Origin of the sequence: Ramlibacter paludis (genome assembly GCF_022012305.1) — a bacterium.
GTDB classification, from domain to species: Bacteria; Pseudomonadota; Gammaproteobacteria; order Burkholderiales; family Burkholderiaceae_C; genus Ramlibacter; species Ramlibacter paludis.
In genome coordinates this window covers 387924-613308 of sequence record NZ_JAKLTM010000002.1, presented here as the reverse complement: position 1 = coordinate 613308, position 225385 = coordinate 387924, and the positions used below count along the sequence as shown (strand labels likewise).

The 225385-nt window shown below is 65.7% G+C and carries 212 protein-coding genes, 2 tRNA genes, 4 pseudogenes and 2 riboswitches (2 of these 220 only partly in view); of the genes and pseudogenes, 95 read left to right on the top strand and 123 right to left on the bottom strand.

Translation table 11 applies throughout. The features are described from left to right. The 6 genes from LZ009_RS09620 to ntrC all read left to right on the top strand — a co-directional run. Positions 1 to 496, top strand: the 3' portion of a protein-coding gene (locus LZ009_RS09620) for an EI24 domain-containing protein (protein WP_275697688.1). The gene continues 326 nt to the left of window position 1, outside the view; 496 of the gene's 822 nt are visible here — the last part of the coding sequence; its start codon lies beyond the left edge, outside the window; the stop codon is at positions 494 to 496. After that, positions 493 to 1308: a competence/damage-inducible protein A gene (locus LZ009_RS09615; RefSeq protein WP_275697687.1), complete on the top strand. Its 816-nt coding sequence runs from the start codon at positions 493 to 495 to the stop codon at positions 1306 to 1308. Before LZ009_RS09620 ends, LZ009_RS09615 begins: the two co-directional genes overlap by 4 nt. Positions 1309 to 1518: 210 nt before the next feature. Beyond that, positions 1519 to 2937 carry a type I glutamate--ammonia ligase gene (gene glnA, locus LZ009_RS09610; RefSeq protein ID WP_275697686.1) on the top strand — a complete coding sequence of 473 codons (1419 nt, stop codon included), beginning with the start codon at positions 1519 to 1521 and terminating at the stop codon, positions 2935 to 2937. Positions 2938 to 3073: 136 nt separating this feature from the next. Beyond that, positions 3074 to 3586, top strand: coding sequence for a hypothetical protein (locus LZ009_RS09605; RefSeq protein WP_275697685.1), 513 nt, complete (start codon positions 3074 to 3076; stop codon positions 3584 to 3586). Between the two features lie 4 nt (positions 3587 to 3590). Beyond that, entirely contained in the window at positions 3591 to 4649 is a 1059-nt protein-coding gene (glnL, locus tag LZ009_RS09600; protein WP_346730732.1) for a nitrogen regulation protein NR(II), read from the top strand. A gap of 29 nt (positions 4650 to 4678) precedes the next feature. Further along, positions 4679 to 6160 (top strand): nitrogen regulation protein NR(I), encoded by a 1482-nt coding sequence (gene ntrC, locus LZ009_RS09595; RefSeq protein WP_275697684.1) that lies wholly within the window; start codon positions 4679 to 4681, stop codon positions 6158 to 6160. A 70-nt stretch (positions 6161 to 6230) separates the two neighbouring features. On the opposite strand, the gene xth is transcribed toward ntrC, so the two are convergent. The 5 genes and pseudogenes from xth to LZ009_RS09570 form a co-directional block, all read right to left on the bottom strand. Continuing rightward, positions 6231 to 7007 carry an exodeoxyribonuclease III gene (xth, locus tag LZ009_RS09590; protein WP_275697683.1) on the bottom strand — a complete coding sequence of 259 codons (777 nt, stop codon included), beginning with the start codon at positions 7005 to 7007 and terminating at the stop codon, positions 6231 to 6233. Continuing rightward, entirely contained in the window at positions 7004 to 7621 is a 618-nt protein-coding gene (locus LZ009_RS09585) for a DUF4337 domain-containing protein (RefSeq protein ID WP_275697682.1), read from the bottom strand. The genes xth and LZ009_RS09585 overlap by 4 nt, the downstream gene beginning before the upstream one ends. A gap of 10 nt (positions 7622 to 7631) precedes the next feature. Beyond that, positions 7632 to 8120 (bottom strand): dihydrofolate reductase, encoded by a 489-nt coding sequence (locus LZ009_RS09580; protein WP_275697681.1) that lies wholly within the window; start codon positions 8118 to 8120, stop codon positions 7632 to 7634. Continuing rightward, a pseudogene (gene thyA, locus LZ009_RS09575) lies at positions 8117 to 8389 on the bottom strand (thymidylate synthase); the annotation flags it as partial. The pseudogene thyA (LZ009_RS09575) and the gene LZ009_RS09580, both read right to left, overlap by 4 nt. A 357-nt stretch (positions 8390 to 8746) precedes the next feature. After that, positions 8747 to 9163, bottom strand: coding sequence for a helix-turn-helix domain-containing protein (locus LZ009_RS09570; RefSeq protein ID WP_430300223.1), 417 nt, complete (start codon positions 9161 to 9163; stop codon positions 8747 to 8749). A gap of 156 nt (positions 9164 to 9319) precedes the next feature. Here LZ009_RS09570 and LZ009_RS09565 point away from each other — a divergent pair, with 156 nt between their 5' ends. The 5 genes from LZ009_RS09565 (at position 9320) to LZ009_RS09545 (ending at position 13260) form a co-directional block, all read left to right on the top strand. Then, complete coding sequence (locus LZ009_RS09565; RefSeq protein WP_275697679.1) at positions 9320 to 10114, top strand: hypothetical protein; 795 nt, start codon at positions 9320 to 9322, stop codon at positions 10112 to 10114. 462 nt (positions 10115 to 10576) lie between these two features. Next, on the top strand, positions 10577 to 11131 hold the full coding sequence (locus LZ009_RS09560; protein ID WP_275697678.1) for a helix-turn-helix domain-containing protein: 555 nt from the start codon (positions 10577 to 10579) through the stop codon (positions 11129 to 11131). Positions 11132 to 11216: 85 nt separating this feature from the next. After that, entirely contained in the window at positions 11217 to 11510 is a 294-nt protein-coding gene (locus LZ009_RS09555) for a hypothetical protein (protein WP_275697677.1), read from the top strand. A gap of 239 nt (positions 11511 to 11749) precedes the next feature. Next, positions 11750 to 12022: a hypothetical protein gene (locus LZ009_RS09550; protein ID WP_275697676.1), complete on the top strand. Its 273-nt coding sequence runs from the start codon at positions 11750 to 11752 to the stop codon at positions 12020 to 12022. A gap of 368 nt (positions 12023 to 12390) precedes the next feature. Beyond that, the gene (locus LZ009_RS09545) at positions 12391 to 13260 is read left to right on the top strand and encodes an OST-HTH/LOTUS domain-containing protein (RefSeq protein ID WP_275697675.1); all 870 of its coding nucleotides are present in this window, start codon (positions 12391 to 12393) and stop codon (positions 13258 to 13260) included. A gap of 597 nt (positions 13261 to 13857) precedes the next feature. Here LZ009_RS09545 and LZ009_RS09540 read toward each other — a convergent pair. The 5 genes from LZ009_RS09540 to LZ009_RS09525 all read right to left on the bottom strand — a co-directional run bounded on the left by LZ009_RS09540 (position 13858) and on the right by LZ009_RS09525 (position 15994). After that, positions 13858 to 14016, bottom strand: coding sequence for a hypothetical protein (locus LZ009_RS09540; RefSeq protein WP_275697674.1), 159 nt, complete (start codon positions 14014 to 14016; stop codon positions 13858 to 13860). Then, the gene (locus LZ009_RS24355; protein ID WP_430300255.1) at positions 14013 to 14123 is read right to left on the bottom strand and encodes a DUF433 domain-containing protein; all 111 of its coding nucleotides are present in this window, start codon (positions 14121 to 14123) and stop codon (positions 14013 to 14015) included. Before LZ009_RS24355 ends, LZ009_RS09540 begins: the two co-directional genes overlap by 4 nt. Further along, positions 14123 to 14377 carry a BPSL0761 family protein gene (locus tag LZ009_RS09535; protein ID WP_275697673.1) on the bottom strand — a complete coding sequence of 85 codons (255 nt, stop codon included), beginning with the start codon at positions 14375 to 14377 and terminating at the stop codon, positions 14123 to 14125. Before LZ009_RS09535 ends, LZ009_RS24355 begins: the two co-directional genes overlap by 1 nt. A 738-nt stretch (positions 14378 to 15115) precedes the next feature. Then, positions 15116 to 15556, bottom strand: coding sequence for a helix-turn-helix domain-containing protein (locus LZ009_RS09530; protein WP_275697672.1), 441 nt, complete (start codon positions 15554 to 15556; stop codon positions 15116 to 15118). A 69-nt stretch (positions 15557 to 15625) separates the two neighbouring features. After that, entirely contained in the window at positions 15626 to 15994 is a 369-nt protein-coding gene (locus tag LZ009_RS09525; RefSeq protein ID WP_275697671.1) for a hypothetical protein, read from the bottom strand. Between the two features lie 723 nt (positions 15995 to 16717). Between LZ009_RS09525 and LZ009_RS09520 the strand changes: the two genes are divergently transcribed. From LZ009_RS09520 to LZ009_RS09505, 4 genes are all read left to right on the top strand, one after another. Beyond that, positions 16718 to 17359 (top strand): EcsC family protein, encoded by a 642-nt coding sequence (locus LZ009_RS09520; protein ID WP_275697670.1) that lies wholly within the window; start codon positions 16718 to 16720, stop codon positions 17357 to 17359. A gap of 21 nt (positions 17360 to 17380) precedes the next feature. After that, positions 17381 to 17845: a hypothetical protein gene (locus LZ009_RS09515; RefSeq protein WP_275697669.1), complete on the top strand. Its 465-nt coding sequence runs from the start codon at positions 17381 to 17383 to the stop codon at positions 17843 to 17845. A 204-nt stretch (positions 17846 to 18049) separates the two neighbouring features. After that, positions 18050 to 19105: a hypothetical protein gene (locus LZ009_RS09510; RefSeq protein WP_275697668.1), complete on the top strand. Its 1056-nt coding sequence runs from the start codon at positions 18050 to 18052 to the stop codon at positions 19103 to 19105. 74 nt (positions 19106 to 19179) lie between these two features. Beyond that, positions 19180 to 20187 carry a hypothetical protein gene (locus tag LZ009_RS09505; protein WP_275697667.1) on the top strand — a complete coding sequence of 336 codons (1008 nt, stop codon included), beginning with the start codon at positions 19180 to 19182 and terminating at the stop codon, positions 20185 to 20187. On the opposite strand, the gene LZ009_RS09500 is transcribed toward LZ009_RS09505, so the two are convergent. Next, positions 20184 to 20345, bottom strand: a complete 162-nt coding sequence (locus LZ009_RS09500) for a hypothetical protein (RefSeq protein ID WP_275697666.1) — start codon at positions 20343 to 20345, stop codon at positions 20184 to 20186. The genes LZ009_RS09505 and LZ009_RS09500 overlap by 4 nt on opposite strands. A 1127-nt stretch (positions 20346 to 21472) precedes the next feature. Here LZ009_RS09500 and LZ009_RS09495 point away from each other — a divergent pair. The 7 genes from LZ009_RS09495 (at position 21473) to LZ009_RS09465 (ending at position 36435) form a co-directional block, all read left to right on the top strand. Beyond that, positions 21473 to 21667, top strand: coding sequence for a hypothetical protein (locus LZ009_RS09495; protein WP_275697665.1), 195 nt, complete (start codon positions 21473 to 21475; stop codon positions 21665 to 21667). Between the two features lie 65 nt (positions 21668 to 21732). Further along, positions 21733 to 23979, top strand: a complete 2247-nt coding sequence (zorA, locus tag LZ009_RS09490) for an anti-phage ZorAB system protein ZorA (RefSeq protein ID WP_275697664.1) — start codon at positions 21733 to 21735, stop codon at positions 23977 to 23979. 2 nt (positions 23980 to 23981) lie between these two features. Beyond that, a complete protein-coding gene (locus LZ009_RS09485; RefSeq protein WP_275697663.1) occupies positions 23982 to 24689 on the top strand; it encodes an OmpA/MotB family protein in 708 nt (235 codons plus the stop codon). 38 nt (positions 24690 to 24727) lie between these two features. Continuing rightward, positions 24728 to 26446, top strand: coding sequence for an EH signature domain-containing protein (locus LZ009_RS09480; RefSeq protein WP_275697662.1), 1719 nt, complete (start codon positions 24728 to 24730; stop codon positions 26444 to 26446). Positions 26447 to 26676: 230 nt separating this feature from the next. Beyond that, entirely contained in the window at positions 26677 to 30303 is a 3627-nt protein-coding gene (locus tag LZ009_RS24285) for an SNF2-related protein (RefSeq protein ID WP_275697661.1), read from the top strand. A gap of 50 nt (positions 30304 to 30353) precedes the next feature. Continuing rightward, positions 30354 to 35543 carry a RecQ family ATP-dependent DNA helicase gene (locus LZ009_RS09470; RefSeq protein ID WP_275697660.1) on the top strand — a complete coding sequence of 1730 codons (5190 nt, stop codon included), beginning with the start codon at positions 30354 to 30356 and terminating at the stop codon, positions 35541 to 35543. A 67-nt stretch (positions 35544 to 35610) separates the two neighbouring features. Continuing rightward, positions 35611 to 36435, top strand: a complete 825-nt coding sequence (locus LZ009_RS09465; RefSeq protein WP_275697659.1) for a GIY-YIG nuclease family protein — start codon at positions 35611 to 35613, stop codon at positions 36433 to 36435. 56 nt (positions 36436 to 36491) lie between these two features. Here the strand turns inward: LZ009_RS09465 and LZ009_RS09460 are convergent, their stop codons facing one another. The 5 genes from LZ009_RS09460 to LZ009_RS09440 form a co-directional block, all read right to left on the bottom strand. Continuing rightward, positions 36492 to 36674, bottom strand: a complete 183-nt coding sequence (locus LZ009_RS09460; protein WP_275697658.1) for a hypothetical protein — start codon at positions 36672 to 36674, stop codon at positions 36492 to 36494. Between the two features lie 197 nt (positions 36675 to 36871). Continuing rightward, positions 36872 to 37441, bottom strand: a complete 570-nt coding sequence (locus LZ009_RS09455) for a DUF4357 domain-containing protein (protein ID WP_275697914.1) — start codon at positions 37439 to 37441, stop codon at positions 36872 to 36874. Positions 37442 to 37737: 296 nt separating this feature from the next. Next, positions 37738 to 40842, bottom strand: coding sequence for a type I restriction endonuclease subunit R (locus tag LZ009_RS09450; protein WP_275697657.1), 3105 nt, complete (start codon positions 40840 to 40842; stop codon positions 37738 to 37740). A gap of 64 nt (positions 40843 to 40906) precedes the next feature. Continuing rightward, positions 40907 to 42271: a restriction endonuclease subunit S gene (locus tag LZ009_RS09445; protein ID WP_275697656.1), complete on the bottom strand. Its 1365-nt coding sequence runs from the start codon at positions 42269 to 42271 to the stop codon at positions 40907 to 40909. Beyond that, complete coding sequence (locus LZ009_RS09440) at positions 42268 to 44091, bottom strand: type I restriction-modification system subunit M (RefSeq protein WP_275697655.1); 1824 nt, start codon at positions 44089 to 44091, stop codon at positions 42268 to 42270. The genes LZ009_RS09445 and LZ009_RS09440 overlap by 4 nt, the downstream gene beginning before the upstream one ends. Positions 44092 to 44642: 551 nt before the next feature. Between LZ009_RS09440 and LZ009_RS09435 the strand changes: the two genes are divergently transcribed. After that, a complete protein-coding gene (locus LZ009_RS09435; RefSeq protein WP_275697654.1) occupies positions 44643 to 45179 on the top strand; it encodes a hypothetical protein in 537 nt (178 codons plus the stop codon). 544 nt (positions 45180 to 45723) lie between these two features. Here the strand turns inward: LZ009_RS09435 and LZ009_RS09430 are convergent. Further along, positions 45724 to 46311 (bottom strand): hypothetical protein, encoded by a 588-nt coding sequence (locus tag LZ009_RS09430; RefSeq protein WP_275697653.1) that lies wholly within the window; start codon positions 46309 to 46311, stop codon positions 45724 to 45726. Positions 46312 to 47180: 869 nt separating this feature from the next. Here LZ009_RS09430 and LZ009_RS09425 point away from each other — a divergent pair. Continuing rightward, positions 47181 to 47381: a hypothetical protein gene (locus LZ009_RS09425; protein ID WP_275697652.1), complete on the top strand. Its 201-nt coding sequence runs from the start codon at positions 47181 to 47183 to the stop codon at positions 47379 to 47381. 423 nt (positions 47382 to 47804) lie between these two features. On the opposite strand, the gene LZ009_RS09420 is transcribed toward LZ009_RS09425, so the two are convergent. From LZ009_RS09420 to LZ009_RS09380, 9 genes are all read right to left on the bottom strand, one after another. Next, complete coding sequence (locus LZ009_RS09420) at positions 47805 to 49349, bottom strand: E2 ligase fold family C protein (protein ID WP_275697651.1); 1545 nt, start codon at positions 49347 to 49349, stop codon at positions 47805 to 47807. Between the two features lie 2 nt (positions 49350 to 49351). Continuing rightward, positions 49352 to 49837: an MPN domain-containing protein gene (locus tag LZ009_RS09415; protein ID WP_275697650.1), complete on the bottom strand. Its 486-nt coding sequence runs from the start codon at positions 49835 to 49837 to the stop codon at positions 49352 to 49354. Further along, positions 49834 to 50466, bottom strand: a complete 633-nt coding sequence (locus tag LZ009_RS09410) for a putative metal-binding protein (RefSeq protein ID WP_275697649.1) — start codon at positions 50464 to 50466, stop codon at positions 49834 to 49836. Before LZ009_RS09410 ends, LZ009_RS09415 begins: the two co-directional genes overlap by 4 nt. A 4-nt stretch (positions 50467 to 50470) precedes the next feature. Then, positions 50471 to 50740: a DUF2604 domain-containing protein gene (locus LZ009_RS09405; RefSeq protein WP_275697648.1), complete on the bottom strand. Its 270-nt coding sequence runs from the start codon at positions 50738 to 50740 to the stop codon at positions 50471 to 50473. A 37-nt stretch (positions 50741 to 50777) separates the two neighbouring features. Further along, positions 50778 to 51095, bottom strand: coding sequence for a hypothetical protein (locus LZ009_RS09400; protein ID WP_275697647.1), 318 nt, complete (start codon positions 51093 to 51095; stop codon positions 50778 to 50780). A gap of 4 nt (positions 51096 to 51099) precedes the next feature. After that, positions 51100 to 51279, bottom strand: coding sequence for a hypothetical protein (locus LZ009_RS09395; protein WP_275697646.1), 180 nt, complete (start codon positions 51277 to 51279; stop codon positions 51100 to 51102). Positions 51280 to 51290: 11 nt separating this feature from the next. After that, complete coding sequence (locus LZ009_RS09390; RefSeq protein WP_275697645.1) at positions 51291 to 51566, bottom strand: hypothetical protein; 276 nt, start codon at positions 51564 to 51566, stop codon at positions 51291 to 51293. A 70-nt stretch (positions 51567 to 51636) separates the two neighbouring features. Then, entirely contained in the window at positions 51637 to 52638 is a 1002-nt protein-coding gene (locus tag LZ009_RS09385; RefSeq protein ID WP_275697644.1) for a helix-turn-helix transcriptional regulator, read from the bottom strand. A gap of 121 nt (positions 52639 to 52759) precedes the next feature. Continuing rightward, positions 52760 to 54850 carry a DUF2779 domain-containing protein gene (locus tag LZ009_RS09380; protein ID WP_275697643.1) on the bottom strand — a complete coding sequence of 697 codons (2091 nt, stop codon included), beginning with the start codon at positions 54848 to 54850 and terminating at the stop codon, positions 52760 to 52762. 494 nt (positions 54851 to 55344) lie between these two features. Here LZ009_RS09380 and LZ009_RS09375 point away from each other — a divergent pair, with 494 nt between their 5' ends. The 3 genes and pseudogenes from LZ009_RS09375 to LZ009_RS24350 form a co-directional block, all read left to right on the top strand. Further along, positions 55345 to 55974 carry a hypothetical protein gene (locus tag LZ009_RS09375; RefSeq protein WP_275697642.1) on the top strand — a complete coding sequence of 210 codons (630 nt, stop codon included), beginning with the start codon at positions 55345 to 55347 and terminating at the stop codon, positions 55972 to 55974. After that, positions 55967 to 56527: a hypothetical protein gene (locus LZ009_RS09370; RefSeq protein ID WP_275697641.1), complete on the top strand. Its 561-nt coding sequence runs from the start codon at positions 55967 to 55969 to the stop codon at positions 56525 to 56527. Before LZ009_RS09375 ends, LZ009_RS09370 begins: the two co-directional genes overlap by 8 nt. A 529-nt stretch (positions 56528 to 57056) precedes the next feature. Then, positions 57057 to 57170 (top strand): annotated as a pseudogene (locus LZ009_RS24350) (HAD domain-containing protein); the annotation flags it as partial. A gap of 794 nt (positions 57171 to 57964) precedes the next feature. On the opposite strand, the gene LZ009_RS09365 reads toward LZ009_RS24350, so the two are convergent. Further along, positions 57965 to 58795: a hypothetical protein gene (locus LZ009_RS09365; protein WP_275697640.1), complete on the bottom strand. Its 831-nt coding sequence runs from the start codon at positions 58793 to 58795 to the stop codon at positions 57965 to 57967. A 146-nt stretch (positions 58796 to 58941) separates the two neighbouring features. On the opposite strand from LZ009_RS09365, the gene LZ009_RS09360 reads away from it, so the two are divergent. Then, a complete protein-coding gene (locus LZ009_RS09360; protein WP_275697639.1) occupies positions 58942 to 60999 on the top strand; it encodes a DNA/RNA non-specific endonuclease in 2058 nt (685 codons plus the stop codon). Positions 61000 to 61040: 41 nt separating this feature from the next. On the opposite strand, the gene LZ009_RS09355 is transcribed toward LZ009_RS09360, so the two are convergent. The 3 genes from LZ009_RS09355 to LZ009_RS09345 form a co-directional block, all read right to left on the bottom strand. Further along, the gene (locus LZ009_RS09355) at positions 61041 to 61469 is read right to left on the bottom strand and encodes a helix-turn-helix domain-containing protein (protein ID WP_275697638.1); all 429 of its coding nucleotides are present in this window, start codon (positions 61467 to 61469) and stop codon (positions 61041 to 61043) included. 240 nt (positions 61470 to 61709) lie between these two features. Then, positions 61710 to 62705, bottom strand: coding sequence for a phosphodiester glycosidase family protein (locus LZ009_RS09350; RefSeq protein ID WP_275697637.1), 996 nt, complete (start codon positions 62703 to 62705; stop codon positions 61710 to 61712). A gap of 9 nt (positions 62706 to 62714) precedes the next feature. Continuing rightward, positions 62715 to 63581: a hypothetical protein gene (locus LZ009_RS09345; protein WP_275697636.1), complete on the bottom strand. Its 867-nt coding sequence runs from the start codon at positions 63579 to 63581 to the stop codon at positions 62715 to 62717. Between the two features lie 887 nt (positions 63582 to 64468). Between LZ009_RS09345 and LZ009_RS09340 the strand changes: the two genes are divergently transcribed. The 3 genes from LZ009_RS09340 (at position 64469) to LZ009_RS09330 (ending at position 71465) form a co-directional block, all read left to right on the top strand. Next, entirely contained in the window at positions 64469 to 66394 is a 1926-nt protein-coding gene (locus LZ009_RS09340) for a hypothetical protein (protein ID WP_275697635.1), read from the top strand. Positions 66395 to 67184: 790 nt separating this feature from the next. Continuing rightward, entirely contained in the window at positions 67185 to 68117 is a 933-nt protein-coding gene (locus LZ009_RS09335) for a hypothetical protein (protein ID WP_275697634.1), read from the top strand. Positions 68118 to 69032: 915 nt separating this feature from the next. Continuing rightward, positions 69033 to 71465, top strand: coding sequence for a tetratricopeptide repeat protein (locus tag LZ009_RS09330; protein ID WP_275697633.1), 2433 nt, complete (start codon positions 69033 to 69035; stop codon positions 71463 to 71465). A 676-nt stretch (positions 71466 to 72141) separates the two neighbouring features. On the opposite strand, the gene LZ009_RS09325 is transcribed toward LZ009_RS09330, so the two are convergent. Beyond that, positions 72142 to 72756 carry a hypothetical protein gene (locus tag LZ009_RS09325; protein WP_275697632.1) on the bottom strand — a complete coding sequence of 205 codons (615 nt, stop codon included), beginning with the start codon at positions 72754 to 72756 and terminating at the stop codon, positions 72142 to 72144. Between the two features lie 638 nt (positions 72757 to 73394). Between LZ009_RS09325 and LZ009_RS09320 the strand changes: the two genes are divergently transcribed. The 9 genes from LZ009_RS09320 to LZ009_RS09280 are packed head-to-tail and all read left to right on the top strand — an operon-like array spanning position 73395 to position 82890. After that, positions 73395 to 74291 carry a DNA-binding protein gene (locus LZ009_RS09320; protein ID WP_275697631.1) on the top strand — a complete coding sequence of 299 codons (897 nt, stop codon included), beginning with the start codon at positions 73395 to 73397 and terminating at the stop codon, positions 74289 to 74291. Positions 74292 to 74295: 4 nt separating this feature from the next. Beyond that, the gene (locus tag LZ009_RS09315) at positions 74296 to 74475 is read left to right on the top strand and encodes a hypothetical protein (protein ID WP_275697630.1); all 180 of its coding nucleotides are present in this window, start codon (positions 74296 to 74298) and stop codon (positions 74473 to 74475) included. Positions 74476 to 74515: 40 nt separating this feature from the next. Next, a complete protein-coding gene (locus tag LZ009_RS09310) occupies positions 74516 to 75355 on the top strand; it encodes a hypothetical protein (RefSeq protein ID WP_275697629.1) in 840 nt (279 codons plus the stop codon). Further along, positions 75352 to 77004: a hypothetical protein gene (locus LZ009_RS09305; RefSeq protein WP_275697628.1), complete on the top strand. Its 1653-nt coding sequence runs from the start codon at positions 75352 to 75354 to the stop codon at positions 77002 to 77004. Before LZ009_RS09310 ends, LZ009_RS09305 begins: the two co-directional genes overlap by 4 nt. A gap of 9 nt (positions 77005 to 77013) precedes the next feature. After that, positions 77014 to 79398, top strand: coding sequence for a site-specific integrase (locus LZ009_RS09300; RefSeq protein ID WP_275697627.1), 2385 nt, complete (start codon positions 77014 to 77016; stop codon positions 79396 to 79398). Next, a complete protein-coding gene (locus LZ009_RS09295) occupies positions 79395 to 79922 on the top strand; it encodes a hypothetical protein (protein WP_275697626.1) in 528 nt (175 codons plus the stop codon). The genes LZ009_RS09300 and LZ009_RS09295 overlap by 4 nt, the downstream gene beginning before the upstream one ends. Further along, positions 79919 to 81355, top strand: a complete 1437-nt coding sequence (locus LZ009_RS09290) for a site-specific integrase (protein WP_275697625.1) — start codon at positions 79919 to 79921, stop codon at positions 81353 to 81355. The genes LZ009_RS09295 and LZ009_RS09290 overlap by 4 nt, the downstream gene beginning before the upstream one ends. Positions 81356 to 81377: 22 nt before the next feature. After that, positions 81378 to 82349: a thymidylate synthase gene (locus LZ009_RS09285; RefSeq protein ID WP_275697624.1), complete on the top strand. Its 972-nt coding sequence runs from the start codon at positions 81378 to 81380 to the stop codon at positions 82347 to 82349. A 28-nt stretch (positions 82350 to 82377) separates the two neighbouring features. Next, complete coding sequence (locus tag LZ009_RS09280) at positions 82378 to 82890, top strand: hypothetical protein (protein WP_275697623.1); 513 nt, start codon at positions 82378 to 82380, stop codon at positions 82888 to 82890. A gap of 67 nt (positions 82891 to 82957) precedes the next feature. Here the strand turns inward: LZ009_RS09280 and LZ009_RS09275 are convergent, their stop codons facing one another. From LZ009_RS09275 to LZ009_RS09255, 5 genes and pseudogenes are all read right to left on the bottom strand, one after another. Beyond that, entirely contained in the window at positions 82958 to 84757 is a 1800-nt protein-coding gene (locus LZ009_RS09275) for a coiled-coil domain-containing protein (RefSeq protein ID WP_275697622.1), read from the bottom strand. A 995-nt stretch (positions 84758 to 85752) separates the two neighbouring features. Continuing rightward, positions 85753 to 86001 (bottom strand): annotated as a pseudogene (locus tag LZ009_RS24345) (dsDNA nuclease domain-containing protein); the annotation flags it as partial. 344 nt (positions 86002 to 86345) lie between these two features. Then, positions 86346 to 86912, bottom strand: a pseudogene (gene thyA, locus LZ009_RS09265) (thymidylate synthase); the annotation flags it as partial. A gap of 20 nt (positions 86913 to 86932) precedes the next feature. Continuing rightward, positions 86933 to 88345 (bottom strand): FAD-binding oxidoreductase, encoded by a 1413-nt coding sequence (locus LZ009_RS09260; protein WP_275697620.1) that lies wholly within the window; start codon positions 88343 to 88345, stop codon positions 86933 to 86935. Then, positions 88342 to 88722 carry a DUF2069 domain-containing protein gene (locus LZ009_RS09255; RefSeq protein WP_275697619.1) on the bottom strand — a complete coding sequence of 127 codons (381 nt, stop codon included), beginning with the start codon at positions 88720 to 88722 and terminating at the stop codon, positions 88342 to 88344. Before LZ009_RS09255 ends, LZ009_RS09260 begins: the two co-directional genes overlap by 4 nt. 23 nt (positions 88723 to 88745) lie before the next feature. On the opposite strand from LZ009_RS09255, the gene LZ009_RS09250 reads away from it, so the two are divergent. Next, a complete protein-coding gene (locus tag LZ009_RS09250; RefSeq protein ID WP_275697618.1) occupies positions 88746 to 89954 on the top strand; it encodes a YihY family inner membrane protein in 1209 nt (402 codons plus the stop codon). Between the two features lie 4 nt (positions 89955 to 89958). Next, a complete protein-coding gene (locus LZ009_RS09245; RefSeq protein WP_275697617.1) occupies positions 89959 to 91413 on the top strand; it encodes a class I adenylate-forming enzyme family protein in 1455 nt (484 codons plus the stop codon). Here LZ009_RS09245 and LZ009_RS09240 read toward each other — a convergent pair. From LZ009_RS09240 to LZ009_RS09230, 3 genes are read right to left on the bottom strand one after another with little or no spacing between them, the layout of a single operon-like run. Further along, a complete protein-coding gene (locus LZ009_RS09240; RefSeq protein ID WP_275697616.1) occupies positions 91390 to 92652 on the bottom strand; it encodes a cytochrome P450 in 1263 nt (420 codons plus the stop codon). The genes LZ009_RS09245 and LZ009_RS09240 overlap by 24 nt on opposite strands. After that, positions 92649 to 93458, bottom strand: a complete 810-nt coding sequence (locus LZ009_RS09235; protein ID WP_275697615.1) for an alpha/beta fold hydrolase — start codon at positions 93456 to 93458, stop codon at positions 92649 to 92651. The genes LZ009_RS09240 and LZ009_RS09235 overlap by 4 nt, the downstream gene beginning before the upstream one ends. Before the next feature lie 12 nt (positions 93459 to 93470). After that, positions 93471 to 94766: an O-acetylhomoserine aminocarboxypropyltransferase gene (locus LZ009_RS09230; protein ID WP_275697614.1), complete on the bottom strand. Its 1296-nt coding sequence runs from the start codon at positions 94764 to 94766 to the stop codon at positions 93471 to 93473. Positions 94767 to 94882: 116 nt separating this feature from the next. On the opposite strand from LZ009_RS09230, the gene LZ009_RS09225 reads away from it, so the two are divergent. From LZ009_RS09225 to LZ009_RS09195, 7 genes are all read left to right on the top strand, one after another. Continuing rightward, positions 94883 to 95347: a CBS domain-containing protein gene (locus LZ009_RS09225; protein ID WP_275697613.1), complete on the top strand. Its 465-nt coding sequence runs from the start codon at positions 94883 to 94885 to the stop codon at positions 95345 to 95347. 58 nt (positions 95348 to 95405) lie between these two features. Beyond that, positions 95406 to 96503 (top strand): chorismate synthase, encoded by a 1098-nt coding sequence (gene aroC, locus LZ009_RS09220; RefSeq protein WP_275697612.1) that lies wholly within the window; start codon positions 95406 to 95408, stop codon positions 96501 to 96503. A 1-nt stretch (position 96504) separates the two neighbouring features. Then, positions 96505 to 97674, top strand: coding sequence for an MFS transporter (locus LZ009_RS09215; RefSeq protein WP_275697611.1), 1170 nt, complete (start codon positions 96505 to 96507; stop codon positions 97672 to 97674). Positions 97675 to 97725: 51 nt separating this feature from the next. Then, positions 97726 to 98133, top strand: a complete 408-nt coding sequence (locus tag LZ009_RS09210) for a signal peptide prediction (RefSeq protein ID WP_275697610.1) — start codon at positions 97726 to 97728, stop codon at positions 98131 to 98133. 58 nt (positions 98134 to 98191) lie between these two features. Further along, positions 98192 to 98374 (top strand): DUF3606 domain-containing protein, encoded by a 183-nt coding sequence (locus LZ009_RS09205; RefSeq protein WP_275697609.1) that lies wholly within the window; start codon positions 98192 to 98194, stop codon positions 98372 to 98374. A gap of 101 nt (positions 98375 to 98475) precedes the next feature. Continuing rightward, a complete protein-coding gene (locus LZ009_RS09200) occupies positions 98476 to 99483 on the top strand; it encodes an SDR family oxidoreductase (protein ID WP_275697608.1) in 1008 nt (335 codons plus the stop codon). A gap of 13 nt (positions 99484 to 99496) precedes the next feature. Beyond that, positions 99497 to 100150: a DsbA family oxidoreductase gene (locus LZ009_RS09195; RefSeq protein ID WP_275697607.1), complete on the top strand. Its 654-nt coding sequence runs from the start codon at positions 99497 to 99499 to the stop codon at positions 100148 to 100150. Between the two features lie 41 nt (positions 100151 to 100191). On the opposite strand, the gene LZ009_RS09190 is transcribed toward LZ009_RS09195, so the two are convergent. From LZ009_RS09190 to LZ009_RS09140, 11 genes are all read right to left on the bottom strand, one after another. Further along, on the bottom strand, positions 100192 to 100584 hold the full coding sequence (locus LZ009_RS09190) for a response regulator (protein WP_275697606.1): 393 nt from the start codon (positions 100582 to 100584) through the stop codon (positions 100192 to 100194). Positions 100585 to 100657: 73 nt separating this feature from the next. Beyond that, positions 100658 to 101053, bottom strand: a complete 396-nt coding sequence (locus tag LZ009_RS09185) for an Hsp20/alpha crystallin family protein (protein WP_275697605.1) — start codon at positions 101051 to 101053, stop codon at positions 100658 to 100660. A gap of 11 nt (positions 101054 to 101064) precedes the next feature. Continuing rightward, positions 101065 to 101508 carry an Hsp20/alpha crystallin family protein gene (locus LZ009_RS09180; protein WP_275697604.1) on the bottom strand — a complete coding sequence of 148 codons (444 nt, stop codon included), beginning with the start codon at positions 101506 to 101508 and terminating at the stop codon, positions 101065 to 101067. Between the two features lie 61 nt (positions 101509 to 101569). Further along, positions 101570 to 102328, bottom strand: a complete 759-nt coding sequence (locus tag LZ009_RS09175) for a sulfite exporter TauE/SafE family protein (RefSeq protein ID WP_275697603.1) — start codon at positions 102326 to 102328, stop codon at positions 101570 to 101572. Positions 102329 to 102443: 115 nt separating this feature from the next. Then, positions 102444 to 105338 (bottom strand): aminomethyl-transferring glycine dehydrogenase, encoded by a 2895-nt coding sequence (gene gcvP, locus LZ009_RS09170; protein WP_275697602.1) that lies wholly within the window; start codon positions 105336 to 105338, stop codon positions 102444 to 102446. A gap of 111 nt (positions 105339 to 105449) precedes the next feature. Then, entirely contained in the window at positions 105450 to 105827 is a 378-nt protein-coding gene (gcvH, locus tag LZ009_RS09165; protein ID WP_275697601.1) for a glycine cleavage system protein GcvH, read from the bottom strand. Positions 105828 to 105851: 24 nt separating this feature from the next. Next, positions 105852 to 106982 carry a glycine cleavage system aminomethyltransferase GcvT gene (gene gcvT / locus LZ009_RS09160; RefSeq protein WP_430300220.1) on the bottom strand — a complete coding sequence of 377 codons (1131 nt, stop codon included), beginning with the start codon at positions 106980 to 106982 and terminating at the stop codon, positions 105852 to 105854. 42 nt (positions 106983 to 107024) lie between these two features. Then, positions 107025 to 107132: riboswitch (glycine riboswitch) on the bottom strand. Between the two features lie 11 nt (positions 107133 to 107143). Further along, a riboswitch (glycine riboswitch) is annotated at positions 107144 to 107223 on the bottom strand. Positions 107224 to 107324: 101 nt separating this feature from the next. After that, the gene (locus LZ009_RS09155; protein ID WP_275697599.1) at positions 107325 to 108602 is read right to left on the bottom strand and encodes a TRAP transporter large permease; all 1278 of its coding nucleotides are present in this window, start codon (positions 108600 to 108602) and stop codon (positions 107325 to 107327) included. Then, positions 108599 to 109093, bottom strand: coding sequence for a TRAP transporter small permease (locus LZ009_RS09150; RefSeq protein WP_275697598.1), 495 nt, complete (start codon positions 109091 to 109093; stop codon positions 108599 to 108601). Before LZ009_RS09150 ends, LZ009_RS09155 begins: the two co-directional genes overlap by 4 nt. A 148-nt stretch (positions 109094 to 109241) precedes the next feature. Then, a complete protein-coding gene (locus LZ009_RS09145) occupies positions 109242 to 110216 on the bottom strand; it encodes a TRAP transporter substrate-binding protein (protein ID WP_275697597.1) in 975 nt (324 codons plus the stop codon). A gap of 153 nt (positions 110217 to 110369) precedes the next feature. Beyond that, entirely contained in the window at positions 110370 to 112052 is a 1683-nt protein-coding gene (locus LZ009_RS09140; protein WP_275697596.1) for an electron transfer flavoprotein-ubiquinone oxidoreductase, read from the bottom strand. Between the two features lie 104 nt (positions 112053 to 112156). Here LZ009_RS09140 and LZ009_RS09135 point away from each other — a divergent pair, with 104 nt between their 5' ends. From LZ009_RS09135 to LZ009_RS09125, 3 genes are read left to right on the top strand one after another with little or no spacing between them, the layout of a single operon-like run. After that, the gene (locus tag LZ009_RS09135; protein WP_275697595.1) at positions 112157 to 112939 is read left to right on the top strand and encodes an SDR family oxidoreductase; all 783 of its coding nucleotides are present in this window, start codon (positions 112157 to 112159) and stop codon (positions 112937 to 112939) included. A gap of 14 nt (positions 112940 to 112953) precedes the next feature. Continuing rightward, positions 112954 to 113826 (top strand): DMT family transporter, encoded by an 873-nt coding sequence (locus LZ009_RS09130; protein WP_275697594.1) that lies wholly within the window; start codon positions 112954 to 112956, stop codon positions 113824 to 113826. Then, the gene (locus tag LZ009_RS09125; protein ID WP_275697593.1) at positions 113823 to 114242 is read left to right on the top strand and encodes an acyl-CoA thioesterase; all 420 of its coding nucleotides are present in this window, start codon (positions 113823 to 113825) and stop codon (positions 114240 to 114242) included. Before LZ009_RS09130 ends, LZ009_RS09125 begins: the two co-directional genes overlap by 4 nt. Positions 114243 to 114349: 107 nt before the next feature. Here LZ009_RS09125 and LZ009_RS09120 read toward each other — a convergent pair whose 3' ends face one another. Next, positions 114350 to 114934: a peroxidase-related enzyme gene (locus tag LZ009_RS09120; protein ID WP_275697592.1), complete on the bottom strand. Its 585-nt coding sequence runs from the start codon at positions 114932 to 114934 to the stop codon at positions 114350 to 114352. Positions 114935 to 114970: 36 nt separating this feature from the next. Beyond that, entirely contained in the window at positions 114971 to 116464 is a 1494-nt protein-coding gene (locus LZ009_RS09115; protein ID WP_275697591.1) for a methyl-accepting chemotaxis protein, read from the bottom strand. 145 nt (positions 116465 to 116609) lie between these two features. Between LZ009_RS09115 and LZ009_RS09110 the strand changes: the two genes are divergently transcribed. Continuing rightward, positions 116610 to 116990, top strand: coding sequence for a carboxymuconolactone decarboxylase family protein (locus LZ009_RS09110; protein WP_275697590.1), 381 nt, complete (start codon positions 116610 to 116612; stop codon positions 116988 to 116990). A 98-nt stretch (positions 116991 to 117088) separates the two neighbouring features. Then, positions 117089 to 118009 carry a lysozyme inhibitor LprI family protein gene (locus tag LZ009_RS09105; protein WP_275697589.1) on the top strand — a complete coding sequence of 307 codons (921 nt, stop codon included), beginning with the start codon at positions 117089 to 117091 and terminating at the stop codon, positions 118007 to 118009. A 34-nt stretch (positions 118010 to 118043) separates the two neighbouring features. Here LZ009_RS09105 and LZ009_RS09100 read toward each other — a convergent pair whose 3' ends face one another. Then, complete coding sequence (locus tag LZ009_RS09100; protein WP_275697588.1) at positions 118044 to 118589, bottom strand: PAS and helix-turn-helix domain-containing protein; 546 nt, start codon at positions 118587 to 118589, stop codon at positions 118044 to 118046. An 83-nt stretch (positions 118590 to 118672) separates the two neighbouring features. Between LZ009_RS09100 and LZ009_RS09095 the strand changes: the two genes are divergently transcribed. The 4 genes from LZ009_RS09095 to LZ009_RS09080 all read left to right on the top strand — a co-directional run bounded on the left by LZ009_RS09095 (position 118673) and on the right by LZ009_RS09080 (position 122154). Beyond that, positions 118673 to 119371, top strand: coding sequence for a CoA transferase subunit A (locus LZ009_RS09095; RefSeq protein ID WP_275697587.1), 699 nt, complete (start codon positions 118673 to 118675; stop codon positions 119369 to 119371). A gap of 10 nt (positions 119372 to 119381) precedes the next feature. Continuing rightward, positions 119382 to 120020 carry a 3-oxoacid CoA-transferase subunit B gene (locus LZ009_RS09090; RefSeq protein WP_275697586.1) on the top strand — a complete coding sequence of 213 codons (639 nt, stop codon included), beginning with the start codon at positions 119382 to 119384 and terminating at the stop codon, positions 120018 to 120020. Further along, positions 120017 to 121396: a CoA transferase gene (locus LZ009_RS09085; protein WP_275697585.1), complete on the top strand. Its 1380-nt coding sequence runs from the start codon at positions 120017 to 120019 to the stop codon at positions 121394 to 121396. Before LZ009_RS09090 ends, LZ009_RS09085 begins: the two co-directional genes overlap by 4 nt. Positions 121397 to 121554: 158 nt before the next feature. Then, on the top strand, positions 121555 to 122154 hold the full coding sequence (locus tag LZ009_RS09080; RefSeq protein ID WP_275697584.1) for a hypothetical protein: 600 nt from the start codon (positions 121555 to 121557) through the stop codon (positions 122152 to 122154). Between the two features lie 112 nt (positions 122155 to 122266). On the opposite strand, the gene LZ009_RS09075 is transcribed toward LZ009_RS09080, so the two are convergent. Beyond that, positions 122267 to 122836, bottom strand: coding sequence for a DNA-3-methyladenine glycosylase (locus LZ009_RS09075; protein ID WP_275697583.1), 570 nt, complete (start codon positions 122834 to 122836; stop codon positions 122267 to 122269). Further along, on the bottom strand, positions 122826 to 124676 hold the full coding sequence (locus tag LZ009_RS09070) for an ABC transporter ATP-binding protein (protein WP_275697582.1): 1851 nt from the start codon (positions 124674 to 124676) through the stop codon (positions 122826 to 122828). Before LZ009_RS09070 ends, LZ009_RS09075 begins: the two co-directional genes overlap by 11 nt. A gap of 135 nt (positions 124677 to 124811) precedes the next feature. Between LZ009_RS09070 and imuA the strand changes: the two genes are divergently transcribed. From imuA to LZ009_RS09055, 3 genes are read left to right on the top strand one after another with little or no spacing between them, the layout of a single operon-like run. Next, on the top strand, positions 124812 to 125561 hold the full coding sequence (imuA, locus tag LZ009_RS09065; RefSeq protein ID WP_275697581.1) for a translesion DNA synthesis-associated protein ImuA: 750 nt from the start codon (positions 124812 to 124814) through the stop codon (positions 125559 to 125561). Then, the gene (locus tag LZ009_RS09060; protein ID WP_275697580.1) at positions 125527 to 126798 is read left to right on the top strand and encodes a DNA polymerase Y subunit UmuC family protein; all 1272 of its coding nucleotides are present in this window, start codon (positions 125527 to 125529) and stop codon (positions 126796 to 126798) included. The genes imuA and LZ009_RS09060 overlap by 35 nt, the downstream gene beginning before the upstream one ends. Next, positions 126791 to 130096, top strand: coding sequence for an error-prone DNA polymerase (locus LZ009_RS09055; RefSeq protein ID WP_275697579.1), 3306 nt, complete (start codon positions 126791 to 126793; stop codon positions 130094 to 130096). Before LZ009_RS09060 ends, LZ009_RS09055 begins: the two co-directional genes overlap by 8 nt. 33 nt (positions 130097 to 130129) lie before the next feature. On the opposite strand, the gene LZ009_RS09050 is transcribed toward LZ009_RS09055, so the two are convergent. The 7 genes from LZ009_RS09050 to LZ009_RS09020 all read right to left on the bottom strand — a co-directional run bounded on the left by LZ009_RS09050 (position 130130) and on the right by LZ009_RS09020 (position 136347). Beyond that, positions 130130 to 131338: an ABC transporter substrate-binding protein gene (locus LZ009_RS09050; protein WP_275697578.1), complete on the bottom strand. Its 1209-nt coding sequence runs from the start codon at positions 131336 to 131338 to the stop codon at positions 130130 to 130132. Between the two features lie 35 nt (positions 131339 to 131373). Beyond that, positions 131374 to 132429 (bottom strand): branched-chain amino acid ABC transporter permease, encoded by a 1056-nt coding sequence (locus LZ009_RS09045; RefSeq protein ID WP_275697577.1) that lies wholly within the window; start codon positions 132427 to 132429, stop codon positions 131374 to 131376. 5 nt (positions 132430 to 132434) lie between these two features. Next, a complete protein-coding gene (locus LZ009_RS09040; protein ID WP_275697576.1) occupies positions 132435 to 133307 on the bottom strand; it encodes a branched-chain amino acid ABC transporter permease in 873 nt (290 codons plus the stop codon). After that, positions 133307 to 134029: an ABC transporter ATP-binding protein gene (locus LZ009_RS09035; protein WP_275697575.1), complete on the bottom strand. Its 723-nt coding sequence runs from the start codon at positions 134027 to 134029 to the stop codon at positions 133307 to 133309. Before LZ009_RS09035 ends, LZ009_RS09040 begins: the two co-directional genes overlap by 1 nt. After that, complete coding sequence (locus LZ009_RS09030) at positions 134029 to 134880, bottom strand: ABC transporter ATP-binding protein (protein ID WP_275697574.1); 852 nt, start codon at positions 134878 to 134880, stop codon at positions 134029 to 134031. The genes LZ009_RS09035 and LZ009_RS09030 overlap by 1 nt, the downstream gene beginning before the upstream one ends. A 64-nt stretch (positions 134881 to 134944) precedes the next feature. Beyond that, on the bottom strand, positions 134945 to 135634 hold the full coding sequence (locus LZ009_RS09025; protein WP_275697573.1) for a Crp/Fnr family transcriptional regulator: 690 nt from the start codon (positions 135632 to 135634) through the stop codon (positions 134945 to 134947). Next, positions 135631 to 136347 carry a Crp/Fnr family transcriptional regulator gene (locus LZ009_RS09020; RefSeq protein WP_275697572.1) on the bottom strand — a complete coding sequence of 239 codons (717 nt, stop codon included), beginning with the start codon at positions 136345 to 136347 and terminating at the stop codon, positions 135631 to 135633. Before LZ009_RS09020 ends, LZ009_RS09025 begins: the two co-directional genes overlap by 4 nt. A gap of 175 nt (positions 136348 to 136522) precedes the next feature. Here LZ009_RS09020 and LZ009_RS09015 point away from each other — a divergent pair, with 175 nt between their 5' ends. Further along, positions 136523 to 137050, top strand: coding sequence for a response regulator (locus tag LZ009_RS09015; RefSeq protein ID WP_275697571.1), 528 nt, complete (start codon positions 136523 to 136525; stop codon positions 137048 to 137050). A gap of 43 nt (positions 137051 to 137093) precedes the next feature. Here the strand turns inward: LZ009_RS09015 and LZ009_RS09010 are convergent, their stop codons facing one another. From LZ009_RS09010 to LZ009_RS08990, 5 genes are all read right to left on the bottom strand, one after another. Further along, positions 137094 to 137543 (bottom strand): NHL repeat-containing protein, encoded by a 450-nt coding sequence (locus LZ009_RS09010; protein ID WP_275697570.1) that lies wholly within the window; start codon positions 137541 to 137543, stop codon positions 137094 to 137096. 132 nt (positions 137544 to 137675) lie between these two features. Beyond that, positions 137676 to 137749, bottom strand: a tRNA-Gly gene (locus LZ009_RS09005). A 43-nt stretch (positions 137750 to 137792) separates the two neighbouring features. After that, a complete protein-coding gene (locus LZ009_RS09000) occupies positions 137793 to 139142 on the bottom strand; it encodes a M48 family metallopeptidase (protein WP_275697569.1) in 1350 nt (449 codons plus the stop codon). A gap of 133 nt (positions 139143 to 139275) precedes the next feature. Beyond that, positions 139276 to 140706, bottom strand: coding sequence for a hypothetical protein (locus LZ009_RS08995; RefSeq protein ID WP_275697568.1), 1431 nt, complete (start codon positions 140704 to 140706; stop codon positions 139276 to 139278). Positions 140707 to 141043: 337 nt separating this feature from the next. After that, positions 141044 to 142030 carry a Bug family tripartite tricarboxylate transporter substrate binding protein gene (locus LZ009_RS08990; protein WP_275697567.1) on the bottom strand — a complete coding sequence of 329 codons (987 nt, stop codon included), beginning with the start codon at positions 142028 to 142030 and terminating at the stop codon, positions 141044 to 141046. 110 nt (positions 142031 to 142140) lie between these two features. Between LZ009_RS08990 and LZ009_RS08985 the strand changes: the two genes are divergently transcribed. Then, on the top strand, positions 142141 to 142635 hold the full coding sequence (locus LZ009_RS08985) for an outer membrane protein assembly factor BamE (RefSeq protein WP_275697566.1): 495 nt from the start codon (positions 142141 to 142143) through the stop codon (positions 142633 to 142635). Between the two features lie 13 nt (positions 142636 to 142648). Here LZ009_RS08985 and LZ009_RS08980 read toward each other — a convergent pair whose 3' ends face one another. The 3 genes from LZ009_RS08980 to LZ009_RS08970 are packed head-to-tail and all read right to left on the bottom strand — an operon-like array spanning position 142649 to position 145861. Further along, entirely contained in the window at positions 142649 to 143641 is a 993-nt protein-coding gene (locus LZ009_RS08980) for a Bug family tripartite tricarboxylate transporter substrate binding protein (RefSeq protein WP_275697565.1), read from the bottom strand. A 25-nt stretch (positions 143642 to 143666) separates the two neighbouring features. After that, positions 143667 to 144578: a TauD/TfdA dioxygenase family protein gene (locus LZ009_RS08975; RefSeq protein ID WP_275697564.1), complete on the bottom strand. Its 912-nt coding sequence runs from the start codon at positions 144576 to 144578 to the stop codon at positions 143667 to 143669. 14 nt (positions 144579 to 144592) lie between these two features. Then, positions 144593 to 145861 (bottom strand): Rieske 2Fe-2S domain-containing protein, encoded by a 1269-nt coding sequence (locus LZ009_RS08970; RefSeq protein ID WP_275697563.1) that lies wholly within the window; start codon positions 145859 to 145861, stop codon positions 144593 to 144595. Positions 145862 to 145938: 77 nt separating this feature from the next. On the opposite strand from LZ009_RS08970, the gene LZ009_RS08965 reads away from it, so the two are divergent. Next, the gene (locus LZ009_RS08965) at positions 145939 to 146838 is read left to right on the top strand and encodes a LysR family transcriptional regulator (protein ID WP_275697562.1); all 900 of its coding nucleotides are present in this window, start codon (positions 145939 to 145941) and stop codon (positions 146836 to 146838) included. 141 nt (positions 146839 to 146979) lie between these two features. Here LZ009_RS08965 and LZ009_RS08960 read toward each other — a convergent pair whose 3' ends face one another. The 9 genes from LZ009_RS08960 to LZ009_RS08920 all read right to left on the bottom strand — a co-directional run bounded on the left by LZ009_RS08960 (position 146980) and on the right by LZ009_RS08920 (position 155126). Continuing rightward, entirely contained in the window at positions 146980 to 148203 is a 1224-nt protein-coding gene (locus tag LZ009_RS08960; protein WP_275697561.1) for an ABC transporter permease, read from the bottom strand. Beyond that, positions 148200 to 148877, bottom strand: coding sequence for an ABC transporter ATP-binding protein (locus tag LZ009_RS08955; RefSeq protein ID WP_275697560.1), 678 nt, complete (start codon positions 148875 to 148877; stop codon positions 148200 to 148202). The genes LZ009_RS08960 and LZ009_RS08955 overlap by 4 nt, the downstream gene beginning before the upstream one ends. Continuing rightward, positions 148874 to 149296 carry a hypothetical protein gene (locus LZ009_RS08950; protein ID WP_275697559.1) on the bottom strand — a complete coding sequence of 141 codons (423 nt, stop codon included), beginning with the start codon at positions 149294 to 149296 and terminating at the stop codon, positions 148874 to 148876. The genes LZ009_RS08955 and LZ009_RS08950 overlap by 4 nt, the downstream gene beginning before the upstream one ends. Before the next feature lie 4 nt (positions 149297 to 149300). Then, positions 149301 to 150599 (bottom strand): M20/M25/M40 family metallo-hydrolase, encoded by a 1299-nt coding sequence (locus LZ009_RS08945; protein WP_275697558.1) that lies wholly within the window; start codon positions 150597 to 150599, stop codon positions 149301 to 149303. Between the two features lie 61 nt (positions 150600 to 150660). Next, complete coding sequence (locus LZ009_RS08940; RefSeq protein ID WP_275697557.1) at positions 150661 to 151452, bottom strand: hypothetical protein; 792 nt, start codon at positions 151450 to 151452, stop codon at positions 150661 to 150663. Beyond that, on the bottom strand, positions 151449 to 153317 hold the full coding sequence (locus tag LZ009_RS08935) for a hypothetical protein (RefSeq protein ID WP_275697556.1): 1869 nt from the start codon (positions 153315 to 153317) through the stop codon (positions 151449 to 151451). Before LZ009_RS08935 ends, LZ009_RS08940 begins: the two co-directional genes overlap by 4 nt. Next, positions 153314 to 153691: a hypothetical protein gene (locus LZ009_RS08930; RefSeq protein WP_275697555.1), complete on the bottom strand. Its 378-nt coding sequence runs from the start codon at positions 153689 to 153691 to the stop codon at positions 153314 to 153316. Before LZ009_RS08930 ends, LZ009_RS08935 begins: the two co-directional genes overlap by 4 nt. 83 nt (positions 153692 to 153774) lie before the next feature. Beyond that, positions 153775 to 154212, bottom strand: a complete 438-nt coding sequence (locus LZ009_RS08925; RefSeq protein ID WP_275697554.1) for an LEA/WHy family protein — start codon at positions 154210 to 154212, stop codon at positions 153775 to 153777. Next, the gene (locus LZ009_RS08920; RefSeq protein WP_275697553.1) at positions 154209 to 155126 is read right to left on the bottom strand and encodes a LysR family transcriptional regulator; all 918 of its coding nucleotides are present in this window, start codon (positions 155124 to 155126) and stop codon (positions 154209 to 154211) included. Before LZ009_RS08920 ends, LZ009_RS08925 begins: the two co-directional genes overlap by 4 nt. Before the next feature lie 143 nt (positions 155127 to 155269). On the opposite strand from LZ009_RS08920, the gene LZ009_RS08915 reads away from it, so the two are divergent. Further along, positions 155270 to 156244 carry a hypothetical protein gene (locus LZ009_RS08915; RefSeq protein WP_275697552.1) on the top strand — a complete coding sequence of 325 codons (975 nt, stop codon included), beginning with the start codon at positions 155270 to 155272 and terminating at the stop codon, positions 156242 to 156244. Here LZ009_RS08915 and LZ009_RS08910 read toward each other — a convergent pair. From LZ009_RS08910 to LZ009_RS08870, 9 genes are all read right to left on the bottom strand, one after another. Then, entirely contained in the window at positions 156238 to 157791 is a 1554-nt protein-coding gene (locus LZ009_RS08910; protein ID WP_275697551.1) for an amidase, read from the bottom strand. The genes LZ009_RS08915 and LZ009_RS08910 overlap by 7 nt on opposite strands. A gap of 20 nt (positions 157792 to 157811) precedes the next feature. Further along, positions 157812 to 158579: a carbon-nitrogen hydrolase family protein gene (locus tag LZ009_RS08905; RefSeq protein WP_275697550.1), complete on the bottom strand. Its 768-nt coding sequence runs from the start codon at positions 158577 to 158579 to the stop codon at positions 157812 to 157814. A gap of 5 nt (positions 158580 to 158584) precedes the next feature. Continuing rightward, positions 158585 to 159085 carry a hypothetical protein gene (locus LZ009_RS08900; RefSeq protein WP_275697549.1) on the bottom strand — a complete coding sequence of 167 codons (501 nt, stop codon included), beginning with the start codon at positions 159083 to 159085 and terminating at the stop codon, positions 158585 to 158587. Then, complete coding sequence (locus tag LZ009_RS08895; protein ID WP_275697548.1) at positions 159082 to 159636, bottom strand: GNAT family N-acetyltransferase; 555 nt, start codon at positions 159634 to 159636, stop codon at positions 159082 to 159084. The genes LZ009_RS08900 and LZ009_RS08895 overlap by 4 nt, the downstream gene beginning before the upstream one ends. 15 nt (positions 159637 to 159651) lie before the next feature. Further along, positions 159652 to 160239, bottom strand: a complete 588-nt coding sequence (locus LZ009_RS08890) for a chloramphenicol phosphotransferase CPT family protein (protein ID WP_275697547.1) — start codon at positions 160237 to 160239, stop codon at positions 159652 to 159654. Beyond that, entirely contained in the window at positions 160232 to 160720 is a 489-nt protein-coding gene (locus LZ009_RS08885; protein WP_275697546.1) for a GNAT family N-acetyltransferase, read from the bottom strand. The genes LZ009_RS08890 and LZ009_RS08885 overlap by 8 nt, the downstream gene beginning before the upstream one ends. Beyond that, positions 160717 to 161133, bottom strand: a complete 417-nt coding sequence (locus tag LZ009_RS08880; RefSeq protein WP_275697545.1) for a GNAT family N-acetyltransferase — start codon at positions 161131 to 161133, stop codon at positions 160717 to 160719. Before LZ009_RS08880 ends, LZ009_RS08885 begins: the two co-directional genes overlap by 4 nt. After that, positions 161133 to 161462 carry a hypothetical protein gene (locus LZ009_RS08875; protein WP_275697544.1) on the bottom strand — a complete coding sequence of 110 codons (330 nt, stop codon included), beginning with the start codon at positions 161460 to 161462 and terminating at the stop codon, positions 161133 to 161135. Before LZ009_RS08875 ends, LZ009_RS08880 begins: the two co-directional genes overlap by 1 nt. An 88-nt stretch (positions 161463 to 161550) precedes the next feature. Beyond that, positions 161551 to 163206 (bottom strand): DUF2334 domain-containing protein, encoded by a 1656-nt coding sequence (locus LZ009_RS08870; RefSeq protein ID WP_275697543.1) that lies wholly within the window; start codon positions 163204 to 163206, stop codon positions 161551 to 161553. A 125-nt stretch (positions 163207 to 163331) separates the two neighbouring features. Here LZ009_RS08870 and LZ009_RS08865 point away from each other — a divergent pair, with 125 nt between their 5' ends. Further along, complete coding sequence (locus LZ009_RS08865; protein WP_275697542.1) at positions 163332 to 164789, top strand: amidase; 1458 nt, start codon at positions 163332 to 163334, stop codon at positions 164787 to 164789. On the opposite strand, the gene LZ009_RS08860 is transcribed toward LZ009_RS08865, so the two are convergent. Both LZ009_RS08860 and ltnD read right to left on the bottom strand, forming a co-directional pair. Then, complete coding sequence (locus tag LZ009_RS08860) at positions 164775 to 165731, bottom strand: DUF2268 domain-containing putative Zn-dependent protease (RefSeq protein WP_275697541.1); 957 nt, start codon at positions 165729 to 165731, stop codon at positions 164775 to 164777. The genes LZ009_RS08865 and LZ009_RS08860 overlap by 15 nt on opposite strands. A gap of 1 nt (position 165732) precedes the next feature. Then, positions 165733 to 166650 (bottom strand): L-threonate dehydrogenase, encoded by a 918-nt coding sequence (gene ltnD, locus LZ009_RS08855; protein ID WP_346730731.1) that lies wholly within the window; start codon positions 166648 to 166650, stop codon positions 165733 to 165735. 82 nt (positions 166651 to 166732) lie between these two features. On the opposite strand from ltnD, the gene LZ009_RS08850 reads away from it, so the two are divergent. Then, entirely contained in the window at positions 166733 to 167104 is a 372-nt protein-coding gene (locus LZ009_RS08850; RefSeq protein WP_275697539.1) for a hypothetical protein, read from the top strand. 79 nt (positions 167105 to 167183) lie between these two features. Continuing rightward, positions 167184 to 167375, top strand: coding sequence for a DUF3606 domain-containing protein (locus tag LZ009_RS08845; RefSeq protein ID WP_275697538.1), 192 nt, complete (start codon positions 167184 to 167186; stop codon positions 167373 to 167375). On the opposite strand, the gene pncB is transcribed toward LZ009_RS08845, so the two are convergent. Next, positions 167344 to 168558 carry a nicotinate phosphoribosyltransferase gene (pncB, locus tag LZ009_RS08840; RefSeq protein WP_275697537.1) on the bottom strand — a complete coding sequence of 405 codons (1215 nt, stop codon included), beginning with the start codon at positions 168556 to 168558 and terminating at the stop codon, positions 167344 to 167346. The genes LZ009_RS08845 and pncB overlap by 32 nt on opposite strands. Positions 168559 to 168628: 70 nt before the next feature. Here pncB and alaS point away from each other — a divergent pair, with 70 nt between their 5' ends. The 3 genes from alaS to LZ009_RS08825 are packed head-to-tail and all read left to right on the top strand — an operon-like array spanning position 168629 to position 172858. Beyond that, positions 168629 to 171253, top strand: a complete 2625-nt coding sequence (gene alaS / locus LZ009_RS08835) for an alanine--tRNA ligase (RefSeq protein ID WP_275697536.1) — start codon at positions 168629 to 168631, stop codon at positions 171251 to 171253. Continuing rightward, positions 171253 to 171741: a TlpA family protein disulfide reductase gene (locus LZ009_RS08830; RefSeq protein ID WP_275697535.1), complete on the top strand. Its 489-nt coding sequence runs from the start codon at positions 171253 to 171255 to the stop codon at positions 171739 to 171741. Before alaS ends, LZ009_RS08830 begins: the two co-directional genes overlap by 1 nt. Before the next feature lie 16 nt (positions 171742 to 171757). Further along, entirely contained in the window at positions 171758 to 172858 is a 1101-nt protein-coding gene (locus LZ009_RS08825) for a transglutaminase-like domain-containing protein (protein ID WP_275697534.1), read from the top strand. Positions 172859 to 172874: 16 nt separating this feature from the next. Here LZ009_RS08825 and trmB read toward each other — a convergent pair whose 3' ends face one another. Genes trmB through LZ009_RS08810 form a run of 3 tightly spaced genes read right to left on the bottom strand, consistent with a single transcriptional unit; the run spans position 172875 to position 175410 of the window. Continuing rightward, positions 172875 to 173591 (bottom strand): tRNA (guanosine(46)-N7)-methyltransferase TrmB, encoded by a 717-nt coding sequence (gene trmB / locus LZ009_RS08820; RefSeq protein WP_275697533.1) that lies wholly within the window; start codon positions 173589 to 173591, stop codon positions 172875 to 172877. Further along, positions 173588 to 174469: a tRNA glutamyl-Q(34) synthetase GluQRS gene (gene gluQRS / locus LZ009_RS08815; RefSeq protein ID WP_275697532.1), complete on the bottom strand. Its 882-nt coding sequence runs from the start codon at positions 174467 to 174469 to the stop codon at positions 173588 to 173590. The genes trmB and gluQRS overlap by 4 nt, the downstream gene beginning before the upstream one ends. Next, positions 174466 to 175410: a LysR family transcriptional regulator gene (locus tag LZ009_RS08810; RefSeq protein WP_275697531.1), complete on the bottom strand. Its 945-nt coding sequence runs from the start codon at positions 175408 to 175410 to the stop codon at positions 174466 to 174468. The genes gluQRS and LZ009_RS08810 overlap by 4 nt, the downstream gene beginning before the upstream one ends. 96 nt (positions 175411 to 175506) lie before the next feature. Here LZ009_RS08810 and LZ009_RS08805 point away from each other — a divergent pair, with 96 nt between their 5' ends. From LZ009_RS08805 to LZ009_RS08790, 4 genes are read left to right on the top strand one after another with little or no spacing between them, the layout of a single operon-like run. Next, positions 175507 to 176211: a pirin family protein gene (locus tag LZ009_RS08805; protein WP_275697530.1), complete on the top strand. Its 705-nt coding sequence runs from the start codon at positions 175507 to 175509 to the stop codon at positions 176209 to 176211. 39 nt (positions 176212 to 176250) lie between these two features. After that, positions 176251 to 176688, top strand: coding sequence for a DoxX family protein (locus LZ009_RS08800; protein WP_275697529.1), 438 nt, complete (start codon positions 176251 to 176253; stop codon positions 176686 to 176688). Continuing rightward, on the top strand, positions 176681 to 177268 hold the full coding sequence (locus LZ009_RS08795) for a flavodoxin family protein (protein WP_275697528.1): 588 nt from the start codon (positions 176681 to 176683) through the stop codon (positions 177266 to 177268). Before LZ009_RS08800 ends, LZ009_RS08795 begins: the two co-directional genes overlap by 8 nt. 10 nt (positions 177269 to 177278) lie before the next feature. Next, on the top strand, positions 177279 to 178178 hold the full coding sequence (locus LZ009_RS08790) for a pirin family protein (protein ID WP_275697527.1): 900 nt from the start codon (positions 177279 to 177281) through the stop codon (positions 178176 to 178178). A 99-nt stretch (positions 178179 to 178277) separates the two neighbouring features. Here LZ009_RS08790 and LZ009_RS08785 read toward each other — a convergent pair whose 3' ends face one another. Next, a complete protein-coding gene (locus LZ009_RS08785; protein ID WP_275697526.1) occupies positions 178278 to 179009 on the bottom strand; it encodes a sulfurtransferase in 732 nt (243 codons plus the stop codon). Positions 179010 to 179062: 53 nt separating this feature from the next. Between LZ009_RS08785 and dnaE the strand changes: the two genes are divergently transcribed. Further along, positions 179063 to 182530 carry a DNA polymerase III subunit alpha gene (dnaE, locus tag LZ009_RS08780; protein WP_275697525.1) on the top strand — a complete coding sequence of 1156 codons (3468 nt, stop codon included), beginning with the start codon at positions 179063 to 179065 and terminating at the stop codon, positions 182528 to 182530. A gap of 37 nt (positions 182531 to 182567) precedes the next feature. Here the strand turns inward: dnaE and LZ009_RS08775 are convergent, their stop codons facing one another. From LZ009_RS08775 to ribD, 13 genes are all read right to left on the bottom strand, one after another. Continuing rightward, complete coding sequence (locus tag LZ009_RS08775; RefSeq protein WP_275697524.1) at positions 182568 to 183569, bottom strand: Bug family tripartite tricarboxylate transporter substrate binding protein; 1002 nt, start codon at positions 183567 to 183569, stop codon at positions 182568 to 182570. Beyond that, complete coding sequence (locus tag LZ009_RS08770; protein ID WP_275697523.1) at positions 183569 to 184468, bottom strand: TauD/TfdA dioxygenase family protein; 900 nt, start codon at positions 184466 to 184468, stop codon at positions 183569 to 183571. The genes LZ009_RS08775 and LZ009_RS08770 overlap by 1 nt, the downstream gene beginning before the upstream one ends. 21 nt (positions 184469 to 184489) lie before the next feature. Further along, positions 184490 to 185614, bottom strand: coding sequence for an ABC transporter substrate-binding protein (locus LZ009_RS08765; protein WP_275697522.1), 1125 nt, complete (start codon positions 185612 to 185614; stop codon positions 184490 to 184492). A 249-nt stretch (positions 185615 to 185863) separates the two neighbouring features. Further along, positions 185864 to 186760, bottom strand: coding sequence for a cell envelope integrity protein TolA (gene tolA / locus LZ009_RS08760; RefSeq protein WP_275697521.1), 897 nt, complete (start codon positions 186758 to 186760; stop codon positions 185864 to 185866). Between the two features lie 6 nt (positions 186761 to 186766). Continuing rightward, positions 186767 to 187192, bottom strand: a complete 426-nt coding sequence (locus LZ009_RS08755; protein WP_275697520.1) for a biopolymer transporter ExbD — start codon at positions 187190 to 187192, stop codon at positions 186767 to 186769. Between the two features lies 1 nt (position 187193). Continuing rightward, positions 187194 to 187916 carry a protein TolQ gene (gene tolQ / locus LZ009_RS08750; RefSeq protein ID WP_430300219.1) on the bottom strand — a complete coding sequence of 241 codons (723 nt, stop codon included), beginning with the start codon at positions 187914 to 187916 and terminating at the stop codon, positions 187194 to 187196. Beyond that, positions 187916 to 188329 (bottom strand): tol-pal system-associated acyl-CoA thioesterase, encoded by a 414-nt coding sequence (gene ybgC / locus LZ009_RS08745; protein ID WP_275697519.1) that lies wholly within the window; start codon positions 188327 to 188329, stop codon positions 187916 to 187918. The genes tolQ and ybgC overlap by 1 nt, the downstream gene beginning before the upstream one ends. Further along, positions 188326 to 189510 (bottom strand): pyridoxal phosphate-dependent aminotransferase, encoded by a 1185-nt coding sequence (locus LZ009_RS08740; protein WP_275697518.1) that lies wholly within the window; start codon positions 189508 to 189510, stop codon positions 188326 to 188328. The genes ybgC and LZ009_RS08740 overlap by 4 nt, the downstream gene beginning before the upstream one ends. Then, a complete protein-coding gene (gene nusB / locus LZ009_RS08735; RefSeq protein ID WP_275697517.1) occupies positions 189507 to 189983 on the bottom strand; it encodes a transcription antitermination factor NusB in 477 nt (158 codons plus the stop codon). The genes LZ009_RS08740 and nusB overlap by 4 nt, the downstream gene beginning before the upstream one ends. After that, on the bottom strand, positions 189980 to 190444 hold the full coding sequence (gene ribH / locus LZ009_RS08730) for a 6,7-dimethyl-8-ribityllumazine synthase (RefSeq protein WP_275697516.1): 465 nt from the start codon (positions 190442 to 190444) through the stop codon (positions 189980 to 189982). Before ribH ends, nusB begins: the two co-directional genes overlap by 4 nt. A gap of 8 nt (positions 190445 to 190452) precedes the next feature. After that, positions 190453 to 191586, bottom strand: coding sequence for a bifunctional 3,4-dihydroxy-2-butanone-4-phosphate synthase/GTP cyclohydrolase II (ribBA, locus tag LZ009_RS08725; RefSeq protein ID WP_275697515.1), 1134 nt, complete (start codon positions 191584 to 191586; stop codon positions 190453 to 190455). Continuing rightward, positions 191583 to 192212 carry a riboflavin synthase gene (locus LZ009_RS08720; RefSeq protein WP_275697514.1) on the bottom strand — a complete coding sequence of 210 codons (630 nt, stop codon included), beginning with the start codon at positions 192210 to 192212 and terminating at the stop codon, positions 191583 to 191585. Before LZ009_RS08720 ends, ribBA begins: the two co-directional genes overlap by 4 nt. Positions 192213 to 192216: 4 nt before the next feature. After that, positions 192217 to 193350 (bottom strand): bifunctional diaminohydroxyphosphoribosylaminopyrimidine deaminase/5-amino-6-(5-phosphoribosylamino)uracil reductase RibD, encoded by a 1134-nt coding sequence (ribD, locus tag LZ009_RS08715; protein WP_275697513.1) that lies wholly within the window; start codon positions 193348 to 193350, stop codon positions 192217 to 192219. Positions 193351 to 193488: 138 nt separating this feature from the next. On the opposite strand from ribD, the gene LZ009_RS08710 reads away from it, so the two are divergent. The 7 genes from LZ009_RS08710 to LZ009_RS08680 all read left to right on the top strand — a co-directional run bounded on the left by LZ009_RS08710 (position 193489) and on the right by LZ009_RS08680 (position 200635). Then, a complete protein-coding gene (locus LZ009_RS08710) occupies positions 193489 to 193878 on the top strand; it encodes a type IV pilin protein (RefSeq protein ID WP_275697512.1) in 390 nt (129 codons plus the stop codon). A 5-nt stretch (positions 193879 to 193883) separates the two neighbouring features. Next, entirely contained in the window at positions 193884 to 194429 is a 546-nt protein-coding gene (gene pilV / locus LZ009_RS08705) for a type IV pilus modification protein PilV (RefSeq protein WP_275697511.1), read from the top strand. Further along, entirely contained in the window at positions 194426 to 195640 is a 1215-nt protein-coding gene (locus tag LZ009_RS08700) for a PilW family protein (RefSeq protein WP_275697510.1), read from the top strand. Before pilV ends, LZ009_RS08700 begins: the two co-directional genes overlap by 4 nt. After that, entirely contained in the window at positions 195637 to 196140 is a 504-nt protein-coding gene (locus tag LZ009_RS08695; protein WP_275697509.1) for a pilus assembly PilX family protein, read from the top strand. Before LZ009_RS08700 ends, LZ009_RS08695 begins: the two co-directional genes overlap by 4 nt. 23 nt (positions 196141 to 196163) lie before the next feature. Continuing rightward, positions 196164 to 199448 carry a pilus assembly protein gene (locus tag LZ009_RS08690; protein ID WP_275697508.1) on the top strand — a complete coding sequence of 1095 codons (3285 nt, stop codon included), beginning with the start codon at positions 196164 to 196166 and terminating at the stop codon, positions 199446 to 199448. Further along, positions 199448 to 200002 carry a GspH/FimT family protein gene (locus LZ009_RS08685; protein WP_275697507.1) on the top strand — a complete coding sequence of 185 codons (555 nt, stop codon included), beginning with the start codon at positions 199448 to 199450 and terminating at the stop codon, positions 200000 to 200002. Before LZ009_RS08690 ends, LZ009_RS08685 begins: the two co-directional genes overlap by 1 nt. Positions 200003 to 200092: 90 nt before the next feature. After that, positions 200093 to 200635, top strand: coding sequence for a GspH/FimT family pseudopilin (locus tag LZ009_RS08680; protein ID WP_275697506.1), 543 nt, complete (start codon positions 200093 to 200095; stop codon positions 200633 to 200635). A gap of 18 nt (positions 200636 to 200653) precedes the next feature. Here the strand turns inward: LZ009_RS08680 and nrdR are convergent, their stop codons facing one another. The 3 genes from nrdR to LZ009_RS08665 form a co-directional block, all read right to left on the bottom strand. Further along, positions 200654 to 201103: a transcriptional regulator NrdR gene (gene nrdR / locus LZ009_RS08675; protein WP_275697505.1), complete on the bottom strand. Its 450-nt coding sequence runs from the start codon at positions 201101 to 201103 to the stop codon at positions 200654 to 200656. Then, positions 201103 to 202347 carry a serine hydroxymethyltransferase gene (glyA, locus tag LZ009_RS08670; protein ID WP_275697504.1) on the bottom strand — a complete coding sequence of 415 codons (1245 nt, stop codon included), beginning with the start codon at positions 202345 to 202347 and terminating at the stop codon, positions 201103 to 201105. The genes nrdR and glyA overlap by 1 nt, the downstream gene beginning before the upstream one ends. Before the next feature lie 197 nt (positions 202348 to 202544). After that, on the bottom strand, positions 202545 to 203378 hold the full coding sequence (locus LZ009_RS08665; RefSeq protein WP_275697503.1) for a lytic transglycosylase domain-containing protein: 834 nt from the start codon (positions 203376 to 203378) through the stop codon (positions 202545 to 202547). 1052 nt (positions 203379 to 204430) lie between these two features. Here LZ009_RS08665 and LZ009_RS08660 point away from each other — a divergent pair. Beyond that, positions 204431 to 207403, top strand: coding sequence for a DUF349 domain-containing protein (locus tag LZ009_RS08660; RefSeq protein ID WP_275697502.1), 2973 nt, complete (start codon positions 204431 to 204433; stop codon positions 207401 to 207403). Between the two features lie 49 nt (positions 207404 to 207452). Here the strand turns inward: LZ009_RS08660 and LZ009_RS08655 are convergent, their stop codons facing one another. Genes LZ009_RS08655 through LZ009_RS08630 form a run of 6 tightly spaced genes read right to left on the bottom strand, consistent with a single transcriptional unit; the run spans position 207453 to position 212464 of the window. After that, positions 207453 to 208208, bottom strand: coding sequence for a M90 family metallopeptidase (locus LZ009_RS08655; protein ID WP_275697501.1), 756 nt, complete (start codon positions 208206 to 208208; stop codon positions 207453 to 207455). A gap of 2 nt (positions 208209 to 208210) precedes the next feature. Continuing rightward, the gene (locus tag LZ009_RS08650) at positions 208211 to 208975 is read right to left on the bottom strand and encodes a UDP-2,3-diacylglucosamine diphosphatase (RefSeq protein WP_275697500.1); all 765 of its coding nucleotides are present in this window, start codon (positions 208973 to 208975) and stop codon (positions 208211 to 208213) included. Further along, entirely contained in the window at positions 208972 to 209481 is a 510-nt protein-coding gene (locus LZ009_RS08645) for a peptidylprolyl isomerase (RefSeq protein WP_275697499.1), read from the bottom strand. Before LZ009_RS08645 ends, LZ009_RS08650 begins: the two co-directional genes overlap by 4 nt. 13 nt (positions 209482 to 209494) lie before the next feature. Beyond that, positions 209495 to 210082, bottom strand: coding sequence for a peptidylprolyl isomerase (locus LZ009_RS08640; RefSeq protein ID WP_430300218.1), 588 nt, complete (start codon positions 210080 to 210082; stop codon positions 209495 to 209497). Further along, on the bottom strand, positions 210079 to 211338 hold the full coding sequence (locus LZ009_RS08635; RefSeq protein WP_430300217.1) for a L,D-transpeptidase family protein: 1260 nt from the start codon (positions 211336 to 211338) through the stop codon (positions 210079 to 210081). Before LZ009_RS08635 ends, LZ009_RS08640 begins: the two co-directional genes overlap by 4 nt. A gap of 28 nt (positions 211339 to 211366) precedes the next feature. Then, complete coding sequence (locus LZ009_RS08630) at positions 211367 to 212464, bottom strand: nuclear transport factor 2 family protein (RefSeq protein ID WP_275697497.1); 1098 nt, start codon at positions 212462 to 212464, stop codon at positions 211367 to 211369. A gap of 176 nt (positions 212465 to 212640) precedes the next feature. Here LZ009_RS08630 and cysS point away from each other — a divergent pair, with 176 nt between their 5' ends. The 8 genes from cysS (at position 212641) to LZ009_RS08590 (ending at position 219049) form a co-directional block, all read left to right on the top strand. Further along, positions 212641 to 214017: a cysteine--tRNA ligase gene (gene cysS, locus LZ009_RS08625; RefSeq protein ID WP_275697496.1), complete on the top strand. Its 1377-nt coding sequence runs from the start codon at positions 212641 to 212643 to the stop codon at positions 214015 to 214017. Continuing rightward, positions 214014 to 214655, top strand: coding sequence for a DNA-3-methyladenine glycosylase family protein (locus tag LZ009_RS08620; RefSeq protein ID WP_275697495.1), 642 nt, complete (start codon positions 214014 to 214016; stop codon positions 214653 to 214655). Before cysS ends, LZ009_RS08620 begins: the two co-directional genes overlap by 4 nt. A gap of 39 nt (positions 214656 to 214694) precedes the next feature. After that, a complete protein-coding gene (locus tag LZ009_RS08615; protein WP_275697494.1) occupies positions 214695 to 215672 on the top strand; it encodes an acetyl-CoA carboxylase carboxyltransferase subunit alpha in 978 nt (325 codons plus the stop codon). Then, on the top strand, positions 215635 to 216615 hold the full coding sequence (tilS, locus tag LZ009_RS08610) for a tRNA lysidine(34) synthetase TilS (protein ID WP_430300216.1): 981 nt from the start codon (positions 215635 to 215637) through the stop codon (positions 216613 to 216615). The genes LZ009_RS08615 and tilS overlap by 38 nt, the downstream gene beginning before the upstream one ends. Positions 216616 to 216692: 77 nt before the next feature. After that, complete coding sequence (locus LZ009_RS08605) at positions 216693 to 217328, top strand: energy transducer TonB (RefSeq protein ID WP_275697492.1); 636 nt, start codon at positions 216693 to 216695, stop codon at positions 217326 to 217328. A 90-nt stretch (positions 217329 to 217418) separates the two neighbouring features. Beyond that, on the top strand, positions 217419 to 218708 hold the full coding sequence (locus LZ009_RS08600; protein ID WP_275697491.1) for an aspartate kinase: 1290 nt from the start codon (positions 217419 to 217421) through the stop codon (positions 218706 to 218708). 18 nt (positions 218709 to 218726) lie between these two features. Next, positions 218727 to 218820, top strand: a tRNA-Ser gene (locus tag LZ009_RS08595). A gap of 40 nt (positions 218821 to 218860) precedes the next feature. Continuing rightward, on the top strand, positions 218861 to 219049 hold the full coding sequence (locus tag LZ009_RS08590) for a hypothetical protein (protein ID WP_275697490.1): 189 nt from the start codon (positions 218861 to 218863) through the stop codon (positions 219047 to 219049). Positions 219050 to 219069: 20 nt separating this feature from the next. On the opposite strand, the gene LZ009_RS08585 is transcribed toward LZ009_RS08590, so the two are convergent. The 6 genes from LZ009_RS08585 to LZ009_RS08560 all read right to left on the bottom strand — a co-directional run bounded on the left by LZ009_RS08585 (position 219070) and on the right by LZ009_RS08560 (position 223661). Continuing rightward, on the bottom strand, positions 219070 to 219762 hold the full coding sequence (locus LZ009_RS08585) for a hypothetical protein (protein ID WP_275697489.1): 693 nt from the start codon (positions 219760 to 219762) through the stop codon (positions 219070 to 219072). A gap of 122 nt (positions 219763 to 219884) precedes the next feature. Continuing rightward, complete coding sequence (locus tag LZ009_RS08580) at positions 219885 to 220661, bottom strand: hypothetical protein (RefSeq protein WP_275697488.1); 777 nt, start codon at positions 220659 to 220661, stop codon at positions 219885 to 219887. Between the two features lie 124 nt (positions 220662 to 220785). After that, positions 220786 to 220965: a hypothetical protein gene (locus LZ009_RS08575; protein WP_275697487.1), complete on the bottom strand. Its 180-nt coding sequence runs from the start codon at positions 220963 to 220965 to the stop codon at positions 220786 to 220788. A gap of 199 nt (positions 220966 to 221164) precedes the next feature. Beyond that, positions 221165 to 221578, bottom strand: coding sequence for an RNA-binding S4 domain-containing protein (locus LZ009_RS08570; RefSeq protein WP_275697486.1), 414 nt, complete (start codon positions 221576 to 221578; stop codon positions 221165 to 221167). Next, the gene (locus tag LZ009_RS08565; RefSeq protein WP_275697485.1) at positions 221578 to 222990 is read right to left on the bottom strand and encodes a sensor histidine kinase; all 1413 of its coding nucleotides are present in this window, start codon (positions 222988 to 222990) and stop codon (positions 221578 to 221580) included. Before LZ009_RS08565 ends, LZ009_RS08570 begins: the two co-directional genes overlap by 1 nt. Beyond that, positions 222987 to 223661 carry a response regulator transcription factor gene (locus tag LZ009_RS08560; protein WP_275697484.1) on the bottom strand — a complete coding sequence of 225 codons (675 nt, stop codon included), beginning with the start codon at positions 223659 to 223661 and terminating at the stop codon, positions 222987 to 222989. Before LZ009_RS08560 ends, LZ009_RS08565 begins: the two co-directional genes overlap by 4 nt. 113 nt (positions 223662 to 223774) lie before the next feature. Between LZ009_RS08560 and LZ009_RS08555 the strand changes: the two genes are divergently transcribed. The 3 genes from LZ009_RS08555 to LZ009_RS08545 form a co-directional block, all read left to right on the top strand. Beyond that, positions 223775 to 224734: a Bug family tripartite tricarboxylate transporter substrate binding protein gene (locus LZ009_RS08555; RefSeq protein WP_275697483.1), complete on the top strand. Its 960-nt coding sequence runs from the start codon at positions 223775 to 223777 to the stop codon at positions 224732 to 224734. Positions 224735 to 224805: 71 nt separating this feature from the next. Next, entirely contained in the window at positions 224806 to 225318 is a 513-nt protein-coding gene (locus LZ009_RS08550) for a tripartite tricarboxylate transporter TctB family protein (RefSeq protein ID WP_275697482.1), read from the top strand. Positions 225319 to 225320: 2 nt separating this feature from the next. Then, positions 225321 to 225385, top strand: partial view of a tripartite tricarboxylate transporter permease gene (locus tag LZ009_RS08545; RefSeq protein ID WP_275697481.1) — the 5' portion only. 1444 nt of this gene lie beyond the right edge of the window; only the first 65 of its 1509 coding nucleotides appear in the window; the start codon lies at positions 225321 to 225323; its stop codon lies beyond the right edge, outside the window.

The window sequence follows — 225385 nt, the reverse complement described above, 5'->3', positions numbered from 1 at the left end:
GCGGCTGGTGGGGCGCCGGCGCTTCCCGGGCCTGGAGCAGAAGCACGGTGCCTCGTTCGTGCGCGGCGCCTTCTGGTCGCTGGGTTCGATGCTGCTGGCGCTCATCGCGCTGGTGGTGTCGGTGCCGCTGTGGGCGATCCCGCCGCTGATCCTGGTCCTGCCGCCCTTGATCTGGGGCTGGCTCACCTACCGCGTCATGACCTTCGACGCGCTGGCCGACCATGCCAGCGGCGACGAGCGCCGCCTCATCTTCAAGCAGCACCGCGGCTGGCTGTTGCTGATGGGAATCGCCACCGGCTACCTGGGCGCCGCGCCGAGCATCGTGTGGGCGTCGGGGTGGCTGTTCGCGGCGATGTTCCCGCTGCTGATTCCGCTGGCGATCTGGATCTACACGCTGGTGTTCGCGTTTTCCTCGCTGTGGTTCGCGCACTATGGGCTGGCGGCGCTGGCGCAGATGCGAAGTGCGGCCGCCACGCCCGTTAGCATTGCGCCATGACCGCGTCCCCGCCCCCCGAAATCGGCCTCATCATCGTCGGTGACGAGATCCTCTCCGGCAAGCGCGCCGACAAGCACCTGCCCAAGCTGATCGAGCTGCTGTCCGCCCGCGGCCTGCAGCTGGCCTGGGCCGACTACGTGGGCGACTCGCCCGAGCGCATCACGCAGACGCTGAAGCGCGCCTTCGCCTCGCAGGCCATCGTCTTCTCCTGCGGCGGCATCGGCGCCACGCCCGACGACCACACCCGCCAGTGCGCGGCCAAGGCGCTGGGACGCGAGCTGCAGCTGCATCCGCGCGCCGAGGCGCTGATCCGCGAGCGCATGCAGGACACGGCCAAGGAGCAGGGCATCCCTTACGAGCCGGACCGCCCCGACAACGTCCACCGCCTCAACATGGGCGTGTTCCCCGCGGGCGCCGAGATCATCCCCAACCCGTACAACAAGATCCCGGGCTTCACGGTGGGCGACGTGCACTTCGTTCCCGGCTTCCCGGTGATGGCCTGGCCGATGATGGAATGGGTGCTGGACACGAAGTACCCGCACCTGTTCCGCCGCGATGCCTACGTCGAGCAGTCGGTGATCGTGTTCGGCTCCATGGAGGCCACGCTCACGCCGCTGATGGAGCAGGTGGAGCGCGAACATCCGCAGGTGAAGGTGTTCAGCCTGCCGAGCGTCGACCACCCCCAGTACGGCCGCCACATCGACCTGGGAGTGAAGGGCGCGCCGGCCGACGTCGAGCCCGCCTACCGGGCGCTGCTGGACGGCCTCGCCCAGCTCAAGGTCAAGCTGGGCCCCGAACTGGTGCGTACCTGAGCCGCACCGAAGCGGTGCAGTGCACCAAAAGCACCTGAACGGTGCAGGCGCCCGTGAAAATTGCAAGGCTTGCGTAGGGAATACGGCTCCATTTCGCGGAGAATCGCCGGGCTGCGCCTGCCGCCCCATGCACCAAGCTCTGGCACAGAACCTGCATCCCCAGGTCGCGTAACCGATTCAACAACCAACCATCACCCCAGGAGAAACCTGATGGCAGCCAAATCCGTCGCCGATGTCATGAAGATGGTGAAGGAAAACGAAGTCAAGTTCGTCGACTTCCGCTTCACCGACACCCGCGGCAAGGAACAGCACGTGACCGTGCCTGTCTCCCACTTCGACGAAGACAAGTTCAGCGCCGGCCACGCCTTCGACGGCTCCTCGATCGCCGGCTGGAAGGGCATCGAAGCCTCCGACATGCTGCTGATGCCGGACCCGAACACGGCCAACGTCGACCCGTTCTTCGAAGAGACCACGCTGATCCTGACCTGCGACGTGCTGGAGCCGGGTGACGGCAAGGCCTACGACCGCGACCCGCGTTCGATCGCCAAGCGCGCCGAGGCTTACCTGAAGGCTTCCGGCCTGGGCGACACCGCCTTCTTCGGCCCGGAACCCGAATTCTTCATCTTCGACGACGTGCGCTGGTCCTCGGGCCCGAACGGCTCGTTCGTGGAGATCGACGAATACGAAGCGCCGTGGAACACCGGCAAGAAGCTCGAAGGCGGCAACAAGGGCCACCGTCCCACCACCAAGGGCGGCTACTTCCCCGTGCCCCCGGTCGACAGCACGCAGGACATGCGCGCCGAGATGTCGCTGATCCTCGAATCCGTCGGCATCCCGGTCGAAGTGTTCCACCACGAAGTGGCGGGCGCCGGCCAGAACGAAATCGGCACGCGTTTCTCGACCCTGGTCGAGCGCGCCGACTGGTCACAGCTGCAGAAGTACGTGATCCACAACGTCGCCAACGCCTACGGCAAGACCGCGACCTTCATGCCCAAGCCCATCGTCGGCGACAACGGCTCCGGCATGCACGTGCACCAGTCCGTGTGGAAGGGCGGCAAGAACCTGTTCGCCGGCGAAGGCTATGCCGGCCTGAGCGACCTGGCGCTGTATTACATCGGCGGCATCATCAAGCACGCCCGCGCGCTGAACGCCATCACCAACCCCGGCACCAACAGCTACAAGCGCCTGGTGCCCGGCTTCGAAGCGCCGGTGAAGCTGGCCTACTCGTCGCGCAACCGCTCGGCCTCGATCCGCATTCCCTACGTGGCGAACCCCAAGGGCCGCCGCATCGAAGTGCGCTTCCCGGATCCCACGATGAACCCGTACCTGGGCTTCGCCGCCATGCTGATGGCCGGCCTGGACGGCATCGAGAACAAGATCCACCCGGGCGAAGCCGCCAGCAAGGACCTGTACCACCTGCCGCCGGAAGAAGACGCGAAGATCCCGACCGTGTGCCACAGCCTCGACCAAGCGCTGGACTACCTGGACCAGGACCGCGCGTTCCTGACCAAGGGCGGCGTGTTCACCGACACCATGATCGACGCCTACATCGAGCTGAAGATGCAGGAAGTCACGCGCTTCCGCATGACCACGCACCCGATCGAATTCGACATGTACTACTCGCTGTAATTAATTACAGCTTGGTCGGAAAAGGGCGACATATGTCGCCCTTTCCTTTTTAAATCAACACCTTGTTTGGCTTTTTGAAGGCTTTGCGCGATACTGAAAGGCCGTCCCTGCGCTTTCCGGGATGCAGGAGGACAGCATGAAGTTCGCTTACGCATTGATTCCTTTGGCCGCATTTGCCTTCCTGGCGGATGCGCAGGCGCAAGGCCGCATCTTCCGTTGCGGCAACAGCAACTACACCAACGACGAAGCCCACGCCAAGGCCAACAACTGCAAGCCGGTCGAGGGCGGCAACGTCACGGTGGTCCAGGGAACCAAGGTCAATGGCGCCGGCAAGGCCGTGAGTGTGGCGAATGCGCCGCAGGCCGCGGGCAGCGCCGGGCAGAAGGTGGATTCGGCCGACCAGCGCCTGCGCGACGCCGAAGCGCGCAACATCCTGGAAGCCGAACTGAAGAAGGCCGAGGCGCGCCAGGGCGAGCTGCTCAAGGAATACAACAACGGCGAGCCCGAGAAGCTGGGCCCCGAGCACCGCAACTACCAGAAATACCTCGATCGCGTGGCCGACCTGAAGGCCGCCATCGACCGCAACGAGAAAGACATTGCCGGACTCAAGCGCGAGCTCGGCCGCAGCAGCGGCACGGCCTCAAAATGAGGGCTTGACCTCCAAGCCCAGCTTCCAGTCCTTCGACCTCCTGGCCACGCTCGTGGCCGTGGTCCGCGGCGACGGCACCGTGCTGTTCGCCAATGCGGCGCTCGAGGATGCCGTCGGCGCGTCGCGCCGCAACATCGAAGGCGCGAGCTTCCTCAACTTCTTCTCCGAACCGCACGTCCTGAAGACGGCGCTCGATGGCGCGCGCGTCAACGAGTACGCGGCCCTGCGCTACGACGCGCGGCTGCTGCGCCACGGCGCCGAGGCGATGCCCGTGCACGTGGTGCTGGCGCAGACCGAGTACGCGGACCACTTCGTGATCGAGCTGCTGCCGCAGGAAGCGCAGGCCCGGCAGGACCGCGAGGAGCGCCTGATCGACCAGGCCCAGGCCAACAAGGAGTTGATCCGCAACCTGGCGCACGAGATCAAGAACCCCCTGGGCGGCATCCGCGGAGCGGCGCAGCTGCTGGAGATGGAGATCGACTCGCGCGACCTGAAGGAATACACCAAGGTCATCATCCACGAGGCCGACCGGCTGCAGACGCTGGTGGACCGGCTGCTGGCGCCGCACCGGCGGCCGCACGTGGTGGGCGACGTCAACATCCACGAGGTCTGCGAGCGGGTGCGTTCGCTGATCCTGGCGGAGTTTCCGCGGGGGCTGAAGCTCGTGCGCGACTACGACGCCTCCATTCCCGAGTTCCGCGGCGACCGCGAGCAGCTGATCCAGGCCGTGCTGAACATCGCGCACAACGCCTGCCAGGCGCTGCAGGAGCGCATCGCCGCGGGCGACGCGCAGCTCACGTTCAAGACCCGCATCGGCCGCCAGGTAACGTTCGGCAAGCAGCGCTATCGACTGGCACTGGAATTGCATGTCATCGACAACGGGCCCGGTGTACCGGACTCGATCAAGGACCGCATCTTCTTTCCGCTCGTGAGCGGACGCGAAGGCGGGTCCGGCCTGGGGCTGACGCTGGCGCAAACCTTCGTGCAGCAGCACCATGGCCTGATCGAGTGCGACAGCGTGCCGGGGCGGACGGATTTCAAGATCCTCATCCCCTTGCCCTAGAGAGAACGTAACGCGACTACAAGGGACCCATGAAGCCGATCTGGATCGTTGACGATGACCAATCCATCCGCTTCGTGCTCGAAAAAGCGCTGATGCGCGAAGACCTGCCCACGCGCAGCTTCACCAACGCGCGCGAAGTGCTGGCCGCCCTCGAGGGCGGCGAAGACGAAGACGGCCCGCAGATCCTGGTGAGCGACATCCGCATGCCGGGCGGCTCGGGCCTGGACCTGCTGACCAAGGTGAAGGAGAAGCATCCGGGGCTGCCCGTCATCATCATGACGGCCTTCTCGGACCTGGACAGCGCGGTGAGCGCCTTCCAGGGCGGCGCCTTCGAATACCTGCCCAAGCCCTTCGACCTGCCGAAGGCGATCGAGCTGATTCGCCGCGCGGTGGAAGAAAGCCAGCGCGAGGAAGTGGCCGAAGAGCGCATGGCCGCCGCGCCTGAGATGCTCGGGCAAGCGCCGGCGATGCAGGACGTGTTCCGTGCCATCGGCCGGCTGTCGCAATCGAACGTGACGGTGATGATCACCGGCGAGTCGGGCTCGGGCAAGGAACTGGTGGCGCGCGCGCTGCACAAGCACTCGCCGCGCGCGGGCGGCCCCTTCGTCGCGATCAACACCGCGGCGATCCCCAAGGACCTGCTGGAGTCCGAGCTGTTCGGCCATGAGCGCGGCGCCTTCACCGGCGCGCAGACGATGCGCCGCGGCCGCTTCGAGCAGGCCGAGGGCGGCACGCTGTTCCTCGACGAAATCGGCGACATGCCCTTCGACCTGCAGACGCGCTTGCTACGCGTGCTGTCCGACGGGCACTTCTATCGCGTGGGCGGGCACAACGCCGTGAAGGCGAACGTGCGCGTCATCGCGGCGACGCACCAGGACCTGGAGCAGCGCGTGAAGGACGGCGTCTTCCGCGAGGACCTGTTCCACCGCCTCAACGTGATCCGCCTGCGCCTGCCGGCCTTGCGCGAGCGGCGCGAGGACATCCCGATGCTGGCGCGGCACTTCCTGCAGCAAAGCGCGAAGCAGCTGGGCGTGGAGCCCAAGCGCATCTCCGATGCGGCGCTGGCGCGGCTCACGAACTTTGCCTTCCCGGGCAACGTGCGGCAGCTGGAAAACATCTGCCACTGGCTGACCGTGATGGCGCCGGCGCAGCTGATCGAGCCGAAGGACTTGCCGCCGGAGGTGGGGTCGGGGGCGGGCGAGACCGTGGCGGCACCTGCGCGGGCCGCCGTGCCGGAGATGCCGGCGGCGGCGGTAGGCGGCGAAGCGCCGGTGGCGATGCCGGTCGTTGCCGCGACGGGCGGCTGGGAAGCCGGGCTGGAAGCCGAGGCGCTGGCGCTGCTTGCCAGTGGCCGGCACGACGTGTGGGAAGAGCTCACGAAGCGCTTCGAGTCGAAGCTGATCCTGACCGCGCTGTCGAACACGCGCGGGCGTCGCATCGAGGCGGCGCAGAAGTTGGGGATCGGGCGGAACACGATCACGCGGAAGATCCAGGAACTCGGGCTCGAGTGAGCGCCGCGCCGGGGTTGCCACCCCGGCCTACAGGATTCCGTAGGCCGGGGTGGCAACCCCGGCTTCCCGCTCAGATCTCCACCGTCACCGGCGCGTGGTCGCTCGGCTTGGGCCACTTGCGCGGCACGCGGTCGATGGCGCAAGCCTTCACGGCGGGCTTGAGCGGCTCGCTCACCAGGATGTGGTCGATGCGCAGCCCGCGGTTCTTCTGGTAGCCCAGCATGCGGTAGTCCCACCAGCTGTAGCTCTTCTCGGGCTGCTCGAAGAGGCGGAAGCTGTCGACCAGGCCCAGCGCCAGCAACTGCCGGAAATGCTCCCGCTCTTCGCTGGTGTGGTGGATCGTTTCCTTCAGGCCGACCGGGTCGAAGGAATCCCTGTCCTCCGGCGCGATGTTGAAGTCGCCCACCAGCATCAGGCGCGGATGCCGCGCCATCTCCGCGCGCAGGTAGGCGTTCAGCCCGCCCAGCCAAGCCATCTTGTACGCGAACTTCTCCGAGCCCGGCGCCTGGCCGTTGACGAAATAGCCGTTCACCAGCCGCAGCTCGCCTTGCGGCGTGTCCAGCGTCACCGCCAGCACGCGCGAGCTGTCGTCCTCGAAGCCGACGATGTTCTTCACCGCGTCGCGCACCGGCACGCGGCTCATCACCGCGACGCCGTTGTACGTCTTCTGCCCGAACACGGCGCAGTGCTCGTAGCCCGCCGCGCGCAATTCGTCGAGGGGAAACTTGTCGTCGGTGAGCTTCAGTTCCTGGAGGCACAGCACGTCCACCGGGTTGGCCGCCGTCCAGTCCAGGACGTGCTGCAGCCGCGCCGCCAGCGAGTTGACGTTCCAGGTCGTGATCTTCATACGTGCAGGACCGCCGCCACGCCGATCGCCAGGCCCACGGCGCCCATCGCGAACATGCCCATCTCCAGCCACTTCTTCCTGGTCAGCAGCGCGATGGCGGCCAGCGCGATCGACACCTGCAGCGCGGTGGTCGCCTGGGCCCAGCGGTGGTGCAGGTGCATCTGCGCGTCGCTCTGCTTGTCCCAGTCCTTCGACTCGGCTTCGATCTTCTCCGCCTGCGTCTGGATCTCCTTCTTTTCCTTCTCGTAGCGCTCGATCTTGGCCTGGTAGTTCGGCTGCTTGTCCGGCGGCGCGAGGTCGCGCGAGATCTCGGCCAGCGACTGCTTGGTCGACTTGGCCTGGAAGTAGTTCCACTGGTTCGACGCTTCGGTCTTCTTGATCGCCGCGTTGTTCTTGTACAGGCCCGCGTTGGCCTGCGTGGCGCCGCCCATGTACGCGAAGATCGCGCCGACCGTGGCGATCACGGCCGTGAACAGCGCGATCTGGTTGGTCATGCTGCCGCCGGCAATGCCGTGGTGCGCCGACGCGTCGCCGTGGCCCGCGGCGGCGTGCTGCTGCGCGTGCTCCAGCTCGTGGTCGTGGGGTCCGTGGACGTGGAAGGTTCCGCCTGACATCGATGCTCCTCTATGTGCTTTTTTGAAATGTCACGAAGCTGTACCCCAGCCCCGTCTTCGAAACATGCCGCTCGCGGGCGGCTTCCTGCCATTGCGGCCCGAGCTGCGGTGCGTAGACGTCGCCCTCGAAGTCCGCATCGATCTCGGTGACCACGGCGATGTCCGCATGGGGCAGCGCCAGCTTGTAGATTTCGGCGCCGCCGATCACCCACGCCAGCGGCACGTCGCCGCACAGCGCGATCGCTTCCTCGACGGTGCTGGCGCGCTCGGCGCCTGCGGCCTGCCAGTCGGGCTGGCGCGTGATGACGATGTTGCGGCGTCCGGGCAGCGGCCGGAACTTCGCCGGCAGCGAGTCCCAGGTCTTGCGGCCCATGATGACCGGCTTGCCGATGGTGGTCTGCTTCAGGTGCGCCAGGTCCTCCGGCAGGTGCCAGGGCATCTGGTTGTCCTTGCCGATCACGCCGTTGCGGGCGCGGGCGTAGATGAGGCCGAGCTTCAAACGGCCACCGGCGCCTTGATCGCGCCGCCGGACTCGTAGCCCTGCACCTCGAAGTCCTCGAACCGGTAGTCGAAGATCGAGTCCGGCTTGCGCCTGATGACGAGCGTCGGGTAGGGGAAGGGCTGGCGCGAGAGCTGCAGCTCCACCTGCTCGTGGTGGTTGCTGTAGATGTGGCAGTCGCCGCCGGTCCAGATGAAGTCGCCGACTTCCAGGTCGCATTGCTGCGCCATCATGTGCGTCAGCAGCGCGTAGCTCGCGATGTTGAAGGGATCTGTCACATTCTTCATTCGAACCAATTTCTGTCTGAGTAGAACGTCTCTCCGCTATTCTGACACTTGCGTGCCCTTCCTCACGCCAAGGAGGCAGGGGGGCCCCGGCGAGTCGGGGCCAATCGAATGCACCTAACTCCGTCCCGCAGTTCCGGAAGTGTTTATTGACTCAGGAACCTGCTCCCACTGGTACCTCCTCGGGAGTGGAATTTCGGATTTCTTCTATCGGCTGTTCCTTGGTCAGGCGGGGTGGAACAGCCGCTTGCGGCTGTGGAACCTCGCAACACAGCTCCCCTTGAATGCCTCACTGGTCTGCGGTCAGTCACCGGGTCGACCCTAACGGCGAAATTTCCCCTTCTACGGCGAAGCAAATAGGTCAGCAGTGCGGACCTCGAGAGCAGCCGCAAGTCGGTCCAGAACTTCAAGTGTTGGATTTCGGCTTCCGCGCTCAATCTTAGCAACGATGTCGCGGGCAACTCCTGCGTGAGTCGCAAGCTCCTCCTGCGTCCAGCCCTTAGCTTGCCGCAGCAGGATGAGGGCTGAGGCTGCAAGCTCCAGCGGCTCCTCATCGGTCCACGGCCGCCTCGGCTTGGTAATCGGTGTCAACAGTGCGCTGACGTGAACGCCGAAGGCTTTGGCCACAGTGAGTACGGTCGAAAGCCTAACCGTAGTTTGCGTCCCGTGCTCAATACCGTAGAGCGTGGACAGGCTCAGTCCGGCGTGCTCAGCGAACGCGCGTGTGCTCCAGCTCGACTCTGCTCGGAGCGTGCGCACATTGGCTGCAAGTATCGAGAGTAGTTCGGTCTGTGGCGATTTAGGTCTGGGCGCGTGATGGCCTGGCACCTAAAAAGTTTGTGTCTCGTCCGTTGTAGGGTGACTCGTTTTGCGCCACAATTTAGGCATCTTTTTTTACCTCAGCCTGGAGCGTCAGTGTTCGTCACCATGCCCCACTTCGAGCAGTTCATGCCTGGGAACTTAGTCGGCCCGGGGCATCAGTCCTGGCGGGCGGTGACTCTTTCGGTGGAGTCCCCTTGGTACCTGTTCGTGTATGAAGCTAAGTACGGTCAGCAAAAGGTGCCGCAGACCACGCTCGTGGCCTGGGAGGACACCCTCCTAGCTATCCTGGAGGGCATCCCGGCGGACGACCGGAAGGGGGTCGCGCGTGTTGAGAAGGAGCGCCGTCCTGGTACTCGATGGCACGTGACCTGGATTGAGACCATTTGGGCACCTGCTCCGGAGGAAGTACAGGAGACCGGCTTATTTTTGCTGCAGCTTGAAGGAGACCCCCTGGTCCGTGACGCGCATCTCAGACCCGTCGACGTCAGGGAAGGCCGTGCGCTTGTGTACAGCGCCCTACCGAACGCTGTTGCGCAACCAACCTCGCGAGGCCCCGTCGACGTGCCGGATGACTTTCCAGTGCCAGTGCCTCCGGGGGTGGTGCCAGGAAGCCAGCCCAAGCTGGGCATACGTGAGGAGAAGGGTAGGTTTACCAGCGACGGGGTGGTCGCGCGCGCCGAGCGCCACGACATCTGTCAAGACTTGGTCAACCAACTGGTGGCATACGCAGAAAACAAGCGCCTGGAGAAGCCAGACACGGAGGTTTCGAGATTGGTTTCGCAAGTGCTCGCGCAGGTACACAAGAAGCAGTTCGGGTGGGGCTTATCACCTGCCGAATCTGCCTGGATTGCTGGACGGGTCAAGGCGCATTTCGACGTCCAGCGATAGGGCTCGCGAACTGAAGCACCGCCTAACAAGGTCGGTGCGCCTGCGTCGCAAACAGCCAACGTGCCGTCTTGCCCAGAGACTAAGGCTGAGCTAAGATGCGCGCACATCGCAGCTTCGACTCTCCGAAGCTCACTTAGGACGGCGCAAGTCGCTCCACCAACGACGCCCCCTCTGCTAGAGGGTTGCGTGCATTCATCCCCTCAAAGTCGCTCCGCATCGTCGGGCTGTTCTCGTTCTTTAACAACTGTTTGGTCAGACCAGGTCGGGTGGCGGGGGCGAAACACCCCGTCCGGCCCAGGGACTGACTCCCCGGTGCCCCTTGGGCACCCTGCCGGAGGAGACCCCTCCGAGGGCGCACTGAGCCAACAAGATTCAGAAACTCAAGTAGCTGCTGCCAGGGGCGCAGCTTTTACAGGACACACCGGCTCTGCAAAAAAGTAGCCGGGCTCATCGGAGAACAAAATGACCAAGAAGAACGAATCCAACAAGACCAACGTCGTTGCTCTCAAGGCGGGCACGACCTCCACCAACCCGCCGGGACCCCCGGTGGACACGACCCGCCCCGGCGCTAGGTTGTTGCAAGCTCTCAAGCAACGTGCGCGTGAGTTGGGGCAAGAAGAAGCTGAAATGGCTCGCGAGCTGCAGGTGACACCGGGCTATATCCTGCAGATGGAAAGAGGCATCCGCGCGGTGAACACCATCAGCGACGACTTCTCCGGCGCATGTGCGGTGTATCTCGACATTCCGCGTCTACAAGTACTCATGTTGGCGGAACGGGTGACGCCTGAGGACCTTTTTCGAAGCGTCGACATCTACAAAAAGGACTTGAGTCGCGCTGTCGATTTCATCGCAGCAGACCCAAAGTGGAACGCAGTGCTGACTTCGGAACTGCGCAGTTGCAGCACTGACAGTCTCTTTGGGGTCGTCAGGCTGTATGAAGCGGCTACAGGGACGGTCCTGATGCCAAACCAAGTTGATGTCACCGCGATGGTTCCTGCTGACGACAAGGGACAGTAGACGGACAGCTTCACTGGGCGACGTGAATAGAACACTCTGGCGACGCCCTCCAAGAGTCTCACCATCACATTAAAGAAAGGCTGCAATGAGCGTCTACGCCATTGGGATGACCTTCACGAAGGGAGTGCCCCAACCGGGACAGCGTCCCTTCTGGCGCGTCTGCTTCCATGCAGTGGATGCAGGCGGCAAGAGCGTGCAGTTGTTTGATGACTTCGACGAGGTGGCCCACTGGGTCCACATTGAGGGCGCCGGTGTATGCCGCCTGGAGCACCTGGCCACCAAGGAACTGATGGAGCTTCCGGACGCGTGGTGGACGCTGCTGGAGCATTACCTCGTGGCGGGGTCGGAACTGCGAACTGCGCTGCGCAAATCGAACTAAGAAGCCATGGCCGATACGGCTGAGGGCTTCTTCCGGCCGATTCCAAGGGGTCGCAAACAGGGCGCGCGCCCAATCCGCAGCTTCGCGCCCAGGCATTCTTTCGCAAGGCCTGCGGCGGTTATTTCGCCAAGCGCTCTAAGCGCCTGTGATGGCTTCCGCGGCGGTGCGGCGAACCAGTTCGCAATGCCTCTGGTATTCGTACGCTCGTTGCAGGCGCGACGTCCCAGAAAATCAGCGCCATGAAAGAGGCCTTTTCGCTGCACGTGGACCGGGTGGAAGACAAAGCCGGCTTGGTGTTGGTCCACGGTCGATGGCTCACGGGGAGCGCCCTGGACGCGGAAAGTGTCGCTCTTGAGAGAACTGGCAAAGCTCTCCCCGTGCAAGCGGTGCACTTCGGTGAGGAGCCGCTTAGCCTGCTGCTGGTGTGCGGCCGCTACATGCCTGCGGCGCTCGAGGTGGCGGCTGGAGACCGCCTAGTGGCCCGTCAAACCAATTCGCAAATCCACTCCTGAACCACCCATGCGTTGCCGACGCGTTCGATGCCGACAAATCGCAGGCGGTCCGCACTCAGGTCAACCAGCTTGGGGTCATATAGGTTCGGCCATAGCTTGTCCGCGGACAGGAGTTGGAGCACTCCCACACGACGGTTGCGACTCGTCCGGTAGGTGAGGTGCAGGTCTCCCGTGCCCACGTCCTTTGGTCCCATTGAAGGTCGGTATTCGCCCCGTTCCCGCTCCAAGACAACCCGTACCTGCATACTGTGATTCTATCCAGTTAAAAGTGGTGCGGACGCTACAATGGGGTCACGTCACCAAGTCCCCAAACGCTTCTCCAGTCCGGCGCTGCGAAGGCGACTGTGAAATGTTTTTGAGCGACACGCATGGCGGCCACACTGGGCAATGAAGACCCGCGACCCGAGCTTCAGCTGGGCGTTCAACGTTTGCTTGGCCGTTGCCTGCTGCGCATCCAGCAGTACGAGCGGCTGCTGAAAGCACTATTGGCGCACCACGAGCTTGCCGGCCCTGTCGACACTCTGCAGGCGCAGCGGGAAGAGCGCACAGACAAGCTTTCAGATAAGTCTTTGGGAGCGCTTGTGAAGGCGTTATTTGAGACATACGTTGTTCCCAGCGGCTTCGAGCGGGACCTTCTTCCGGACGGCAAGGCAGCGACTGACCGCATCGCGATGGCATTCAGCTTTCGTATCGAAATGGCGCCGGAGGACCGAAGCAAGACCAAGGCCGCGTTGGAAGAACTGGTGGATTTGCGGAACCAGCTTGTGCATCACCTGATAGAACGATTCGATGTGTGGTCGGAGGAAGGTTGCGTTGACGCCGCCCGCCACTTGGAAGAGCGCTACGCCCGAATCGACCGCCACTACCTAGAGCTCACCGCGTGGGCAAAGGCCATGGACGAAACGCGGAGCATGGCGGCGCAAGTCACACAGGCACCGGCGTTCCTCGAAATGCTTGTGAATGGCGTAGCGCCGGACGGTAGCTTTGAGTGGCCACACACAGGCATCGTCCGCGTATTGCGGGAAGCGACAGAGCAGCTAACCGAGGGCGGGTGGACGAGATTGGACTTGGCGCGCGCCTGGATTGCTAAGACCCACCCTGACCAGGTGCCGGAGAAGTACGGCTGCCGGACATGGCCGCAAGTGTTGAGCGAGTCTCGTCAGTTTGACCTTCAGTACCGACCGGAAGGCGACGGTACCAAGACTGCATGGTTTCGCGAGAGAGCTTTTTCGCCCTGAAGTGCCAAAAAGTGGCTCTGTTCAAGTAACGCCCGACCTTAGCCTCGCCGGTATCTCTCAAGGATGGCGCTCCGGGATGCTGCGTCCAAGACGAAGCCTAAGGGACTTGCCTGACGCAGCTGCTGCCCGCGGTCGGAATCTTCCAGTGCGAGAGCCCAAAGCTTGTTTTCGATGATGCGGCGCCACTCGTCGCGCAGTGGCTTGGATGCAGGGTCTGCCGCCGTCTCCCAGTGGTCGAGTACGTGGAGCGCCCGCGCGGCCCTTTCAGGGTGGGATTTGAGCACGCGGACGGCTTCCTCGTGCAGCGCGAGACTGCGAATGTCTTGGCGACGGTGCAAGTCCATGGGGTGACATGGTGTCAGAATTTTCACCGCAGACGCCGCTTTGGATTTGCGCGGACGTCTCACCTATGCGCCTAGGCGACATGAGCAGCGAGCACATGCACGCCGTCCGCCGTTGCGTGCACGCGGGCGACGGTGAAAAGGGACCCTTGCTCCGGCCTGGCTCCGCCGGTTTCAGCAATGGGGTGTGGCTGTTGTTTCTGGAGGCGGAACTGCGCCGACGCTCCAAGTAAGAAGCACCCCAAGGGGCTTGGTGTCAGTCGTTGGAGCGCGCGAAGTCCTCGTCACGCCTTGGGTTGGGCATGTGGGCAAGCACGTCGGCCAGCGTCTGCTTCTTGGCCGCGTAGCGCCGCGCCTCCTGGATGTGCTCCGCAGTGAGGAACGGCCACGAGGCCCGCAACCGCTCCAAGCTCACGCCCTTGTCGACAGATGCAATACGTGCTCGATGGGCACCCGCGTGCCGGCGAAGCACGGCACTCCGCCAAGAATGTCAGGGTCTTCCGCTATGAGCCGGTTGGGCATCATCGGGTCGCGTCGATGACTCCCAGAACGTCACCGCTCCCAGACAGCCTGGAGAAGGGTGGCGCCGGGCCCAGCAGCTCCGGAGAGGCGCGGTGCAGCGCCTCTATCTCCGCCAAGGTGGGGAAGGCTAGAAGCAGCGCCTGGGCCCGCGAGCGAAGCTCCTCGGCAATGCCGTCCGTCTTCGGGTCCGCGAGGTGCACCAACAGCTCCTTTGTCTGCACCAGTGCTTTCGTTCGTGAGTACGGCGTGGCCATTGCATTCTCCAGTTGGCGTTCATAGTAGCCCGCAAAGGGATTCGGCGTCAGAATTGGCGGTGATGCTAACGCCCCACTGGATTGATGCGTATGGTAGTCCGATTCGCCTGAGTGACATGCGCACCGGGCACGTGCGCGCCGTGCTGCGCTACCTGCACGACGGCGACGGGGACAGGGGCCCCATGCTGCGGCCAGGCTGCGGCGGGTTCACCAATCGCGAGTGGATGCTGCTGCTCGGGGCAGAGTTGCGCCGGCGGGACGCCGCTACCATTTCGTCATGAACACGAAACGCTCTTGGCGCCGGGTTTTCTGAGACCAATGGAAATGCAGCACCCGTCTGCGGCCGATTTGGCGCGCTCTCGGGCTGCAGAGGAGCGTGCGGACCGACTCGCCTTCAAAGGTGAGGTCACTCACCGTCATTAGACCGACGAACTCCCGGGCAAGCCCGGTGATGCGGCGCTTGTTCGCCGCGGCGTCCTTCGCTTCTGGTCATGGCTTGCCCAGATGGCTGCGGCGAGATGGCTGACCATCAACTTGGACGGTCGCGCGGGGAAAGGCTTGGCGCTTCTACGCCAATGGCGCCGACCTGTCACCGTTCCCTTCCGTCTGGATGGACAGCGGATGCGAGAGCCACTTCATCCTGTGGCGCTCGCCCATCTATTTACGCGACCGGAGTGACGAGCTCGAGGTATAGCGCCGTCTGAGTGGCCTTGGGCCTACGCCGCTTGCCAACCTACCTTAGCCAGCCAGCTGCTCAAGCCGCTCCTGCGCTTCGCGCTTGCCAATGCCGCGCACTGCGGCAATTGCCTCCAACTGCGCGCGCCGGGGCCGCGTCTGCCCGTTCTCCCATTTGTAGACACTCAGGCCTGAGACGCCAATGAGCTTGGCGAAGTTGGCGGCAGATAAGCCAAGCTTCTTTCGCTGCGAAGCGAGTCGCGCAGGGCTGAATCGCAGCTGGCGGTCTTCACTGCCCGTGTCCCCGGGCTTGACCGGGCCGCGGGGCACAGCCTTGGCAGCTCTTTTAAGCAAGCGCTCCAAGTCCGCGTTGCGCTTCTTCAGAGTGGCAATCTCTCGACGATAGCCGGTCGAAGCCTTCTTCAAGGCGTCTAGGTCGCCGCGCAGTTCCTTCCTGGCGATACGAGCGATTTCAGTCTTGAGGGCTGCTGCGAGGTTGGGCATTGGATATTCAAAGCCTGCGGAAAATGCGGGAGCCAAATCATATGCGCACGAGCCAGTGCTTGACGCAATCTACTTGTACTTGCCGAGAGTGCGCCGCAGCGCATCACGCACGCCCACGAAATGTGCGTCTCTGTTACCCAACAGGACCAGCACATGATGGCTTCGGCTTGACGCTGCCTCTGGATGGCGTTTGGCGAACTCCTGGGGCAAGCCAGAGGTCACCTCTCCAAGGCGCAGCAGCCAGAGATGGTCATCGCGAAGGAAGGCTTCGTGACTGGCCAGTACTTCTCGCAATGTCTTGCGGGATTCGTCACTAACGGCGAGCATGCAGCTAGTCGCGCGCAACACACTGTCAATCAAGACGAGTTCGAGACCAGATAATCCATAAGCCTTGGAGAAGGCCTGACGTGATGCGGTGTCTGCGAGATTGACTAACACGTAAACACAGGAGTCGTGACGCTTAGCCGCCAGTACCAGTAGCGGAGCATCGCAGTCCAAAACGAAGTGTTGACATTGAAGGTCCCGGCCAGGTCGCGGAAGGCCCTCATTTGCGAACGCCACGGCCGCGCCATTGTCGTTATCAGGGTGTGAGCTGCACCCCAAGAAGAGGCGGAGCTGGCCTTGCAGCGGTCCGATAGAGCCAAAGCTGGTGCTGATGCCGGGAGGCGGTGAGACTTTAGAAGTGGCGGGGCTTGCGTGGCTCACGGGCATGTCCTTTGTTCGATGGAACCCGTGTAGATGCCCGTTTTAGCCTTCGGCCGCCCCGGACACTCGGCACCAAGGCCCCTGCCGACTAGCGGGGTCTCTGCCTGGCGTTGTCAGCGACTCCGGATGCGAGCCGCCCTGCTCGTCCCTAACGCAGCTAGCCGGTACTTAGCACCCGGGAACCGGGAAGGGCTTACGGCAGCACTGGCTGGGCGCTCGTCTCGACGGCAAGCCACAGCTAGTGCCCCGGCTGGTGGTAGAGACGGACAGTTTCTGGTTTCAACTTCTGCGCAAGCAGCCGGAGATGAGTCAAGCACGCCAGCGGTGTTGCTCCTATCGGCTCGTTAGGTGTTGGAGCCTGCGCACGCTAGGCGTGAGAAAGTGCAGCGACGCGCAGAAATCGTTCTGACCCTTGATACATTAGGGGTCGTACTATAAGTTACAGGAGGAACCGGAGTGACGGACAAGCTGATTGAAACTGGGTTTACTGAGAAACTGACTCAGGGCCTAATGAGTCTTCTCGCTTCGATTCCAAGTACAAAGGAGCTGGCGAGCTCCACTCCGGCTCAACGCGCTCAAGAGCTTACCAAGGCTGCCGCTGCGAAGACTGCGGCCATCTCAGGGGGCGCCGCTTTGGTTCCTGGACCCCTTGGCCTTGCAACGTTGCTTCCGGACTTGATTACTGTGTACAGGATTCAGGCGCAGCTTGTCGCAGATGTGGCCGCTGTTTATGGAAAGTCCGCTACTCTGGACGAAACACAGATGCTGTACTGCCTTTTCAAACACGGAGGCGCCCACCTGTTCCGCGATGTCGTGACTCGTGCGGGCGAACGATTTCTGGTCCGCCGCGCAAGTCTACGCACCATCCAACAAATCGTGAACAAGATTGGCTACCGCGTTACGCAGAAGCTGATTGGCAGGACGGTGGCTCGCTGGATTCCGTTCATTGGCGCTGCTGGTGTAGGAATTTACGCCTACAAGGATACGAAGAAGGTTGGTACGGCTGCAATGGAGCTGTTCGGGAATGATGCAGCTTTCACGGAGGAAGACCCCCAAAGTCCCGCCCCGCGTGGCGACACGGCAAGGCCACAGCCTTAAGGCGTAGCTGCTCCTGACCACGTGTACCAGCTGGAGGTTAAGCGTTGGCTTGTCTATCACCGGTTCTCGCCGCAGCAAGGATGGCGAGTTTACGTTGACGTCGACCCCATGGAGCGTGGAGCATCTGGCCACGCTGCTGATAAGGTCGCCCGGGCTCGGGAGGCGGAGACGGCCCTGGTGACGATGGGTGCTCAGATTCGAGCGCACAAGGACTTTGGACGAGTGGACCTCGTGGCCGAGCACGATGTGCACGGGAGAGTGTTCGTTGAGGTTGAAGGGTCTTCTGGGAAGCAGCGAGAGCAGGCTCTGTACTCCGCGCTGGGTCAAATCCTGCTCTCCATGAGCGCCTCGGAAGGCAGATACGTTCTCGCCGTCCCTGATGATGCTCGGTGGGAGAGGCAATTGGCGAAGATTCCAAGTAGGGTTCGCGAACTACTCAAACTCGAGTGCGTCCTGGTCAGCGATGTGGCGGTGCGCGACGTGTAGAAGACCACCGCCCTAACGCACTTCCCAGAGAACTCGGAGGAGGTTAGGATGGAAAGCAGGCTAGTCACGAATCGCGACGCTCAGCACACTCTGTTGCGGCTTGCCCAAGAAGCCCGCGAGATGCATTGGGCTGTGGCTTGGGCCACAGAGAACGCGGTTTCGAACGCTGCTGTCCGATACAGTAGAAAGCTCCGACACTTAGTCGTGGGCACGCACTTCTACCAGACAGCTCCGAAAGTACTGGAGAAGTTCCAGAATTTGGCCGCCGCAAAGGTTCGCCCGCCCAACGGCGCGCTGTTTCACCCCAAGGTATACCTCTTCGAGACGGACGAGTGTGCGTACGCTTTGGTTGGAAGCCACAACCTCACCCATGCGGCGCTGTTCGGCAGCAACGTAGAGGTGAGTATCCTGCTGTCCGGTGTACCGAGCGACTCTCTCTTCCGTTCGCTCAAGGAATTCGTGCGAGAAGAGTGGAAGCTGGCAGAAAGGATAGATGACGAGTTCCTGTTCGCTTACCGCCAGCAGTACGAGGCTAAGAAGCCTGCGGAGGAGTCTCTTAAGCAGTTCGCAAGGCTCCGCCCAGCGAAAAGCACGAGGAGACCGTCACCGCTCGAGCTCGATTGGACCGATTTCGTCCGGAGAGTGAAAGGCGACGCACATCACAGTCTGGATGGGCGCCTGGCCGTTTTGCGGATGGCTTCCGAATTGTTCGAGCACCACAAGAGCTTCGCCGCCATGCCTGTCCTCTCTCGCAAAGCAGTTGCGGGAACTCTAGGCGACAACGAACGAGGTCCAGACAACCTGAGTTGGGGCTGGTTCGGCACGATGACCGGCCTGGGGGACTTCGCAAGTATGGTCAAGAACCGCCCCGCCGCACTGTCGCACGCGCTGGACGAAATCCCGGACGAACAGCCGGTCACTGAAGACCACTTCAACAGGTACTGCAGGAAGTTCAACGCCGCCTTCCGAGACGCGCAGCATAAGGGCGGCCCCGCAACCGCTAGTCGACTGCTCGCCCTTAAGCGCCCTGACGTTTTCGTGGGGGTTAATGGAGCGAACCGCGTCGGTCTCTGCGATGCCTTCGGAACCGCTCCCACCACGCTTCGACTGGACAACTACTGGGAGCGAATCGTCATTCCCATGCAGGCGAGCCCATTCTGGTGTTCGCAACGTCCGTCGAGGGGCGTCACGGCGGAAATTTGGGACTGCAGGGCCGCGCTCCTCGACTCCATCTACTACGACCCCGACACGAAGCGATAGGCGGGCAGCTCGTCATGGCTGGAAAAATTCTTGAATCAACAGTTCGGCTTCCGCAGTCAGCCGGAATGCAACTGATGCGCCCGCTCGAGGCGTTTGGCAGCACCTTCAAGGTTCACCTCTCGACCGCACTGACCTTCAGCCCCGAGACACTGTGTCACGTGGTCTGCGACAGCAGCATTCCCAACCTAGTGCGACGCAGTGACAAGCCTCAAGTCGCTGGCTTTTATGGGGTGTTACGCAAGCTGGCGTACGTTGCCGATGGCAAGCACAACCTGTCACCAGGTCTCCGCTCGCTGACCAAAGCGTACTTGGCTCCGATAATGCCCGCGGCGCGAGTGGAGACGCTGCTTGACGGCAAGTCCAGCGAGAGAACCACTGGGTGGCGAACGGTTGCACACGCAACTGGGCCCGCCGAGGGGGACGTTTTGCACGACGTGGCCGTCCGCCTCGCCATGTGCGACGAATACTGCTTCGTCTTGGAAGACTTGGTGCGCAATGGTCAGAAGTCTACGGCGGAAGAGCTGCTGAAGGAGGTGTTCTCATCAGCGGAGCTCGCTCTAGCTTCCGTCGAGGAGGGCATCTTGGTGAATGTCATGCCGCCCATTGAGACGGCGCTCAGCACCCTGGCTTGGCTTGACTGTGCCCACGATGACTTCGACCCAGCGGCAGTTTCAATCATCAACGACGTTCTAGACATTCGACGACGGCCAATGGGTAATTGGCTGGCGATGGTCTGCAAGCTTTCTGACTGTTCCGACTTGCCGGAGCTTTCGCTGCGCACGGGCATCAGTCTGAGCACGCTGAAGAAGTGGTCCTCCTCTGCAAAGAGCGTACTACCCAACCGGCGTCTTCCCGAGGTGCTCAAGGCGGTGCGGTCCAGAGGTCGGGCAGAGCGGCTCGAGAACCTCTTCGGAGTCACCCGGCTGCTCACATTCATCTGTGACCTCTGGCGGGCGGCGGCGGTGGGCGAGCCGCCTTCGTGGCCGCGAACACAGGGCTACATAATGAGTCGGTATGCGGAGGCATACCGACTTGCAAGACAGCAACGCAGCGGTCAGCTGAAGCAGGGCGTCGGCACCTAACTGCGACGTTTCTTGGCCTCAGCTACCTGCTTCTGGTACGCCGCATCGAGGCGCGAAACCTCGCTGCCGGCGGGAATCTTTCCGTGCTTTTCCATCGCCGTCCTGGTGACCCGCTTCAGTGCGTCCAGAGTCACGGGCGTCTTTCGCTCTTTACTCATGAATGTTCCTTCAAATTCCCGGCACACGCCGGCAGGGAAAGTGTCGCAAGCAAGAAGCAAGGAGCGGTTCCATTTCTAGAAAACTCTGCGTGTCAGCAACTCGCCGCACGCGCGGACATCCCTTTGGCCGAAGTGGCCGCGTTGCCCTTGGTTGTCAGCCGCGACCATCTTCCCGCTGGCGAATTCGCTGCATCGTCGCCCGCGCGCGTGATGACTGTGGTGGCACGCAAGACATCATTGCGGTTGGACTGGCGGACCGTCTCTGCACCCGGTGTGAGTCTCAGACGGTAAGAGGTCTGCCGCTCCAAGGCTCTTTGCGTACTCCAACGGAGACAGCCCATTTGAGTTCGGTTTCCGAACGTCTGCGCCCTTTGCCAGCAGTGCTGAAATCGCGAGTCGGTCACGTCGTCTAAGCGCGGCGAACAGTGCTTCCGTCGCGGCGTTTGCCTTTCGTGATTGCGCGTCCAAACGGCGTATCGCTTCTGCGGAGCGGCGGGTCTCCTTTCGGGCTCTAGCTGCCGCAGCGCGTTCGTTTAGTTCCGCCAACGACCTCGCGCCCATATTCGAAGTGCCAAATGGAAGATACGGGTTATCAGTGTTCTTGAGCACCCATTCAGCAAGAGACACGCGTTCACTCTCGGAGCACCGCGCTTCGTACTCGCGGAACAGGCATATAGCAGGAGAGACGCTGCCCGCCAGGTATCCGGGCGAGCGTTCCAGCACCGTCAGTCCCTTGACACAGCACGCAAGCTGCTCGTCCGTCAGGGCAGCGCTGCCCTGCCGCCAAGTCACCGACGCGGCACGCATGGCCTGGCTAGGCAGTTCCGACAGGAGAGCGGGAGAAGCTGTTGATTGCAAGGAGAGGTCTGGGGTGGACCCGAAATCCACTAAGGCGCGCAACGCACGGGCCGTCAGTTTTGACATGACTGCTCCTAACTTTGATTGCAGAAGCATGCCGGACATCGGCTCCCGGGCCAACTGGAGGTGCCGATTCCACGCTCCTCCACCAAAGGGACTACTACGCCCGTATTCAGTTTTGGTGGCCAATGCCAGGGCATCCCGAAAAGTCCTCTTTCGGAAACACTCTGTTGCATGTATCGTGCACTGCTATACAAGCGCCCTCACACATGACAGCCGAAAAGACAGTCTCAATCAGCTTTCGAGTCACGCCACGCTTCAAAGAACTGCTGGAGCAGGCCGCCGCCAAAGAGCACCGTTCGCAGATAAACATGCTTGAGGTGTTGTTGTACGAGCACTGCCGGAATCAGGGCATTGAACAGGCGGTACGCAGGCAGCGGAAAGCAGTAGGGGAAAGCAAGTGACACAAGCGCTACTTGGATACCTCGCACAGGTCCATCCTGTCTTGGGGCACCTGTCCGGAATTCCGTTGGCCGTTTTCCTGGTCGTCGCCCTGCTCACTGGCTTGTTTATTGCCGGCTATCTGTTGCAGGGACTTCGCGTCGGCTGGCAGCTTACTTCCGCCCTTCGAGGCATCCGCTCTCTCAAGAGGCGTGGGGACCAAGTGGCCCCCGAGGACGTAGGAACAGTTCTGAGGAGCGAGCCCCTTAAGCACCTCTGGGAGGAGTACGACGACACTCTTCACGAGGTGAAGAGGGCCGGCCGTGGCGACAACATTCTGGTTGAGGTGCGGGCGACGGTGCCCGCCGAAATGTTCTTCACTCGCGAGGTGCTCGTCGACAGTCGTCTGTTCGATGACTTCACCCGTCACCTACCTGGCGTTCTCACCGGCCTCGGAATCATCGGGACCTTTGCCGGCCTCCTGGAGGGGTTGGCGAAGTTCGATGCGACAAGCACCGCCAGCGCAGTCGCCGGCTTGAAGCCGCTTTTGGACGGCGTCGCACACGCTTTCAGCGCGTCAGCGATTGCAATCGCCTGCGCGATGTTCATCACCTTTGCAAGCCGCCTGGTCCTCGCACTTTTTTACCGGCGAGTGGAGGAGTTGAATCACGTTATTGACTCGCTCTACGAGACTGGCGCAGGTGAGGAATATCTCTCGCGCCTCGTTCACTCGAGCGAAAAGTCGGAGGCGCACGCTGCGCAGCTAAAGCAAGCTCTTGTTGAAGACCTCACTCAGTTGATGACCAACTTGGTGGAGCGTCAGATTTCCGCTCAGTCAGACGCTAGCCGGGCTCTTGGTGCGCATCTCGGCGACACCATTACAGCCAACTTGGCGGCGCCGCTGCGCGCCATGACTGAGGTAATGCAACGAACAGGCGACTCTAACAGCCAAGCGGTGAGCGGGATGCTGGAGAACCTATTGACCGGGTTCATGGCAAAGCTAGAAGACACCTTCGGCGGTCAGATGCGCGGCATCCACGAGCAAATCGACCGCTCCGCGTCAGCGATGACCACCGTTCAGCACGCTCTTCAAAAGCTTGTTGAGGACATCAACAAATCCAACGAGCAGGCCACGAACCGTCTCAGCGGAACGCTTGAAGACGCGATGAAGCAGTCTGCCGAGAACCAGAGGGTTCTAACGGAGCAAATGCGAGAGTTCGTCGCGGAATTTCGAAAGCTCGCTGCCGACGAGCAGCAAAAGAGTCAGAAGGCCATGGACGAAGCAGTCGGCGCAGTCCTGAATCAACTCGCTCAGGCTGTCCAACAGATGGAGGAAGTCCGGAAGAACGCCGCCTCGCAAGAGCAGAGTCGAAGTGAGGTGCTGGCAGACCACACTCAGGAATTGGTGCAGGGGCTAGCCGGCAAAGTTGAAACGCTCATGACTAGCGTGGGCGAAGTTGTCGAGCACACCAGGAAGCAAGCCGCGGAGACACAGCAGTCTCTTTCCAAAGAGATGCAGCAGACTGTCTCCGATATGCGCAGAGCGGCGAGCGAGGAGCAGTCCAAGCACCAAGCTGCCATGGATGCTGCGGTCTCGGAGGTCCTGGGCCAGTTGGGCGCGTCGCTCGAACACCTTGAGGAACTGCGGAAAGCGACCGCCGCTGACGAGAAGGGGCGGAACGAACGGCTATCCGCTCGAACCGAGGAAGTGGTCACCGGCCTGTCGCAACAGGTTGAGCGGCTGTTGAAATCGGTGAGCGAGCAAGTGGTGAACACACAGCGTCACATCGACGCGATTGGAGCAGTTTCTACCCGAGCCATTGAAGGCATGAACGTGGGAGCGCTCAACATGACATCGGCGGCGCAGCGCTTTGACACTGCCGGCGGCAAAGTAGTAGAAGTCTTTGACAGGTCCGAGAAGTTGTCGGAGCAGCTGACAGGCGCTTCGACCGCCCTTCATAGTGCGTCGACGGCTGTCCGGCAAGGCTTCGAGCAGTACGAGAGTGCGCGCCGGACTGTCGATGCAAACGTTGCCGTCTTGTCCTCTCTCGTCGAATCGGTCCGAAAGGAAGCGGGCCTGTCGAAGGAGCTCGTGGCAGACCTGGAGCGCATCGTGCAGCAACTGAAGGTCGCGGAAACACACAACCTCCAGTACCTGGAGGGCGTTAGTAGCACCTTGCGGCAAGCGTTCGAGGAGTTTGGGACGCAGCTTGTTGGCCAAATTCAGAAGGCAATCGGGGAGACGGACAAACACCTCGGAGGTGGAGTCGCGCAGCTCAATGGCGTGGTGCAGCAGATTGGCGTTGCAATGTCGCGTCTAAAGAAGGCGGCATAGTCATGTTCACGCCGCTGGTTCTGAAGAGGCCGCCTAAGCCCGAGGGCGAAAGTCCTTTCTGGATTTCGTTCTCCGACCTGATGTCCGCCTTGATGGTCCTGTTCCTTGTCGTCATGGCAGTCACGCTGATTTCCGTCACGAAGGACGTGACTACGACGGAACAGCGCAAGATTCAGCGTGAAAAGGACATCAAGGAGCTCATGTCCACCATACGCGAGGTCTCGCGCGAGTTTCCTGAAATCAAGGTCAACGAATCTACCTACCGGATTGACCTCGGGGAAATTGTTCGGTTCGACCGGGGCCGGTCCGACATCCAGCCCGCCGGAGCGGCCTTCCTGCGCAGGTACGTACCAGTCTTGCTGAAGGCGCAGAACTCCGACTTGGGCAGGCAGTGGATACGTCGGGTTGTCGTCGAGGGGTTCACGGACCAAGACGGAACCTACCTGTACAACCTGGGACTGAGTCTTGACCGCAGTAGGAAGGTGGTGTGCGTCCTGTTTTCGCCGGCGGTGGCCGGGGAGGCACCGCTGACGGACGCAGAGAAGAAGAAGGTGCGCGACCTGTTCTTAGTTGGTGGATACAGCTTCAACTCAATGAAGGCATCTAAGGAGGAAAGTCGGCGGGTGGAGCTGCGCGTCGACTTTTGGCAGCTCGACGAGACCAAGGACAGTGCCCCCGACCTGTCGGGAACGGAGTTCGGTCAATGCTAAGGCCACCTGCGCTGGAATCACTCCGGCAGGGTCTCGCCGTGATACTCGGTTCGTTCGACATCGGAGCGGTTCGATTTGGCAGGCCCGAGTATGTCGAGGAGGCTGTCAATGAATCGGCGGAGCTGTTCAAGGAGTTCTCTGCAGCACGCCCTGCGAGAGAGGCTTCTTACGCCGCCGCATTGGCACTGATGCGGGGGGCGAAGCTGGACGACGAGGATAGGCATCTTGTCGCCGGGGCGCTGAACGTTCGCGTTCGGGAGCAAGGTGGGCGAAAGCCCATTGGTCACGCTCGCTTCATCGAACTGCTTGAGGAGTACAGCGTCGACGCTGCTAAAGGAGAGCTGTGGTCCCTCACTTGGTTTGGTCTTCTCTGCTCGCACTTTGAGTTCGACCCGGCCGCTGCAACCGCCGAGGAACTGCGGGGTTGGTCTGCGCTGCGCGGGCTTTTGCAGGACACATGGCCTCAGATAAGTGACGAGGCCGGCCGCGAAGTGTTTCCGGATTGGGTAAAGGTGCTTCGTGAATTTCCGGAGCTGTTGACCGAGCGCGCGGGAGACAAGCTGGGCGCTGACTACCTGCAGGGCGACGAGACCGTCGTTAGGAGAATCGCGTCAGACTTGGCCGTCCCGGAAACGAGCTGGTTCTGGCACGCTGTCGTACTGGGGGCGGTGGGTAGCAGCACGAAGCTGTCCGATACCCGGTTCAAAGAATCTCTGTCGCGCCTCTTGGCTCTCGTAAAGAGTAGGCCCGTCTACAGGGATGAAGCACTCATCGAGATTCTCTCTCGCTACCAACGCTGCGCACAACCGACGCTTCACTCCGAGCTGCGAGACTATGTTGTCAGCAAGGACGTCTGGCGGAACCCGAAGCTTCGAGCCGCAGGTCTGGCGACGACTTGGAACAGGGTGTCAGACTCTGTCTGGAGGATGGTGCTGAAGTGGGTGAACGACGCTAACCTTCGAGATTTCTTCGAAGTCTTGGCCGCTCGCGGCAACGCCGATGAAGGGCGGCTCGCGTTCTGGAGCCAGTATCTGGACCAGATTGAGTGGACACGTCTTGTGTTCAGCGCTCATACACGCCAGCTCGCCGCATCCAACGCCGGCATTAAGAACCTCATTGCCCGTGAGGAAGGGTCGTTTGCCACTCTAAGCACGAATGCCGATGTAGACGCATTCATGATGCAGCTTGGCAACTACGTGGTGGTGGAATTCAGCCGTGTACCGAACGCCGCTTACGTGTACAAAGCTGATGAGCTTCCCTTCGAGCCGAACGCGCGCACGTACAGCGGAACCACTTCCGACCTAAAGCGGGGGTACCACGAGGAATGCGCGGCGCGCATCCTCCACAGAGCACCGTGGGAGGACGACGCGGCGTATCAGCTCCGCCGGCTTGGCATTCACCCAGATGAAAAGAAGAGAGAGGCTCGGCGTGTGCCAAAGACGCCCGTACATGAAGTCACTAAGACTGCTGAGGCGGGGCGCTCTGCGCCCCCTGCCATTCAAACGACTGAGGCGGGTTCTAAGGCTGGGAACTCCCTGGGAACCATCGGGGCTCCGAGGGGGGCCAAGTTCACGATGGACGCGTTGCGGACCATCGTGGGGCAATACCCCGGCGCCCAAATCACAGACCGGCGGAGCGAGGGCGGTCGTCTTTGGATTCAAGACCCGCAACTCCGCTTCAAGCTGGACGCTCACTTGAAGGGACTTGGATTTAAGTGGGCTAACACCAGGGACGCTTGGTACTACCCGGAAAATTGATGGGCCTCTTTTCAGCATTCAAAGGCAAGAAGCCGAACGACCGACCGGCAACGTGGCAGCCATCGCCAGCCGGTTGGGTTCTCAGGTTCCCCGCACCGCTCGCCGAAGCCTCCGCTGACGCTCTTTTGCAGTCCACGGAGGGGCGTGCTCCGGCGGAGGTTGTCTCCGCGGCATACCTGCGCCAACTGGTCGATGAAGGCATTTGCGACCTGAGTCTCCAGGAAGCCGTAGTGCCTTGGCGCAACGTGTATCGCCTCCTGGAAAGCCAGGAGCATGCGTCGGCTGCTTCGATGCTCGAGTTACCGGAGGTGAGCGAATTTTCCCCCATTCTGGACAGCGACGGTTCTCTGGCCGACCGGACGTTTCAGCTCCGTGTGGATGGTTGGTACGACGGGCGGCGAGAAGTGCCTTGCCAAAGGAGAGTCGGGGCCGTCGTAAGCACCGCCGGCGCTGACGTTCTTCTTCCGCGTGCGTCCTGGCAAACAGCTGACGCGATAGACGCCTTCTCGGCGCGAAGCGAGCAGGAGCGAAGTCAGCATGCAAATGAACTCGCCTGGGGCGCAATCCGTCGACTAGCCGAGGAGGCGCAGGCTCTGTACCGGTCGCCGTACTTAGAGACGACCATTGTCCTCACCCCTGATACGTTGCGGCTGCCGCTCCGCCGTGAGGAGTCCCCGTTCGGCCGCGTCACGACCGTCGAACCCACGTTTTCTAACGCTCCCTCGGGATGGCTGAAAGCGTTCGACGGCTTCAACTCCGTACAGGCGCACTACGACTTGGCTCCCAAGAGTGGTGGGCATGTCCGCGTGGTCATATCAGAGCCGGTACGGAGGGTTCTGGAAGTCATCAAGCGTGAAATGCCAGCCCGCCGTGTCGCTGGAAGCAAGGCTGAGAGGTTCCTTCATAACCCTTGGGCGTTCTTGGGAGAAGATGCGCGAGATGTCATTCGAGAGGAGGAATTTGCCGCCGATAAAGCGGCAGCTGGCGCTCTTGCGACCATGTTTTATTTGATGCCGAGCATCGACGCTGGGCGCGTAATTGGGGTGCACCTCTCAGTGAACGAGCAGTTTCACGGAGGCACCGGCAAGACCCACAAGGTCGCTTTCGATGGGCCGCCGGCGCTTGAGGTTTTTCTCTCGGCGCTCAACCTGGCGCTTCGAGAGGAGAGAGCGGTTTTTCCTTGGGGCGAGTTCGACTTGAGCATCGACGGTGAGTCCGTCGTCCAGTTGGAGAAGGGCCGGCAAATCGCGCAAATTTGGCGCACGCAACCTGCCGCCGGTATCCGGTACGAAGACATCTACGAGCTCGACGGCTACTCAGGGCGTATCGAGGGAATTGGGGTGGCGAAGGCCATCTACGTGCCAGTTTTCCAGAAGCCGGCCCCAGAAGAAGGCAAGCCTGGCTGGCTCCCAACTGACCTGACCCCTATGGTGAGGGTCACCCTGGCAGGTCACGAGGGTAATCTGCTGATTCCTCTCACGAAGGATTGGGTAGAGAAGTTCGACCAGCAGGTTCGGGAGGCTGAGTCGAAGGGCGAGCGAGAAGTGCGAAACGAATCTTTGCCAACGGCGATTGCCACAGGAGAGGCGAGAAAACTAGCGGACGCTTTCCGGGTCATGCTGGGAGTTCCTGACCGGGTAAAGCCTGACGGCACTGGGGATACACCGACCCCGAAACCGAAGCGCGAGACGCTGCTCGTCAAAATGAATTTCTTCGGAGTCGACTACGCCGAGGAGCGGCGCCTGAATCTTGCGTTGCCGCCTGACGCGAAGGCAGCACTTCCGCGTAGCCTCCGACCTTCAGTACACCTGAAAAAGCACCAGCTGCAGGGTGTAGCCTGGTTTCAGCACCTAGTGTCGCGCGCGCCTATGGACTGCCGGGGAGCCCTGCTGGCCGATGACATGGGGCTGGGGAAAACGCTCCAGCTGCTCTGCGTCCTGGGCTCGTATTACGAGCAGAACCCGCATGCAGCACCGTCGCTGATTCTTTGCCCGAAGAGTCTTGTAGAAAACTGGGCGGCGGAAACGCAGAAGTTCTTCAGCGACTCCTTCCCCAAGCAGCTGGTACTCTTCGGAGCGAATCTTCAGACCCGCAAGCAACCGCTTTCGCTCATCGACTCGCAATTGCGCGCCCGAGGGGTGGTAGACCTGCTCCGCCCGGGTTGGCTAGGGGACGCAAAGCTTGTCTTCACTACGTACGAAGTCCTGACGAACTTTGAGTTCTCGCTCGCCAGGCAGGGCTTCGCCTTCGTGATTTGTGACGAGGCCCAGCGCATAAAGACCCCGGGCACTCAAGTGACCATCGCCGCCAAGGCGCTGAAGGCGGATTTCAGAGTTGCGTGTACCGGGACGCCCGTTGAGAACACGTTAACCGACCTTTGGTGCCTGTTCGACTTTGTCCAGCCAGGGCTACTGGGAGGGCTTGAGGAGTTCGGACGGTCCTTTCGCCGACCTATTGAGTGCGAATCTGATGAGCAGAAGGCAGCACTTAGCCGTCTGCAGGACGCGATTCGGCCTCAAACACTCCGGCGCACCAAGGAAGACATCGCGGACGAATTGCCTAAGAAAAGGTTTGCGTACTCGGAGGCGCCGCAGAAACCAATTCAGTTCAAAGAGGCTCTTGAGGAAGCCGAGCGTCTGCATGTCCCCATGTCTGGTCACCAGAACTTGCTGTACTTGGGCGGACTGAAGAAGCTTCAGGATGCGGCAAAGGAGAGTGACGGCCGCAAACGAGCACGGCTGTCGTTCGGCGCCCTACATTTGATGAAGGCTGTGTGCGCGGAGCCGTACTGCCTCCCGGGATTGCGCTTCCTGCCGGATAAGGACGGCCACGGAGTGCACTTTGCGAATTCGCCGAAGCTTGCTTGGCTGATAGAGAGTCTGAAGACGGTTCGTGAGGCTGGACAGAAGGCCATCGTCTTCACAGAGCTGCGGGAGGTGCAATCTGCGCTGTACTACTTCCTTCGAGAAAGCTTCGGCATCAAGCCGTTCATCATCAATGGAGACTCACAGAACCGACATTCGTACATCAAGCGGTTCTCAGAAGCGGACGGGTTCGATGTCATCATTCTTTCGACCCTCGCGGCCGGCGCCGGCCTGAACGTGACGGCCGCGAATCATGTGTTCCACTTCACGCGCGCTTGGAATCCAGCAAAGGAGAACCAGGCAACTGACCGCGCTTATCGCATCGGTCAAGAGCGAGATGTTTTTGTCTACTGCCCTGTGACGACCACGGAGCAGTACGCTACCTTCGACGTGCGCTTGGACGAGCTGCTGAAAAAAAAGGCGACCCTTGCGAACGCCACAATCGGGACTTCCGACTTAGCGTCAATGCTGAATGGCAACGGAGTCGAGGTCAAGTTCTCGGACTTGGTCGGGCAGGCTGCCCCGGGTGCCGCCGGTGCGAAACGCTTTCTGAGCATCGACGATGCAGACCGCATGGACGGGTTTGCCTTTGAGGTGCTCTGCCGCGTCTTGTGGGAACGGCAAGGCTTTACTTCACACCTCACGGAAAAGAAGGGGGGCGACGGCGGCATTGACGTCCTGGCATTCGGCGGCGCTTGCGGCGAGCTCCTCCAGTGCAAGCGAACAGCATCGGACGCGCTCGGTTGGGACGCGATTAAGGAAGTCGTGGCCGGTGCAGCTCGGTACCGCGCCCAGTTCCCCGGAACCACATTCCAATGCGTGGCGGTAACGAACAGGGCCTTCAACAGCGGTGCGCGCGCTCATGCTGACGCGAACAACGTAAGACTTGTTGAACGCGCGCAGTTGGAGGACCTCCTCGGGCGTCATGCTGTGAGCAACGAGGACATGGACACCGAGTTGAACGACTATGTCCCGCTCCTTGCCGCCGCATAACGTGGCGCTCGACTGCGCCCCTTGTCCTGCAATACCCGTCCGGGGGGCTATTGGCGTCGTCTGAGCTCTTAGTTGACCACGCACAGGTCCGACCTGACCGTCGCCAGCACTGGTATGCCCGGCTGCGCGAATGGCGCGCGCTTTCTATCGACGTCGAGACAGCTCCCCACGAAGGCAATCGAATCTTCAAGCTTGGCGCAGTGCGTAGTGACGACGGACGCTCCCTGACCCTCGCAACGAGCGCGCTGCAAGCATCGGACGTGGCTCGCAGAGTTGATGACCTCGCGGCGGGCGCCCAGGTTCTCGTGGGTCACAACCTGAGGCGCCACGACCTCGTCGAGCTCAACCGACAGTATCCAACCCTGCGTTGCACGCAGCTCCCGGTGCTCGACACCTTAGAGCTGTCCACACTCGCGTTCCCGAACAACCCGTATCACCGGCTCGTTAAAGGCTACAAGCTCGTATCGGACACGCGTAACGAGCCGGAGCGGGACGCACGCATTACGCTGGACTTGCTGGTTGACGAGCTCGCGGCTCTGGACGAGATGTGGCGAAGCGACGCCGACTGGCTCGTTCTCCTTCACTTCCTTTTACGCCGCGACGGTCCACTCGACGAGCTTTTCGGGAACGTTCGCGAGGCCGGTGCTCCGGGAGTTCGAGAGGCGATAGGTATCGCTCTTGCCAAGTTCGAGGGCAAGTGCTGCCAAACAGGCTTGCGCGCGGCAACCCGGTGGTTCACGGAGCAATCCGAAGAAGCCGCCGAGCACCTGAAGGCATTGGCGTATGCCTTGGGTTGGATTCGGGTCTCGGGCGGAAACTCCGTTCTGCCCCTATGGGTGACCGAGACGATGCCGGCCGTGCGCCTGCAGGTCGAGCGTCTGCGAGAGCAAGACTGCTCCGACCCAGCCTGCGCCTACTGCCGCGCGCAGCACAACCCAGAAGCCCTGCTGAAGTCGTATTTCGACAAGCCCAGCTTCAGAGACAAGCCATCGGCCGCGGACGGCACGTCGCTGCAACGAGCCATCGTGCAAGCCGGACTCAAGCGCCAGAGTTTGTTGGCTGTGCTCCCGACGGGTGGCGGCAAGTCCATCTGCTACCAGCTTCCAGCTTTGGTTCACTACTGGCGCTCCGGAAAGCTGACGGTCATCGTGTCCCCTCTTCAGTCGCTCATGAAGGACCAGGTGGACAACTTGGTGGCAGCCGGGGTGCAGTGCGCGGTCACCATCAACGGCCTTCTCACACCCCTGGAGCGCAGAGCAGCCCTGGACAAGATTCGCTTGGGCGACGCGGGAATCGTGCTTGTCTCGCCCGAGCAATTTCGAAGCCGAACGTTCTGCGACGCCATTCGCTACCGACAGATAGCCACCTGGGTTTTCGACGAGGCGCACTGCCTGTCCAAGTGGGGCCATGATTTCCGAACGGACTACCTCTATGTGGCGCGGTACATCGGAGAGCATTTCGCGGCTCAACGCGCTCCGATTGCGTGCTTCACGGCCACCGCCAAGCTGGATGTTGTCGACGACCTGTGCTCGCACTTTCAAGACAGCCTGGGAATTTCTCTTGAGAAGTTTCTAGGTGGCCATGAGCGCACCAACCTGACCTTTTCTGTGGTGCTCGCGCCCAAGGCGGAGAAGGCTCAGCGCATCGTCGAACTCATTCAAGAAGACCTCAAGGCCGACGGAGCGGCCATCGTGTTTTGCGCCACGAGGAAGAACGCAGCCTTCTTCGCCGAAATCCTGACCAAACAAGGCTTGCCCTGCGGCTGCTTTCACGGAGGTCTCGCGCCTGACAAAAAGAAGGAGGTCCAGCAAGATTTCCTTAGTGGCGAACTGCAGGTCATCGCCGCCACCAACGCCTTCGGGATGGGCGTGGACAAGGCGAACATCCGGCTTGTCATACATGCGGACATCCCAGGCTCCTTGGAGAACTACCTCCAAGAGGCGGGACGAGCAGGCCGCGACGGGGCCCCAGCGCATTGCGTCCTCCTCTTCGATGAGGATGACGTAGAGACGCAGTTCAGGCTCTCAGCCAGCTCGCAACTGCGGCAAAAGGACTTCAATGGTCTGCTGCGGGCCGTGAGAAAGCGCTCCGAGCGGATGAAGAGCACAGAAGTCGTTGTGTCCGCCAAGGAACTGCTCGCCGAAAGCCAAGGTACCACCATCGAAGTGGATGCGCCTGACGCGACGACCAAGGTGACCACCGCCATTGCGTGGCTCGAACGCAGCGGGTTTCTTAAGCGAAATGAGAACCGCACACGCGTCTTTCCGACTAGCCTGAAGGTGGCGACTCTCGATGAAGCCCTCGCGAAAATTCTCAAAGCGAACCTCAAGGGGGATGCACCGACCAAGTATTCGGCCGTTGCCCAGGCGCTTTTTCGCAGTGACACGCCCGACGGGCTGAGCACAGACGAGCTCATGCTTGAGTCGGGCATCGCACCCGAAGATTGCTTTCGAATCCTCTACGAGCTCGAAAAGCTCGGCATATTAGTCAATGACCTGGGCCTAACGGTGCGCGTGGTTCGCAACGGCAAAGGCGCTTCGCAGCAGACGCTGCAGGACGTCGACGGATTAGAAGTGCAGCTGCTTGACCTCATGTGCGAGAGTGCGCCCGATGCCGACGCTGGCCAAGACCCTCAAATTCTTGGCGTTCGCCCTATCTGCACCGAGCTGCGCAATCGCCTTCCGCACCGCAGCAAACAAATTACATCGGAGAGCCTGCGCGCATGCATCCGCTCGCTCTCCGAGAGCTTCGGCTCTGGAACGGAAAAGAGAAGCATGCTCGACTCCAGGCCATTGGGCCTGGACAGCATGTCAGTCACGGTGCATCGACCGTGGCGGCAGATACGCGAAATCTGCGCTCGCCGCCGCGCCGTCTCCCAGGTTGTGCTTAGCCATCTGATGCAGCAGATTCCTGAAGAGAGTCGAGAGTCGTCGCATCGCATCGAGTGCAAGGCAAGGGACCTGCTCGAAGCCATCGAGCAAGACCTGGAGCTGAAGGGCCAGTTGCGCGAGCCGGCGACGGCGCTGGAGCACGCGCTTCTCTATATGCATGAGAACAAGGTGCTCGAACTGGACAAAGGCCGGTCGGTCTTCCGTTCTGCGATGACCATCAGCGTCGAGAAAACCTCCGCGAAGTCGCGCTTTCTCAAAGACGACTACGCGCCGCTGCAGGACTTCTATCAGGAGCGCACGAACCAGACTCACTTCATGCACGAGTACGCCAAGCTCGGTATGAAGCAGCATAGCGACGCGAGCGAATTCGTCGCCGCGTATTTCTCGATGCCTCGGTCTCAATTCGCGCGCAAGTACTTCAGGGGTAGGTCCGAGCTGCTGCGACTGTCTACCACGGATGAGTCCTACAAGCGCATCGTTACGGACTTGCACCATCCAGTGCAGCAGGGACTCGTTGAGGCTCCCGAGCAAGGCAATCACCTCGTCCTGGCAGGGCCCGGCTCAGGAAAAACAAAGGTCATTGTCCACCGCATTGCGTACCTCATTCGCGTCAGGCGGGTGGCACCCGAGCGCATCATCGCTTTGGCCTTTAACCGGGGCGCTGCCCTGTCGCTCAGACGAAGACTCGTGGCTCTCATCGGTCAGGATGCACGAGGAGTCATGGTGCTCACGTACCACGCCATGGCCCTACGCCTGACCGGCACCAGCTTGGCCGCGGCAGAACAAGTCGACCGGGCCATCGACTTCAAGCAGATTCTCAAGGATGCCGTTGACCTGCTTGAGGGGAACTCAGACGCCTTTTTAGATGCCGACGATGCGCGGGACAGATTGCTGCAGCAATACGAGTACATCTTCGTCGACGAATATCAAGACATTGACCAGATGGAGTACGCGCTGGTCAGTGCGCTTGCAGGTCGAGGCCGCCAACGCGACGACGACTCGAAGCTCAGCATCATGGCTGTTGGGGATGATGACCAAAACATCTATGCCTTCAAAGGCGCAAGCATTGAGTTCATTCGCCGCTTCCAAAACGACTATCCAGGCGAAATTACGTACCTCGTTGAGAACTTCCGCTCCACGCAGAACATCATTTCTGCCGCCAATCATTTGATTCAGCGGGCAGTCGACCGGATGAAGGTGAACCACCCGATTCGTATCAATGCAGCTCGCCAGTCGGACGCCCTGGGGGGTCATTGGCAACAGCTTGACCCCGAATCGCACGGAAAGGTTCGGCTACTGACGGCACCGGGCAACCCGAATTTACAGGCGCAGCTGGTCTTCGCAGAACTCTCCAGAGCCAAGGCCCTGGAGCCGGATGTCTCCTGGGGACAGTTTGCAGTTCTATCTCGCACCCACGACTCTTTGCAGCCGCTTCGCGCTCTCCTTGAGGCTGCCGGAATTCAGTACGAACTCGCGCGGCGGGACAGCGTACGAGGGCAGCTGTCTCTAATGCGTTCGCGCGAGGGCTGGGCAGCCAAGTGCTGGCTCGATGCAAGACCAGGCGGACTGGTCCGACTGGCGGACCTGCACCAATGGGTTAGGGACGCCCGGAGCGGCGAGCCACTGAATCCATATTGGGCTGATTTGGTGTCTGTTGCCGAGGAGCTGGGAGGCGAACTCGACGAATTGGAACTCCCGGCAGCCGCAATTTTGGATGCCCTCTACGAGGCCTCGCAAGAGTCATCGCAGCATGGCGATGGAGATGCGGTCAAGCTTCTGACCTCGCACAGCGCCAAGGGTCTAGAGTTCTCCCACGTGGTTGTAATGGACTGCGGCGACTGGCGGCCTTCTGACGAGGACCGTCGGCTACTGTATGTGGCGATGACCCGCGCTAAGCACTCGTTGACGGTCTTCCGAGTTGACGACGGACGGAACACCCTGCTTTCCGACCTCAGCACAGTGGATGGAGTCAACAGCCTGCTCCCCGCGGCCCAACCAACATACCGGCCAGACATCGAACTCAAATACCTCGTCTACGGACCCAGGGACATCGACATCGGGTATGCGGGCCGGCTTCACTCGCAGCATCCGGTGCATCAGGCGCTCAGTTCGCTGGTCGTCGGCGCCGAGTTGATTATGCGGGACCGGGTGCTTCTAACGAGAAGCGGGGTCGCAGTTGGAAAGCTTGCCAAGGCAACACAGAGCGTGCCCCGGCCTGGAGCTACCGGAGTGGTAAGGGGAATTATGGTTCGGACCCGAGCCCAGACAGCCCATGACTTCCAACCTAGTGTTGTGACTGACAGCTGGGAGGTTCCGCTGATTGAGTTCGTAGAGCCCGGTGGGACGTGAGAGCCAGATTACGCTGCTGCAGACTGATGCGACACTTCGTCCTGCACGACAACCCCCAAATACCTGCATGCTGCTGTTCCAGCTTCTGAACGCAATCGACCCAAACCTGACTCCGGCGAAGACCAAAATTCACCTGGCTGGCTACAACCAGGTCGAAGAGCCGCTGGATGTCTATCGTCGAGGAATTGAGAAGTGGGAGGCTTGGCAGAGCTGGCAGAATCGTCGCAACTTCGAACGCGAATTCGTCGTGGCGCTCATCGACATCCCGCAGCGACCCGGACTTTGGATGTTCGCAGGGGCATATCGAAAGGCTGGTCGTGAGCGCCGCACCGGTGGGACCGACCATTGGTACTACGACTTGCCACGGATGACCGCGTTCGACGACATCGCCGCTCGCGTCGTTGTCTTGTTTCGTCGCAAGGACCGCGCTGCATACCGGGACGCCGAGACGATTGCCGACAAGTTGGTGGTGCACGAGCTGAGCGCCCGCACTCTCACTCTCCCCGCCTTTCCCGGGTACAAGCAGCTTCACGTTTCGTTTTCGCAGCTCGAAGCTTTGGTGCGGGCTGCGGAATCTAGTTGGCGCACGGCCCTCTCAGCCGTCGGAGGTGTGTATGTGTTGGCTGACAGCGTCGACGGCAAGCTTTACGTCGGTAGTGCGTACGGCGAAGGAGGCATCTGGGGTCGCTGGAGCCAGTACCTGAACGGCCACGGCGGCAACGTTGCACTTCGCGAGCTGGTTGGAGCAGAGAAGGCCAAACGCGCTCAGACCTTCTCGTTCGCAATCCTGGAAACTGCTGATACTTCTGCAGGCAGGGACGACTTGCTGGCGCGAGAGGCCCATTGGAAGCGGGTGCTCTTGAGCCGCGAGTTTGGGCACAACGCGAACTGATTCGTGCGGTCGAACCAGCATTGCTAGGGGTGCGGCGTCGCGCCACTGCCCCGCGGTCAACCTCTCATCGTGCGGTAGCCGTGCTCCACCGCGGCCAACGCTTGCGGAATCCAAGCTGCGAAGGCCTCGGCGTCTGGCCGCGACTGGTACAGGACGAACATGGAGCCTTCAGCGAGCCGGACGTCGACTGGCGGCGCTTTAACGCCGCAGTTCACCCGCTGAAAGTAGTCGTCGCCCATCACGCAGGGCATCCAAAAGTACGGCCAAGTCGGCGATTGGTTCAACAGAGCAGCCTCTCCCTTAAGCTCAAACGACTCGTCTTCCAGGCACGCCACCGAGACTCGCATGCTGTTTCCCTATAGGCCATTGTCGTGAATTGCGGGCTTGTAGCCGTGGGAGCCTCGTGTCGACGGCCCCGCGTCAACTCGCTCTGCGCTCAGGCCTGAGTGCCCTGGCGAACCGCCGCGTCCAAGGTCTTCCCGTCCTTGTTCTTCCACGACAGCCAACCGTTCATGTTATTGCCGACCACGATAGCGGCGGCGGCGCTTGGTGACTTGAACACGTAGTCCTGTGCAAAGACAAGCTGGTCACCTGCTGGCTTCAAGATTCCCTCGGCTTCCAGTTGCTTGCGCAGGACGTGGAAGTCCTTGTCCTTGAAGCTGTCCGTGACTTGGCCGCGAGCCTTGGACCCCTTCAACACGGCCATTCCTTCCGGCGTGTACTGCGCGCGAGCGTCGGTGCCGGAGGCCGTGCAGAAGTAAAGTGCCGCACCTTCCGCCGGCTTCACGGGTTTCTCAAACAGCTGAAACCCCAGTGTAGACATCAAGGTTTCACCCGTTTCGAAGAGCTCCTCACACTCGGCCTCCATAGGCTTTGTGGTGTTCAACTTGTTCCCGTTGGTGTCGTTCTCGACCACGAAGCGGTCGGCTTCCTTTGCCCGTTTGATACAGAGACGCTCAAGGTACAGGGAGTGGGTTGTCGTCAGACTGTCCGCGCGGGAGAGCATCACCACCGCATGCTGCCAAAAGTCCTTTTCCTTCTGGTGCTTGACGACGGCGTTTCTTCAGGTCCGTGGTCTGCCCGATATAGACGTGAGGTTTCGCGGATTCATCGGCGTCGCCAAACAGGAAGTACACGGCTCCGCCGGCGGATTCAGGCATGGCCAAGAAGTCCTTGAGCAGCGCACGAGGAACCTCCAAAAGCCGAACAATGCGAGTGGTGATTTCTGCCTGGCGGATGCCCTGGGGGTCACCTGAGGGCAGGAATATCTGGATAGTCTTGGCTCGGGCTTGAGACATGACGCTAGGCCGCCCGCTGAGAGCCTGACCCCGCGCGGCCCTGCGCGAACGCCTTAAACACCATAGAGGCCAGCATTCCTTGCATGGAGGCCAGCACGCGCTCGTCCTTTAGCAGCTGGTCGGCGATGGTGTTGTGGGCTTCCTGGCCCTCAATGATGATGTCCGTGAGGATGTCCTTGAAGTCGCCCATGGCGAACTGCTGCTCGGAGTTGTTGGCAGCCTGTTCGGCCAAGCTCTCGTTCTCCATCAACTTGCCCTTGATGGTGGTCACGTAGCCCACTAGGTCGGCCTCCGTAAGGTCACCTGAGAACAAGTCGTTCATCTTCGAAACGATTTCCGCGAGCTTGATTTGCTCGTCGGTCGGCGCGCTGCCTGTGCCGGCACCTGAAGCCGGTTTCAGAGGAACGACTTCGCCGACGCTCAGGTCGATGTGCTTCTCCCCCAGCTTCTGCAGCCGGTAGTGCGTCAAGCGAACGTCTGCGTCCAGTTCAACCAGGCTGGAGCCGCCTTCCGAAACTGCAATACGCGGCATCAGGTTTTTGCCGAACGTGTACAGCTTCTCCAGGTCCGAGTCTCCATACGGGATGATTTGACTCAGGAAGTCGTACATGCGCAGGAAGGTGCCGAGGTCCTTGCGGAACTGCTCCTGCTCCTCCTCATCGAGGTCGACGAACCGGTCTTTGGCAGGCTTCAGGAACGGGTGCAGATGCTCCTGCTTGCCCTTGGGGTTGAAAAACGCCTCCGCCAACTGCTCGACCTCCTGCGGGAAATAGACGCCAGCCTTGTCCAGCTTGGTCTGGAGCTCGTGGACGATGTTGGGGTCCGTGACGTCCTTCAGCTGCGCAGCCCGGTAGTAGGGCTGAAACGAGGCAAGGATTTCTTCCGGCTTGTTGACGAAGTCCAGGACGAAGGTGTCTTCCTTGCCCACGCAGGTGCGGTTCAGGCGCGAGAGGGTCTGCACGGCCATGACGCCGGCCAGGCGCTTGTCCACGTACATGGCGCTCAGGAGCGGCTGGTCGAAGCCGGTTTGGTACTTGTTGGCCACCAGCAGCAGGCGATACACGTCCTCTTTGAACGCATCGGACGGCTCCTGGCCCTTTATGTCGGGGTTCATATTCACTTCGGTGAACTCGTCCGAACCCGAATCTTCGTCGCTGACTTTGCCGGAGAACGCCACCAGGGCGCGCATTTCCTTGTCGTAGCCCCGGTCCTTGATGTACCGGTCCATGGCGAGCTTGTAGCGCACCGCAGCCACACGGCTATCCGTGACCACCATGGCCTTGGCTTTGCCGCCAATCTTAGTTGCCACGTGCTCGCGGAAGTGCTCCACGATGATGACGACCTTCTGGGAGATGTTGTGCGGGTGGAGCACGGCGTACCGTGCCAAGGCGCGGCTTGCCTTGCGCTTGGAGACCACCTTGTCATCGGCGGCCGACGCGAGCCTGTAGAAGGTCTTGTAGCCGGTGTAGTTCTTCAGCACGTCGAGGATGAAGCCTTCCTCGATGGCCTGGCGCATGGAGTAGATGTGGAATGCCTGCGGCAGAACGTCTGGCGCTGGCGCTCGACCGAACAGCTCCATCGTCTTGGCCTTGGGCGTCGCCGTGAAGGCGAAGTACGAGACGTTCTTGGGTCGCTCGCGGCCGGCCATGACCTGGTTGATGATGTCCTCGGTGGTCAGGTCTTCCGGGTCGACCTCGACGTCCGCGGACACCTGCACGGTCTCGCCCTCCAGTTCGACAGTGACCGTCTTGTTCTTCGCTTCCGTAGAGAGCGTGCGGCGCAGCTTCTGAGCGGCGGCGCCAGACTGGCTCGAGTGCGCCTCGTCAATGATGAGGGCGAACTTGCGGTCCTTCAGGCCTTGAACCTTGTTCAGGACGTGCGGGAATTTCTGCAGCGTGGTGATGATGACAGGCACGCCATCGGTGAGCGCCTTGGCCAGTTGCTCGGAGTTCTGGTCAATCTTCTGAACCACACCCGCCTTGTGCTCGAATTGGCTGATGGTCTCCTGCAGTTGCCGGTCCAGAACCTTGCGGTCTGTGATGACAATGACCGAGTCGAAGACCTTCTCGCCGGCGGCATTGTGTAGGGTTGAGAACCGGTGTGCGCTCCATGCGATGGTATTGGACTTGCCCGAGCCCGCGGAGTGCTGGGTTAGGTAGACCTGGCCGGCCCCCTCATCGCCAGCCGCCCGAACCAGGCGCAGCACAGCGTCCAGCTGGTGGAAGCGCGGGAAGATGAGCGTTTCCTTGGTGGTCTTCTTGCCGGTGGTCGGGTCGTCGGCCTCCTTGACTTCCAAGTGCAAGAAGTTCCCGAGGATGTCCAGCCACACGTCCTTCGACCACACCAGCTTCCACAGGTAGAAGGTCGGGTAGCCCTCTCCCGGAGGAGCGGGCGGGTTGCCGGCGCCGGCGCCACCCAGGCCGTCCGGGCGGCCCAAGTTGAACGGCAGGAAATAGGTCTTGTCGCCATCCAGCTTGGTGGCCATGAAGACTTCGTCCGTCGAGGCGGCGAAGTGCACGAGCGCACGTGTCTTGAACTGAAGCAGGGGCTCCAGCTCTTTGCTCTTGGGGTCCTTCGGCAGCCGGTCCTTCTTGTATTGAGAGATGGCGTGGAGGATATTCTGCGTTAGGTCGGTCTTCAGCTCCGACGTGGCCACCGGAAGGCCATTGACGAACAGGACGACGTCAATGCTCTTCTCGTTGTGCAGGCTGAAATGGAGCTGGCGGATGGCGGTGAGCCGGTTCTGCTCGTACCACTGCCACAGCTGCTTGTTCTTGGCGTGCGCTGGCCGGAACTGGCACAGGAAGAACTTGGCGTTGCGGTCTTTGAAGCCATGGCGCAGGAGGTGAAGCGTGCCGTGCTTGTCCAACTGCTCCGCAACGCGCTTGACGAAGATTGCATCTGACTGGCCGTTGTGCCACTTCTTGAACTTCTCCCACTCCGCGGGCTGCGTCTGCTGCACGAAGGCGAGCAGGTCCTCCGGGAACAGCGCGAGTTCGCGGTTGTAGGAGGTGGCGTCCTTCAGGTGGGTCCGGACCGACCAGCCGTTGGCGACCAGGTGCTCACAGAGCTCGTCCTCGAAGACGCGCTCGGTATGGATGTTGGACATGGTCGGCAATGACTTCTCCTGGGTTTCTTCTTCTAGGTCCGCGCTCTATCCGCGGCGAGGCATCTCACGCCAGAGCCTCCGCGGGGCGGGCGGCAGGCTTGCTTCCGGAGGTGCTGATGTCAAGCTGGCCGGTCACAGCCGCTGAAATCAAAGAGGAGCGGTATTCGCGCAGGCGCTCAATGTGCTCTTCCACGTGGGAGCGCAGCTTGCGGTGTGCGGCTCCGATGGAAGTGCTATTCGCCACAATCTTCCGTTGGACTGCGAGAGGCGGCAGGGGCACTCGAATGTCTCGGATATTTGAGCAGTTCAGGTGCGGGTGCAATGCACCTGTGGCATACAGGTTGAAGGCGGCCCGGCCGTATGCACTTCTGAGCACGAGTTCGAGGTACTCTGGGATGACCAGTTCGCGGCGCGGTGTCGCGATGATGAGTGCGTGGCAGTTACATCCAGCGAATTCCTCGGTGACGACGGCCGTCTGACCGATGTCGCCAGTCTGCACAATGAGAACGTCGCCGACTTGGAGCACCGATTTCAAGTGCACCTGAGACCAGTCCTCCGTCACGTAATATTCGCCGCGCTCGAAGTCGACCTGTCCCGACTTGATGTGCAGCGATTGCAGATACCGCACACCCGCCGGTACGAGGATGTCCCTTGTCGGTCCGACGAAGCCGTTGGTGAGCTTCGAGACAAGTCGCGCCAGTTGTGGGAGTTTCCATCCGGCTGGTAATGCGGCAGCCTCCGGCTTCTCCGGGGATAGTTCACCAGGGGCCTCGCGCGTCTGGCCCGTCACTTCAGCCAACACTTGGCTGGCTTCGCTCTCTGCAAGCGCCTGAAGAAGCTGTGCCTTTTCTGCAATCAACGCATCAATTCGCGCAGTCTGCTCATCGAGGAAGTCGGCGGTGCGCTCCTGCTCCTGCATGGGCGGGAGCGCAAACGCCAAGCGCGGGATGTCACCCATCCCGATGTTCTTCTGCGTATTTGAGTTGCAGAGGTCCTCGATTTGCTGCTGCAGCGCTGGGCTCTTCAGGACGTACTCCAGAAATCGGCTGTCCAGCCTATTCTTGGCGGGTCTTATAAGCGCGAGAGGTGACCAGATGGCGAATGGGGTGGATGTCTTTACGCGCGCGATTTTCCCGGTGGATGCCGCCTTCCCCATGAGAATGTCATCGAGCTCTGGCGCCGCTTTTTTCCTGTATTCATCGAACGCCTGTGGGGCAACATAGCGACATCCGTCGAGAACAAGCTCCCCATCCTGAATCGCGTCCACAGAGAGGAACGGACGCCCCTCCGATTCGTCTACGAAGGCCGGTGTTTCGTGCGGTCCATCTGTCACGGGTGCCCGAAGCAAGTGCTTCAGGCTGATGTCTGTCCAATGCTCTGGAACCGCACCGAGGTAAGGCGCGGCGGAAGTCCTCTTGGACGCTCTCACGTCAGCACCCCCTTCATCAACTCCAGAAAGCGCTTTTCCATGTCGCCAATCTCCTTGGCGATGACGACCGGCTTCCGAGGCGGCTTGTAGACGTAGAAGTAGCGGTTGAAGCTGATTTCATAGCCGACCTTGCCAACTTGTCCGTCCTTCTCGTCGCGGACCTCTTCGTTAACGTAGGCATCTGGAACATGCGGCAGCACCTCTCGCTTCATGTACGCCTTGAGCTCCTCCGTAAGGGGAACGTTCTCGGTGTCGCGCAGTTCCGGGTCGTAGGGCTTTTGCCCCTTCTTCAATTTCACGGTCACCGCCTTGCCTTCCTGCGGTGGCCGGTCGACGGTGACCTTCCGGTAGCCGAAGAACTTGGTGTCAAACACCTTCGACACGATGCGCGGTACCTCAGGCTCCGCCTGGTCGTCTCCATTGGAACCCTTCGCGGGTTCCTTGAACTCCAGCACGAACGTGGCGTCCTTCGTACAGGTGGCGTAGACCTTCACGATTTCGGCGACCTGGGCCTCAGTGATGAGCACTCGCTTGCTTCCAAGCGACTTCCTCATCTTGGCGAACATCCGGGTGGCGTCAATCAGCTGCACCTTGCCTTTGCGGTCAGCCTTCTTGTCGTTGTCCAGAATCCAGATGTAGGTGGCAATTCCCGTGTTGTAGAACAGGTCGTTCGGCAGCGCGATGATGGCATCGAGCATGTCGTTCTCGAGCACCCAGCGACGGATTTCAGACTCGCCTGAGCCTGCGTCGCCAGTGAACAGCGGCGAGCCATTCAGAACGATGCCCACTCGGCCACCGCCTTCGGCAGCCGGACGCATCTTAGAAATCAAGTGCATCAGGAACAGCAGTGAGCCGTCCGAGATGCGCGGCAGCCCAGGGCCGAACCGGCCCGCGAAGCCCTTCTTCTCGTGCTCCGTCTTGATGGCCTCGAGGACCTTCTTCCAGTCCACGCCGAAAGGCGGGTTCGCCGCGCCGTAGTCGAACTTCTCGTTCGGGAAACCGTCGGCCGACAGGGTATTGCCTCTGACGATGTTCTTCGGGTCCTGCCCTTTGATAAGCATGTCCGCCTTGCAAATGGCGTAGCTCTCGTCGTTCAGCTCTTGGCCGAAAAGGACCATCTTGGCCGTTTTGTTGATGCTCCGGGCCACGGCCTCGCCCACGGACAGGATGCCGCCGGTGCCGGCGGTGGGGTCGTACATCGAGCGAATCACCCCGGGCTTCGACAGCGCCTCGTCGTCACCGGTGAATAGACAGTGCACGATGAGCTGGATGACTTCGCGAGGCGTGAAGTGCTCCCCCGCGGTCTCGTTCGAGGCTTCCGCGAACTTCCGAATCAGCTCCTCGAAGACCAGCCCCATGGTCTCGTTGGGGACCACGTCCGGATGAAGGTCCACGTTGGCGAACATCTGCACCAGCTTGAACAGCAGGTCCTTGTCGTCCAGCTCTGCGACCCGGTCCACGAACTTGAAGCGCTCGAACACGTCCCGTGCGTCGGCGGAGAAGTCCGTCACGTAGGAGATGAGGTTCTGTCGGATGTGCGCGGGGTCCGCGAGCAGGCCGGGCAGCGTGAAGACGCTGGAGTTGTAGAAGGCTTCCTTGCTCTTCTTCTTTAGGACCAGGTCTAGGTTGACACCAGTGTCCTTGCGCTTCGTGTATTCTGCCAGGACATCCGACTTGGTCTTCTCGAGGACGCAATCCAGTCGGCGCAGCAACGTGAACGGCAGGATGACCTTACCGTAGTCGGCCTGCTTGTAGTCGCCGCGGAGCAGGTCGGCGACTGACCAGAGGAAGTTGGCGAGTTCGGAGAAGTTCTGTGCCATGAATGCTTTCAGTTTTTGGTGTTCTTGGTTGCAGTCTTGCGAAGAGCCGGTGTGGGAGCCGGTCGGGGCTGGAGATTCAGCGCCTTCGCCCGGTCGCGCACCATGACCTCAAAAAGATTGGTTAGGCTGCGGCTTTCTGCGGCCGCGCACTGCTCCCAGAGGTCTCGAACCTCAGGGGTCATCTTCAGCGAGGTGGCTGCAGTCTTTCGGAGCGGGCGAGGCATTGGGACGTGGAGCGTACTTGAGATGTAGCGAACAGATATACGTTAACAGTATGCGATTAGCCTGACCAGCGCCGCAGCTCCCTGGGACCTCATCGCAGATGTAAGCCCCCAATCTTTGAGGAGAGGATGCAACAATGCGGCCGGCGAGCAGGGCGCCTTCATCCCGTCCCAGCCGCTTTGAAGTGAAGAGGCAGCCTCTACCTCACCTGGCTTAAGAGCCTCATCGACCGCCCGCATGATTTAGCGGTGCGTACGGTTGGCCAGTGGGTACGCTCGTGGAAAACTAGCCATACTCAGGACAGGCTTTAATTTCCTCCCGATTTCATCATGTGCCGAGCCGACCTCTTCTTGCGACAAGCGCAGGGCGTTCTGCAGACGTACGCGAACTTTCCATCCCGTCGCGATGAGCGCGACGCTTGGAGTTGCACCTATCTGCCGCTTACCAAGCTGCTTGGTCACGACCTGAGCGCCGCGTTGCGCGCGGGCGGCGAACTGCAGCGCGATTACGTGTACTGCGGCGATGCATTCGATACGACGGGGCCGGCGCGCGAGGAGCATGTTGTGCCGTTGAAGTGCATCATTGAGCATCTGCTAGCTACACCTGAGGAATGGCGCGGCCGCGCGGGGCGCGAGCGTCTCCGCACATTCATGGCCGAGCACCTCGTGCTCGCGAAGGTGCCACTGACACTGGAGCGCGAGCTCGCGCCACAAACCATGGAAGATGCGCGTTGGTGCCATCCGGCGTCGACCATATCTGAACTGGTGAAGCACCGTGCAATGTGGTGCCGCTATAGGGTGGTTCCTGGGCTGCGTCTACCGTGGCAGCGCGGTTCGCACTTCCGAGTGCGAACCCCCGAAGATTGAAGTTTTGGCAATTGATAGGCGGTCCCGCTGTTCTTGAGGTGTCTTGGGTAGGCACCGAGGCGGCGAGCGACCGGGAGGCGTTCATGAGCCGTATTGCAGCTCTGCTTGCCCGTATCATGCCGCTAGACCGCAGCAAGACAGAAATTGGGTCGACCTGCTAGATGAGGTGTAGCCCGCGCTACGCTTCTGCGACTACGCTTGCGTTCACTGGGTCTCCTTCTTCGCGGGGAACTTTGAATGTGACCTCTTCGTTTGTGGAAGCGTCAAAATAGCGACCGCTCCGAATTGTTGCCAGCTCCTTCGGTCCAAGTGGACCGGTCTGAGGAATGCCGGTCACCATCTCATAACACCAACTTTCTAGCGCATCTGGACCAATACGAAATGCCGGCGGGTCTCGACACTCATGACGGCAGTTCACCCCGTCATTACGACAAATCGCGAGTTGATATGGTTCGCAGGCACCTCCCCCACCGGGAGGCATGTCGCAGTTGCAGTTGTTTGTCACGGCCATGGATGCACGCCTCGCTCTTCCATCGATTCTGTTTCACTGAAGGACGTGAAGCGTAAAGTGCTTTGCCGCTTCGTCTAGGTCCACCCTATACGCTCGCACTGCGCCCTTCGGAACAAGTTGTCCCAATCTAGCGAGCGATTGTTTTGCTTGCTGGAAGGTGCCGCAAAGGAGGTTTTCACTTGCCGGAACCACCGCCCGCTCGGTCGCAGACAGGGAGGACAGGTCGATTGTGGCGCCTGCTTCGCTGGCAATCGCCTGTGCAACCTGCTCGAACGGCGTTTGGGTGCCAATGGAAACCACCGACCCTCCGTTACCCGATGGAGACGGCGCGCGACTTCGGAAAAGCAGGAACACCAATCCGAACAGAGCTACGCCAGCAGTGCCTTGAAACGCAAGCTTGCTCCCAGGCCCAAACGTGACGTCTGCGCTTAGAAGAGCCGCGCCAGTAAAAAATGCACCAGAAGCCCCGGCGCCCAGCGAACACACATAGTGGACGATGTCGTACCGCAGCTGGGTGGGAGCCCTGGTCGAATCAAATGCTTGCCACAGAAACCACAGGGTAATTGCAGCGAACACGATGCCAGCGACTAACTGAATAAGAGCGTGCGTTTGCGCAGTCATGTCAGCCCTCCGCGCCATGTGCGGTAGCGCCAACTCGTGACGCCGTATACAGGAACGATGCATCGGACTGCGCCAGAGTCTGGCGCTCCAACGGGCGCAACTGCGCTGGCCGAGGAATCCATCCCAGAACAAATGGACAGATTCACGAGGTCGGCTTGCGCACTGCTTTTTTACAGGAGGAGCGAGACTTCCGCAAGGGGCGGTTAAGGATACGCCCTGGTTCGGTTGCCGTATTGAGCTTGTCCGAGTTCTCTAATCAAACCGTCATTAGGAAGTTCTGCAGGAATCCAGCGCATCAAGTGCACGCTCGGGAGGACTGCAGCAAGACTGAGGTTGGCTAACCGCAGCCCGTTCTACCCCGAAGAGGTGACGCCTAGGGAAAGTCCCTTTCGCAGCCGCGCAAAAGGTCAACAGGATGACGGCTTCAAGCAGACACCCGATGCGTACAACCTCTCTTTTTACCTTCGTCGTCGCATGTGCCCTGGCCGTGGCACCGATGGCTGCCGATGCGAAAGGCAAGGGCGGTGGCGGGGGCCGACCGTCGTACGGCGGGGGAAAGGACACGAGTAGCCATGGCGGCCCCTACAAAGGAGGAAGCGGCTCATCGCACAAGGGCGGCGACTATAAGAACAGCAAGACAGGCGACCGTTACGGGAAGCACAAACAGCCGTCCGCAGTGGAGCTCAGTCAGCGGGGGCCGCTCCCGCTCCGCAAATCGTCAGGTTCGCCCCGAGCGGGCGAATAGGCTTTTGCTTAGTGTCAGGCTGCGACCCGAGCGGGCGCATAGGCTCTGGCTCAATATCCGCGACGCTTAAAAAATCCTGTTGTCGCTCTGGACTTGGATGCTGTATGGACGTACAGTATTGCATATGGACGTTCCATCTCAGGTCGAGCTGAACCGGATACGGGCGGCAAGCGCCCGCGCGGGCGCGAATTCAGGTGACGTGACGGTGCACTGGCAGTCCACATTCGGTCTCATCGTCATCGAAGTGCGCGGCGGCGAGGTGTTTGTCAACGGCGAGCGAGTCGAGCCTGTAAGGCGCGATGAGGGGACAGTGCTGGCAAAGTAGGCCGCATGCTCAACCTCGCCACCATACTCGCGCCCTACGGCTTCGACGAGAGCGTCAAGACCAAGCTGGTTCGCCACCAAGACCCACGCTGGGACGTCGACTTGCTCTACCGGGAGGGCCATTTCGAAACCTATCAGTCGCTGCAGGGCCGCGCAGTATTCAAGGACTGCACTGGGTTGGTGTCGTTCCTAGGCAGACCTGGGACGAGCGCGCTGTTTATCGGCGTGTACGACGTTACTGGTCTTGCCCTTCGCCAGCAAGTCCACGACATCAGGGGCGGGTCATCGCCCGCGTTCGCACGAGCTTGTTATCCTCGTGCTCACGCACTTCCAACCCTTTGCACGTGGAGGTCTCCGGCGCTGTACTTCACGCCCGTTACGACATAGTCGGCCCACTTGGTCATTAGTTTCCTCGCTTCAAGCTTCAACTCGAAATTCCATACTTCTCTGCGTACACGTCGCGGAAATCTTGGTCTGCGCACAGGCAGTGCGGCTTTAGCGTTTTCGCCCTCAGTCGACTGGGTCGCCTCGGAAACGGTGCCATCAGGTCAATCTGCGTCACGGTCTCGTCGAGGGCGGCCGGTCGCGCCAGTTCGGCTGCTATCAGCAACCCGGCAAAGGCTGACTGGAATCCCATGGGGACTTCGGCCCTCGCCTGGATGGCCGCTTTGTGGAACTCCATGACTTGGCCGCCGCAGACTGCGTCAACGTAGAGGTCGCGCAACGGGCGATTCTCGAATCCGGCCAGCTTCTCATAGGCGACGCCTGCGGCAGTTGCGATTCGCTGGAGAAACTCGACATCCGTAGGAAGGTTCTGCTGCAGTCGACGGCGGACCTGGTCAAGCGTGGGCTTGTCGTTGGGCAACTTGAGTGCCTCAAGGACCAATGCGTCCTCGTTTTTCAACTCGCCGGTAGGGAGGTAAAGGCAGGCCAGGCAGGCCATAGACGAGAGGAAGTCGGCGTGTCTCGAGAGTCCCGCCTCCCCTTTCTGCGTCCATGCGTTGAAGATGACGCGGGGCAGGCTGGCCTGAATCTGGATGCGCGCGGCGGCGGTATCTACGGCGCTCAACACGGTGTCCACCCGGTAGCCCGGCACTTCGGCAACGTGTGTGGCCCAGTCCGAGACTTTTTCCTTCACCGAGAAGCCTTTGGATTCCCCGAACCAGGTGACGGCGAGAGGGGCCTTCTCCTTGCCCAAGTCCCCAGCCTTGAGCATCACGTAGCGCTGCAGGTTGCTGTCCGAGACCTTTTCCGGGTCGATGATGTGCAGGTCACCGCTGCAGCGCATGCGAGTGAGCGCCCAAAGAACGCCGTTACCAATCGCGCCGACGCCAGCCAGGTGAACGTCCTTGAGAGTCACTCGGGCCAACTCGGGGTTCGACGATTTCGCAGTTGCGGGACGCAGGTCCAGGAGCGAGACGCGAACGCTGTCGTCAAGTGCTGCCTTGCCGACTTCGTCCTGGAAAATCGCCCTGAACACGTTGGCCACGCCAATGCACGCCGCAGCACCAGCCCCTAAGGGATTGCTGCTCGGGCCGCTCCCAACCAGGGCGGCGCGATTCACAGCAGCAATCCAGTTATCTGAGCCCAGATACCAGGTGTGGTCTGGCGATGCTCTCGAATCAGGCGCGCGGCTGCGACCCACGACAAGAAGGACTGTGGCGCGCTCGAGGCTGTCGTCGATGTCAATCTTTGGATTGATTTCTCTTGCAAGCTGCTTCAGACCGGTCAGGCTCGCCGGCTTGGCCTTCCCAAGTGGAACGATAGCAAGGGTAGGGTAGAGCCGCGCAAGCAAACGCACTGCCAAATCAGCTGTCGCTTGCGCCTCGGCGCTCGACTGAGCTGTCTCGTCAAGGGCGAGCCCAACGACATGCGCTTCGAGCTTCTTTGCGAGCAACTCGGCGTCAAATCCGCTCACCAGTGCTGCGGCCGCCTGAGTATTTCTGTAGAAGTAATCTGCAAGGGCCATGGTCAGACCACCACGATTCGGTTTGGACTTTCGGATTCGTCAACTTCGTTCCACGCTCCAGCGTCGTCCAACCGGTAGACGGCGCACTCGGCTAGAGGGAAGTCACGCACCGCGAAGCTGGGTACCACAATGGAAAAGCAGCCGATAGTGGTGGCTATAGCGAACTTGTCGTCGGTCTCTGAGTGGTAGGCCGCGCCAGGATGGGTATGTATTTGGGCGACGAGGTCGAGTGAGTTCCGATAGAGGTGCACGTTCAAGCGCGCCAACTCGTCCCCGTCAACCACCGCGCAGAGACCATCAGCCGTGCGCAGACCCCGTTGTTTCGGAACAATGAGCTGAGTGACTTGAAAAAGCGTGCCCTCTTGTTGGCCCGCCCAAAGCACCATGCCTTCGAGCCCCAGCTTTCCAGCTAACCGCATGGATTCGTACCCATCGGTAAGCACTTGGCGCGGCACGCGCACTTCTGTGACGTCGGAAAGCAGGCTCATGCGGGTTCCACAATTTGCTGCACGACGATGCCTGCGGCTTGCACCTGGACCGAGAAGTTCTGCTGCACCATGGGCTCTGTACCGTACTTCGCGATGATTTCCAGAAGCCGAATGATGCTTCCAGCGTTCTGCGCCCGGTGCAGCCACCAAGAATCGCCGGTATGCCCCGGGTTGTTGTGATACTCGCGAACTCCACGCATGCACATGAACGGGATGTCGTCGTCGGACCAGAACTGAAGGAACCGCTCTGGCACGCCTTGTCGAAGGGGCTGTCCGTCGGGACCGGTCGGTCCATTCGGTGCCCGACCAGGCTGAAGGTCTGATGGCGGCAGGAGCCTGACCCGCTGCAGTTCAGTTGCGAGTTGATTGCGCTTCAGTGGCACCTTGGTGAACGGATTGACGAACGAAACCGAAGGCGGTTCTACGTCGTAGTTGCTCAATTCGAGCAACACGCCGAACGGGACGATGGGGTGTGGCGTGAATCGTGCAGCTGCGAACGCGACCAGCAGCGTCGGAAACCGGTACTCCAAGACCCAGATGCCCCGCTCTCGAAAGTAGTCGATGCGGTCGACTAGGTGGCGTAGCTCACGCTCCACCTTGCGCCGCACCACATGAGGGTCGGTGTACACCGGGTCAGCCGACCACACCCGCGGTCAGGTTCAGAAAAATCTCGGCGTTATGTGCGAACCCGAAGCTCGCGAGGGCCCGTGCCTTGTCCAAGGTCTGTCCGGCGCTGTCCGTGAAGACCCAACGGTCGGTCTCGGACTTGTCGGCGACGTTTGCCTTCTCCAAAGCGGGCACAACAAGAGACCCCAGCAGGTCCGTGGGGGCACCCTTCAGCGGGACGCCGTTGCCGTTCACGACCACCTTTAGGTGAATGTCTTTGTCTTCTTTCGTTGCCATCATTTCTCCAGGTAATTGGACAAGCTGCTTTGCGCGCCTAGAGCGCGCGAAGCAGCTTCTGTACTTTTTTTGCCGCCCGGGCGAGCAGGAGCCCAGCGGCACCGACTGCGGCATAAAGCAGAAAACCAGCGAGGGATTCCGGAATCCACCAGGTCCACATGCCGGGAAGGAGCTGAGCGGCGCCGTATTCAGCAGGCTGGCCCGCTATGCTGGTGGCGATGGACACGGCCGCAGTGCCGACTTTCACGTAGAGGCCGGCAATCGTCGCCAGGCCTGCGGCGGAAAACAGCGCGGCTCCGCACGCCCGGCAGTCTTCCGGGTGTTGATAGAGCACTTCGGTCAGTTCGTCGACCATCGCCTCAGTCCTTCTTTTCCTTGCGCACACCCTTGAACGGGTCGCCGTCCTTCTTCTGGTCCATGAAGCGGCCGTTTCCGGTATCACGCTTCGTCCAGGTGTCGTTCTGGGGATTGAAGACTTGGGAGCGGTCGCGCACAGCGCCGCGGCGTGCGTTGTCGCCGATGGGGGTGTTCTTGGCCATGGGAGTGCCTTTCAGATTTCGATGTGGTGGGTCCAGCCTGGCAAGTCACTGCGGGACAGGTACTCGACGAGGGGAGGGCTGCCGAAGAACTGCAGGCGCCCGGCGTTTGTGAACACCAAGGCGGCCTGGTCGACCCGCAACGTGGCGCGGGCGCGGACAGTCAGCTGCGCCAGGAGCTTGGAGTTGTCAGCGCTGGTGCCGGACGACGACTGGGCGTCAAAGACGGCGAAGTTAATCCAGCCGCCGGCCTGGGCGCGCTCGCGCAGATGTGCAAAGTTCACCTTCATCCTGGACTCCAATCGGGACCTTCCCGAGCTGGGACAGGATTGTTTCGGGGGCACTAGGACAACGAATGTCCTACCCGGCACCCCGGAGAACATATTTTTCTGCTGCACTGCACAAAGTCTTGTAGACCTTCTGACGAAGTTCGGGCGGGCCAAGGACTTCCACTTCGGGTCCATGCCTCAGAAGGTCTGCAACCAGCTCCTCGTCGTTCGAGTACGGGACCTCCAGCAGGTAGCTTCCATCAGCCAGCGTCTCGCTCGTCTCGTCGGGGTGCCAAGTCTCCAGAGACACTGTTTCCGCCCGACGGGGACTGAACTTAAGACGCGCCCGGTGCATCGCGTGGCCGGCGAAGAGGCCGTACCCGCTTTGGAAATGCTCGTCCATCTGCTCACGCGTCAGCGTGTCGGCCGGCTCGTCCAAAACCTGGACCTGGCGGATGGAGTCCAGGGAGAATGACCGCAAGTCCCCTCGCAAGTGGCACCAGGCATCGAGCAGCCAGTTCTCGCGGTAGTGCGTCAGCTGCTGCGGCGAGACTGTTCGTTCGGTCAGCTCCTGGCGCTCGCGAACCCAGTACTTCAGGTGCACCTTCTTGCCGTCAAGCAGCGCGCTTGCGAGCACCTGGAAGTGCCTCGGGTCCACCTTGCGAGGAGCGAAGTGAATCAGCTTGACCTTGCCTTCCAGGTTCGCCTTGGGAGCGCCCACCGACAGCATCCGACGCAGACGACTTTCCAGCGGCCCCAGGTGTTCCTCCAGGAGGCCAGGCTGCACCCCTTTGACCAACCGCAGCATCATGAGCAGCGCGAAAACCTCTGACGCCTCGAACCACACCCCGGGCAGCTCGAACTGCCCGTTGTCGTCGATGACCCACCCGCCTTTGTTGCGGCTCCACTCGATGGGGCACTCGAAACGGTCGCGGAGGAACTCTATGTCGCGGGTAATAGTCTTCTCGGAGACACTCTCGAACTCTTCGCGGAACTGGCGCATCGGAACGACGCCCTTGCGGCGAATGAGCCGCACAATCTTCGCGATGCGCTGGAGACTGATTTTCGTCACGCGCGACTTCTTCGGCTTCACCGAACGAGTGCTCTTCGCTCCACTCCCACGCGCCGATAGGTCGCTGCGCTTTCCCCGGCTCACCGGACTACTTCCTGATGTCTGGCGCATTGCACCTCCTCCCGTTCAAAATTCCAAAAGCTCAGTTGGTCACCAGTAACTGAAGTGGGTGACCGCGCAGCTCAAAAAGGCCCATCACCAACATGACCATGGCCAGCGTGTCCAGTTCGCAGTACCGAAGCAGGGCATCCCGAATAGCGACGCGCTCGTCAGCCGAGAGGTCCGCAAACTGCGTGAAGTTCCAGGCGGTCATCGCCATGCCGCCCTGGTTGATTGCCGTCTCCTCGCCATCGTCGCCAGCCAGTCTCAAGAGCATCTCGTTGAGAGAGGCGCGCTCCCCCGAGAAGATGGGCGGCAGGGTCTTGTACGGGTTGTTGTCGTATTCGGCCTGGAGCCAGACGTGACCGTCTTGGTGGCTGAAGTTCTTGCTGGTGACTGCGGGCCCTGCGAAGAGCCCGGGCTGAGAGAAGTACCTGGCGACTCCAGGTGCCTCGTTGAGAATGGCCGGCAGGATGTACTTCAGTGAGATGCTGCCGCCTGCGACCTTGGAGTAGTAGCCCTCTTGGACTAGCCGGTGCAGGTCCACCATTGTCTTGGCCCCCGCCTGGACGCCCTGCTTGGCTTCTGCATCCGACGGCTTGGTGACGAGGTCGATGAAGTCGAGCAGCTGCTGCTTGTCGGCGTCATTGCGGTTGGCGATGACCTGCCGCAGGCCTCGCAAGACCGTGTTTTCATGGTTGTGATACCTGAAGACCGTGCCCTGCAGCACGCCTTGCGGCATCAAGGCTGCCCGTAGTGCCCGCGCAAAGTCGACGTTGGGGTTCGTCGTCGCATCAACGCTAATCCATTGGGTCTCGTGCCTCACTCGGACGCCGATGTCCCCGGCGCGCTCCAGGATGTGGTGGCTGAACTGGAAGGCGACTGTTTCGTACGGTCGCTGGCCAGCAAAGAAGGGCAGGGCGGCGGTGCTGGTTTCGAAGTCAATCATGTGCAGAGGCCGCGCCCAGTCATCCATCTCCAAGAGCCGAGGCTCTTTGATGACGTGGGCAGGACCGCTCCTGAAGGCTTCGACTTGAACCATTCGTCTCTCGAACGGCGTGAAACCTATGGCGGCTTTGTCTTGCGTGGGGCGCACGTCGTCGGCCTGCACATCGAAGATGAATGCGCGCTTGGCGTCCAGCACGGCGCCGGCCATGCTCTTGGAGCCCGCTGCACCGCCCCAGATTTCCACTGACAGTGGCAAGCGGCGGTCCGTCGGGTCGCCCGTGTTCTCCAGCATCCCCGCGGCGATGGCACGCTGCCAGCACTCATGCCTCCCGCTTCGCGCCTGGTCGCCGTCGTCGGCTCGGAACTCGCAGAGCTTGCAGCCCTTGGTCAGGCCGCCAAAAAAGGCGTCCGGTTGCTGCTGGATGCTTGCTGCCCAGCGCATGAACGGCTCCAGCGCGGAGTTGTGAGGGGCACCGACGCCGGCGACGATGAGCGGCGTTGTCCTGAGCTTGTTCACCACGTCGGTGACGTCTACTTCACGCAGGATGCTCAAGTTCCGCGCAATCGCAGGGTCGAAGCCAGACGCTACCTCGACTCGGACAGAGCGAGTGGATGCGTCAGGAACGATGCGGAAGTTCTGGTGCAGGCCTTCCACGTCGCAGGGCAGCTCCTTGTTGACCAGGACGAGCTTGGGGACGATTGTGTAGCCAGGGAAGACCTTCTCGGCCACGAGTGTCTGGAACGCGATGTCGTAAAGGTACGGACGCCACTCAGGCCCCTGAAAGCGCTTCTGGACATCGCTATTGCTCACGCTCTTGGACTTAACCTCAATCAATTCGATAAGCTGTCCGTCTCGAATGAGAACGTCAACGCGGATGAAGTACGTCTCGTACGCGAGAGCCGCTTCGGCGATGACTACGCGGCCGGGAGCCGCCAGTTTCGCTTGGGTTTCGCGTATGGCGTCATCCTTGACCAACGTGTCGACCGTGATGCCGGCGCCGTACGGGTCCGGGTGATAGCGAAACTTGGCAAGAGCGCCCACCTGGTGCCCTCCGTCGGCAAGCGCTTCCAGAAAGTCATTGCCTTCGTTCTGGTTCCTGTAGCCGTTCTCGCTTTTCGCGTAGTGCAGCTTCGTCGGGCAATCGATTGCGAGCTTGAATCGCGACTTCGTCAGCGGTCCCACCATAGTCGCCCTCCTTATTAACTGCTCATATCACAGTAGCACCCGTGCAATGCACGCGCTACCCCAGTTGGATGGAGTAGGGGCGCTCCTTGCGGGGGAGAGTTTGCTTGGAGTGGCCGAGCGCTTAATCAGCAAGACGCTCTTCTTCGAGCGATACCGGAGGGGCGTAACTAAAAGGTTTTGCCTGCCGCCGGCAGGGTAGGCGGGGGCAGCGCGCGGCAGCCCGGAGAGCGACTGAAATGGAAAGTTCTAGAGCACACGCCGCGTTCATCAAGGACGCCTAGAATCTACTGGCTCACTTCAACACGCTGAACGCGTCGAGCCGCCTCCACCTGAAATCGAAGTGCTGAAGCCGGGCCGGCCTTGTCATGGCAATGCCTGTCTGGGAGACGTATGTCGAAGACCGGGCCTCGGCCTAGCTGGTGCGGGCTTGCACTGAATGGTGCAAATTGGTGCAAAAAGGTGTAGACTGAGCGAATCCCTCCCAGGAGAGGCCCGTGCCGTCACCGGAAGCTCTGCTCGAAAAAGCCCGAAAAGCGCCTGCCAGACAAGACTTGGCAGAACACCTGGAGACCATCAAGACTCTCCGAGACAAGAAGTGGTCTTGGCGGGAAGTGGCCGAGTTCCTCAAAGAGAACGGGGTGGACACCGACCATACGAAGCTGCTGCGATTCATGCAGAAGCAGGAGAACCGCTGGAGCGTCCCGGGTTCGGCGGACTACTACGAGGCCCTCAAAAGTTTGGTCGCTGCAGGTCAGCTCAAGTCGCCGTCTCTGGCCATGCTGCAGTTTCTCTACGAAGCCCACAACCGCACCGCCACGTATACCGAACTGGCACACGCAGCCGCTCGAGCAGGGGTGAAGGTGTCTGAAGACCGACCCCACAGCTACGCCAACCGAGAGTTCGGCACGCTAGGCAAGCAGCTGGGCCTTGCCGTCGGGATGGAGTTCCTCCCGAGCAGCCGGCGCGACGCGCCGTTCTACAGCAGCTCCATCGGGGTCGGCAGCTCTGTCACACCTGAAGGTGGGGAGTTTGAGCTGGTGATGCATCACGAGCTGGCCAAGGCTCTTGACCGTCTGGTGGAGGAGAAGGTCCTGTTCAACGCGAAGGAGAAGAGCCGTGGATGACGAAATTAAGTCCTTGGAGGCTGGTGAGTACATGCTGGTCGCGCGGCTCATCGACGGCGAGCACCGCGGCGCGCTCTGGCGCGGGGGCCGCATCGAGGAGAAGGTCACCGGCACGTCCCTCGACGAGGTGTACAGCAAGCTCGTTACCTTGCTGGTCGACCGTCAGGCGGTGAAGGCAGCAGCACGAAAGGGCGCTGACCCTTCCGTCGATGAGGCCGTGCACGCGTTGTCACGCGTTTTGGCGAGAGCCTCGAACGGCCAGAGGGCCATGCTCCGCGCCCACTACAAGGCACCCAACCAGCGCATCACCGCGACGCAGCTAGCCGAAGCCGCTGGGTACGCGAGCTTCGGCGCCGCCAACCTCCACTACGGCTTGCTGGGCGCAATGCTCTTCGCCGAGATGCCAGAGGAGCTCCCGCGCCGGAAGGACAATTCGCCGGTGATGACCTGCGCGCTCGCTGTGGGCGACGGGCGTGTCGAGGGTGATGAGCACTGGATTTGGAAGCTGCGCCCGCACATCGACCAAGCAATCCGACAGCTTGGCGCCATCTGAACGCGCTCAGGCGAACTGGACCCGTTTGGCGACCGCAATTTGCTCCGGCGCCGTTCCCTTGTGGAACGCGACGACGTAGAGCACGTTAGTCCGCACGCCCGGGCCGGGGCCCTGCTCGCCGTCTTGAACGCAAGATGGCGCGTCGCCGCAACTAGGCAGACGTCCGCGCCATCCGGCCCGGCGACTTGGCTTTCGAACTCCTCGTAGACGGCCAGCTTGTCGACGGCGGAGTAGAGCGCCGGTGGTCGGACGAGCGCCGGCTGTTCTTGGAAGTGCCGGCTCGATACTCGCTCTTCCAGCAGGTGGGCCTTCTGGACGAACTCCTTGCTCCACATCCCGACATCCGCATTGTCCTGAGCACGTCGTGGGCTCAGAAGCTTGGGCTGAAGGGGCAATTCGGCACTTGTCGGAGTCACTTCGTTCGCGCGTTATTGGCGCCACGTATGAGCTCGCAGAGCCTGGCGACTATTACCAGTATCTGTCTCGCGAGAACAGGTTTGGCCTGGATGTCTAGCGTCGCAAGCCATCCAGTTGGTTGGCGCTCGACGACGACGCCCTGGGCTGGCCGAAGTGGGCAATGGGGCACTATGTGCAGACGGACCCATATGAGGGCATCTCGCCAGCAGCCGTCTGGAACATCTAAGACGAAAGCTCTCTGGACTCAGCTAGTCTGTAGCGAGCAATTGCAGCAGCCTCGCTAGCGAACTGTCAGCCAGACTGACGGGGGCAAGTCGCCTCGCCGACCGACCCTTCCGGAAGTCCCCTCCTATTTCGGGCCCATCTTGAACCAGCCGTCCCCGCCGCACTTCTTGCAGGAGAACCAGTAGCTGCCATGGCCGTCACACTTCTTGCAGGTCAGCGTCACTTTGCCGGACGATTCGCACCTGCGGCATGGCGAGTGGAACTTGCCGCTGGCCCGGCACGCCTCACAAACGAATGTCCTATGTGGGACGCCTTCACATCCGCGACAGATTCTGCGTAGTGCGGGCCTTTGCTCCCCGCGGCCATTGCAGTAGTGGCAGGTCGTGCCATCTAGCCAACGGCTCCCGCGGCACATCTTGCAGGCAATGGCCGGCCGCACGAATTCGCCAGTGCCACCGCAGGAATCACAAGTCCACACGCGCGTACCCGTACCAGTGCACTTTCTGCACTCAAGGATGAAATCGCCAGTTCCGCTGCACGTTCGGCAGCTGACCGTGACGTTCCCAGAGCCGCTGCACTTACTGCAGTCGAAGTGCCGCTTGCCGCTCCCGTTGCAGCTGAAGCAGTGTCCATAGCGGTTAAAGGGACTGATGGCGTTCTTAAGCCTTGTGGACGGCCGCAGTCGGTCCCTAGCAACCCGGTCCCCTGCCCAGTAGAGCAATGTGCGGAACAGACCCATGGCTGTCAGTATGCCAACCTACTCAGCTGGCGGAGCAATTCGAGCGATGCGCGCGTTTATGCCAGGTCAATGGCACCTCTGGGTGTTTGCTGGCCGTAGGCTCCCGCTAGACCCTTCGCCAGTGCAATCATGGAGCTTGTCCACGACATGCCGCCCACTTGCGCTTCAAAAACGGGCCATTGCAGGTTTTGAGGCGCGAGTGCAGGGGCCTTGTGCACGAGACGCCCAGAAGAAGTGACCTCCGCGTAGACGAGGTTGTCTGCTCCAACAAGGGTTGCCGTGATGCAGTACATCGGAGGTGGGTCCAGGTCCTCGAGAGCAAGCGCGACGACTTCAAAGAACTGCGGGAACATCACGGCGTACACATTCGCGACCGCGATAGCGGCCTTCTTCGAGGGCACCTCGACCTGCGGGAACGTCCAAATGGCAGCGAAGAAGTGACCGTCACGATGCGCTTCAAAAGCCCAACCAAGACGTCCCGTCTCCCAGCCCTGAAAGCAGGGCCGAAGCTGACTTCCTGCGAAGAACCCATCCCATTCATTGCGTGTGTTCTTGCAACCCTGCCGCATCGCGGCTTGCGCGCTACGCTCCACAGCGGCGACGTCAAAGCTTGTGTCGGAGGTTGGGCGCGCCTGTAGGACTAGCATCGGCTTGCCCTCGAGTTGTCGAAGGTTAATGAATTCGACCAAACGGGCCGCGAACTCGGGCTGCTCGCGCAGCCGAAGCATCAACAGGTCGTCTTGAAGAAGGCCTCTCGCAGCCATAGGCAATCCTTTCAATTCGGCCTGTAGAGGCCAAGAAGAAGAGGCCCCACCATACCCGCTGGCCGCCAGCCATTCAATCGGGTCGGCATCTCTGAAAGTCGACTGAGCCTGCGGGTTTGCCACCTTTCTCCCCTCAGCGTCGCAGAACTGAGCGCGTCCCGAGCTCCTGTCAAGAACGACCTAATCCAATTGGATGACCCGTCGGGGTGACGCACTAGAAGTCGTTAACAGTCGGTGCTAGAAAGGTCGACCAAGAGGGGCGCGACAACATGGGCATCAAACTGGCTGAACTGCGTGACGCCGCCACGCGATTCGACACCTTTGTTAGAGCGGAGCAGTCGGCGCCGCCGGAGGCGGTCGCCAAGGCCCGCTTCGAGTTGGGTGTGGTGAATGCAGAGCGTTTTACCTCAAAGTCTGACCGGCTAGCGGTCTTGGCTCATGCCGTGCGTACGGCAAAGGCCGCCACGGGCGTGATTGCGCCACAGCCTGTTGACGCGCCGGCTCTCCTGCGGTTGGATGAGGCTACTCAAGAGGTGGCGTTCGGAACCAACGACCTGCGGCCAATCCGCTATCTCGAAATTGGCCTGCTTGCGGCAAAGGCTGTTGGGAAGATAACAGTGCGAGGTGTGGCAGGTGAGGACGGTGACGCCACCGGCTTCCTCGTCGCGCCGGGGCTACTGCTCACGAATCATCACGTCCTGCCGTCATTCGAGGTTGCGCAGGCCTCGTACGTATCCTTCAACCAAGAAGACGGATTGGACGGTAAGCCGAAGTCGCCGAAGCTGTTCGACCTCAACCCCAGTGAGCTGTACGTCGCGGACAAGGATTTGGACTACTGCTTCGTTGCCATAGCGGCCGCTACGGCAGATGGCGAGTCGAGCGCGCAATTTGGATTTCTCCGGCTCTTCGAGCAGCCCGGAAAGGTGGACCCGAACCGCAAGCAGGCTGCGAACATCATTCAACACCCTCTGGGACAAGACAAGCGCGTCGTCCTGAGGGACAACTACTTCATGGAGCCCCCGAAGGACCGACTGGACGCTACGGGCGAACAGAACTCGCTGTTTTACGGCGCCGACACCTTGAAAGGTTCGTCAGGCTCGCCTGTGTGCACCGACGAATGGTTCGCAGTGGCGCTGCACCGCGGAGGTGTCCCCAAAATTGAGCTGCGAGACGGGAAACCAACCATTATTCGCCTGGATAACACGCCTGCCAGAGAAGGTGATTCACGGGCATCCATCGCCTACGTGACGAACGAGGGGACGCGCGTGAGCCGCATCTATGCGTCCTTGCGAGGCAAGGTGGCTGCCGCCGGGGAACAAGCTCGCGCAGCCGATGCGGCCTTGCGCAGGATTAAGGTGGTGGCACAGGACCCGCTGAAGCAAGGACCGGTATCGCAGACCACGATTCGCCTGGGAATCCCGGAAGACATCAGCCCCGATGCGTTCGGGATGGAAGAGAAGCTGATTCGGCGCAAGCCTGACTTCTTCGAAGGGATGGAGGGCTACCTTCCAGATTTCCTCGCGGGGAACGGCGCCGACGAATCGACCAAGAGAAAGTACCGCATCGAGCTTCCTAAGCTCACCTTTGAGGCCGCGAAGGACGCGGCCAGGCTAAGAGACTCGGATGACATCGTCCTGAACTATGTCAACTACTCCCTCGTCATGAATGGGGCCAGGCGTACTGCCTTCTTTGCAGCGGGCAACGTGGACGGAGCGGTACTGTGGAAGAACGTCATGAATAGGGGAATGCCCAAGCGTCCCTCGTGGACGTTTGACCCTCGGATGGACGACGAGCATCAGCCAGACGACGAGATTTTCAGCACTGCGATGCAGCGCGGGCACTTGTTCAAGAGAGAGGACGCAGTCCAAGGGAGCACCGACGAGGAACTTGAGCGAGCCGACTTCAGTTCGTTTGTCATCACAAACGCCACGCCGATGATTGCAAACTTCAACAATGTCGAATGGGGCGACCTGGAGGACATCATCACTAGGCACTTGGAGGAGGGCAACCGAGTGTCTTACTTCGCCGGCCCAATCTTCAGTGTCGAAGACAAGTTCTTCAACCAGCTCAAAGCAGGCGCCCCGGCCGGCAAACGCAAGCAAGGCATGCGCGTGCCTACGGAGTTTTGGAAGATTGTTGCTTGGGTAGAAGATGGAAAGCTCAAGGCGGCGGGTTTCGTGCTGGACCAGTCCGACGAGATTCGCGCCCACGGACCGATTACGGAAGAAATCGACTTCGGAGAGTACGAGCAGACGCCAATCCGTTCCATCGAGGAACGAACCGGCTTGGCAATGCCGCAGTTGCGCAGGGCCGATACGTTCCGTTGACAGACTGCCTGAGTACTACCGAGCTCCAGCTAGGCCTCAGGTCACCCCACCAGGCGAGCCCGCGCCTCGCGCTTGCCTAGCGCACGAACCTCTGCGACGCTTTCCAGCTGGCTTGCTCTTGGACGGGTACTGCCTTGCTCCCACTTGTAGACGGACTGGCCAGAGACTCCAGCGAGTTTGCCGTACTCGGCCGCGGAGAGCCCGAGCTTCTTGCGGTGTGCAGCCAGCCGGGTTGCACTGAAGCGCCGGCGCGGGCCGTCAGAGTCTTCGCCCCCGCGCTCTTGAGACGCGCCACTGGAGCGAGCCGACTTCCTCAACTGCTTTTGCAGACTGGCAATCTCACGCTTGAGTGCGGCTATGGAGCTGCGGTTCTGGGCGCTCGCCCGCTTCAACGGTTCGATTTCTGCGCGCAGCTCTTTGCGTGCAACGCGGGCGATTTCGTCCTTCAGGACAGATGCTACGTTTGGCATGAAGCCATTCTGCCTGACCTAAATGGCCGGACGTGCAGCTCGGCAGTTGGAGCGTTCCCACCGCTGAAGTCCATGCAACCAAAACGGGAGGTCGGTGGTTAAAAATTGCGCACTCTGGGCCTAAGCCAGCACCGGCGCGCCTCCCGGGGGGCGCGACGGGAGCCCGAGGATAGAGTTATCCACACTTGCTGTGGATTGTCGAGGCGGCGACGCGACCGACCTGCAGAGTGAATGCCATCGTCACTTGCACATCGCATTTCGGGTTTCAGAGCAGCTAACAACAGGCGCCCCCTTCGCGGCTTTGTTGAACGGTTCCACGTTTAGACGCGATGCGGCACCTGTCCGCTGGGGGCTCCCCATTTTCAGATTGGGAGATGGCATTGCCGCTGAAGGCCCGTTGTTGCGCGCGAAGACAAGGGCAGTCGCGACGACTCGGTCGGGCGTCCCCAATCCCTCCAGTTTTGCATTTCGCTCCAGCAGTGCGCTGAAGGCTATGCCTCCGTAGGCGTCGCCCTGTAGATTGATGGCGGCCGTTGCGCCAATTGCCTGGCTACTCAAGGCGCAGCCGAGTCCGCGCGTCGTTGCAGAAGGTGAGTACACCAGGAGTGTCCGGCCGGCTGCATCAACCCCCAAGGCCACCCGGAGTGTCGTCATCGCGTGGGTGGAAATCTGCGGCTTTGCATCGAAAACAAGCACTGGGCCAGCCTGTACTGCGTCCCTACAACCCTGCGCATTCTCCGGTGCCCGCCGGACGCCTTCTACAAGTCGAGACAGGATGCTCACTTGCCCCGACGGCTGTACGCACACGAATCCATCCAGAACTCTTGACTGAAAAACGGGCGAGTGTTCGACGTAATCCAACTGCACTAGGCCCGCCGGAACGGGTGCGTTATATGTCTGCGTGAAGCCGGCGCTGCTGGCAACAACGTCCCCTCGGAAAAAGGTGAGGGACTCTTCAACCGAGTACGCGGGCTGCAGATATTTCTTCTGCTGCGTGTAGAGACTGCCCACCTGCCGCATGTCCCAGACCTTGGGACTCCACATTTCAGGTGCGAGTCGAATGACGGTAATCGAGTTGATGGTCGCGGCATCAATCTTTGCCTCGAGAATTTCCAGTCCGATAGCTCGTGTTGTGAATTCCGCTGAGGTGGGTAGCGTGGGGCAGTCGTCTCCCGCCGGGGCAATCAATGGAAGCCACCACCAGAGCGCCAACAGGCAAATACGCAACCAAAGCATGCTTGCACCTCAGTGGATTCGGTGGTTCACAGATACGACGGCACGCAGGAAGAATCGCTCTGTCCCATCGAGTTGCTGTTCGGAGCCGGGCCGAGGAACGGTGAGCACCTTTATTTGATGAAGGTTGCTGTTGAACGCGTCGAGCGCCGGCGTCAGGTTTAACTCAACTTCAAGCGTCTGGTCCTCAATTCCTCGTTTGAGGCCGTACAGCTGCAGGATGGGGCCCTTTGAGTCGGCGACTCGGAAGTCCCTGTCCTCGGACCGGCTCACCACTTCATCGTTCAGTTCAATCGGCCGTCCCGCTGCATTGCGGGGATTTTTGACATCAAGAGGCAGCCAAAACAGGCGCAGGCCCACTCGTTTGAGCTTCGTCTGCACATCAACCGGCCGCAGCATCAGTGTCAGCTTCACGTTCTGGCGAGGGCTGGCAGCGAACGAAATCGTCTGTGAGTCCTCCGTTCCAGCAAACTGCGCCTGAAGCGCCGCCGGGGAATTCAGCGCGGCGCATGTGTCGAAATTCGGCGCTGCTTCGGAGTCCTCGACAGTGCATCCGTACCGAAGCAACTTGAAGGTCGCAGAATCCACCTCCTTGGAGAGCGTCTCTCTCAATTGGGAAGAGAACTGATTTAGATTGGCCAGCGGACCTTTCTCGTCGCTTGCCATGGTCTTCATCTTCTCTTCGGCGTAGTGCTGGGCGAACGCGTACAGGCCATACATGCATCCGGGCACGGCTACCAGCAGTGTGCCAATTAGGATAAAGGGGTGCATGAACTGTTCGAGCTTCACCAGGCGTGGCACGCGCTTGTCGACCACGTCTTTTAGTCGTTCATCGATTAGTTGCTGCACCTGGGCTTGTTCGCCTTCATCTAATGCCATGCTCGCACCTCTTCGCGTATGTCGGGCGGTTGCAGCCTGCCCCGCAGGGCGAACTCAATGAGCCGCTGAACTAGGGCATCTAGTGCAACGATTCACACAGCCCCACCGATATGACACTGGCAGCGTTCGCGGGGCCTGTCGTCATCAGAATGGTTGAAACATCTAGATTTAAGCAAACTGCTTAATCACCAAAAGGGATGGTGTCAACGCCTGTATTGATGTGGCATCGTGTGACGCCGGTTGCGACATGTTTTCGCTGTACTGGTAATTGAAGCCAGCCAACCCGGTGCAATAGGGCGCCTACTTCGCAAAGAGCTGGCGTTTGAGTAGCTGGCAGCCAACGAAAAACGAGAGGAACAAACGTGCGTCGTGTAATCTCCCGTACGGTCCTGAGGTCGACCGTCATCGTCAGCGTGTGTGCCGCATTGGCGTCTTGCGAGGCGATGCGGCCACTCACGACCGAGCGCCGAGTCGAGTTCTCCGAAGATGTCGGAAATGTCTACGTCGCTGCTTATCCAGCCATACCTTGGACGCTGCTCTCGGAGAAGCTGCAGCCTCAGCACAATTTAAGTACGACGGATGCTCGCAACCTGGCGGCCGTCACGACTCAGGCTCAGGTCAATCAGTTCCTCTCACTGTTTTCTGCGGGGTTGGCCGTCTCGCTGCCTCTGCGAACGGCGACCAGTACCACTACGACCGCTGCGGACGGAACGTCCAGTACCACCGGGTCGCTTCAGAAGACTACCGGTTCGGTCCCGACGTCTTCCGGCACCCCAGCTTCGTCGATTTCGGACACGGCGCTAGCCGCGGACCTGTCAAAGACCCCTGCGGTACCTGCCGGAATCGACGCTTCGACGCTCCTCACGGCGGGAACGGGCGTGTACCAGATGGCCAAGATTCTGGACAACCAAATTACGGGCGGGGTGCTGCCTCTCGGCTACCAGGCTCACTTGGTGACCCTGCAAGTAAACCTGCAGCCGAACGGGCGCAATCTTCCCTATGACACGTTCGTGGATGTGACGCTGTTTCCTGGCAGTTGGTCCGATGCGATGAACGCTGCAGCGGACGTGAATTCAGACCCCCAAGCGCTTCCGCCGGTCATGGTCTACCCGCTAATCATCACTGATGCGATGGAGTCCGCTAGCGTGGGCCGAAGCCTCGAGGTGATTCGCCAAGCTGCTCTTCAGCTCTCGGGTATTGTTGCCAATGCCGGTGTAAGCCTTGGGCTTGGCGGCGGCAGCGATAGGTTGGAATCGATTCTCGGCTCAGACAGAAACAGCTTGGTCACCCTGGGTAGAGTCAGTGACCATACCGTTCGAGTTCGCTTGGGGGCACAAGCCCAGGGGAGCACCAGGCTGGCTCTGGTTCCTCGCACGCATAACGTGTCGTTGGTCGTGTTCACTAAGGCAAATGAGAAGTCGTATATCGAGAAGCTGTCCGTTATAACGCGCTCCTCCTTTGTCGATGTGGATACTGGGGTTGCGCTGCTTCCGAAGTCCGGCCGGCGTCAGGAGCTCGCAGGCGAGGTTCGTAATCTCATTACCGCATACGGCTTCCAGTTGGAGAGCAACTGCGATACCCATGACCGCCCCGATGGTCCGCTGGAATTGCTTCGCGCCGCTGACCGCGCTGATTACCTCTATATCGGCAAGTGCTTGAGGGAGAAGCCAGAGGCGCTTCCAGATAAGGGCAAGAGCCTATCCGCGCTCAAAGGGGCGGCCGAGACTGTGTACGAGCGCGCGAAGGCCAATTTCGCGTCGCTTAAGGGCCTGCCGGCTCAGCCCTCCACATCCGTAGGAGACGGTGGCGAGAAATTCACTGAGTTATCGCCCTCGCAGGAGGCGCAGCTCAAACGGGTGCTTGCGGGGCTCGTGAACCTGCAAAGTGAATCGCGTTTCGCGAAATTCCTGGTTCAACTCACTCCCTACAAGCCGCCCCAGTTGCCGCCAGTCCAGCAACTTGTCGTACTGAGGGACGATAAGAAGTCGACCAGCACAACTATCCGTGGGGGCAAAAATTTGGACCCGAAAAAGCTGAGCGCCAAGCTTCATTTGAGCACGCCGGACCTCGACGACCTGGTGCTTCTTTCCACGCAAGTGGCTGTCGATGCTGACGGTGCAGTGACCCTTACGTTTCCGTCCTTGGCAGACAACGAGGTCAAATTAAAGCCCGTCACTCCGCCCCCGGACCGAGCTAAAAATACGGCTTCGACCAAGTCCAAAGCCCAGGCCAAGGCCAAGCCGGATACGGAGACCAAGGAGCCCGCCAAGCTAGTTCCGCCACGTATTGAACTCGTCTACACCACGCCAAAGCCCAAGGAGACAGCCGACGCCATCCCATCCTCCCAGGACAAGCAGTTGAGAGTGTACGGAGAGCCCAGGCTGACGCCGGACCCGAGTCCCACTTCGTCGAGCTCAGCTCCTAAGCCCCAGGACACGGGTGTAGCCGAGTTCAAGACCGTCAAGTATCTGCAGGACGAAGAAAAGGGCACCAGCAATCCGGTCTCGACCACTAGCAGCCTTCTCGTGGCGGATGGCGGAGGAAATGCACGGCTGACCCTTATGGTGGGCGAATTGAAGGCGCCTATAACCCTGCGCGTGACCGGCGCGGATGTGCGCTCCATCGACCCGAAGGCGGAGTTCGCTCCAAAGACGAAGTCATTCACCGTGGCCAGTAGCGGCGTTGTCACCATGGCCCTCGGGAATCTCAGCCCGGCGCGTGCGGTGCAGATTGAAACGCTCGCCGATGGGACAGCACAAGGGTCGACCATCGTGCTAACAGTCGAGCCTGCTCGGGGCAGAGGCACTCAATAAGGGGACAATCCAACGAGCGCAGACAGCCACAGAGAGACGATTCAGCGTGGCGTCAGCGGCCAACTTGCAGTGCGGTCCATTGGGTGCAATGCTGTGGGCGGAAATGCCTGAAGGCCTGCCGCGCCGCGGCGACGGAACCCCCGTTATGACCTGCGCCATTGCCTTCGGTGAGGACCAGCGCGGCGTGGGCGAGGACCAGTGGGTCTGGAAGATGCGTCCGCACATCCAGCAAGGCTTGCAGCAGCTGGGTGGCTGGTAACCTCCAGGCGCAACGGCTAGGGCGGTGCGGCAACCGACAGGTGACTCCTTACCAGTTGCGATACTGACTTATCTGCGGTGGACTGGCTGCCGCAGTACGCATCGAAGAGTCTGGGTAATGTCCGAGTCTGACCTGTCGCGCGAGACCGATAGTGATTCCGCCAAGAGCAACCAGAGGCCTGTCACTCGGGAGCGGTTGTACGAGCTCGTATGGTCTGAGCCAATGCTCCGAGTCGGCGAGCGCTTCGGTCTGTCCTCCACCTACATGGCTCGCGTCTGCAAGGACTTACGTGTCCCGCGGCCGGCCCGCGGCTATTGGGCTCAACGTGAGTTCGGCAAGGCGCCGTGCGATAGGCCACCGTTGCCACCTGCGAGGCCAGGCGACGTGAACATGTGGACTCCAGGACGCTCGCTCTCTCAACCGCGGCGCGCACCTATGCGCCCTAACCAAACTGCCATCCTGAACCGCGGGTCCGACGCGAGCGAAGAGGGTGGCCACGTCGTCCAGCCCCCGCGCAAGCCAGTGAAAAAGATGCACGAGCTCCTTGTCGGTGCCAAGCCTCACTTCCTGAAGACGCGAAAGACGGAGGCGGAGCTGTTGCGGCCGTACAAGCGCCTGCTTGCCGACATTGTCGTATCAGAGAAGCGACTCGACGCGGCTCTGAGCATCGCCAACGACCTATTCCTCGGCTTGGATGCGAAAGGGCACCGTGTGACGCTCTCGCCACCAGACGCGCGGATGAGGCGTGCGCAGTTTGACGTGCGCGAAGTCCCAAGCAAGAACCACTACTACTACGGAATTTGGTCCCCCGACCGAATAACAGTGGTCTACGTCGGAAACGTGCCCATCGGCCTGACGTTGTTTGAGACGACTGAGGAAATCGAAACCGTTTATGACCACGGCAAGTACGTTCCTGTTCGGGACCTTAGCGCGGCGGAACTGCGGCGCTACCAAGGCCCCCATCATTGGAGAACAAAGCAAGAGGGCGCCACGGGCCGGTTTCGCCTGCAGGCTTACTGCCCGCATCAGATGGTTGCATGGACGAGACAATGGCGCGCGGTAACCGCGAAGGAGCTGGTGTCGCTTGTACCTGTGGTCGTTCAGGAGTTGGAGGCCGCCGCTCCCTTTCTCGTTAGCCAGGTCGTAGAAGCCGAGGCACGTGCCGAGGCCCAGCGTAGACAATGGGCGGAGGAAAGTAGGCTGCGACGCGAAGAAGAGGAACGCCGCAGGCAAGCCAAGCTCCGTCAGGATGCGACGAGCGACCTCCTCGCTGCAATCGACGCGTGGGAACGTGCCAGGCGGATTCAGGACTGGTTCGCAGCGGTGGTCCGCCAAGCTCAAGACCTCGCAGACGAAGACCGACTGCAGGTGCTTGGGCGGCTTGAGCAGGCAAGAGCGCTTGTTGGCGGCGCGGACCCCTTGGAACTGCTCAAGCGATGGAAGACCCCGCGGGAGCGTGAGTAGACGCGGCTAATGGTGGGCGGGTGCTGCAGCATGGAGCACGCCAGAGTACGGACAGCAGGCCCCGTACGTGTCCGCTTCAGACTTGAGCGCGGACTTGAACCACAACCCCACTACGGCAACGGCCGTCCCCCGCATCTCAACGCCCGACGGCGAATAGGTTAGACATCAGGAGGGCCACCTTGCAGCGCTTCACATCTGGATGGCGCTCACCGAGCACCCGAGACCTCACGGCCGAGCAGCATTCAGGGTCGAAATCGTGGACGTAGGGCGAAACTCCGGCGGCTCACTGTTTGTTCGGTTGACCTGGACTGCGAGGTGCTTCAGGATGCGCACGATTAGGGGGGGGTGCATGGCATCGCGCACCGACCCTGGCCGGTCGCATCCAGCGCGGGCACAGCTCACCGAGCGCATAGAAGAGTGCTCCGAGTTGCGAACCCACGCCCTGCGGAATACGGAATCCACGCCCTGACCAGGCAGGCGACAGGTTTTCCCGATTATCTGGTGGAGCAGCTCCTGCGGTAGTCGAATGCACTCGTGACGATGGCTGGGATGCTGGTTGCGCTCTTTGGCAACCGAGACGACGCTAGGCAGCGGATGCGAGGCATCCAGCGGCCGCATGCCCAGTGCTTGCCGCAGTTGCTCCTTCCCCCGGCATGACTTAATTGGGGGAGTGGAGTTCGCCTCCCCCTCCGCTGCGTCAACCGGCGGCTGTGAACAACTCCAGGTCGCGCTAGTGCGCCAGCTGCAGGCAGGCGTCGAACTGCAGGCAATTCCCGGCGCACAAGTGGAAAAGCGCCGCAGCTGAGCAGCAGGTCAGAGGGCGCGACAGGGGGACGACCTGACTACTCGCCGCGAAGTTGGTGCTTGCGGCCGCGGCCGAAGCAACTATGCTTGTCAGGCGGGAGGGCAAATCCGATGCTCAAGCCGTTTAGGAAACCTAGTGAAAGGTTAAAGCGGCCTCCCAGTGGCGCGGACTTCAAAGTCGACGACGACCCGAGGCACATCCTGCTCCGGCAGGTCTTCCGCTTCATTAACTTGAGGCTCGGATGGCCGCTCGCAGCCGTTCTTTCTGTAGCGGTTGCGCTATGGGCAGAATGGGATAAGGCAACAACACTCCCGGGTGTTCGCTGGGTCCTCACGCAGGCAGATGAACTCCGCACCCTTCCGCGAGCGCGAGGCGACCGTTTTGCCATCGTAATACCTAAGCTGGAGAACGATAAGGACGGAACGCAGCGGGTTCTCATCAGTGATGCGCTGGTTGGCCACTTTGGGAGCGATGAGGTGCAACTTCTCCTGATAGACCGCAGTATTGCAATTACCGCTGATGGAATGCCGCAGGAAGCTATCAAGGCAGGCCATGAACGCGCACGCCGCCTGCTCAAAGAGACAAACGCTAATGTGATGATTTGGGGCCAAGTTCTCGACAGCAAGGCCGGCGTCCCGATGCGCTTGCACTGGACCATCGACTCCGACGCGACTCCCGCAAAGCCTTCCGGAAAGTATCGGCTATCCGAGGCGAACTATGACCTGCCTGAGTTATTCTGGACTGATATGGCGGATGTGCTGAGTCTTTTGGCGTGGAGCCAATTGGAAGCTTATATCCCACGAAGTTCCAATACCGTTGCACCTAATCAACTCATACCGTTCATAGGGCGTATTCGTCAGCTGATTTCCAACAAGACCCTGAGTGCGCCGCATAGGGCATCCATCCAGGCCATTCTAGCCAGTGCACTAACAATTGTCGCGACGCAGCGCGAGGACGAACCTGCTCCGGGTGCTCAAGGCGATGATGAACGCACGCTGAGCGAGGCCGTAGACATGTTCCGCGAGGCGCTGAAGGAGCTGAGTCGTGAGCGCGCTCCACTTAATTGGGCAGCGACGAATAACAACCTCGGTGCAGCTCTCCTGGCACTGGGCAACCGCGGTGCACAAAAGGCCGTGCCTGAGCAAGCGGCAGCGGCGTTCAGTGAGGCGCTAAAAGAATACAAGCGCAGGGAAATGCCGCTGCGGTGGGCCCGCACTCAGAACAATGTGGCACTCGCGCTCTCGGCCATAGCTAAACACGAGATGGGCACGGCGCGGCTGGAGGAGGCTGTGCTCGTGTACCAAGAAGCCTTGCAGGAAGGCACCCGCGAGCGCGCACCATTAGTGTGGGCGGAGATTCAGAGCCACTTAGGTACGGCGCTTGCGGAGCTGGGCGAACGCGAGGGGAGCAAGGCGCGGCTTGAGCAGGCGATTGAAGCGTACCAAGCGGCACTTAACGAACGTACTTACGAGCGGGTCCCCATGGACTGGGCTGAGACGCTATACAACCTGGGAAACGCATTTCTGTACCTCGGCGAAAACCAGCCGGGATGGGGTCGCTTGCGGCACGCCGTCATGGCATACGAGCAGGCGCTAAAAGCTCGCACACGTGAACGCGTGCCTTTGTTGTGGGCGCGCACCAAGAACAACCTGGCTGGCGCGCTTCTGGCGCTTGGTAAGCGAGAATCGAGCAAGGCGCTACTGGAGCAGGCGATAAGTGCATATCAGGAGACGCTCAGTGTCTTTAACCGTGAGCGGATGCCTCTTGAGTGGGCGACTACGCAGAATAACCTGGGAAATGTGCTAGCGGAAATCGGGGAACGCGAGCCTAGCAAGGCACACCTGCTACGAGCTGTTGCTTGCTATGAAGAAGCGTTGAAAGAACGCACGCGCAAGCGCGTCCCGTTGGATTGGGCACAGACTCAAAACAATCTTGCCTTGGCCTTTGCGGCTCTCGGTAGGCTTGAGTCGGACACGTCGCGACTCGAGCATGCGGTTGTTGCATACCAGCAAGCACTGAAAGAAACCAATCGCGAACGCAAACCTCTGGAATGGGCAACCATGCAGAACAACCTTGGGAACGTGCTCGCCGACCTCGGAGAGGCCGAGCCGGGAACGGCCCGATTAGAGCGGGCGGTACTGGCATATCAGAATGCGTTGAAGGAACGCACTCGCCTGCGGGTGCCGCTCCAATGGGCGGAGACGCAGCACAATATAGGCACTGTGCTTCAAAGCCTCGGCGAGCGCGAATCGAGCACCGTCCGACTTCAACAAGCCGTCCAAGCGTACGAAAATACTTTGAAGGAACGTACCCGCGAACGCCTTCCGCTGGAGTGGGCATCAACGCAGCACAATTTGGCCCGGACATTCCTTGCGCTCGCCGAGCGCGAGCCGGGAACCGCGCGGCTAGAACAAGCCATACAAGCGTATCAGGAAGCGCTGAAGGAAATCACACTTCAGAGCGCGCCGGTTGACTTCAACGTCGCCAACCAGGGCCTTGAAGCGGCTAGAACCGTATTGGACGTCCGTAAACGTGGTAGCTAAGCGGTTGTCTAGGGCGCGATTGTCGCAGCTTCAGCTAAGGTGCACCTTGGGCGAGAGCTCCCTATTCACGAATACCTAAGAGCCAGCGGCTGGGGGTCTGGCAGAGCGGAGGCCCGGCTCGTTGCCGTGCAGGAGATTGTTCAGCGTACTCTGAACTGGTGCAGTGCATCAAAAAAGGTCGCGAACGATGGCTCTATGGTTATTGGGCTGTTGTTCGAGGGCACGACGGGCAGCCGGCTTCGCTAGATGCCAGTCACGTGCAATCATCGGCCGCGAAAGTGAAAAATCCTGGAGGAGCGGCATGTCTGAGGCGCCTGCAACTTCTGTTTGTGGCCGACGTGGCCATGTTCACCACGGAATCAGTGTCTCCCACCAAGCCTCGGGCGCCAGGGCGCCATCTTCTCAGCCAAACAGACTTGCAGCGCATGCAGGGGGCGTTGCTCGCAACGGCGGCGGCGCAGTTCCTAAAGGAAGCTACATCGGGCGTATGCAGCGCCACTTGGCGCAAGCCTCACGCGGGAAGTCTGCCAAATGAGCCGCACCCCCGCGCAAGAACAGCATGACAACGACAGCCACTCGAATCAGCTGAACCCCAATAACGACGAGTACTGGCGCTCTCGGGGCGAAGACGGGGCGTCCAAACGACTGGGAGGAGCGCCAGCAAGAGCAGGACTAATCATCCCATCCAGCTCGCCCAGGGCTCGGTCCCCGTGCTTTGGGCGGCCAGGCCATCCCGTCGCCAGCGCCAAAGTTGGTCGTAGCCCGAGTCCAAGATTATGAATGACCTCAGCTTGTGCTCAGGAGTCACTGAGACCAGGGTGTTTTGCCAGTAGATTGCAACGGCAGCGAGTGGCGCGGGAAAAGTTACGCCGTGCTTGAGACCGAAATGGGTAGCGAAATGACCCCAGCGGTTTTCGAAGTGCTGAAAACTGAGCTTCGTCGTGCCGTCGAACAAGTTGCTAGCGTCTTCCGGGCGCATGCCCAAGGCGTCTGCCAGCTCCCCGGGGCGCGGCGGCTTAGCAGGCCAAGTTCGGTACCGCGCCCAGTGGTGCAGCGCATAGGAGGTCTGCAGAAGTCGACGCCCCGGCTTCTCGAGGCGCGCGGGACCGCTTCTCTTGGGCGCTACCAGCGCGAATACTGGCCGAGGTTCAAGGCGACTGAAGAAGTCGTTCCCCCAAATCGCATCGACCTGCGCGAACTGGTCGAAGAAGATTGCGGTCAGGAATTTGTCGGCGAGGGGAAAGACCTTCGCCCAGGTTTCTGCGTCCTCCCAGTCCGAAGCCCGAACCACTGCCAGCCGAAACTGTCATCTGTAACGTCCGGAGTGCCCGAACGCTCCCGACAAGCATCTTCTTGCAGTACGAGCCCCTACGGAAAGTAGCTGGTCCAATTCAGAAACGCGGGGACGACCAGGTCCTTGGGACCAGGCGCCACGTAGACCGAGATAGATGAAGTTGAGAGCCCTCCGCGGACGCCATCCCGGAGCATCGGCCGAGCGCCGCCTCCACTCCTGAGAGCCACGGCTCGGTCCCAGCGCCTGCGGCGGTTGGCCTAGAAGCGAGCAGCTCACCAGCGACGACCAGTAGTGGTACGCGGCACGGTATGGTACGGTGTTACGGTGGTACGGCGTTACGGCGTTACGGCGTTACGGTATGCGACATCGCGCAATAGGGATGACACGCTGCCGGCTCAGGCGCTTGGGACCTCACTGAATCGGAGGCGCTATGGTGAGCGTGCCTCGAAAGCACGAGTCTGGGCCAGAATTCAGTCGCGCTCGTCGCGCTCTTTCCGCGCTCGCTCCTACGCGCCCCGGCTCCCGACTCCGATGCCCGGTTCGCTTACACAGATTTCGAGAACTGTGCAAGAAAAACCGATAGCTGCTAAACCGGAACCGGCGCTAGCGGCCATGTTCAGTCATGCTCGCGGCGCATGACCCGACCCGGCCAGCTCACATTCGAAGAAGTCAAAGGAGCGTACGAGAATCTCGAAGCCGCAGGAAAGCCGATTTCCACCCGAAAAGTGCATGAGGAGCTAGCCTTCAGAGGCTCCCGCACGACACTGTGCGAGCACTACCGGGCGGTTGAACGTACTCGCAAAGCCGCGGAACCTGGAGATACACCGCCGTTGTCGGCGCTTGTTCTTCGGGAACTGGCGCGCGACATCGAGAGAGTTGTACAAGAGCGCACGTCGCAGCTGTCCGCAGAACTAGCTGACCTTGGAGCTTCGCTCGATGTGGTCGTTGCGGAGAACGAGGCATTCCGCGCTGCGAAGGCCGAGGCCGAATCGCGAGTTGCGGCATTGCAAGTCTCGGCGGTAGAGCAGTCCGGCATCACCGAAGCGCTTCGCTCCCAGAACGAGTCGCTTGCCAAGCAGCTGGATGCCGTCCACTCGGAAGCAAAAAGCGCCAGGCAGGCTCTTGCGATAGCCAGAGACCAGCTCCGGGAGTTAGAGGAACGCGCCGGCCGGCTAGAGGCACTTGGAGAGCGGACTAGAAACGAGGTCGCCGACGCCCTTCGTGTGGAAGCGGAGCTCAGGCAGCAGCTGGAAGCCAAGACGCACGAATGCATCGCGCTGCACTCGCGAGCTGATGCCGGGCGACAAATCGAAGGCCGCCTCGAGCACGCGGCAGCCAAGGTGGAGAAGCTGCACACCGAATTGGAGGAAACGAGAGGCAGGCTAGCCGCCTCGGAGGCGCAGCGAATCGGCTTGGCTGAGCGTCTAAAGGATGCACAGGATGCGCGGACCCGCGCAGAAGTTACCGGCCAGCAGCTGTTGCGGAAAGTCTTGGACAACACGCCGGGTCTTCAGGCGACTGATGCCAAGTGATGCTTTGGACCATCTCGCCGTCGGCACGCTGGTAGAAGAAGACGTCCGGATTGGCGCCGACGTTCGGCTTCGCGGCAACGTCAATGACCAGCCGTTTGCGCAAGAACTCAGTCTGACCAATTCAGTCGGTGAAGAGGGGGTGATGCTTTCTGACATGGCGATGCGAACGGTTAGCGGGTTGTGACATGGGTGGCTCGGTAAGCTCTCGTGTGTATCAGGAGCGCGTGCTGCGCGAAGCGTGTGACCCGCTGTTGCTTGCGAAGACGCACATGGGCACGTACGAGGTCCGATGCTGTGCGGCAGTGCTGGGGGATGACTTCCTGCTGGCCGGCTGCGCGGTGATTCGCACCAAAGAGGCCGGCATCCGCACGCCTGATTGGCTGCACCGGTGGGTGCGGCCGTTCTGTGAAGTGATGGAGCAGATGCGCGATTTCGTGCAGCGCGAGACGGCAGCTACACCTGGTTGGGCTTGGCAGGGGACCGGGGCGCAGTGGACAGCGTTCACCGAGGAGTACAAGGCCTGGGTCGCCAAAAGTCGTGGTTTCACCAGGGGTACGGTGCAATTCGCGTTCCGCGACTTTGTCGTGCGGTTACTTGCCGCCCGCGGTGTTATTCCGCCTGGGGTGTCACTCGGTGCCCTTATGGCACGCAAACCAAAGAAGCAGCGGCGCAGCGGTAAGAAGCCGGACCCTGCACTGCCGCTTCCACGCTATGTCGGCCTGACTGGACGAAGTGTGCTGGACGGGCGCCCCTACCTCGCCCTGGGTGAGCCCTTCGTGGAGGGCTACGTCAAGCTCGCATCGGAGCTGGCGGCAGATGCCGGAGTCGAAGACACGATTGAGGACTACCGCGAGACAGCTCGCAAGCTCCTTGCGTACATGCTTCAGGAGAAAGAGAGCGGGCGTCATGCCAGCCTCTTTTCCCAGTTAAGTAGCGGCCCCGCGGATGCAATCTCGCAGGACGAGTGGGAGGCGCTGCTCCACGAATGGCGTGAGCTTGAGCGTGAGAAGGGCGCGCGCGGGGGGGGGACCGGAAACTGGCGACGGCGGACAACGAGGTGTTGAGGGCGCGCAAGATTTGGATGCATCTAGCGCAGAACGACCTTGTGGTTTCCGTAGACCTACCAGGCTTCAAAGGCTCGCATCGACAAGCTCTGGCCGCACCGAGGAAGTCGCTCGCCCAACTGTTCACGCCAGAGTTGGTGGAGGGGGCCGTCAAAAGCTTGGTCACTAAGTTCGAGAAGTCGGACAAACCCCAGGCCAGGCAGTTCATCCAGGCGCTGTGTCAGGACGTCGGAGCCAAAGCCGTGGCGGCAATGACGTCGTCCGAGCTCGCAAAGGCAGCCATCGAGCTCAACGACCGACGCCTTGCGGCCATTCGCGAGTGCGCCGAGGCGGACTGCTTGGCATGGAGAGACCACTGGCGCAAAGGGCAGGTCCTGGTTGCCTCGCAAGGGCTTACGCCGGCAGAAATCCTCGCGCACTTCGATGAACTCAGCACCACGGCTGGCGAGAGGCAAAGGAGCTTCAACCAGCTGTTCACTCTCTCAACACCTGAAGTCGCGTTGGCCAACGCCGTCAAGTTCATGTTCGCTGAGAACGGCGGCCGAGTGTTAGGCGTGGGAAGCAACACTGGCCGGCATGACTGGCTTACCAAGAGGTATGGAGGACGACCGACGCTGCAAGCGTATCTGCACCCCCATATCCGGTTCGTCACGGGCCTGTATCTGATGCTCCTGGTCGATTCCGGCGCCAACGTCGAGGTTGTGCGCGAGACCCCGTTCAGTTGCTTCGGGGAGTTGGACAGCAAGGGCCAGCAGCTTGTGAAGTTTGGTCCCAAGCGAAGGGCTGGCGGCAAGCAAATCCGAGACTATCTCAACATCGAGCCGGAGCCTGGCCAGAAGCTGTCGTCCATACAGGGGTTGCAGGAGTACATCCAGGTGTCGGCAGCGATGCGCGAGATGGCGACCGATGAAGTTGCTGGTCGGTTGCTCCTGACGTGGGACACCGGCGGCGTCGTAGGTGCAGCCAAGGCCTACCGGCTGGCGGAGCAAGTAGATAAGTTCGTCCTGCGCCACTGGGAGCGGCTGCAGTTTCGCTTCACCGCTTCGTCCATCCGCGTGTCGGTGCTCATGGCGGTTCACCACCACCACCCGGCAGGGCTGCAGGCTGCCAAGGAGCGTGCCGACCACGAGGATGACGAAACCACGCTGGACCACTACACAGGAAAGTGGACCAACGAGCTGCTCTGGAGCGAGATGATTCGGGAGTATGTGGACCGGCTGCAGGCGATGGCCGTGGTCACCATCGACAAGGCTGCGGTGAAGCTTGGGATGTCCCAGCAGGTCTTCGACTGGCTGGTCTCAGAAGGCGCGCGAACAGGGCTCGGAATTGCGAGTCTCGACCCCATGGCTGGAGTCCAGAAGGCAACTGAATCTGCTGAAGCGTCGGAAGACAACCGCGTGTACTGGGTCGTCGCGACTATTGAAAACGTGGCCGACCTGCTCTACCTGAACCAGCACCTCAATCGTCAACAGAATGAACTCGCCGGAGAGGACATCTACGCCTGGGAGCAGTGTTGGCTGCCAACTTTGGCCTTCACCGAGGTTGCGCTTCGGAAGCTCGCCACAGGCGATACCGCGGACATCGTTGCACAAGCCAGAGACCTCGTCGCCAAGCGCCAGGACGAGTACGAGCCGTTCCCCCTTTACTGAGAAGCCGCAATGGGACAAGCACTTCAAAAACACACCTTCGGCGATGCAATTCCCGCTGCCCTCACGCGCCAGAAAGGCCGCAAACCGAAGTGGCTGCTCTCTGACTACGGGAGCCTCATTTGGGAGCTCTTTGACGTTGGAGACGCTCGGACAATAACCATCCACTGGGACGCTCCGCTGGGGGAGTTTGGCAGGCTGGGCGAGTATCGCCACTTGCTTGAGTCGGCCAAACGCTTGGTCTATGGCATCCGCACAGGCCCCTTCGCCACTGCAAGAGGCGCGCTGACGCAGTACACACTCGCTCAGAGCCTCTTCACGCTCATTTACTGGATGCTCTCTAGGCACATCGAAAAGTTCGAAGAGCTCGAGATGAGGCACGTCGAGGAGTTCAAGGCTGGCGCAGTGAGAGGTGCGCATGCGCTGCTGAATTCACGAGGCCGGCTGCAGCGTCTTATCGAGCAGAAGGTGGCTAGGGCAGGCTTCAGCCCTGAGGATTCTCAGGAGGAGCGGCTTGCGAAAAGCCTTGACTGCTTCCCTTGGCGCACCGCTAACTCTCAGGTGAGGCTGAATCGGCGCGAGTTCGTCGACCAACTTGGAGGGTCCCAGCACATCACGTCCGAAATCGCGGACGCCCTCTCGAAGCTGGAAGTAGCGTGCGGTTTCTACAGCGACCCCAAGCAGCGCGCGAGGGCGCTGAAGGATGCCACAGAATCCATCGCCGGGCTGAGCGCACCGGCAGCGAACGATGAAGGCTCTGAAGCCGACGCGGCCGTTACGCAAGCTTTGGCGGAAGAAGACAGAGAAGAGGACGAGGAGGAGGAGGAAGAAGCGGAGAAGGTTGAGGCGGAGGCTGGAGCTGCCGCGCAAGTCGGTGACATGCCACGTGGCAAAGGCGCGCCGAATCAGAATGCCGGCAAGCGTAACGGCTTGGTCAACCCCCAGCGCGTCAGCAACCTGTTGCTGCCGCTTCTCTTGCTGTACACACACCGGCGGTTCCTTGATGACCACATCTGCTTTCATCCGTTCAGGCACCGAGACCTGTCTGCTGAAATCAAGTCGCTGGGATTGGGCCGCGTGGGTCGCACCCCGACTGTGCCTGTAAAGGTGGCCATCACTCTCATTGAGCGGTCCGCAAGGTGGGTGATGGATTACGCGCGGCCGCTACTCGCCTTGATGAAGTGGGTCGAGAAACATGAGGGGGTGGACCGAAGGGACCTGCTCAAAATTGTGCGGGCGCGCCCCCCCAAGCTGGAGGGCCCTGCGTCTCCCTTCCCCATCATCCATCGAGGCAGAGCCAGACCTGAGGATGCTCTGGCGGACCTTGCGGAAGCAAGCGTGGCAGTGCGCTCCGGGCTGAGTCTTCGCACGGCTCTCGTGTTCCTGCAGACCGCCTGCGTTGTCATCGTTGCAGCCTTCACGGCACGCAGGGCTTCTGAAATCAGGTGCCTGAAGGCCGGGTGCATCGAGAAAGACAAGTCGGGGAAGTACTGGCTGCGAGTTTTCATTCACAAGACCCTGCAGGACTACACGTACATCCCGGTCCCGGACCTGGTCGTTAAGGCGGTGCGGGTGCTGGAGCGCTTGAGCAAGTCGGCTCGCGCCGCGAGTGGCACGGACTTCCTGCTGCAGGTGAAAGTGCCTGGCAGCGGCGAGGTGCGCGGCGTCAACTCGAAGGGCGAGCCAATCACTTCCATCCGCAACGACCTGCGCAACTTCGGCTTTTTCGTGGATGTGCCGCCCCTGGAGGATGGAACGAGGTGGTGCTTCGCGCCCCACCAGTTCAGGCGTTTCTTCGCGGTGATGTACGTGTGGGCCTATGACTACGGGGACATTGATGCCCTGTCCTTCCACCTGCGCCATTGGAACCGTAAACAGACGCGCCGCTATTGCACGGAAAAGCGCGTCGGCCGTCCCGTCACGGTCGCCAACCGCGAACGAGCAGCCCTCATCCTGTCCAGGGCAGCACTGGGTGAGCTCAAGTTCGCCGGCCGTCCGCGGCTGCTGAAGGCAGCCGAGCGCCTCTGTGCGCGCATGGCGCGATTCACCCATGTGATGACAGCAGAGAAAGCTGCTCCGCGCATCGGGCGCCTCCTGGAGCGGTCTGGCGCGAACATCGAAGCCTTTCTCTGGGGCTACTGCTTCTCCACAGCATCGGGCGAGGAGAGTGGTTCCGACTGCAACAAGGACTCGGGGACGCCGCGCACGGAGCGCGCCAGCCCCGGGACCTGCAGCGGGTGCTCGAAAATTCTGCGCTTCACGCCGCACCAGCGCTACCTGCGTGGCTGCTTTGATTCTCACAAGAAAGTCGCCGAGTCTGAACGTGCCCCTGCTCTGATGCGACAAGCGTCCAGGCGGATTGTCGCGAAGCTGGAGCTCGTGGAGGACATTTCATGAGAGCTGAGCACAACATTGCTGCCCAGCTACCTGAGACTCATGTCTCTGTCACTGAACATGAGCGAGCCAAGAGCAACTTCGACGCCAAGTTCAACGAGCTCGAGAGAATCGTCAAAGACAAGAAGTGGGGCGAGTATCCTGATGACGGTTATCTGGTGGACTTTTGCAACTGGGAGGATGAAACGAAAGGGCTCAAGAAGGTGGCGCGGTCGATTCTTTACGACACTCTGATTGACGAGCGCGAGAAGGTCCAAACTCTCCTGAAGCAGTTCAGGGCTGGGCGCCGCAAGAGGGTGGTTCAGACAGACGAAGTTACGCAGCTCCAACAGCAATTGGACAAGTCGCTGAAGAAGGCCCAGAGCTACGTGAACCAGTACGTCGCCATCAGCATCGAGGTGACGAACTTGCGCGAGAAGGTCAAGAGCCTGACCGAGGACAATGCGCTTCTCGCCGCGAAAATCAACAAGGTCTCGCCTATCCGCGGCGTTGCTGCCAAGGGCACCGGCAAGGAGAACCGGCCTTGACATGCCGGATTGAGTTCACTGACGAGAGCTTCATCCACAACGGGATTTCGCGCTCACTTCTGCCGCAACTTGTCGATTCCAGCTCGTGCTTCATCGAGCCCTTCTGCCACTACCTGCGACACACTTTCTTGAGGGAAGGACTTCGGGAGGGTTCGGTGGGCGCCATCGCCGAACGCTTGCTGCATCTTTGTAACTTCATCGAGCGCCGGATTGCGCAAGACGCCAAGCTGCCGGTGGTGGGTCAGCTATTCCTTGGCGCTTCCACAGTAGGCCAGGTGCTTCCCAGGTTCTGCGACGAGCAACTGGAGGCGTGGCTGGCTTCTCAGGAGCTCGCTGGCAACAAGCCCTCCACACGGCGCGACCGCTGCGATGCGGTCTTCAATTGCTTCTGCTGGCTTGAAATCAAGGGACTTGTCACACACTCCGTGCGTATACCTGGACTGACGGATGACGAAAAATTTAAGCCCAGACTGAGCTGCAAACTTGCCCGCACGCTTCCCGACAAGCCCCGTGCCAAGTATGGCGTCGTGTCGGCGCTGCGGCCCAGGGACACCAGGAGAGAGCAGCTTCCCATCCCAAGCGACGACGACATCGAGAAGCTGCTTACCCAGGTCCAAAGGCTCTTCGGAAGGGGGACCGCCGAGCGCGACACGCTTTTGATTCGCTGGTATCGCCTGGATGGTTTGCGCCGCATCGAATGGGTGAACCTGAAGGTCAAGAACATTCCATCTGAGCGAGAAATTGACAAGTTGATGTTCGACGGCTTGACGAAGTCGGTCGACCTTGATGTGACCAAGGGCGGCAGGGTGCAGTCGGTCGACGTCTTGCCGGACCTGCTGCAGGAGACCCGTGAGTACATCCACGGGACCAGGGCTGACATCGTCAAGCGATTCAAGAAGAAGTACGGAGAAGAGTACAAGGAGCCGCCAGAGATTTTTCTGTCGAACAAGACGGGCAAGGCTCTGAACAAGCGCAGCGTCAGTAACTTGCTGCGGAAGGTGTTCGATGCTGCGGGTGTTGATGGCCACGGACACCGCTTGCGTGCCACGTATCTCAATAGCCGCACTGGCGCGGAAACTGAGGCTGAGGAGATTGCCGTCGTCCAGTCAGGCGGACTGAAACACGCCATTAACTACCACAACGTCGAGCTCAGGGTCACAGAGGCTGCGCGCTCCAGTAGTCCAGAAGCAGTAGCGCCGTACATCGACGCGAAGCGCAAGCAGCGTTCCAAGGTGCGCGGGCTCGACGAGTACGTCACCATGGACTCCCAGATTGCCGAGCGAAAGCAGGCCCTCGCGGTCACCACGGAGCAGGTCAGGCGGGCCCGAGAGGAACTCGCCGAAGTACAGGCCCAAACAGCAGCAGCTCGCAAGGAAAAGAGCCCAAGGCGCCACGCTCCCAAACGGGGGCGCCAGGCTGCTCAAGTATCATGACTACCAAGCTGGAGCAAACGAAATGCGCGAGTATTTGGAGCTAGTTCAACAGGTCTTCGAACAGGGCCAGTGGCAGGAGAACCGTACCGGTGTGCGCACCCTGAGCGTGCCTGGCGCGATGATGCGCATGGACCTGAAGAAGGGGTTCCCTGCAGTCACAACCAAGAAGCTTGCGTTCAAATCTGCCATCGGAGAGATGGTGGGTTTTTTGCGCGGGAGCAGGAGTGCCGCCGACTTCAGGAAGCTTGGCTGCAAGGTGTGGGACCAGAACGCCAATGAGAACAAGCAGTGGCTTGAGAACCCGTTTCGCCAGGGGCCTGACGACCTGGGGCCTGTCTATGGGGTCCAGTGGCGCCAATGGCCAGCCTTCAAGATGCTCAGCCCTGACTTTGTGCGGATTGAATCAGCCAAATCTGCGGGCTACCGGGTCGTGGGCCATGTGCAGCCCTACGACGAGGAGGAGGTGGTCATACTCCACAAGGATGTAGACCAGTTGCGGCACTGCCTGGACACCATCATCAAAGACCCGTCGAGCCGACGCATTCTTTTCCACGGCTGGAATTGGGCACAGCTTGACGAGATGGCACTGCCCCCTTGCCATCTGCTCTATCAGTTCCTTGTGAATAAGGGCTCAGGCGAGATTTCGTTGTGCCTGTACGTGCGTTCAAACGACCTTGGGTTGGGCACTCCTTTCAACCTTACAGAAGGTGCGGCGCTACTGCACTTGGTTGGGCGTCTCACCGGCTATACGCCGCGGTGGTTCACGTACTTTATCGGTGATGCGCACATCTACGAGAACCACGTGGACATGCTCCAGGAGCAACTCAAGCGCGAGCCATTCCCGCCTCCGCGGCTGGTCATCGCTGACCGCGTTCCCGAATACAGCAAGACCGGCATATACGAACCTGAGTGGCTGGAGAAGGTGGAGCCCTCAGACTTCACTCTGGAGGGATATCAGCACCATCCGCCACTGACCGCGCCGATGGCGGTTTGAAACCTGCGACCTCAGCGGACAACGCTCAATGGTTCAGAACAAGAGCGTGAAAATCATCAGTGCCGCGCATAAGCGCTCGGACGGTGGCTCCATCATCACGCTCGTCAAGAATTTCGGCCATGAGGTTCTGACCGTCATGGTCCGGGGTGAGTACTGCCAGGCCGTGAGCGTGGCAGACAACAGCTTTGGCGGGCTGTCAACCAGGGAAGTGGAACTGACCGCGGAAGAACGCAACGTCGTTCTTGGCAGGCACCTGAGCCTGGCGCATGCCGAGGTCACGGCAGCCAAGGAAGAGGTGCAGTACTGGCAAGCTCGCCCGGACTATCCGAATGCGGAGAATCTGGTTGCGATGGCCGAGAAGCAGCTTGCCTACTTCGAGCGCCAGATGCAGGTTGCCAGCAGTGCCGTGTTGCAGGCAAGACGTGCCGCGCGAAAGCCGGTAGAGCCGGCGCGGGCGCTGGATGCCGGCAGCAGCCGCTCCCGTAGAGGGTCGGCGGCGTCGACGGGCAAGAAGACAGTCAGCTGCGCGCCAGCGACCTGACCACGCCTGTCGCGGCAAAGCGGTCAACATCCCGGCGCGCCCAAGATGACTTGGCGGCGCGCCCCGCTCACTCGTCGCTGTTCTCGGCCGTTTCGGAGCCTTCACGGGACTCATAGTCGGAAGCCTGTTCCTCGGCGGCTTGCGCTTCGCGCTGCCGTTCAAGTTCGTCCCGCATCGCCTTCACCAAGGGCCCGACGCCCTGGGCCACTTCGCGAAAGCTGTCTTCCTTCAGCAGTGCGCGCTTGCCCTCGAACCGCAGCACTTCGCAGTCATCTGGTTTTTGCCAGCCGGGTGGTTGGGATACATTGGCGACAAAAATCTGGTGAGCCTTGGACTGCTCAAAAATCGTGGTGAGCACGTCGGCAAAGTTCTCATCCCCTAAGTCTTGCTGCCTGGGCGAGTCGACGATGAAGGGGAGCCGCGGGCTGTCCCCCGTCGATTCAGCAGTCGCGATGAGCGCCATGTACATGGACAGGTACACCCGCGGACCAGAGCTGCCCTGCGCAAGGCGGGGACGTGCCCCGATGCTCAGGCGCGCGACTTCGCTCGGGTTGACCCCCAGCCGGTCGGCATATGACAGCAGCTCCTCCTTGTAGCGGGCGCGCACGCGGTCCTCACGGCCCTTATCGGTGAACTTGGCAAGCTCGGCGTCCAGCTCCTCCTGCTCTTCTTGCAAGGCGTCAATCTGCGCGCGAATGTCGCGGCGACTGGAGTTATAGGCGAGCTCGAGGGTATCGCGACTTTTGGCAGCAACGACGTCAAGGACGGTCTTGCTCTCGTGTTTGCGCGACAGGGACTGACGCACTCGCTCCAGGCCAGCGCGGACATTGCGCAGCTTGGCTTGCAACTCAGCCTCTTTGGTCCGCAGACTTTCAATCTGCTCGCGAACCGCCAGCACCAGCTGATGCGCGTCCTGCGCGTCACCCGCGAGCTCGATTCGCGCCGCAAAGGAAGTCTTGTGAAGTTGGCCGCAGGTCGGGCACTCCACGCCCGTGTCGTCCGGATAGCGCGACAAGTACGCCAAGTCGTCGACAAGAGCCTGCTCCGAACGCGCCGCCATCTTCAGCTGCGAGTGCTTCTCCTGGCGTGTCATGGCGACGTCGACTAGCGCGGTGCGCAGTTCTTCCTCGTCTCGAGTCAGCTCAGTCACCCGCTGCGCAAGCTCCTGCAGGTCCTGCGCGAAGAGGCTTTCGTCCAGAGTCGCGTCAGCCGGAGGGAGCAGGGCAGTGACCTGCTTGAACGAGCGCTCCTGCAGTCGGTCCTGGCTGCGTGCTTCCTTCAGCTTGAAAGCAATTTCGTTCTTCCGCAAGCCGGCTTCATAGTATCGCAGCGGTCGCAGCCCAGTGAACGACTCGAAGACGGGCTTTTCCCAACCTACGAATGCCGTGAGGTATCCGAAGTTATCCCACTTGAGCCCCCAGCCGCCTTCCTGGTCGATGTAATAGGGCAGCACGGCATAGTTTGGTCCGGCAAAGCCGTAGCTGCCTTCCTTCTGGCCCTGCAGCCTCAGGGTGTACTCGAACGTCTCCGCGAAGAACTCTGCCCATCGCGCGCCACTCTCCGTTGCGAAAAGGAGTTTGCCGTCATGGTCGAACGCGGCGCGCATGCGCATGCCCTGGCGAACGAAGGTGTATCGCTTGGCGCCGACAGACAGCTCCAGCGCGGCTACAACGTTGCTGTCCCAGTCGCCCGCAGCGCGCCTGGGCTCGCAACCGAGCGCCCAAACCGCGTGTTTCAGGACACGGGATTTGCCTGACTCATTGGGCCCGACCAGCAGATTCTTGTGCGGGCTGAAGGCTACCCGCCGCGCGTTGCCGTCTCTTTCGGAGATTAGTGAGAGCGCGTGAAAGGTCACGGTTCGCTTCATTGCCCGTCCTCAGGTTGCGAATCAGGCGGAAGAGATGGTAGGTGTTTTGTTGGGGCTGCATCTTCGTAAATCATCGCCATGAGACAGTACAGGTACTCCCGCTTATACGCGCTTGCATCAGCGGGACATTCGGTCTTGAAGTCGTCGAACCATTGCTGAAGCAGCTGTACCAGTGAGGTGGCCGCGTGATATTCGCCATGCTGCTCGTAGACGCTGCGAAGGCGCGCAGTCACAAGGGGTGCAGGACCCGCTCGGTCTTTGATGTCGCTGCAGGAGCGCGGCACCTCGCGGCTCATCTGCCGGCGAGTGTCCAGCGGCGCTCCCTCCGCAGCCAGGTTGCTGATGAAGGTTTTCAGAAGCTCGCTCGTGGGCGCCGTGTGCTGGTTGGCCGCGGTGAGGTACTTGTTCACGTCCTTGCGTGTCAACGCACGCTCGAGAAGCTCCGGCAAGTTCTTTGCCATCTTCTTGTTACCGGCAAGAATTTTCACGTGCGACCCGATGGCAAGAACCGCGAGGAACGACGCCGACCCCTCCATGGGCTCCATCGCGTCATCGAACTGCATCTTGGCTAGCTCGCCGATGACGTGCAGGTGCCCGTTGTTCACAGGGCAGTCCGTGGTGCGCAGCCAGAAGTCGCTGAGGTCAAGGGTCTCGCCGTCACCCAGGCGGAGTTGCTTGGCCAGGGCCTCCTTGACCCGCTGCAGTTCCTTGCCGGGCAGCTTGTCCAGTTCGACGTGCGGCGCGGTGACGACCTTCGCGTCGTCACCCTCAATTCTGAACTGGGCCTCGGATGCGAACTCCAGCGTGCACCCGGCCAAGTCCGTAAAACGGGTGCGCTGCTTGTAGAGCTTGCTCAGGATGGACTGCTTGGGCGCGGTGGGCTTTTTAGGCTTTTTCTTCTTGCCGTCATGGGCGTCATCTGCCGGCGCGGGCACTTTAGGGTCCGCCACGGCGTCGTCATTTGCCGCGGCCTCCGAGTCCGCCGCATCCTCGCCCTGAATCAGGGAAGCCAAGGTCCACACGACACCGGTCTCGTGCTTCTTGAGCTGGATGAAGCGGACCTTGTCGGGAGCCGTGGGCGAGTTCAGGATGGCCACGTCCTGCTGCCACTCCATGACGACGGCGTAGTTGCCGCCCTTGGCGTGCTCCCGCAGGGCCTCTAAGACCGCATTCCAAATCTGAAAGGTGAAACCGCGAATCGCGTGGCGGCCACCGGTTTCGTCGCCCGAGAAGTCCCGGAACATGTCCGAGATGACTTTCTCGATGGAGCCGTCGCCGGCGTTGGACTCGCCTGAGGTCGACTCATTAGCCTCGGGCCCGGCGGCGGGTGACCCGTCGGTCGCACTCACGAGTTGACCGTACCGGACAGGGTTTGCCTGCGGGCGCCCGCGGTCTGCCGCAGGGGCCTGTGGCTCGAGGGCCGGCGGGCAGTGGCTCCCCGGCAGGGCCAGTTTTGGGACCAGAGAACACAGGACCTCTCGCCCGCGCCCAGCCGGCCGGGCCGTGCAGCCCCCTGGCGGGTCCCTTCCCGGACGTGTCCGGGTAGCTTGTTCGCGGCTAAGTCGTTGCCGGCAAAGGAATTTGCTTCACAGACAGGGGCGGGAATATGACCAAGAAGATACACGCCCAGGAAGATGTCGGCGCTGCGCTGGTACAGCTGGCACGACAGCTTGCCGTCCGCCACGTAGAACTGGAAGAAGGCATGGCAAGGCGCCAGCGCCATCTTCGGGATGTCGGCCACGTTCCAGGCGCTCACGATGATGCGGCGCGAATCCGGGTTGGTCTTGATCGTCCTGACCGCCTCGGCGATCTGGTCGATGGTGCCGCCGTCGGGCGTCGGCCAGCTGCGCCACTGCACGCCGTACACCGGGCCCAGGTCGCCGTCGGGGCGCGCCCACTCGTCCCAGATCGTCACGCCGCGCTCGCGCAGCTTGTTGTTGTCGCTCGAGCCTTCCAGGAACCACAGGAGCTCGTGGATGATGGACTTCAGGTGCACCTTCTTGGTGGTCACCAGCGGAAAGCCTTCGCTCAGGTCGAAGCGCATCTGGTAGCCGAAGACGCTGCGCGTGCCGGTGCCGGTGCGGTCGGTCTTGGCCGTGCCATGCGTGTAGACATGGCGCATGAAGTCTTCGTATTGGGAGCGGACGGGACGCATGGCAGGATTATCCGGGTTCTTCAGAGGGCCACCACCCGCCCGGGGTTCAACAAATTCTGGGGGTCCAGTGCCCTTTTTAACGCCCGCATCATGTCCAGCGCCACAGGCGACTTGTACTTCGGCAGCGAATCGACCTTCAGGGCGCCGATGCCGTGCTCCGCCGAGATCGAGCCGCCGAATTTCTTCACCTGGTCGTAGACGAGCCCGTTGACCTTGGCTTCCTGCTCCCGCAGGAAGGCCACAGGGTCGCCGCCCTCCGGCGCCTGCACGTTGTAGTGCAGGTTGCCGTCGCCCAGGTGGCCGAAGTTGACCAGCCGCACGCCGGCGATTTCGCGGGCCAGCAGCGCATCGGTCTCGGCGCAGAAGTCCGGGATGCGCGACACCGGAATCGAGATGTCGTGCTTGATGTTCAGGCCTTCCTGGGCCTGGGCCAGCGGGATGTTCTCGCGCACGTGCCACAGGGCGCGGGCCTGCGCGATGTTTTCGGCGACGACCGCGTCGGTGGCGCAGCCATCTTCCAGCGCCGCTTCCAGCAGGCGCTCGAACTGCGCGCGGGCGTGCGGCTCGGACTCGGTGTCCGACACTTCCAGCAGCGCGCAGTAGGGCGAGTCCGCCTGGAACGGCACGCGCAGCTGCGGCATGTGCTTCACCACCAGGCTCAGGGCGAACTGGCCCATCACCTCGAAGCCGGTGAGCCCCGCGCCCAGGTATTTGTGGGCCAGCCCCAGCAGCTTGACCGCATGCTCCAGCGACGGCACCGCGGCCCAGGCCGTGAGCTGCGCCGCCGGCAGCGGGTAGAGCTTCATGGTGGCGGCGGTGATGATGCCCAGCGTGCCTTCGCTGCCGATGAAGAGGTCGCGCAGGTCGTAGCCGGTGTTGTCCTTGCGCAGGCCGGAGAGGCCTTCCCAGACTTCGCCCTGCGCCGTCACGACCTCGAGTCCCAGGCACAGCTCGCGCGTGTTGCCGTAGCGGACCACCTGCGTGCCGCCGGCATTGGTGCCGAGGTTGCCGCCGATGGTGCAGCTGCCCTCGGCCGCCAGGCTCAGGGGAAACAGGAAGCCCGCGTCTTCCGCCGCCTGCTGCAGGTTCTGCAGCACGCAGCCGGCGTCGACCGTCATGGTCAGGTTGCCGGCATCGATGGCGCGGATGCGGTTCATGCGCGTGAGGTTCAGCACCACTTCGCGCCCGGACGCATCCGGCACCGACCCCACCACCATGCTGGTGTTGCCGCCCTGCGGCACGATGGGCGCGCCGGCGGCGGCGCACAGGCGCACGACGGCGGCCACTTCCGCCGTGGAGCCGGGCCGCACCACCGCCAGCGCCTTGCCGCGCCGCCGCTTGCGCCAGTCCTGCTCGTAGGCGCTGAGGTCGCCCTCGGTCAGCACGTGGGCGGCGCCCACGGCAGCCTTCAGTTGCGCAATCAGTTCGGTCATGGCTTCACGCTCCGCAGGCGCAGCCGCACGTGCAGGGCGCAGGCGGCAAACAGGATCAGGGTGAGCAGCGTTTCCAGCGCGGCCAGCGGCACGGCGGGCCCGCGTTCGCTGGTGGCGCGCACCACGCCCTCGATGAAATAGGGCCACACCAGCAGGCTGACCCAGCGATAGGTGTACATGCGACGGCGCAGCAGGCCGGCGACCGGAATGCAAAGCGGCAGGACCTTCAGCGCCACCCAGCTGCCGCCGGGACGCAGCGGCGCCGCCCACAGCTCCCACACCAGTCCCAGCACGATCAGCGCGATGACGCTGGACACGGCCACCCAGCGGGTGGCTTCGACGGCGGGCGGAACCGCGACACTTTCGGGAGACTGCATGGCGAGTGGCATCATAGCGGCCGATGAATCTGCGCCAGCTGCTTGCCGACCTCGCACGCTTCCCGTGGCTGTCCACGGCGCAGACGCTGCGCGAGCGTTTCCGCGAAGACCGCCTGGGCCTGTCCGCCAGCAGCCTGACCTTCACCACCACGATCGCGCTGGTGCCTTTCTTCACGGTGGCGCTGGCGCTCTTCACCGCCTTTCCGATGTTCGGCAAGCTGCAGTCCAACCTGCAAGGCTGGCTGGTCCAAAGCCTGGTGCCGGACACCATCGCCCGGCAGGTGCTGGGTTACCTCACGCAGTTCGCGGGCAAGGCCAGCCGCCTCGGCTCGGTCGGCTTCGCCGCGCTGGTGGTGAGCGCGCTGGCCCTCGTACTCACGATCGACCGCACCTTGAACGGCATCTGGCGCGTGCGCCGGCCACGGCCGCTGGCGCAGCGCGTGCTGATCTACTGGGCCGCCATCACGCTCGGGCCGTTGCTGATGGGGGTGAGCCTGAGCATCACCTCCTGGGTGGTGACGGCCTCGCGCGGCTGGGTCGGCGGCGGCATGTCGGGCGGACTCGCGGCGCTGCTGACGCTGGTGGAATTCCTGCTGCTGGCCGCGGCCATGAGCGCCTTGTACCGCTACGTGCCCAACACGCCGGTGAAACGCGCGCATGCGATCGCCGGCGGCGTGTTCGCGGCGCTGGGCATCGAGATCGCCAAGCGCGTGCTGGCCTGGTACATCCAGCAGGTGCCGACCTATTCGATGGTTTACGGCGCCTTCGCTACCGTCCCTATCCTGCTGGTGTGGATCTACATCGCCTGGGTCACGGTGCTGCTGGGTGCGGTGATCGCCGCCTACCTGCCGGCGCTGCTGGCGGGCGCGCGCAGGCGCGGCGGCGGCCACGGCTGGCAGTTCCAGCTGGCGCTGGAGGTGCTGCAGCAGCTGCACAAGGTGCGGGCCGCGGCGCAGCGCGGGCTGAGCGCCATGGAACTGGCGGCGGCGCTGGAAGTGGACCTGCTGCAGCTGGAGCCGGTGCTGCAGACGCTGGTGCAACTGGACTGGATCGGGCGGCTCAACGAGGTCGACGACCATGAGCGCACGCGTTACGTGTTGCTGGCCGACGTGCAATCGACTGCGCTGGAGCCCCTGATGCGGCAGTTGCTGCTGCCATCGTCCGAGTCGACCGCGAAGCTGTGGCAGAGCGGGCGCCTGTCTTCCGTCTACCTGCGCGACGTGCTGGAATAGGCGCATGCGCACGCCGCCGACGACCGTCGAACTGTTCGAGGAACTGGCGCTGCGCGAACCCCGTGCGCCGGCCTTCGCGGAGGAAGGCGAGGGCCTGGACCGCGGCCAGCTCCACGCCATGCTCGTGCGCTGCGCCTTGCTGCTCCAGCGCCTGGGGGTGCGGCGCGGCGACCGGATCGCGGTCTCCGGCCCGGGCTTCGGCATCCAGCTCGTCGTGCTGCTGGCCGCCGAGGGCATCGGTGCGGTGACTGCGTCGTTCCAGGCCGAAGGCGACCCTGACGCCGAATTCCTTTTCAGCCAGGTGCAGTGGGTCTTCTCGGCGCGCGAGCAGGTGCTGCCCGTGGGCGTGCGCTTCCAGCTGCTGGATGCCGCGCTCGTGCGCGAGCTGGCGCAGCCCCTCGGCAGCGAACGCCCGGCCTGGGAGCCGCTGGGCTTGCACGAGCCGCAGCGCATCACGCGCACCTCCGGCTCCTCGGGCCGCAGCAAGTTCATGGTGCTCTCGCGCCAGGCGCAGGAACAGTGGGTCGCCACCGGCATCGAGAAGAACACCTACCGGCCCGGGACCCGCTTGCTGGTGCTGGGGCCGCTGGTGATGAATGCCGCTTTCACGCGCTCCAGCGCCTGCCTGCGCCGCGGCGGCATGGTGCTGGCGGGTGGCCGCGGGGCCGATTTGCCCGCGTTGCGGCCCACCCATGTGTGGGGCCTGCCGCTGCAGCTGGAGACCCTGCTGCGCGAAGCGCCGCCGGGCTACGTTGCGCCGGAACCGGTGCGGGCGGCCACGGTCGGCGGCGCGGTGTCGCCGGCGCTGCGTGAGCAGGTCGAGCGCATGTTCCGCGCGCCGATCAAGAACCGCTATGGCAGCAACGAGGCGGGCGGCATCTGCGAGGAGCTCGACGCCGGCGGCACCGGCATCCTCTGCGCGGGCGTCGAAGTGCGCATCCTCGGGCCGCAAGGCGAGGACCTGCCTGCGGGCCAGGCCGGTGCCATTGCCGTGCGGACCGCCGCCCTCGCGGAGGGCTACCTGCAGCGTCCGGAAGAAACCGCCGCCGCCTTCCGTGACGGCTGGTTCGTCAGCGGCGACTATGGCGTACTGGTCGGCTATCGCCAGTTGCGCCTGCTGGGGCGGCACGACGACCTGGTGAACATCGGCGGCCTGAAGTATCCGGCGGCCGACGTGGAGGCGGACTTGCGCAAGCAGCCGGCGATTGCGGAATGCGCGGTGCAGGCGGTGGAGCTGGAGGACAGCGATGTTTCGCTGGGCGTGGCGGTGGTGTGTGCGCAGGGGGCGAGCCGCGACGAGGCAGTGCAGCAATTGCGCACGGCGATCGAAGGCTGGGGCAGCCTGAAGATGCGGGTGGTGTTCGTCGAGGCGCTGCCCAGGCTGGCGGCGGGGAAGGTCGATCGGATGGCTTTGCTGCGCTTGCTGCGGGAGCCCTCAAAACGCGAAGGGCGCGCGTAGGAAGCCGCGAAAGCGCGCGCGCCCACCGCGCGTCGGCGACTCGGTGAGGCGATAAGCCCGAAACCGCGCCAGGAAGCGCCCGATCGCGATCCGTCCTTCCAGCCGCGCCAGGCTCAACCCGGCGCACTGGTGGATCCCGAACCCGAAAGCCAGGTGCCGGTTCTCCGGCCGCGCGAGATCGAGCACATCCGGATGGGCGAACTGCGCCGGGTCGCGGTTCGCCGCGCCAATGCACAGCGTGACCAGCGCTCCCTCCGGCAATGCGACTCCGCCGACCTCGCAGGCCCGCAGCGCCCGCCGGTTCCCCAGCTGGTTCGACGACTCGAAGCGCAGGAACTCCTCGACCGCCGTCGCCATCCGCGCCTCGTCGTCCAGCGCGCCACGCAGCAGCGCTTCCTTCTGCGCCGGCCACTCGTGCAGCGCCACGAGCGCGTTGCCGATCAGGTTGGTCGTGGTCTCGTGGCCGGCGTTGAGGATGAAGATGCAGTTCTGCAGCAGCTCGGACTCGGACAACTGCTCGCCCGCCTCCTCGCCCTGGATCAGCCGCGTCAGCACGTCGTGCTCAGGGTCGCCCGGTTGCCGCCGCCGCTGCGCCACCAGCCCGCGCAGGTAGTCCGTGAACTCGCGCACGCTGCGGTTGCCGAGTTCCTCCTGCTGCGGCGTGAGCCTGGGCTCCAGCGCGCCGAGGATCGCCAGCGACCAGGCGCGCAGCGGCCCGCGCTCGTCGTGCGGAACGCCCAGCAGGTTGCCGATGATCTCCACCGGGATCGCCGAGGCGAAGTCCTCCACCAGGTCGCCGCCGCCCTTGGCCTCGATGCCATCCAGCAGCCGATCGACCAGCTGCACCAGGCCTGCTTCCATGCCGGCGATGGCACGGCGCGTGAGCGCGCCCATGATCAGCTTGCGCACGCGCGTGTGCAGCGGCGGGTCGTTGAACACCAGGCTGGTGGTGTGGTGCTCGAGCAGGGGCGAGCCGGCTCCGTACTTCGGCGTGAACTCCACCTTCTTGTCGGAGCTGAAGGCTTGCGCGTCGCGGTACACCGCCACGAGGTCGGCATAGCGCGTGAGCAGGAAGGAGCCGTCCGGCATGCGCTTGACGGGCTCGCGCTCGCGCAGGGCCGCATAGACCGGATAGGGGTTGGCGTAGAAGTCCGGCGGCAGCGCCCGCAGGTCGAGCGTGTCCGCGATCTCGCGGGCCCGCCCGGGCGTCATCGCCGGCGTGATGACCACGCTGCTCATCGCGCCGCCAGGAAGTCCTTCAGCGCGAACAGCACGGCGTCCGGCGCCTCGGTCATCATCTGGTGGCCCGCTTCGACCAGCACCGTGCGGCCGTCGCGCGCTTTGGCCTGCAGGCCTTGCGCGGCCTTGGGCGGCGCCATCGCATCGCTGCGTCCCAGCAGGAACAGCACGGGGCATTGCACCTGCGCCATCGCGGCTTCGCCGTTCGCATAGCTGTCGCAGGCCACGAAGCCGCGGTGGAACACGTTGACCTTCGTGTTGCTGGCCAGGACGCGCCGCATCAGCGCGCGCGAGCCGCCATACAGCCAGGTGCCGGGCCCTAGCGCCGAGGGCGGCGGCGCCATCATCGAGTGCGAGAAGGTGTTGACCATCGCGATCGCCTTCTCGGGGTTGTTCTGCGCGTTGTCCAGGAGCGCCGGCGTGACCTTCATCGGGAAGGCGGTGCCCACGAGCGCGATGCGCGTGATGCGCTGCGGCGCGCGCGCTGCCGCTTCCAGCGCGATCAGCGAGCCGAAGCTATGGCCGACCAGGGCGGCTTGCTGCACGCCGGCCGCGTCCAGCAGCGCCAGCACGAAGTCCGCCCCTTCCTCCACGGACTTGGGCGCTTCGCCGCCGCTCTTCGCATGGCCCGGCAGGTCCGGCGCGAGCACGTTGAAGCCGTGGTGGGCGAAGTAGCGCGTCTGCAGGATCCAGACGCTGTGGTCGTTGAGCACGCCGTGGATGAAGACGACGGTGGGCTTGGCGGCATCGAAAGGCTTGCCGCCGCTGTAGACGAAGGTGGGGGCGCCGTTGACTTGGAGTTCCATGGGTGTTCCTTGTCAGGCCTTCTCCGCCGCCTTCAGCGCGCGCTTGAGGTCTTCGATCAGGTCGTCCGGGTCCTCCAGCCCGATCGACAGGCGGATCGTCCCCGGCCCGATGCCGGCGCCCTGCAGCGCCTCGTCGCTCATGCGGAAGTGCGTGGTGCTGGCGGGGTGGATCACCAGCGAGCGGCAATCGCCGACGTTGGCGAGGTGGCTGAAGAGCTTGAGCGCCTCGATGAACTTCTTGCCCTGTTCGCGGTTGCCCTTCAGGTCGAAGCTGAAGACCGAGCCTGCCCCTTTGGGCAGGAGCTTCTGGGCCAGCGCATGGCTCGGATGCGACTCCAGCATCGGGTGCCGCACCTGCGCGACGAAGGCGTGCGCGGCCAGGAACTCCACCACCTTGCGCGTGTTGGACATGTGGCGGTCCATGCGCAGCGGCAGCGTCTCGATGCCTTGCAGGATCAGCCACGCCGTGTGCGGGCTCATGCTGGCGCCGAAGTCGCGCAGGCCTTCGCGCCGCGCGCGCAGCAGGAAGGCGCCCACCGTCGACTCCTCGCTGAAGACCATGTTGTGGAAGCCGTCGTAGGGCGCGGTCAGCTCGGCGAAGCGCCCCGACTTCTCCCAGTCGAAGCTGCCGCCGTCGACCACCACGCCGCCGATCACCGTTCCGTGTCCCGAGAGGAACTTGGTCGCCGAGTGGTAGACCAGGTCGGCGCCCAGGTCGAAGGGCTTCTGCAGGTAAGGGGTGGTAAAGGTGGAGTCCACCAGCAAGGGCACGCCCGCTTCGTGGGCGAGGGCGCTCACGGTGGGGATGTCCAGCACGTCGAGGCCCGGGTTGCCCACGGTCTCGCCGAACAGCAGCTTGGTGTTCGGCCGGATGGCCGCGCGCCAGCCGTCGATGTCGCCGGGCTTCACGAAGGTCGTCTCGATGCCGAAGCGGCGCAGCGTGTAGTGCAGCAGGTTCTGCGAGCCGCCATAGAGTGCGGTGCTCGCCACGATGTGCGAGCCGGCGCCCATCAGCGTGGCGATGGCCAGGTGCAGCGCCGCCTGGCCGCTGGCGGTGGCGATCGCGCCTATGCCGCCTTCCAGCGCCGCCACGCGCTGTTCGAACACCGCGTTGGTCGGGTTGCTGATGCGCGAGTAGACGTGGCCCGAGCGCTCCAGGTTGAACAGCGCCGCGGCGTGGTCGCTGGACTCGAAGACGAAGGAGGTGCTCAGGTGGATGGGGACGGCCCGCGCGCCGGTGGCGGGGTCGGGCGCGGCGCCGGCGTGCAGGGCCAGCGTGTCGAAGCCGGGATCGGAATAACCGGGCATGGGCTTGTGTACTCCTCTGGGGTTTCCTCTGGGCGTGCGGGTGGCACTGCCGCGGATTGTGGGCTATATTCTTTACGAACCGGCCGCGCAGGGAAGCGGCTGCCAAGGAGACCAGCATGAAAGTCAGCGACATCCTCCGCGTGAAGGGGAACACCCTTTACACCGTGGCGCCCGATGAGCCGCTGGCCCAGGCGATCTCCGCCATGGCCGAAAAGGACATCGGCTCGCTGGTCGTCATGGAGCATGGCGAGCTGGTCGGCATGCTGACCTTCCGCGAAGTGATCCAGTGCATCGTCGCCAACAAGCACGTGGTGGGGACGATCTCGGTGCGCACGGCGATGGACGACCATCCGCTGACCTGCACCATGGAAACCGAGCTCGACGAAGTGCGCCGCATGATGCTGGAGCGGCACGCGCGCTACATGCCGGTGATGGACAAGCGGATGCTGATGGGGGTCATCTCCTTCTACGACGTCGCCAAGGCGGTCGTGGACAGCCAGAACTTCGAGAACCGCATGCTCAAGGCCTACATCCGCGACTGGCCGGCGGCGGAAGACCAGCAGCCTTCGGCGCAGCTCTGAGGCCTGGATTCCCGCCTGCGCGGGAATGACGGGTGGCGCTCTGGGATAATCGCCTCCCATGAGCGGCAACACCTTCGGCAAGCTATTCGCGGTCACCAACTTCGGCGAATCGCACGGGCCTGCCATCGGCTGCGTCATCGACGGCTGCCCGCCCGGCATGGAACTGTCGGCGGAGGACATCCAGCCCGACCTGGACCGGCGCCGCCCGGGAACCAGCCGGCACGTCACCCAGCGCCAGGAAGAGGACAAGGTGGAGATCCTCTCCGGCGTCTACGAGGGCAAGACCACCGGCACGCCGATCGCGCTCCTGATCCGCAACACCGACCAGCGCAGCAAGGACTACAGCGAGATCGGGCAGAAATTCCGTCCCGGCCACGCCGACTACACCTACCTGCAGAAGTACGGCCTGCGCGACCCGCGCGGCGGCGGCCGGGCCTCGGCGCGGCTGACGGCGCCCATGGTGGCGGCGGCGGCGGTGGCCAAGAAGTGGCTGCACCGGCAGTACGGCACGAGCTTCCGCGGCTGCATGACGCAGATCGGCGAGCAGGCCATTCCCTTCGAGAGCTGGGACCACGTCCCGAACAATCCCTTCTTCGCCCCGGTCGCCGACGTGTCGGCGCTCGAGGCGTACATGGACAGCCTGCGCAAGTCCGGCGACTCCTGCGGCGCCCGCCTGCGCGTCACGGCGCAAGGCATGCCGGTCGGCCTGGGCCAGCCCCTGTTCGACAAGCTCGATGCCCAGGTCGCCTACGCGATGATGGGCATCAATGCAGTCAAGGGCGTGGAGATCGGCGCCGGCTTCGCCAGCGTGGCCCAGCGCGGCTCCGTGCATGGTGATTCGCTCACGCCGCAAGGCTTTGCCAGCAACAACGCCGGCGGCGTGCTCGGGGGCATCAGCACCGGGCAGGACCTGGAAGTCTCCATCGCCATCAAGCCGACGAGTTCCATCCTGACCCCGCGCGACACCATCGATCTTTCGGGCCAGCCGACCCAGGTGGTGACCAAGGGCCGCCACGACCCTTGCGTCGGCATCCGCGCGACCCCGATCGCCGAGGCGATGCTGGCGCTGGTGGTGATGGACCTCGTGCTGCAGCACCGCGCGCAGTGCGGCGACGTGCTGCTGCCGCTGACCCCGATCGAGTCCTCTTTCCTGTGACATGACGCCGGCGCTTCCGGCGCAGGGCTACCGGCAGCTGGTGCCTTTCGCCGCGCTGTCGGCGACCTATTTCGCGCACATCGGCTTCTTCAATCCCTACCTGCCGCTCTGGCTGAAGGCGCAGGGGCTGGAGATCGCCGTGATCTCGATCCTGGTCTCGGTGCAGTCCTTCACCCGCGTGTTCGCGCCGTATGCCTGGGGCGCCCTGAGCGACCACACCGGCGAGCGCGTGAAGCTGCTGCGCATCAGCGCCGCGGTGGCGCTGGTGGCGTCGGCGGGACTGTTCGTCGAAGGCGGCGGCTGGTGGATTGGCGCGGTGCTGCTGCTGCTGTTCACGCACACCAGCTCGATGATGTCGCTCACGGAGGCGGCGATGGCGCAGCTGGTGGCGGGCGACTGGGGCCGCTACGGCAAGGTGCGGCTGTGGGGCTCGGCGGGCTTCATGGTGACGGTGTTCGCCGCCGGGGCCTGCTTCGAGCGCTGGGGCATGGGCAGCTTCCCCGCGTGGGCGGCGGTGACGCTGGCCGGCGTGCTGGCCTGCACGCTGCGCCTGCCGGACCTGAAGGAGGCGCCGCACCATGCGGACCACGCGCTGCAGGAACCGATTGGGTCGGCGCTGCAGAGGCCGGTGGTCCGCTGGTTCTTCGCCTCGCTGTTCTTCCACGTCATGGCGCACTTCGCCATCTACGGCTTCTACTCGCTGTACCTCGACGGCCTGGGCTACAGCAAGGCCACCATCGGCATGCTGTGGGCGGTGTCGGTGGTGGTGGAGATCGCCTGGTTCTACGCGCAGGGCCGGCTGATCGGCCGCTTCGCCATCGAGCACTGGCTGGTGATCTGCGGCGCGGCGACGGTGCTGCGCATGGCCATGACCGCGGGCCTGGGCCACTGGCTCGTGGTGCTGTTTGCCGCGCAGCTGCTGCATGCGCTGAGCTTCGCGACGCACCACACCTGCTGCATCGCCATGGTCAGCAAGCATTTCCCGGGGCGGCTGCGCGGCCGCGGGCAGGCGCTGTTCACCGTCACCGGGTATGGCTTCGGCGGGGTGCTGGGGGTGCTGGCGGGCGGGGCGGTGGCGACGCGCTGGGGCTTCCAGGTGATGTTCGCGGTGGCGGCGGTACTGGGGGCGATTGCCACGGCGTGCTCCTGGCGGGTCCGGCGGCTTTCCTAGGCCCGGTTGCGGCTGCCTGCAGGAATTCCGCGGATTGCGCACAATGGGCGCATGCTGAAGCGTAGCTTGCGCTATCTCTGGGCCATTCCGTACACCGCGCTGGGCGTGCTGCTGGGCGTGCTTGTCCTGCTTGCCGGCGGCGGCTGGCGCGTCGAGCGGGGCGTGCTGGAGTTCTGCGGCGGCCGCCTGGGCCGTTCCTTTGCCCGCCTGCCTCGGCCCTTTGCCTTCTCGGCGATGACCCTGGGCCACGTCATCCTGGCCGTCGACCGGCCGGCGCTGACCTTGCTGCGCAAGCACGAGCACGTGCACGTGGCGCAGTACGAGCGCTGGGGTCCGCTGTTCCTGCCCGCCTACCTGTTGTCGAGCCTCGTGCAGCTGCTGCGCGGACGCGACCCGTACCTGGAAAACCATTTCGAACGCCAGGCCTTCGCCCTGGCCAAGCGGCCCAAGGCGCGGTGACGGCTGACACAGCCGCCGCGCGTTGCGGGGGATCATGGAGACTCAAGAAGGAGCTTTCATGGACAACACCAATACCTCGACCGAAGCTTCCAGCATCATCGACCTGACCAGCCAGACCGACGTGCAGTACTGGTGCCGGATCTTCGGCGTGGAGATGGCGGAGCTGCGCGAAGCCGTGCATCACTCGAGCCATCGCGCCGAGGACGTGCAGCGCTACCTGCGCGAGAAGAAGGGCGGCTAGTCCGCCTGTAGGCGCGCTCCGACGGAAGCGTCCGCCTTTCGCGGCGGCCGTGCGCCGCGCGCGCCGCCCACCATCGGGGCTTTGCCACAGGAGGCCCCGACATGAGCAAGAAACCCAGCGCCAAGAATCCTCCGCGCGACACCGAAGCCGCCGCCGAGAAGCAGCGCGCGCTACAGCGCGAGCAGGACCGCAAGGAGCCGGCCGAAAGCGGCAGCGGCGGCAAGGAAAAGGACAAGGCCGGCGTGCAGACCAGCGCCCGCCAGCAGCCCGACCAGGTGCCGGCGCAGCATCTCCAGAAGCCCGGGCAGGAAAAGGACATGGAGCTCAAGCCGCGCTTCCTGGCACCCGACTACCGGGGCAGCGGCAAGCTCAAGGGCATGGTGGCGCTGATCACCGGCGGTGACTCCGGCATCGGCCGTGCGGTGGCCGTGCTGTTCGCGCGCGAAGGCGCCGACGTGGCCATCGTCTATCTCAGCTCGCACGAGGACGCGCAGGAGACCAAGTCGTGGATCGAGAAGGAAGGCCGCCAGTGCGTGCTGATTCCCGGTGACGTGAAGGACCCCAGGTTCTGCAAGGACGCCGTGGAGAAGACGGTGCAGGAGTTCGACCGCCTCGACATCCTGGTCAACAACGCCGCCTTCCAGCTGCACGCGCACAGCATCGAGGACGTGACCGACGAGCGCCTGCACGAGACGGTGGAGACCAACGTCTACGGCTACTTCTACATGGCGCGCGCCGCGGTGCCGCACCTGAAGAAGGGCTCCTGCATCATCAACACCGGCTCGGTCACCGGCCTGGAAGGCAGCAAGCAGCTGCTGGACTACTCGGCGACCAAGGGCGCGATCCACGCCTTCACCATGTCGCTCGCCTCCAGCCTGCTGGAAAAGGGCATCCGCGTGAATGCGGTGGCGCCTGGCCCCGTCTGGACGCCGCTCAACCCAGCCGACAAGAGCGCCAAGGAGATCACCGAGTTCGGCAAGCAGACCGACTTCAAGCGCCCGGCGCAGCCGGAGGAGCTGTCGCCCGCGTATGTTTTCCTCGCCGCACCTTCATGTTCGAGCTACATCACGGGCATAGTCCTGCCGGTGACGGGGTCGGTGGGTTCCTGACAGAATCGTCCGCATGACCCAGCCCCTGCAAATCGATTTCGTCTCCGACGTGGCCTGCCCCTGGTGCGCCGTCGGCCTGGCCTCGCTGGAACGCGCGCTCGAGAAGATCGGCGGCGACGTTCCGGTGCAGATGCGCTTCCAGCCCTTCGAGCTCAATCCGCAGATGGGCCCGGAAGGGCAGGACGTCACCGAGCATATCCAGCAGAAGTACGGCGCCACCGAGGAACAGCAGGCGAAGAACCGCGCCGCCATCGGGCAGCGCGGCGCCGAGGTCGGCTTCACCTTCCGCAAGGAAGGCCGCGGCCGCATCTGGAACACCTTCGACGCGCATCGCCTGCTCGCCTGGGCGGGCGAGCAGGGCGGCAGTGCACAGCGCGACCTGAAAATGGCCTTGCTGAAGGCCTACCACGGCGAGGGCCGGAGCCCGGCCGACGCGGCGGTGCTGCTGGACGTGGTGGCGAGCGTCGGGCTCGATCGAGCCGCGGCGAAGGAAGTGCTGGAGAGCGACCGTTATGCCGACGAAGTGCGACAGGCCGAGGCGCATTTCCAGCAGCTGGGCATCCATGCGGTGCCGTCGGTGGTGATCAACAACAAGCACCTGATCCAGGGTGGGCAGCCGCCGGAAGTTTTCGAGCAGGCCTTGCGGCAAATTGCGGCGCAGGGGTAGCCGTTGACTTGTCATCCCGGGCTTGACCCGGGATCCAGCCCTCAATGCCCTCCCGCAGCCCGCGCCAGCGCCACGCAGTAATCCAGCATCGCCTCCGTCTCCATCGCCTTGTCGAACACCCCGTCGGCGCCCATGGCGATGCAGCGGCGCCGCACCTCGTTGCTCGCGCTGCCGGTCAGCACCACCATCTTCCGGGTCGAGCCGCGCTCCTGCAGCGCCTGCAGCACTGCCAGCCCGCTGCCGCCGCCCGGCTCCAGCACGAGGTCGATGACGGCGATGTCCCAGTGATGGGCGGGATCGCGCAGCCACGCGATCGCGGACGCCTGGTTGGCCGCGGTGCCCACGGTTTCGATGCCGCCCAGTTCGGAAAGCGCGGCGCAAAGTGCATCGCGCACTTGCGCCTGGTCGTCGAGCACGAACGCCTTGAGGGCCACCGGATCTCCTGTGCGGCCCATTGTGCAATCCTCCGCCCTGCCCGGAAAGCCGGGCACGGCGGGAGTGTTGCGCTCAGCCCACCTGGACCTGGATTTTGCGGGGTCGCGCCTCTTCGGCCTTGGGGATGGTCAGCTTGAGCACGCCGTCGCGCAGCTGCGCCTCGATGCGGGCGGCGTCGAGCTCGCGGCTCAAGGTGAACTGGCGGCGGTAGCTGGGGCTGCGCAGCTCGCCGTACACCAGCTCCATCTGCTGCGGCCCCTGGGGCGCAGCGGTCGCTTCGAGCAGCAGCGTTTCGCCGTCGACGCGCACGTGCAGCTGCTCGCGCGCCACGCCGGGCAGGTCGGCCAGCAGGGTGATGGAAGTGTCGTTCTCGAAAACGTCGACCGGGGGCACGACGTGCTGTTGCTGCGGCTGCTGTTGCTGGGCCGCGGGCTTGCGATCGGAAGCGGCCTGGACTTCGTTGGACATGGCGGTCTCCTTCATCCGTTGATCTCGATGCGGCGGGGCAGGCTCGATTCGCGCTTGGCCACGCTGACGCGCAGCACGCCGTCGCGGTAGCTGGCGTCCACCTTGGCCGGGTCGGCATCCTCGGGCAGGCTGACCACGCGGCGGAACGGGCCGCTGAAGCGCTCCCGGGCGTAGACGGCAGTGCGTTCCCCCGTGGGCGGCAAGGCGCTCTTGCGCTCGCCGGCGATGACCAGCAGGCCGCGGTCGACGGTGATGTCCAGTTTGTTGGCGTCGAGGCCGGGCGCCAGCGCCATCACCTCGATCGAGGTCGGCGTGGTGCCGACGTTCAGGCTGGGGAAGCTCGCCCCGGCGGCGGAGCGGATGCTGCCGCCCGGCGCGAAGGCCTGGTCGAACAGCGACTGCATACGGTTCAGCTCCGCGAACAGGTCCGCGGAGGATCGGAACAAGCCATTCATGCTGGTTTCTCCTTTCGTGCGCGTCTTGGCGATCCCGAATTAGGGTCGCCCTTCCGCGCTTTCAAGGGGCCAGCCAGCGGGCCTGGAGGACGGGCAGGGAGGCGGCCAGCATGGCGATGCCGCTCAAGGTCAGGAGGCCCAGCACGATCTGCCGGAAGGCCAGCTCGGAGATGCCCAGGTACAGCTTCGCGCCCAGCCGGCCGGGGATCAGCGCGGCCGGCGGCACGATGGCCATCCAGGGCCACATGCGCGGCTCGATGACGCCGGTGGCGAGGTAGCCGGCGAAGGTGATGCTCAGCATCGAGAGGTTGAAGTTCTGGATGACGGCGCGTTGCCGGTCGCGGTCGAAGCCGCGCAGCGTGCACCACAGGGTGGGCACCACGCCGGTGGCGCCCCCGAAGGCGCCCATCATGCCGCCCACGCTGCCCGCGAGCGCGTCGGCCAGGTGGCCGCCGCGGCGGATCGGCGGCAGCCGGTTGGCGAAGAACAGCAAGGGGCAGACCACGACCAGCAGCGTGCCCAGCACCAGCTTGAAGGTCGGCACGTCGAGTTTCGGCAGCAGCCACAGGCCGATCGGCAGGCCGGCGATGCCGCCGAGGATGAAGGGCAGCAACGTCGCGAAATGCCAGCCGCGGCGGACCGTGAATGCGGCGAAGACCTGGCCGGAGAGTCCGCCGAACAGGGCGAGCACGGCGGCCAGCTTCGGCTCCATCGTCCAGGCCCAGATCGCCATGGCCGTGAGGCCGAAGCCGAAGCCGGAGAGGCCCTGGACGAAGCCGGCGAGGGCGGCGCCGAGGGCGATGGTGAGGAAGAGGTCCATCACGGGCTGTCATCCCCGCGCAGGCGGGGATCCAGGGCGTTGGACCTGCGCGCGCAGCGCGCAGCCCGATGCGGACGCCCTGGGTTCCCGCCTGCGCGGGAATGACGGAGCTTGGTCACTCGTACGCGGACATGGGAACGCAATTGCAGAACAGGTTCCTGTCCCCGTACACGTTGTCCACCCGCCCCACCGGCGGCCAGTACTTCGCGTGCCTTCTCTCGTCCAGCACCGCCGCGCCCACCTCGCGCGGATACGCATGCTTCCACTCTCCGTGCAGCAGCGCGCCGGCGGTGTGCGGCGCGTGCTTGAGCGGGTTGTCGTCCTGCGGCCACTCGCCGCGTTCGACCCGGCGGATCTCCTCGCGGATCGCCACCATCGCCGCGATGAAGCGGTCGATCTCCTCCAGCGTCTCGCTTTCGGTGGGCTCCACCATCAGCGTGCCCGGCACCGGGAAGCTCAGGGTGGGCGCGTGGAAGCCGTAGTCGATCAGGCGCTTGGCCACGTCTTCGGCCGTCACGCCGCTGGTTTCCTTCAGCGGCCGAAGGTCCAGGATGCACTCGTGCGCCACGTGGCCGTTCTTGCTGGCGTACAGCGTCGGGTAGTGGTCGCGCAGCTTCGCGCTGATGTAGTTGGCGCTCAGGATCGCGGTCTCGGTGGCCTGCTTCAGGCCCTCGGCGCCCATCATGCGCACGTACATCCACGAGATCGGCAGCACTGCGGCGTTGCCCAGCGGCGCGGCCGACACAGCGCCCACGCCGTGCGCGGGCAGGCCGCCGGACTTGTGCCCGGGCAGGAAAGGCACCAGGTCCTCGACGACGCAGACCGGGCCCACGCCCGGGCCGCCGCCGCCGTGCGGGATGCAGAAGGTCTTGTGCAGGTTCAGGTGGCTCACGTCGCCGCCGAACTCGCCCGGCGCCGCCACGCCCACCAGCGCGTTCATGTTGGCACCGTCCACGTAGACCCGGCCGCCGTGGCTGTGCACCAGCGCGCACAGTTCCTTCACCTGGGTCTCGAACACGCCGTGCGTGCTGGGGTAGGTGATCATGATGCAGGCCAGCTTGTCGCTGTGCTGCTCGCACTTGGCCTTCAGGTCCGCCATGTCGACGTTGCCGTTGTCGTCGCAGGCCGTCACCACCACCTGCATGCCCACCATCTGCGCGCTGGCCGGGTTGGTGCCGTGCGCGGACGAGGGAATCAGGCAGACGTTGCGATGGACCTGGCCCTTGCTCTCGTGCCAGGCCTTGATCGCCAGGAGGCCGGCGTATTCGCCCTGCGAGCCCGCGTTGGGCTGCAGGCTGATGCCGGCATAGCCCGTGGCCTGGCACAGCCAGGCGCGCAGCTGCTCGTCGAGCTCGGCGTAGCCTTGCAGCTGCTCGCGCGGCGCGAAGGGATGCACGTGCGCGAACTCCGGCCAGGTGATGGGGATCATCTCGCTGGTGGCGTTCAGCTTCATGGTGCAGCTGCCCAGCGGGATCATGCTGCGGTCCAGCGCCAGGTCCTTGTCGGCCAGGCCGCGCAGGTAGCGCAGCATGCCGGTCTCGCTGTGGTGCGTGTTGAAGACCGGGTGCGTCAGGAAGGCGCTGGTGCGGCGCAGCTCCTGCGGGATCATGGGCTCGATGCCCTTCTCGAAGTCCGCCACCTTCGGCAAGGCCTGGCCGGTCTTGGCGAAGACCTTCCACAGCAGCTCGATGTCGTCGCGCGTGGTCGTCTCGTCCAGCGAGATGCAGATGTACTCGTCCCAGGCCAGGCGCAGGTTGGCACGCAGGGCATGGCCCTTGGCGACCAGCGCCTGCGCGGCTTCGCCGACCTTCAAGGAGATCGTGTCGAAGGCCGTGCCGTGGTGCGTGGCCGTGTAGCCCATCTTCTGCAGGCCGTTCCACAGGATGGCGGTGTAGGCCGCAACCCGTTGCGCGATGCGCGTGAGCCCCTGCGGCCCGTGGTAGACCGCATACATGCTCGCCACCACCGCCGGCAGCACCTGCGCCGTGCAGATGTTGGACGTGGCCTTCTCGCGCCGGATGTGCTGCTCGCGCGTCTGCAGCGCGAGGCGGTAGGCGGGGTTGCCGTGGCTGTCGACGCTGACGCCGACCAGCCGGCCCGGCATCGAACGCTTGAACTCGTCGCGGCAAGCGAGGAAGGCCGCGTGCGGGCCGCCGGCGCCCATCGGCATGCCGAAGCGTTGGGTGCTGCCGCAGACGATGTCGGCGTCCCATTCGCCGGGCGGCGTAAGCAGCGTCATGGCCAGCAGGTCGGCGGCGAAGATCGCGGCGGCCTGCTTGGCATGGAGCTTCTTCACTTCGCCGCTCCAGTCCATCACCCAGCCGCTGCTGGCGGGGTACTGGATCAGCGCGGCGAACAGGTCGCCCGCCATCGCCTTTTCCCACTCCTCGGCGGAGTTGGCGACGACGACCTCGATGCCCAGCGGCGCCGCGCGCGTCTGCACGACCTCGATGGTCTGCGGATGGCAGTCGCCGAACACGACGAAGGTGTTGCTCTTGCTCTTGACGCTGCGCTTGGCCAGCGTCATGGCCTCCGCCGCGGCCGTGGCTTCATCCAGCATCGACGCGTTGGCGATCGGCATGCCGGTGAGGTCGCAGACCATGGTCTGGAAGTTCACCAGCGCTTCCATGCGGCCCTGGCTGATCTCCGCCTGGTAAGGCGTGTAGGCCGTGTACCAGGCCGGGTTCTCGAGGATGTTGCGCAGGATCACGCCGGGGGTGTGCGTGCCGTAGTAGCCCTGGCCGATGAAGCTCTTGAAGACCTGGTTGCGCTGGGCGATGGCACGCAGTTCCTTCAGCGCGGCGGCCTCGGTGACCGCGGGCGGCAGCTTCATGTCCGCCGAGCGGGCGATCGAGCGCGGCACGATGCTTTCGATGAGCGCGCGGCGCGAGGCCTCGCCGATCGCCGAGAGCATCAGGCGCTCGTCGTCCTCGCCGATGCCGATGTGGCGCGGAATGAACTCGTTCGGGTTTTCCAGCTCGCCGAGCGGCCGGGCGGATTGCTTCAACATTCGGGGTTCCACGATTTGTCATCCCGGCCTCGCGCCGGGATCCATCTCCAGGCGCCGGGACATGGATTGCGGGTCAGGCCCGCAATGACATGGTTGTCCAGGTGATTGGTTTCAGGCGTTCGCCTTGACGAACTTCTGGTAGTCCGGCTCGTCCATCAGCACGTCGAATTCGGCCATGTCCTTGATCAGGATCTTGAAGAACCAGCCGTTGCCCATCGGGTCCTTGTTGGCCAGCGCCGGGTCCTTGCGCAGGTCCTCGTTCACCTCGGTCACTTCGCCGGCGATCGGCATGAACACGTCGGCGGCGGCTTTCACCGACTCGACCACGCCGGCCACCTCGCCCTTGGCAAACACCTTGCCGACTTCGGGCAGGTCGACGAACACCACGTCGCCCAGCGCGTCCTGCGCATGCAGCGTGATGCCGACGACGGCGGCTTCGTGGTCCTCGAGCTGGATCCACTCGTGGTCGGACGTGTACTTGACGGTCATCTTTCTTTCTCCTTCCAGGCGGTTTCAGCCGCGGTAGTAACGGTTGGGGACGAAGGGCATGGCACTGACTTCCATCGGCACGCGCTTGCCGCGCACCAGGGCAAACACCTTGCTGCCGACGACGGCGTGCGCCGGCGTGACGTAGCCCATGGCGACGGGCTTGTCGACGCTGGGACCGAGCAGGCCGCTGGTGACCTCGCCGATGCGCGCGCCGGCCTCGTCCTGCAGCTCGGTGTGCTCGCGCACGGGCACGCGCTCGAGCGCCACCAGGCCCACGCGCTTGCGCTGCGGCGGCTGCGTGCCATCGAGCTGGGCCAGCACCTTGTCGGCGCCGGGGAAGCGGCCGGCGCGCGCGCCACCGGTGCGGCGCACCTTCTGCATCGCCCAGTTCAGGCCGGCCTCGACCGGCGTGGTCGTGGTGTCAATGTCGTTGCCGTACAGGCACAGCCCGGCTTCCAGGCGCAGCGAATTGCGCGCGCCCAGGCCGATCGGCTTCACTTCGGGCTGGGCGAGGATCTCGCGGGCCAGCGCTTCGGCGCGGTCGCCCGGCACCGAGATCTCGAAGCCGTCTTCGCCGGTGTAGCCGCTGCGGGTGATGAAGAGGTCGGCGCCCTTCCAGTCGTAGCGGCCGCCGGTCATGAAGACCAGCTTCTCGACGCCGGGGACGATGCGCTTCAAGGCGTCGACCGCCTTCGGGCCTTGCAGGGCCAGCAGGCCGCGATCGGGCAGGGGGATCACTTGGCAGCGCGACCCGATCTTCTGCTGCATGTGCGCGATGTCGCCTGCCTTGCAGGCGCCGTTGACGATCACGAACAGGTCGTCGCCGCGGTTCACGAACATCAGGTCGTCGATGATGGTGCCGTCGTCGGTGAGCAGCAGGCCGTAGCGCTGCTTGCCGACCGCGAGGTCCTGCACGTCGACCGGCATCAGGGTCTCGAAGGCCTTTGCGGCGTCGGGGCCGACCAGGCGCAGCTGGCCCATGTGCGAGACGTCGAACAGTCCCGCCGAATCGCGCGTCTGGTGGTGCTCGGCCATCAGGCCGGCCGGGTATTGCACCGGCATGGCGTAGCCGGCGAAGGGAACCATGCGCGCACCGAGTTCCAGGTGCAGCGCATGCAGGGGGGTCTTTTTCAGCTCTTCTTGGGGGGCAGACACGCGGACTCCAACGGGGCGAAGAACCATCGTACACACGATGGGTGGGCCCGTGCTGTCCTCGTTACCTGAGAGATTCACCCCTTGCGAGGGCTTGCTCCTTCGGTGGGCCGCTGCTCATCCGGCGGGCGGCCTCTCTCCAGCAAGGTGACGCCCCGCGATGGGGGCGTTTGCCAGTCCTTTTGCCTGAGCGTTGGTTCGCCTTCGGCGGCTTCGCGGGGAAGCTCTCTCCTGACGGCGCGGATTGTAGCCTGCCTCAACCTTGTCATTGCGGGCTTGACCCGCAATCCAGCCCCGGATCCGCCGCCGTCGCTGGATCCCGGGTCAAGCCCGGGATGACAAAGTTCAGCGGTGGTACACGAGGTCCCGCAACCCCAGCGACAACCCCGGCACGTAGGTGATCACCATCAGGCAGGCCAGCACCACCAGCACGAAGGGAATCAGCTGCGTGATGATGCGGTCCAGCGAGATCTTCGCCACCGTGCAGGCCGCGAACAGGTTTACGCCGAAGGGCGGAGTGATCATGCCGAGCGCCAGGTTCACCACCATGATCAGCCCGAAGTGCACCGGGTCGATGCCGAAGTGGATGGCCACCGGCGCCAGGATGGGGGCCAGCACGATGATGGACGCGCTGGTCTCGATGAACATGCCGATGACGAACAGCGCCGCGTTCACGCCCAGCAGGAACATGCCCGGGCTCTTCAGCACGCCCTGCAGCCACAGGCCGATGGCCTCCGGCACGCCCGCGCGCGTGATCAGGAAGGCGAACAGGCCGGCGTTGGCGATGATGAACATGATCACCGCCGAGGAGATCACCGACTTGCGCAGGATCGCGTACAGGTCGCGCACGTTGATCTCGCGGTACACCAGCATGCCGACCACCAGCGCGTAGAACACGGCGACGGCGGAAGCCTCCGTGGGCGTGAAAACGCCGCCGTAGATGCCGCCCAGGATGATGACGGGCATCAGCAGCGCCCAGCCGGCCTGCAGGAAGGCCTTGCCGAACGGCAGGCGGCCGTCGCCGTCGTGCTTGCCCCAGCCCTTGTATTTGCACCAGACCCAGCAGAACAGCATCAGCGCGCCGCCGATCAGCAGGCCCGGGCCGAAGCCGGCGATGAACAGCTCGCCGATGGACACTTCGGCGCTCACGCCGTACAGGATCATCGGGATCGAGGGCGGGATGATCACGCCCAGCTCCGCGCTGGTGGCCTGCAGCGCCGCGGCGTAGCTGGTGGGATAGCCGTGCTTGATCAGCGCCGGGATCAGGATGGCGCCGATCGCGAAGGTGGTGGCCACCGAGGAGCCGGACACCGCCGCGAAGATCATGCAGGTGAGCACGCAGGTCATGGGCAGGCCGCCCTGCACGCCGCCGACGATGCTCTTGGCGAATTCCACCAGGCGGCGCGAGATGCCGCCGGTTTCCATCAGGTTGCCGGCCAGGATGAAGAAGGGGATGGCGGCCAGCGGAAACTTGTTGATCGCGTTGAACATCTCCTTGACGGAGATGAGCATGTTGGCGCCGCCCACCTGGATGCCCAGGATGGCCGACAGGCCGATGGAAACGGCAACCGAGACGCTGAGCGCGAAGCACAGCACCATCGTTGCGAGCATGGCCGACGTCATTGCGCGGTCTCCAGTTCTTCACGCATCGGGTCGAGCAGGTTGCCGACGATGCCCAGGATGCAGAACAGGGCGCCGACCGGCAGGGCGAGGTAGCCCCAGAACATGGAGATCGATTCCAGGCCGGCCATCGACTGCACCCGGCCGCGCTGGGCGTAGTCCCAGCCGTACCAGAGGATGACGAGGATCAGGGCCATCGAGGCCGCGGCCACCATCCAGTCGAGGAAGCGGCGCATCTTCGGCGGGCTCCAGCGGTACAGGACGTCGACGCTGACCATCGCGCCGTGGCGGAAGGCGGTGGGGATGCCGAGGAACACCATCCAGATCAGCGCCAGCCGGATCAGGATCTCGCTCCACTCGGCCGGCTGCTCCAGCACGAAGCGGGTGACGATCTGGAACATGCCGAGCACGCTGGCCACGACCAGCATCGCGCAGGCGCCGGCCATGGAGAAGCTGCTGGTGAGGCGCTCGATGCGCAGGAAGGTTTCTTTCACGGGAGCCTCGTTGTTCTTTCGCGAAAAGGCCCGCTTGCGCGGGCCCTCCATTCTTTGTCATCCCGGGCTCGACCCGGGATCCAGTCCCAGCGCTCATTCGGCCGCGGGAGATGGATTGCGGGTCAAGCCCGCAATGACATCCCCTGGGTCACTTCACTGCCCGGATCTTGTCCAGGTTGGCCTTGCCGAACTGCTTCTCGAACTCGGCGTTCACCGGGGCCAGGGCTTGCACGAACTTGGCCTTGTCGACGTTGTCGATCACGGTCATGCCCTTGGCGCGCAGGTCGGCCACGCCCTTGGCGTCGTCCTCGTCCACGCGGGCGCGGTTGGCCTTGGTGCCCTCCTTGGCGGCGTCGAGGAAGGCTTGCTTGTCGGCGGCCGACAGCTTGTCGAAGGCCGCCTTGTTCATCACGAAGATGCAGGGCGAATAGACGTGGCCGGTCAGCGAGAGGTGCTTCTGCACCTGGTCGAACTTGGCAGAGATGATCACCGACAGCGGGTTCTCCTGGCCGTCCACCGTGCCCTGCTGCAGGGCGGTGAACACTTCCGGGAATGCCATGGGGGTGGTGATGATGCCGAAGCCCTTGTAGGCGGCGATGTGCACCGGGTTCTCCATGGTGCGCATCTTCAGGCCCTTCAGGTCTTCCGGCACCTTCACGTCGCGCTTGCTGTTGGTCATGTGGCGGAAGCCGTTCTCGGCCCACGCCAGCGCCTTGAAGCCCTTGCTGTCGAACTTGGTCAGCAGGTCCTGGCCGATCGGGCCGTCGAGCACCGCGCGGGCATGGGCCTTGTCGCGGAACAGGAAGGGCACGTCGAGGATCTTGGTCTCGGGGACGAAGTTGGGCACCGGGCCGGTCGACGAGAAGGCCAGCTCCTGGGTGCCCAGTTGCACGGCTTCGATCGACTCGCGCTCGCCGCCCAGCGAACCGTTGTAGAAGGTCTGGATCTTGTAGCGGCCGTTGGTGCGCTTCTCGACTTCCTTCGCGAAGGTGTCGATCGCCACGCCCTGGTGCGAGTTCTGGGCGGTGGAGATGCTGATCTTCATGGTCGTCTGCGCCTGGGCGGCGGTGACGGCCAGCAGGCCGGCGGCGACCGCGGCTGCGAACAAACGGTTCAACTTCATGGTGTCTCCTGGGGTGTTGGGTACAGCGGGTGCCCCCCATGATGCCCGGCTCGCATCGGGCAGGCCACCGGAGTTCTACCGAGGGAACACGTCAGGCTTCTGACGGCTGGCCAGGCCCATCGCCATCGGCGATGGGGGGCCTCGCGCGCCGCTTCACATGTTCGTGTAGTTCGGCCCGCCGCCGCCTTCCGGCGTGACCCACACGATGTTCTGCGTCGGGTCCTTGATGTCGCAGGTCTTGCAGTGCACGCAGTTCTGCGCGTTGATCTGCAAGCGCTCGCCGCCGCCTTCGGCCGCCACGAACTCGTACACGCCCGCCGGGCAGTAGCGCGCCTCGGGTCCCGCGAATTTCGCCAGGTTGACCTGCACCGGCACCGAAGGATCCTTCAGCGTCAGGTGCGCCGGCTGGTCCTCGGCGTGGTTCGTGTTCGAGATGAACACCGACGAGAGGCGATCGAAGGTGAGCTTGCCGTCCGGCTTGGGATAGACGATGGGCTTGCAGTCGGCCGCCGGCTTCAGGTACACGTGGTCCGGCTTGGCGCGGTGGATGGTCCAGGGGATGTGGCCGCGCAGCACGAACTGCTCGATGCCGGTCATCAGCGTCGCGATCGAGCGACCCTTCTTGAACCACTGCTTGAAGTTGCGCGCCTTGTTCAGTTCCTTGTGCAGCCAGGAGCGCTCGAACATCTCCGGATACGCCGTCAGCTCGTCGTGCTGGCGGTCGTGCTGGATCGCGTCGTAGGCCGCCTTGGCCGCCAGCATGCCGGTCTTGATCGCGGCATGGCTGCCCTTGATGCGCGAGGCATTCAGGAAGCCGGCGTCGCAGCCGACCAGCGCGCCGCCCGGGAACACCAGCTTGGGCAGCGAGAGCAGGCCGCCCACCGTCAGCGCACGGGCGCCGTAGGCCAGGCGCTTGGCCGGCTTGTCGCCTTCGAAGTACCAGCGGATGTTGGGGTGCGTCTTGAAGCGCTGGAATTCCTCGAAAGGCGAGAGGTACGGGTTGGTGTAGTCCAGGCCGACCACGAAGCCGACGGCGACCTGGTTGTTCTCCATGTGGTACAGGAAGGAGCCGCCATAGGTCATTTCGTCCAGCGGCCAGCCGGCGCTGTGCAGGGCCAGGCCCGGCGTGTGGCGCGACGGGTCGATCTCCCAGACTTCCTTGATGCCGATCGAATAGCTTTGCGGGTCCTTGCCGGCATCGAGCTTGAACTTCGAGATCAGCTGCTTGCCCAGGTGGCCGCGCGAGCCCTCGGCGAAGATCGTGTACTTGGCGTGCAGCTCCATGCCGAGCTGGAAGCTGTCGGTCGGTTCGCCGTCCTTGCCCACGCCCATGTTGCCGGTGGCTACGCCTTTGACCGCGCCCTTCTCGTCGTAGAGGATCTCGGCGGCCGGGAAGCCGGGGAAGATCTCCACGCCCAGCGCCTCGGCCTGCTGCGCCATCCAGCGCGTGACGTTGGCCAGGCTGACGATGTAGTTGCCGTGGTTGCCGAAGTTGGGCGGCAGCATGAAGCCCGGCACGCGCGTGGCGCCGGTGTCGTTGGTGAAGAGGAAGATGTCTTCCGTCACCGGCTGGTTCAAGGGCGCGCCCTTGGCCTTCCAGTCGGGGATCAGCTCGTCCAGGGCGCGCGGATCCATGATGGCGCCCGACAGGATGTGCGCGCCCGGCTCGGAGCCCTTCTCGAGCACCACGACGGAGATTTCCTTCTCGTGTTCCGCCGCCAGCTGTTTCAGGCGGATCGCGGTGGCCAGGCCGGCGGGGCCGCCACCGACCACCACCACGTCGTATTCCATCGCTTCGCGCGGTCCGAACTGGGCCAGGATTTCTTCTTGCGTCATGGGGTCTCGTTGATAATGGGTTGCAGCCCGCCGCGGTGCCACGCGCCGTCGCAGGGTCATCGATTCTATTGCGGCGGCCGGCTGAAATTGAGGAGGGTTCCCCAGTGGCTTACACCATCGACCTGTCGGGCCGTGTCGCCTTCATTACCGGCGCCAGCAGCGGGCTGGGCGCGCAGTTCGCGCGCGTGCTGGCCCGTTCGGGCGCCGCCGTGGTGCTGGCCTCGCGCCGCATCGAGAAGCTCAAGGACCTGCGCGCGCAGATCGAAGGCGAGGGCGGCGACGCCCACGTCGTCGGGCTGGACGTGACCGACCGGGTGAGCATCAAGGCGGCCGTCGCCCACGCCGAGACCGAGGTCGGCTCGATCGACATCCTGGTCAACAACTCGGGCGTCAGCACCACCCAGCGCATGCAGGACGTGGAGGAGGAAGACTACGACTACGTCTTCGACACCAACGTGCGCGGCGCCTTCTTCGTGGCGCAGGAGGTCGGCAAGCGCATGCTGGCGCGCTCGCGCGGCGCGGCGCCGGGCACCTTCACCGGCGGGCGCATCATCAACATCGCCTCGATGGCGGGCCTGCGGCCGCTGCCGCAGATCGGCGTCTATGCGATGAGCAAGGCGGCCGTGGTGCAGATGACCCGTGCGCTGGCGCTGGAGTGGGGCCGCTTCGGCATCAACGTCAATGCGCTGTGCCCCGGCTACATCGACACCGAGATCAACCACCGGCACTGGGACAGCGAGCAGGGGCAGAAGCTGGTGTCCATGCTGCCGCGCAAGCGCGTGGGCAAGCCCGAGGACCTGGACGCGCTGATCGTGATGCTGGCCTCCGACCAGAGCCACTTCGTCAATGGCGCGGTGATCGCCGCCGACGACGGCTTCGGCATCTAGTGCTCGCGGGGGTCATGGCCGGCCTGCTGGCCGGCGCCCTGTGGGGCCTGGTCTTCGTCGCGCCGCGCATGGCGGCCGGCTACTCGCCCGTCGACTTCACGGCCGGGCGCTTCGTGGCGTACGGGCTCACGGCGCTCGTGATGACGGGGCTGGCGGCGCGTCCGCGCTTGCCGGATGCGCGGCAGGCGCTCGCGGCCATCGGCATGAGCCTGCTGGGATTCACCGGCTACTACCTGCTGCTGGTGTTCGCGATCCGCGATGCGGGGACGGAGGTGCCGTCGCTCGTCATCGGCACGATTCCGCTGTGGGTGATGCTGCTGGGCAAGCCGGGGCATCTGCGCTGGAGCGCGCTGGTGCCGGGGCTGGTGCTGACGGCGGCCGGCCTGGGCTTGATGCTGTCCGCATCGTCGCCGGGCGGCGTTGCGGATGGCGCGCAGTTCTGGCGCGGCGTCGCGCTGGCTGTGGCGTCGCTCGCGTGCTGGACGGCATTCGCCTTGCTCAATTCGGCCTTCCTGAAGCGGCATCCGGAAGTGAACGTCACTTCGTGGGCGAACTGGCTGGGGCTGGCAACCGGCGCCGGGGCCCTGGGATTGTGGGCGCTTGCAGGCTCGCCGCTGGCCGCGCTCCAGTCGCAACCGGCCGCGCCCATGTTCGCGCTCTTGTGCCTCGCCACCGGCGTCGGCTCGGCGTGGTTTGCGACCATCCTGTGGAACGTCGCCAGCCGGCGCCTGTCGGCCAGCCTGTGCGGGCAGCTGATCGTCAGCGAGACGCTGTTCGCGCTGGCCTATTCCTTTGCCTGGGACGGCCGCTGGCCCAGCGCCGCGGAGGCCGCCGCCGTCCTGCTCTTCACCCTTGGCATCCTTGCCTCCATCCAGGCCCACCGATGAAACTCGAACTGCCGCAAGACAAGAAGCTGGTCCACACCACCACGATGCCGATCCGCTGGGGCGACATGGATGCGATGGGGCACGTGAACAACACGCTGTACTTCCGCTACCTGGAGATCGCGCGCATCGAGTGGTTCGACCGCATCGGCTGCTCGGTGAACCCGGGCGGCGAGGGGCCGCTGATCGTCAATGCCTTCTGCAACTTCCACAAGCAACTGGAGTATCCCGGCGACATCGTCGTGAAGATGTATGCCAGCGACCCGGGGCGCAGCAGCTTCGAGAGCTGGGCGACGATCGAGCGCGTGGACGATCCGGGCGTCGTCTATGCGAGCGGCGGGGCGACGACGGTGTGGGTGGATTTTCCGAAGCAGAAGTCGGTGGCGATGCCGGCGTGGTTTCGGGCTTTGCTCGCGTGAGCCCCGCCGATTTGTCATTGCGGGCTTGACCCGCAATCCATCACCGACATCCGGAGATGGATCCCGGGTCAAGCCCGGGATGACATTTCTTGCCCGGATGACATGGCTCAAGCCGCCGGCTTCTTCTCCCGCGGCACCCTTCCCATCAAATAGAACTCCGCATTCGGCATCATGTTCGAGAAGCTCGCCATGCGGTTCGACAGGCCGAAGAAGGCCGTGATCGCCGCGATGTCCCAGATGTCTTCGTCTTCGAAGCCGTGGGGCTTCAAGGCGGCGAAGTCGGCCTCCTCGATCTCGTCCGAACGCAGGCAGACCTTCATCGCGAAGTCCAGCATCGCGCGCTGGCGCGGCGTGATGTCCGCCTTGCGGTAGTTCACGGCCACCTGGTCGGCCACCAGCGGCTTCTTCTCGTAGATGCGCAGGATCGCCCCGTGCGCGACCACGCAGTACAGGCACTTGTTGGCCGCGCTCGTCGCCGTCACGATCATCTCGCGCTCGCCCTTGGTGAGCGAACCTTCTTCCTTCAGCATCAGCGCGTCGTGGTAGGCGAAGAACGCGCGCCACTCGGCTGGCCGGCGCGCGAGCGCCAGGAACACGTTGGGCACGAAGCCGCTTTTTTCCTGCACTTCCAGGATGCGCGCGCGCATGTCCTCGGGCAGGTCCTTCAATTCAGGGGCGGGGTAGCGGGTCATGGCATCTCCTTGCCCCGGAGAATACCGCGCGCCGGATCAGGCGACGACCAGCGTGCCGCGCTCGCGCAGCCGGAACATGCCCATGGCTTCGACGAGCTCCTGCGCCTGCTGCTTCAACCCGGTCGCGGCGGCCGAAAGCTCACCGACCAGCGCCGCGTTCTGCTGCGTCACGCCGTCCATCTGGCTCACGGCCGAGCCGACCTGGTTGACGCCCAGGCTCTGTTCGGTGGTGGCGGCGCTGATCTCGCCCACCAGGTCCGAGACGCGGCCGATCGAGCCCACCACTTCGCCCATGGTCGCGCCGGCGCGGTCGGCCAGCGCCGTGCCTTCCTGCACGCGCGCGGTGGTCGTCGCGATCAGCGCCTTGATGTCGCGCGCGGCCTCCGCCGAGCGGGCGGCCAGCACGCGCACCTCGCCGGCCACCACCGCGAAGCCGCGGCCCTGCTCGCCGGCGCGGGCGGCTTCCACCGCGGCATTGAGCGCGAGGATGTTGGTCTGGAAGGCGATGCCGTCGATCAGGCCGGTGATCTCGCCGATGCTGCGCGCCGCGTCGTTCATGCCGCGCATGGTCTCCACCACGCGGGCCACCGCTTCTCCGCCTTCGTGCGCCACCGTCGACGCCTTCATGGCGAGCTCGCTGGCCACCTGCGCGTTGGCGGCGTTCTGCTTGATGGCCGTGCCCAGTTCCTCCATCGAAGCGGCGGTTTCCTCCAGGGCGCTGGCCTGGTTCTCGGTGCGCAAGCCGAGGTCGCCGTTGCCGCGCGCGATCTCGCTGCTGGCGTGCTGCAGGCGTTCGGAGTTCAGGCGCAACTGCTCCACCATGCCCGCGAGGTTGGCCTGCATGTCGCGCAGCGCTTCCATCAGGCGGCCGATCTCGTCCTTGCGCGCAACCTGAATGCTGCCGCTGAGATCGCCGCCGGCGATGCGGTGCGCCAGCTGCAGCGCGCTCTCGAGCGGGCCCAGCACCGCGCGCCGGATCGCCCAGAACACGGCGATGAGCGCGATGGCGCCCAGCAGGTTGAGCACCATCACCAGGGCCTGGATGAAGGCAACCATCTCCGCCGTCAGCACCGCGAAGCGTTCAGCGCCCACCAGCACCGCGCCGATCTCGAGCTGCAGGCCGACGGCCTGCGCCGCGTCGACCTTGTCGCCGGGCATTTCGCCCAGGCTGCGCTGCACTTGGTCGATGTCGGCCGCCACCTGGCGCGTCAATCCGTACAGCTGGCCGAAGCCGATCGCCTGGATGAGGACCAGCTCGGCTTGCGAGGTGCGCGTGCCGGCGCGTCCGGCGATCTCCGCGGCCGGCGCCAGCGCCTCCAGCAGTTCGCGCTTGGGCACGGGCGTCGCCGGGTTGCCCGCACGTTCCGCCAGCAGCGCTGCTTTCATCACGGACGCCAGGTGCTGGCGTTCGAGGTAATGGAAGCTGGCACCCCGGGCCAGCAGGCGGCCGCCGACCAGCACCAGCAGGGACACGACCACCACGGCGACCACGCCAAAGGCGAACTTCTTTCGGAGGGTTAGCGTCTGCATTGAACTCTTTGGTGTTACTAAACTGTAACGACTCTGGTCGAGCTCGCCATGCCGCACGTCCGCCCGGGCGGCCTCCCGTCGCCTGTCCGCCACCAACTTTGTCACGGCCGCGCCTTATGCTCGCCGCTTTCCCCGAGGAGACCCCATGGAACTGCCCCAGGACCCCGAACTGCAAGCCGGCCTCGCCACGCGCCGCGCCGTGCTCGGCAACGACTACGTGCAGGCCGCGCTGGACAAGGCGACGCCCTTCAACGCGCCGCTGCAGGAAGCGGTGACGCGCCACGCCTGGGGCAACACCTGGCAGCGCGAGGGCATCGACCTGCGCACGCGCAGCATCGTCACCGTGTCCATGCTGGTGGCGCTCGGACGCATGCACGAACTGAAGATCCACGTGCGCGGCGCCCTCAACAACGGCGTGACGCGCGAGGAGCTGCAGGAGATCTTCCTGCACGCCAGCGTGTACTGCGGCTTCCCCGCGGCGGTCGACGCGTTCCGCAGCGCGTCGGAAGTCATCGACGCCAAATAGCATCGCCTGGCTCTGCCGTGGCGTGTCGCCACGGTGAGCATTGCGACAAGAGGTCTCGGCCTACTCACGGCCGCGCTGGCCGGCGCTATGGTCGGGGCATGGAAGAGAGCAAGCGCAACGGCTGGATCCTCGCGCTGGGGCTGCTCGTCGTCGGGCTCGTGGCGGGCTGGGCGATCAGCACCTGGCTGGCGCAGTCGCACGGCAGCGACCCGGCGCCGGTGTCGGTCGTGCCGGCGTCAGAACCGGCGCCCGCGGCACAGGCAGCGGCTTCGGCCGCTCCCGCCGCGCAGGTGGCGGCGGCTGCGCCGACGGCCTGCGCGTTCGAGCCATTGGTGGCGAACGCGGGCAAGGGCGACGGCCAGTTCGTGCTGGCATCCGCGCTGGCCGCGCAGCAGTTCACCGATGGGACCCCCTTCCTGGCCGTGGCCGACGAAGCGGCGCGCGCGGGGCGCTCCCGCGATGCCGAGGTGGCCCTGATCGCGGCGTGCCAGGTCGCGGCGCGCAGCGGGGCGCTATCGGCGCCGGTGGCGGATGCGCAAGGGCGCCTTGCCAATCACTACGCCACGCTGGGCAGCCGCGAGCCGGAGGGTCCGGTGCGGGCCGCCTTGCTGGACCGCGCCGGGCAGTTGCTGGACGAGTCGTTCCAGGGTTATGTGGCCGCGCTCGGCGAGCAGTCGTCGCGGGCGCGCACGGCGCAGCAGCGGCTGGCCGCTTTCCGCCAGGGCGCCATCGCGCCGACGACCAGCGCCGGTGCCGGGTCTCCGTCCGGATCCACGTCGACGATGGGCGCTGCGCGCCTGTCGCTGGCCGACCGGCCCTTGCGCGCGGACGAGAGCCTGTCCGAGGCCGACCACGACCTGCAGCGGCTGTACGAGCAGGCCCGCGCCGTGACGCGCGACCCGGCCGGACTGGCGCGCCGCCAGCAGCAGGCCGTGGCCGCGCGCAACGCCTGCCCCGACGAAGCCTGCATGCGGCAGTGGTATGCGCAGCGGAAGCGGCAGCTGTTCGACGAGTTCTGACTGGATCCCGGCGCGAGGCCGGGATGACAGGGGCCTACGCCCCCGCCATCAACTTGTGCACGAGATCCGCCGTCGTGCTCGCCTTGTACTTGCGCATCAGCCGCGCCCGATAGATCTCCACCGTGCGGTGGCTGATCTCCAGCGTCTTGCCGATTTCCTTCGACGTCAGCCCATCCAGCAGCCGCGCCGCCACCTCCCGCTCGCGCGCCGTCAGCTCGGCGCGCACCGGCCGCTGTGCGCTCAGGTCCTCGAAGGACCAGATGCCGTCGGCATGCGGATCGTCGCGGTTGAGCGCGCGGCCGGTCACGTGGCACCAGAAGACGTCGCCGTTGGCCCGCTTCATGATGCGGTCGTCCGAGTAGTGCCCCTTGGCGTTCAGGATCGGCGCCATGCGCGCGCCTAGCCGCTCGTACTCGTCGGCGCTCGGGTACAGCACCAGGAAGGACTGGCCGACCAGCAGTTCACGCGACGAGCCGAACATCTGGCACAGCTGGGCATTGCAATCCACCATGGTTCGATTGCGCGACACGCACAGCCCCACGGGCGCGAGTTCGAAAGCGAGGCGGTAGTCGACGTCCATCGGGGAAGGGCTTTAAGGATTACTACGTAGCATCCTAGGTAGTATCGTAGCGCCCAGGCGCCCCCATGGCGACAGGAGACAGCGTGAACAAGATCTATCCCAATGCGGCGGCGGCCCTCGACGGCGTCGTCAAGAGCGGCCAGCTCATGGCCGTCGGCGGCTTCGGCCTGTGCGGCATCCCGGAAGCCCTGATCGAGGCGCTCAAGGCGAGCGGCGTGAAGGACCTGACGGTCATCTCCAACAACGCGGGCGTCGACGGCTTCGGCCTCGGCAAGCTGCTGGAGACGCGCCAGATCAGGAAGATGATTTCCTCGTACGTGGGCGAGAACAAGGAGTTCGAGCGCCAGTACCTGGCCAAGGAGCTCGAGCTCGAGTTCACGCCGCAGGGCACGCTGGCCGAGAAGCTGCGCGCCGGCGGCGCCGGCATCCCGGCCTTCTTCACCAAGACCGGCGTCGGCACCTTGGTGGCCGAGGGCAAGGAGCTGCGCGAGTTCGACGGCGAAACCTACGTGATGGAGCGCTCGCTGGTGCCCGACGTCGCGCTGGTCAAGGCCGACGTCGCCGACAAGAGCGGCAACCTGCGCTTCAACCTCACGGCGCGCAACTTCAATCCGGCCGCCGCGATGGCCGGCAAGATCTGCATCGTCGAAGTCGAGAAGATCGTCGAGACCGGCGAACTCGCGCCCGACGACATCCACCTGCCCGGCATCTACGTGCATCGCATCGTGCTGAATGCGAATCCGGAAAAGCGCATCGAGAAGCGCACCACGCGTCCCGCTTAAGGAGTTAGAAATGCCCTGGACCCAAGACCAGATGGCCGCGCGCGCGGCCCAGGAACTGCAGGACGGCTTCTACGTCAACCTCGGCATCGGCATCCCGACGCTGGTGGCCAACTTCACCGGCGACAAGGAAGTCTGGCTGCAGTCCGAGAACGGCATGCTGGGCATCGGCCCCTTCCCGAAGGAAGACGAGGTCGATCCCGACCTGATCAACGCGGGCAAGCAGACCGTCACCACCATCAAGGGCTCGGCCATCTTCGGCAGCCACGAGAGCTTCGCGATGATCCGCGGCGGCAAGATCAACCTGTCCATCCTGGGCGCCATGCAGGTCAGCGAAAAGGGCGACCTGGCCAACTGGATGATCCCCGGCAAGATGATCAAGGGCATGGGTGGCGCGATGGACCTGGTGGCCGGCGTGCCGCGCGTCATCGTGCTGATGGAGCACGTCGCGAAGAAGAAGGACGGCACCGAAGACCTGAAGATCCTGCCGCAGTGCACGCTGCCGCTCACCGGCGTGGGCGTGGTCGACCGCATCATCACCGACCTGGCCGTGCTGGACGTCACGCCGCAGGGCCTGAAGGTCGTGGAACTGGCGCCCGGCGTGACGCAGGACTTCCTGCAGTCGAAGACGGGCGTGAAGCTGGTGCATTGAACGCCACCCAGGCCCTCGCGCAACTCTGGCGGCAGGCGCTGCTGCCCGAGGAGGCGCTGGCCTGGGCTCGCTTGACCGGAGCGGATCCGGTCTATCCCACTTCCTTTGCCGTCGGCACGGCGGCGCAGTCGACCATAGCTGCGGCGGCGCTGGCCGCCTGCGAAGTCGGCCACGCGCGCGGCGTGCCGCGCCAGCAGGTGAGCGTCGACATGGCGCATGCCGCCGCCGAATGCCGCGGCTGGTTCAGCATCGACGGCCGCGAGCTCGATCCCTGGGACAAGTTCTCCGGCCTGTACCGCACGCGGGACGGCTGGGTGCGCGTGCACGCGAACTTCGCGCATCACCGCGACGGCGCCTTGCGTCTCCTCGGACTGGACCCGGCGACGGCGCAGCGGAAGGACGCGGAAGACGCACTGTTGTCCTGGGACGCACTCGCCTTCGAGCAGGCGGCCGCTGAGGCCGGCCTCGTCGTCGCCGCCTTGCGCGACTTCGCGCAGTGGGATGCGACCGAGCAGGCGCGCGCCATCGCGGCGCAACCCTTGTTCACGATCACGAAGATCGGCGCCGCGCCGCCCTTGCCGCTGCCGCCCCTGCGCGAAGACGAACGTCCGCTCGAAGGCGTGAAGGTGATCGAGCTCACGCGCATCCTGGCCGGCCCCGTCGGCGGCCGTGCGCTCGCGGCCTATGGCGCCGACGTGATGCTGGTCAACGCACCGCACCTGCCGAACATCGAAGCCATCGCCGACACCAGCCGCGGCAAGCGCTCGGCGCACATCGACCTGCGCGTAGGCGAGGGCAGGGCGGCGATGGACAAGCTGCTGGAGGAAGCGCATGTCTTCGTCCAGGGCTACCGTCCGGGCGCGCTGCAGCGGCTGGGCTACGGCGTGGAGGAGGTGGCGGCCAAGCGGCCGGGCATCGTCTACGTGTCGCTCACGGCCTACGGCACCCAAGGGCCTTGGGCCAACCGGCGCGGCTTCGACTCGCTGGTGCAGACGGCCACCGGCTTCAACCGCGCCGAGGCCGAGGCGGCCGGCGACGCGAGCAAGCCCAAGGCGATGCCGATGCAGATCCTCGACGAGGCCACGGGCTACCTCATCGCTTTCGGCGCAGCCGCCGCGCTGGCTCGGCAGCAGGAGCAGGGCGGCACTTGGCACGTGCAGGTTTCGCTGGCGCAGACCGGGCACTGGCTGCGCTCCCTGGGCCGCGTGGCCGAGGGGTTCGCCGTGCAGCCGCCCGACCTGGGTCCCTGGCTCGAAAACAGCGCCTCCGGCTTCGGCGAACTGCGTGGCGTGCGCCACAGCGCACGGCTGAGCCGCACGCCCGCCGCCTGGACGCGGCCGTCGATGCCGCCGGGCAGCGCCTCGCCGCGCTGGTAAGACGGGGAGAGCCGGGGTTGCCACCCCGGCCTACGGGGCGCCGCAGGCTTGGCTGACAGGCTTTGACTCGCTTCGCCTGCGCGGCCGTGGACGGCTATTGCCCATCATCCGTCCATCTAATTTTCAGCTTGAGCCGCACGTCCGGCCGAAAGGCAGTCATGAAATTCAAACTCGCTTTGCTTGCCGGGCTGGCCCTTGCCGGTGCCAATGCCATGGCCTGCTATACCGTCTACGACGCGAACGCGCGGGTCCTGTACCAGGGCGCCGACACGCCGGTGGACATGAGCATGCAGCTGCACGAGGCGCTGGCCGCGCGCGGCTTCCCCGCCGGTTCGCGCATGCAGTTCGACCGCGCCAGCTGCGCCACGGTGCCGGTGGCGATGGGTCCCTCTTCGCGTGACCTGCCGCCCAACACCATCCGCATCAGCAAGAACCGTCCGGAACAGCGCGTCGCACAAGGTCCGCTGCTCACCGAACCGGGCCGCGCCGCGAGCCTGGGCATGCCCCATGCCGTGATCGCGAACAACATCGCGGTGGTCTCGCCCGCGAACGCGGTGCTCGATCGCTCGTCCGCCGTGACGGTGGTGCCCGCGGAAACCGTGGCGCGGGTGTCTTCGACGAACACGATGGGCGCGGGCCCCGCTTATGCGACCCGTACGATGGGCGCCGCGCCGGCGCGCATGCTGCCCGCGCCTTCGCGCAACATCACGGTGATCACCGAGTACCGCAACGGCGACCGGACCGTCCAGCGTTATTGAGAGCCCGTCATCCCCGCGCAGGCGGGGATCCCGAGCGTTGAAGAAAGCCTCGCGCAGCGAGGCTTTTCTATGTGGAAGCCCTGGATTCCCGCCTTCGCGGGAATGACGGGGGTCAGTGGAACGGCCGGCTGACGAACCTGGAGCCCGCGAGGCCGTAGCGCCACGGCACGTCGGCCGCCTTGCTGATGCCGATGCGCGGCCCGACCACCACGTCGTGCAAGCCGTTGGCTGCGCGCACCTCGAACGGCGCGTGATCGAGCCGGTGGCCGTTCATGGCGTGCGCGATTGCCAGCGCCTGGCCGACGCGGCCCGGGCCGGAGCAGAGCAGCCGCGGGTCGTGCAGCCCGCGCCGCTCGCACATCACGTCCAGGCCGTACAGCGGCTCGAGCGCGCGGATCAACACCCCGGCGCCGTGCCCTTCCGCTTCGCAGACGAAGTTGAGGCACCAGTGGATGCCATACGAGCGATAGACGTAGGCCCGGCCCGGCGGGCCGAACATCGCCTGGTTGCGCGCGGTGGGCCCGCCGAAGGTGTGCGAGGCCGGATCGGTCATGTCGTAGGCCTCGGTCTCGACGATGCGGCCGCCCACGCCGTCGACCAGCAGTTCGCAGCCGATCAGGGCCTGCGCGACCTCTTCGGCCGGCCGCAGGAAGTCGGCCGGTTTCAGGCGCCTAGGCTTCAAGCGCTTCTTCCTCGCTCTGCTCGCCCAGGAAGCCGCCGCTCTGGTGCGCCCAGAGGCGCGCGTACAGGCCGCCGGCGGCCAGCAGCTCGCGGTGGCTGCCTTCCTCCACGATGCGGCCCTGGTCCATCACGATCAGCCGGTCGAGTGCCGCGATGGTGGAGAGCCGGTGCGCGATGGCGATCACCGTCTTGCCCTGCATCAGGTCCTTCAGGCTGGCCTGGATCGCTGCTTCCACCTCGGAGTCGAGCGCGCTGGTCGCTTCGTCCAGCAGCAGGATGGGCGCGTCCTTCAGCATCACGCGCGCGATGGCGATGCGCTGCCGCTGGCCGCCCGAGAGCTTGACGCCGCGCTCGCCGACGTGGGCGTCATAGCCCTTGCGGCCCTGCGGGTCGCTCAGCTGGGTGATGAAGTCCGCGGCCTGGGCGCGCTTGGCGGCCCGCTCCATGTCTTCCTCGCTCGCGCCGGGGCGGCCGTAGAGGATGTTGTCGCGCAGCGAGCGGTGCAGCAGCGAGGTGTCCTGCGTCACCATGCCGATGCTGGCGCGCAGGCTGTCCTGCGTGACGTGCGCGATGTCCTGGCCGTCGATGAGGATGCGCCCGCCGTCCACGTCGTAGAAGCGCAGCAGCAGGTTCACCAGCGTCGACTTGCCGGCGCCCGAGCGGCCGATCAGGCCGATCTTCTCGCCTGGCCGCACGGTGAGGTTGAAGTCGTCGATGACGGCTTGCGGCTTGCCGTAGCCGAAGCGCAGCTGGTCGAAGCGCACTTCGCCTGCGCTCACCTCCAGCGGCTTCGCATCGGACGCGTCGACCACCAGCCGCGGCCGCGTCAGCGTGCCGATGCCGTCCTGGATGACGCCGATGTTCTCGAACAGGCTGGCCATCTCCCACATGATCCAGTGCGACATGCCGTTGATGCGCAGCGCCATGGCGGTGACCGCGGCCACCGCGCCGGCGCCGACCTCGCCCAGGCTCCAGAGCCATACGGCATAGCCGGAGGCGCCCAGGATCAGGCCGACCACCAGGGCCTGGTTGAAGATCTCGAAGCCGCTCACCAGCCGCATCTGGCTGTAGCCGATGTTCATGAAATCGGTCATGGCCTGGCGCGCGAAGCCGGCCTCGCGCTGGGTGTGCGAGAACAGCTTGACGGTGGTGATGTTGGTGTAGGCGTCGGTGATGCGCCCGGTCATCATCGCGCGCGCGTCGGCCTGCTGCTTGCCGATGCGGCCCAGGCGCGGCACGAAGTAGCAGTTGGCCGCCACGTACACGGCGAACCACAGGACGAAGGGCAGCATCAGCCGCGTGTCGAAGGCCCCGGCCAGGCCGACGATGGTGAGGAAGTAGACGCCGATGCCGATGATCACCTCGGTGGTCGTGAACAGCATCTCGCGCACTGCCAGCGCCGTCTGCATCACCTTGGTGGTGATGCGGCCGGCGAATTCGTCCGAGTAGAAGCTCAGGCTCTGCCCGAGCATCATGCGGTGGAAGTTCCAGCGCAGGCGCAGCGTGAAGTTGATGGCCAGGCCCTGGTGCTTGACGGTGGTCTGCAGCGCGATCACCGCGATGCTGGCCACCAGCAGGCCGGCGAACCACAGCATGGCGTGCTGCTGCTGCTGCCAGATCTCTTCCGGCTTGAAGCGCGTGAGCCAGTCGACGATCTGCCCCAGCATGGAGAACAGCCAGGCCTCGTAACCGGAAATGGCGGCCGACAGCAGGGCCAGCGCCAGGATGTAGCCGCGCGTGCCGGCCGTGCAGGCCCAGACGAAGGCGAAGAAGTTCTTCGGCAAGGCCTGCGGATGGCCTTCCGGGAAGGGTTGCACCAGTTTTTCGAACAGCCGGAACAAAGAGGCCTCCACGCCCCTCGTGAGGGCGGATAGCGAAATTTCGGGGGGACGGGAGTATTAAACGAAATCGGCGCTTCTGCTTCGTCCCTCCGGATGGTGGCCGCGGAATACTGTATAAAGAAACAGTATTTTGCCATGACTGCCGCCGCCCTTTCCAGCTCCCCACTCGTCCTGCCCCAGCACGTCTGGCGCGGCCGCGAGCTCGCGCAGGCGCCGGAGCGGGTGCTGCCCACGGGCCATGCGGCGCTGGACCAGCATCTGTCCGGCGCCGGCTGGCCGCTTGGCTGCCTGATCGAGGTGCTGCAGCCGCAACCGCAGCAGCACGTGTGGCGCTTGCTGGCGCCCGCGCTGGCGCACTGCATGCACGACCAACCCGGGCCGGTGGTGCTGGTCAACGCGCCTTGCGAGCCCTTCGGTCCCGGCCTGCAAGGCCACGGCGTGCAGCCGGGGCAGCTGCTTTGCGTGCGCAGCGAGAAGGCGTCGGCGCGCTTGTGGGCGGCCGAACAGGCGCTGCGCTGCGCCGACGTGTCGGCGGTGCTGGCGTGGCTGCCGGTGGCGAAGAACGAGGAGCTGCGGCGGCTGCACCTGTGCGCGCAGCAATACGACAAGTGGCTGGTGGTGTTCCGCGGCGTCGCGGCGGCGCAGCAGTCCTCGCCCGCCCGCCTGCGCCTGCTGGTCGAAGGCGTCGAGCAGATGGAAGTGCGCATCCTCAAGCGGCGCGGCCCGCCGCTGCTGCAGCCGGTGGTGCTGGCCGCGCAGCATCCGCGCCTGGCCGCCCTGCTGGCCGCGCGCAAGTCCCGTCCGGCCGTGCAGCCGGCGGCCGTTTCCCTTTCCTCCCCCGGTGGATCGCATGTACTGGATCGCGCTGCGAGCGTCGTCGAATGAGCTGCGCACGGCCTGGGGCTGGCGTGCCTTGCAGTTCACGCCCCGGGTCGCGCAGGTGGAAGAGGCCGTGCTGCTGGAGGCCGAGGCCTCCGAGCGCCTGTTCGGCGGACGCAAGCGCCTGCTGCGCCGGCTGCTGAAAGGCAATCCCGCGCTGGAGCTGCCCGTGTGGGCCGAAGGCCCGACCGCGCTGGTGGCGCTCTCGCTGCTGCGGCTGCGGCGGCAGAACCGCGAGTTGCCGGAGCGCATCCCCGACGATCTCCCGCTCGACACCTTCAGCGCCGCGCAGGAGCACCTGGACACGCTGGAGCGCGTCGGCTGCACCACCTTCGGCGAGCTGCGCGCCTTGCCGCGCGCGGGCGTGAGCCGCCGCTTCGGCGCCGCGCTGCTGGACGCGATCGATGCCGCCGGCGGCAAGCGCCCCGAACGCTATCCCTGGATAGCCCTGCCTTCCAGCTTCGACCACCAGCTGGAGCTGCAATGGCTGGCGACCGGCACCGGCGACCTGCTGGGGCCCGCGCAGCACCTGCTGACGATGCTGCAGGCCTGGTTGCAGGCGCGCAACCTCGGCGTGCTGGCGCTCGAATTCGAATGGACGCTGGACCTCAAGCGCCTGGACGGCAAGCGCCTGCCGCCCACCGAAAAGCTGGAGCTGCGCACCGCGCAGCCGACGCAGGACATTGCGCACCTGCGCCGGCTGGCCGCGGAGCAGTTCGCGCGCGCCACGCTGTCCGCGCCGGCCAACCACCTGCGGCTGCGCAGCCTGGAGACGGTGCCCTGGGGCGGCATCGCGGCCAGCCTGCTGCCGGAGGACAACCGCCCGGGCGAGAAGCTGCACCAGCTGGTGGAGCGCCTGAGCGTGCGCCTGGGCGAGGACAACGTGCGCGTGGCGCAGCCGCAGGACGACCACCGGCCCGAACGCATGCAGCAGTGGCTGCCCGCGCGCGGCGCGCAGCGTCCGCAGGCGCCCGCCATGCCCGACGCGCTCTATCCCACCTGGCTGCTGCCCGCGCCGCTGGAGCTGGAGGTGCGCGACAACGTCGCCTGGTACGGCGGGCCGCTGCGCCGGCTGGCGCGCCTGTACCGCGTGGAGACGGCCTGGTGGGAAGAGGGCGGGGCGGTGCTGCGCGACTACTTCATCGCGCGCAGCGAGGGCGCGGGCCTGGTCTGGGTGTACCGCGAGCGGCCGCTGCGCTTCACCAACGAATTCCGCTGGTACCTGCAGGGCGTGTATGCCTGAGACGCACCTCAAGTCGAGTCCCGTCCTGGACGAGGACAAGGACCTGCCGCCGGTGCTGGCGTCCGGCCCGGACCCGCTGCCGGGCTATGCGGAGCTGCACTGCATCAGCAGCTTCAGCTTCCAGCGCGGCGCCTCGCATCCGCAGGAGCTGGTGCGGCGCGCCTACGACCTGGGCTACCAGGCGCTGGCGCTCACCGACGAATGCTCGGTGGCCGGCGTGGTGCGGGCGTGGAGCGGCATGCGCGACTACATCGACTTCATCTGCAAGCTCGAAGCGGCGGATCCGCGCCAGCCGCGGCTGCGTCCCTTCAAGCTGCTGTTCGGCAGCGAGTTCGACCTGGGCGACGCGCGCCTGGTCGCCATCGCGCGCGACCTGGAAGGCTGGGGCGGCCTGTGCGAATTCATCTCCGCCGCGCGCATGACCGCGCCCAAGGGCGAATACCGCGTGAGCTGGAAGGACAGCGACTTCCGCCTGCTGCAAGGCTGCGAGATCCTCTACGTGCCCAAGCGCGAGCCGGGCGCCATGCCGGAGAAGGAGGCGCTGTGCGCGGGACTGCGGCGCGCCAAGGCGTTGTTCGACGGCCACCTGTGGCTGGCGGTGGAACTGCTGCACCTGCTGGACGACGACCTGTGGCTGGCGCTGCTGCGCGACGCCGCCGAGCGCTGCGGCGTGCCGCTGCTGGCGGCGGGCGACGTGCACATGCACGTGCGTTCGCGCAAGCCCCTGCAGGACGTGATCACCGCCGTGCGCATGGGCCGCACGGTGCCCGAGTGCGGTTTCGCGCTGCAGGGCAACGCCGAGCGCCACCTGCGCCGGCGCAAGCGCATCGCGGAAACCTATCCGCCCGAACTGCTGGCCGCCACGCTGGAGGTGGCCAGGCGCTGCAACTTCGACCTGGAGTCCATCCGCTACGACTACCCGCAGGAGACCGTGCCCCACGGCATGACGCCCACCGAAGGCCTGCGCATGCTCACCTACGAGGGCGCGCGCAAGCGCTACCCGCAAGGCATTCCGGACAAGGTGGAAGAGCTGCTGGCGAAGGAGCTGAAGCTGATCGCCGAATGCCGCTACGAGATGTTCTTCCTGACGGTGCACGACATCGTGCGCTTCGCCGAAGAGAAGGAGATCCTGTGCCAGGGCCGCGGCTCGGCGGCCAACTCGGTGGTGTGCTACTGCCTGGGCATCACGGCGATGGACCCGATGCTGAGCAATCCGCTGCTGGAGCGCTTCATCAGCAAGGACAGGCGCAACGAGCCGCCGGACATCGACGTCGACTTCGAGCACGAGCGGCGCGAGGAGGTGATCCAGTACATCTACGGCAAGTACGGCCGCGAACGCGCCGCCATCGCCGCGGTGGTGATCAGCTACCGCACGCGCAGCGCGATCCGCGACGTGGGCAAGGCGCTGGGCATCGCCGAGCCACTGGTGGACGCCTTCGCCAAGGACCACCACTGGTTCGACGACGGGCTGGCGGTGGAAAGGCTGCAGGAGCTGGCGAAGCTCTCGCAGTGCGAGCTCACGGCGCATGCCGCCGCGCAGTGGATGGAACTGGCGCAGGCGCTGATGGGATTCCCGCGCCACCTGAGCCAGCACGTGGGCGGCTTCGTGCTCACGCAGACGCGCCTGGTGCGGCTGGTGCCGGTGGAGAACGCCAGCATGAAGGACCGCTCGGTGATCCAGTGGGACAAGGACGACCTGGAGGACATGGGGCTGATGAAAGTGGACGTGCTGGCGCTGGGCATGCTCACCGCGCTGCGCCGCTGCCTGGACTTCCGCAACACGCTGCGCGGCGAGCGCTGGGCGCTGCGCGACATCCCCAACGAGGACCCCCAGACCTACGAGATGATCCGCAAGGCCGACACGGTGGGCGTGTTCCAGATCGAGAGCCGGGCCCAAATGTCGATGCTGCCGCGGCTGAAGCCGCAAAGGTTCTACGACCTGGTGGTGGAGGTGGCGATCGTGCGGCCGGGGCCGATCTCCGGCGGCATGGTGCATCCTTACCTGCGTGCGCGCGACCGCGCGGCGAGCGGCCAGGAGATCGCCTACGAGCGCTCCGCCAAGGAGCCGCCGGGCACGCCGCCGCGCCTGAAGAAGGCGCTGGAGCGCACGCTGGGCATCCCGATCTTCCAGGAGCAGGTGATGGAGATCTCGATGATCGCCGCCGGCTTCACCGCCACCGAGGCCGACTCGCTGCGGCGCGCGATGGCCGCGTGGAAGCGCAAGGGCGGCGTCGACCGCTTCAAGCAGCGCCTGGTGCAAGGCATGCTGGACAACGGCTACACGCTGGAGTACGCCGAGCGCATCTTCAAGCAGATCGAGGGCTTCGGCGACTACGGCTTTCCCGAAAGCCACGCCTACAGCTTCGCCCTGCTGGCCTACAAGAGCAGCTGGCTCAAATGCCACGAGCCCGAATGCTTCCTGGCCGCGCTGCTCAACTCGCAGCCCATGGGCTTCTACGGGCCCTCGCAGTTGATCCAGGACGCGCAGCACAAGGCGGGGGTGCGCGTGCTGGCCGCCGACGTGAGCGACAGCGACTGCGACTGCACGCTGGAGCCGGGCGCCGGCGTGCGGCCCGCCGTGCGGCTCGGGCTCGGGCTGGTGGGCGGCCTGAGCGGCGCCGGGGCCGCGCGCATCGTGGCCGCCCGCCGCGAAGGACCGTTCGCCAGCGTGGAGGACCTCACCTTGCGCGCGCAACTGGACGTGAAGGACCTCAACGCGCTGGCCGCGGGCGACGCCTTGCGCTCGCTGGCGGGGCATCGGCGGCAGCAGGTGTGGGAGGCGGCGGGCCAGCGGCGCGCGCCGGCCTTGCTGGAAGGCGCGCCGATCAACGAAGCGGCGCTCGACCTGCTGCCGGCCTCCGAAGGCGAGGAGATCGTCTTCGACTACGCCTCGATGGGCCTCACGCTGCGGCGGCATCCGCTCGCGCTGCTGCGCCCGCGCCTGGCGGGCATGAAGATGCTCACCTCGAAGCAGCTCGATGGCCTGCCGAACGGCCGCCGCGTGGCCGCCTGCGGCATCGTCACGGTCCGGCAGCAGCCCGGCACCGCCAACGGCACGATCTTCGTCACGCTGGAAGACGAGACCGGCCCGGTGAACGTGATCGTGTGGCCGCGCGTGCGCGAGACGCAGCGCGAGCCGCTGCTGCGTTCACGCCTGCTGGCGGTGGAAGGCACCTGGCAGCGCGACGTGGAAAGCGGCGGCCACGTGAAGCACCTGGTCGCCGAGCACCTCACCGACCTGACGCCGCTGCTGGGCCGCATCGGGCGCCAGCGCAGCGGCAGCCGCGACTTCCATTAATTGGGGTCAGAACCCAATTTCCCTCACCACGGCCTACTTCACCGCCACCGGTTCCCCGAACCCCTGCCACGTCGAGCCGTCGAACTTCACCAGCTGCATGGTCTGGAAGGGCGCGTAGTCGGTGGGACTCGTGCTGGCCGTCACGCCGGGCAGCGCCATCGGCACCTGGAAGTTCTTGAGGTTGGCCGCCTGCTTCATCACGTTCTCGCGCGTGAGGTTGTCGCCGCACTGCTTGATGACCTGCGCGAGCAGCTGCGCCGCGGCCAGGCCATAGGTGGCGCTGCCGTCCATGGGATCGCCGTCCGGCACGTACTTCTTCATGAAGGCGAAGTACTCCTTCATGGCCGCATCGTTGGCCCACTTCGGGTCGGTCGGGTCCTTGATGTACTGCATGGAGATCAGGCCCACCGACTTGTCCAGGCCCGCGGGCTTGAGCACCGAGCCGACGCTGGCCGACACCTGGTTCAGGTAGTGCACCGGCTTCCAGCCGATGTCGGCCACCTTGCGGATCGCCTGCGCCGCGAACTTGGGCGTGGTGATGTTGAAGAAGGTGTCCGCGCCCGAAGCCTGCAGCGTGACGATCTGCGAGTCGACCGTCGGATCCGTCACCTCGTACGTCACCGCCTTGACGATCATCGTCGAGGCCTTCGCGCCCAGCCCCTCGGTGAAGCCCTTGAGGTAGTCCTTGCCGTAGTCGTCGTTCTGGTACAGGACCGCGATCTTGGCGTTGGGCTTGGTGCGCAGGATGTCCTGCGCGTACAGCTTGCCCTCGCTCTGGTAGTTGGGATTGAAGCCCATCGTCCAGGGATACTCCTTCGGGTCGTTCCACTTCGACGCGCCCGTGGCCAGGAAGAGGTGCGGCACCTTCTTCTGGTTCATGTACTTGTGGATCGCGGAGTTCGACGGCGTGCCCAGCGTGCTGACGGTGAACAGCACCTCGTCCTGCTCCACCAGCCGCCGCACCATCTCCACCGCCTTCGGCGGGCTGTAGCCGTCGTCGAGGCTGATGTAGTTGATCTTGCGGCCGTTGATGCCGCCCTGCTCGTTGAGCATCTTGAAGTAGCCGGCCTCGACCTTGCCGATGATGCCGTAGGCGGACGCCGGCCCGCTGTACGGGATGGTGTTGCCGATCTTGATCTCGGTGTCGCTGGCGCCGGGGCCGTACTGCTTTTGCGCCAGCGCGGGCGCTGCGGCCAGGGCCAGCAGCGCGCCGGCCAGTGCAATGCGTCTGTTGATCGACATGACGGTTCCTTTCGTGGATGAAGGGGATACGGCTATCACGCCGCTGTGTTGTCCCGGCCCCGTTTGCGCTGGAGGCGCAGCCAGGCCAGGCGGATCGCACCGACGATGCCCGTGGGCATCACGTACATGAAGGCGATCATCAGCGCGCCGTAGATCGCCCACGGCGCCGCCTTGGAAATGTTGTCGGCGATGTTCGGGATGAACTGGATGAACAGCGCACCCCAGAACGCGCCGGTGATCGAGGCGAGCCCGCCCACCACCATGCCCACCACGAAGGTGATCGACAGGAAGATGGTGAAGCTGTCCGGCGCCACGAAGGCCACCGCGATCGCGCCCAGCGCGCCGGCGACGCCGGTGAACATCGCGCTGACGCCGAAGGCCAGCGATTTGTAGAGCGCGTTGTTGATGCCCATGGTGGCGGCGGCGATGGGCTGGTCGCGGATGGCGATCAGCGCGCGGCCCACGCGTCCGCGCAGCAGGTTCCAGCCCAGCACGAACATCAGCACCGTGACCATCAGCGTGAAGAGATACAGCCAGCGATCCGGATTCAGCTTGAGCCCGAACAGCGTGGCAAAGGGCGGGTCCGGCTTGATCAGCGAGATGCCTTGCACGCCGCCGGTGAAGTGTTCGAGGTGCTTGTATTTCAGCAGCTGCGGCAAGGCGACGCCCAGCGCGAAGGTGGCCAGCGCGAGGTACACGCCTTCGAGCCGCAGCGCCGGCAGGCCGAACAGGAAGCCGGCCACCAGGCACACCGCGCCTGCGGCGGGAATCGTCGCCCAATAAGGCAGACCCATCTGGTCCATCATGATCGCCGCCACGTACGCGCCGATGGCATAGAAGGCGCCGTGCCCCAGCGAGATCTGGCCGTTGTAGCCGGTGAGCAGGTTGAGCCCGAGCAGCGCGATCGCGTAGATCAGCACCATCGTGGCCTGGAACACGCGGTAGTTGCTGATCACGAAGGGCAGGGCGCAGGCGAGCAGGATCAACAGCACGCTGGCCAGCACCCAGCGCGGCGACCAGTCGCGCACGCCGCCGGCGGCCTGCGCGGGCGCGGCTGGCAAGGGTGCGGCTTCGGAGGTGAGGGCTTCCATGGCAGTCACACCCGCTGCACGATGGTGCGGCCGAACAGGCCCGCGGGCTTGACGGTGAGCACGCCGACGATCAGCACCAGCGCCACGGTGAGTTTCAGCTCGGTGCCGATCAGGTAGGCGCCGACGATGTTCTCCAGCACGCCGACGATGAAGCCGCCGACCACCGCGCCGCCGGGGCTGTCGATGCCGCCCATCAGCGCCGCGGCAAAGGCGTAGAGCAGGATGCCCGTCATCATGTTCGGGTCGAGGAAGACGATGGGCGCCACCATCATTCCGGCCGTCGCGCCGATCGCCGCCGCCAGCCCCCAGCCCAGCGCCAGCATCCAGCCGACGCGGATGCCCACGAGCCGGCTCGAGTCGGGGTTCTGCGCCGCCGCCCGCATGGCGAGCCCCAGCGGCGTGAAGCGGAAGAACAGGAACACCAGCAGCAGAACCACCAGCGTGACCGCGATGGCGCCGAGTTCGTGCGAGCCGACGATGGTCTGGCCGAAAGGCGGCTTGGCGGGGAAGGGGCTGGGGAAGCTCTTGATGGTGTAGCTGAAGATCCAGCCGGCCAGGCTGTTCAACACCAGCAACAGGCCGATGAACACCACCACCGTGGTGAGGACGGGCGCGCGCTCCACCGGGCGGATCAGCACGCGCTCGATGGCCACGCCGGCCATGAAGGACAGGATGACGGTGGCGAAGAAGGCCACCCAGTAAGGCAGGCCCGCCTGCAGCATCGACCAGCACAGGTAGGTGGCGCACATCGCCATCTCGCCCTGCGCGAAGTTCACCAGGCGCGTGGCGTTGTGGATCATCACCAGTGCCAGGGCCAGGCTGGCGTAGATGCCGCCCGTGGCGAGACCCGCAACCACTTGATGCAGGAAGGCGTCCATCAGTACCCCAGGTAGGCGCGGCGCACCGCGTCGTCGTTCATCAGGTCGTCGCTGCTGCCGCTGCGCACGATGGTGCCGGTCTCCAGCAGGTGCGCGCGGTCGGCCAGGCGCAGCGCCATCGCCGCGTTCTGCTCCACCAGCAGGATGCTCACGCCCTGCGTGCGGTTGATGTCGCGCATGACGCCGAAGATGTCCTTCACCACCAGCGGCGCCAGGCCGAAGGAGGGCTCGTCCAGCAGCAGCAGGCGCGGATGCAGCATCAGCGCGCGGGCCACCGCCAGCATCTGCTGCTGCCCGCCGCTGAGCGTGCCAGCCTGCTGGTGGCGCCGCTCCTTCAGGATGGGAAAGAGCGTGTACATGCGCTCGTAGTCCTGCGCGAGGCTGGCCGCGCTGCGGTCGCGCCGCGCGTAGGCGCCCAGGCGCAGGTTCTCTTCGGTCGTGAGGTCGGTGAAGGTGCCGCGGCCATCGGGCACGTGGGCCACGCCCAGGCGCACGATGTCTTCGGTGGACTTGCCGTCGATGCGCTCGCCGGCGAACAGCACTTCGCCGCTGGTGCGCACCATGGAGCAGATGGCGCGCAGCGTGGTTGTCTTGCCGGCGCCGTTGGCGCCGAGCAGGGCGGTGATGGATCCTTCCTCGATGGCGAAGTCCAGGCCGTGCAGCACCTCGGTGGGCCCGTACCCCGCGTGCAAGTTGCGCACCTCCAACAACGGGGCGGCCATCAGGCTTCGGCTCCCAGGTAGGCCTGGATCACGTCCGGGTGGTTGCGCACTTCGGCCGGCGTGCCCTCGGCGATCTTGCGGCCGAAGTTGAGCGCCACCACCTGGTCGCTCACGCTCATCACCAGGCCCATGTGGTGTTCGACCAGCAGCACCGTCAGCTGGTACTGGTCGCGGATGGCCTTGATCAGGCTGCCCAGGGCACCGACCTCCTCGTGGTTCAGGCCGGCCGCCGGTTCGTCGAGCAGCAGCAGCGTCGGCTCGCTGGCGAGTGCGCGCCCGAGTTCCACGCGCTTGCGGGTGCCGAAGGGCAGGTCGGCCACGCGCCTTTGCGCCACCGCCTCGAGCCCGAGGAATTTGACGAGCTCGGTGGCGCGCCGGGTGCTGTCCGCTTCTTCGGTCCCCACGCCCGGCAGGCGCAGCGCGTTCGCGAAGAAGCCCTTGCGCGTGCGGGCATGGCGGCCGACCTTGATGTTGTCCAGCACGGTCATGGTGTTGAACAGCGCCAGGTTCTGGAAGGTGCGCCCTATGCCCAGGCGGGCCACGCCGTGCCGCGGCACCTGCTCCATCGGCTGGCCGGCGAAGGTGATGTTGCCTTCAGCGTAGCCGTACAGGCGCGAGAGGCAGTTGAAGAGGGTGGTCTTGCCGGCGCCGTTGGGGCCGATCAGCCCGGCGATCTGGCCGCGGTGGACGTCGAAGGAAACGCCGTCGAGGGCCGTGATGCCGCGAAAGCGCACGCACAGGCCCCGTACCGACAACAAGGCGTTGTCGGCATCCGGGGCGACCCGGGGGCTGGCTTCCTGCGCGACGACTGGCACGGCTGCACCCTTCTGCCTGGCAAAGGAGGGTTGCATGCTTTCATGCGCAGGCCGGGCCGGCGCTTGGTGTTTTCCCGCAGGGGTGTCGCCTTGGAGGCTGCTATCGGCGCGCGAGCATCACGTCGAGGTAGGCCGCCTGGTCCAGCGCATAGCAGCCGCAGGCCGCGGCTTCGAGGCCGCCGCGGTCCAGCACCTGCACCAGCCCGCGCTCGTAGTGGATCAGGCCCTTGGCCTGCAACTCGCCGGCAGCGATCGTGACGCCGGCGCGCCGCACGCCCAGCATGAGCGACAGGAATTCGTGGGTGGCGTGGAAGTCCACGCGGCCCGAGCGGTCGTGCATCATCAGCAGCCAGCGCGCGAGGCGCGGCCCGATGGCGTGGTAGCGCAGGCAAGGCGCCGCGGTGGTGAACTGCGTCATGAGCACGTGCAGGTAGCGCTTGAGCACCCGGTCCAGCGTGGGGCTGGCCGCAATGGCGGCCAGCAAGGCCGCGACGGGCAGCCGCAAGGCATCGCCTCCGCCTTGCACCATCGCGCGCAGCGACGTGGTCCGCACGCCGAGCAGCAGGTGCGTGCCGAGCATGCCCTCGATGCCCACCATGCCGACCTCCATGCCGGGCGCGACGTCGGTCCCGGTCACCAGCGACAGGTAGCCGGAGGTAGGGAACAGCACGTGGGCGACGGCGTCACCGGGCTGCTGCACGTCTTCGCCCAGCACCAGGGGGACAACCTCGCACTGCTCGCGCAACGCGGCTTGCTCACGCCGCGCGAGAAGGCCCAGGAGGGCGTTCATTTTGCGGTGCGCGGCGGAAGCAGGCGCTCGTATTCCCTTTTGACCACCGCGTAGCACTCGCAGGTCATGGTCTCCAGCCTGGGGCGGTCCAGCACCGTGATGCGGCCGCGGCTGTAGCGGATCACGCCCGCCTCCTGCAGCTTCGACGCCGCTTCCGTCACGCCCCCACGCCGCACGCCCAGCATGTTGGCGATCAGTTCCTGCGTCATCATCAATTCGTTGCCCTCGAGTGCATCCAGGCTCAGAAGAAGCCAGCGGCATAGCTGCTTCTCCACGGGATGGTGCCTGTTGCACACCGCAGTCTGCGCCATTTGCGTGAGCAGTGCCTGCGTGTAGCGCAAAAGAAGGTGCATCACCGGCTCGGAGTCCTGGAACTCGCGATACAGGATGTCGGCGCGCATGCGGAAGCCGTGGCCGGCGCTCTGCACTACCGCGCGGCTCGGCGTGGAGTTGCCGCCCATGAACAGCGACACGCCGACCAGGCCTTCCTTGCCGACGACGGCGATCTCGCCGGACGCGCCGTCCTCCATCACATAGAGCAACGAGACGATGGCGGTGGTGGGAAAGTAGATGTGCGCCATTGCCACGTTCGGCTCGTACATCACTTCGCCGAGTTCCATCGTCACCGGCTCCAGCGCGGGCGCCCAGCGTTCCCAGTCCGCCGCGGGAAGCGAGGCGAGCAGGTGGTTGTGGCGGGGATCGTAGATTGGCATGGTGCGGATCGGTACGTTATCGTACGGACTCACGTCACCCGTCAAGTAGGAGGGGGGGCCGTCGCGTCCCTCATTCCTCGGCACCCGGTGCGGGGTGGAGAAATAAAGGCACTCCAATGTTCGCCAGCGTACAGACATGGCGGAGTGCCTGTAGGAGAATTCTCACATTCCTCCCATGGCCACCCCCAACCTCTTCGACCCATCGATCCTGCGCAACGCGTACAGCGTGCTGGTCGTGGACGACAACGCCGCGATGAAGTACTCGGTGGCGCGCAGCCTGCGCGCCGCGGGCTATCGCACGGTCGAAGCGTCGGGCGGCGCGGAAGCCCTGGAACTGAGCGAGTTCGTGTCCGCGGTGGTGCTGGACGTGCACCTGCCGGACCTGGGCGGCTTCGAAGTGTGCCGCCTGCTGCGCGCGCGCCATTCGACGGCGCTGCTGCCGGTGATCCACATCACGGCGGCTCGCGTCGACGACGACGATGCGGACGCGGCGCGAGTGTGCGGCACGGACGCCTTCCTGGTCGCGCCGGTGGACGGGAGAGAGCTCGCGCGGGAGCTCGATCGCCTGCTCGCGAAGCGCGCGCTGTTCGAGGCCTCACCGACCGCGGACGATGCAACCATGCACGCGGGCGACCGGTCCGGCAACGGCTTGCAGAGCGTGTTGGACCAGATGACGCGTGTCGAGAAGCGGCCGCTGAACTGAAATCCCGTCATTCCCGCGCAGGCGGGGGACCCAGGGCTTCCGTTCAATCGAACGTGATCTTCCGGATCTTGCGGTTGCCCATGTCGGCCACGTAGAGCGCGCCGTCGGCGCCGAAGGCCAGGCCGGTGGGCATGCTGAAGCTCGCCGCGCCGGCAGCCCCGTCCTCGTCCCCGCTGCTGCCAGTGCCCGCGAGCACCGAGGTGCGGCCGTCCGGCGTGGTCACGAGGATGCGGTTGCCGTAGGGGTCGGCGGCATAGCGGTTGCCGGCGCTGTCGGTGGCGGCGTCGGCGTACGGAAAAGAGAACTGCGCCGCGATCGCCGTGCCGTCGGCGTTGCCGGGTTGCCCAGAGCCTGCAACGGTGGTGACGCAAGGCGCCGACGGACACGTCTGCGGTGGATTGAGCTGGATCGAGTAGTGCTCGCCACTGGCGCTGCCGCCGCAGGCAGTGAGGGTGGCGAGGAACGCGGAGGACAGGATGTGCCGGAGGGGCATGGCCAGTTCCTGGGGCGGAGGTTGCGTCATCCTGCGCCTGGATGGGCGTGGTGGCAAGTGGCCCCGCCGTCATTCCCGCGAAGGCGGGAACCCAGGGATCGCGAAGCGCGTACCTCGCGTCGAGAGAAAAACTGGAGCGGGCGATGGGAATCGAACCCACGTCTTGAGCTTGGGAAGCTCAGGTCCTGCCATTGAACGACGCCCGCAGGTCAGGAACGGATTGTAGAGGGTCGGGGCGTCTTCCGGCTGTCAGCGCTTGATCTGCGCAAACGTCGCCGCCACACCCCCGTTATTGGCACACCCCGCCTCCGCATTCAACAGCGCCTTCACCTGCACCAATCCCCAATCGGCCAGCGTGATCTTGTCCCCGGCGACCGTGCCGGATGGCACACACCCCACCACTTCCCTCGTCCCCGTCGCCGCCGCCAGAGCCACCGCCCCATCGCCTTTCGCATCAGCCAACGCAGTGCCCTGTACCCCACCGGCCGACTTCGTCAACGGCGACGGCAGCGCCGCCATCATCACCTTCTCCCCGGGCACGAAAGGCTTGCCATCCTTCCGCGCCGGCAGCAATGCCACGGCCTCCACCCGCTTCTGCTCGATCTCCTTCGCGGTCTCCTCGAGCGCGACCATCCGATACGACGTCGACGGATGGCTGGCCAGGAGCGAGTTCTGCTTGATGCTGCCCGGACTCGTCATCGCCATGCGGCGCCAGAACTTCGGCGCGTCGTTGATGGCGTAGCCGCTGTTGGCCATCATGTACAGGCCGACGTAGTCGGCTTCGGCTTCGAACTCCTGCGAGTGGGCATTGCTCGCCAGGCTCGAAAGGGCGTTCATGTTGTACGCGCCGCGAGTCAGGATGGTCAGCGCGATGTCGCCGATCGTTCCCAGCGTCGCATTCACGCGCTTGGAGGTCATGTGCGACATCGTGTTGTGCGCCATCTCGTGGGACATCACGAGCGCCAGTTCCTCGTCGGTGCGCGCAAACGCCATCATCCCGCGCGTGACGACGATGCGGTCGCCGTCGGCATAGGCGTTCACCTCCTGCTCGGTGGACAGGACGACCGGGTAGTCGCAGGCGAGCACCGGCTCCAGCGTGAGGTTGACGATCTCGCCGTTGCGGCGCACCTGCACCGGCATCACTTCGCCGGACTTTGCCGTGCGGGCGCGCTCGCGGATCGCTTCCTGCTCCTTCGGCGACGTCGGCAGGTTCCAGGCCGACACCACCACGTCCCGCGGTTTCACGCCCGCCAGGTCGGCCGGGCTGCCCGGCACGACGCTCACCACGGTCGGAAGGGCGTCCACGCCGTACAGCTTCTTCATCGACGCGGCCAGGTCGCCATTGGGCAGCACCGCCGTGTAAAGGCCGGGTGAGCGGATCGTCTTCGGGCACAGCGCGGTGGACCGGGTGACCACCTGCCAGTGCACACGATGCAGCCGCGCCTGGTCGGCGACGATTTCCTCCGCCAGCAGGTCCAGCTGCTTCTGCGCTTCGACGGCGGTCTGCTGCGTGGTGACCTCCACACGCTTGGTGCTGGGCGCAGCGCAGCCGGCGAGGAGGGCGGTGAGGGCCAGGGCGGACAGGAAGTGGGTGTGCATGGGGTACTCCTCCCCTCTGCATTCTTCTCCGCGGCCCCAGGGGTTCATCAGTGATTACCCTTTGGAGCAGTCCGGGCCGTGCGGGTGCGGCCCGGACTCGTAGGCTAATCAACGAATTTTCACGCGCCGGCGTTTACATCCGGTACAGCCTGCCTCCGGCGCCGTGAAAGTTGCCCCGGAAGATCAGGAAGCCTCCCGCCGGCACCGGCACGGGGTTGGGGAACACGGAGAGGGGCGACGTGGCCTTGCCCATCGGATTCGCCGTCACGGATGCATCCGCGGGTGCGATTGCTCTCGTCCCGGCGCCGGTGCCGTCCGTCTCGAACAGTTGGTAGTTGTCAGGTATCGGTGCGCCGACGAAATAAGCCTTGTCGCCTCGCACTGCAACCCAACCTGGCGGATCGATCTCTTGTCGAGCGCGCAGGAAGACTTCTTTCAGCATCACGGTTCCCGCACGTGTGCCGTCGCTGGTCCAGGGCAAGCTCGCTTGGCCTCGGCGGCCCTGGAACAGGATCCGCTTCCCCAGCACGACCATGTTCTTTGCCTGGAGGGAGTTGGCCGGGTCGACCGCATCGCTGACTTCGTAGGTGCCGGCGGCGGTGCCGTCGGTGCTCCACAAGGTCGTGTTCCAAGTGCCATGGCGCGCTCCCGCGAAGTAGAAGCGGCCGTTCATCGCAACCATGTTCGTGTTGTTGAGGATTTCCACCTTGCCCAGCAGCTCGGTCCCGGCTGCCGTGCCGTCCGTGCGCCAAAGCGCCTTTCTGAAGTCGACTTGCTTCTCGGGGCCGTAGGCGAAGAACAGCAGGTAGTCGTTCGCCACTTGAAAGTTCGACGGCGTTCCACCTTCGATGCCAGGGAGCGTCTCTACCAACAGCCGCGTACCTGCCGCGGTACCGTCGCTGGTCCACAGTTCCGCGCCCGTGTCCGGCGAATTCCAGCTGAAGAACAGCCGGTCCTTGAAGACCGTGATCGCCTTGCTTGTACCCGTGGTTGCGGGCTGCGTGGCATTGGTCAGGCTTTTCAAGTCGAACTCCCTTCCCTCGGTGCTATAGATCTGGCGGATCGGGCGGGAAGAGAAATCGTAGATGTCGATGGGAGGGGTTCCGTAGAAATGCACCTTGTTCCGGTACTCCGTGAGCCAGGTGTCAGCCTCATACGGCTTTTGTACGCTGAGATTCGCCACCGACAGCAACTGGTTCGTGCCCTGCGTGGAGCCGTCGCTGCTCCAGATGACCTGCGCGTAACTGAAGTCCGCTTCGGCGAAGTAGAAGCGGCCGCCGTACACGCCGATCGCAATCGGGGTGCGATGCCCCCACGGCACGGGGCGATTCACGAGCCGCGTGCCTGCAGTGGTGCCGTCCGAATACCACAAGCCGGCTCCCGGATTGTTGAGATCTCCGGAGGAAACGAAGAACAGCACGCCTTCGGCGAACGGCGTTATGCCGGAAACGTCTGACTTGCCGGCCGGATTCAGGTCGCGGAGCCTAGAGGTCCCTTCGGGCGTGCCATCGCTCACCCACAGTTCGTCCGGGTGATCGGATGCATCCCGGGCGAGGAAGAACACCTTGCTGCCCGCAACGGTGAACTGCTCCGGTTCGATCGCCGAGGCGCTCAGGAGCGTGATGGTCGGCGGAGGCGGGGCGGGAGGCGGGGCAGGGGTCGGATTGGGTGCCGTTGCTGCTCCGCCGCCTCCGCAGGCCCCGAGGACGAGGGGGAGCGCCAGTAGCGCCAAACACAACCAGCCCCTGGATCGGACCTTGCTCCCTGACTGCATTGGTAGAACCTTCTCGTTGTTTCGAGCTTGGGAAGCTCGGGTCCTGCCATCAACACGGCGGCGGACCTCGGAGATTCTAGGTTCGTCGCGACGCGGCGAGCTCCGCCTTTGGGAGGAGCGGCGCGTATCACTCCGCCGTAATGTGCTTGTCCCTCACCACCTTGCCCCACCGCGTTGTCTCGGCGTTCACGAACACTTGGAACTGCTCCGGCGTGCCGCCCGCAAGGATGTTGCCCGGGCCGGTGATGGCCTGCGCGACGTCCGGCTCCCTCAGCGCCTTGTTGGCCGCGTCATTCAGCTTCGCGATGATCGCCGGCGGCGTGCCCTTGGGCGCGACCAGGCCGAACCAGTTGGACATCGCCATGTCCTTCAGGCCCAGCTCGCCCAGGGTCGGCACGTCCGGCAGCTGCGCCAGCCGCTTCTCGTGCGCCACGGCCAGCGCGCGCATCTTGTGCTCCTTGATGTGCGGCAGCACGGCGGGAGCCATGTCGAACATGAAGGTCACCTGGCCGGCCAGCAGGTCGGTGGTCGCGGGGCCTCCGCCCTTGTAGGGCACGTGCACCATGGGCACGCCGGTGGACTGCGCCAGCAGCTCGCCCGCCAGGTGGTAAGCGCCGCCGGTGCCGGCGGAGGCGAAGTTGACCTTGTCCGGGTTCGCCTTGCCGAAGGCGACCAGGTCGTTGAAGGTCTTGAGCGGCGACTTCTCGGGCACCACCAGCACCAGCGGGCCGCGCTCGATCAGGATGATGGGGGCCAGGTCCTTCTCGGGGTCGAAGGGCATCCTGGGCATCATGGCCTTGTTCACCGACAGCGGCGCGAAGTTGCCGATTCCGAAGGTGTAGCCGTCCGGCGCCGCCTTGGCGATGGCGGCGGTGCCGATGTTGCCCCCGGCGCCGGCCTTGTTGTCGACGATGATCGTCTGGCCCAGCGTGGCCGACATCTTCGCGGCGAGCATGCGCGCGCGCACGTCCGAGCTGCCGCCCGGCGCGTACGGCACCACGAGCGTCATCACCTTGCTGGGGAATCTGGCTGCGTCTTCGGCGGCGTGGGCGGCAAGGCCGGCCAGCACGAGGGCGGCGGCGGCCAGGGCGTTGCGAGCGAGGGAGGGCTTCAAGGGGTTTCCTGGTGGAGGGGGTGGCGGGACTTTAGGAAAAGCCGCTGTCGTTTGCCTGACCTGGAAACTATCGATGGCGATTCGCCCCGCCGTGCTTTATCGTGGCCCCCATGCGCCATGTCCTGACTCCCCTCCTGCTCGCCGCGGCTCTCGTGGCCGGCGGCTGCGACGAACAACGTGCTTCGAAGCTGGAGGAAGGCGTCTCCACCGAATACGACGTGCGCCACCAGTTCGGCGAGCCCGCGCAGGTCGTCGAGCGGCCCGACGGCAGCAAGGTGTTCTCGTATCCGCGCCAGCCCGAAGGCACGACCAACTACGAGATCGCCATCGGCCCCGACGGCAAGATGAGCTCGTTGCGCCAGCTGCTCACGCCGGCCAACTTCGCGAAGGTGCAGCCCGGCATGTACCAGGGCGACGTGCGGCGCCTGCTGGGCCGGCAGGCGAAGTCGGTGTTCTACGCGACCAAGCCCGACGAAGAGGTCTGGCAGTGGCGGTTCGTGCAGGGGCAGACGCCGAAGGTGTTCGAGGTGACCTTCGACCGCGACCGGAAGGTGCTGGCGACGGCAACGGTGGACGACGAGCGGCACACGTTGCCGGCCAAGTAGGCAGGGCGCGCGGCTACTTCACCGCCAGCCCGGACTCCTTGATCAGTCCGCTGAACTTGCGGACATCGTCCTCCAGCCACTTCTGCGTTTCCTTCGCGTTCATGTAGACCGGCTGCACCTCGAGCTCGTCGAGCTTCTTGCGAACGGCCGCATCGGCCATCGTCTTCTGGAGCGCGGCTTCCAGCTTCGCGACGATGGGCGCCGGCGTGCCCTTGGGCGCGGCGATGTTGATGAAGGCGTCGTTGCCATCCAGCTCCGGGAAACCCTGCTGGCCGGTGGTGGGCACGTCGGGCAGCCAGGGCAGGCGCGAGCCGCGCTGCACGGCCAGCACGCGCAGGTCCTTGCCATTGAGGTTCTTCACGAGCGCGGTGTAAGGCAAGGTGCAGGCCTGCACGCTGCCGTCGCGCACGCCGGTGAGCGCCGGCGCGAGGCCGTTGTAAGGCACGTGGGTCACGGTGAAGTCCTTGCCGCCCTTGGCCTTCACGGCGCGCTTGAACATCTCCAGCTGCAGGTGGTTCAGGCCGCCGGCGCCGGTGCTGCAGAAGCTGATCTCTCCCGGCTTGTTGCGGCCGTAGTCGGCCAGTTCGCCCAGCGTCTTCACCGGCAGCTTGGTGCTGGCGACGATCACCGAGGGATTGGACGCCACCGCGGCCACCGGCACGAAGTCGTCCAGCTTCAACTCGAAGTTGCTCACCAGCAGGTGCAGGTAGCCGTAGGCCGAGCCCGAGGTGATGAAGAGCGTGTAGCCGTCGGCCGGCGCCGCGGCGACGACGCGCGCGCCCACCGCGCTGCCGGCGCCGGGACGGTTGATGATCAGCACCGGCTGGCCCAGTTCTTCCTTCAGGCGGTCGGCGATGATGCGCGCCGTCACGTCGAGGCCGCCGCCGGCGGCGAAGGGCACGACCAGCGACACCGGCTTGTTCGGGAAGTCGGCGTGCTGGCTGAAGGCTTGCGTGGAGAGGGCGGCGAAGAGGCCGGCGAGAAGCCAGCGGCGGGTGAATTTCATGTTGTCTCCGGTTTTTTGATGGGGGTCAGCGCGAAGGACGCGGCCCGGCGATCGTCACGCGCGACATGAAGCGGTCCTGCCCCGTGTAGTCGGGAATCGCGCGGTGCATGGTGCAGCGGTTGTCCCAGACGAGGACCTGGTCCTTGTGCCAGCGCGCGCGGCAGGTGAAGTCGAAGCGCGCGCAGTGATCGTACAGGTGCGCCAGGATGGGCGCGCTTTCCTCGGTGGTGAAGCCCTCGATGCGCTGGGTGTAGGTCTTGTTCAGGTACAGGAACTTGCGGCCGCTCGCCGCATGCGTGCAGACCAGCGGGTGCACCACCTCGCGGTCGCCCAGTTCCACGCTCAGGTCGGTCTTGGTGCCGGCGGCGTTGTACTTGCGGTTCTGCGACTGGTAGACCGAGCCGAAGATGCGCGTGGCGCTGTGCACGATGTTCAGCGGCGCGATCATCGCCTTGTACGCATCCGAGAGCGCTTCGTAGGCCGCGTACATGCTCAGGAAGCCCGTGTCGCCGCCATAGGCCGGCACGTCCACCGCGCGCATCACCACCGCACCCGGCGGCTCGTCGAGATAGGTGCTGTCGGCATGCCAGTTCTCGCCCACCACGCGGCCGGTGTCGCTGGCCAGGCGGCGGATGATCTGCACGTCCGGGTAGCCGTCCACGCTGTGCAGCTGCGGCACGCGGATCACCTGGCCGAAATTGCGGCTGAAGGCCAGGTGTTGCTCGTGCGTCACTTCCTGCTTCGGGAACAGGATCACCTGGTGGTCGGCGAAGGCCTGGCGGATCTCGTCCCAGGTTTCGGGGTCGAGGGGCTTGCGCAGGTCCACGTCGTGGATCTCGGCGCCGAGCACGCCGGTGAGCGGCTCCACGCGGATGTGCTTGTAGTCGCGGGGGTGCACCAGCACCGGGTGGCGGTCGAAGGAGGATTGGGCTTGCATGGTCTTCCGTGGGTTCAGGCGGCGGCGCGCGCCGGTCGGATGATTTCGTCGGCGGTTTCCACCGGCATGTCCTGCGGCAGCACGGCTTGTGTCGCGCGCACGCGGTACAGCGCCGGCTTGGTGACGGCCACCGGCGTCTCGCCCGAGGCCGCGCACTTGCCGGCCTGCTCGATGAGCGTGCGGCGCATGGCCACCACGGCGATGTCGCTGGAGCCCAGGTGCTCGCGCGTGCGGTCGGCGATGGGGCCGGCGCTCTCGGTCACCATCGCGTCCTGCGCGCGGATGCCCTTGATGCCGGTGAAGGAGATCGTCTTCTGCTCCTGCCGGTCGATCAGGTAGTCGTTGTCCTTGCGCTCGGTCGGCGTCGTCGTGCCCGGGATCACCTTGCGGTGCGAGTTGTCGCCGTTGCGCCAGGCTGCCAGTTCCTCCGCGCCCAACGCGCGGTCGGGGCGGAAGGTGACGCAGATCACCCAACAGCGCTCGTCGGTCATCGGCACCCACATGCGCACCAGCTGCGCGTCGCCCGGGCGCGGCGGGATCATCGTGTAGAAGGGCAGAAGGAACTGGTTCAGGCGCCAGTAGCGCTTGTCGCCGTCCACGCGCCGGCCGTTGCAGGCCAGGAAGCCGGCCTCGGTGGGCAGGATCTTCCACGATGGCGCCGTGTCTTCCTTGAAGTACTTGCCGGTGAGCGCCTGGTTGTCCTCGCTGGTGTGGTTCACCATGCGGTGCAGGAAGCCGACGTGCGCGCTATCGAGCTCGCCTTCCATGGCCTGCGCGTAGTTGCACTCCTGGTGCCAGCGCGAGGCATAGATTTGATCGCCGGGCAGGCCGATGAATTCGAAGGCGGGCAGTTCGGGCGCCGGGCTGGCGCTGCCCATGTAGACCCACAGCAGGCCGCCGGCCAGGCGCGCGGGGTACGCCTTCGCCTTCACGTTCTGGCACATGCGGCTGCCGGCGGGCTCGGTGGGCATGTCCATGCAGCCGCCGTCCACGTCGAACTTCCAGCCGTGGTACACGCAGCGGATGCCGCCTTCCTCGTTGCGGCCGAAGAACAGGCTGGCGCCGCGGTGCGGGCAGTTCTCCTCCAGCACGCCGACGCGGCCGGCGCTGTCGCGGAACACGACCAGCCGCTCGTTCAGCAGCTGCAGGCGCACCGGCGGTTCGTCCGCCGCGGGCACTTCGGCGGCGGTCATCGCCGGCGTCCAGAAGGCGCGCATGAACTTCCCCATCGGGGCGTCCGGGCCGGACTGGGTGAGGATGGCATTCTTCTCGTGGCTGAGCATGGGCGGCTTCCAGGGTGACCGGCCAGTCTAGGCGCTCCGGCGATCTATGATCCAGATCACCGCAATCGAATCTTCCGATGCCCGCCAACCTCAACCTGCAATCCATGAAGATCTTCATGGCGGTGCTGGAGCTGCGCAGCGTGGGCGCGGCAGCCCGCTCGCTGGCCATGAGCCAGTCGGGCCTGAGCAGCGCGCTGGCCAAGCTGCGGCAGGACCTGGGCGACGCGCTGTTCGTCAGCACCGCCTCCGGCATGCATCCGACGACGCGGGCCAAGGAGCTGGCGGCGCCGATGCGCGAGGCCATCCAGGTGATCGAGCAGCGCATCCTGAGCAAGGGCCGCTTCGACCCGGCGACGGACGAGCGCGAGTTCCGCCTCTCGCTGTCCGACACGGCCGAAGCCATGTACATGCCGCGCGCGCTGAACGCCGTGACGCGCGTCGCGCCGCGGGTGCGGCTGCGCTCGGTGTCGATCCCGCAGCCGCAGCTGCTGCGCGCACTGTCGGAAGGCCAGGTCGACCTGGCGCTGGGCTACTTCCCCGACCTGAAGACCAGCGAGTTCGTGCGCCGCAAGATCGGCCAGCACGGTTTCGTGGTCATCTGCAGTTCGGCCAACCGGCAGCTGGTGCGCGACTTCAGCTTGAAACGCTTCTGCGAGGCGCGGCACGTGGTGGTGGAGGCGCCCACGCGCACGCAGGGCCTGCTGGAGGTCTACCTGCAAAAGCGCGGCATCCACCGCGACGTGGCGCTCACCACGCCGCACTTCATGAGCCTGCCGGAGATCATCGCGGCCACCGACCTGATCGCCACGGTGCCGGACGCCATCGCCGACGCCTTTGCCGACCTCCACCGGCTGGCGCGGCTGGAATTGCCCTTCCGCTCGCCGGTGTTCGACTCGCACCTGCACTGGAGCAAGAGCGTGAACGACGACCCGGCCAACCGCTGGCTGCGGGGCGTCCTGGTGAAGGCTTTTTCCTAGCACACCCGCCGGTTGGCACATCCCACAAGCGGCGTGGACAAGCCTGTGGAAAAGGGTGTGGGCACGGCCCGGAAGCCGCGCCGGCATTGGCTTGCGACGCGGTGATGAAATGATGGGCAGGGCCCGGTTTTTTTCTTTTTTTTATTCGCCCTTGAGGGCCGCGGCCAGGTCCGTGCGCTGGATCCGCCAGGCCGGCAGGGTGGCGAGCAGCAGTCCCACCACGAAGATCGCCAGCGCCACCAGCACTTCGGCCTCGCCCAGGCGGGGCTGCAGCGCGACGCCGGTGCTGCGCGCCAGCCAGCTGCCGATGCCGAACGACAAGGCATAGCCGCCCGCCAGCCCCGCCAGCACCCCGGCCCCGACCAGCAAGGCGGTGAAGCCCCAGGCGATGGCGAAGACGTAGCGGCGCGGCGCGCCCAGCGCGCGCAGGGTGACGAACTGCGGGGCGAGCAGGCGAAAGAGGATGAACACGCTGGAGACGATCGCTGCCAGCACGAGGGCCTGCGTCACGATGGCCAGCAGGCTCATGAGCTGCCGCATGTCGCCAAGCACGGAATACAGCTGCAGCAGCGCTTCGGCCGGGAAGAAGGCCATCGACTCCTTGCCGGTGTAGGCGGCGCGCAGCTGGTAGGCCGTCGCGATCCTGGGCGTGTGCACGACCGCCGCAGGGATGCCGGGCGTGTAGGCCGGGTCGAAGGGCGGGCCGAGCTGCGGCGAGTCCGGCGCATGGCCCGTCGGACGCTGGTGCAGCGCCCAGACCGTCTCCACCGGAATCACGACGGCGCGGTCCCAGGGCGAACCGGTAGGCCGCATGCGGCCGACGACCTGCAGCGCGGTGTCGTGCGCGTCCAGCTTGTCGTCGCCGCCATGCTGCGCGCCGCCGTGCTGCACGCCGTGCGCGGGCCGGAAGGTGTCGCCGATCTTCAGGTCTGACAGCGCGCCCACGACCGCCTCGTTCCGCGTGGCGAAGACGCGCCCCTCGGCCAGGCCTTGCGACAGGTGCTCCACCAGCGGGGCGATGGCGCCGACCACCGGCGCGCCGTGGTGGCTGTCGCCGAAAGCCAGCGGCGAGACGAAGGCCGCCCGCGTGTCGTTCAACAAGGCCGCCGTCAGCGTGCCGGAGAGGAGTTGCGACGAGCCAGGGCGCAGGAATACCCCGGTGAACAAGGCGTCGGTGCGGCTGCCGGGCGGCGCGACGATCAGCGTGAAGCGATCCGCCGCCCGCGCGCTGCCCTCGCGCAGGGCGCGCTCCTGCGACAGGATGGCCACGGCCAGCGTGACGCCGGCCGCAACCAGCACCACGAAGGCGAGGGCGCTGTAGCGATAGCGCACCAGCGCTGCGCGAATGACCGGCCAGGGATTCATTGGAGGCGGCCTGCGCGCAAGGTGAGCACGCGGTCGGCCAGCGCCACCAGCTTGTCGTCGTGCGTCACCGCCACCACCGTCTTGCCGGCGGCGGCGAGGGCGCGCAGTTCCTGCGCGATGCGCTGTCCGTTGTCGGCATCCAGGCTGGCCGTGGGCTCGTCGGCCAGGATCAGCGGCGGGTCCAACAGCAGGGCACGCGCGAGCGCCACGCGCTGCTGCTCGCCGCGCGAGAGGCGGGCGACGGGGCCGGAGCGCAGGGGAACCTCGAAGCGCGCCAGCAGGTCCTGCGCGCGCGTGCGCAGGGCGGCGTTCGAGCGCCAGCGATCGAACTGCGCGGGCAGCACGGCGTTGCCCAGCGCATCGAGTTCGTCGAGCAGCCGGAAGTCCTGGAACACCATGCCGCAGTTCGCGAGGCGCCAGGCATCGCGCTGGCGCTCGGCGAGGCGATTGACGACCACGTCGCCGCACGCCACCTCACCTTGCTGCGGCAGGACGATGCCGGCCAGCGCGTGCAGCAGCGTCGACTTGCCCGACCCCGAGGGGCCGACGATCGCGGTCAGCGCTCCCGGTCCGAACTGCGCGCCCACCTCGGACAGAGCCTGGAAGCTGCGCCCATCGCGGTCCGTGAAGGTCACGCCCAGCGAGCGGGCCTGCAACCCGCCCACCGCCGTCATAGGGTGCGGTAGGTGGCGTCCACCAGCCGCACGCGGCTGGTGAAGCCGGTGGCCGCATCGGTCTGCGGCCCGATCTCGAGCCGGCCCTCCACCTGGATCAGGTCGCCGGGCCGGGCCGCCTGCTGCCGCTTCTTCATGCGCACGAAGACGATGGTGTCGATCCACTGGTCTTCCGAGGCGCAGAAGGGGCAGGTCTCCACCGGCGTGTTCGACAGCACGAAGAAGTCGGAGTCGACCTTCAGGTGCGGCGCCATGAAGCCCTGCATGCTCACCACCTGGCCCGCCAGCTTGCGCGCGGTGGGCGAGAAAGTGCGCGCCTTGTCCTCGTTGTACAGCTCGAACATGCGCACGCGCGGCAGTTCGGCGCGCGCCGCCAGCGGCAGCAAAGCCAGGGCGGCTGCGGCGTGGCGGCGCTTCATCGCATCACTCCATGCCGGTGGCGGCGAGCACGATGCTCAGGCTGGTGGCCATGGCCTTGACCATCGGGGCCTTGTCCACGTCCATCCACTCGTCGAGCGAATGGGAGCGGCCGCTGCTGTCGGGGGCGCCGCGGCCGATGGTCAGCGCCGGGATGCCCAGGCTCATGGGCATGTTGGAGTCGGTGGAACTCCACTGGTAGTTCACCTTGTAGCCGCCGGCTTCGATGGCGGCCTTGGCGTACTGCGCGAGGTCGGTGGTGACCGCGGTGTTGCCGGCCGGGCGGTCGCCGATCAGCTTGGCCTCGACCTTGATCTTGCCTTCCTTGGTGGAGCGCGCGAAGTTCTCGCCTTCGGCCGCTTCCTTCACGATGGTGAGCATGCGGTCTTCGACGCGCTTCAGGTCGGGCACCGACTCGGAGCGCATGTCGACTTCCATCCAGGCTTCCACCGGGATCGAGTTGACCGAAGTGCCGCCACCGACCAGGCCGATGCTGTAGGTGGTCTTGGGCGAGGCCGCGACCTGGATGCGCGAGAACTCGCTGGCCGCCTGGCCCATGGCGAACATCGGGTTCACCAGGCCGAAGGCGCCGAAGCTGTGGCCGCCGGGGCCGCTGAAGGTGACGCGGTAGCGCTTGGAGCCGACACCGCCGTTGGTGATGCCGGCCACCGAGCCCGACTCCACCGAGAAGAAGCTCTTGATCTTGTCCTTGTAGGCGCCCTTGGTGAACAGGTGGCGCACGCCGCGCAGGTCGCCCGGGCCTTCCTCGCCCACGGTGCCGACGAACAGGATGTCGTCGCGCGTCCTGATGTTGGCGGCCTGCATGGCGCGCACGAAGCCGGCCAGCACGGCCAGGCTCATGGTGTCGTCGCCGATGCCGGGGGCGTACAGCTTGGTGCCCTGGCGCTTGACCTTCACGTCGGTGCCGGGCGGGAACACGGTGTCGAGGTGGGCGGAGACGACCACGACCTTGCCGTCGCCGTGCGTGCCCTTGCGCAGCGCGAGCACGTTGCCTTCCTCGTCGATCTTCACGTCGGCCAGGCCGGCGGCCTGCAGCATCTTCTGGAATTCGCGGGCGCGCACTTCCTCCTTGAAGGGCGGCGCGGGGATCTCGGTGAGCTTGATGCCGTCTTCGACGATGCGGCCGTGCTCCTTGTCAAGCTGCGCGCTGGCCGCCTTGAAGCCCGGGCTGGCCAGGATGCGGCTGACGTCGGCAGCGTGGTTGGCGGTCTGCGCGCCCACCGAGGAGGCGGCGAAGGCGAGGGCCAGGGAAAGCGGAAGGATGCAAAGGCGGGCGAACGGCACGGACAGCTTCTCCTCTTGTGTGTGTATGCAAACGGTGATTATGACGCGCCGCTTCCCGCGCTCACCGCAACACCTGCAACTGGCCGTCCAGCACGCCCACGAACATGCGCATCGGCCAGTGGCGGCTCTGGCCGCGGATGACCGGGCGGAACTGCCTGTCCACCAGTTCGAGCAGCCGGCCTTCGGCACAGAGGCGGAAGTCGAACTCCGCGGGCTGCAGCGGCGCCACCTGCCAAGAGGCTTCGCCGGGCTTGGGGGCGAAGCACGCCTTGAAGCGCTGCTCCCGCTCCGCCAGCGTCAGTCCCGGATAGGCTTGCGCCAGCTCCTGGAAATTGGTGCGCGCGAGGCGCAGGAAGAACGCGGCATCGCCCGCGGCGAAGGCCGTTTGCGCAGCCTGCACGAACTGGCCGATGGCGGAGCGGATGCGCGGGTCGGAGTCGATGCGGGCGGCGCGTTCCCAGCCCCAGGGCGGCAGCCCCGCGGGGCCGTCGGTGGACAGCGATGCCGGCTGGGTCGGCAGCGGCTGCGTCGCGCCCTCGCCGAATACCATCGTGATCACGTCGTCACCGGCACCGCTCCCGGGGAAGTCGCCGGGCTCGTACAGCACCAGCTTGGCCTCGATGGCGGCATCCGCGGCCGCCTGCCTGGGCATGGCCTGGCGGGAGGTGCCGGGCGTCGGCCCGGGGAAGGGCACGACCGTCAGCACGTTCTTCGATCCGCGCAGGAATTCGGCGACCGGGCGGGTCGCGAAGGGCGGGATCCTGTCGCCGGTCAAGCGCAGGACCGGAATGTCGTTGAGCCACACCTCGGCCTCGCAGCCGGCGAGCCGCACGTCCACGTGCGGGATCATCATGCGTCGCCGCCGATCAGGTTGCCCACCCAGAACTTGTCCTTCTTGTCCCAGAGCACGACCTTCACCGGGTCCGGCGGCTCCGAGCCGACCACGCCGTGCCAGGTGCGGGTCGTCTCTTCGCGGTCGACCTGCACCTGGATGGCGAAGGGTTTGTGGTCGTCGACTTCCACCTGCGCGTTCAGCACGAAGCCGCCCTCCACCGTCACCTCCCCGTCCACGAGGTAGATGCCGACGGTGTTGACGCGGCACGCGCCGCCCACCGACCAGGGCGCGCGGATGGAACGCGTGGGCCAGGCCACTTGGGCGGCGTCGCTGGTGTGCTGCCAGTTCAGGTTGATTTCCGCGCCCAGCTTGCCTTCGGCCTTGAGCGTGAACTCCGCGATCTTCCAGAACAGCGGGTTGACCTTGACCTCGATGCCGACGGTGATGGTGCCGGTGATGCCGAACAGCAGCACGTTCAGGTCGACCGCCCAGAACTTGCGCACACCCACGTAGCGGTCCGAGCGGTACACGTACTTGAGGGGGCCCTTCGCGTCCTCGGCGTTCTGGATCTCCCAGGCCACGCCGACGGATCCTTCCAGCAGCTTCACGTCCACCTTGGCCTTCCAGCCGAGGGCAGGCACCATGTTCTGGATCTCGTCGATCGCGGCGCGGAATTTCTCCTTGTAGTCCAGCAACGTGTTGACGAACTTCACCACTTCCAGTTCCTGCCCGTTCTTCTTGAACGTGATGGCGGTCTTCAGTTCGGTGGTGTCGGTTTCCTTGATCGGCTTGGCGCCTTCGTAGCTGGATTCGCGGGTGGTCGCATGGGTCTTGGAGACCGCGCCCAGCAACAGCGACTCGGAGCTTTGCTTGACGCGCTTCATGCTGGTCTTGTCCGCGCCGCTGCTGAAGGTCTCGGTTTCCAAACCGGTGGCGTTGCCCTTCGTGATGGCCTGCGACTGCGATTCCTTGCCCGCCGCGTCGACGGTGTGCCTGGACTGCGTGGCGTACTGCGTGTTGCCGAAGCTCTTGGTGGAACTGGATTTCGCGGAGGTCCGCTCGCGCTTCAGGTTGATGCTGCCGGACTTTTCTCCCTCGTACTGGTAGCGTGCGGGCAGCTTGCACTTGAATTCGTATTTGTCGCGCGGATAGGTGCGCACCAAGCCGTTCAAGTCGTTCACGGCCGGCGGAGCCAGCGGAATGCCGCACGAACTGGCGGACACCGCCCATGCCTGCGCGGAGGTGGGAACGAACCAGAACGGCAGGAAGAACGCGCCGGGGTCCTTCTTCTCCTGGCTCACCTGCTCGCTGGGCCGCGCCACCATCTCCAGCTTTTCGGCCACCAGGGCGTTCCACGAAAGCCTTTGCTCGCGCGGCCGCCCGCTGCGCGGCGCTTCGAGCACCGGGCGCATGGGCTGGGCCGGTGCCCCGATGTCGCCCTGCGACGCGAGCTCGATCAAGGGGTGCGTGCCGTGCGTGCAGCGTCCGGTGTAGACCGTCGTGGTGGCGAGCTGGAGCGTCTTCTTCGGGCGCTCCATTTCGCGCGAGGTCTTGTCGATGGTGCGTCCGACGTAGTCCACGGCGCGTTCCAGCACCACGTCGTACTGCTCCAGGTCCTGCCGCAGGTGCGGCGGCACCTTCTCCTGGTCGCCGCGCCGGGCCCGCATCTGGGACTTGGCCATCACGAAAACCCCCGAGGCCTCGTCCTCGAGCACCAGCTGGCCGACGTCGCAAGGATTGCGGGTGGCGCGTTGCGGCTTTGCGGTCGCCGCGGCGCACTTCTTGATGATGTCCGGCGTCTCGTCCTCGTCGAAGTCCCGGGACTGCAGGGGTGCCTCGGGGTCGACCTGGCTGCTGAAGTCGACGACCGGCGGGCGGCTCACGTCCTGACCCCCTGCGGCATGTGGGTGCGCAGATGCTCGTGCCAGGCGCGGATCAGGTGGTAGTGCTTGGCGCGCGGGTTCAGGGTCTTGTCCGTCACCACGCTCTGGAACCAGGGCGGCGTGCGCGGTGGGTTCCAGGCCAGCTTGATCTCGAGCACCAGCATGGCCACTTCGGCGATGTCCCGTTCGGCGCGAAAGCCCCATTGGGGCGCCGCCGCGGTGACCGTCTTCGCGAAAGCCTCGAGCTGTTCCCGCGACCAGTCACGCAGGTGATCGCGGTAGGTGATCTGCAGGTGGTTCACGAGCCGATGCTGGAACTGCTCGGAGCGCCTGCCGCGAAGCTTGGTGATCTGGTCGGGCCGGATTTGCAGCATGCGACGGACGGGTTGTTTGCAACCGATCGTATCCAGCTCGGCAAGCGCTCACAAGGGTGCAAGCCTCCGTCTTCGGTGGGATGCTAGGAAGACGGCAATGTGAGCTCGCCGGTCGACTCGAAGCGCACATTCCCGATCCGCCCCCGCATCCGGTAGTCCAGCCGCGGCCGGTCCTGGCCGAACATGCCGAACAGCACCCGCGCCAGGCCCATGGCCGACGCGCTCACCGGCACCGAGACAAGGATCTCGCCGAAGCGCGGCACGGTGCCCTGGGTTTCGCTCACGCCGCTGGCAAACGCGGTGCCGCGCAGGTCGAGGTCGAGCGAGATGCCGTCGAAATCCAGCGGCGTGTCGTTGGGGTTCTGCACGCGCAGCAGGCAAAGGAACCGCAGTTCCATCCCCTGGCCGTCGAGCGACTGCACGTCGGCCACCTGCACCCGCAGCGGCTCGCGCAGCAGGTAGCCGGCGCAGCCGCCCAGCAGGAGGAGCGCGCCCGCTCCGAGAACACGGCGGCGAATCATGCGGCCTCCCCATCTTCATTGGCCATCTGCGAAAGGAATTCCACCGCGTAAGCGGCCACCGGCGAGAGCGTCCGGCCGCGCAGGGAAACGACCCCCAGCGAGGTGCGCACTTCGGGCAGGTCCCGCGGCGCCAGCGCGTGCAGCGTTCCCGCCTGCACTTCCGCGCGCACCAAGTTGGGCGTTCCGATCATCACCGAATCCGTGCCCAGCGTGAGCGTCTTCAGCAGGTGCACGTCGTCGCACTCCACGGCGATGGGCGGGCCTTCCTCCGGCGTGCAGTCCATCAGCTTGCACAGGATGACGTGCACCGGCTCGGGCAGGCGGCTGGTGACCAGGCCGAAGGCGCCGATATCCGCGGTGAGAAGCGGCCGCGCCGACAGCAGCGGGTGGCCGGTGCGCACGTAGAAGCCGCCGACGTGGCCGCTGATGGGGGTGACCTGCAGCGCGGGGTCGTCGCGGGCATAGCGCACGTCGCCGAAGAAGAACTCGTGTTCCTCGCGGGCCACGCACTGGATCAGCACCGCGGGGTTGGTCACCTGCACCCGCAGCCGGACGCCGGGGTGCCGCATGCGCAGGTCCAGCAGCAGGGGGCCGAGCAGGGTGGCGGCGGCGTACGGGCCGATGCCCATCGCCAGGTCGCCGATTTCCTGGTCGCGGTACAGCACGACGTCCCGCTCCAGCGCGCGCCAGTCGTTCACCACCCGCCGGATGCGGTCCACCACGTGCATGCCGGCCGCGGTGCACACCACGCCGCCGCGGCCGCCGCGGTCGAACAGCTTCATGCCCCATTCCTCTTCGGCCGCCTGGATGCTGCGGCTGAAGGCAGGCTGCGTCAGGTGCACCCGCTCCGCCGCCTGGCGGAAGTTGCGTTCGTCGGCAAGCGCAAGCACGTGCTGCATGCGTTTCAGGTCCATCGGCGGCCCCTCTATGCGTCGGTTGCATCGATTCTAGGAACTCAATGCATTGGACGGTTTTGTTGCGGCGCGGAAAAATTGAGGCCTAAAGTAATTGGAATGCTGGAGTGGCGGCGATGGGAAGCTTTGGAAACGAGGGCTCCGTGCACAGGCTGATGGGCGTGAGCCCGTCCCTGCTGCAGGGGTCCGTGGTGGAAAAGCTGCTGGCCATGCGGGCCGACTTCTGCCGCTTCAACGAGGCCCGGGGTTGCCGCACTGCAGTCTGGTATTCGGCCGGCTGGTTCCTGGAGTGGCACGAAGGCTCGGCCGAGGCCGTGGAGCAGGCCTGGAAAGCCTCGCAGACCTTCCGCTGGCTGGGCAAGCACCGGATGGTGCACCAGAGCCAGGGCCCGCGCGGGCTGGCCGAGACGCTCCACATCGCCACCGTGCACAGCCGCGAAACGCCCAACGACGTGGCGCGGCGCATCCACAGCGTGGGCCGCCAGCACGAGCTGGGCTGGGCCGCCGAGCCGGCCGAGATCTGGCGCCAGCTCACCGCGCCTTGCCTGCTGGCCGGCAAGGACGCGATGGCCGCCGTGGCGCGCGAGAACGTGTTTGCCGTCACCTCGGAGACAACGGGCTCGGTGGAACTGGTGCGGGCCATCGCCGAGCAGTACCGCGGCGACGTGGTCTACCAGCGCTTTGCGGGCGGCGATCTCACCGGCCCCGACGTGGGTGCGGCTTATGTCGACCTGCCGCACGACGGCCAGGTCACGCGCGTGCAGGCCTTGTCGCGCGGCGCGCTGGACAACTCCATGGTGCGCATGTCGCTGCAGCAGGCGCAGTGCCTGGTGCTGTTGCTGGGCAACCGCGGCAATGCCGCTGCGCGCCTGGCGCAATCCATCGTCGACCTCCTGGCCGAACAGGACGTGTGGCCCGCCGTGCGGCTCGTCGGAGCTTGCGCCGCCACCTGCGAGAGCGCCGTGCAGGCCCTGGCCGCGCTGCCGCAACTCGACGTGGCCGTCCGCTTCATCGACAAGTCGCACCGCGCGCCCGTCGACGCCGTGCTGGAAGCCATGAGCAACGTGAGCCGCGGGACGAGCAGCTTCGTGCCCGCGCGCGTCGACACCCCTTACTGAGGCGCGGTACGCAGCGACGGCGCCTTGCGGCGCCGCGTGCCTTGTTCGTAGGCGTGGGCGATGCGCAGCAGCTTGCCTTCGTCCCAGGCCGTGCCGGTGAACGACAGCCCCACCGGCAGCCCGCGCACGTCGCCCATGGGCACCGTGATGCTCGGATAGCCGGCGACGGCGGCCGGTGACGAGCTGGCCCCCAGGTAGGAATCGCCGTTGACGTGGTCGGTCAGCCAGGCCGGCGAGCCTGTGGGCGCGATGATCGCGTCGAGCCGGTTCCCGGCGAGCACCTGGTCGATGCCCTCGCGCGCGAGCTTGCGCGCCTTGGCCGCGGCGTCGATGTAGGCCTGGTCGGTCAGCGGCCCCTTGGCCTGCGCCTTGATGAACAGGTCCTGGCCGAAGTAGGGCATCTCCTTCGCCGCGTTCTTCTCGTTGAAGGCGATCACGTCGGCCAGCGTGCGTACCGGCACGCCGCGCCGCGTGGCGAGGTACCTGTCCATGCCGTCCTTCAGCTCGTAGAGCAGCACGTCGAGCTCGGCGTCGTCGTAGTCGCCGAGGTTGCCGAAGTCGGTGTTGTCCACGACTTCGGCGCCCAGCCGTTTCAGGTCCGCGATCGCCTGTTCGTAGAGGCGGTCCGTGTGTTGGCTGTAGCCGGTGACCCGCTTGCGTGCCACGCCTATCCGCAGGCCGGCGAGGCCACCCTGCAGGAAGCTGCGGTAGTCGCTCGCGACGTGGCCCTGGGCGGCGGCGGTCGCCGGGTCCTGCGGGTCGACGCCGGCGATGGCCGTGAGGACGGCGGCCGCATCGGCGACGCTGCGCGTCATGGGCCCTGCGGTGTCCTGCGAGGAGGAGATGGGCACGATGCCGGCGCGGCTCACCAGTCCGACGGTGGGCTTCAGGCCGACCAGGCCCGCCATGCTGCTGGGGCAGACGATGGAGCCGTCCGTCTCGGTGCCTATGCCGACCACCGCATAGCTGGCGGCGATGGCCGTGCCGGTGCCGGACGACGAGCCGCAGGGATTGCGGCGCGGATCGTAGGCGTTGTTGGTCTGGCCGCCGACCGCGCTCCAGCCGGAGGTGGACTTGGACGAGCGGATGTTGGCCCATTCGGAGAGGTTGGTCTTGCCGAGGACCACCGCGCCGGCATCGCGCAGCTTCTTCACGATGAAGGCGTCTTTCGTCGCGGGCGGGCCCACCAGGGCGAGCGAGCCGGCCGTGGTCATCATGTTGTCGCCCGTGTCGATGTTGTCCTTCACCAGGACCGTGATGCCGTGCAGCGGCCCGCGCACCTTGCCGCGCTTGCGTTCGGCGTCGAGGTCGCGCGCGATGGCGAGCGCGTCCGGGTTGGTGGTGATGACGGCGCGCGTGCGCGGGCCGGCGCGGTCGAAGCGTTCGATGCGGTCCAGCGAAGCGCGGGTGATCGCCACCGCGTTGGTGGCGCCGGCTTCCATCTGGTGCTGCAGGCCGGCGACCGAGCCTTCGACCAGGGCGGGTTGGGCGTGCGCCAGCGTGGCGGCGAGGAGCGGCGCGGCGAGCAGGGGGACGGTGCGTGGCATGCGCGGGAATATAAGCGCCTTCACGGCTCGGGATGCCACTCGAAGGACCTGGCGCCGAGGTCGAAGACGCCGACGCCGGCTGCCTGCTGCGGCAAGCGGAACAGCACTTCGCCGCCAGGCCCGGCCACCGTGCTGCCGCCGCCGTCGACGCTCTCCTCGGGACGATTGAGGGCGTTCGGCCAGTTCGTGTGCACGACGAATGCGCGCGTCGCCGCGGCCAGCCGCGCGATGTCGCGGACGTATTCGGGCGGGTCCTCCCTGGGCTTCTCGGGGTCCTGGCGCAAGGCGCCCGGCACGAAGACCAGGTCCGCGGCGCCGGCGGGGAGTTGCGTGCTCACGGTGTCCAGGTCGCCCACTTCGCGGCAGATCACCGCGGAGCACTTCATCTGCTGCAGCGTGCCGACCGGGCGGTGGGTGCCGCGCTCGAAGAAGGTCGCCTCGGGCTCGGTCAGCCCTTGCTTGGACACGACGGCGGCCAGCGCGCCGGACTCGTCGATCAGCAGGTGCGAGTTGTAGCGGGCCGTGCCGCTGCCGAAGGTGGGCGCCCCGACCGCGATCGCCATTCCCAGCTCGGCGCAGCGGGCCTGCAGCTGCTCGATGGCGGCCTGCACCGGGGCCTGCACGGCCTCGCGCGCGATCTGGCGGTGGAAGCCGGTGATGGCGAGCTCGGAGAATCCGCAGATCCGGGCGCCGCGTGCGTGCGCGAGTTCCATCGTCTTCAGAATGGCGGCGAGGTTCTCCTGCGTGGACCAGCGCATGGCGATCTGCGCGACGGCGATTCGTTTCATCGGGACTAGCTGGTTCGTGCGAAGGCCAACACGTCGTCGGGACTCCAGACGTGCCCCGGCCAGGAGCGGTAGCCGCGCAACCAGGGGACGCCCTCGATGCGGCGCAGGTAGAAGCCCTTGGGCGTTTCGTCGGCGTCGTCCAAAGGGGCGGATGCCACCGTGATCGAGCCGGGCGGGGCGCGATGCTGCGAAGGCGCGTGCCCCATGGCACCTTCCGGCTGGTCCAGGTACTGGAGGCGGAAGTGCGCGGCAAGTTCGAGCGGGCAGGGGAACAGGTCTCGCGCTGCCGCCAGTTCGAGGAGGGTCGCGAACGTCGCGCCCTTGCCCTCGGTGAGGCTGGCGACGGAGAGCGTGGCGACTTCGACGAGCGAACGGGTGGGCGCGGTGGTGAAGCGCTCGTCGGCGAAGAGTTCTTCCGCAGCGGCATTGAGCTGGACGCCGGCGGCGCGGAGGTCGGCCAGGAGCTGCGGCTTGCTGGTTTCGCCGATGCGGAGGGTGCGGTTCATCGAGAAAGCTTGCGCCGCAGCCGGGCTGCCGAACTGCGCTCGTTGGAAACGGGGCCGATGGGAATGGAGCCGACGACGGCCTCGCCCACCAGCCCGGGCAGGCGCTGGCGCCGCTCCTCCTGGAAGCCGAGCCGCTGCCAGAAGCGGAACGCGCGCTCGTTGGCGGCGTCGACCACGCCCCGCAGCTGCGAGCAGCCCCAGCCGGCTGCCTGCGCCTCGATCCGGTTCAGGCAGCGGATGCCCAGGTAGCTGCGCTGGTGCGACTCCATGAGGACGAGGAGCACGAGGTAGGCGTCGGCGGGCGTCGGATAGTGGCGCGCCACGTACGAGCAGCCGCAAAGCACGCCATCGGCGTAGATGGCCTGCAGGAAGATGTCGTCGCTCGTCCTGCCCTTGGGCACCGTGTCCATCATCCGGTCCGCATCGGCGTCGGTCGGCGTCCTGCCTTCGGTGGCGTGGGTGAAGGAGGGCGCGCCGCGGAACACCTCGCGCCAAGCGAGGCGATCCTCGGCGACCGAAGGGTCCAGCCGGCGATGGGTGAGGGTGGGCATGGGCGGCTCGATGCCTCAAGCGGCGGATTGCAGTGCCGCCAGCCGGCCGAGGGCCGTGGGCGTCGGGCAGTCGCGGAGTTGCGCCAGCAATTCGATCGCCAGATCCTCGGGTGGCTTGCCGATCGTGTCGATTTCGACGTCGTAAAGCATGCGCGCGTGGAGCCAGTCGAGCTGGCTTGCCGCAAGACCGATCTTCCGGTCGCCTCGTTGAAGTTCGCGCCTATCGAGTTCCGCGGGAGAACAGTGGACGCCGACCAGGTACGCGGGCCAGCCCTGCAAATGGTCCACCAGCAGACGGCGTGCCTGGGGGTTGGTCAGCGCCACGTCGAGGATCGTCTGCTGGCCGTGCCGTGAATACTGCAGCACCGCCGCGAACATGGCGCCGCACAAGGCGCTCATCATCGCCTGCCGGTCGATTTCGTCCCGTTGCTCCCAGCCGTCCCAGTAGCCGGGCGGCTCCATGGCGCGGAAGGCGTCGAGCTGGACGTGGTGCAGCGGTGCGTCGGACTGCTGCTGCATCGCCTTGGCCAGCGAGGTCTTGCCGGAGCTGGACGCGCCGTTCAGGACGATGATCCTTGCCGGCTCGAAGTCACTGCTATGCACGTTCCAGTCCCCGTGCCGGCAGCCAGCAGGCCATGCGCGTGGCCACTGCGCCCCTGCGCCGGAAGGGCGCGGAGATGGGGAAGAAGCCCAGCGCCCGGTAGGCGGGAAGGGCTCCGGGTGTCGCGTTGAGTTCCACCGTCTTCACTTCGGCGTGCTGTTCTTCGAGATGCGTACGCGCGGCTTCCCAGAGGGCCCGTCCGATGCCGTGGTGAAGGCGATCCGGCGCGACGAAGAACAGCTGCACGAGCGTGGGACGCGGCATCAGGATCACGCCCGTCACTTCTTCTACCGATACGTGGACGGCCGTGAACGTGGCTCCCGCCATGGCGACGGCGAGCTTGTCGGCAGTCGTCTCCCGCAGGAAATCCTCGCAAGCCGAAGGCTCCCAATCGGGCGCCACGTGCTGCAGGAAGCCCGCCTGCACCAGCCGGGAGATGGCGATGGCATCGGTGGGGACGGCGGGGCGCACGGGGAAGGTCACGGGGCGATCGACTGCATTTGGCCCGGGCGGCGGAACATGACGGTCATCTCCGCGCTCGGGATCTTGAAGCCGCGCGCGGCGTAGAAGTCCTTCGACTTGCCCAGCGCCTTGACATAGATCGGTGCCTCCGGATACCGGGCCGCGAGCAACTCCAACATCCGCGAGGCCAGGCCGCGGCGCTGGTGCGCAGGATGCACGACCAGCTCGCCGAGCATGGTGCTCATCACGCCATCGCTGAAGGCGGAGAGGTAGCCGACCAGCGCGCCTTCGTCCGTCGTCGCGCAGATCGTGCAGGGATAGGCCGCGATCGAGCGTGCCACGGTCTCGGGCGAGTTGGTGCCCCAGTCCATCGCGTCCAGAAGCGCTGCCAGTTCTTGCGCGTCGGGCTTTCTCGGTTCGACGGCGTACGGCATCACCGAGCCTTCGCCGTGAAGACGCCGGTCGCTCGCGCCAGGACCATCAGGACGGTCGGCCAGAACACCGTGTTGAGGACGTCGTGCAAGCTGGCGGCCCATCGCCAATGCCCGATGCTAAGGAGGTCGTCGCGCATGTCCACGGCCTCGCCGAGCAAGGCAACGGCAAGTACAGCGATCCACGGTAGCCAGGACGCCACCGGCCGCCTGCTGGCCGCGGCGGCGACGAGGAATACGGCGAGCCCCACGTAGATGTGAAGGGCGTCCTTCGAGAGGCCGGTCGCCGCGACGATGGCCAACTTGATCGCCTGGACTGCGGTGGTTTCCATGATGCGCTAATTGGGTTCTGACCCCAATTAGCGCATAAAAAAAGCCGGGTCCGCGGAAGCGGAACCCGGCTCGTGGAACCAGTGTTGATCAGCGGAGCTTGCTCGGGGCCACCCAGGTGTAGCCCAGGGCGGTGATGCCGTCGATGGTCTTCTGGAAGTCGGCCATGCCGGGCACGCCCAGGTCGGGTTCGAGCCAGAAGGGATGGAAGAAGAAGGAGGCCACGCCGTCGCGGATGGTCTTGGCGTACTTGGCGTTCAGGATGATGTCGTCGGCCGTGTAGTTGTAGTTGGAGGTCGGGTCGATCGTGCTGATGTCGTACTCGATGTTGCCCAGGTTCTCCGGCAGCACGCGCTGGCCGTAGTAGTCCTTGTAGATCTGGTACGGGTAGAACTGGCCCACGCCATAGTCCTTCGCCACCGAGGCGTAGTAGTTCGGCTTGTCGGCGGTGAAGTACACGGCGCGCTGGTAGGTCTTGCTGAACATCTGCGGCGCGGTGCGGGCCGTGATGGCGGACGCGTGGTAGTGCGGCGCTTCCCAGGCCATCGGGTTGAAGCCCAGGGCCTTCATGTCCACCAGGCCGTTGTTCAGGCGCCCTTGCACCCACGACACCGAATCTTCGGGCACCGGCGAGTTCTCGACGATGTCCCAGAACTCGTAGTCGTCGCCGCTCACCGCGGTGTGCGGGTTCTTCTTGTTGCCGTACTGGTGGGTGAAGCCGTGCATCACCAGCTCGCCGCCCTTGCTGCGGGCGTGGTTCAGCGCCTTCTGCAGGTTGGTGGCCTGCGACAGCGGTACTTCCTGGGGCACGCCGCCGTTGTACAGGCCCAGCGCATCGACGTAGCGCGGGATCACGGCGACGGAGAAGGGAATGGCCTTGCCGCCCAGGTAGTCGCTCAATTGCTTCATCGCGTCCACCGAGACCATCGCGCCTACGTCTTCCAGGCGCACCATGGCCTTGTGATAGAAGGCGTGGTCGATGCCCAGCATGTCGTGCAGCAGGTCGGCGAACACCAGGTAGCGGTCGCGCGGGCCGATGAAGCTGAAGGGCAGGTCGGCCACGTACCAGAAGTTGCCGGAGCGGGTGATGTAGCCGGCCGTCTCGTTCGTCTTGGGGCTCGCGATCGGCACGACGCGCTTGGCCTTGGTGGTGTCGGCGATGGTGACCACGCCGATGTCCGGGTCGCTGTTGGCCATGTTGCGGCCCGCGTCGTACTGGTAGTACTTGACGAAGTCCAGCCCCTTGTACTTCACGGTGTCGAAGAAGGGCGGGTTGGGATTCGACGACGAGGGGGCCGAACTCAAGCCCTTGAGCCCCGTGAAGTTGATCCCCTTGCCGGCGGTGAAGTTGTAAGCGGGGTTCCAGGCCAGCTGCCACAGGTTGTATTTGAACCAGACCATCGGCTTGGTGGTCGACATCACGTCGCTCAGGAAGGCCGCGGGCAGCTGGTGGTCGTAGGCCGCGCCCAGGTAGAAGGTCGCGCTGTACTTCTCCGTGCCGCCGGCCTGGTACTGCTGCACCGGCACCAGGTCCACCTGCGCATTGAAGTGCCCCAGCAGGTTGCGCAGCATGATCGCGTACGCGAGTCCCAGCTTGTCCCACTCCGAGCCGGAGGGCGCGTCGTAAAGCACTTGCACCGTGGGCGGCGGGGGTGTCGTCGTCTGGGCCTGCGCGGCGGAGCCGCCGAACAAGGCTGCAACGGTGGCAAGCGCGGCGACTACGCGCAGGAGGAAGGACTTCAACATGGGGGCCTCTTTCCGGACTCGTGTATCAAACTTGTGCGGATGTTGAATTTGTAAGCACCGCGAGTTCGACAGCAAGCGCCACCATTGCCGGTAGGTAGCTTCCTACCGTCCGTAGAATCCGCGCGATGAACCTGGTCGACGCGAGCGTGCAGGACTTGCAAGCGGCACTGCAAAGAGGCGCCGCCAGCAGCGTCTCGCTGGTGGATGCGTACTTTCATCGCATCGAAACGCTGGATCGCGGCGGCCCGAAGCTCAACGCTGTCATCGAAACGAATCCGGAAGCTCGTGCCTTGGCAGCGCGTTGCGATGAAGAACGCCGCGCCGGCCGGGTGCGCGGACCGTTGCACGGGATCCCGGTCCTGCTGAAGGACAACATCGCCACGGCCGATCGCATGCAGACCACCGCGGGCTCGTTGGCGCTGCTCGATGGCGGCGCCCCGCGCGATGCAAGCGTGGTCACGCGCCTGCGCGAGGCCGGCGCCGTGATCCTCGGCAAGACCAACCTGTCGGAATGGGCGAACTTCCGCTCCTCGCGTTCCACCTCGGGCTGGAGCTCGCGCGGCGGCCTCACGCGCAACCCGCATGCGCTCGATCGCAGTGCCAGCGGCTCCAGTTCGGGCTCCGCGGTCGCCGTGGCGGCCAGCCTCGCGCCCGTGGCCGTCGGCACCGAGACCGATGGCTCCATCGTGTCGCCGTCTTCGCAAAACGGCATCGTGGGGATCAAGCCCACGCAGGGACTGCTGCCTGGCGACGGCATCGTGCCCATCGCGGCTTCGCTCGATACCGCGGGACCGATGGCGCGCACGGTGGCGGATGCAGCGGCCTTGCTCGGCGTGCTGGCGGGACGCGACTACGCCGCGAGCCTGGACGCCGGCGCCCTCGCGGGCAAACGCATCGGCGTCGTCCGCAGCCACTTCGGCGGGCGCAACGACCTGGTGTCGGCGGTCATCGAGCAGGCCTTGCAGGTGCTGCAGGCGCAAGGCGCCGAACTGGTGGACCTGGCGGAGCTTCCGAATGAAAACCAGCTGGGCGCGAGCCGCAGCCTGGTGATGCTCTACGAGTTCCACGCCGGCATCGCGGCCTACCTCGCCGAGTACGCGCCGCGCTCGCCGCACAAGTCGCTGGCGGACCTGGTTGCCTTCAACGAGCGGGAGCGCGATCGCGTCATGCCGCACTTCGGGCAGGAGGTCTTCCTGCGGGCGCTGGACAAGGGCGCCGGGCTGGCTGCCGCGGAATACCGCGAGGCGCTGGCGACGCTGCGCCGCCTGTCACGCGAGGAGGGCATGGACCGCGTGCTGGGCGAGCATCGCCTCGATGCACTCGTCGCGCCCACCGGCCACCCCGCCTGCCTGATCGACCTGATTCGCGGCGACTTCTCCCTCGGCGGATTCTCGACGGCGGCCGCGTGTGCCGGCTACCCGCACATCACGGTGCCGGCCGGCTTCGTGCATGGCTTGCCTTGCGGGCTGTCCTTCGTCGGCACGGCAGGTCGCGACGCCGAAATGATCGCCCTCGCGTTTGCCTACGAGCAGGCGAGCCGGGCACGGCGGGCGCCGCAGTACCTTGCCTCAGCCGCGACCTAGCGCGTCCAGCGCCGCGTCGATCTCCGGCCGCAGCGCAGTGACCGGCAGCCGCGCCAGTTCGCGCAGCGGGTGCCGCTGAGCCAGCCGCTCGGCGACGTGGTAGCCCAGGACGTAGCCGGCGCGTCCCGGCACTTCGGCGTTCTCGTCGCGCCCGCCCAGGAACCAGCGCTTGTAGTCGCCCGGGGCGCGCGAATCGAGCAGGCCGCGCAGGTCGCGCGCCAGCTGCGGCCGGTTCGCCAGCACCCGCGCCGGGGTCGTGCGCGGCAGGCCGAAAATCGACACGCCGCCGGCTTGCGGGTTGAGCGTTTGCGCGACGTACGTGGCCAGGCCTTCGCGCCACAGCGCGGTGACCAGCGGATCGTCGTCGCGTTCCGCTTCGCCGGCCGCGGCGAACTGCCCCTGGTAGATGTGGAACAGCTCGTGGTGGAAGAAGGGCTGCGGGTCGATGCCTTCGCCGTACACCCACGCGATCATGTCCACGCCGAACAGCAGCGCGGTGCGGCCGTCGACGCGGCGCGTGCCGCCGTCGAAGCCGCCCAGCGAATGCAGGAAGTAGATGTCGCCGCGGTAGTCCAGGTCCGGGAAGGTCTCGCGAAAGCGCGCCTCGTAGCGCGGCAGGTCGCGCGCGATGGAGGTGGACAGGCGCCGCATCAGGTCGGTGCGGTCGGCCAGGATAGGCAGCACCCGCAGGTAGCGGCGCTGCAGCTGCTCGCCGTAAGGCTTGGCCGGATCGAGGCCGATCACGTTGGGCGCGTAGGCGTCGGGGTGCCGCGCGGCGACCTCCTGCTCGAACAGCGCGGCTTGCGCTTCCGGAGCCAGTCCTTGCGCCCGCGCATGGAAGGCCCAGAAGTCGGGCATCAGGTCGATGACGCGGTAGCCGGCGGCCTGCGCCCGCGCGGCCACCGGGAGCAGGGACGAAAGAAGCAGGGTGCGGCGTCGCATGTCAGGGCAGGGTGATGCCGGGGAAGATCTTGATCACGGCGGAGTCGTCCTCCTTGGCGTAGCCCGCCGTCGAGGCCTGCATGAACATCTGGTGCGCGGTGGAAGCGAGCGGCAGCGGGAATTTGCTGGCGCGCGCGGTATCGAGCACCAGGCCCAGGTCCTTCACGAAGATGTCGACGGCCGACAGCGGCGTGTAGTCGCCGGCCAGCACGTGGGCCATGCGGTTCTCGAACATCCAGCTGTTGCCGGCGCTGTGCGTGATCACCTCGTAGAGCGCCTGCGGGTCCACGCCTTCGCGCAGGCCGAGCGCCATGGCCTCGGCGGCGGCGGCGATGTGCACGCCGGCCAGCAGCTGGTTGATGATCTTCACCTTGCTGCCGGCACCGGCGCTGTCGCCCAGGCGGTAGACCTTGCCGGCCATCGCATCGAGCACGGCGCCCGCGGCGGCATAGGCCGCCGGCTTCGCGGCGCTCATCACCGTCATCTGGCCGCTGGCGGCCTTGGCGGCGCCGCCGGAAATGGGCGCATCGATGTAGTGGATGCCGCGCTCGCCGAGCTTCGCTTCCAGCGCCACCGACCAGTTCGGGTCCACCGTGGAACACATGACGAAGGTGCTGCCTGGCTGCATCGCCGCGGCCGCGCCGCCCTCGCCGAACAGCACGCTGTCGGTCTGCTGCGCGTTGACCACCACGCTGACCACCACGGGGCAGGCGGCCGCAACCTCAGCCGGTGTCGCGCAGGCCACGCCGCCTTCCTTCGTGAAGGCCGCGGCCACGCCGGGGCGCACATCGCAAACGTGCACTTCGTAGCCGTTGCGCCTGAGCGTTGCCGCGATGCCCGCGCCCATCGCCCCCAGTCCGATCACGCCTGCTTGCATTTTTTGCCTCCGCTCCATGAGCCGTTCTCCTTGGCCGGACATCATGACAGAGCAGCCCGGCCATCGTCCTACATGCGCTGGCGCGAGGCTTGCCTAGCATGGGCTTCATACGGAGATTCACACGATGCAGTATTCAGCCAAGAAGAATGCCTTGCTGGCCGTGATGGTTGCCGCGGCCGCCCTGGTGGCGGTGGACGCCAACGCCGCCAGGAATTCCGCGCCGGCCAAGCCGGCCGCCAAGACGGAAGCCGCCGTCGACGTGCCGCCGCCTTCGGGCACCTGGGAGTCCAAGCCGCCGCCGGCCGAAGGCTACGTCTGGTCCACCGGCTACTACGAGTGGAAGGACGGCCGCTACGCCTGGAAGAAAGGTGAGTGGGTCCTGCTCAAGGAAGGCATGGAGTACCGCCAGCACAAGTGGGTGCAGCGCGCCGACGGCAAGTACGTCCTGACCGGGGGCGACTGGGTCGCCGCCGGGGACAAGGTCAGCAAGCGCTGATCGCCGCGCAGCGGCAACGTCCTACACCGCGGGGACGCTGCTCTTCCTAGGATCGGTGTTTTCCGGGGGAACGACACCGATGCCGACGCAGCAGGACCAGCCGGCCCGCAAGGACCACATCGACACCAGCCACGACTACGCGGTGTGCGCCTGGGCGCGCCACTTCAACGTGAGCCAGCAGCGGGTGAAGGAAGCCGTGCGGGCCGTGGGGAGCGAGGCGGAGCGGGTGCGCGAGCACCTCACGCGCTCGACGGAGCGTCCTTCGGCCTGACCTGGAAAACCTGGCGCAGGTAAGCCAGGAAGGTCTCGTCGGTCGCCAGCGTCTTCCCGGGCGAATCCGACAGCTTCGCCACCGGCTGCCCGTTCGCCTCCACCAGCTTCATCACGATGTTGAGGGGTTCCAGCCCCATGTCGTTGGTAAGGTGGGTCCCGATTCCGAAGCCCAGCTGCACGCGGTCGCCGAAATGCCGGTACAGGGCGATGGCGCGCGGCAGGTCCAGCCCGTCGGAAAACACCAGCCGCTTGGAATGCGGGTCGACCTTCAGCGCCGCATAGTGCGCCAGCGCCTTCTCGCCCCAGGCCACCGGATCGCCGGAGTCGTGCCGCAGGCCCTCGAACAGCTTGGCGAAATAGAGGTCGAAGTCGGCCAGGAAGGCGTCCATGCCCACCGTGTCGGTGAGCGCAATGCCCAGGTCGCCGCGGTACTCCTGCACCCATTCCTCCAGCGCCGCCTTCTGGAAATCGCGCAGCCGCATCCCCAGCGCCTGGAAGGTCTGCAGGTACTCGTGGCCCATGGTGCCGATGGGCGTGGTGCCCAGGTCGCGCGCCAGCAGCACGTTGCTCGTGCCCTTGAAGAACTGCGGCACGGCATCCAGCAGGGTGCGCACCATCTCGCGCTGCCACACGCGGGAATGGCGGCGCCGCACGCCGAAGTCGAAGAACTCGAAGGGGTGCTGCAGCGCCGGCTGGCGGGCGAAGTCGCGCAGCAGCGCCACCTTGGCCTGCAGCCGCCGCCGCCCCTCGGCCAGCGCGGCGACCGGCGCCAGCCGCCGGAAGTAGAGCTCGTTGACGATCGCCAGCACGAAGATCTCGAAGCCCATCACGTGCACCTGCGGGCCGCGCGCCTCGATCCGCAGGGCGTCGCCGTCCGTCGAGGCGTGGATGAAGTCCCGCTGCAGATGGAAGATCCGCAGGAAGTCGACGAAGTCGCCGCGGATGAAGCGCAGCGATGCGAGGAAGTCCAGGTCCTCCCGCTCGAAGCGCAGGCGGCACAGGTGGTCCAGTTGCGCGTTCACTTCGTCCAGCAGCTCCGCCAGGGGGTACTGCGGCGTGTTGCGGCAGACGAAGCGGTACGTGGCCTGCGTTTCCGGATGCCGGTGCAGCATCGGCTGCCACATCGTGAACTTGTACAGGTCCGTGTCCAGGAGGCTCAGGATGACGGGGTTGGACGCCATGCGGGCCATTCTGGCCCAGGGCGGCGGGAAAAGGCCCGAAACCTATAATCGAAGGTTCAGCTGGACCCCCATGAAAAACCCCAACTTCACCGTCGCCGACATCCGCCAGACCTTCCTCGATTTCTTCAAGGACAAGGCCCACACGGTGGTCGCCTCGAGCCCCCTGGTGCCGGGCAACGACCCGACGCTGATGTTCACCAATTCGGGCATGGTGCAGTTCAAGGACGTGTTCCTGGGCACCGACAAGCGCCCGTACGTGCGCGCGGCCTCGGTGCAGGCCTGCCTGCGTGCCGGCGGCAAGCACAACGACCTGGAGAACGTGGGCTACACGGCGCGGCACCACACCTTCTTCGAGATGCTGGGCAACTGGTCGTTCGGCGACTACTTCAAGCGCGATTCGCTGAAGTGGGGCTGGGAGCTGCTGACGCAGGTCTACAAGCTGCCGGCGGACAAGCTCTGGGCCACCGTCTACATCGACGACGACGAGGCCTACGACATCTGGACCAAGGAGATCGGCCTGCCGCCCGAGCGCGTGGTGCGCATCGGCGACAACAAGGGCGCCAAGTACGCCAGCGACAACTTCTGGATGATGGCCGACACCGGCCCCTGCGGCCCCTGCTCGGAGATCTTCTACGACCACGGCCCCGAGATCCCCGGCGGCCCCCCGGGCAGCCCGGAGCAGGACGGCGACCGCTACATCGAGATCTGGAACCACGTGTTCATGCAGTTCGACATGCAGCCGGACGGCTCGCTGCGCCCGCTGCCCGCGCCCTGCGTCGACACCGGCATGGGCCTGGAGCGCCTGGCTGCGATCCTGCAGCACGTGCACAGCAACTACGAGATCGACATCTTCCAGGCGCTGATCGCGGCCGCCGGCAAGGAAACGCACACGAGTGACCTGTCGAATCCTTCGCTGCGGGTGATCGCCGACCACATCCGCGCCACCAGCTTCCTGGTGGCCGACGGCGTGATCCCGTCGAACGAAGGCCGCGGCTACGTGCAGCGCCGCATCATCCGCCGCGCCATCCGCCACGGCTACAAGCTGGGCCAGAAGACGCCTTTCTTCCACAAGCTGGTGCCCACGCTGGTCAAGCTGATGGGCGAGGCCTATCCGCACCTGGCGGCCGCCGAGAAGAAGGTGATGGACGTGCTGAAGGCCGAAGAAGAGCGCTTCTACGAGACGCTCGCCAACGGCATGGAGATCCTCGACACCACGCTCGCCGGTGGCCAGAAGGTGCTGCCCGGTGACGTGGCTTTCAAGCTGCACGACACCTACGGCTTCCCGCTCGACCTGTCGGCCGACGTGTGCCGCGAGCGCGGCGTGTCGGTGGACGAGGCCGGCTTCACCGCCGCCATGGAAAAGCAGAAGGCGGCCGGCCGCGCGGCGGGCAAGTTCAAGATGGACCGCGCGCTGGAATACGGCGGCGCCGGCAACGTCTTCATCGGCTACGACAAGCTCGAAGAGCAGGCCACCGTGCTGGCGCTGTACCGCGACGGCACGCCGGTGCAGCAGCTCGAGGAAGGCCAGCCGGGCGTCGTGGTGCTGGACACCACGCCCTTCTATTCCGAAAGCGGCGGCCAGGTGGGCGACAGCGGCACGCTGGCGGCCGAGGGCCTGCAGTTCGGCGTGGAAGACACGCAGAAGATCAAGGCCGACGTGTTCGGCCACCACGGCGTGCAGACGCAGGGCACGCTGAAGGTCGGCGACAAGGTCAAGGCCGCCGTCGACCTCCAGCGCCGCGCCGCCACCATGCGCAACCACAGCGCCACGCACCTGATGCACAAGGCGTTGCGCGAAGTGCTGGGCGAGCACGTGCAGCAGAAGGGTTCGCTGGTCGACGCCGACAAGACGCGCTTCGACTTCACCCACAATGCGCCGGTCACGCCGGAGCAGGTGCGCGAAATCGAGCAGCGCGTGAACGCCGAGATCCTGGAGAACCACGCCACCCAGGCGCGGGTGATGGACATCGAGTCGGCCAAGGCCACCGGCGCGATGATGCTGTTCGGCGAGAAGTACGGCGAGACCGTGCGCGTGCTGGACATCGGCAGCAGCCGCGAGCTGTGCGGCGGCACCCACGTGCAGCGCACCGGCGACATCGGCCTCTTCAAGGTCGTGGGCGAAGGCGGCGTGGCCGCCGGCATCCGCCGCATCGAAGCCGTGACGGGCGCGAATTCGCTGCACTACCTGCAGGAGCTCGAAGGCACCGTGCAGGCGGTGGCCGGCTCGCTCAAGTCCGCGCCCACGGAACTCAATGGCCGGGTGGCGCAGGTGCTGGACCAGGTGCGTTCGCTGGAAAAGGAAGTGGCGCAGCTCAAGGGCAAGCTCGCTTCCTCGCAGGGCGACGAACTGGTGGCGCAGGCGGTCGAGGTCAAGGGCATCAAGGTGCTGGCCGCGCGGCTGGAAGGCGCGGACGCCAAGACGCTGCGCGACACCATGGACAAGCTCAAGGACAAGCTCAAGTCGGCGGCCATCGTGCTGGCGACGGTCGACGGCGCCAAGGTGCAGCTGGCGGCCGGCGTGACGGCGGATCGCATGGGCAAGGTCAAGGCCGGCGAGCTGGTGAATTTCGTGGCCCAGCAGGTCGGCGGCAAGGGTGGCGGCAAACCGGACCTGGCCATGGCCGGCGGCACGGATGCCAGCAAGCTGGCCGGCGCGCTGCAGTCGGTGCAGCAATGGGTGGCGGAGCGGGCCTGATGGACCGCCGGCGCGTCCTGGCCGCGAGCCTGGCCCTGGTGTTGCCGGCGGCGCGGGCCGCCCAGGTGCAGACCAGGCCGCTGGCCCATGCGGCCTGGCAGGCGCTGGATCTCGAGGGCAACAAGGTCGCCGTGCCGGCTGCCGGCAAGGCGACCATCGTCAACTTCTGGGCCAGCTGGTGCGAGCCCTGCCGCACGGAGATGCCCACGCTGCAGCAGATGGCCGACTTCTACAGCGACAAGCTCGTCCTGCAGGCGGTCAACTTCAAGGAACGGGGCGCGGCGGTGCAGCGCCACGTGAAGAACGCTGCCTGGACGGTGCCGGTGCTGCTGGACCCCCTGGGCGAGGGCGCGGCGGGCTGGAACGTCAAGATCTTCCCCACCACGGTCGGGTTCGACGCCAAGGGGGTGCCGCGCTGGCGCGTGCAAGGCGAGTACGACTGGTCGAGCAGCGAAGCAGGCAAGCTGGTTGAAGGGCTTTGGCGCTGACGGCATACTCGCCGTCATGCTCCATCGTCGTCATATTCTCCAAGGCGCTGCCGCGGCAGCTGCGTCCCTCACCCTCCCGCACGCTGCTGTCGCGCAGGAGCGGAAGTTCGCGCCGCAGCCGGGCGGCTGGCGCACCTTCGAGCTGACCACCCGCGCCGAGCCGAACCTGTCGCAGGGCGCCACCCGTGTCTGGCTGCCGATTCCCTCGGTCGACAACAACGAGTGGCAGCGTTCGCTGGAAAGCAGCTTCACCACCAACGGCACGGCCGTGCGCACCACCGATGGCAAGGACGGCGCGGCCATCCTGCTGGTGGATTTCGATGCATCGATCAAGCAGCCTTACGTCGAGCTCACCAACCGGGTGCAGACGCGCAACCGCGCCGTCGACTGGGCGAAGAAGACCCCCGTCCGGCTGGACGCCGGCGACGCCGAGTACTGGACCCGCCCCACCAGCCTGATTCCCACCGACGGCATCGTGCGCGAGACCGCCCGCAAGGCGATCGGCGACGCGCGCACCGACGAGGACAAGGTGCGCCGCCTGTACGACTGGGTGGTGGCCAACGCCTACCGCGAGCCGCAGGTGCGCGGCTGCGGCGAAGGCGACATCAAGACCATGCTGGAGACCGGCAACCTGGGCGGCAAGTGCGCGGACATCAACGCGCTGTTCGTCGGCCTCTCGCGCTCGGTGGGCATTCCGGCGCGCGACGTGTACGGCCTGCGTCTCGCGCCTTCGGCCTTCGGCTACAAGGAACTGGGCAGCAACTCGGCCAGCCTGAAGGGCGCGCAGCATTGCCGCGCCGAGGTCTTCCTGCAGTCCAAGGGCTGGGTCGCGATGGACCCGGCCGACGTGGCCAAGGTGATGCGGCAGGAAACGCCGACCTGGATCAAGACGGTGCAGGACCCGGTGGTGGCTCCCGTCTACAAGGCGCTGTACGGCGGCTGGGAAGGCAACTGGGTCGCCTACAACATGGCCCACGACGTCGACCTGCCCGGCTCGCGCATGGGCAAGCTGGGCTTCCTGATGTACCCCACGGCGGAAGACAAGCAGGGGCGCTTCGATTCCTATGCGCCGGACGATTTCAAGTACGTGATCTCGGCCAAAGAGATCAAGGCCTGATTCGCGGTCCCCGCTTTCAGCGCTTGCGGAACACGACGTCCCAGACGCCGTGCCCGAGGCGCAGCCCGCGGTTCTCGAACTTGGTGAGCGGGCGGTAGTCCGGCTTGGGCGCGAAGCCCGGGGCCGTGTTCACGAGCTGCGGCTCGGCGGCCAGCACTTCGAGGATCTGCTGCGCGTAAGGCTCCCAGTCGGTGGCGCAGTGGATGTAGGCACCGCTCTGCATGCGCGGCAGCAGCTTGGCGACGAAGTGCGGCTGCACCAGGCGGCGCTTGTTGTGGCGTGCCTTGTGCCAGGGATCGGGGAAGAAGATGTGCACGCCCGCGAGCGACTCGGGCGGCAGCATGTTGTCCAGCACCTCCACCGCGTCGTGTTCGACGATGCGGATGTTGCCGATCTCCTGTTCGCCGATGCGCTTGAGCAGCGCGCCGACGCCAGGCGGATGCACCTCGCAGCACAGGAAGTTGTCGTCCGGACGCACGCTCGCGATGTGTGCCGTGGCCTCGCCCATGCCGAAGCCGATCTCGAGGATCGTCGGTGCGGCACGGCCGAAGAGGGCGGCGAGGTCGACCGGCCGGGACTGGTAAGGCACCAGGAAGGTCGGTCCCAGCGTCTCCAGCGCCTTGGCCTGGCCGGCGGTGGTGCGGCCGGCGCGGCGCACGTAGCTGCGGATGCCGCGCGGGAAGGGGACCGTGTCGGGGGCCACGCTCTCGGGCGTGTTCTTGGGTTCGCTCATGCCGTGATTGTCCACTGCGCGGCCCAGGCTTCGACGGCCGAGCTGAGCCAGCCGGCCAGGGCTTGCTCTCCGGGGATGGTGAGCCCCAGGGTGGCTGCCGCCGATTGCAATGCGGCGAGCGGATCGCGCAGGTCGAGAGGCGCGGCACCGTTCTGCTTGGAGAGCTTCTCGCCGTTGGCGCCGAGGACCAGCGGCGTGTGCAGGTAGGCCGGCGTCGGCAGTCCCAGCGCGCCTTGCAGCAGCAACTGGCGCGCGGTGTTGTCGGCGAGGTCTTCGCCGCGGACGACGTGGGTGATGCCCTGGTCGGCGTCGTCGACGACGACTGCCAGCTGATAGGCGAAGAGGCCGTCGGCGCGCTGGAGGACGAAGTCGCCGACGGCCTCAGCCACGAACTGTTGCTGGGGCCCGAGCCGGCGATCCTGCCATTGCACGACGCCGGGTGCGACGCGGAAACGCCAGGCCCGCGCGGTGCGTCCATGCAGGCCGCCGCGGCACGTGCCGGGATACACCAGTTCGCCATGCCGCGGCCGCTCGCGTCCGAGGGCGCGCAAAGCCTCTTCGATGTCCTTGCGCGAGCAGGCGCAGGGGTAGGCGTCGCCGGCGGCTGCGAGTCGATCGAGCGCCGCCTGGTAGAGCCCGTCGCGCTGCGACTGCCAAACCGGTTCTTCATCCGGCACCAGCCCGCAGGCCGCCAGCTGGCGCAGGATTTCTTCGTCCGCCCCGGGCACGCAACGCGGCCGGTCCACGTCCTCGATGCGCACCAGCCACGTGCCGCCCTGCGCGCGCGCATCGAGCCAGCTCGCGAGCGCCGCCACCAGCGAGCCCGCATGCAGCGGACCGGTGGGCGAGGGCGCGAAGCGGCCGCGGTACGCGCTCATGCCGTCGTGTGGCGCTCCAGCAGCGCGCTGCGCGTCGCCGGGCTTTCCAGTTGCGCCAGCCACCATTGCAGCGCGCGGCCGGGACCGAGGTTGCCGGCGTTGCGCCAGGCGTAGCTCATGCGGATCTTGCGCGTCGGCCTCTGCACGTCGCGCGCGACGAGGCGGCCGCTGGCGAGATAGGGACGCGCCAGCGGCTCCGGCAGGAAGCCGCCGCCCAGCCCGCGCAGCTGCGCATCCAGCTTGGCGCGGATGCTGGACACCGTGAACACGTCCTGCCCGGCGAGCAGGCCCATGGTGAGGGCGGCGCCGCGTTGCTGCGCCGAGTCGGAGACGGCAACGGCCCGGTGCTTGAGCAGCACTTCGTCGGAGATCGGCTGTGCGGCGGAGGCCAGGGGATGGTGCGGCGCGACCGCGTAGACGAACAGCAGGTCGCCCAGCTCGTGGCTCTGGATGCCGGCCGTGGTGCCGGGCTCCAGCACCACGCCCAGCGCCAGGTCGGCGCGGCCGGCGATCACGGCTTCCAGCGTGCCACCCAGGACCTCCTCGCGCACCCGCAGGCGCGTGGTCGGCTGCAATGCGTAGAAGGATTCGGCCAGTTCCATCGTGGTGGAGACGGACAGCGCGCTGTCGACGGCCACCGTGAACTCGGCCTCCCAGCCGGTGGCGACGCGCTTCACGCGGTTGGCCATCGCATCGATGTCCTGCAGCAGTTGCTGGCCGGCGCAGATCAGCTCGTTGCCGGCGGCCGTGAGCTTCGCCTGGCGCGAGCTGCGGTCGAACAGCAGCACGTCCAGCGCGTCCTCGACCTGGCGCACGCGGTAGGTCACGGCGCTGGGGACCAGGCCCAGGTCGCGCGCGGCGGCCGCGAAGCTGCCGCGATCGGCCACGGCCTGCACCAGCGCCAGCGCGTCGGGAGTCAGGACTTCTCGGGGGGTGGGCATCGCATTATTCAGTTTTTTCGAATGATGCCATCAAAAACCGGGGTGCCTCGCCCAGGCTTGTCGCCCCTACATTCAGGTTCGTTGAAAGGAATCCCCATGCTGACCTTGCGCAAATCCCAGGACCGCGGCTATGCCGACCACGGCTGGCTGAAGTCCTTCCACAGCTTCTCGTTCGCCGGTTACTACGACCCCAAGCACATGGGCTTCGGCAACCTGCGCGTGATCAACGAGGACCGCATCGCCCCGGGCACCGGCTTCGGCACGCACGGCCACCGCGACATGGAAATCATCAGCTACGTGCTTTCGGGCCAGCTGGCGCACAAGGACACGCTGGGCAACGTCAAGGGCATCCCGCCCGGCGACGTGCAGCGCATGAGCGCGGGCCGCGGCGTGCAGCACAGCGAGTTCAACCACGCCAAGGACCAGACCACGCACTTCCTGCAGATCTGGATCGAGCCGAACGTGACGGGCATCGAGCCGGGCTACGAGCAGAAGGGCTTTGCCGAGGCCGAGAAGCGCGGCAAGCTGCGCCTCGTGGCTTCGCCGGACGGCGCGCAGGGTTCGGTGACCATCCACGCCGATGCGCGCGTCTACGCCGGCCTCTTCGAAGGCGCCGAGACCGCGAGCATCGCCCTCGACCCGAAGCGGCAGGCCTACGTGCACCTGGTGCGCGGTGCGCTCACCGTCAACGGCAACAAGCTGGCCGCCGGCGACGCCGCGATGCTGGTTGCCGAATCGCAGATCACCCTGGCCGAGGGCAAGGACGCCGAAGTGCTGGTGTTCGACCTCGCGGCCGACTGAGTTTTTCTTCATTTTCATCAACGACAGGGAGCTTTTGCTATGCCCACCATCCACACCACCAACACCCAATCCGGCGCCCATGACGTCATGGCCCTGATCGGCCGCGTGCTGATCGCCTACATGTTCATCCCGGCCGGCTGGGGCAAGATCGCCGGCTTCGCCGGCACGGTGGGCTACATCGCCTCCAAGGGCGTGCCGCTGCCCGAGGTGTGCGCCGCGATCGCCATCGCCGCCGAACTGGGCCTGGGCCTGCTGCTGCTGGTCGGCTTCCAGGCGCGCTGGGCCGCGCTGGGCCTCGCGATCTTCACCGCCGTGATCACGCCGATCTTCCACAACTACTGGGGCGTGCCGGAAGCGCAGGTCATGATGCAGAAACTGAGCTTCACCAAGAACCTCGCCATCGTCGGCGGCCTGCTCGCCTTTGCCGCCTTCGGCGCCGGCCGCCTGAGCCTCGACGGCAAGCGAAACAATGCCTGAAGTCGTCGTCGTCTACCACTCCGGCTACGGCCACACCCAGCGCCTGGCGCAGGCGGTGGCCCGCGGCGCCGGGGCCACGCTGCTCGCCATCGATGCCGAGGGCAACCTGCCCGCCGGCGGCTGGGAGCAGCTGAAGGCGGCCGACGCCATCATCTTCGGCTCGCCCACCTACATGGGCAGCGTGAGCTGGCAGTTCAAGAAGTTCGCCGACGCGTCCAGCAAGCAGTGGTTCGCGCAGGAATGGAAGGACAAGCTGGGCGCCGGCTTCACCAACAGTGCCGGCATGAACGGCGACAAGCAGGGCACGCTGACCACGCTGTTCACGCTGGCCATGCAGCACGGCATGCTCTGGGTGAGCCAGGGCCTGATGCCGGCCAACACCAAGGCGGCGAAGCGCGACGACGTCAACTACCTGGTGTCGTACAGCGGCGCGATCGCGCAGTCGCCCTCGGATGCCGGCGCGGATGCGATGGCCGCGGGCGACCTGGAAACCGCGCGCATCTTCGGCGAAAGGGTGGCCGCTGCGGCGCAGCGCTGGACCGTAGGCCGGGGTGGCAACCCCGGCTTCCAGCCGCAGTAAAGTCCAGGGCATGCCCATTGCCCAACTCCTCGACGGCCACCAGAAGGACCTGGGCGGCGGCTTCCTCGTGCGGCGGCTGCTGCCCGCCGCGCGCCAGCGCAGCGTCGGTCCCTTCATCTTCTTCGACCACTTCGGCCCCGCGCGCGAAACGCCGGACGCCAACCACGACGTGCGGCCGCACCCGCACATCGGCCTGGCGACGGTGACCTACCTGTTCGAGGGCGCGATGATGCACCGGGACAGCCTGGGCAGCACGCAGCTGATCGAACCCGGCGCCATCAACTGGATGACCGCGGGCCGCGGCATCGTCCACTCCGAGCGCAAGCCCGAGCACCTGCGCGGCCAGGAGTACGTCAACCACGGCTTGCAGCTGTGGACCGCGCTGCCGCTGGCGCAGGAGGAAGTGGCGCCCTCGTTCTCGCACACGCCCGCCGATGCGATCCCCGAGTGCAGCGTCGGCGATGCGCGCGTGCGCGTGTTGGTGGGCGAGGCCTTCGGCGTGCGCTCGCCGGTGGCGGCCTTGTCGCCAACGATCTATCTCGACATCTGGCTGCCGGCGGGCGGGCGCGTGGAATTGCCCGCGTTGGCGGCGGAGCTGGCGCTGTATGGCGTGGACCATGCGGTGGAAGTCGATGGCACCGCCTTGCCCGAGAAGGTGATGGCCGTGCTGGAGCCCGGCAAACCGAGCGTCGTCTTCGCGCCGTCCGGCGCGCGCCTGGTCGTGGTGGGCGGCGCGCCGCTCGATGCGCCGCGCCACATGTGGTGGAACTTCGTGTCCAGCCGCAAGGAGCGCATCCTCCAGGCCAGCGAGGATTGGGAGGCGATGCGGATGGGGACGGTGCCGGGCGACGACCAGGAATTCATCCCGTTGCCGCCGACGCGCTTCACGCCGCCGGAGCCGATCTCCTGAGGAGCATGTCATCCCGGCCTCGAGCCGGGATCCATCCCCGGTGGGTTGTTCAAGCGCCGGGCGATGGATTGCGGGTCAAGCCCGCAATGACAAGGTCTCTCACTTGGGCTTGAGCGCTGGATCCAGCGCTTCCCGCTCGTCGAACACGAAGCACTTCCCCTCGAAGTGCGCCCCGCCGGTCTCCTCGAAATACTTGAGGATCCCGCCTTCCAGCTGCCACACGTCGTGCAGCCCCGCCTCGCGCATCACCAGCGCCGCCTTCTCGCAGCGGATGCCGCCGGTGCAAAAGCTCACCACGGTCTTGCCCTGCAGCTCGTCGAGGTGCTCCTCCAGGGCCTGCGGAAACTCGCTGAACTTGGCGATGCGCCAGTCGATCGCGCCGGAGAAGGTGCCGTAGTCCACTTCGAAGGCATTGCGCGTGTCCAGCGTCACCACCGGCCGGCCGGCGTCGTCGTGGCCCTGGTCCAGCCAGCGCTTGAGCGTCGCGGCATCGAGCGCCGGCGCGCGGCCCGCCTGCGGCTGGATCGCCGGGTGGTTCATGCGGATGATCTCGTGCTTGAACTTCACCAGCATGCGGCCGAAAGGCACGGTGTCCGACCAGCTTTCCTTCGCCTGCAGGTCGGCCAGGCGCGGGTCGGCGCGCAGCAACGCCAGGAATTCGCGCACGTTCGCCTCCGTTCCCGCCAGGAAGAGGTTGATGCCTTCGCCGGCCAGCAGCACCGTCCCCTTCAGCTGCAGGGAAATCGCCCGCTCCAGAAGCGGGGCGCGCATGTCCTGCGCATCGGGCAGGGCGACGAATCGGTAGGCGGAAACGTTGAGGACTTTGTTCACGGCAGGGGATTCTCGCAAGAAGTCAAGGGCCGCCGGTTTTCTACAATGCAGCCATGTTCGTCCACCTGCGCCTGCACACCGAATTCTCCGTCGTCGACGGCACCAACCGCATCGACGAGATCGTGAAGGCGGCGCAGGCCGACAACCAGCCCGCGCTGGGGATCACGGACCTCAACAACGCCTTCGGCGCGATCAAGTTCTACAAGGAAGCGCGTGGCAAGGGCCTGAAGCCGGTGGTGGGCTGCGAATTCATGCTGCAAGGCGTGGGCGCCGATCCGTCCATCGTCTCGCGCGTGGTGCTGCTGGTGCAGAACCACCAGGGCTACCTGAACCTGTGCGAACTGCTGGCGCGCGCCTGGACGCGCAACGTCGTGCGCGCGCAGGCCGTCTGCAAGGTGGAATGGCTGCAGGAACTGAACGAAGGACTGCTGCTGCTCTCGGGCGCGCAGGCGGGCCCCGTCGGCCAGGCGCTGCTGCAAGGCGACGAGAGCCGTGCCAGCGACGCGGCGCTGCAGCTGGCGGCGATCTTCCCGCACCGCTTCTACCTGGAACTGCAGCGCGCGGGCCGCAACGACGACGAAGTGCACGTCGCGGCCGCGGTGCAACTGGCCGCGCGGCTGAACCTGCCGGTGGTGGCGACGCACCCGGTGCAGTTCACCAAGGAAGACGACTACGAGGCGCACGAGGCGCGGGTCTGCATCTCCGAAGGCGAGATCCTGGGAAACCAGCGCCGCGTGCGCAAGTTCACGCGCGAGCAGTACTTCAAGACGCAGGCGCAGATGGAGGCGCTGTTCGCCGACCTGCCTTCGGCCATCGCCAACACGCTGGAGATCGCGCGCCGCTGCAACCTGGTGCTGGTGCTGGGCAAGCCGCAGCTGCCGAACTTTCCCACGCCCAACGGCATGCCGGCCGAGGAGTACTTCCGCTTCGCCTCGCACGAGGGCCTGAAGGAACGCCTGGTGCAGCTGTTCCCCAAGGAAGCCGAGCGCGAGGCGCAGCGCCAGCGCTACGTCGACCGGCTCGAGTTCGAGATCGGCACCATCCTGAAGATGGGGTTCCCCGGCTACTTCCTGATCGTGGGCGACTTCATCAACTGGGCCAAGCAGAACGGCTGCCCGGTCGGCCCGGGCCGGGGCTCGGGCGCCGGTTCGCTGGTCGCCTATGCGCTGAAGATCACCGACCTCGACCCGCTGCAGTACAACCTGCTGTTCGAGCGCTTCCTGAACCCGGAACGGGTGTCGATGCCCGACTTCGACATCGACTTCTGCCAGGGCAACCGCGACCGCGTCATCGAGTACGTCAAGGAGAAGTACGGACGCGACGCGGTGTCGCAGATCGCGACCTTCGGCACGATGGCCGCGCGAGCCGCGGTGCGCGACGTCGGCCGCGTGCTCGACATGAGCTACACCTTCTGCGACGGCATCAGCAAGCTGATCCCGAACAAGCCCGGCACGCACATCACGATTGCCGACGCGCTGAAGCAGGAGCCGGTGCTGGCCGAGCGCTACCAGCGCGAGGACGAGGTCAAAACCCTGCTGGATCTCGCGCAGAAGCTCGAGGGCATGACCCGCAACATCGGCATGCACGCGGGCGGCGTGCTGATCGCCCCGGGCAAGCTGACCGACTTCACCCCGCTGTACCAGCAGCCGGGCAGCGATTCCGCCGTGAGCCAGTACGACAAGGACGACGTCGAAGCCGCCGGCCTGGTGAAGTTCGACTTCCTGGGCCTGGCCACGCTGACCATCCTGGAGCTGGCGCGCAAGTTCATCGTGGCGCGCCATCCGGGCCAGGAGGACTTTGCCTTCGAGAACATCCCGCTCGACGACGCGCACACCTACCGCCTCTTCACCGACGGCAAGACCGAGGCGGTGTTCCAGTTCGAATCGCGCGGCATGCAAGGAATGTTGCGCGACGCGCGGCCCTCGCGGCTGGAAGACCTGATCGCGCTGAACGCGCTGTACCGCCCCGGTCCCATGGACCTGATCCCCTCCTTCGTGGCGCGCAAGCACGGGCGCGAGCAGGTGGACTATCCGCACCCGGCGGTGGCGGAGATGCTCAGCGAGACCTACGGGATCATGGTCTACCAGGAGCAGGTGATGCAGACCGCGCAGATCCTGGGCGGCTACTCGCTGGGCGGCGCCGACCTGCTGCGCCGGGCCATGGGCAAGAAGAAGGCCGAGGAGATGGCGGAGCACCGCGAGCGCTTCCGCGCCGGCGCCGACAAGACCCACGGCATCCCGCAGGAGAAGGCCGACGAGATCTTCGACCTGATGGAGAAGTTCGCGGGCTACGGCTTCAACAAGTCGCACGCCGCCGCCTACTCGCTCCTCGCGTACCACACGGCCTGGCTGAAGGTGCACTACACGGCGGAGTTCTACTGCGCCAACATGACCATCGAAATGGACAACACCGACAAGCTCAAGGTGTTGTTCGAGGACGCGCGCAAGAACTTCGGCATCACCTTCGAGGCGCCGGACGTGAACCGCGGCACCTACCGCTTCGAGCCGATCTCGGACAAGGTGGTCCGCTACGGCCTGGGCGCGGTCAAGGGCACGGGCGAATCGGCGGTCGAGGCCATCGTGGCCGCGCGGGAAGAGGGCGGGCCGTTCAAGAGCCTGTACGACTTCTGCGTGCGCGTCGACCGCACGCGCATCAACAAGCGCACGGTGGAGGCGCTGATCAAGGCCGGCGCCTTCGACAACCTGCACCTCAATCGCGCCGCGCTCGTGGCTTCCATCGACCGCGCCTTCGACTTCGCCAACGCGGCGGCCGCCAACGCCAACCAGGGCGGCCTGTTCGACCTGGGCGACGACTCGCACGGCGCCAGCACGCAGGAGCCGGACCTGGTCGATGCCATGCCCTGGGGCGTGAAGGAGCGGCTGTCGCAGGAGAAGACGGCCATCGGCTTCTACCTGTCGGGCCACCTGTTCGACGAGGTCGAGCGCGAGGTGCGGCGCTTCTGCAAGCGCACGATCGAGGAGCTGGTGGACACGCGCGAGCCGCTGCTGCTGGCCGGCATCGTCAACGACCTGCGCGTCATCAACGGCCAGCGCGGCAAGCTGGCGCTGTTCAAGCTGGACGACAAGACCGACATGATCGAGGCCGCGGCCGACGAGAGCGTCTTCACGCCGCACAAGGCCTGGTTCAAGGACGACGAGCTGATCGTCGTGATGGCGAAGCTGCAGCCGGATCGCTTCTCGGGCGGCTTCCGCCTGAACATCCAGCAGATCTGGGACCTGGCGACGGCGCGCTGCCGCTTCGGCAAGTACCTGAAGGTGGCCGTCAACGGCACGGTGCCCGACATCCAGCGCCTGCTGCGCGACTTCCCCCCGCGCACCGAGCATTCGGAGCAGGGCGACCTGGTGCGGGGGCTGGGCGTGCGGCTACTGGTGCAGCGCGAACAGGCGACGGCCGAACTGCAGCTGGGCGAACAGGCGAAGTTCTTCCCCACCGACGCGGCGCTGGCGAGCTGGATGGCGCAGGCGCACGAAGGGCTGGCGCAGATCGTCTACGAATCCTGAATGTCATCCCCGCCTGCGCGGGAATGACGACGAATGCTCAGGCTTCCAGCCGCAGCTTCGACTCCTGGATCACCTTCTTCCACTGCGAGAAATCCGCCGCGATCTGCTTGCCGAACAGCTCCGGCGAGCTCTTCACCGGCGTCGATCCCGCATTCACCAGGCGCGTATTCACGTCTTCCGAGGCCAGCGTCTGCCGGAGGGCGGCATCGAGTTTCGCCAGCACCGCCTGCGGCGTCTTCGCGGGCGCCAGCACGCCGACCCAGGAATTCACGTCCAGGCCCCTGGTTTCCGGGAAGCCGAGTTCGGCCAGCGTGGGCACGTCGGGCAGCACCGGCGAGCGCTTCGCGCTGGTGACGGCCAGTCCCTTCAGGTAGCCGCCGCGGATGTCGGCCGACGTGGTCGGCACCGCCGCCAGCATCAGCGGGATCTGTTTCGCAAGCACCTGCGCGCGCGCATCGCCGCCGCCGCGATACGGGATGTGCACCGCATAGAAGCCCAGGCGCAGCTTCAGCAGCTCCATCGTCAGGTGGCCCGTGCTGCCCACGCCCGAGGTGCCGTAGTCGCAGGTGCCTTTGCCGGTGCTGATCATCTGCCTGGACAGCTGGACGAACTCGCGGAAGTCGCGCGCCGGGAAGCTGGGATGCGCGGTGATGAGCACCGGCGAATCGACCACCTTGCCGACCGGCGCGAAGTCGCCCACCGGGTCGAACCCGATTGCGGGATTGGCGGCCGGAATGGTCACGTGCGTGCCGTCGAAGCCTACAAGCAGCGTATAGCCGTCGGGCGCGCTGGCGGCCACCGCCTTGGTGGCGATCGCGCCGCCGGCGCCGGTGCGGTTTTCGACGATCACCATCTGGCCGAGGATCTCGGACAGGCGCGGCGCGATGATGCGCGCCGTGATGTCGGCGATGCCGCCGGGCGCGAGGCCCACGACCAGCTTGACCGGCTTCTGCGGGAAGTTCGCGTCGGCGCGCGCCGCGAACACGGAACCCAGCGTGGCGGCGGCGGCCAGGCCGCGGGTGAAGGTGCGGCGCTGCATCAGGCCGCCTCCGCCTGCGGCTGCCCGGCTTCCTGCGCGATCGGCGCGGCGAGCGTGTAGCGGCCCTTGATCTGCGAGCGGTGCAGCGTGCGCACCTGGTCGGCCGGGAAGGCGTCGCGCCGGTGCATGGTGGTGAGGTTGTTCCACAGCACCACGTCGCCCAGCTTCCACTGGTGGCACAAGGTCACCGCCGCCGCCGTTGCGTAGCTCCAGATGATGTTCAACAGGCGCTCGGACTCCTCCAGCGGCAGGCCCGGAATGTAGGCATTGCGGCGCCGGCCCAGGTAGAGCGTGTGCTCGCCCGTCTCGGGCTGCACGATCACCACCGGGTGCACCGTGCCGACCGACTGCGTCGGGTCGTCGTTGGCGACCATGCCCTTGCGCACGTTGCCGCCGCTGTCGTAGGTGCCGTCGTGCTTGATGCCCAGGCGGCAGATGCGCCGCACCAGGTCGGGCGGCATCGAGCGCAGCGCCGCGGGCATGCTGGCGAACCAGGTGTCGCCGCCTTGCGAGGGCAGTTCGATGGACCACAGCATCGACGCGAAGGGCGGCCGCTCCAGGTAGGACATGTCGGTGTGCCAGCTCGCTTCGCCGTCGCCGAGGGCGCCCAGCGCTTCGCCGCTGGCCGACTTGCGGTTGGACACCACGTAGAGGTTGGGGTGCCCGGGCACGCTCTTGCGGCCGGCGCCCTGGTTGGGCGGCGGATCCAGCTCGCCCAGCATGGCCGAGAAGCGCTCGAACTGTGCGTTGGTCAGGTGCTGGTCGCGCAGCACCAGCACGTGATGCTGCTGCCAGACGGCGTACAGCTCGGCGAATTGGGCGTCGCCTATCGTGGCGAGGTCGACGCCGTGCACTTCGGCGCCCAGGGCGGGCGTGATGCGGGTATGCGTGAGGGCCATGGGTTTCCTTGCGCCGAGGACTCAGACGATGCCGGCGCTGCGCGAGGCCAGCGAGAGGTCGACGAAACGCGAGCCGCTGCGTTCGCTCTTGGTGTAGCGCAGGTTGGTGTAGCCCAGGTCCAGCGCGCCCACGCGGCCCATGCCGTCGATGAAGGCGTTGCGGCTCTCGCCGCGCGCCTGCTTCAGGCCTTCCACCAGCGCCAGGCCGGTGATGAAACCTTCCAGCGAGACGGGCGTGACGGCGATCTTCATCTCGCGCGCGTTGGCCAGGAACTCGCGCACCACCCAGTACTTCTCGCGGGTGTATTCGGGCACGACGACGCTGAAGCCCACGCCCGCGGCGTCCGTGCCCAGGTCGGCGATCAGCCGCTCGCGGTCGACGAAGGAGATCACCATCTTCGGCAGCACCAGCGTCCGCGGCGCGTACTCGCGCAGCAGCGTGGTGAGCGGGGCGTTGTTGGCCAGGATGATCAGCATCTCCGGCTTGGCGGCGTCCAGGGTGCGCATCGCCGCGCCGTTCAGGCTCGGGCCCTTGCGGTCGACGCCGGCGGTCACGACCAGCTCGCCGCCCTTCCTGCCCAGAATCTTCTCCAGCAGCGGCACGTTGGTGGCGCGGGCGTCCTCCAGGTGCACGAAGCCGAATTTGCTCACGCCCAGCTGGCGGTAGTGGTGGACGATGGCTTCCAGTTCGCGCTCGTAGCTCGCGCGGGTGGTGAAGGTGGTGGCCGCCTTGTCGCCATAGAGCAGCGGCGTGCCGGAGAAGGCGCCGACCAGCGCCAGGCCTTCCTTGGCCGCGAACACGGCGCCGGCTTCGGAGCAGGGCCGCGTGGTGAAGCCTGCCAGGCCCATTACCTGCCGGTTGTTGTTCAAGGTCTCGCAGTTCGCTTCGGTCTTCGCCTTGTCGCCCACGTCGTCGAGCGACAGCAGCTGCACGGGGCGACCGTTGACGCCGCCGGAGCGGTTGGCGGCATGCAGGGCGGCGTTGATGCCGTCGCGCATGGCGATGCCGAAGCCGGCCTGCGGGCCGGTGAGGGCCGCCGACTGGCCGACCACGATGGGTGCGGCGGCGCCGGCGGTGAAGGCGGGGGCCGCTAAGCCGGCGGCCACGCCCCAGGATCCGCGAACCAGGAACTGTCGTCTTTTCATTTTTTCCTCACTCCCTTGGCGGCATGGCCGCGCTAGCGCGAGTGTTGGCGACGAGCGCGCGGCCCTGCTAGGGGGTTCCGGCGTGGCTTGCGTTCGCTTACCGCTGGTTGCGATTGGTGCTCCTGAAAAAAGAGCAGCGAATGGCTTGGTTGCCTAGGCTGGCGCGGCGCCCTAGGCGGCGTGCCTAGGCGCGGGCAAGGAACTCTCCAGTGGCTGGCGCAACACGCCTGTTGCAGCTTGCGGCCGGATTCAGCCCTTGGGACGGAACACGAGGTCGCCCGCCGGGGGGACGCGGCCGTCGACGTCGCGCGGCAGCACCTCGGTCTTGTCGAGGGCGCGCAGCACCGCGTTGTCCCAGCCGGTGTTGCCGCTGGACTTCTTGATGCGCTTGCCGACGATGGTGCCGTCCGGGGCCAGCCGCACTTCGACCACCGTCTCCGGATTGCCCGGAACGTCGTCGGTGAACACGATGTTGGGGCGCACCCGGCCCACCACGCGGCCGGCCCAGGTCGACGAAGGACCGCTGGCGCGCGCCGCGGTCCCGGTGGCGCCGGGGGCGCCGGTGCCCGCCGCCATGGCGAGGCTGCGCTTCAGGTTTTCCTCGCGCTGCTGCGCCAGCTTCTTCTCCTGCTGCTCCTGCGCGCGCTTCTTCTTCTCGTCTTCCTTGCGCTTGGCTTCGGCCAGCTGGCGGGCCTGCTCCTGCTTCTCGAGCTTCGCCTGCTGCTGGCGCGCGAGTTCTTCCTCGCGCTTGCGCTGGGCTTCCAGCTTGCGCTTGCGATCGCGTTCCTTTTCGAGTTCCGCCTGGCGCTTTTCTTCCGCCTCGCGCTTGTCGCGCTCGCGTTCCAGCGCGATCTGCGCGTCGCGCTGCACCTGCGGATCGGGCAGGGGCGGGGCCTTGACCACCTGTTGCGGCGGCGCCGGTGGCGGGGGCGGCGGCACGGGTTCCGGCACAGGCGCGGCTTCCTGCGGCAGCTGCGACCAGAGTTCGGCTTCGGCGGCGACCACGGGGACGTCGCGCTGCCAGCGCAGGCCGTAGGTCAGTGCGAGCACCAGCAGCAGGTGCGCGATGACCGCGAGCACGAAGGCGCGCAGCAGGCCCGGAGGCTGCGGGGGCGCGAATTCGAGGCGATCGCCGGCCGCGTGCATGGCTGCTTAAGGCGTGAGTTGAACGGAGAGGCCGACCCGCTGCACGCCGGCGCGCTGCAGGGCGTCCATCACCTTCACCACCGACTCGTACTTGACGTTGCGGTCGGCGCTGATCACCACGGCGACGCTGCCGGCGGGCTTGCCGGCCTGCGCCTGCAGCACCGCGGGGGCGATCTCCTTCAGCGGCATGCTGACGGCCTTGTCGCCCGCCTTGAGCTGCAGGCGTTCGTCCTTGGCCACCAGCACCTCGACCACCTGGTCGGGCTTGCGCGCCGCCTTGCCGACGCTGGGCAGGTCGATCAGGCTGGGCGTGATCAGCGGCGCGGTGACCATGAAGATGATCAGCAGCACCAGCATCACGTCGATGAACGGGACCATGTTGATCTCGTTGATGGTGCGGCGGCCGCGGCCGCGGGCGGCGACGTGCGGCATGTCAGTGGCCGGACGCGGTGTTCGTGAAGCCGGAGTTTCCGGAAGCCGAACCCGAGCCCAGGTTGCGCTGCAGGATGTTGGAGAACTCCTCGATGAAGGTCTCCAGCTTGATGGCCACGCGGTCGATGTCGCGCGCGAAGCGGTTGTAGGCGACCACGGCGGGAATGGCCGCGAACAGGCCGAGCGCCGTGGCGACCAGCGCTTCGGCGATGCCGGGCGCCACCGTGGCCAGCGTCACCTGCTGCAGCGCGCCCAGGCCGCTGAAGGCGTGCATGATGCCCCACACCGTGCCGAAGAGGCCCACGTAAGGCGAGACCGAGCCGACCGAAGCCAGGAACGACAGGTTGGATTCCACCGTGTCCAGCTCGCGCTGGTAGCTCGCGCGCATGGCGCGGCGCGCGGCATCGAGCAGCGTGCCCGGGTCGGCGATGCGGCGCTCGCGCAGCTTCTGGTATTCGCGCATGCCGGAGGCGAAGATGCGCTCCATGGGACCGGCCAGCTTGGCGTTCTGTGCCGCCGAGGCCAGCAGGTCGTTGAGGCTGGTGCCGGACCAGAACTCGCGCTCGAAGTCGTCGTTGAGCGACTTCACGCGCTTCAGGGCGAACAGCTTGCGGAAGATCGCCGCCCAGCTGGTGACCGACACCACCAGCAGCAGCGCCATCACGAGCTGCACCACGAAGCTGGCGCCCAACACGAGCTGGAGGATCGACAGGTCTTGATTCATCAGGGGTTCTTGAGCACGTCCAGGATGGATTGGGGAATGCGGGCGGGCCGCAGCGTCGCGGCGTCGACCCAGCCGATGCGGATCGTTCCCTCGCAAAGCAGCGTGTCGCCACGCCGCGCCTGCTGGGCGATTATCAAAGAGGCCCGGCCTCCCGCTTCGAGCGCGGCAGTAACAGATAGTTCATCGTCCAGCCGTGCCGGCGCGAGGTAGCGCGCCGAAGTTTCGCTCACGATGAACATGCCGCCGACCTCTTCGCGCAGCGCGCCCTGGCCGATGCCCAGCGAGCGCAGCCACTCGGTGCGGGCGCGCTCGAAGAACTTCAGGTAGTTTGCATAGAAGACGATGCCCCCGGCATCGGTGTCTTCCCAGTAGACGCGTATCGGCCAGGTAAAGACGCGCGCCGGCCCTGTCATCCGAGGACGGCCTTCAGGCGCGCCGCCGCTTCCTGCAGCTGCGCCATCGAGTTGGCGGTGGAGAAGCGGATGAAGCGGCCCGTGTCGGCCGTGCCGAAATCGCGGCCCGGCGTCACGGCCACGTGGGCGCGCTTCATGACCTCGAAGGCGAAGTCCCAGCTGCCTTCCACGCCCAGCTTGCGCGCCGCGCCGGCGCAGTCGGCCCAGGCATAGAAGGCGCCGTCGGGGACTACCGGCACTTCCAGCCCCATCCCCTGCAGCGCGGGAATGAAGAAGTCGCGCCGCGCCTTGAATTCGGCGTGGCGGCGTTCGTATTCGGCGAGGCTCTCGCGCTCGAAGCAGGCCAGGGCCGCGTGCTGCGCCACCGTGCTGGGGCAGATGAAGAGGTTCTGCGCGAGGCGTTCGATCACCGGCACCAGCACCTCGGGCACCACCATCCAGCCCAGGCGCCAGCCGGTCATGTTGAAGTACTTGGAGAAGCTGTTGATGCTGACCACGTTCTCGTCGACGGCCAGGCCGGTGTGGCCGAAGGTGTCGTCGAAGGACAGGCCCAGGTAGATCTCGTCCAGCAGCGTGATGCCGCCGCGGGCCTGCACGAAGGCGTGGATGCGGCGCAGTTCGTCGGGGTGGATCGAGGTGCCCGTGGGATTGGAAGGCGAGGCCAGCAACACGCCGCGGGTGCGCGGGCCCCAGTGCTCTTCGACCTTGGCCGCGGTGAGCTGGAAGCGTTCTTCCGCGGTGGTGGGAACCAGCATCGGCACGCCTTCGGCCGCGCTCACGAACTGCCGGTTGCACGGGTAGCTCGGGTCCGGCATCAGGATCTCGTCGCCGGCATCGATCAGCGCCAGGCAGGCCAGCTGCAGGGCCGCGGAGGCGCCGGCGGTGATGACGATGCGGCTGGCCGGCACGGCCACGCGGAAACGTTCGGTGTACCAGCCGCTGATGCGTTCGCGCAGGGCGGGCAGGCCGGTCGCGTCGGTGTACTGCGTGCGGCCGCCGCGGATGGCGCGTTCGGCGGCCTCCTGCACCAGCGGCGGCGCGGTGAAGTCCGGCTCGCCGATGTTCAGGAAGATCATGGGCTGGTCGCTGCGCGCCACTTCGCGCGCCAGCTGCGCCGCGGCCTTCGCCACTTCCATCACGTAGAAGGGCGTGATGCGTTCGGCGCGCCGCGAAATCTTCACGACTTCGCCTTCCCCGAAGCGCGGTCGGCCTCCACCTCGGCGCCGCGCAGCGACGGCGCCAGCCCGTTCAGGACGGCGTTGACGTACTTGTGGCCGTCGGTGCCGCCGAACTCCTTGGCGAGTTCGACGCACTCGTTGATCACCACGCGCCAGGGCACGTCGGCCACGTGCTGGAACTCGTAGGCGCCGATCCACATGATCGCGTGCTCGATCGGCGAGATCTCTTCCAGCTTGCGATCGAGCAGGGGCAGGATCAGCTGGTCGAGTTCGGCGGCATCGCGGATGCAGCCGTGGAGCAGGGCGTCGTAGTGCACCGAGTCGGCCTTGTGGAAGCCGGAGAGGCCGCGCGTGAACTGGTCGATGGACGCAGGGTCCTGCTGCCCCACGATGTGCTGGTACAGCGCCTGCACGGCGAATTCACGGGCCCGGCTGCGCGCCGGCTTGGCCGAAGTCTTGCGGGGAGCTGTCGTCATCCCACGTCTTCCAGCAGGTTGGCCATCTCGATCGCGACCAGCGCGGCGTCGCGGCCCTTTTCGACCTGGCGGGCGATGGCCTGTTCCATGTTTTCGGTGGTGAGGATGGCGTTGGCGATCGGCAGCTGGTAGTCCAGCGCCAGGCGGGTGATGCCGGCGGCCGATTCGTTGGCCACCAGCTCGAAGTGGTAGGTCTCGCCGCGGATGATGCAGCCCAGCGCGATCAGCGCGTCGTAGTCGTCCTTCTCGGCCAGCGCCTGCAGGGCGACCGGCACTTCCAGCGCGCCCGGCACCTGGTAGTGGTGGATGTTCTTCTCCTGGACGCCGCGCGCCAGCAGCTCGTCCCAGCAGGCCTTGGCCAGGGCGTTGGTCACGGCCTGGTTGAAGCGCGCCTGCACGATCCCGATCACCAGCGGCTTGCCGTCCAGGCGGTTCGGGATGCCCTTGTCTGCACCAAACATTCTTGTCCTCAGTTCGTGGGGCGCGGCGTGTAGCCGGCCACTTCCAGGCCGTAACCGGCCATGCTGGGCATGCGCCGCGGCGCGCCCATCAGGTTCATGCGCTGCACGCCGCATTCGCGCAGGATCTGCGCGCCCACGCCGTAGGTGCGCAGGTCCATGCGGCCGCGCTCCGGCGCCTGCGCCGCGCGCGCGGTGCCTTCGAATTGCGCCAGCAGCTGCTCGGCGCTCTCGCCGCAATTGAGCAGCACGGCGACGCCGCGGCCTTCCGCCGCGATGTGCTTCAGGCTGGCGTCCAGGTTCCAGGAGTGCATGGAGCGATTGAGCTCCAGCGCGTCCAGCACCGACAGCGGTTCGTGCACGCGCACCGGCACCACGTCGGCCGGGTCCCAGCGGCCCTTGACCAGTGCGAGGTGCAGCCCCTGGCTCGGCTTGTCGCGCCAGGCGTGGGCCATGAATTCGCCGTAGGCCGTGACCAGCGGGCGCGCGCCCAGCTTTTCCACCAGGCTTTCGTTCTGGCTGCGGTAGCCGATCAGGTCCGCGATGGTGCCGATCTTCAGGCCGTGTTCGGCGGCGAACAGCTGCAGGTCCGGCAGGCGGGCCATGGTGCCGTCGTCCTTCATGATCTCGCAGATCACCGAGGCGGGAGTGAGGCCGGCCATCAGGGCGAGGTCGCAGCCGGCTTCGGTATGGCCGGCGCGCATCAGCACGCCGCCGTCGACAGCCTGCAGCGGGAAGATGTGACCCGGCTGCACGAGGTCGCGCGCCGTCGCGCCCTTGGCCACCGCGGCCTGCACGGTGCGGGCGCGGTCGGCGGCGGAGATGCCGGTGGTGACGCCTTCGGCCGCTTCGATGGAGACCGTGAAGGCCGTTCCCATCTTGGTCCCGTTGCGCGCCACCATGGGCGGCAGCTGCAGCCGCTCGCAGCGTTCGCGCGAGAGGGTGAGGCAGATCAGGCCCCGGCCGAAGCGGGCCATGAAGTTGATCGCTTCCGGCGTGACGTGGTCGGCGGCCAGGACCAGGTCGCCTTCGTTCTCGCGGTCTTCCTCGTCGACCAGGATGACCATGCGGCCGGCCTTGATCTCGGCCACGATGTCTTCGACCGGCGACACGGGCACCGGCGTGAGCGGCTGGCGCGCGGTCATGCGGCGACCTTCCCGGCGCCCAGCATGCGCTCGACATAGCGCGCGATCAGGTCGATCTCGAGGTTGACCCGGTCGCCGGCCTTCACGGCATGCAGCGCGGTGTTGTCCACGGTGTGGGGAATCAGGTTGATGCTCAGCTCGGTGCCTTCGGCGCCATCGGCGATGCTGTTGACGGTGAGGCTGACGCCGTTGACGGTGATCGAGCCCTTGTAGGCGAGGTACTTGCCCAGCGCCTGCGGCGCCAGGATGCGCAGCTCCCAGCTTTCGCCGACCGGCGCCATCTTCAGCACCTGGCCGACGCCGTCGACGTGGCCGGAAACGAGGTGGCCGCCCAGGCGGTCCTGCGGCCGCAGGGCCTTCTCGAGGTTGACCGCGCCGCGGTCCGTGAGGCCGGCGGTGCGGGCCAGCGATTCGGCGGAGATGTCGATGGTGAAGCGGTGCGCGCTGGCGTCCAGCGAGGTCACCGTCATGCAGGCGCCATTGAGCGCGATGCTGTCCCCGAGGCCCACGTCTTCCAGGTAGCCGGCCGGGGTTTCGATGGTGAGCCGCTTGCCGTGCTGGTCGGAAGAGCCGAGGTCGTCGACGGCGGCGATGCGCCCGACGCCGGTGATGATGCCGGTGAACATCCCGCTATTCTCGCAGGTTCGCATCCGCGGCCGGAAGCGCGCGCCCCTTGACGCCCGCCAGCACCCGCAGGTCCGGTCCCACCCGCTCCACGCTGGTGAATTCGAGCGCCAGCGCCTGGTCCAGCCCCGCCAGCGGCCCGAAATGGGCCATGCCCTGGCCAAGACCCAGCATCTTCGGCGCCAGGTAGACCAGGAATTCGTCCACCAGCCCCTCGCGCACCAGGGAGCCGTTCAGCTTGAAGCCGGCCTCCACGTGCAGCTCGTTCACCTCGCGCCGCCCCAGGTCGGCCAGCAAAGCGGCCAGGTCCACCTTGCCGCCCGGCCCGGGCAGGAGCACGACTTCGGCGCCCCGCGCGCGCAGGGCGGCGGCGGCCTCGGGCTTGTCCTCGGCGCCGTAGACCAGGACGGGGCGTCCGGGCTGGAACAGCGCCGCGTCGGGCGGGGTCTGCAGCCGGCTGTCCACGACCACCACCCCCGGCTGGCGCGGCGCGGGCGCGAGCCGCACGTCCAGCCGCGGGTTGTCCTCCAGCACGGTGCCGATGCCGGTCAGCACCATGCCGGCCCGGGCGCGCCAGGCGTGGCCGTCGGCACGCGCCGCCTCCGAGGTGATCCACTGGCTGGTGCCGTCCGCCAGCGCCGTGAGGCCATCGAGCGAGGCAGCCACCTTCAGCCGCACCCAGGGCATTCCGCGCGTCATGCGGCTGAAGAAGCCGACGTTGAGGGCGCGCGACTCCTCGGCGCCGGGTCCGACTTCGACCGCGACGCCGGCGGCGCGCAGCCGCGCGAAGCCGCGGCCCGCCACCAGCGGGTTGGGGTCGGCCAGGGAGGCCACGACCTTGGCTATGCCGGCGGCCACCAGCGCGTCGCAGCAAGGACCGGTGCGGCCATGGTGGGAGCAGGGCTCCAGGGTCACGTACGCGGTGGCGCCCCGGACGTCTTCGCCGCGGGCGGCCGCGTCCCGCAGAGCCATGACCTCGGCGTGCGCCTGGCCCGCCGGCTGGGTGCGGCCTTCGCCCAGCACGCGGCTGCCGTCGGCGGCCACCAGGACGCAGCCGACCCGCGGGTTGGGCTCGGTGCTGCCGAGGCTGGCGCGGGCCAGTTCCATCGCACGGCGGAGGTAGGCATCGGACGCTTGCATGCCCGGATTCTCGGGCATGCTCGGGAGGCGAGCCTTTCGGAAGGTGAATGCGACCGGTTGTCGGTCCGGCGTCCGGCTGCCCTGCGTCCTCGGCTAACGTCGCCGCATCCAGAGTGGAACAGGACCGGGAGCAGCCCCTTGAAACACAGCCAGCGCGGATTCACGCTCATCGAACTGATGATCACGTGCGCCATCGTCGCCGTGCTCGCCGCCGTCGCGTATCCGTCGTACACGAAGCACGTGCAGAAGTCGAACCGGCGCGCGGCCCAGGCCCAGATGCTGGACATCGCCAACCGCGAGCAGCAGTACCTGCTGGCGAACCGGTCCTATGCGACCAAGGCCCAGATCGAGTCCGGCGGCTATGCCCTGCCGACGCCCCTGGTCGGCAAGTACAGCTACGACATCACGGTCGGCTCGAGCACCGTGCCGGCCTTCACCGTCACCTTCACCGGCCTCAGCAGCCAGGCGCAGGACGGCAACCTGACCTATACCAGCGACGGGGTGAAGAGCCCCGCCGACAAGTGGTGAGCACCATGAAGATCCGCAAGCTCCAGGCGGGCGCCTCGATGGTCGAGATCCTGGTCACCCTGGTGATCATCGCCTTCGGCCTGCTCGGCATGGCCGGCCTGCAGATGCGCCTGCAGGTCTCGGAAGTCGAGTCCTACCAGCGCAGCCAGGCGCTGCTGCTGCTGAACGACATGGCCAGCCGCCTCGCCACCAACCGCAACGCCGCTGGTTCCTACGTGACCGGAACGACCTACGGGAGCGGCATGACCTGCCCCACCGCCACCACCACCCAGGCCCAGCGGGACCTCAAGGAGTGGTGCCAGAACCTGCAGGGCGCCAGCGAGACCAGCAACGCCGGCGCCACCAAGCAGGGCGCCATGGTGGGCGGCCGCGGCTGCGTGGAAGTGAAGGACGACGACTACTTCATCACCGTGGCCTGGCAGGGCATGACCGGCATCTCCGCGCCGCCGTCGTCGGTCACCTGCGGCGCCAACCTCTACGACGGCGGCAACTGCGTCAACGACATGTGCCGCCGCTTCGTCACGACGATCGTGCGGATCGCCACGCTATGACCTTGCGCACCCGCATCCGCGAGGCCGGCTTCACGCTCGTGGAGCTGATGATCTCGCTCGCGCTGGGCCTGCTGATCGTGCTGGCGCTGGTGACGATGCTGATCAACGTCAACCGCGGCAACAACGAGCTCGGCTTCTCGCAACGCATGATCGAGAACGGCCGCTTCGCGATGCAGCTGCTGGAGACGGACATCCAGCACACGGGTTACTGGGCCGGCTTCGTGCCGAACTACGACGAGTTGACCTACGTCGGTGCGCCGGCCCTGGCCTCCGCGGCTGGCGGCCAGGTGCCGACGGCCCTGCCGAACCCCTGCCTCGCCTACTCGGTGGCCAACTGGAACTCGGAGTACAAGGCCAACCTGATCGGCATCGCGGCACAGGGCGGCAACGTAACGGCCGCCTCCACCCCGCCTTACTGCAGCGGCGTGCTGACGAGCCCCAAGGCCAGCAACGACGTTCTGGTCGTTCGCCACGCCGAGCCCTGCGTCGCCGGCTCCGGCACCGCGGAGTGCGCCAACACGCTGGGATCGGCCAACCCGGACGTCTATTTCCAGACGACCCAGTGCTCGACCGACACCACCGGCTACGTGATGAGCACGGCGACGGCGGACTTCACGCTGCACAAGCGCAACTGCACCGCGCTGGCGGAGATCCGCCGAGTGGCGTCCACCCTCTATTACGTCAAGGACGTCAACGGCACGCCGACGCTGATGCGCTCGCAGCTGGCCGCCTCGGGTGCCGCGCCCACGCACCTGGCCGCGCAGCCGCTGGTGGAGTACGTCGAAGGGTTCCGCGTCGAGTTCGGCATCGATGCCAAGAGCGACACCAACGAGGACGTGGTGCCGACGGCGGCCGTCAACTGGAGCAACGCCGCCGTCAAGACGTCCCCGCGCAACCGCGGCGACGGCATCCCCGAAGGCAACTTCCTGCGCTGCACGCAGGTCACGCCTTGCACCGCCGCGCAGATGATGAACGCCGTGGCCGTGAAGGTCTATGTGCTGGTGCGCGCGGAATCCACCTCGCCCGGCTACACCGACGTGAAGACCTACAAGATGGGCAGCGCCGACACCAACTGCACTTCGGCGGCCAACGCCGATGCCTCGGCCGCCTGCGCGCCCTTGCTCGGCCCCTTCAACGACGGCTACCGCCGCCACCTGTTCACCCAGACCTTCCGCCTGGTCAACGTGGCCGGCCGCCGGGAGACGCCATGAACGCCGTGCGCACAACCCGGGCGGTCCGCCGCGAACGAGGCGCCACGCTGATCGTCGCGCTGATCATGCTGGCGCTGATCACCCTGCTGGTGGTCAATGCCTTCACGCTCAGCTCGTCGAACCTGAAGGCCGTGGGCAACATGCAGTCGCGCGAGGAAACGATGGCCGCGGCCAACCAGGCGATCGAGCGGGTCATCAGCTCGCCCTTCTACAACGCCCTGGGCACCCAGACCTGGTCCGTGGACATCAACAAGGACGGCACCAACGACTACGAGGTGACGACGGCGAAGCCGACCTGCATCCGCGCGGGCCAGGCGACGTCGGCCTACCCCAGCGACGTGGAACTCGGCGCCGCCATGACCAGCGGCTCGTTCTGGAACGTCGACTGGGACATCCAGGCCAGCGTGACCGACTCGCTCACCGGCGCCTCGGTGATCGTCCACCAGGGCGTGCGCACCTATCTCTCGCAGACCCAGAAGGAAACAGCCTGCCCCGCGTGAGGCTGGTAGTACAGGAGCAAGCCATGAAGTCCAAGAACCTGCGCGCCCTCTGGGCCGCCCTGTTGGGAGCGACGGTGATGCTGTTCGCGGGCGGCGCCCGCGCCGCGGACACCGACCTGTTCGCCAATCCGCCGCCGCCCGGCGACCTGCCGAACCTGCTGATCGTCATGGACACCGGGGCCTCCTTCTCGGCCTCCAACTCCGTCTTCCGCTGCGGCATCGACGCCAGCGGCAACGTCTTCACCACCGCCGCCACGGTCACCAACGCCAACGCGACGAACCTTGACGGCACCAACGGCGGCGTCGAGCAGTGCGCCCTGTACAGCGTGGTCAAGTCGGTGATGGCCAGCACGGCGACGGTCAACATCGGCGTGATGATGTTCAACAGCGGCCAGAGCGCGCTCAATGCCGTCACCGGCGCCTTCACCAAGCCCTGCGTCAACGGCCGGGGCGGCTGCCTGGTGCTGCCGCTGACCACCTTGAACAGCACGAACGGCCCGGCGATCCTGAGCTGGATCAAGAACTGGAAGACCAACGGCAACGACGACTACCAGATCAAGGCGCCGGCCAACCGCGGCGACGGCGCCACCATGCAGGAGGCCTGGGCCTACCTGAAGGGCAAGACCGGCATTTCAGGGCGGGACTACGCCGGCATCGCGCCGACCTCCGGCTGCGCCAGCAATTACGTCGTCTTCCTCGGCAACGCCTACGACACCCAGGCCAGCCCCAAGGACACCACCAACGCCGCGTCCAGCCCCAAGAGCGCGCTGGAGGGCACCTACGGCGGCGCCGTGAACGCCAACCCGGCGGCGACGGACAGGCAGAAGGCCTCCATCGCGGACACCCGCAGCTTCATGTGCGGCGCCACCAGCAAGGTGGGCACCCTGGACACCAGCGAAGGCAAGGGCGCCTACGCGCTGAACTGGGCCAAGTACATGAAGGAGAACGGCATCACGAGCTACTCTGTCGGCGTCACCGGCAGCGGCTGCGATACGACCTACGTCGCCCAGCTCGACAAGATGGGCACGGCCGAGGTCGGCGGCGGCAAGTATTTCGGCACCACCAACTTCGACGAACTGGTGGCGGCCTTCAAGACCATCATCAGTGAAGTGCAGTCGGTCAACAGCGTGTTCGCCGCGGTGAGCTTGCCGGTGTCGGTGAACACGCAGGGCTCCTACCTGAACCAGGTGTTCGTCGGCATGTTCCGCCCGGACAAGGACTTCCTGCCGCGCTGGAACGGCAACCTGAAGCAGTACAAGCTGGGCCTGGTCAACAGCGTGCTGCGCCTGCAGGATGCGGATTCCAAGTCCGCCATCAACAGCCTGACGGGCTTCATCACGGAGTGCGCGCGCAGTTACTGGACGAACAGCGTGGTCGACACCTACTGGATCGACCAGCCCACCGGCGGCTGCCTGACGGTGGCGAACTCCAACTATTCGAACGGCCCGGACGGCAACATCGTGGAGAAGGGCGCGCAGGCGTACGTGCTGCGCACCGGAACCACTTCCACGTCGACGCTGCTCACGCCGGCCAACCGCGTGGTGAAGACCTGCTCGCCGGTGTTCGCCAGCTGCACCACCCTGACGAACTTCGACACGGCCAACACCGCGATCACGCAGGCGCTGTTGAACAGCGGCGGCACCGATCGCGACGACCTGATCAACTGGACGCGCGGCACCAACACCACGGACGAACTGGACAAGGGGACTGCCGTCTTCCGGCCCTCGGTCCACGGCGACGTGGTGCACTCGCGCCCGGTGCCGGTGAACCACGGCACCGACGTTGCCCCGAGCATCGTCGTGTACTACGGCGGCAACGACGGCGCCCTGCGGGCCGTGAACGGCAACCGCACCGCTACGATCACTTCCAACGCCACCACCTACGCGGCCGGCCAGGAGCTGTGGTCCTTCATTCCCCCGGAGTTCTACGGCAAGGTCAAGCGCCTGAAGGCCAATACCCAGCCGATCAGCTATCCCGGCACCGGCGCCACGGGCACCGCCGCCAAGGACTACGGCGTGGACGGCCCGATCACCGCCTTCCAGGGCACGATTTCCGGGTCGGCCAAGACCTTCATCTACGCGACCCTGCGCCGCGGTGGCCGTGCGGTGTATGCCATGGACGTCACGACCCCCGGCAACCCGAGCCTGCTGTGGAAGCGCGGCTGCCCGAACGCGGCGAACGACACCGACTGCAGCACCGGCTACGAGCAGATGGGCCAGACCTGGTCGTCGCTGAAAGCCATGACCACCGCCGGCTACGGCTCGGGCACGACGCCGCTGATGATCACGGGCGGTGGCTACGACGAGTGCGAGGACTACGACGCCAACACCAGCGGCGGCAAGAACCACAACTGCACGTTCGCGACCACCAAGGGCAACCGCATCTTCGTGATCAACGCGCAGACCGGCGCGCTGGTGAAGGCTTTTCCGACCGACCGCGCGGTGATCGCCGACGTGACGCTGGTGCGCGACTCGACCAACAACGTGATCTACGGCTACACCGCCGACATGGGCGGCAACGTGTATCGCCTGAAGTTCGGCAACACTGCCGCTGCCGACAACTCGGCCGGCTGGACGATCACCAAGATCGCTTCGCTCGGCTGCTCCACGCCGGCGGCGTGCACCGACCTCGTGGCCAACCGCAAGTTCATGTTCGCCCCCAGCGTGGCGACGCCCGACACGATCGGCAGCGGCAGCGAGACCTACTTCCTGCTGCTGGGCAGCGGGGACCGCGAGAAGCCGCTGCGCGCCTACTCGGCCTCCACCTCGGTGCAGAACTACTTCTTCATGATCAAGGACCAGCCCGGCACCGCCACCTGGCTGACCGGCGAAGCCACCAATTGCGTGACCGGCGTGATCTGCCTGAACTCGCTGTACCCCATCACGAGCGCCACGCCGACGGCGGCCGAACTGGCGACCAAGCCGAAGGGCTGGTACCTGCGCCTGGACTCCACCGAGCAGGTGGTGACTTCGGCCATCACGATCTTCGGCGTGGTGACCTTCAGCACGCACCAGCCGGCCTTGCCCGCGGTCAACTCGTGCAGCAGCAACCTGGGCACGACGCGTGTGTACAACATCAGCTACCTCGACGCCGCCACGGCCAACAAGACCGACCAGCGCTACGAAGACGTGGCCGGCGACGGCCTGCCGCCTTCGCCGGTGGCCGGCCGGGTGACGCTGGACGACGGCTCGACCGTGCCGTTCTGCATCGGCTGCAGCAAGGACTCGCCGCTGGAAGGCGCGCCCCCGCTGACCCTGAGCACGATCACCCAGCCGACCGGCCGGCTCTACTGGTACAAGGAGCGGTGATGCGAGGCGACGGGACCTTGTCGCGGCGCGGCGGCCGGCGCCGTGCGGCCGGCTTCACGCTGATCGAGCTGCTGACCACCCTGACGGTGCTCGGCCTGCTGCTGGCGGTCGCCGTCCCGTCCTTCAACAACGCGATCCTCGGCAACAAGCTGAGCGGCTTCTCCAACAGCTTCCTGGCCAGCGCGCAGCTGGCGCGCAGCGAGGCGATCAAGCGCAATGCGGCCATGACCATGTGCCGCTCCGCCGACGGCACCAACTGCGCGAGCTCCGGCGGCTGGCAGCAGGGCTGGATCATCTTCAACGACAAGGACGGCAACGGCGCGGTGGGCAGCGACGAGACGCGCGTGCACTACCAGCAGGCGCTGGGCTCGGACTTCTCCTTCACCGGCGACGCCTACACCGTGGTGTTCCAGAGCACCGGCCTGAGCGCCACCTCCGGCACCCTGACGCTGTGCCGCAAGCTGCCCAGCCCGGGCTCGCAGGAACGGGTCCTCTCGCTCAGCGCCACCGGCCGCGTGAGCTCCGCGATCACGCGCACCGGCACCTGCGCCTGAACGCCGGCCCCGGCACGGGGCCCATTTGTCACAGGCTTTGCAGCCAGCGCCTCACTGTGGCGCACGCCGCTGCGGCCTATCGTGCGCTGCATGGACCGCGCACGTGGCTTCACCCTCGTCGAACTGCTGGTCACGGTCTGCACCGTGGCCGTGCTGCTCGGGATCGCGGCCCCGCCCTTGGCGGCCACCGCCGACGGCATGCGCCTGAGCGCGACGGCCAACACCTTCCTCGCCCAGCTGCACCTGGCCCGCAGCGAGGCGATCAAGCGCAATGCGCCGGTCGCCATCTGCAAGTCGGCGGACGGTGAGGCCTGCAGCGCCACGGGCGGCTGGGAGCAGGGCTGGATCGTCTTCCACGACGTCAACAACGACGGCCTGCGCCAGGCCGGCGAGCCGCGCATCGACCGCTTCGCGGCGCTGCCGGCGGGGCTGCGGCTGGTGGGCAATTTCAGCGTGGCGGCCTACGTCTCGTTCGCCGGCAACGGCGCGACGCGCACCTCCACGGGTGCCTTCCAGGCCGGGACCCTCACGGTGTGCCGGGCATCCCTGGAGGCCGCGGAGGCGCGCCAGATCGTGATCAATGCGATCGGCCGGCCTCGGATCCAGAAGGTGGTGCTGCCGAACTGCGACTGAAGTCGCCGGGAGCCGGCGCTACTTGCGGATCTCGTCGACGACGGTCTTGAACTCGTCGACGTCCTCGAAGCTGCGGTAGACGCTCGCAAAGCGGACATAGGCGACCTTGTCCAGCTTCTTGAGTTCGCGCATCACGAGCTCGCCGATGCGGGAGCTCGGGATCTCGCGCACGCCCAGGTTCAGCAGCTTCTCCTCGATGCGTTCCACCGCGCCGTCGATCTGCTCGGTGCTGACGGGCCGCTTGCGCAGCGCCAGGTTCAGCGAGGCAAGCAGCTTGGCGCGCTCGTAGTCGATGCGCCGGCCGTCCTTCTTCACCACCGCGGGGAAGGTGACGTCAGGCCGCTCGTAGGTGGTGAAGCGCTTCTCGCAGTGCGCGCACTGGCGCCGGCGGCGGATGAAGTCCCCGTCCTCGGCCATCCGCGTCTCCACCACCTGGGTGTCCGCATTGCCGCAGAAGGGGCACTTCATTATTTGTAGACCGGGAAGCGGCGGGTCAGGGCGTTGACCTTCTCGCGGACCGCGGCGATGTTGGCGGCGTCGCGCGGCTTCTCCAGCACGTCGGCGACCAGGTTGGCCGTCATGCGCGCTTCCTCTTCCTTGAAGCCGCGGGTGGTCATGGCGGGGGTGCCGATGCGCACGCCGCTGGTGACCATCGGCTTTTCTGGGTCGTTGGGGATCGCGTTCTTGTTGATGGTCATGTGGGCGTCGCCCAGCACGGCCTCGGCTTCCTTGCCGGTGATGCCCTTGGCGCGCAAGTCGACCAGCATCACGTGGCTTTCGGTGCGGCCGCTGACGATGCGCAGGCCGCGCTCGACCAGCGTCTCGGCGACGACCTGGGCGTTCTTCACCACCTGCTGCTGGTAGGCCTTGAACTCGGGCTGCAGCGCCTCCTTGAAGGCCACCGCCTTGGCGGCGATCACGTGCATCAGCGGGCCGCCCTGCAGGCCGGGGAAGATGGCGCTGTTGATCGCCTTCTCGTGCTCGGGCTTCATCAGGATGAAGCCGCCGCGCGGGCCGCGCAGGCTCTTGTGGGTGGTCGAGGTCACCACGTCGGCGTGCGGGACCGGGTTGGGATAGACGCCCGCGGCGATCAGGCCGGCGTAGTGGGCCATGTCGACCATGAAGATGGCGCCTACGTCCTTGGCCACCTTGGCGAAGCGCTCGAAGTCGATGCGCAGCGAATACGCCGAAGCGCCGGCGATGATCAGCTTGGGCTTGCTCTCGTGCGCCTTGCGCTCCATCGCGTCGTAGTCGATGGCTTCGTCCTTGTTCAGGCCGTAGCTCACCACGTTGAACCACTTGCCGGACATGTTCAGGGGCATGCCGTGGGTGAGGTGGCCGCCTTCGGCCAGGCTCATGCCCATGATGGTGTCGCCGGGCTTCAGGAAGGCCAGGAAGACGGCTTCGTTGGCCTGGGCGCCGGAGTGGGGCTGCACGTTGGCGGCGGGGGCGCCGAACAGCTGCTTGATGCGATCGATGGCCAGTTGCTCGGCGATGTCGACGAATTCGCAGCCGCCGTAGTAGCGCTTGCCGGGATAGCCTTCGGCGTACTTGTTGGTCAGCTGGGTGCCCTGGGCGGCCATGACGGCCGGGGAGGCGTAGTTCTCGCTGGCGATCAGCTCGATGTGCTCTTCCTGGCGGCGGTTTTCCGACTGGATCGCGGCGAAGAGCTCGGGATCGGTTTGTTCGATGAGGATGTTGCGTTGGTACATGCGGCAGTTCCTTGGAGCGAAGGTCCCCGTTGCCTGCAACGGGGCTGCCCAGGCGAACGGCTGTTCACGGCCGAGCCGGCCGCGGCACGCTTCCCAGTGGTTTGGGCGGGGGAGAGGCCCCGCGCGGGTTCCACGTCAGCGCCCCAAGGCCGGGGCGCCTATCGCCAGTCGCGTACCCGCCTAGTTTAACGCAGGGCTCAGGACGTGACCGGCGGCGGGCTGGCCGGCGTTTCTTCCGGCGTGGCCGCCGGGATGGGCGCAGCCGGGGCCAGCGTGCGCAAGGTGGCCGGAGGCGGCGGCACCGTCAGCGGCACGGGGCGGCCCGTCGCCACCAGCCGCAGGCGGGCGTGCTCGGCCATCACCTTCTCGGCATAGCCGCCGTCGCCCTCGAGGTTGGCGGCGCCCACGTAGAACTTGAGGCCGGCCTGGACCGAGCCGGCGCGCTGGATGCACTCCTGCAGCACCTTCACGCCCACCCGCAGGTTGGTCACCGGGTCGAAGGCGGCCAGCTTGCCTCCGAAGTTCTCGTACTTGTCGCTGTGGATGCCGGTCATGACCTGCATCAGCCCCTGGGCGCCCACGTTGCTCTGGGCAAAGGGGTTGAAGCCGGACTCGACGGCCATCACCGCCAGGATCAGGGTCGGATCCAGGTTGCTGCGGTTGCCGATCTCGTAGGCCTCGGCCACCAGGGCGCTGAGCGGCTCCGGGGCGACCCGGTACTTCTTGCTCAGCCAGTAGGCGACGGCGGCCTGCTGCTTCGGCAGGTCCTTGGGGTTGAGCGCCGTCGCGCGGTCGATGGCATCGAGTTCCGGCACCAGGCCGAGCGCCTGGACTTGCCGGGCATGGAGCCAGGTCATGAGCTGCGACTCGCCGGCCTGGCGCAGGTCCGGGCGGGCAAGCAGGGTCAGCACCGAGAAGACGGCCACGAGGCCGACGACTGCGAAGCCGTTGTGCGTGATTTCGAAAAAGCCCTGGGCGACGTCGGAGGTGAACGTCTGCAAGCCCTTGGCCGCTTTTCCTAACGCTGTCATAGCACTTCCTTTCTACGCGCGGAGCCGCAAGGCGGTGGCTGCCTGGTGGGCAGCTCGTTACCTGCGAGCTCCTCGTTTGGATTGGTACGCCATCGAGGTCCGGGGGCGCCTCCGGTCTTCTGGAGGTGCCCGCCACGGTTCGACTTAGCCGGGTTCGGCAGCGGGGTTCAGGTCATCCCAGCACTCCTGGGCTGGGGACGGGCGGATTCTAGGAGGGCCTTTAATGCAGGGTCAAGGATGTTTTGCTCACGTTTTATATTGTTAGTTACATAACGACTCGACAATTTAGGGGTTTTGGGGCCCGGGCGCGGGTCGGAAGGCGTCGCCGCGGCATGTCAGCCGGCGACTACAGCCGACCTGGGTGCTAGCAAAAGCGGAGCGGCGGGCGCTGGGTTCGTGGCGGATTGCCGCCGCGGCTTTGGTGATGCACCAGGAGGGTGCGTCCCCGGACGAACGGAACTTCTCGCTGCGGATCAGCTGGGACGACCGCCTGTCGGCCCAATGACCGGCTGGCTGAAACCTCGCCAACCTGCGGCACGGGGTGCTGCAGAGCCATCCCTGTCAAGGCAAGCAGTTCAATGGCGCACTCGCGGCTCATTGAAAAGCAGTCCTTGAATTCGCGGGCCGCCTCGCCTAATTTGGAAGGGCCTGAGCGATCAGGCATCAGCCGGTAGGGCCACACCCGTGGCAGCCCCGGCCCCTCTTGGAGGCAATCATTGCCTCCGGCGCAATGCGGACATCAACCTCCGTGTTGCGAACCCAGACGGCGTCGACGTGGGTCGGCCGTCCAGCCCGGCAGGCGGCTTCAGGCTACCTGGCCGGGCTATCTATTTGTTCACTCGAAAATCACTGCGTGATTTTCGAGTGGCAGCTCGATCGGTGCGCAGAGGCCCGGCAAAGCCGGATCCTCCGCGCAAGCGGGACCGCGCTGCATGTTATTCCGCGCGGTCCGGAGCGCCGCCGTAGGCGGGCGCACGAGAGGACGAATTCGCGGCGAGAATAGAGGGTGCCCCCGCCTGGGGGCTTTCCTTTCCTTTTCGAAGAATTCCGCAGTGAGCTCTCTCAAACCCCACGACACCCAGTCGCTCGACGCCCTGACGGGTGGTGCTTTTTCCGCGCCTACTTCCGGTGAGCGCGCCGCTCGCGTCCGCGACTGGCTGGCCGCGCAACCCAGCGCCGAACAGATGCAGGAGGTCTTCCGGGAACTCAGCGCGCGCGACAAGGGCGCCGCCCGCCTGCTGCGCGAGAAGCTCGATGAGATCAAGCGCGCCAAGGGCCAGGAGGCCATCGGCGCCGAATGGGCCGAGAAGGCGCGCGCCATGCTGGGCCAGCCGCGCCTGAACATCGCCGATGCGATGGCCTGGCAGCGCGACGCCGCCAAGGCCGGCGCGCCGCTGAGCCGCGAGCCGCTGGCGAGCGTCAAGGCCGAACTGGCCGAACGCATCAAGGGCATCGAAGACCTGCAGACGCGCGTGCAGGTGCAGCGCGAGGCCGCCGTGTTGCTGGCCCAGCGCATCGAGGTGCTTTCCACCAAATCCTGGCGCGATGCCCAGGCCGCCGTCGAAGCGCTGCGCGCCGACGTGCCGCAATGGCAATCGCAGGCCCAGGCGCTGCTGGATGACGCCAACTGGGGCAGCGTGGACGCCAAGTTCCCGCCCCTGCTGGAGGCCTCGCGCAACCAGCTGCAGGTGGTGTGGGACGCCTTCCAGAGTGCGCTGACGCAAGCCGTGGCGGCCGCCGACGACGCCAACGCGCCGCTGCCGCCCGTGCCCGTGTGGGCCGACGAACTGCGCCAGGGCCGCGGGCTGCCGGCCGAAGCGGCGCCCGCCAAGGCGCCCAAGGCACCCCGGCCCCCGGTGGACCCCGAACTGCGCGCCAAGGCGCAGCAGGTGGTCGGCGAGGCGATGGCCAAGCTCGAAGCCGAAATCGCGCAAGGCCACGGCAAGGCCAGCGCCGGCGCCGCGAATGCGCTGCGCAGTGCGCTGAAGGAACACGGCAAGCTGGTGGACGACAAGCTGGAGACGCAGGCCCATGCCGCGTTGACCGCCGCCACCGAGCTGGAAGGCTGGCAGCGCTGGCGCGCCGACCAGCTGCGCCAGGAACTGGTCGCCAAGGCGGAAGCACTGTTCGAGCCGGTCGGCATTGCGCGCAATCGCGCGGCCGCCGAAGCGCGTGCGGCTGGCGCCGCTCCTGCTGCTGCGTCCACCACCGAAGCCGCGCCGGCCGCCGATGCGACGCCGGCGGCGGACACCCCGGTCGTGGAAACGCCGGTCGCTGAAGCGCCGGTGGCCGAAACGCCTGCGTCCGAAGCCCCCGTGGTGGAAGCCTCGGCTGCGGCCGAGACCCCGGGCGCGGCCGAAGCGCCGGCTGCAACGGAAGCCGCCGGTGAAGCCACGCACGCGCCGCGCGTCCGGGCCAAGGCCGCCGCCGCGCCCGCCGTCGCCCGCAAGCCGCGCTACGGCGGCCGCAAGATGCAGGAAGCGCTGCGCTCGCTGCGCGACCAGTGGAAGCAGGTCGACCAGGGCGGCCCGCCGAACCACGCGCTGTGGAAGCGTTTCGACGAAGCCTGCAACGAAGCCTACAAGGTGGTGCAGGAGTGGCTGGACAAGGTCAAGGGCGAGGCCGCCGAACACCGCGCCACCCGCCTCGGCCTGATCGAGGAGGTCAAGGCCTGGGCCGCCAAGTATCCCGACGCGATCGACGGCGACTGGAAGGGCTTCAACCGCGCCATCCACCAGTTCTCGGACCGCTGGCGCGAAGCCGGCCACCTGAGCGAGAAGGCCTTTGCCGAAATGCAGCCGATGTGGAAGGAAGCGATCGGCCTGGCCGCCGCGCCCCTGGACCGCGCGCAGAAGGCCAGCATCGAGCGGCGCAACGCCATGATCGAGGAAGCCAAGGCCTTGGGCGACGCGCCCATGCTGCGCATCGATGCCGTCAAGTCGCTGCAGCAGCGCTGGCAGCACGAGGCGCAGGCCGTGCCGCTGGACCGCAAGCAGGAACAGAAGCTGTGGGACGCGTTCCGCAAGCCCATCGACGATGCGTTCAACCGCAAGACCGCGGAGCGCGAGAAGGCGGCTTCGGCCATGAGCACGCGCGACCGCGCCGTGCTCGATGCGTCGAAGGCCGTGGAAGAGGCGACCGCCAGCGGCGACGCCCAGAAGATCCGCACCGCGATGGCGGCGCTGGAGCAGGCGCTGCGCGCGCGTGACGATGCCGCGGCTGCGGCGCCGGCGGCTGCTGCGCCCGCGGCGGCTGCAGCGCCTGCTGCCGAAGGAGCGGAAGCGACGCCCGCCGCCGAAGGCGAGGGCGAGGGCGAAGCACCAGCTGCCGCGCCCGCGGCGCCGAAGCCCACGCCCAAACCGGTGGTGGCCATGCGCGGGGATGACCGTCCCGGCGCGCGCCGTCCCGAGCAGGCCGCCCCCATGGGGCGCGGCGGCAAGTTCGACAGCCGCCGGCCCGGCCCCGGCGGTCCTGGCGGCCCCGGCCGCGGCGGGCCCGGCGGCGACCGTGGCGGCTTTGGCCGCGATCGGGGCTTCGGCCGCGACGAGCCGCGCGAGGACCGCGGCCCGCGCCTGGGCGACACCGCCTTCCGCGCGCAGCGCGACGCGCTGGAGCACGCGCAGGCGGCGCTGCGCAAGCTGGCCGCGCAGGCGCATGGCGAGGCCTTGACGCAGCTGATGACCGCGTGGGAGCAGCGTTCGGCGGAGCAGGTGCCGAGCCAGCACGAGCTCGGCAAGGCCGTGGCTGCTTCGGCGCGCCAGGGCTGGACCCAGGCGCTGGGCAAGCCCGGTGCGGGCGACGCGGGCGAATCGCTGCTGCGCCTGGAGATCGCGGCCGACGTTCCTACGCCGGCCGAGCAGATCAGCGCGCGCCGCATGATGCAGCTGCAGCTGCTGACGAAGCGCCATGACCCGTCGCCGCAGGAGACCTGGGGCGCGGACGTGGCGAAGGTGCTCGCGACGCCGTTCGAGGCGGGTGCGGCGCGGCGCTTGCAGAATGCGTTGAAGGCCCTGTTGCGCAAATAAGCGCGCAGCCGCTGGATCGGCTTTCGCAGGCCGGGGTGGAAACCCCGGCCTACCGCTTGATGAAGAACCCGTCGAACAGCGGCACCAGCGCCGGGAACTCCTGCGCGAACCGCGCGCGGTTCACGAAATACGCCTCGCAGGCCACGGCGAAGAACTCGCCCATGTCGGTCGCGCCATAGTCATCGAGCCAGGGCTGCGCGCCGCCGAAGCGCTCGGCGACGATCACCTGTTCGCGAAAGCGCGCGTACTCCGGCTCGATCACGGCCAGCCACTGCGCGCGCGCTTCCCGCGTCGGCATCGGCGGGCAGCCATCGGCCGCGCCGTCGCGCGTGTCGATCTTGTGGGCGAACTCGTGGATCACCACGTTGTAGCCCACTTCCGCGGACGCGCCCGCCTCGGACACGTCGCGCCAGTTCAACATGACGGGCCCGCCCTCCATCGATTCGCCGGCCAGGACTTCGTCGTAGGCGTGGACGACGCCGGCTTCGTCCGTCAATGTGCGCCGCGCGACCACTTCGTCGCGGTGCACCACGATGCCGACGAAATCGTCGTACCAGCGCAGGCCGAGGTGCAGCACGGGCAGCACCGCCTGCGCCGCGATGGCCAGCGCGATTTCGTCGGTGATGGCGAGGCCGTCGGCGCCATGGAATTCCTTGTCGCGCAGGAATTGGGCCGCCAGGGCGCGCAGCCTCGCGATCTCCGTGGCTTCGCGGGCGGCCAGGAAGGGATAGGCGCGCAAGGTGCGCTGCCACAGCGCATCCGGCAGATCCGGCGGCGCGCTGCGGCGGCGCAGCCAGCCCAGCATGGTCAGGCCAGCGCGATGCGCCGGATGCCGCCGTCGCGGTTCAGGCGCAGTGCTTCGGCGCGCGGCGGCTGCGCCTCGGCGTCCCAGTCGCTCAGCACGATGCGGCGGTGCTGGGCCGCCATGGCCTGTTCGCCCGGCCGGTGCGTGTGGCCGTGCAACAGGTGATCGGCCCGCGCCGCCTCCAGCCACGTCAGCGCGGCCGGGTGGTCGACGTCGGCATAGACGGTGTCGCCGCGCTTGAGGTTCTCGCTTTCGCTGCGCAGGGCCTTGGCCATCATCCGGCGCTCGGCCAGCGGGCGCGCCAGCACGGCGGCCTGCCAGGCCGGATTGCGGACCTGCTTGCGGAAAGCCTGGTAGTCGACGTCGTCCAGGCACAGCGCGTCGCCGTGCGACAGCAGCCAGCGGGTGGCGCCGAAGGTGAACACGGTGGGGTCGGGCAGCAGTTGCAGGCCGGAACGCTCGGCCATCGCCGATCCGAGCAGGAAATCGCGGTTGCCGTGCAGGAAGAAGACCGGCAGGCGCTGCGCGGTCGCGTGCAACACCTGCGCGCACTCCGCCTCGAAGCCGGGCTCGGCGGCGCTGTCGTCGCCGATCCAGGCCTCGAACAGGTCGCCGAGGATGAACAGGGCGTCGGCCCGCACGCCCTGCATGTAGGCGCGCCAGGCCGCGACCGTCGCCGGCTGCGAGGCCTGCAGGTGCAGGTCGGAGATGAATTCGACGTCGCGCCAGGCGGGCGGCGCGACGAGTTCGTGCGCCGCGGGCGTCACGCGCCGACGACGACCGCCTTCTCGATCACCACGTCTTCGTTCGGCACGTCGTCGTGGAAGCCCTTGCGGCCGGTGCGCACGCCCTTGATCCTGTCGACCACGTCCTTGCCGCCCACCACCTTGCCGAACACGGCATAGCCCCAGCCGCGCGCGTCGGGACGGGTGTGGTTCAGGAAGTCGTTGTCGGCCACGTTGATGAAGAACTGCGCCGACGCCGAGTGCGGGTCGTTGGTGCGCGCCATCGCCACCGTGTAGTTGTCGTTCTTCAGGCCGTTGGTGGCCTCGTTCTCCACCGGCGCGTCGGTGGGCTTCTGCGACATGCCGGGCTGGAAGCCGCCGCCCTGCACCATGAAGCCCGGAATGACGCGGTGGAAGATGGTGCCGTCGTAGTGGCCCTTCTTCACGTAGTTCAGGAAGTTGGCGACCGTCTTGGGCGCCTTCTGTTCGTCGAGTTCGAGCGTGACGACGCCGTAGTCGTGGATGTGGAGTTCGACCTTGGGGTTCATGGCGGGTCCTTTCTTACTTGACGATGGTGGCCGTGTTGATCACCACCGGCGTCACGGGCACGTCGCCATGCATGCCAGAGCTGCCGGTGGGCACGCCCTTGATCTTCTCGACCACGTCCATGCCGCTCACCACCTTGCCGAACACGGTGTAGCCCGGGTTGCGCTCGGTCGGGTCGAGGCGGCTGGTGTTGTCGACGACGTTGATGAAGAACTGGCCGGTGGCGGAGTTGGGGTCGCTGGTGCGCGCCATGGCGATGGTGCCGGGCACGTTCTTCAGGCCCTTGGCGAAGGCGTCCTTCGCTTCCAGCACGATCGGCGGCCGCGTGGGCTTTTCGTTCATCTTGGCGTCGAAGCCGCCGCCCTGGATCATGAAGCGGTCGATCACGCGGTGGAAGATCGTGCCGTCATAGTGCTTGTCGCGCACGTACTGCAGGAAGTTCTCGGCGGTCTTGGGCGCCTTGTCCGGATAGACCTCGATGACGATGTCGCCCGCCGTGGTGGCGAGCTTCACGCGGGGCGCGTCGGCGGCAAAGCCGGTCGCACAAATGCTGGCGCCAAGCGCCAGCGCCGCGAAGGCGCGGCGCGTCTGGGAAAAATTCAACCGATGACTCCTTCGAAGAAGATCTTCCAGTGCGGGCCTTGCCGCACCCAGTACTGGCGCTTCACCGGGCCCGTGCGGGCCCCGGTGGGCACCTCGCCGAAGGTTACCACCATGGTGTCGGCGGCGTCGGTCCAGCGCAGGTACGACAGGTCCTTCAGCTCGATGTCCTTGCCGCGCGCGCGGCCGAGCTCCACCTTCAGCACCGGCGACCATTGGGCGATGGACTTGCCGTTGATGGTGAAGTCGGGCGTGTAGAAGCTGAGCATGCGCTCGAGGTCGCCGCTGGCCTTGGCGGCGCGCCAGGCCTGCAGCACGTCGGCAAAGCGGCGCGAATCCGCGGCGACGGCGGTCGGGGGCACCCAGCGCAGCGAGGTGGCGATCACCACCGGCGTCGTGCGGACCTCGACGGTGCGGATGATGCGCTGCAGGTCCGGGTTGGCCAGCACCACGCAGCCGTCGGTGGCCTTGGGCGCGCGCGAGAACTGGGTGGGCGGCGTGCCGTGCAGCCAGATGCCGCGGCCGGTCTTGCCGCGCCGCGCATCGTAGGGGTTGGGATAGTTGATCGGCAGGGCGCCGGCGCCGTAGAAGTCCTTGAGCGACTTCGGGTCGAGGTTGCTGGTGACGTAGTAGACGCCCAGCGGCGTGCGCAGGTCGCCTTCTTCCGTCTTCTCCACGCCCAGCTTGCCCACCGAGATGTAGTAGTCGGCGATCAGCTTCAGGCCGGTCGGCTGGTTCTCGAACAGGTACAGGCGCGCCCGCGAGGTGTCGATCGCGATCGCATGCTTGCTGCGCGGCGACAGCTGCAGGAACTGCGCCGGCACCGCGTCGGCCGGCGGGCGCTCGCGCAGCGCGCGCATGCGCAGCTGGGATTCCTCGCGCAGTTCCGACAGCATCTGCGCGCCGCTCTTGGCGGTGGTGTCGGGCACGTCGCCGAAGCTGCGCACGGGCCGCTGCTGCATCGTCAGCAGGTCGCCGTAGACCAGCTGTGCCAGCTGGAAATTGGGATGGTCCTTGACCAGCGTCTCGGCCTTGGCCAGGGCCTGGCGGGTCTGCGCCTGGCCGATCAGCTTGTAGATCTCGATCAGCTTGGCTTCGGCCTCGCCGTCGCGCACCTGGGGCACGGGCGCGGGGGAACGGTGAGGGGCTGCCTTGCGTTGCGGCGCCGCCTGGGCGGCGGCCAGCAGGCCGGCGGCGCAGCCCAGAACCAGCAACAGGCGGGCCAGCTTGCGGGGGGAGCGGAGCGGGTTCAACTGCACAACCTTCGCTTTCGCTGCGCGGGCCGGGTCAGGCCCCGGTGCTTTCGCGCACGATCGCCCAGCGGTCGCCGCTCTTCACCAGTTCCAGCGTCTTGCGGCTGTTGACCTTCAGGCTGTCGGCCACGTAGTCCTGCTTGAAGCGGGCCACGGCCTTGTTGCCGGTGACCGAGACGTTCATGTCGGTGATCTTCACCGAGATGTGCGACTTGCCGACGATGCGCGCGCGGCGCTCGTCTTCCCAGGCCTTGCGCGACAGCTTGCCCGGCGGATCGAATTCCTTGCCGTAGGCGCCCAGGTAGCCGTTCATGTCCTTGGACGACCAGGCGTTGGCCCAGGCCAGCACGGCGGCTTCGACTTCCTTGCCGGCGCCGGCCGATGCGGCGGCGGGGGCGGCCGGCGCGGCGGGGGCAGGCGCGGGCGTGGCAGCAGCCACCGGCGCCGGAGCCGGCGCGGGCTTGGCGGCGGGAGCGGGTGCCGGAGCGGGCGCGGCTGCGATCACCGGAGCGGGCGCGGGCGCGGGCTTGGCGGCCGGGGCCGGAGCGGCGGCGATCGCGGGCGCGGGGATGTTGCCGCCGGTGCGCGCGGACGGCGCGCGCGGGCTGGTGGAGAACAGTTCGCGGATCAGCGCCAGCTTGGGCTGCACCTGCGCGTTGCCGGCATCGAGCTGCAGCGCGCGGCTGTAGGCCTGGCTGGCCAGCTTGGCGTACACGTCGCCGAGGTTCTCGTGCGCGGTGGCGTAGCTGGGATTGGTGCGGATCGCCATTTCGAGCGCGGCACGCGCCTTGTCGAACTGGGCCTGGCCGGCGTAGAGCACGGCGAGGTTGTTGTACGGCTCCGGCAGCTCGGGATAGTCCTCGGTCAGCTTCTGGAAGGTGGCGATGGCGTCGTTCGGCTTGCCCGACTCGGTCTGGATCACGCCCTTCATGAACCGCATCTGCGGGTCCTTGGGCTTGGACGCCAGGTACTGGTCGGCCTTGGTCAGGGCTTCGGCCAGCTTGCCGGAACGCAGGAGCTGGTTGACGTCGCCGTACTCGTCGGCGCGGGCGATGCCGGCGCCGGCCATGAGCGCGGCGGCCACGACTGCAAGGGCCAGTGTTCTGGGTAGTTTGTTACGCGCAAGCGTCATAAGGCCTCTGGTTGCTCCACCGCGAAAGCTAGCCCGCACAGGGGGCTATACTGCGTGCCGATTGTAGCCGGGGGCCGCTTGCGCGGGACAGTCCGCTGCTGCTGGAACAACATTCAGGCCCACGGACAGGCGCCCCGTCGCCAGCAAGCATCGCCGGCGGCGCCCAACGAGAACCCATGACCCTGCGCATCTACAACACGCTCACGCGTGAATTGGAGGAATTTTCACCGCTTGAGCCCGGTCGGGTGCGCATGTACGTCTGCGGCGTCACGGTCTACGACCGTCCGCACATCGGCAACGCCCGTTCGGCGGTCGGCTTCGACGTGGTGCGGCGCTGGCTGGAAGCCGGCGGGCTGCAGGTGGAGTTCGTGCGCAACATCACGGACATCGACGACAAGATGATCAAGCGCGCCGTGGAGAACGGCGAGCCGGTGCGGGCGCTGGCCGACCGCATGACCGCGCTGATGTACGCCGACTACGACGCGCTGGGCGTCCTGCGGCCGACGCACGATCCGCGCGCCACCGACTACATTCCGCAGATGGTGGAAATCGTGCAGCTGCTCGAACGCAAGGGCCTCGCGTACCACGCCGACAGCGGCGACGTGAACTTTTCGGTGCGTGCCTTGCCCGGCTACGGCAAGCTTTCGGGCAAGTCGCTGGACGAACTGCAAGCGGGCGAGCGCGTCGCCGTGCTGGAAGGCAAGCACGATCCGCTCGACTTCGTGCTCTGGAAGAGCGCCAAGCCGGCCGAGCCGCCGGACGCGAAGTGGGAGAGCCCCTACGGCATCGGCCGCCCCGGCTGGCACATCGAGTGCTCCGCGATGGCGCGCAGCATCCTCGGCCAGCCGATCGACATCCACGGCGGCGGCATCGACCTGATCTTTCCGCACCACGAGAACGAGATCGCCCAGAGCGAAGGCGCGTTCGGGACCGAACTCGCGCGCACCTGGATGCACAACGGCTTCCTGAACATCGACGGCGACAAGATGTCCAAGTCGCTGGGCAACTTCTTCAGCGTGCCGGACGTGCTCGCGCATTACGACGCCCAGACCGTGCGCTTCTTCCTGCTGCGCGGCCACTACCGCAGCGAGCTGGGCTGGAGCGACAAGCATCTCGACGACGCGCGCGCCAGCCTGCGCCGCCTGTACACGGCGCTCGACGCCGTGCCACCGCAGGAAGCGCCCATCGACTGGTCCTTGCCGCATGCCGCGCGCTTCAAGGCGGCGATGGACAACGACTTCGGCACGCCGGAGGCGGTGGCCGTGCTGTTCGACCTCGCGGCCGAGATCAACCGCAGCAAGTCCGCGGCGCTGGCAGGCCTGCTGAAGGCACTGGCCGGCACGCTGGGCATCCTGCAGGGCGACCCGCGCGAGTTCCTGCGCGCCGGCACCACCCTCGACGAAGCGACCATCCAGCAGCGGATCGAGGCGCGTGCCGCCGCCAAGAAGGCGAAGAATTTTGCCGAGGCCGACCGCATCCGCCAGGAGCTGCTGGCGCAAGGCATCGTGCTGAAGGACTCGGCCGCCGGCACGACCTGGGAGGCCGCGACTTGAGCGAAGAAATCGCGCTGGTCACGCCCGAATACTGGGAAGAGGCGCGCAAGTACCTGACGAAGAAGGACCGGGTGATGAAGCGCATCATCCCGCTGTTCGGCAACGCCTGCCTGCAGTCGCGCGGCGATGCCTTCACGACGCTCGCGCGCAGCATCGTCGGCCAGCAGATCTCGGTGAAGGCCGCGCAGAGCGTCTGGGACAAGTTCGCGGCGCTGCCCAAGCGCGGCATGACGCCGGCCAGCGTGCTGAAGCTGAAGGTGGACGACATGCGCGCGGCCGGCCTGTCGGCCCGCAAGATCGAGTACCTGGTCGACCTGGCGCTGCACTTCGACTCCGGCGCCATCCACGTGGATTCGTGGCGGGCGATGGAGGACGAGGACATCATCGCCGAGCTGGTCGGCATCCGCGGCATCGGCCGCTGGACCGCCGAGATGTTCCTGATCTTCCACCTGATGCGGCCCAACGTGTTGCCGCTGGACGACGTGGGGCTCATCAGCGGCATCAGCAAGAACTATTTCTCGGGCGAGGCCGTCAGCCGCAGCGACGCGCGCGAGGTGGCCGCGGCCTGGAACCCCTATTGCAGTGTCGCGACTTGGTATATTTGGAGATCGCTCGACCCGCTGCCGGTGGCCTACTAGGCTCAGCCGTGCGGCGCAGGGCATTGAGAGGACAGACGCTTGGCCAAAAGAACCTTCCTGGATTTCGAGACCCCGATTGCGGAGCTGGAAACCAAGATCGAGGAACTGCGCTACGTGCAGACCGAGTCGGCGGTGGACATCTCCGAGGAGATCGAGCAGCTGGGCAAGAAGAGCCAGCAGCTCACCAAGGACATCTACGCCCAGCTGAGCCCGTGGCAGATCACCAAGATCGCGCGGCATCCCGAGCGGCCTTACACCATGGACTACATCAACGAGATCTTCACGGATTTCGTCGAGATGCACGGTGACCGGCATTTCTCGGACGACCAGTCGATCGTCGGCGGCCTGGCCCGCTTCAACGGCAACGCCTGCATGGTGCTGGGCCACCAGAAGGGCCGCGACACCAAGGAACGCGCGCTGCGCAACTTCGGCATGAGCCGGCCCGAGGGCTACCGCAAGGCCCTGCGCCTGATGAAGACCGCCGAGAAGTTCAAGCTGCCGGTGTTCACCTTCGTCGACACGCCCGGTGCCTATCCCGGCATCGACGCCGAGGAACGCGGCCAGTCGGAAGCCATCGGCCGCAACATCTTCGAGATGGCGCAGCTGGAAGTGCCCATCATCACCACGGTGATCGGCGAGGGCGGCTCCGGCGGCGCGCTGGCCATCTCGGTGGCCGACCAGGTGCTGATGCTGCAGTACTCCATCTACTCGGTGATCAGCCCCGAGGGCTGCGCTTCCATCCTCTGGAAGACCTCCGAGAAGGCGCAGGACGCGGCCGATGCCATGGGCATCACCGCGCACCGCCTCAAGGCCCTGGGCCTGGTCGACAAGATCGTCAACGAACCGGTGGGCGGCGCCCACCGCGACCACCGGCAGATGGCCGCTTTCCTCAAGCGCGCCCTGAACGACGCCTGGCGGCAGCTGGCCGACCTGAAGGTGCGCGAACTGCTGGAGCGGCGTTACGAGCGGCTGCAAAGCTATGGCCGCTTCAACGACACCAAGGCCGAAGCCGCCTGACCCCGGCGTCAACCCGGCGCGCGTCGCGCTCGCCGAATTGCAACTGCCCTTGCCCCTGGCCGTCGCCTTCAGCGGCGGCGCCGATTCCACCGTCCTCCTGCTCGCCGCGGCCGAACGCTGGCCGGGGCAGGTGCGCGCCATCCACGTGCACCACGGACTGCAGGACGCGGCCGATGACTTCGAGCTGCATTGCCGCGGCGTCTGTGCTGCCATCAACGTGCCGCTGGACGTGCGGCGGGTCGCCGCCGGCAACGCGCCCGGCGAAAGCCCCGAGGACGCCGCCCGCAATGCGCGCTACCAGGCGCTGGCCCGCGCCGCGCGCGACGGCGGCGTGCAGGCGGTGCTGCTCGGACAGCATGCGGACGACCAGGTCGAGACCCTGCTGCTGGCGCTGAGCCGGGGCGCCGGCCTGCCGGGGCTCGCCGCCATGGCGCCGGTTTTCCAGCGCGATGGCGTGCTGTTCGTGCGGCCGCTGCTGGCCCTCTCCGCGCCATCGATTCGCGAGTGGATTGCGCAGCAGCGCGTGCCCGTGGTCGAAGACCCCACCAACACCGACGTCGCTTTCACCCGCAACCGCATCCGGCACCTGCTGCTGCCCGCGCTGGAGGAGGCCTTCCCCCAGTTCCGGGAGACTTTCGCGCGCTCCTCGCGCCACGCGGCGCAGGCGCAGGAGCTGCTGGAGACGGTGGCGGTGGAGGACCTGGCCCGCATGGGCGGCGTGCCCGCCATCACCGCACTGCAGCAACTGGCGCGCTCGCGCCAGGGCAACGTGCTGCGGCACTGGCTGAAGGTGGCGCACAACGCCGCGGCCAGCGCGGCGCAGCTCGAGGAGCTGCTGGACCAGGTGGCCGACTGCCGGACCCGGGGCCACCAGATCCGGATCAAGGTCGGCGCCGGGCTGGTCGAACGGCAGGGCGAGCGGCTGGCCTATTCCGCGAATTAGGCCACCGGCATCCACACTAACCCCAACTCGACCGCGGGCAGGCCGCTCCTAGAATGCCGCCGAGAAGAGGGGAGCGCATGCACATGCACCGATGCGGCGTCCTGGCCCACAAGGCCGGCGGCGCCTGGGTCCTGACCGCGGGACTGGGATTCGCAGCCATCACTGGAATGCAGCCGGCTTTCGGGCAGACCGCGCCGAGCGAAGCCGTGCAGCGCCAGGCGAACAGTCCTTACCGCTTCATCCTGCAGAACGCCAACGCGCCTTCGCGCGCGAAGCCGGCGCCTGCGCCCGCGCCGGCACCTGCTCCGGCGCCGGTGGAGTTGAAGAAGGCGCCGCGGCCCGAGCCCGTAGCCGCTGCGCGTCCGGCCGCGCCGGCCCCGGCCGTCGAAGCCGCCCCAACGCCCGCGCCTTTGCCCGAAGCCCTGGCCGCCGTGCCGCCGCTGCCCGAGCCGCCGCAGCCCCGCCTGGAAGTCGTGCCGCTGCGCACCGACGATCCCAAGCTGCCCGCCGCGCTGATGCGCGAGCGCCCGTCCGGCGTCGTGCGGGTGGCCTTCGACCTCAACCCCGACGGCTCCACCGCCAACGTGAAGGTGGTGTCCAGCACCAACCGCTCGCTCAACCGGCCCTCGGTCGACGCGGTGAGCAACTGGAAATTCCAGCCCGTCGACGAGGTGCTGACCATCGAGACCGAGCTGGCGTACAAGTACGACTAGCTTTTTCGCCTAGGTATAATCCCGGGGTTCTGCGCCCACGGTCCACCGCTGGACCGATCCGCGGCCGCAGTCATCAACTCCCCGGTTCCGATGGCATTGATCGTTCACAAATACGGCGGCACGTCGATGGGCTCGACCGAGCGCATCCGCAACGTCGCCAAGCGCGTGGCCAAGTGGGTGCGCGCCGGCCACCAGATGGTGGTGGTTCCCAGCGCCATGAGCGGCGAGACCAACCGCCTGCTCGGGCTGGCCAAGGAAGTCGCCCCGGCGCGCCACGACGAAGCCGTGCAGCGCGAACTCGACATGCTCGCTTCCACCGGGGAACAGGTCTCGGTCGGCCTGCTGGCATTGGCGCTGCACGCCGAAGGCATCCCGGCCGTGAGCTACGCGGGCTGGCAGGTGCCGATCCGCACCAACAACGCGTACACCAAGGCCCGCATCGAATCGATCGCCGACGAGCGCGTGCGCAGCGACCTCGCCGCCGGCAAGGTCGTCATCATCGCGGGCTTCCAGGGCGTGGACGACGACGGCCACATCACGACGCTCGGCCGCGGCGGCAGCGACACCTCCGCGGTCGCGGTGGCCGCTGCGCTGAAGGCCGCGGAGTGCCTGATCTACACCGACGTCGACGGCGTCTACACCACCGACCCGCGCGTGGTGCCCGAAGCGCGCCGCCTCTCCACCGTGAGCTTCGAGGAAATGCTGGAAATGGCCTCGATGGGCTCCAAGGTCCTGCAGATCCGTTCGGTCGAATTCGCCGGCAAGTACCAGGTGCCGCTGCGCGTGCTGTCCAGCTTCACGCCGTGGGACATCCCCATCGCCGAGGAAGCCGCCTCCGGCACGCTGATCACTTTTGAGGAAGACGAGAAAATGGAACAAGCCGTCGTATCCGGCATCGCTTTCAACCGCGACGAGGCCAAGGTCTCCATCCTGGGCGTGCCCGACCGTCCCGGCATCGCCTACCAGATCCTCGGCGCGGTGGCCGACGCCAACATCGAGGTCGACGTCATCATCCAGAACGTCAGCCACGACGGCAAGACCGACTTCAGCTTCACCGTGCACCGCAACGAGTACGCGCGCACGGTCGACGTGCTGAAGACCAAGGTGGTTCCCACGCTGGGCACCGACCGCATCGAGGGCGACACCAAGATCTGCAAGGTCTCCATCGTCGGCATCGGCATGCGCAGCCACGTGGGCATCGCCAGCAAGATGTTCCGCGCGCTGTCGGAAGAGGGCATCAACATCCAGATGATCTCGACCAGCGAGATCAAGACCTCGGTGGTGATCGACGAGAAGTACATGGAGCTCGCCGTGCGCGCGCTGCACAAGGCTTTCGACCTGGACCTCGACCAGCCGGCCGCCGCCGCCGGGAAGTCTTGAGGCATAATGCCTTCCATCGGAGCGATGACCGAGTGGCCGAAGGTGCTCCCCTGCTAAGGGAGTATGTGGGCTAAAACCCGCATCGAGGGTTCGAATCCCTCTCGCTCCTCCAGAACAAGCCGCCCTCGGGCGGCTTTTTCCTTTTCCGCACCATGCCCAGCGACTTCGCCTCCACGCTCTTCATCGTCTTCTCCTTCGCCCTCACGTTCATCGTGGCGCGCACCCTGTCGCGCGGCTTTCGCGCGAAGCGCAAGGCGAAGGAGGAAGCGAAGCGCGAGGCCGAGCGGCGCGCAACGGAGAGCCGTCAGGTGCGGCGCGCGCGGGAGCGCCGCGGTCATTGAGAAGCCGGCTGCCCGGCGCTTTATTCGTACTTCTCGACGATCTCAGGCAGCCTGCAACACTGGGCCTGGAAAACCGTGCGGGTCTTGAGGATCGTGCCTGATCCATCGATTTCGAAGCAGTCCGTGTAGACCTGGGCCTTGATGCCCTGGTTGATTCGCTGCGTGGCCAGGCAGAGTTCGGCTCGCACGTCCGACTTGCGCACCAGATTCCACTGATACGCCCATTGGTCGATGCTGGCGGATCCGAGGAAGCTGTCCGTGGTGAACAGCAACTGCTCCGGTTTGCCTGGGAAGACTTCGGCCAGGTCCGGGACCGCTTTTGCCGGCAGTTCGTGCACGTTGGCGAGCGGCCCAGGCGTGCCACCTCCGTTGAATGCGGTGAATCGCAGGCCGCCACCGGCGGCGGAGTCGACGAAGGTGGAGCTCCAGAGCGAAGGGTCGCGGCTTTGCGCGGACGTGAAGGTCTGCTGCCGTTCGAACGCTCCGGGACCTTTGGCCGCGTAGGTGACGGTGGTCCGGTGGGTCACGGAGCCGGTCTGCGGGTCGGTGATGGATGCGGAGAAGCTGAACCCGGCGGCCAGCTGCCGCATCACAGGGGCCACCGCGAACTCCTCTGTTCTAGGCGGGTCGGAGGCCCCACCTCCGCACGCTGCGAGCAAGGACAGCAGAAGCGGGCCGATCGCCCCCTGAAGGAAACGAAGGTGTTGGGTCATGGGACTGCATTTTTTTTGGAACGACCCGGCAGTCTATCCATGCTTCGAACTTCACATGTCCCTCGCCAAAGTGAAATGGGCCGCCCGAAGGGCGGTCATTTTCTTAAGCGTGAGGGTCCGGCCTACTCGTAACTCGTCGTGATCACGGGAAGCCTGCAGCAACCTCTCTTGGTAACAATGCGGGTCCTCTGGATCTCGCCGGTGCCGTCGATCTCGAAGCAGTCGGTGTTGGCGTAGAGAAAGAAGAAGAAATCGCCCGTGATGCGCCTCAGGTTCAAGCAAAGCTCCGCGCGCGTCGGCGAGCGTCGGTACAGGCGCCAGCTGTAGTCCCAATGTTCATTCGGGGAAAATTGGCCAGACAGGAAGAGAGGGAGGCTGTTGAACAGGGAATGCCCCGCGGGCGCGAAAAGGATGTCAGCGTCGGGTCCGGCGGCTTCCGGAGTTGCAGTCTCCGGCAGGTCGTTCTCAACGGTGAACTTCGACTTCGGATCCGTCGCAGAGCGGAAGGCATTGAAACGCAATCCTCCGTTGGGCCCTGCATCGGTGAAGCCCGCGTTCACGACGAAATCGCTGCGGTCCTCGCCTTTCACGAACGCCTGGCGCCGCTCGAAAGCACCGGGCCCCGTCGGCGCATAGGTGACGGTGCTCAAGCTGGATGGAAATCCGGTGTCCGGATCGGGGGCGAACGCGGTGAAGGTATAGCCCTTGGCCAACTGCCGCATCACCGCAGCCACGGGGAAGGTCTCCACCGTCGGTGGCGCAACGTAGGCCGGAACTTCCGGCGGGACGTCCGCGGGTGGAGGCGCGCTGGCAACCGGGTCCGGGTCCCCGCCGCCCCCGCACGCGGCAAGCAACACGACGGTGAGCGCGACAACCGCGCGCCTGAGGATGTTTGTCATGTCCTTCCCTGGAAAACCGGGGCAGTCTAGCTTCCAGCCAGGGGCGTGCTAATGCTCCTTTGGAATGAAAAAGCCGCCCGAAGGCGGCTTTTTCTCTTTTTTGCTTCTCCCAGACGTCTTCGAGCTATCGCTGTGCGGAGGGCTTGCCGTCCTGGTTCCTGTCCCGGGCCACGCGGCGGCGGTCGCCGGCGGCGGCGGGCCTGCGCGAACGGCCGGCCTCGAAGGCCAGGCCGTAGGAGTTGGCCGTGACGGCCAGGATCTGCGGTACCCGCTGCAGCATCGATGCTGTTCTCGTGTCGCTCATCATTTTTATGTTCCCTGTACTGCTACTGCTACTTCCTGCTTTTCGCCGACTGTGTGACTGCAGTGCACGGAGTATCGGGGCGGCAGATGGCACCCGCGTGACAGGGCGGTGCGCGTGTTGAGGTCAGCGGTTTCCGACAAATGATCAGGTTCGGCCCCCGCTGAAAGCCCTGGGTTCCCGCCTGCGCGGGAATGACGACTCAGTCGTCGTCGAGCGAAGCGCTCCAGCGATCGCCCCAGCCCTTGGCCTGGTCGAGGTCGCGCCGTTCGCGCTTGGTGGGGCGGCCGTGTTCGATGGTGTTGGCCGGCTCGGGGGCAAGGCGCCGCTGCTCCACCGTCTGTTCGCGCGCCAGGATGCTCTCGGGCGTTTCCTCGTAAAGCTGCTGCGCGACCGGTGCCGGCCCCCGCATGTTCGACAGGCCTTTGACCACCACCGTGCGCGTCATGCCTTCGCGCCGCATGGCCACGACGTCGCCCGCCTTCACCTCGCGCGCAGGCTTGACCTCGGCGCCGTTGACGTGCACCCGTCCCTTGTCGATTTCCTCGCTGGCCAGGCTGCGCGTCTTGTAGAAGCGCGCGCTCCAGAGCCACTTGTCGATGCGTAGCCTTTCCATCAGGCGCCATTCTCCGCCAGCGGGAGCCGGACGGTGGCGTCCAGGCCCTGCACATGGCCGTGCTTTTCACGGTTTTCGAGTTGGATCGCACCGCCCAGGGCGCGCACGATCTCGTGGCTGATCGCCAGCCCCAGGCCCGAGCCGCTGCGCACGTCGCCGGCCGAGAAGGGCTGGAACAGCCGCGGCTGCAGCTCGGCCGGAATGCCGGGACCGCTGTCGGCGACCACCAGCGCGGCGGCGCGTTCGTCCGCCAGCACGCGCACCGACAGCCCGCCGCCCGAGCGGCTGTGCTTGATGGCGTTGTGCAGCAGGTTGCGCGACAGCTCGCTCAGCATCCACTGGTGCGCCCGCACCGGCGCGGGCTGCGTGTCGATCTCGAAGTCCAGGTCCTTGTCGGCCACCAGCGGCGCGAGGTCGAGCGCCACGCCGCGCACCACCTGCGCCCAGTCGGTGACCGGCGCGTCCGGCTGCTGGCGCAGCTGCTCCACCTTGGCCAGGGACAGCATCTGGTTCGCCAGGCCCGTTGCGCGATCGACCGTGTCGCTGATCTCGCGCAGCGCCTGCTGCGGCTCGACGTCGCCGCGCCGCGCCGACTGCACCTGCGCCTTCAGCACCGCCAGCGGCGTGCGCAGCTGGTGCGCGGTGTCGCGCACGAAGCGCTTCTGGTTGTCCAGCAGGTGCGCGAGCCGGGTCATCACCTCGTTGGTCGCGTCCACCAGCGGCAGCAGTTCGCGCGGGGCTCCCGCCGCGGGCAGGGGCGTCAAGTCGCCTTCGGGCCGGTCCTGCAGCTCGCGGCTCAGGCGCCGCACCGGCCGCGTGGCTCCTTGCACGACCAGCGCCACCACCAGCGCGATCACCAGCACCAGCACCGCCTGCTGCCAGAGCGTGTCGAACAGGATCTTGCGCGTGAGCGTCTGCCGCAGCTGCAGCGTCTCGGCCACCTGCACCACCGCCATGCCCAGGCCCGAGTCGCTGGCCACCGGCTGCAGCAGCACGGCCACGCGCACGTCCTGGTCGCGGAAGCGGTCGTCGTAGAAGTCGACCAGCGCCGCATAGGAGGTCTTCACCGGGATCTGGCCGCGCCAGAAGGGCAGCTCCTCGAAACCGGAAACGAGCTCGCCCCGGACGCTGGAGACGCGGTAATAGAGCTTGCTCTGGTTGTCCGCCTCGAAGGTGTCGAGCGCGGCATAGGGCACCGCGGCGCGCAGCACGGCCTGGTCGCCATAGCCCTGCACGTCGAGCTGCTCGCCCAGGGACTTGGCCGACGCCAGCAAGGTGCGGTCGTAGGCCGTGTTCACGGCCGCCAGCGTCTTGCGGTACAGCGACACCGCGTTGATCACGACGAAGATGCCCACCGGCAGCAGGATGCCGGCCAGCAGGTAGCGCCGCAGCGAGATCGCGCGCTCGCTCATTCCGCCTTCAGCAGGTAGCCGAGGCCGCGCAGCGTGACCAGCTTGACGCCCGTGGTCGCGAGCTTCTTGCGCAGGCGGTAGACGACGACTTCGATCGCCTCGTACTGCACGTCGGCCTCGCCGGGGAAGACCAGCTCGAAGAGGCGCTCCTTGGGCACGGCGTGCCCGGGCCGCGCGAGCAATGCCTGCAGCAGCGCCGATTCGCGCGGGGCCAGTTCCAGGATCTCGTCGCGGCAATGGATGGCGCCGCTTTGCCGGTCCCAGCGCAGGCCGCCCGGCAGCGGGGGCTCGCCGGCGTCGGCCGAGGCCGGCGCGCGCCGGCGGTGCAGGGCGCGCAGCCGCGCCTCGAGTTCGTCGAGGTCGAAGGGCTTGGGCAGGTAGTCGTCGGCGCCGGTGTTGAGGCCGATGATGCGGTCGCCGACGGTGCCGCGCGCGGTGAGGATCAGCACCGGCGTCGCCAGCCCGGCGTCGCGGGCCTGTTCGAGCACCAGCAGGCCATCCATGCCGGGCAGCGTCAGGTCGAGCATCACCACGTCAGGCGGCGCGGCCTTCCAGCGCTCGAGCGCGGCGCGGCCGTCTCCGCACAGCTCGACTTCCATGCCCCGGTTCTGCAGGGTGCGCTTGAGCGCCGTCTGCATCGACACGTCGTCTTCCACCAGCAGTACTTTCATCGCACCGGGACGGCTCCTTTTCCGGCACATTAGCACTTTCCCTGATGCCGCCGGACAGCAGACTGACAGCCGCCTGGGGCAACATGGCCGGGTTCCAATCAGGAGACAACACAATGCGTCGCAACGAATTCTTGAAAACCATCGCCGCGCTGGCTGCAGCCGGCGCGCTGCCGCTGACGGCCAGCGCAGCCCAGAACATCAAGATGATGATTCCCGCCAACCCGGGCGGCGGCTGGGACACCACCGGCCGCGCGCTGGGCAAGGCCCTGATCGACGCCAAGGCGGCCGACAGCGTCACCTACGACAACAAGGGCGGCGCCGCCGGCGCGCTGGGCCTCGCCCAGTTCGTCAACGGCAGCAAGGGCGACCCGAACGCGCTGATGGTGATGGGCGCCGTCATGCTGGGCGGCATCATCACCGGCAAGCCGCCGGTGAACCTGTCGCAGGCCACGCCCATCGCGCGCCTGACCAGCGAATACAACGTGTTCGTGCTGCCGGCCAACTCGCCGCTGAAGACGATGGCCGACGTGGTCGCCCAGCTGAAGAAGGACCCGGGCAGCGTCAAGTGGGGCGGCGGCTCGCGCGGCTCCACCGAGCACATCGTCGCCGCGATGATCGCGCAGAAGGCCGGCGTCGACCCGTCCAAGATCAACTACGTGGCCTTCCGCGGAGGCGGGGAAGCCACCGCGGCCATCCTGGGCGGCAACGTCACGGTGGGCGGCAGCGGCTACAGCGAGTTCTCCGAGTACATCGAGGCGGGCAAGATGCGCGCCATCGCCGTCACCTCGCCGACCCGCCTGAAGGGCGTGAACGTGCCGACGCTGAAGGAGCAGGGCATCGACATCGAGCTGGGCAACTGGCGCGGCGTCTACGGCGCCCCCGGCATCACGCCGGCCCAGCGCGCGGCGCTGACCGACGCCGTGATGAAGGCGATCAAGACCAAGTCCTGGGCCGAAGCCATGGAGAAGAACTCCTGGACCCCCGCCGTGCTGAGCGGCCCGGCCTTCGACAAGTTCGTGGACGACGAATTCGCGCTGCTGCGCGCGACCATGGTCAAGGCCGGCATGGTCTGACCCCGGCGCACGCCGCCGACGCCCGGTTCGCCCGGGCGTTTTTTGTTTCTGCCCGTGGAGGGAAAAAAACCATGACACAAGCAACTCCCCGCAATACCGTCCAGACCCTGGTGGGGGTGGGCGTCGCGCTGGTGGGCCTCGGCCTGGCCGGCGGGGCGATCACCATCCCCGGCGAGGCCGGCTACGGCGGCGTCGGCGCCAACTTCCTGCCCTGGCTGGTGGCCACCGTGCTGTTCATCTGCGGCGTGCTGATCGTGCGTGAGTCCCTCACGGGCGGCTTCCGCGAACTCGAGGAGCCCTCGGGCGCCGCGAGCGCGTGGTGGCCCGGCCTGGTCTGGGTGTCGGCGGGCCTGCTGCTGAACGCGGCGCTGATCACCACCATCGGCTTCATCCTGAGTTGCACCCTGTGCTACATGCTGGCCGTGCAGGGCCTGCGGCGCGCCAGCGGCCAGGCCGCCAGCCGCCCGGGCGTGCTGGCCACGGACCTCGTCTCCGGCCTCGTGATCTCCGCGCCCGTGTTCTGGATGTTCACGCAGTTCCTGGCCATCAACCTTCCCGGCCTGACCTCGACGGGTTGGCTCTGATCATGGACATCTTCAACGCACTCATGCAGGGCTTCGCCACGGCGATCAGCCCGATCAACCTGATGTG

Excerpts from the sequence above, each read along its gene's own strand:
- LZ009_RS09615 (WP_275697687.1), top strand. The coding sequence starts at position 493 with ATGACCGCGTCCCCGCCCCCCGAAATCGGCCTCATCATCGTCGGTGAC.
- glnA (WP_275697686.1), top strand. The coding sequence starts at position 1,519 with ATGGCAGCCAAATCCGTCGCCGATGTCATGAAGATGGTGAAGGAAAAC.
- LZ009_RS09605 (WP_275697685.1), top strand. The coding sequence starts at position 3,074 with ATGAAGTTCGCTTACGCATTGATTCCTTTGGCCGCATTTGCCTTCCTG.
- ntrC (WP_275697684.1), top strand. The coding sequence starts at position 4,679 with ATGAAGCCGATCTGGATCGTTGACGATGACCAATCCATCCGCTTCGTG.
- xth (WP_275697683.1), bottom strand. The coding sequence starts at position 7,007 with ATGAAGATCACGACCTGGAACGTCAACTCGCTGGCGGCGCGGCTGCAG.
- LZ009_RS09585 (WP_275697682.1), bottom strand. The coding sequence starts at position 7,621 with ATGTCAGGCGGAACCTTCCACGTCCACGGACCCCACGACCACGAGCTG.
- LZ009_RS09560 (WP_275697678.1), top strand. The coding sequence starts at position 10,577 with ATGACCAAGAAGAACGAATCCAACAAGACCAACGTCGTTGCTCTCAAG.
- LZ009_RS09555 (WP_275697677.1), top strand. The coding sequence starts at position 11,217 with ATGAGCGTCTACGCCATTGGGATGACCTTCACGAAGGGAGTGCCCCAA.
- LZ009_RS09550 (WP_275697676.1), top strand. The coding sequence starts at position 11,750 with ATGAAAGAGGCCTTTTCGCTGCACGTGGACCGGGTGGAAGACAAAGCC.
- LZ009_RS09545 (WP_275697675.1), top strand. The coding sequence starts at position 12,391 with ATGGCGGCCACACTGGGCAATGAAGACCCGCGACCCGAGCTTCAGCTG.
- LZ009_RS24355 (WP_430300255.1), bottom strand. The coding sequence starts at position 14,123 with ATGCCCAACCGGCTCATAGCGGAAGACCCTGACATTCTTGGCGGAGTG.
- LZ009_RS09535 (WP_275697673.1), bottom strand. The coding sequence starts at position 14,377 with ATGGCCACGCCGTACTCACGAACGAAAGCACTGGTGCAGACAAAGGAG.
- LZ009_RS09530 (WP_275697672.1), bottom strand. The coding sequence starts at position 15,556 with ATGCCCAACCTCGCAGCAGCCCTCAAGACTGAAATCGCTCGTATCGCC.
- LZ009_RS09505 (WP_275697667.1), top strand. The coding sequence starts at position 19,180 with ATGCGCCCGCTCGAGGCGTTTGGCAGCACCTTCAAGGTTCACCTCTCG.
- LZ009_RS09500 (WP_275697666.1), bottom strand. The coding sequence starts at position 20,345 with ATGAGTAAAGAGCGAAAGACGCCCGTGACTCTGGACGCACTGAAGCGG.
- LZ009_RS09495 (WP_275697665.1), top strand. The coding sequence starts at position 21,473 with ATGACAGCCGAAAAGACAGTCTCAATCAGCTTTCGAGTCACGCCACGC.
- LZ009_RS09485 (WP_275697663.1), top strand. The coding sequence starts at position 23,982 with ATGTTCACGCCGCTGGTTCTGAAGAGGCCGCCTAAGCCCGAGGGCGAA.
- LZ009_RS09465 (WP_275697659.1), top strand. The coding sequence starts at position 35,611 with ATGCTGCTGTTCCAGCTTCTGAACGCAATCGACCCAAACCTGACTCCG.
- LZ009_RS09460 (WP_275697658.1), bottom strand. The coding sequence starts at position 36,674 with ATGGGCGACGACTACTTTCAGCGGGTGAACTGCGGCGTTAAAGCGCCG.
- LZ009_RS09455 (WP_275697914.1), bottom strand. The coding sequence starts at position 37,441 with ATGCTCTCCCGCGCGGACAGTCTGACGACAACCCACTCCCTGTACCTT.
- LZ009_RS09450 (WP_275697657.1), bottom strand. The coding sequence starts at position 40,842 with ATGTCCAACATCCATACCGAGCGCGTCTTCGAGGACGAGCTCTGTGAG.
- LZ009_RS09440 (WP_275697655.1), bottom strand. The coding sequence starts at position 44,091 with ATGGCACAGAACTTCTCCGAACTCGCCAACTTCCTCTGGTCAGTCGCC.
- LZ009_RS09435 (WP_275697654.1), top strand. The coding sequence starts at position 44,643 with ATGTGCCGAGCCGACCTCTTCTTGCGACAAGCGCAGGGCGTTCTGCAG.
- LZ009_RS09430 (WP_275697653.1), bottom strand. The coding sequence starts at position 46,311 with ATGACTGCGCAAACGCACGCTCTTATTCAGTTAGTCGCTGGCATCGTG.
- LZ009_RS09425 (WP_275697652.1), top strand. The coding sequence starts at position 47,181 with ATGGACGTTCCATCTCAGGTCGAGCTGAACCGGATACGGGCGGCAAGC.
- LZ009_RS09420 (WP_275697651.1), bottom strand. The coding sequence starts at position 49,349 with ATGGCCCTTGCAGATTACTTCTACAGAAATACTCAGGCGGCCGCAGCA.
- LZ009_RS09415 (WP_275697650.1), bottom strand. The coding sequence starts at position 49,837 with ATGAGCCTGCTTTCCGACGTCACAGAAGTGCGCGTGCCGCGCCAAGTG.
- LZ009_RS09405 (WP_275697648.1), bottom strand. The coding sequence starts at position 50,740 with ATGGCAACGAAAGAAGACAAAGACATTCACCTAAAGGTGGTCGTGAAC.
- LZ009_RS09400 (WP_275697647.1), bottom strand. The coding sequence starts at position 51,095 with ATGGTCGACGAACTGACCGAAGTGCTCTATCAACACCCGGAAGACTGC.
- LZ009_RS09395 (WP_275697646.1), bottom strand. The coding sequence starts at position 51,279 with ATGGCCAAGAACACCCCCATCGGCGACAACGCACGCCGCGGCGCTGTG.
- LZ009_RS09390 (WP_275697645.1), bottom strand. The coding sequence starts at position 51,566 with ATGAAGGTGAACTTTGCACATCTGCGCGAGCGCGCCCAGGCCGGCGGC.
- LZ009_RS09380 (WP_275697643.1), bottom strand. The coding sequence starts at position 54,850 with ATGGTGGGACCGCTGACGAAGTCGCGATTCAAGCTCGCAATCGATTGC.
- LZ009_RS09360 (WP_275697639.1), top strand. The coding sequence starts at position 58,942 with ATGGGCATCAAACTGGCTGAACTGCGTGACGCCGCCACGCGATTCGAC.
- LZ009_RS09355 (WP_275697638.1), bottom strand. The coding sequence starts at position 61,469 with ATGCCAAACGTAGCATCTGTCCTGAAGGACGAAATCGCCCGCGTTGCA.
- LZ009_RS09350 (WP_275697637.1), bottom strand. The coding sequence starts at position 62,705 with ATGCTTTGGTTGCGTATTTGCCTGTTGGCGCTCTGGTGGTGGCTTCCA.
- LZ009_RS09345 (WP_275697636.1), bottom strand. The coding sequence starts at position 63,581 with ATGGCATTAGATGAAGGCGAACAAGCCCAGGTGCAGCAACTAATCGAT.
- LZ009_RS09340 (WP_275697635.1), top strand. The coding sequence starts at position 64,469 with ATGGCCAAGATTCTGGACAACCAAATTACGGGCGGGGTGCTGCCTCTC.
- LZ009_RS09335 (WP_275697634.1), top strand. The coding sequence starts at position 67,185 with ATGCACGAGCTCCTTGTCGGTGCCAAGCCTCACTTCCTGAAGACGCGA.
- LZ009_RS09330 (WP_275697633.1), top strand. The coding sequence starts at position 69,033 with ATGCTCAAGCCGTTTAGGAAACCTAGTGAAAGGTTAAAGCGGCCTCCC.
- LZ009_RS09320 (WP_275697631.1), top strand. The coding sequence starts at position 73,395 with ATGACCCGACCCGGCCAGCTCACATTCGAAGAAGTCAAAGGAGCGTAC.
- LZ009_RS09300 (WP_275697627.1), top strand. The coding sequence starts at position 77,014 with ATGGGACAAGCACTTCAAAAACACACCTTCGGCGATGCAATTCCCGCT.
- LZ009_RS09295 (WP_275697626.1), top strand. The coding sequence starts at position 79,395 with ATGAGAGCTGAGCACAACATTGCTGCCCAGCTACCTGAGACTCATGTC.
- LZ009_RS09285 (WP_275697624.1), top strand. The coding sequence starts at position 81,378 with ATGCGCGAGTATTTGGAGCTAGTTCAACAGGTCTTCGAACAGGGCCAG.
- LZ009_RS09280 (WP_275697623.1), top strand. The coding sequence starts at position 82,378 with ATGGTTCAGAACAAGAGCGTGAAAATCATCAGTGCCGCGCATAAGCGC.
- LZ009_RS09275 (WP_275697622.1), bottom strand. The coding sequence starts at position 84,757 with ATGAAGCGAACCGTGACCTTTCACGCGCTCTCACTAATCTCCGAAAGA.
- LZ009_RS09260 (WP_275697620.1), bottom strand. The coding sequence starts at position 88,345 with ATGACCGAACTGATTGCGCAACTGAAGGCTGCCGTGGGCGCCGCCCAC.
- LZ009_RS09255 (WP_275697619.1), bottom strand. The coding sequence starts at position 88,722 with ATGCAGTCTCCCGAAAGTGTCGCGGTTCCGCCCGCCGTCGAAGCCACC.
- LZ009_RS09250 (WP_275697618.1), top strand. The coding sequence starts at position 88,746 with ATGAATCTGCGCCAGCTGCTTGCCGACCTCGCACGCTTCCCGTGGCTG.
- LZ009_RS09245 (WP_275697617.1), top strand. The coding sequence starts at position 89,959 with ATGCGCACGCCGCCGACGACCGTCGAACTGTTCGAGGAACTGGCGCTG.
- LZ009_RS09240 (WP_275697616.1), bottom strand. The coding sequence starts at position 92,652 with ATGAGCAGCGTGGTCATCACGCCGGCGATGACGCCCGGGCGGGCCCGC.
- LZ009_RS09235 (WP_275697615.1), bottom strand. The coding sequence starts at position 93,458 with ATGGAACTCCAAGTCAACGGCGCCCCCACCTTCGTCTACAGCGGCGGC.
- LZ009_RS09230 (WP_275697614.1), bottom strand. The coding sequence starts at position 94,766 with ATGCCCGGTTATTCCGATCCCGGCTTCGACACGCTGGCCCTGCACGCC.
- LZ009_RS09225 (WP_275697613.1), top strand. The coding sequence starts at position 94,883 with ATGAAAGTCAGCGACATCCTCCGCGTGAAGGGGAACACCCTTTACACC.
- aroC (WP_275697612.1), top strand. The coding sequence starts at position 95,406 with ATGAGCGGCAACACCTTCGGCAAGCTATTCGCGGTCACCAACTTCGGC.
- LZ009_RS09215 (WP_275697611.1), top strand. The coding sequence starts at position 96,505 with ATGACGCCGGCGCTTCCGGCGCAGGGCTACCGGCAGCTGGTGCCTTTC.
- LZ009_RS09210 (WP_275697610.1), top strand. The coding sequence starts at position 97,726 with ATGCTGAAGCGTAGCTTGCGCTATCTCTGGGCCATTCCGTACACCGCG.
- LZ009_RS09205 (WP_275697609.1), top strand. The coding sequence starts at position 98,192 with ATGGACAACACCAATACCTCGACCGAAGCTTCCAGCATCATCGACCTG.
- LZ009_RS09200 (WP_275697608.1), top strand. The coding sequence starts at position 98,476 with ATGAGCAAGAAACCCAGCGCCAAGAATCCTCCGCGCGACACCGAAGCC.
- LZ009_RS09195 (WP_275697607.1), top strand. The coding sequence starts at position 99,497 with ATGACCCAGCCCCTGCAAATCGATTTCGTCTCCGACGTGGCCTGCCCC.
- LZ009_RS09185 (WP_275697605.1), bottom strand. The coding sequence starts at position 101,053 with ATGTCCAACGAAGTCCAGGCCGCTTCCGATCGCAAGCCCGCGGCCCAG.
- LZ009_RS09180 (WP_275697604.1), bottom strand. The coding sequence starts at position 101,508 with ATGAATGGCTTGTTCCGATCCTCCGCGGACCTGTTCGCGGAGCTGAAC.
- LZ009_RS09175 (WP_275697603.1), bottom strand. The coding sequence starts at position 102,328 with ATGGACCTCTTCCTCACCATCGCCCTCGGCGCCGCCCTCGCCGGCTTC.
- gcvP (WP_275697602.1), bottom strand. The coding sequence starts at position 105,338 with ATGTTGAAGCAATCCGCCCGGCCGCTCGGCGAGCTGGAAAACCCGAAC.
- gcvH (WP_275697601.1), bottom strand. The coding sequence starts at position 105,827 with ATGACCGTCAAGTACACGTCCGACCACGAGTGGATCCAGCTCGAGGAC.
- LZ009_RS09155 (WP_275697599.1), bottom strand. The coding sequence starts at position 108,602 with ATGACGTCGGCCATGCTCGCAACGATGGTGCTGTGCTTCGCGCTCAGC.
- LZ009_RS09145 (WP_275697597.1), bottom strand. The coding sequence starts at position 110,216 with ATGAAGTTGAACCGTTTGTTCGCAGCCGCGGTCGCCGCCGGCCTGCTG.
- LZ009_RS09140 (WP_275697596.1), bottom strand. The coding sequence starts at position 112,052 with ATGACGCAAGAAGAAATCCTGGCCCAGTTCGGACCGCGCGAAGCGATG.
- LZ009_RS09130 (WP_275697594.1), top strand. The coding sequence starts at position 112,954 with ATGGCCGGCCTGCTGGCCGGCGCCCTGTGGGGCCTGGTCTTCGTCGCG.
- LZ009_RS09125 (WP_275697593.1), top strand. The coding sequence starts at position 113,823 with ATGAAACTCGAACTGCCGCAAGACAAGAAGCTGGTCCACACCACCACG.
- LZ009_RS09120 (WP_275697592.1), bottom strand. The coding sequence starts at position 114,934 with ATGACCCGCTACCCCGCCCCTGAATTGAAGGACCTGCCCGAGGACATG.
- LZ009_RS09115 (WP_275697591.1), bottom strand. The coding sequence starts at position 116,464 with ATGCAGACGCTAACCCTCCGAAAGAAGTTCGCCTTTGGCGTGGTCGCC.
- LZ009_RS09110 (WP_275697590.1), top strand. The coding sequence starts at position 116,610 with ATGGAACTGCCCCAGGACCCCGAACTGCAAGCCGGCCTCGCCACGCGC.
- LZ009_RS09105 (WP_275697589.1), top strand. The coding sequence starts at position 117,089 with ATGGAAGAGAGCAAGCGCAACGGCTGGATCCTCGCGCTGGGGCTGCTC.
- LZ009_RS09100 (WP_275697588.1), bottom strand. The coding sequence starts at position 118,589 with ATGGACGTCGACTACCGCCTCGCTTTCGAACTCGCGCCCGTGGGGCTG.
- LZ009_RS09090 (WP_275697586.1), top strand. The coding sequence starts at position 119,382 with ATGCCCTGGACCCAAGACCAGATGGCCGCGCGCGCGGCCCAGGAACTG.
- LZ009_RS09080 (WP_275697584.1), top strand. The coding sequence starts at position 121,555 with ATGAAATTCAAACTCGCTTTGCTTGCCGGGCTGGCCCTTGCCGGTGCC.
- imuA (WP_275697581.1), top strand. The coding sequence starts at position 124,812 with ATGACTGCCGCCGCCCTTTCCAGCTCCCCACTCGTCCTGCCCCAGCAC.
- LZ009_RS09060 (WP_275697580.1), top strand. The coding sequence starts at position 125,527 with ATGTACTGGATCGCGCTGCGAGCGTCGTCGAATGAGCTGCGCACGGCC.
- LZ009_RS09055 (WP_275697579.1), top strand. The coding sequence starts at position 126,791 with ATGCCTGAGACGCACCTCAAGTCGAGTCCCGTCCTGGACGAGGACAAG.
- LZ009_RS09050 (WP_275697578.1), bottom strand. The coding sequence starts at position 131,338 with ATGTCGATCAACAGACGCATTGCACTGGCCGGCGCGCTGCTGGCCCTG.
- LZ009_RS09045 (WP_275697577.1), bottom strand. The coding sequence starts at position 132,429 with ATGGAAGCCCTCACCTCCGAAGCCGCACCCTTGCCAGCCGCGCCCGCG.
- LZ009_RS09040 (WP_275697576.1), bottom strand. The coding sequence starts at position 133,307 with ATGGACGCCTTCCTGCATCAAGTGGTTGCGGGTCTCGCCACGGGCGGC.
- LZ009_RS09035 (WP_275697575.1), bottom strand. The coding sequence starts at position 134,029 with ATGGCCGCCCCGTTGTTGGAGGTGCGCAACTTGCACGCGGGGTACGGG.
- LZ009_RS09030 (WP_275697574.1), bottom strand. The coding sequence starts at position 134,880 with ATGCAACCCTCCTTTGCCAGGCAGAAGGGTGCAGCCGTGCCAGTCGTC.
- LZ009_RS09025 (WP_275697573.1), bottom strand. The coding sequence starts at position 135,634 with ATGAACGCCCTCCTGGGCCTTCTCGCGCGGCGTGAGCAAGCCGCGTTG.
- LZ009_RS09020 (WP_275697572.1), bottom strand. The coding sequence starts at position 136,347 with ATGCCAATCTACGATCCCCGCCACAACCACCTGCTCGCCTCGCTTCCC.
- LZ009_RS09015 (WP_275697571.1), top strand. The coding sequence starts at position 136,523 with ATGGCCACCCCCAACCTCTTCGACCCATCGATCCTGCGCAACGCGTAC.
- LZ009_RS09010 (WP_275697570.1), bottom strand. The coding sequence starts at position 137,543 with ATGCCCCTCCGGCACATCCTGTCCTCCGCGTTCCTCGCCACCCTCACT.
- LZ009_RS09000 (WP_275697569.1), bottom strand. The coding sequence starts at position 139,142 with ATGCACACCCACTTCCTGTCCGCCCTGGCCCTCACCGCCCTCCTCGCC.
- LZ009_RS08985 (WP_275697566.1), top strand. The coding sequence starts at position 142,141 with ATGCGCCATGTCCTGACTCCCCTCCTGCTCGCCGCGGCTCTCGTGGCC.
- LZ009_RS08980 (WP_275697565.1), bottom strand. The coding sequence starts at position 143,641 with ATGAAATTCACCCGCCGCTGGCTTCTCGCCGGCCTCTTCGCCGCCCTC.
- LZ009_RS08975 (WP_275697564.1), bottom strand. The coding sequence starts at position 144,578 with ATGCAAGCCCAATCCTCCTTCGACCGCCACCCGGTGCTGGTGCACCCC.
- LZ009_RS08970 (WP_275697563.1), bottom strand. The coding sequence starts at position 145,861 with ATGCTCAGCCACGAGAAGAATGCCATCCTCACCCAGTCCGGCCCGGAC.
- LZ009_RS08965 (WP_275697562.1), top strand. The coding sequence starts at position 145,939 with ATGCCCGCCAACCTCAACCTGCAATCCATGAAGATCTTCATGGCGGTG.
- LZ009_RS08960 (WP_275697561.1), bottom strand. The coding sequence starts at position 148,203 with ATGAATCCCTGGCCGGTCATTCGCGCAGCGCTGGTGCGCTATCGCTAC.
- LZ009_RS08955 (WP_275697560.1), bottom strand. The coding sequence starts at position 148,877 with ATGACGGCGGTGGGCGGGTTGCAGGCCCGCTCGCTGGGCGTGACCTTC.
- LZ009_RS08950 (WP_275697559.1), bottom strand. The coding sequence starts at position 149,296 with ATGAAGCGCCGCCACGCCGCAGCCGCCCTGGCTTTGCTGCCGCTGGCG.
- LZ009_RS08940 (WP_275697557.1), bottom strand. The coding sequence starts at position 151,452 with ATGATGATCCCGCACGTGGACGTGCGGCTCGCCGGCTGCGAGGCCGAG.
- LZ009_RS08930 (WP_275697555.1), bottom strand. The coding sequence starts at position 153,691 with ATGCTGCAAATCCGGCCCGACCAGATCACCAAGCTTCGCGGCAGGCGC.
- LZ009_RS08925 (WP_275697554.1), bottom strand. The coding sequence starts at position 154,212 with ATGATTCGCCGCCGTGTTCTCGGAGCGGGCGCGCTCCTCCTGCTGGGC.
- LZ009_RS08920 (WP_275697553.1), bottom strand. The coding sequence starts at position 155,126 with ATGGACCTGAAACGCATGCAGCACGTGCTTGCGCTTGCCGACGAACGC.
- LZ009_RS08910 (WP_275697551.1), bottom strand. The coding sequence starts at position 157,791 with ATGCCACGCACCGTCCCCCTGCTCGCCGCGCCGCTCCTCGCCGCCACG.
- LZ009_RS08905 (WP_275697550.1), bottom strand. The coding sequence starts at position 158,579 with ATGAAACGAATCGCCGTCGCGCAGATCGCCATGCGCTGGTCCACGCAG.
- LZ009_RS08900 (WP_275697549.1), bottom strand. The coding sequence starts at position 159,085 with ATGAACCGCACCCTCCGCATCGGCGAAACCAGCAAGCCGCAGCTCCTG.
- LZ009_RS08895 (WP_275697548.1), bottom strand. The coding sequence starts at position 159,636 with ATGCCCACCCTCACCCATCGCCGGCTGGACCCTTCGGTCGCCGAGGAT.
- LZ009_RS08880 (WP_275697545.1), bottom strand. The coding sequence starts at position 161,133 with ATGCCGTACGCCGTCGAACCGAGAAAGCCCGACGCGCAAGAACTGGCA.
- LZ009_RS08875 (WP_275697544.1), bottom strand. The coding sequence starts at position 161,462 with ATGGAAACCACCGCAGTCCAGGCGATCAAGTTGGCCATCGTCGCGGCG.
- LZ009_RS08870 (WP_275697543.1), bottom strand. The coding sequence starts at position 163,206 with ATGTTGAAGTCCTTCCTCCTGCGCGTAGTCGCCGCGCTTGCCACCGTT.
- LZ009_RS08865 (WP_275697542.1), top strand. The coding sequence starts at position 163,332 with ATGAACCTGGTCGACGCGAGCGTGCAGGACTTGCAAGCGGCACTGCAA.
- LZ009_RS08860 (WP_275697541.1), bottom strand. The coding sequence starts at position 165,731 with ATGCGACGCCGCACCCTGCTTCTTTCGTCCCTGCTCCCGGTGGCCGCG.
- ltnD (WP_346730731.1), bottom strand. The coding sequence starts at position 166,650 with ATGTCCGGCCAAGGAGAACGGCTCATGGAGCGGAGGCAAAAAATGCAA.
- LZ009_RS08850 (WP_275697539.1), top strand. The coding sequence starts at position 166,733 with ATGCAGTATTCAGCCAAGAAGAATGCCTTGCTGGCCGTGATGGTTGCC.
- LZ009_RS08845 (WP_275697538.1), top strand. The coding sequence starts at position 167,184 with ATGCCGACGCAGCAGGACCAGCCGGCCCGCAAGGACCACATCGACACC.
- pncB (WP_275697537.1), bottom strand. The coding sequence starts at position 168,558 with ATGGCGTCCAACCCCGTCATCCTGAGCCTCCTGGACACGGACCTGTAC.
- alaS (WP_275697536.1), top strand. The coding sequence starts at position 168,629 with ATGAAAAACCCCAACTTCACCGTCGCCGACATCCGCCAGACCTTCCTC.
- LZ009_RS08830 (WP_275697535.1), top strand. The coding sequence starts at position 171,253 with ATGGACCGCCGGCGCGTCCTGGCCGCGAGCCTGGCCCTGGTGTTGCCG.
- LZ009_RS08825 (WP_275697534.1), top strand. The coding sequence starts at position 171,758 with ATGCTCCATCGTCGTCATATTCTCCAAGGCGCTGCCGCGGCAGCTGCG.
- trmB (WP_275697533.1), bottom strand. The coding sequence starts at position 173,591 with ATGAGCGAACCCAAGAACACGCCCGAGAGCGTGGCCCCCGACACGGTC.
- gluQRS (WP_275697532.1), bottom strand. The coding sequence starts at position 174,469 with ATGAGCGCGTACCGCGGCCGCTTCGCGCCCTCGCCCACCGGTCCGCTG.
- LZ009_RS08810 (WP_275697531.1), bottom strand. The coding sequence starts at position 175,410 with ATGCCCACCCCCCGAGAAGTCCTGACTCCCGACGCGCTGGCGCTGGTG.
- LZ009_RS08805 (WP_275697530.1), top strand. The coding sequence starts at position 175,507 with ATGCTGACCTTGCGCAAATCCCAGGACCGCGGCTATGCCGACCACGGC.
- LZ009_RS08800 (WP_275697529.1), top strand. The coding sequence starts at position 176,251 with ATGCCCACCATCCACACCACCAACACCCAATCCGGCGCCCATGACGTC.
- LZ009_RS08795 (WP_275697528.1), top strand. The coding sequence starts at position 176,681 with ATGCCTGAAGTCGTCGTCGTCTACCACTCCGGCTACGGCCACACCCAG.
- LZ009_RS08790 (WP_275697527.1), top strand. The coding sequence starts at position 177,279 with ATGCCCATTGCCCAACTCCTCGACGGCCACCAGAAGGACCTGGGCGGC.
- dnaE (WP_275697525.1), top strand. The coding sequence starts at position 179,063 with ATGTTCGTCCACCTGCGCCTGCACACCGAATTCTCCGTCGTCGACGGC.
- LZ009_RS08775 (WP_275697524.1), bottom strand. The coding sequence starts at position 183,569 with ATGCAGCGCCGCACCTTCACCCGCGGCCTGGCCGCCGCCGCCACGCTG.
- LZ009_RS08770 (WP_275697523.1), bottom strand. The coding sequence starts at position 184,468 with ATGGCCCTCACGCATACCCGCATCACGCCCGCCCTGGGCGCCGAAGTG.
- LZ009_RS08765 (WP_275697522.1), bottom strand. The coding sequence starts at position 185,614 with ATGAAAAGACGACAGTTCCTGGTTCGCGGATCCTGGGGCGTGGCCGCC.
- tolA (WP_275697521.1), bottom strand. The coding sequence starts at position 186,760 with ATGCACGCGGCCGGCGATCGCCTCGAATTCGCGCCCCCGCAGCCTCCG.
- LZ009_RS08755 (WP_275697520.1), bottom strand. The coding sequence starts at position 187,192 with ATGCCGCACGTCGCCGCCCGCGGCCGCGGCCGCCGCACCATCAACGAG.
- tolQ (WP_430300219.1), bottom strand. The coding sequence starts at position 187,916 with ATGAATCAAGACCTGTCGATCCTCCAGCTCGTGTTGGGCGCCAGCTTC.
- ybgC (WP_275697519.1), bottom strand. The coding sequence starts at position 188,329 with ATGACAGGGCCGGCGCGCGTCTTTACCTGGCCGATACGCGTCTACTGG.
- nusB (WP_275697517.1), bottom strand. The coding sequence starts at position 189,983 with ATGACGACAGCTCCCCGCAAGACTTCGGCCAAGCCGGCGCGCAGCCGG.
- ribH (WP_275697516.1), bottom strand. The coding sequence starts at position 190,444 with ATGTTTGGTGCAGACAAGGGCATCCCGAACCGCCTGGACGGCAAGCCG.
- ribBA (WP_275697515.1), bottom strand. The coding sequence starts at position 191,586 with ATGACCGCGCGCCAGCCGCTCACGCCGGTGCCCGTGTCGCCGGTCGAA.
- LZ009_RS08720 (WP_275697514.1), bottom strand. The coding sequence starts at position 192,212 with ATGTTCACCGGCATCATCACCGGCGTCGGGCGCATCGCCGCCGTCGAC.
- ribD (WP_275697513.1), bottom strand. The coding sequence starts at position 193,350 with ATGCAAGCGTCCGATGCCTACCTCCGCCGTGCGATGGAACTGGCCCGC.
- pilV (WP_275697511.1), top strand. The coding sequence starts at position 193,884 with ATGAAGATCCGCAAGCTCCAGGCGGGCGCCTCGATGGTCGAGATCCTG.
- LZ009_RS08700 (WP_275697510.1), top strand. The coding sequence starts at position 194,426 with ATGACCTTGCGCACCCGCATCCGCGAGGCCGGCTTCACGCTCGTGGAG.
- LZ009_RS08695 (WP_275697509.1), top strand. The coding sequence starts at position 195,637 with ATGAACGCCGTGCGCACAACCCGGGCGGTCCGCCGCGAACGAGGCGCC.
- LZ009_RS08690 (WP_275697508.1), top strand. The coding sequence starts at position 196,164 with ATGAAGTCCAAGAACCTGCGCGCCCTCTGGGCCGCCCTGTTGGGAGCG.
- LZ009_RS08685 (WP_275697507.1), top strand. The coding sequence starts at position 199,448 with ATGCGAGGCGACGGGACCTTGTCGCGGCGCGGCGGCCGGCGCCGTGCG.
- LZ009_RS08680 (WP_275697506.1), top strand. The coding sequence starts at position 200,093 with ATGGACCGCGCACGTGGCTTCACCCTCGTCGAACTGCTGGTCACGGTC.
- nrdR (WP_275697505.1), bottom strand. The coding sequence starts at position 201,103 with ATGAAGTGCCCCTTCTGCGGCAATGCGGACACCCAGGTGGTGGAGACG.
- glyA (WP_275697504.1), bottom strand. The coding sequence starts at position 202,347 with ATGTACCAACGCAACATCCTCATCGAACAAACCGATCCCGAGCTCTTC.
- LZ009_RS08665 (WP_275697503.1), bottom strand. The coding sequence starts at position 203,378 with ATGACAGCGTTAGGAAAAGCGGCCAAGGGCTTGCAGACGTTCACCTCC.
- LZ009_RS08655 (WP_275697501.1), bottom strand. The coding sequence starts at position 208,208 with ATGCTGGGCTGGCTGCGCCGCCGCAGCGCGCCGCCGGATCTGCCGGAT.
- LZ009_RS08645 (WP_275697499.1), bottom strand. The coding sequence starts at position 209,481 with ATGAACCCCAAGGTCGAACTCCACATCCACGACTACGGCGTCGTCACG.
- LZ009_RS08630 (WP_275697497.1), bottom strand. The coding sequence starts at position 212,464 with ATGACGCTTGCGCGTAACAAACTACCCAGAACACTGGCCCTTGCAGTC.
- cysS (WP_275697496.1), top strand. The coding sequence starts at position 212,641 with ATGACCCTGCGCATCTACAACACGCTCACGCGTGAATTGGAGGAATTT.
- tilS (WP_430300216.1), top strand. The coding sequence starts at position 215,635 with ATGGCCGCTTCAACGACACCAAGGCCGAAGCCGCCTGACCCCGGCGTC.
- LZ009_RS08605 (WP_275697492.1), top strand. The coding sequence starts at position 216,693 with ATGCACATGCACCGATGCGGCGTCCTGGCCCACAAGGCCGGCGGCGCC.
- LZ009_RS08600 (WP_275697491.1), top strand. The coding sequence starts at position 217,419 with ATGGCATTGATCGTTCACAAATACGGCGGCACGTCGATGGGCTCGACC.
- LZ009_RS08590 (WP_275697490.1), top strand. The coding sequence starts at position 218,861 with ATGCCCAGCGACTTCGCCTCCACGCTCTTCATCGTCTTCTCCTTCGCC.
- LZ009_RS08585 (WP_275697489.1), bottom strand. The coding sequence starts at position 219,762 with ATGACCCAACACCTTCGTTTCCTTCAGGGGGCGATCGGCCCGCTTCTG.
- LZ009_RS08580 (WP_275697488.1), bottom strand. The coding sequence starts at position 220,661 with ATGACAAACATCCTCAGGCGCGCGGTTGTCGCGCTCACCGTCGTGTTG.
- LZ009_RS08575 (WP_275697487.1), bottom strand. The coding sequence starts at position 220,965 with ATGAGCGACACGAGAACAGCATCGATGCTGCAGCGGGTACCGCAGATC.
- LZ009_RS08570 (WP_275697486.1), bottom strand. The coding sequence starts at position 221,578 with ATGGAAAGGCTACGCATCGACAAGTGGCTCTGGAGCGCGCGCTTCTAC.
- LZ009_RS08565 (WP_275697485.1), bottom strand. The coding sequence starts at position 222,990 with ATGAGCGAGCGCGCGATCTCGCTGCGGCGCTACCTGCTGGCCGGCATC.
- LZ009_RS08560 (WP_275697484.1), bottom strand. The coding sequence starts at position 223,661 with ATGAAAGTACTGCTGGTGGAAGACGACGTGTCGATGCAGACGGCGCTC.
- LZ009_RS08555 (WP_275697483.1), top strand. The coding sequence starts at position 223,775 with ATGCGTCGCAACGAATTCTTGAAAACCATCGCCGCGCTGGCTGCAGCC.
- LZ009_RS08550 (WP_275697482.1), top strand. The coding sequence starts at position 224,806 with ATGACACAAGCAACTCCCCGCAATACCGTCCAGACCCTGGTGGGGGTG.